Here is a 230,686-nt window from a genome sequence, read left to right as displayed (position 1 = left end):
AAATGGCTGAAGAAGCGGTTTATACGCATATGGAACGCCTGCAAGCAGAGTTTGACCACCAGCAAAAGCGCAATAAAACAGCTCCGTATACAGATCTAACGGTATCTCAAATTGAAAACAACCTCAACTCTGCCATGAAAAGATCCGTACGATGGAGGGAAATGAAGAAAAAAGGAATCGCCGAAGCTGCTATCATCAAAAGCTTTAATGAGAAGACCGACATGACTATTTTTGATTGGAAATCAAAGTTTAGAGAACGAGATACGATCATGACCCCAATGGATTCCATACGTTATTACAAACAGTTTTTACACACTGGAGTGATGTCTTTAGAGCCACAAACGGGACATGTAAAAGCATGGGTAGGTGGTATCAATCACAAGTATTTTAAGTACGATCATGTGGAATTGGGCAAACGTCAAGCGGGGTCTACCTTTAAACCTTTCCTGTATTCTGCCGTGATAGATTTATTAAAATACAGCCCCTGTAAAAAATATCCTGATGGAGAGTATACCATTCCTGCAGGCAAACACGGAAACACTAACGACTGGACACCTGTGGATTCTAATGGTGATTATGGCAATATCATGACCTTACAGGAAGCACTGGCAAAATCTAAGAATACTATTTCAGCGCGTTTGATGGACGAAGTAGGACCTCAACCAGTGGTGGATCGCGCAGCCCAACTAGGGATAGACACTGAAAATATGGATGCAGTACCTTCACTTGCCTTAGGAACAGCAGATGTAAGTCTGTATGAAATGGTGGCTGCCTATGGGGTGTTTGCAAACGGTGGGATTTATAACAAACCTGTTTTGGTAACCAGTATTGAAGATAAAAACGGTACGGTACTTTATCAATACGTGCCAGAAAGCAAAGATGTATTGAATCCAGAAACAGCCTACGTTACCGTAAACCTTATGGAAGGTGTTACTAAAATAGGTAGTGGAGCAAAACTAAGAGGCAACAGTACCTACATGGCAAATACAGACTTTTATAAAGAAGTCATTACCGATTACCCATACGATTTTAAGAATGATATAGCTGGTAAAACAGGTACCACTCAGAATAATTCTGATGGATGGTTTATGGGAATGGTTCCTAATCTAGTCACTGGTGTTTGGGTAGGTGCTGATGATAGATCGGTACATTTTGCAAGTACTAAATACGGTCAAGGAGCTACTATGGCACTTCCTATTTGGGGGAGTTATATGAAACGTATTTATGCAGACGAAACGCTAGAGATTTCTAAAGAACCTTTTAAAAAGCCAGAAAATCTCTCTATAGAAACAGACTGCGATGAGTACGAAAAAAGTCAAGGTAACGATCCTCTAAAAGGCACTAATCAACCTAATAGTACGACTAACGAACTAGATATGCTGTAATGATTTCTAAACTCTCCTTAGCAAACATCTTGTTTCTTGATATAGAAACCGTGCCGTTACAGGAGCGTTTTGAACAGTTGGAAGAAATCGACCAGCAATTGTATGCTGATAAGACAAAATACCAGCGCAAGGAAGAATTCACCCCAGCAGAATTTTATGATCGTGCCGGTATCTGGGCAGAGTTTGGTAAGATCATCTGTATTTCTGTTGGCTATTTTGTCCATCGCGATGGTCAGCAATTTAGAACCCGCAGCTTTGTGGGAGAAGAAAAAGTGTTGTTAGAAGAGTTTGCCAACTTACTCAACGAGCATTTTTCAGGAAGAAATCATTTGATGTGTGCTCATAATGGTAAAGAATTTGACTTTCCTTATATCGCTAGAAGAATGGTGATTTTAGGAATAGAGATCCCTTCAAAACTGAATCTTTTTGGTAAGAAACCTTGGGAAGTTCCACATCTTGATACGTTAGAACTATGGAAATTTGGTGACTATAAACATTATACCAGCCTTAAATTATTGACCCGTATATTGGGAATTCCCTCGCCTAAAGACGACATCGATGGCTCACAAGTTAGAGATGTGTATTACCAAGAACACGACATAAAACGCATTGCTACCTATTGTGAAAAAGACGTAGTGGCTGTCGCACAAATCATACTTAAATTACGCAAAGAATCGATACTCACAGATGAGCAAATCATCTCCAAATAACACCATAGCCTCTATAAGAGCCCTCAACGTTAGTTTTTCTAATGGGAAACAGCGCGTTCAAGTCTTGCACGACATCGGATTTAACATTTACAAAAACGAGATTCTTGCTGTGGTAGGAGAATCTGGAAGTGGTAAGTCCGTTACCAGCAAGGCGCTAATGGGACTCTTGCCTTCTGCAACCGCACAGATAACGGCTCGCGAACTCTCCTTGCAAGGAACCGATTTGTTGCAATTAGAAGATGGAGAATGGTCCCGCTTTCGCGGAAGCGAGATCAGCATGATCTTCCAAGAACCTATGAGTTCCCTCAATCCTACCATCTCTTGTGGAAATCAAGTGGCAGAAGTACTGCTACAACATCAAAAAATGAGCGCTGCTGCTGCTCAAAAAGAAGTCCTGCAGCTTTTTGAAAAAGTAAAACTTCCTACACCCCAAATTACCTTTTCAAAATTTCCTCATGAGATCAGTGGCGGACAGATGCAACGCGTCATGATTGCCATGGCAATAGCTTGTAAACCCATATTACTCATTGCAGACGAGCCTACAACCGCACTTGACGTAACGGTCCAAAAAGAAATTATACTGCTGCTTAAAGCGCTCCAAAAGGAATACGGCATGAGCATTCTTTTTATCTCTCATGATCTTTCCTTAGTCCACTCCATAGCCGACAGGATCATAGTGATGTATCAAGGCCGAATTGTAGAGCAAGGAGCGGCAAATGACATTTTTGAACACCCAAAAGAAGCCTATACAAGAGCGCTGATTGCTTCCCGACCGAGTACCACAACGCGGCTGCGCAACTTACCCACCATCAGTGATTTTGTGGCACAAACCGTTTCTGACGAGTTAGTAACTACAGAACAACGTAAAGAACTACATCAGGAAATTTACAACCGTACTCCTTTGCTGCAAGTGATGGATCTGGTTAAAGATTTTCCTTTACAAAAAAAGCTGTTCGCTAAGCAAGAATATTTCAGGGCTGTAGATGGAGTGAGTTTTGACATTTATCCAGGCGAAAGTCTCGGTCTAGTAGGAGAAAGTGGTTGTGGAAAAAGCACCTTAGGAAATCTAATTTTGCGATTGAAGGACGTGAGCAGCGGTACAATTATATATCGCGGTCAAGATATTACCCATTTGAAAGGGGAGGCCATGCAAAAATTGAGAAAGGAAATCCAAATCATCTTTCAAGACCCTTTTGCTTCTTTGAATCCGCGACTTACGGTGGGACAAGCAATTATAGAGCCTATGCAATGGCATGGTATAGGCACCGATAAGGCCGATAGAAAGGAAAAAGTGCTGCATTTATTAAAACGCGTTGGACTTACAGAAGAACACTACAACAGGTACCCGCATGAATTTAGTGGTGGGCAACGACAACGTATAGGTATCGCCAGAACTGTTGCTTTAGAACCCAAGCTCATCGTTTGTGATGAAAGCGTCAGTGCCTTAGACATTTCTGTGCAGGCACAAGTATTGAATTTGCTTAACGAATTCAAAGAAGATTTTGGATTCTCTTACTTATTTATCTCTCATGACCTGGCGGTGGTCAAATACTTCTGCGATCAGGTCATCGTCATGAACCAGGGAAAAATAGAAGAAAAAAACGAAGCCGATGCCTTGTATGCAAATCCGCAGAGTGCGTATACCAAGAAGTTGATTGCTGCTATTCCTGGGTGATTTTTTAATTGATCTAGGGACATTAAAACTGTAAACGAAAATAAGTGCTAGCTAAATAATTACTACAGCCTGTAGTGTTTGTATCAAATGAATGAAGAAAAGAGTTGGTTTTACCTCAGTTCTTTGTGGTAAAACGTACTTTAAGTTACATTATGTACTCTTCCTTTTAATTTTCTTCGATTAAAATCACTCCCTCGAGTTTGGCCTTGTTTATTTATTAAGGCTTAAGAAAAAATAGATACAAGCAATTACTTATAGCCATTGTTAGGTTTAGTTTTTTGCAAATTTAATTAATGGTGCAAGGTTTCCATCGTCAACTTTTTTTAAAGCTTTAATATACTCTTTTCTTGTTTCGTTAACTTTAACCATATTTGATTGATGCCACGAGAATACTTCTTTCCCAAATATGGATTCAATTATGATGTCCCCCATCATTCTTGAATGTCTTCCATTTCCATTAGGAAAACAATGAATAGATACTATTCGATGTTTAAATCTAATAGCAACTTCTTCTGGTAAATAGGTTTTGTTTTCAATCCAATACTTTGTGTCGTCAAGTAAATTTTTCAATTCAATTCCAATTTGTGTCCACTGGACTCCTATGTTTTTTTCAGTTCTCCTAAATTCACCTGCCCATTTCCATACATCACCGTACATTCTTTTGTGCAAGTCTTTAATAAACTTTTCTGTCAAAATATGTTCAGGTTTGAATTTTGAGTGAATAGTCCATTCAACTGCTTTTTCAATATTCAATTGCTCAAATTCATCCAACTCTCCTTGAGTAGTAATTGAGTATATTTTAAGACCTTCCTTTTCTTCTGCGTCTAATGCTGTTTGCCCATACTTATAATTGAATTCTAATCCCATAGTGACTTTCTCATCTCTCGTTTTATTTCACTAGCGAGTTCCTTTATAGTTTTGGCTATTTTTTCATCTCCAATTCCTTGGTCTTCTAGTTTCATATTTTGATTGGTCCGCAACACTATTTTTTGAGCAAGCTTTTCTGCTTTTATTTGTATTAAATCGTTAATGGTCCCGTGTTTTGGGACTAGTGCATATACCAATTTTAAATCCATTGCATTGGCTACACCCTTTAAGGAATTGAGTGTTATCGTGCCATTAGCTTCGCTTTCCTCAATTCTTTTCACTCCTTGTCTTGTGATATTTAGTTTGGCCCCAAGTTGGGCCATTGTCATATGTAGCGTTGTACGAATGGTGTTGGTCCATCCACGTTCAGGGACCAAGACTTTTCTAGTTGGAGAGAATGGTTGTAGCTTTTGCTCCAATTGCTCAATTAAAAGTTTCCGCTTGTTTCTCATTTTTTGTAAATCTTTAAGTTTCCAAAAATTTAGATATGTAAACTTATATATTTACAAATATACTAATAAGTCAATATATATGTTTACAAAAAATAAAAAAAGTTAACTTGAACATTTACTTTTAGTTGTTATTTTAAAATTACAGTTAACGTCTCGGCTATGGTTAGTAAGGAGTTAAAAGGAACAGTCCTTTGGATTAAGCATATATCCAATTTTCTTATTACTGTTTTCTGAATAAGCCAAATTAAAAATTTGCCGATTTGGCAAATAGACACAGACCTTTCATTTAAGCACTTTTTGAACTGTTTTTTACATTGTTGTAGGTAGTTTTTATACTCGAGCTAGTTGCAATAATGGTTCAAAAGCATAAAGAGCTGGCCTTCTACCTGAAGATTCTTCTAATGTCCTTAATAATTCTTTGTCTAATAATATTCTAGTAAACCTAGCAGCGGTTGGTCCCGGTATTCCACTCTTTGAAGTGAATCTGTTGTTTCTAAATATCACTCCGAACTTATTGGGGGCTAAACTAAATGTGGGCTAATTACTTTTTTACTATAATACGTAAAACGTAAAAAACTCAAAAAAAAACTATAAGTAGTCGAAATAAAAACGAATTATAAATTGTGTTTTCTTTGCAGTTTGCTGGATTCACAGACCTATCGTAAAATGTTTATGACCTTGTACGAGTTAATAATACAGAAAATAAGATCGTAGGACTAAGATCATTTAGGACTGGCAGCATCCTAGATAAGTATAGCAACATTAAAGGCATCATATAATCTTAACCTAATGCTAAAGGGAACGGTAATATTACGGTGATGGTTATAGCAAGAATAATAGTAAGGTTACAGTATTGATATTAGGGTGAGGGTAATATCAAGATTACATCAAGGGTTTGATTAATCTTTGGTATTTAAAAGAAGTCTACCAGTCGGAAAAAACTTGTTTTAAATTAGAGTTCATAACATCTAATAGTTTAAAAACCAAACCGTCGTATTTTGTATTTTGATTACTTATATAATCACCTCTTTCAAAAAAGTAGTTATCTATTATTATATTTTGATTTGAGTTTTTATTTAGTTCAATTTTTTCGTAGGTGGTTCTTATTTTTTTATCTTTAAAATCATAAGTAACTAACAAGTCCAAATCATACGTTGTATTGGTAAGTATGTCGGTATCTACTTTGAAGAAGTCAATTTTTTTAATTTCATAAGTAATTTTACTAGAATCTTTAAAAAGAATCTTTGCTTTATTTTGTGTAATAAATAAAAGAACGTTTTTATAAACAGTTTCTTTAGTGATATTTTCTAACTCATTGATTACTTGATAATTTATTTTTTGATTGAAGCCAAAACCTTGTTGTACATTATCGCTTTCAAAGTCATAAACGCCTGATATATTACCAAAAGAAGCCTTATAAATACTATCGGAAACTATTGAGGTACGACCTTCTTTTTGTGCCTTTAGCATCGCTTCCCTTTCGGCTTTATTTAATCTTAATCCCTTACGCTCTAAGTATCTATTATTTTGAGCAATACTAATTGATGACATGAAAACAAATAATATTAAATACTTCATTTAAAAACTTTTAGTTAAAACTATCAATTATAATTATCTTTTTTTACAAATGCAAAATAATGTCAAGACTATATCAAAGGTACCGGTTAGATCACAGTTAAGGGTTAAGATTATTTTGGTGACGGTAAAAGTAAGATTTATTAAAGTTTTCAGACCATTACGGGGAATATACGGGGAATACAACCTGTTTTAATTAAAAAACCCCTTATAATCAACAGATTACAAGAGGTTTCAGTACTCGAGACGGGACTTGAACCCGTACGGGCATTACTACCCATTGGATTTTAAGTCCAACGTGTCTACCAATTCCACCACTCGAGCGATTGTGTCAGCGACACATCATTGGTACTGTAAAATCCATTTAAGAACAAATTTTAGAGCGAAAGACGAGATTTGAACTCGCGACCCCCACCTTGGCAAGGTGATGCTCTACCCCTGAGCTACTTTCGCAAAATTTAAAAAGTATACAACTTTTCAAAGCGGTTGCAAATTTAACAACTTTCCTTATACTGCAAAGGAAAAAATGAAAAATTATGAGGATGCTTTCTCTTTTTTTACCAACATGCGTTTGATTTCGTTTAATTTCATCAAAGCCTCTACTGGTGTTAAGGTATTTATATCCACCTGTAAAATTTCTTGTTTGATATTTTCTAACAATGGATCGTCTAAGTTGAAAAAACTCAATTGCATTTCTTCTTCCTGAATGGCTTTTATAGCTTCTTTAGAATCCTCTTGCTTATGACTCTTTTCCAGCCTTTTAAGTATTTTATTTGCTTTTGAGATCACCTGCTGTGGCATTCCGGCCATTTTTGCCACGTGAATCCCAAAACTGTGATGACTACCCCCAGGAACTAGCTTGCGCATGAAGAGCACCTTATCTTTTAATTCTTTCACTTCTACATTAAAGTTTTTAATGCGGTCAAATTGCGAGGTCATTTCGTTGAGCTCGTGGTAATGCGTAGCAAATAAGGTTTTGGGACTGGAAGGGTGCTCGTGTAAATATTCGGTTATGGCCCATGCAATAGAAATACCATCATAAGTACTTGTTCCACGACCTATTTCGTCGAGCAGTACCAAACTTTTCTCACTGAGATTATTTAAAATACTCGCACTTTCATTCATCTCTGTCATAAAAGTAGATTCCCCCTGAGAAATGTTATCGCTTGCGCCTACCCTTGTAAATATTTTATCTACAATTCCCATCTTTACCTCTTCGGCAGGGACAAAACTTCCTATTTGTGCTAAAAGAACAATCAGTGCTGTCTGTCTTAAAATGGCGCTTTTACCACTCATGTTAGGACCCGTAATCATGATGATTTGCTGGCTGTCTCGATCGAGCTGTACATCGTTAGGAATGTAGGGCAGGTCTGCTGGAAGCATTTTTTCTATGACTGGATGGCGACCGTTTTTGATGATTAACTCGTCGTTGTCTAATAATTCTGGCCTGATGTAGTTAGACTTCACCGCATGAGAGGCAAAAGAAATCAAGCAATCCAACTGCCCTATTAACTGGGAGTTGTTCTGAATGGTTTTAATAGAGGGCATAATCTCCCGAACTATGCTATCAAAAAGTTCTTGTTGTAAAGCGTTGATGCGGTCCTCAGCACCTAATATTTTGCCTTCGTATTCTTTGAGTTCTTCTGTGATGTAACGCTCTGCATTGACTAAAGTTTGCTTTCTCGTCCATTCTGCTGGAACTTTATCTTTATGCGTATTTCGTACTTCTATATAATAACCGAATACATTGTTACTAGATATCTTCAAACTGCTGATACCCGTTTCTTCTACATGTCTAGCAAGCATCTTATCCAGGTAATCCTTTCCTGAAGTTGCCAAGCCTCTTAACTCATCTAATTCTGAATGATATCCAGGAGCAATGGTGTTCCCTTTTAAAATATTTACAGGTGCTTGCTCGTCAATAGCTTGTTTGAACAGGTCTATTAAGTGCGTACAAGGATTCAAGCTTTCTCCTATAATATTCAAAGCTTTGTTATCTGAAGCCAGTGCTTTTTCTTTTACGGGAATAATAGCTTCTAGACTGTTTTTAAGCTGTACGACTTCTCTAGGGCAAATTTTACCTACGGCTACTTTTGAAATCAATCGCTCCAAATCGCTCATGCGTTTGAGGTAGGACCTGATGTCTTCTTGTTGTTCTTGTGAGTTGGTAAAAAACTCCACCACGTCATGCCGCTTTTTAATTTGAGCTGCATCTTTTAATGGAAATGCCATCCAGCGTTTGAGCATGCGCCCACCCATAGCCGTAGTGGTTTGATCAATAACGTCAATTAAAGTGACCGCTCCTTGACTTAATGGGGTGTATAATTCTAGATTGCGGACGGTAAAACGATCCATCCACACAAAATTATCATCTTCAATACGGGAAATGTTAGAGACGTGATCCAATTTATCGTGTTGGGTCTCTTCCAGATAATGTAAAATCGAACCTGCCGAAATAAGCGCCTGATCCAACTTTTCTACTCCAAACCCTTTTAATGAATTGACTTTAAAATGCTTGAGAAGCGACTCTGTGGCAAAGTCGATTTGAAATACCCAATCGTCCAAATGGAAGAAAGGCAAATCGTATGGGAACTCCATTGCCAGTGTCTTTTTATCGCTACGAGTTACTAAAAGTTCACTGGGGTTAAAATTTTGCAATAACTTATCTACTTCTTCTTTAGAGCCTTGAGAAACTAAAAACTCACCGGTGGAAATATCTAAAAACGCCACTCCATATACATTCCTGTTGACAGAAAGTGCGGCTAGAAAATTATTTGTTTTGGAACTGAGCACCTCATCGTTGAGAGAAACTCCTGGCGTAATCAACTCGGTTACCCCGCGTTTTACAATATTTTTAGTCTGTTTAGGGTCTTCTAATTGATCACAAATGGCAACGCGTTCCCCTGCTTTTACCAGCTTAGGCAAGTAATTGTTTAAGGAATGATGTGGAAATCCAGCTAGTTCTACATGATCACCGCCATTGTTACGGCTGGTCAATACAATATTGAGAATGCGCGCTGTTTTAATAGCGTCTTCACCGAAGGTTTCATAAAAATCGCCCACTCTAAACAACAACAAGGCATCAGGATACTTGGTCTTGATCTTATTGTATTGCTGCATTAAAGGAGTTACCTTCTTTGATTTAGTGGCCAAATTTATACTTTTATATGAATATCAAAAATACGATTTAGCCACTGTGATCAACCTAAAACCATTCAACATTTTTCAACAGTGCATAGCTACTTATCTACTATTCCCATTTGTAGTTTTTTAAGGCAGATTGCTTCTTGATCGCCTTAAACATAGCCGACTCTAATTCGTTAGTCTCGGTGAGTGATTGTGTTGCGATATATTGATCTCTTTTTTGGTTGAGTTCTTTGATCTTGTTTTGTATGGAGGTGCGCTCTTGTTTTTTAGCTTTCGCGAAAGCGGTAATCTCCTTCTTACTTTTATAACGAATACTGTCTGGCAACGTCTTTATATTCTCCTCCGTAAGCACTTTTCCCTTCATGTCTTCATCATCTAAAGCATCAACAAGATCCCAGCTGGAATTGCGATAATTTGCAGAGGACTTGGCTAAGGTACGCTTCACATTTGCCTGAGCAGATACTTCTTGAACCTCTTCGTCCATATGCATTTGGACGGCTTTTTTATCATAACCCTGACGACCGAAAGCGATATAAGTATCATTCAGCTGATGGTTATAATTCAAAATCTTATTGTCATAAGGCGTAGCGACATAGGCAGATTTCTGGTTGTGATCCAGGTTCATGTATTCCCCTTTTCCTAAAGTAGCGCCTTCTTTCCACTTCAACTGTACGCCCGTATTCCAGTCTCCACAAAAAATAGTATTCACCACCACCTCTTTTTCTACCGCTTGGGCAATACTCGAAGAAAAAGGCACAGCACCTTGATTAAAGCCTTCATTTCCTGCTATAAAAATCATTTTAAGATCGTTTGCTCCGTCTCTCCATTCCAATTGTTTTAGAGAGTTATCTATCACGGTACCGCAATACTCTTCTCCACCATTAGTTCTTAAACTGAACAGCTTTTTACTGATCAAATCAAGGTCGGTTGAGAAGGAAAGCACTTGACGCACAAAGCCTTCTTCTGAATTTAACCCACTGTTCCCATATTCATAAAGTGCGATTTCCAATAAAGCCTGCTGCTCATTGCAATGTGCTCCAGACATTTTGTTTACAAGGTCCCAAAGCTGGGTTTTGGCCTGATCAATGAGTCCGTCCATACTATTGCTGGTGTCTAGAAGCATGGCAATTTGTATGGTTACCGACTCTTCCACCACTGTAGAAATCGCAGCAGCGGTTTGCGGATTTTCTATCGTGTTTTTTGCGGTTTCTACTTCATTTTCAGTAGTAGCGCCTTTGCAAGACATTAATGAAGCAATGCTTAGGGTAAATGCGAGTGTTTTTAAATTATTCATCATGTTTAAATTTTAGTTTTTGTTTCGGTTCCCCTTCCCTGAAGGGTGCGGAAAGAGAATCTCTTCAGTTTTACGTCCCTTTTTAAAACCTACCCTTCAGGGCTAGGGAAAGGTTTTGTTTGCTTCCGTTCCCTTAATTGTTAGGTATTTCCTTAATATCAATAGGCCCACTCGGACTTACTACATACACTTTAGGACTGGGTGTTTTTAAAGGTTCTGGTTTTTTCTCCACAGGCTTGAGGGTGTATTGCAAGCTCAAATCCATCCCCAATTGGATAACCGGCTTTGTAATCGATGCATTTACAACAACGTCATAACCGTTATACGGAATAGGGTCGTAATAATAAGAAGTAGGTTTTCTTACTGTGGTCACACTTTTTTGATTTTTAAGAGGCTCCATACTTATATTTTCGGCAGCGAGGTAACTTTTATAAAAATCTTTAGGAGTGTGGTAATATTTCTTATCGGCCATCATGACGTTGTAATTACTCATATCAAAACCTAATTCTTTGTAGTATAATTTCTTTTTGGCCACCTCAACGAGCAGCTTGTTTTGTAAATCCTCATAAACAGCTTCTAAGTTCTTTACGTAATAATCTACTTTAACGAGGTTGTACACCTCCGCTTTTCCGCAAGCGGTGAGGATCTTTTGGAAATCGCTGTCTTTCGTATAGCTGATCAATAAATTTTGCTGCAATTCAAAGCCTACAGGCACTTCGGTATAGGTCTTGGAGAAAAGCTTTTTAGTGACTTCCATCTCGTATTGAGGCACAAAAGAAATCATGTCCAGAGCAAACTGTCCTTGAAAACCATTTGAACTGAGTTCCTTTTTAATCAATTCAATCTTATCGTTCATGAGCTTGGTAGTTTCCTCAGCAGTTTTGCCTACTTGAATGATATTAAATACAGCGGTATAATCGGTCGCTTCTACATTGTAAAGAGATCGCAAATCGATGTGCAGTATATGATTGGGTTGCGGCGGTGTGTAGGGTTGCACATAAGGATTCCCACTTCCCATTCCGGTAACAATATTAGCTCTAGAAATTTGATGGTCAGCGACTAAATTATTAAAATTTCCCATGTGCTGGGCCGTCATGGTTACTACTAGAAGCAGCAGTATAGAGGTGAGCATAGTTTTCATTTTCCTTATATTTTAAACCAAATCTATTGGTATAAAAATCCTTTTCATAGACCCAATGAGTAAATCTACCCTATGAATGAGTGTACCGCTATTCTTGATGAGTCCGCTTTCGCGAAAGCGTGCAAAACACCATCTATACCGACCTAAAGCAAGCTTTTCACAGGAATCATATCTTTTTTTATGACTAAGTTTACAGCCCAATGAAACAGATAGTCACTTTATTAATCCTGCTTTTTACTTTTCAAATAGCAGTAGCACAAAACAAGGAACTCCAAGCGCCTAGGACTCAAGAGACCAATATGGTGCTGGAAGGACGTGTGTTGAGTGAAAGTGGAATGCCTATTGCAGGAGTGAATATAGAAGGGAAAATGGGGCGTTATGCAACTACTGATGCTCGCGGTACCTTTAGTTTACCCGCAAATATGGGAGAAGAAATCGTGATAAGAGGTCTTAATTTTGAGACCGTTTATTACCGTATAAGAAGTAATGACGATATAGAAATACGCGTACAAAGTGAAAACCAAGATCAAAAAAAGCGCCCTGCTATTCCCTATCAAGTGGCTATGGATAGTGCACAAGTATTTTTGAAAAAAGACGCACAAAAATCAGCCGATTTCCTTATCGCTGCTTTATCTAACAATCCTAAATCACTTACCAAAAATCAAGAAAGTGCCGCTTATAAAAAACTGGGCGACCTCTATAGTTTTCATAAACAATACGATCTTGCCATTGCTAATTATACGCAGGCCGAGGAGTTGAACACCAGCCTTACAATTATCATAAAAAAAGCAGACATGCTGCGTCTCAATGGTAATTATCAAGAAGCCATTGCCGCTTATTTAGGTGCGGATATTTCCAGCACTGGTAGATCAAAAAAGAACCTAAGCACGGGAGGTTCTTCTACTTTAGAAATAAAAAGACTCACGGGTCTAGCTGCTGCTTATGCTAAAACAAACGATAGCGAGAAGGCATTGCAAACTTATAAACAGGCACTGCAACTTGCTCAAACCACCAGTTTAAATATACAAGTGACTTCCATCAATTCAAAAATTGCTGCGCTGTTAAATGAAATAGGTCAGGTAGATAAGGCAGAAGCTTATTACAATAGAGCCATCCAAGAATCTAAAAAGGAGAGTCGTAAGGCTAATGTGATTACCCAATCACAAACAGCAGACTTTTACCGAAGCAACTCTCAGTTTGATAAGGAAATTGCCTTGCGTAAGAATAATATTGAAATCCTCGATGAGATTAAAAGCGACGAAGCTAAAGCACCGCAAAAAATGACCAAAAAAGAAGGCGTTTTAAACGAGGTGGTGATAGCTGAGGATGATATAGAAGAAAGAGGTGCAGAAGCTGCTTATGAGCCTTCCAGCTCAAATGGAATAAATCGCTTGTCCAAACAAAAAGAACAACTCAACATCGCCGAAGCTTTAAAAGCTCAAAATAAAATTGCAGAGGCAATCATTTTCTATGAATCCAGTCTAGACGAAGCAACCGAGAATAATGACCTAGGAGTAAAAAAGGACGCTGCAAAAAGCCTGTATGAACTCAATAAAAAAGCGGGTAATACTAAAACAGCACTGGCCTATAATGAATTGTACATCAATACTGTAGATGCGTTGTATCTAGAGAAAGAAAAAGAACTAGAAGAAAACTCTAGAAAAACCAAAGAGCTGGTTTCTAAACAGACCAGGATCCTTACCCTAGAAAAAGATCGCGAGCTTACCGAGAATAAAATTGCCCTGATCAATACCGAGCGCGAGCTTACACAACAAATGAACCAGCGACAGCGCTGGATAATATACTCATTAGTTGCCTTGAGTCTATTATTACTGACACTGGCGTATTTTATGTACCGCAACAACAAGCAGCAAAAAATCAACAACCATTTACTCGCTCTCAAATCATTGCGCAGTCAGATGAATCCGCATTTTATATTTAATGCGTTGAACTCTGTAAATAACTATATCGCACAAAATGACGAACGCGCGGCCAACAAATACCTGGCAGACTTCTCTAAATTGATGCGCAGCGTTTTAGAAAATAGTGAGTTGGATTTTATCCCATTAGAAAAGGAAATTGAACTTCTAGGTCTTTATCTAAAGCTGGAACACGAACGTTTTAAAGATAAATTTGATTTTACCCTTAAAATTGACCCTTCTTTAAAGGATGCTAAAATACAAGTGCCTCCTATGCTATTACAGCCCATTATTGAAAATGCGGTATGGCATGGATTGCGTTATAAAAAAGAAAAAGGCTTTTTAAATGTCACTTTCGCGAAAGCGGAAAAAGGAATACTAGTCACCATAACAGACAATGGAATAGGAAGAGAAAAGTCCAAAGAAATAAAAACCGAGCATCAAAAGAAACGCGATTCTAAAGGCTTGGGCAATATCAAAAATCGTGTCGCATTATTGAATGAATTGCACGATTGTAAAATCGGTATGGAAGCAAGTGATGCTGGATTGACTCCGGATGTGGGGACTACCGTTGTGGTGAGGATGGGGGGATGAGAAATGAGGAATGAGGAATGAGATCTTGAATAAATTTGCGCTAATATTTTGAGAATCAATAGCTTTTTGAAGGCAAATTTTTCAGGATGACAAGATGATTTTAAAAAACAGAAAGAAATGAAACTAACTTCCATAATAGTAGAAGACGAGCAAATTTCAAGAGACATCTTGAAGAACTATATCACTAAGTATTGTCCGCAAGTAGAAGTCCTGCATGAAGCCACTAATGTAGAAGAGGCTTTTGAATTGCTTCAAAAAACAGACATAGATTTGGTTTTTCTAGATGTAGAAATGCCTTATGGAACTGCGTTTGATTTACTGGATAAGTTACCCAACCGTACTTTTGAAACTGTTTTTGTCACGGCTTACGATCAATATGCAAAAGATGCGCTCAATCAGCAGGCGGCTTATTACCTGACCAAGCCTATAGATATAGATGAACTGATCAAAGCAACAGAAATAGTAAGGGCAATCAAAGAACGTGAAAACGAGGTGAATGTTGATCTGAGTATCAAAGAACAAAACAGCTCACAGCTCACTGATAAAATCACCATTCCTACCCAAGAAGGCTTTGAAGTACTCCCTATTAAAGACATCATCTATTGCAGTGCAGACGATAATTACACACATATCTATCTTGAAAACGACAAAAAACTGGTTTCTAAAACCTTAAAACACTTTGACGACATGCTGTCTGATAAAGGTTTTGCTCGTATTCATAAATCACACCTCATCAATGTTTCTCATGTCACCGCTTATAAAAAAGGTAAAGGCGGTAGTGTGATGCTGGGAACGGTAGAACTTCCTGTAAGCCCGAGTAAAAAACTGGGTTTGTTTGGGTATTTTAGTTAGACTTGATATGTTGATTTAAAACAACATCGCATACACCCAATTCTTATCTTCCACTTCGACTTGATCAGTGCATCGCCTCTAAGGGAAAACGGCAGGCACCCGTAATCTATGTTCTATTGACTAAAGCTAGATAGTATAGGTTTTCCCTACTTGCATCCACGAACTCGGCTTAGCCATCAGAGGCATGCACATTGCCTATAGACAAAGGGTGTTTGCCACGTCTAAATCTAGTCTAAAGGCTGGAAATTGTAATAAGTACTAGTTGTATCGCTTACCATCAAACACACCAAGACAAATGCTTGACATGTTGGTTTCTAAAAACTTTATAGGAATAGCTTTAAAAATCCAATAACGACACCTCTCTATTTGCTACTTCTCTAGTTAAATCATCTAGCGTTTCTGTTTGTAAATTAGAATATAGCAAGTGATTTCCGGCTTTATCCGTTGGATTCAATAAGCTTTCTAACTTTAAAATATTCAACGTCTGTCTTGCCACTGCGGCTCCAGAATCGATAATGCGCACTCGCATAGGAAGAAGTTCTTGAAGCATTTCTTTTACGTAAGGATAATGGCTGCAGCCCAAAACCAAATAATCGATTCCAGAGATCATGAACGGCTCAGTAATACGTACCAAAAGATCTCGCATCTCTTCACTGTCTTTTTTGCCTGCTTCTATAAGCTCAACAATTCCAGTTCCTACTATTTCAATAGTATTGACACTGTGAGCAAATTCTTTTTGGGTATCATTAAAAAGCTTGCTCGACAGGGTTCCTTTAGTAGCGAGAATTCCTATTTTTTTAGTATCACTTTTAAGTGCCGCAGTTTTTATAGCCGGCTCAATTCCTATAAAAGGCACATCGTAATGAGCGCGTAAATAAGAAATAGCATTGGTAGTGGCTGTATTACAAGGAACTGCGATCATTTTGCAGTTTTGACTTAATAAAAATTCGGTATTTTTAATACAGAGCCTAATAATCTCCTGCTTAGACTTACGACCGTAAGGCGCATGTTTTGAGTCGGCTAAGTAGATGGTGTTTTCGTGAGGTAATAATTCAATTACTGCCTTCCATACACTTGTTCCTCCTACACCAGAGTCAAAAAAACCTATTGGATTGCTATTCATAGATGTAAAAATAGGAGAAAATACTTTGACGTATGAGGTAATAAGTACAAAGGTATAAAGATGTATGCTTAAGGATGTAACCTACTGGATGAATACCATTGGTTGTAGTTTATTAGCCGGTTGATCATCTGACTTTAGGTTTAAAACTATCCCTAGCGCTTACCAAACGGAAGTAAATTCAAAGTCCTTTCATTTCGACTAGCACTCAATGCAGCGTCTTTGGTAAGGGATTTAGTATAAAATAAGTCTTAGAATACACTATAATTGCTAGTTTGAATTCCAAACAAGACTATATCATACTGCAGCCACAGCATTTTAACTCTATAATGCCCCTAGAAATTACTTTATTTCAATTGGAGTACTGAATCAAATTAGGCATGAATTTCTAAGAAATAATGGACATTCTCAAGGTATCCTTACCCATGTTAATTTTATAAACGGACTACTACATATAGAAAGTTAGAATAAAATCAGCCTATTACATTGGATTTAATCAGTCTTGCATTCATTTCGGCAATATTTAATATGGAAATACCTTCTGGACATTCCACCTCACAAGCACCTGTAAATGTGCAACTCCCAAAGCCTTCTATTTCCATTTGATAGGTCATTTGCTCGACGCGTTGATGTTCTTCAGCCTTACCTTGTGGCAAACTGTTGAGATGGTTGATTTTTGCTGATGTAAACAATGCAGCAGACGAGTTTTTACAAGTGGCTACACAAGCACCACAACCTATACAAGCCGCGGCATCCATGGCCCTGTCTGACACTTCTTTAGGGATAAGGATCGCATTTGCCTCTGGAGCTGTTCCTGTTTTGGAACTGATAAATGCCCCTTGTCCTATAATTCTGTCCAAAGCGGAGCGATCAACAATCAAGTCTTTGATGACTGGAAATGAAGCTGCTCGCCAGGGTTCTACTACAATACTGTCACCGTCTTTAAAACTCCGCATGTGCAATTGGCAAGTGGTTATATGATCATGAGGCCCGTGAGCACGTCCATTTATAAACACCCCGCATTGTCCACAAATACCTTCTCGACAATCGTATTCAAACGCAATCACCTTTTCATCTCGGAGGACTAGCAATTCATTAAGGTGATCTAAAGCTTCCAAAAAAGACATATCCTCCGTGAGGCCATCCACTTCATAGTCTCTTATGCCTCCTTTATCTTGAGGCCCTTCCTGCCTCCATATTTTAAATGTTACTTTCATAACTACTTAGTTATTTGTTATCAGTTATCTGTATCTCCAATTTAATAAACCTGAAACTATTAAATTGTTTTATGTAATTGATAAGTTCCCCTAATAAACCTCTCGCAATTCTACAAAATCTTTTATTTATTTTTATTCCGTTTTCGCCTTGAGCTTCCTCCGCGTAAACTACTATATTCAAAAAGAAAACAGAAAGCGAAATATAACAAACAGCAGCTTTTATCTTAAGCTATAAACTTATTACGATCCACAAACAACTATTAACTGTAAACTAATAACCGATATACTACTTATAGCTTCTCACAGAAGGTGTTACAAATTCAAATTCTAGTGGCTCTTTATGTAATTTAAAGTCGCCATGATCATATTCCCAAGCAGAAACGTAACTATAATCTTCATCTACACGCACTGCTTCACCTTCTTCTGTTTGATATTCTTCTCTAAAATGTGCTCCACAAGATTCTTCTCGTTGCAACGCATCGGTACACATTAATATACCCAATTCTATAAAATCAGCAAGGCGCAAGGCTTTCTCTAGCTCTGTATTCATTTCTTTATCGTGACCCGTAACTTTGACATCGCTCCAAAATTCCTTTCTAATGCTTTTAATTTGAGCAATGGCTTTTAGGAGTCCGTCTTGATTTCTACTCATAGCACATTCTCGCCACATGACTTTACCTAGTTCTCTATGAAAATGATCCACCGTTTTACTTCCTTGAATGGCTAGTATTTGATCTATATATTCTTGAGTTTGTTGTTCCGCTTTCGCGAAAGCGGGATCGTTTACAGTAGGCTGCTCATTTTTCATCTCTCCTGCCAGGTAATTATTAATGGTATTGGGCAGTATAAAATAGCCGTCCACACTTGCTTGAAGCAATGAATTTGCTCCCAAACGGTTAGCTCCATGATCAGAATAATTACATTCCCCTATGGCATACAAACCTGGAATGGTAGTCATTAATTCATAATCTACCCAAAGCCCACCCATGGAAAAGTGGGCTGCTGGCGAGATGAGCATGGGTGTTGTATACGCATCGATACCGGTAATTTTTTTATACATCTTAAAGAGATTCCCGTAGCGATCTTTGATGGTCTCCAACCCAAATTTCTCAATGGCGTGTTTAAAATCAAGGTAGACGGCATTCTTTAAACGTCCTACGCCATAACCAGCATCAAGGCGCTCTTTAGCGGCTCTCGAGGCGATATCTCGTGGAGCTAAATTTCCAAAACTTGGATAACGACGCTCTAGATAATAGTCGCGTTCTTCCTCAGGAATAGCATTTGCTTCAGTCGTATTTCCTTTAACTTTGGGAACCCAAATACGCCCATCATTTCTCAGAGACTCTGACATTAAGGTAAGTTTAGATTGCGCTTCACTGGACTGCGGTAAAGCAGTAGGATGTATCTGTGTAAAACTAGGTGCCCCAAAATAAGCGCCTTTTTTATGCGCTTTCCACAGAGCACTTCCATTACATCCTATCGCCAGCGTAGACAGTCTAAAAACACGAGAATAACCACCAGTAGCTAGTACCACAGCATCTGCCGCATAGCGTTTTAAGTCTCCAGTAACTAAATCCCGTATGATAATACCTTTTGCTTTACCATCAATAACCACCAGATCCAACATCTCACTACGGGGAAACATTTCTACTTTTTTAGCTCGTATCATTTTATACAATTGCGAGTAAGCCGCCAGGAGTAACTGTTGGCCAGTTTGCCCTCTTGCATAAAAGGTGCGTTGTACTTGTACACCTCCAAAACTTCTGTTTACTAAAGTGCCTCCATATTCTCGAGCAAAAGGAACCCCTTGTTGCACATAGTGATCAATCAATGGAGCCGAAAGCTCAGCGAGTCTATAAGTATTTGCTTCTCTAGATCTAAAATCGCCTCCTTTAAGAGTGTCATAAAACATGCGGTACACGCTATCTCCATCGTGCTGATAATTCTTTGAAGCATTGATTCCTCCTTGAGCGGCAACAGAATGTGCTCGTCTGGCCGAATCTTGATAGCAAAAGCATTTAACGTCATAACCCAATTCTGCAAGAGTAGCTGCTGCACCAGCTCCAGACAGTCCAGAACCAACGACAATGACATTCAGTTTTTTCTTGTTTGTTGGGTTGATGAGTTTAGAAGTGATTTGATAATTACTCCATTTATCTTCTAGTTTTCCTTTAGGTATTTTTGGGTCCAATTTCATTTTCTAGTTATTTAAAGTAAACAATAATTGGAATAAGACCAAAACCAACCCCCATAATGATAGCGTATACTAAAGATGTTTTTGCAATAATTGCAGTACCTTTTTTATGGTAGAAACCTAAGGTTTTAAAGCTGCTTTTAAAACCGTGGTACAAGTGAAAAGCTAGTGGTATGGCACATATCACGTAAAATAACACAAAATAGATGTTGTGAAACAAGGAATAAGTCACTTCATAAACATCCTTATTACCCGCTGCATCAAAGCCTACTGATTCACCTATGCCTAATTTGATACGTGCCCAGAAATTAGCCAAATGTATAATGATAAAAATCAAAATAAGTGTCCCTAGAATTCCCATGTTTTTAGAGGCCCAAGTGCTATTTTCTGAACTTTGATCCATCACATATTTCTGTGGTTTTGCTTTTCTATTTCTTATAGTAATTAATAAGGCATACAAAGCATGAAGAACAATAGAAAGGTATAGTAAATAAGCTACTATCTTAATTAAGGGGCTTTCTCTTAAAGTTGTGGAATAGGAGTTGTACCATCCTCGAGCGACCTCTTCAGGAAAAATTAGGATCGCATTTGCCGAGAGATGGACGATTAAAAAAATACATAAAAATAATCCAGTAGCTGCAATAATGGTTTTTCTATAGAAGAGTACATTCATTGATACTATTATTTAATACCAATTATTATTTAAGAGAGGTCTAATAATTGGTTATTACAACAGAATGATGCTCCTACTCGCGCAAGACTAGCCTTTAGGAAGCTAGAATACTGCAGGAATGCTTTCCTATCATATCAAAAATAAACAATTATAACAGTTTGTCTTTGAATTTACTCAAAAAGAAAAAGCAGGGTTTTATTGCGCACTTGCATCTCGACAAGCTCGTTCTAAATTTTAGGGTAATCGATAGGTATCCAATCTAATGCCACCCATTTTTAATGACAGCCGCAATCTCCATCGCCACAATCAGAGGATTTGAATTTTTTAGGAAACAATGATTTTCTGAATAGCCAAAGCACTGCTGCAATAGCGAGGAGAATTACGATTATGGTTTGTGCGATGTGCATTATTTCAATATTTGGTATGCGCCCAATGCAGCAAAATATGCCGCAGCAGTCATGAAGAAAAATTGAATTGCAGGCCATTTCCAGCTATTGGTTTCTCGTTTTACAATGGCTAGTGTACTCATACATTGCATAGCAAATGCATAGAATAGTAATAAAGAAATACCACTGGCAAAATTAAATAAGGGACCACCTAGAATAGGGTTGGTCTCTGCGGCCATGCGCTTCTTAATGGTTTGTTCTTCCTCACCGTCGCTTTCTACACTGTAAATGGTTGCCAGCGTTCCTACAAAAACTTCTCTTGCTGCAAAAGAACTTACGATCGCAATACCTATTTTCCAATCGTAACCCAAAGGTCTTACGGCGGGCTCAATCCCTTTACCTATGTAACCTATAAAGCTGTATTCCAACTCGTGAGAAGCAACCTTTTGATCCATTTCTTCCACTGTCAAGTTCTGGTTTGCATATTGTTCATTGACAATCGCCTCAGCATTATTGAACTCTTCTCCTACCCCATAACTGGCCAGTATCCATAAAACTACAGAAATAGCCATAATGATCTTACCGGCTCCTACTACAAAGCTTTTGGTTTTTTCAATAACCGTAATCGCCACGTTTTTAAATAAAGGCAATTTATAAGAAGGCATTTCCATGACAAAAAATGATTTGCGATTTATGGGTAGTATGATATTAAGTACCCAAGCAGAAAATATCGCAGCTACAAAACCTAACAAATACAGCAACATCAATGTAAGTCCCTGCATATTAAAAGCACCTCCTAAAATGCGCTCATCTGGAATTACTAAAGAAATAATAATCAAATAAACAGGCAATCGGGCTGAACAAGTTGTAAACGGAACTACTAATATGGTAATCAACCGTTCTTTCCAGTCTTCTATATTTCTAGTGGCCATTACGGCTGGAATCGCACAGGCTGTTCCAGAAACTAAGGGTACCACACTCTTACCACTTAAACCAAACCGTTTCATTATATGGTCCATAAGGAATACCACACGACTCATATAACCGCTTTCTTCAAGAATAGCGATGAAGAGAAATAGAAAAGCAATTTGTGGGATAAAAATAACAATACCTCCTAAGCCAGGTATGATTCCTTCGGCTAATAAGTCTGTTAAGGGTCCTGCCGGAAAAGTATTGTTTGCCCAAGAGCTCATGCTAGCAAAAGCTCCATCGATCCAGTCCATAGGGTACGTACTCCAATCATAAATCGCTTGAAAAATGACCAATAGGATCACAAAAAAGATTAAATAACCCCAAACCTTATGCAGTAAGACTCGGTCGAGTCGTGTCCTGATATCTTTTGCATTTGCGGTATCAACAGTAAGTACTTTTTTAAGCAAGCCGTTGATAAACTGATAGCGCACCACTGTTTCTTTGTGCTGCATTTTTTTCAAATCAGCTTCAGATTTTATATCAAACTTGTGCTTTTTTAAATCTTCTATATCACGATTACGATCCAGTTTACCAAAATTCACATCTTGAGTGATGACCAGCCATAATTTATAAACGGATTGATTAGGATAGGTTTTTTTGAGATTATCAAAATATTCGGTATCGATTACCGATGCGTTAACACATGGCTCAGAAGTAAGCTGTTTATAGTTGGCTATGGCATCTTTAAGCTCTTGAATCCCTTGGTTCTTGCGTGCACTTACTAAAACTACAGTAGTATTGAGCTCTTGCTGCATCAAGTCGATGTCTAGAGAGATCGCTTTGCGCTCCATACGGTCGGCCATATTAATGACCAAAATGGTAGGGATTTCTAGATCTTTAATCTGGGTAAATACCAGCAGGTTTCTCTTTAAGTTTTCTATGTCAGAAACGACAACAGCAACATCTGGAAAATCCTTGGAGTTCCTGTTGAGTAAAGTCTCTACCACAATACTTTCATCTAATGATGTCGTATTCAGGCTATAGGTTCCAGGTAGGTCTAAGATATGCGCTTTAAGACCTCGGTCAAGTTTACAAATACCTTCTTTTTTCTCTACGGTAATTCCAGGATAGTTCCCTACCTGCTGGTTGAGACCGGTAAGTCTATTGAATAGAGAGGTTTTTCCTGTATTAGGATTACCTATTAGTGATACATTGATTGATTTACCCATCGAGTTCTACCCTAATTGTGACTGCTGTTTCTCTTCTAATGGCAAGATGAGTTCCATTAATATCGAGATAAATAGGATCTTTGAATGGTGCTGACTGCATCATGGTTACTCGATTACCAGGTAAACAACCCATTTCAAGTAATTTTAATGGTACATCTATCTCATCAAATTCCTTGATGATTGCGGTTTCTCCTCTCTTTAAATCTGCTACGGTAGTTATCAAGCCTTATTTAGAATTAATTTGAATAAGCAAAAGTAATGCAAGATGATGGTTTGGTAAAATTTATGTTGTTAAAGATGTATGAAGGTCGTTTTTATCACGCTTTCTATTTTCTTTATTGAAAATAGAAGTTCATACTTAACTTGTTTAAGTACAAAAGCGGTATTAATTAGGTAATCTTAGTTGGCATTAAGAATAAAAGCCTCTACGTTAAATAGAGGCTTTTACTTAAGAAATTAGACTATTAATTGATGGGTACTTGATGTGTTTCAGTTTGATTACCATGAGTAACATGCATAACATAAGTACCTGTGGTTAGATGTGAAATATCAAATGAAGTACCTAACTCATGATGAGAAATATTTATAACTTGATTACCACTAAAGTCATACAATTGAATACTCACAAAATAAGTACAATGGGAGGTTCCTCCTATATCTGTAAGTCCATCACTACATGCTTTAGTATAAAAAGTCCATTCTGGATTTTGTACCATGTCTATAGCTATTATGGTACTCGCAGGAACGGGAGAAATAATGAAATTGTTACTTACGATATTGCTTGAACTTGTGGTAGAGCAATCGTTAGCACAGCCATCTATATCTTTTACAAATTCTACCCATTCTGACCACCCACAAGCATTTCTAGCTCTAACTTGAAATCTAAATAGTTCATTACAATTAGGGTATATGCCTAAAGTATTATCTGTTCCTGTTCTTTGATCACCATCCCAGTAAGCTATAGATATAGGTAATTTTTGCATTTCAATTTCATCTACAAGATCAAATCGCTCTATCCCATCTATTCTCAATGCTACTAAATCACAGAAATTACTAGGTGGATAAAGAGATAAAAATGTGCCCGAATCAATTTCAGTAACAAAGGCATTGTCTAAATTAGGAGTACCTACATGTATTTGACGACTGAAGCCTTGTGAAGGACCAACACTATTGTTGATGTTTACTTGTATGTAGCCTACACCATTTGACAGTGCTTCTACCTGTGCAGAATATCCATTTTGAGAAACTATTCTTAAATTATCACTATGCACTATATAGGTAGGAGCACTTGCCACTTTACACTCATCTTCAAACCCTATGGTAACAATGTCACCTACACACATAGTTTCTGGACTGGAAAAGCTAGTGGTATTGATAGGGAAAACTGGATCTAAAACATCTCCAACATCCAAGGCAAAATTACCTAGCAACCAATCTATACTTTTTTGATTAAAACTGACATGCTCTGTATTTAAACTCTCGCCAAAGTAACTGTCAAATGGAGTAAGAATATTTGACTCACAAGTAAGGTCAAAATCTAAAGGATTGCCCCAATCTTGATCAGGATTTAAATGCGCTATTGCTGAGTATGTTGGGATAAAAGAATTGATAGGATTGTTGTTTTTACTAAATCGGTATTCTCCACTTACATTTGCTCCGAACAAATGAAATTGTGAGTAAAGAAAACCTCGAACAGAAGGTATAAGGGGAATATGGTTAACTGTATCAAATGGCGGAGGTCCATCTTCAACAGAACTTTGAATCTGACCTTGAACATCAAAATAACCTCCTGGAACGTTATCCATATTCCCTCGATTATTAAAATTAGGTGCTTTAGTTATTTTTTCTGAGCTACGCAGTGAATTAAATCTAGCGATTTTCTTTTTAGAGCTTCCCATAGACGGCATAAAATGGGAATCAAAACTTCCCACTTGAACTCTAAATACTATATTACCTATAGGTAAATCTATTTTAACTCGTGCATGAGCGGTGGCACTAAATACACGTTCACCATCTGGCGCAAAATGATAAGATCGCTCATCTTCTACATAATCTGTTAAGGTACTTCCTGTCAAAGAACCATTTACTACGGCAAGATTAACGGTCTTTATTGGGAAACCATTGGAGCCTGAAACCCCATTGTTGAATTGGTTGTTATAGTGTATTTTGAAAAATTCATTACCACGATCTTGTGAAAATCCTTGTGAAACTGTTCTGGCATTTAGAAGTGATTGTTGAACTTCAGAATTACTAGGAACTTGCATGCCTAAAACATTTATCATTTTAGGTTGATGAAATTCTATTAATTGTTGCTTGGATGCTGGACTACCTAATTCGTTGTAATAAAAATCATTGGCCGCAGCAGACTCGCCACTTAATAAATAAAGCAGCGCTTGATCTCCTAGAGGTATATTTGCTCCTAGATGCGGACTATCAAAGCTCACATAATGTGATACATTATGATCCCATACTGCTGCACCAGTTAACTCTTCTTGCTTCTCCATATAGGCGAGAGCATATTTTGCAATCTGACCGCCCATACTAGGCCCTATAAGTTTTATTTGTGCTGTACTGCCGTTGCTAGCTAGCTCTTGTTTAGTAAGTTGTAATAATTTTACCAGTGCAAAGGCATTGCTCTCTATATAATAAGCCCCACCATCTATTTCTACTTCATCAATTATAACTTGTGAAGTGTTTAAATCATCTGTCTTATAAGTAGGATGGTTAACAATAATGACATCAAAGCCTTGTTCTCTTAAAGAGTTTAATACATTTTGAGTAAATCCTAAATTATCTGTATAATTTTGTAAATCAACTATACTCCTATATTCACCACCATTAAAACTACCATCATTATTTAAATTATCACTTAAACAATCTGCATCATTTTCACAATCACAATCTTCTATTTTACGTTTATCTCCTGGATCAAAACCATCTAATAGGATGATAGGATTATTCACTATTCCAGTAGAGTTATTATCTGCAAAATAAGTGCGGTATTGTATTTTGGCTTTAATAGTTGGATCTCGATTAGGATCAGACGGATCATTATTATAACCTTGAAAAGATATATCGGCTTGTAAGGTATCATTTTTAGTAGATCCTAAACCAACCGTACCAGCACAAAGCAATCCTATACTCTTTTGTAAACCTTGTGTTTTCTTAAAGTAGATGGTAGAATGTGTAGTTAGTGTAGTGTTATCTTCATAAATAACTTGATAAGTAGCAGTTTTAACACCACTAGTAGCATAAGGAACTGAAATATTTTGAGAAATAAGTTGTTGATTAGTAATTAACGTTCGGTTAACACCATCACCAAAATCTGCGGATAAAGTCTTGATCTTTTGTTGCTGATTTTGAAACAAATAATTGATGTTGAGCTTATAGGTAACATAGTTTCCTTCCACTGCTTTTTTAAGCGGTGCAATAACTGTTGTATGTAAGGTATAAAAAGGAAGTTTTCCACTTATTTGTGCGAACTCATTTTCTTCACTATCATAAAGCAAACCACCAGCCTGCTCATTATCTATATTATAATTTAATAATTGAAAGTCTGTATTTAAAATGCCTATAGGAACTAAATTTTGAGCTTCTTGTTCTAATTGAGAATCTAGCTGATCAAGATTAAGAAATAAATTTTTGTTACTTGCATTATGCATTTCTAATAACGCTTGTCTGAAATATTTATAATCAGCGATATTAAAACCTTGTTCTCTATTGAAGTTATAAAGGTTAGCAAGTTGCATCGTACGCTCATAAATAATCCCACTGCTTACCGCAGATTGATTAATATTATTTAGAGCATCGTCAAGAGAGTTTCCTTGATTTTGAGCAACACCATTGCATAATGATAGTACTAATCCTACAATAAGAATTATTTTTTTCATAGATTTAATATGTTAAGTGATAAAGTTTCGTTGGTTGTTAAGCGTTTAAGAGCAGTCATTATTATGAGCAGCCTTTTAGTTAAAAGCGGTTTGTAATATTGTTATTGAGTTAATATCAAATCGTCCTTTGTTAATTAAAACAGTGTCTTGTGGATTTAGAATATTAGTCAACTTAGCATTAAAGGTTCCAGAGATGATATTACCGTTTAATGAATCTAAAAGCAGTTCCTCAATAAAAATGTTTCCAGAATTGTCGTAAGATGTGTAAAACGCCTGCTCATCAGTAAGAGGACTTTTGGTTATACAATGAATGTAAGAATTATTGTTACCATCTAAACTTCGTAAACCATTCGATGTGTTTACTTCATAAATACCTTCACCAGATAGTAGTAAATCCTCAACATGAATTATGAAGGTTCTAGCAACATTAGTCTTGAAATCATGGATTTCAAACTCTATATTATTGGTTTCAGATCGCAAAATCCTCAAACCTCTATTTGCTGCATTAATTGAGGTGTTACCATCCCTAGGTCTAAAGAATTTCCCATCAATCAAACACCCAAAGGTATTTTCTCCTGTCATGGTAATAGGTGGTAAGAGAGATTCTTGCGATGGTGCGTCATCGCTGTCGCAGGCAATTAATAAACATAGCGATAGGATTAAAACGAAACCGCAATAAATGTGGTTTGACGAATCTTTAAAGAGATTTTTCATAAAAATGTATTTGGAATAATTGCTCAGGGAAGGGAAGTAGCAATTATTTAATTTTAAAGATATATATTTATTTGTAAGAAAACAACTCGTCACAAATAATAAATTACTTAACCTTAATTTCAAAGGAGTTCAAATCTTTGTTCTTGGTGACGTAAAATTATGTAATTATAAAATAGAAAATAAAACTAATACACTTTCATGTATAGGTCTTATGATTAAAATAATAGAGGTCAGTAGTTAATTGCTTATCTTGTAGGTCAACAAAGACACTATTTTATGGACATTTTCAAGGGTCAAAATCTTCTAGAGTTCTCTGATCGCTTCAAAACCGATGCGGATTGTAAAGAATACCTATCATTAATTAAGTCAAAGACCGCTTATAAATGTCTGAAATGTAATCATTCCAGATATCAGTCTGTAAAGAATTTTGGTCGACAATGTAATATTTGCGCTCATACTGAATCTGCTACTGCAAATACGCTTTTTCATAAGGTTAAGTTCGGTGTGAGAAAGGCTTTTTTCATTTGTTTTGAAATGGCTACTACAACCAAAAGCCTTTCAGCTAGTTATATGGGTGTGCGCTATGGTGTAACTGAAAAGACCGCCAGGCTTTTTATGATGAAGGTTCGTGAAGCTATGTCTCCAAGTGGTAATAATCCTATGGATGGCGAAGTTCACGTAGATGAATTTGTTATAGGTGGTAAAGATCCAGGCAAGACTGGTAGGAGTTATTCAGGAAAGAAAAAGAAGGCTATCACTGCCGTACAACTCACAGAAGATGGAAAAGTAAAAAGGATGTACGCCATGAAAATTGAAGACTTCTCGGCGCAGTCTCTACAGTATGTTTTTGTTAATCATATCAGTGGTGATGCAAAGGTTGTTACAGATGAGTGGCGAGGATATCGACCTATTTCAAAGGCTTACGACATCACTCAGATAAAGAGTAATGGAGGATTAAATTTTAAAGCATTGCATACAATGATTCATCAGGTAAAATCTTGGATTAGAACAACATTTTCATGGGTGAGCGAACACAATTTAAATAGATACTTTAACGAGTTTTGCTTTAGAATAAATAGATCACAGACTAAAGCAACAATATTTAATAATTTGGTTACTAGAATGGTAAATTCAGAAATTATCTATCAAAACAAATTAATAGGTAACTAGCTACTGACCTCTATAATTTTTTTCATAGGTGTATAACTTTTTGTGTTGTTTTCTTCTACTCGAATGATGTAGATGACAATGACTGTGTTTCAATATCAAAACGCCCTAAGCTTAACTGAATGGAATCTGTTCTATCTATATTATTTAAAACCACATCAAACTCTCCAGCAAATATTCTTTTATTTGTCAACATAGTATCAATTTTACTAATTAAAAAGTTTCCTGAGTTTTCATAGGAATAGAAAACTTCATAATTATTGTTCTTCCATAAAATACAATAGATATAATTATGATTCGGACCATCTAAGCCTCTTAATCCTGTTGCTTGGAATAATGGATAATATCCTTGCCCATTTAAATAAACGTCTTCTAGATGAATATATAAACTAGTTCTTTTCTCACTTTTAAAATCAAATACAGAAATTTCAAGGTTCTTTTCTTCAGTTCTCAATACTCTCATTCCTTTATTCCCAGTACTTATCGTACTTCCACCATCCCTAGGCTTAAAAAACTTACCATCAATCAAACACCCAAAGGTATTTTCTCCTGTCATGGTAATAGGTGGTAAGAGAGATTCTTGCGATGGTGCGTCATCGCTGTCGCAAGCTGTGGCTAGCAAAATTATGAGAAGTAGGTAAATGGTTTTCATGATTCAAATTTTTAGGTTTTCGCGAAAGCGTAATTTTTAAACTATTTAAATATAATGAATTAACTGCTGATAACGTGATAATTACTCGTATTGTATATTTCTAGTAACGCTTGTCTAAAATATTTGTAATAAGCAATATTAAAACCTTCTTCTCTATTGAAGTTATAAAGATTAGCTAGTTGCATGGTACGCTCATAAATGATACCGCTATCTACACTAGATTGATTAATATTTATTAAGGCATCGTCAAGATTTTGTACTTGATTCTGAGCAGTAATGATACACATAGATATTGAAATCCACACATATATAATATATTTTCTTATTTTCATTTTAAAGTATTTTTTGGTTTTAGTTAACATAGTTTAGTCCCAATCTTTCCAATCCAGTGTAAAAGATTCTAAGTCAAATCTTCCAAGTCTTATTGTAATTGTATCGTTTTGGATTGATGTATTTATCATTTTTAAATCAAAAGTTGCATGATGATAATCTGCCTGTCCTTGTATTATTCTGTTAGTTATATTTATCATTCCTGAATTTGGAAAAGTAACATACCTTTGATAACCTACTTCTTCATTTTTCCATATTCTACAATGAGCATAATTATTATTTAAACCATCAATACCACGCAACCCATTAGACTCTTGAAACTCATAATTGCTTGCTGAATCGTTTTGAAAATTTTCAATATGAATAAGTAAACTAGCTGACCTACTACTCGCAAAATCCTCTATCTTATACTCAACATTAGTGGTTTCTGTTGTAATAATTCTCAAACCTTTGCTGTCTCCACCTATAGAATTGTTGCCGTCCCTAGGTCTAAAGAACTTACCATCGATTAAACACCCAAAGGTATTTTCTCCTGTCATGGTAATGGGTGGTAATAAACTTTCTTGCGATGGTGCGTCGTCGCTGTCGCAGGCGATTAATGAACATAGCGATAGGATTAAAACGAAACCACAATAAATGCGGTTTGACGAATCTTTAAAGAGATTTTTCATAAAAATGTATTTGGAATAATTGCTCAGGGAAGGGAAGTAGCAATTATTTGATCTTAAAAATAAATATTTATTTGTAAGAAAACAACTCGTCACAAATAATAAATTACTTAACCTTAATTTCAAAGGAGTTCAAATGTTTGTTCTTGCTTACGTAAAATTGAGTAATTATAAAATAGAAAATAAAACTATTACACTTTCATGTGTAAGTCTTATGATTAAAATAATATAAACGTTCCATCGCAACCATTCCATTACCTCTTTCATTGCGAAAAGATTATTGATGGCATTTTAATACTTATTTTCTTCCAAAGTCGGCTGGAATTTCTCCCCAAGCCTTTGTTTCCCATTTAAGTATTTTATTTACATAAGTGTTCTGTTCAAGCCATCTATCAGCTCTTTCTAAAAGTTCAAATGATTCTTTATTCAATTTTGATCTTTTAAGGTTAGTTCTATGTTGTTTGTTTTTTACCCATGATATTGCGATTTTACTATCAGAATAAATAGGACGTTTATCATTTTTTTTTTTCATTAATGCCAAGGCATGAACTAACGCTAAATATTCTCCTACATTATTTGTAGAGTTCGGAAATGGTCCTTTACGAAAAACTACTTGTCCGGTAAAATAATCGACACCTTGATAATCCATAGGACCAGGAACACCTTGACAACCTGCATCAACAGTCATAGAATCCTGTATTGGTTTTCCAATTAACTTTAACTGCTCTTCTGATAAAGTTGAATAAAATTTATCTTTTCCCCAATGCTCCAAAGGTCCATCTAGAAACGCTTTTTCAGCAATTTGATACGTTGGAAAACCTTTATATTTAGCTTTTGGATACCCTTTTGTTTGGACTTGGCATTCTGCCCAAGTTTTATAAATACCAGGTTTGCTGCCAATCCAAACTACATAAAATTTCTTTTTTTTAGCCATTAACTCAATAATTCTTCAATGGTTGTTGCAAAATACTCTTGTTCCAATAGGTGAATTTTTGCTGCGAGGTCTTCAGCAGTATCGGTCTTAGCTATAGAACAAGTCGCTTGCTTAATAATAGCGCCTTCATCATAATTTTCAGTTACATAATGTATGCTAATGCCGCTTTCTGTCTCTTTATTTTCAATAATTGCGCGGTGCACATTCATGCCGTACATGCCTTTACCACCATAATTAGGTAATAAAGCTGGATGAATGTTAATAATTTTATTTGGATGATCTTGAATTAAAAATGATGGAATTTTCCATAGAAACCCAGCAAGAACAATCAAATCAGGCTGTTCCTGATTTAAAAGGCGTTGTACGTGTTCCGCTTTCGCGAAAGCAAATCTGTTAAAACTCATCACAGAAATACCGGCTTTTGTGCCTCTTTCTAACACATAAGCTTGGGGTTTATTAGACAAAATCAAAGAAACTGTAACCAGTTTAGAACTTGCAAAATGGTCAATAATCGCCTGAGCATTAGTACCATTACCACTCGCTAGAATTACTATTTTTTTCATATATTTATAGGGTTGGCTAGTTGTAAAGCCAGAGGTGAATTCATTATTATTATAAAAATAAATGAAATTGCAAGTTAACTCAATTAGCTAAAAGATGGTTTTAACCCAAAGTTTGTTATTTTTGCAATTCATTTAAAATTAAAATTAGATTATTATGTCAGACATTGCATCAAGAGTAAAAGCGATTATCGTAGACAAATTAGGTGTTGACGAAAACGAAGTTGTAACAGAAGCAAGCTTCACAAACGACTTAGGCGCAGATTCACTCGATACAGTTGAGTTGATCATGGAATTTGAGAAAGAATTTGATATCCAGATCCCAGACGACCAAGCTGAAAACATCGCTACTGTAGGTCAAGCTGTTTCATACATCGAAGAAGCAAAAGCGTAATTTATATTACATGGAATTAAAGCGAGTTGTCATTACAGGAATGGGTGCCCTTACTCCTATAGGGAATAACCTACAGGAATATTGGGAGGCATTAAAAACTGGTAAGAGCGGTTGTGCTCCTATCACTTATTTTGATACAGAACATTTCAAGACAAAATTCGCTTGTGAAATCAAGAACTTCAATGTGACTGATTTCATAGACCGCAAGGAGGCTAGACGCATGGATCGATTTGCCCAGTATGCACTGGTAGCAGGAGATGAAGCTATAGCCGACTCTGGATTAGATACCGACTCTATAGATAAATATAGAGTCGGTGTTATCTGGGGTGCTGGAATAGGTGGTCTAGAAACTTTTCAGGAAGAAGTTAAAGCGTTTGCCACTGGTAACGGTGTCCCTCGTTTTAATCCTTTCTTTATACCAAAAATGATTGCAGATATTGCCCCAGCTCATATTTCTATTAAATATGGTTTTATGGGTCCCAATTACACTACGGTATCTGCTTGTGCTTCTAGCGCAAATGCCATGCTAGACGCAGTTAATTATATTAAATTAGGACATTGTGATGTAATAGTAACCGGTGGTTCTGAAGCTGCCATTGCTCAAGCAGGGATGGGCGGTTTTAATGCCATGCATGCTCTTTCTACTCGCAACGATAGCCCACAAACAGCAAGCCGTCCATTTGATGCCACCAGAGATGGTTTTGTTCTAGGGGAAGGCGCTGGAGCTTTGGTACTAGAAGATTATGAATATGCAAAAGCTCGTGGAGCAAAAATCTATGCTGAGGTTATAGGTGGTGGTTTTTCTAGCGACGCGTATCACATTACAGCTCCAGACCCTGAGGGACGTGGAGTAATAGCAGTAATGAAAAACACATTACAAAATGCAGGAATCAATCCTGAAGATGTAGATCACATCAATACTCATGGAACTTCTACACCGCTAGGTGATGTTGCAGAGTTAAAGGCTATTAAAGCCGTTTTTGGTGAACATGCTTCTAAAATTAGTATAAATTCTACAAAGTCAATGACTGGTCACTTATTAGGTGCTGCTGGTGCCATAGAATCTATCGCTAGTGTAATGGCTATACGAGAAGGAATTATTCCTCCTACGATCAACCACACCACCATAGATGAAAATATTGATCCTTCCTTAAGACTTGTATTGAACCAACCTGAAATAAGAGAGGTAAACGTTGCCTTGAGTAACACTTTCGGATTTGGTGGACATAACTGTTGCCTTGCTTTCAGAAAGATCTAATCAGGTCTTTTCATTCGTATGAATAGAATTCGCAAAATATTTAAATCTAGAAGTAGTACACCTACTAACGAAGGTTTAACTGATGCAATAAAAAAGATGACTGGCTTAAAAGCTAAAGACATTTCTATTTTTGAGACTGCCTTTACTCATAAATCAATGGGCCTAAAAACAGTCAAAGGATTTGCGCAAAGTTATGAGCGTTTAGAGTTTCTAGGTGATGCTATTCTAGGCGCGGTTATAGCAGAATACATTTATAATAAAGTGCCGAGTGGTGATGAAGGCTATTTAACTAAAATGCGTTCTAAAATCGTAAGTCGTGAACACCTCAATGAATTAGGTCAAGATTTTGGCTTGATTAAATATGCGCAGACGCAAGTCCCAACGCGCAATTTTGGTGCAAATATTCACGGTAATTTATTTGAAGCTTTAGTAGGAGCCGTATATCTCGATCGTGGTTACGCCGCCTGTAAAAAGTTTATTTGTAAAAAAATTATTGAACCTTACGTGGATATTGAAAAACTAGAAGGCAAGGTCATCTCTTATAAAAGTCTTCTGATAGAATGGTGTCAGAAGCATAAGAAAAAATTTGAATACAACACCTATGAAGATACAGGTGCAGATGAGGTCAGACATTTTGCCGTAAAACTCACCATCGACAATCGCATTATTGCAAAAGCCAGAGCTACTTCTAAGAAAAAAGCAGAAGAGAAGGCCAGTAAAAGGGCTTTTTTTGCTCTTCAAGACAAGTTTTAGAAAGCCTTGAAATGCAAACTAAAATTTAAATCAAGACCTGAGCTTGCTCTTAGTTCCTCTTCCTTATTTTGTCACTATTCAAAATCCACTACAAGTGGATAATAGCAAATTATCAAAATAGATTGCTAGCTACTATCGTTTTCGTAATATTTTACCTTTATTTAAGGTTATTACGCGGTAAATTTGCCTCTAGTCTTCTTAAATTAGCAAGGTTAAACAAGATAACAGATGGCTGTTCACAAATTAACAGATTGGGAATTAGAAGAAGAGCCGTATATACTTATCGCTATACACTCTACATCAGAGCCTTACAGAATGGCTTACTTCATTAATAAGTACTTAGAGATAGGCTTTAGGAGAACAGCGGTAGATCAAGATATTTTGCAGCAAGCATATACTGCAAATTATCCAGTGTATAAATATTTTGACAAGGAGCAAAACGCCCCTTTTTATCTGATACCTAATAAATACTGGGGAATTTCAAATCAAGAAAAAGTGTCCTTAGGTTTATTTGATAATGAAGAGACGACGCAAGTTAAAACCGTTCTGATTAAAGAATATGGAACAGTTGATTTTTTACTTAAAATCGAGAAAGATGCCGACTTCTTTCCAGTTAAAAAACTAATAAATGCCCTTGGGGAAATACCTCAAGTAATAAGTGTCTATCCTGTAGATACTTTTAAAATTAAACAACAAGATTATTTAATATTTGAATAATGCCAAACACTAAAAAAACTAAAATTGTCGCGACTCTAGGACCAGCCACTTCTACTAAAGAAGTATTACTGGCCATGATGAAAGCAGGCGTCAACGTATTTAGAATCAACTTTTCTCATGCAGACCATGAGGATGTAAGAGAGCGCGTGCAAATGATACGCGACATCAATAAAGAACACGGTTTTGCCACTGGTATTTTAGGAGACTTACAAGGTCCTAAATTACGTGTAGGTGTCATGAAAGAAGAAGTAGTCGTGCACCCTGGTGACATCATTACCATCTCTACTGGAACTCCTTTTAAAGGAACTGCAGAGCGTGTTTATATGAATTATGAATACTTCCCAAGAGATGTAAAAGCTGGAGAGCGCATCCTTCTTGATGATGGAAAACTCATGTTTGAAGTTATTTCAACTGATGGAAAAAAAGATGTAGTCACTAAAGTTATTCAAGGGGGACCATTAAGATCTAAAAAAGGAGTCAATCTTCCTCAAACAGATATTTCACTTCCAGCCCTTACAGAGAAAGACATCGTGGACGCCATATTTGCTTGTGAATTACAAGTAGACTGGATGGCGCTGTCTTTTGTACGTCACAGTCGTGATTTGATCGAACTACAAGAACTCATCTCAAAACATTCGGAAAATAAAATTCCAATTATTGCTAAAATTGAGAAGCCAGAAGCCGTTGAAAATATCGATAAAATCGTTGCATATTGTGATGGTTTAATGGTTGCTCGTGGAGATCTAGGTGTGGAGATTCCTGCTCATGAAGTTCCATTAATACAGAAAACACTTGTTCTTAAAGCAAAAAAAGCACGTATCCCTGTGATTATTGCTACCCAAATGATGGAAACCATGATCACAAGTCTTACTCCTACAAGAGCTGAGGTAAATGATGTAGCAAACTCTGTAATGGATGGAGCAGATGCTGTAATGCTTTCTGGAGAAACATCTGTAGGACAATACCCAGTTCAGGTAATTGAAAAAATGACTAGTATTTGTTTGGCAGTAGAAAATAGTGACTTGATCAAAGTCCCACACTCTGCACCACATATAAAAACAAAGAGATACATTACAAAATCAGTATGTCACCACGCCGCAAAAATGGCAGATGAGATCAGTGCAAAAGCCATTACCACCATGACTAATTCTGGCTATACCGCTTTTCAGATCAGTGCTTGGAGACCAGCTGCCCACATTCTTACCTTTACGAGTAACCACCGTATACTGACACAACTGAGTTTACTTTGGGGTGTTAGAGCATTCCTTTACGACCGTTTTGTAAGTACAGACGAGACTATCAAAGATGTCAATAAGTTTGCTAAAGACAACGGATTTGTAGAAAAAGGTGACTTCCTCATCAACCTAGCAGCAATGCCAGTAACTGATAAAGGAATGGTAAATACGTTAAGAGTTTCTGAAGTAGAATAACCATAAGCACGACACTATATTATAAAAACCTTATCGATTTGATAAGGTTTTTTTGTGTTTAAAAAGTATTATTAAAACAGAAAACAGTGTTAAAACTCAAATCCCAGCTGCACCTCAACAAAGTCTTCCACTTCCTCTTTGGCCGTGTTCAAATTACTAAGTGTAATTCCTAAAAGGCGCACGCTTTCACGAAAACTTTCTTGCTCCATAAGTTCTATGGCAGTATTTAAAATCGTCTCCTTGTCTCTTATAAAGTAAGGCAAAGTCTTGCTGCGTGTTTGGGTTTTAAAGTCCCGAAATTTAATCTTAAGCGTTACTGTTTTACCAGCCACATCTGATTTTGCGATACGTTTCTCAATTTCTTCAGCAATCTGGATAAGACGTTCTTTCATAAAGATCTCGCTAGAGATATTTTCAGAAAACGTGCGTTCTGCACCTAAAGATTTTCTAATTCGGTCTGCTTTAACAGGACTTTTATGAATGCCCCTTACGATTTTATAATAATGAGTACCGCTCTTTCCAAAGTTTTCAGCTAGAAACTCCAGTGATTTCTGTTTTAAATCAAAACCATTAAAAATACCAAATTGATACATCTTCTCGGCGGTAACTTTCCCTATTCCATGAAATTTACGAATGTCCAGTTCTTCTAGAAAAAGAAGGATCTCTTCTGGCAAAATAGTTTTCTGACCGTTAGGCTTGTTGTAATCACTGGCTATTTTGGCGATGAATTTATTAACTGATATCCCTGCACTTGCAGTTATTCCTGTAACTTCATAAATACGCCTTCTGATCTCGTAGGCTATAATGGTTGCGCTGGGAAAGTGGTATTTATTCTCCGTTACGTCCAGATAAGCCTCATCTAACGACAAAGGTTCTACCAGGTCCGTATAGTCTTGAAAAATTTCTCTTATCTGCTCCGATACCTCTCGATACCTGTCAAATCTGCTTTTTACAAAAATAAGGTCCGGACACAATCTTTTTGCAGTCACGCTAGGCATAGCACTGCGCACACCGTATTTACGGGCCTCGTAACTAGCTGCAGCTACAACACCTCGATCGCTGCCGCCACCTACGGCAACAGGTTTCCCCTTTAAGCCTGGGTTGTCATGTTGCTCTACAGATGCATAAAACGCATCCATATCTACATGAATTATTTTTCGGTCTGCTAGTTCGTGCATCTCGTAAAATTACTACCTTTAAGAACTATAACCTTGAATATTAACATACTTCCACAAATGAAATTCACCGCAATAATTATAGGCGCAACAGGTCTAACGGGCAACATTTTACTCTCTCAACTGCTAGAAGATGCGAGGTATGATAAAGTAGTGACGCTTTCGCGAAAGCAAATCGACAACAACCACCCAAAACATTATAATCATCTAGCCGATTTATTTGACCCCTCCACCTATAAGGAGTTTTTAAAAGGAGATCATCTTTTTATATGCACAGGAACTACGCAGGCCAAAACTCCAAACAAAGAAGAATACTACAAAATCGAACATGATTTGCCCCTCGGAGTGGCACGAGTGGCTAAAGAAAATGCAGTGCGTAAAATCATCACTATTTCTGCTTTAGGTGCCAATCCTGATAGCAACATCTCTTATAATCGCGGCAAAGGAGAAATGGAACGAGACTTAGAAGATTTAGGTTTTGAGGAAAGCTATTTTGTCCAACCAGCACTTATAGGTGGCAAACGAGATGAAAAAAGGCCCTTTGAAAGTGCGTGGAAAAAATTTCAAAAATTGATTGATCCATTATTGTTCGGCGCTCTTAAAAAATACAGGACTATAGAACCAGAAACAATTGCGAGCGCTATGATTTATATAGCGATAAACGCTTATGATAAGAATAGAATAGAAAGTGATGAGTTGGTAGAAATAGGCAGTAGGCTGTAGGCTGTAGGCTGTAGGCTGTAGGCTGTAGGCTGTAGGCTGTAGGCAAAATTAGAAAATCGGCTCACAAATTTAGGTTCGCTGCTGTTTTTTCTTTCCTTAAGTTTTATTGACTTCTGGATGCAGCCTTTCCTTTCTTCATCAGACAAAAAGAGAAAACTGCTCCGTCAGATGTAGACAATGCCAAGAAGAATACTTGGCATGTCAAATCTAACAAGCTTTTTCAATACCTTGCAACCATGACTGAAATAGAACGCAAATTCCTATTTAAAAACACCGATTTCCTAAAAGGTATAGAAGGAAAACGCATCACTCAAGGTTATCTATCTACAGATCCAGAACGTACGGTACGGGTGCGTATAAAAAGCGATCAAGGTTTTCTAACCATAAAAGGAAAGTCTAACCAAAGTGGCCTATCTCGTTATGAATGGGAAAAAGAAATTACCATACAAGAGGCTGAGCAGTTACTACAATTATGTTTGCCTGGCGTGATTGATAAAACCAGGTATGAAGTAGTTATAGAAAATCATACTTGGGAAATAGACATCTTCCACGGAGAAAATAACGGACTTCTACTAGCCGAAATTGAACTACAATCAGAAGAAGAATACTTCCTGAAACCAGAATGGCTGGTTAAAGAAGTCACTGGAGATGTGAGGTATTACAATTCTTATATCAGTGCTCAACCTTTTTCTAAGTGGTAGGTTCCTTACTTTTTGTTTTTGAAAAAAGGAAATATCTGAAAAGTGATACCAGCTTGATGTCCTTTTTGCTCCCATTCTCCAGAGGCAGTAACAGCATTGCTATTTTGATACGTAAATTCACCAAAATAAATAGGAGTAAAAGAGTAAGAATAAAAAGCTCCTAATCGCATTTTTGTTTTTGTAGGTAAATCATATTGTATACCTAATGCAAGACTTGGTCTGATAATTCTATTTCGGTTAATAGTATTCAATCTAAATGTATATCCATTTAAAGAATTTGTACCGCCTATCCCACTTCCACCTATATCGTCAAATAAGGTATAGTTTATTTGAGGAGCAATCATTAAGTGAATTGATTTATTTTTATTTAAGGAATATAGAAATTGACTTTCAAAAATAAAATAAACTGTTCCCGCGCCAGATGATCTTCTTGAAAATGAACCTTCATCAAAATCTGGATCATTTAGCGTATACTCAACAATATCTTGTGACCAATCTATAGATAAGTTAAAATTATAGCTCCATTTTCTTTCAGTGATTACATCATAACTTAAGCCTAACCTGAATGTTCTGTAGTTTTTATGTTGCCAGTCAAATATTTCAGGTGTGAAATCGCGTTTAAAACTATGAGTTCTTGAATAATTTACTTTTATACCTACATTTTCTATAAATGAGGTGTTTTGACCATTTACCGAATAAAAAGCAGCGAGTAACATACTCGCTGCAATTAAAATTTTGATTTTATTCATTTTATTGTAGCATTATTCTGTCAGTCCTATTGACACTCCAACCATGTATTGACTTCGATTGAAACCGGATTGCTTTAAATTTAATAATATCTCCAGAGCTATGAATCTCTTCATCTTTTGCTTTTACTCTTCTCTTTTTCCCTGTTCTTACATCTTCAAGATCTTTATATACTGAGCATTCCTCATGTTCAGTTGAACTAACATCCCCATCAACCTCAGCGTAAATATTAAGTCTACGGCACCTCCACTTCCCTCTTTTATGCTTAAAACCTCTAGTTTTGGCTTTTGCTTTGACTACAATGTAATTGCCTTTTAACTGATGTCTCCAAGAAACCTTTCTATTATCTGTGTAAACAATTTGACCATCATTGTCAATGTCAGCAAAGCACTCTTCAGTTAAAGTAACAGGATCATTGTTATTGTCATCGGTACCGTTAGCATAATTTTGGGGCGCTCCATAATAACCACCTACCACAACAACATTTTCATTTTCCATCCAGTTCGTATTAGTGCTGCTTGGATCATTTACTACATCTAAAAATAATTCCATTTCATAGACAGGCACTTGTATATAACCAAATCTAGTGAATTGAATTAAATATTCGCCTATATTAGCCTGAGCATCAATATTAAGCATAGCTCTTTGTTCCTCATCAAAGATAAAATGATTGTAAGGACTATCGCTAACATCAAAAGAGTCATTAACCCCAAATTGATCTAACCAAATATGCTCCAGTTGTATCAAATGAACTCTTAAACTATGAAAAGAAAAACTGTTTTCAAATTCTGTTAAAGGCTTTTCATCATCAAAACCTGAAGACTCTTCCTCATCAATTAAATCGTCTTCATTTAAATTATTGTTTTGTTCTACGAATGCATCATCATGATTTTCAACTTGTTCTTCAAGATCCATTTGAGTTTGATAAAAGGTCTCCATATTAGGGAAGTATAACATATCTGCTAATCCATATCGAGAAAATGAGACTTTGGATATAGAACCTCCTGATTTAGTAGTTATTGACTCTAGCTCTTGCACTTCATCTTTAGAACAAGAGATAATTGCGGTACTGCATAAAAATGCAATGATTATTGGTTTAATTTGCATAATTTTCTAATGTTAAAAAATTAGTAATTGGTGTTACGTTTTTTGACTGTGAAAGCTTCTACCTGGTAGGAGCTTTTCTTTTTTTACAACTTTTTCTATTTTTTGTTTTTTATATGGTTTGCGATTATAAATTTAGGAGATAAAAGCAATGCTATGCAAAAACTACTGGTCTAGATTCATGAATAACGACTCGATCTTCATGAATCTAGACCAGTATAACTATCAAATTTCTCTTTGTTTTCCAGCTATCACCTAATGCGGGGTCTTCTTCTTTATTTTTCTATAAACCTTCATAAAGATTGATAAAAAATCGATGATTTTTGGGTCTAAATAACACCATGGCCCGTCGAGAATTCGAGAGCACTTCGTTTTAAGAAGAAAAAATAGCTTTGAACAGCCTGTGATTTTGCCTTGATAAATTAAAGGAGAGGGAGTTGCTTTAAGATCACTATGGGTAGGTACAACTGGTTTTTAAACGTCAATCAAAAACCACATAAATACGCACATCATTGCCCTCTTCATCCACTGCGGTAATCAGGCGCTTGCCTTTTTTACCTGAAATAGCAAGTTCATGAAAGTTTTTAGTAGTGCCTAAAAACTCATCGTCCATATACCAAAATACCTGAGCATCACTGTCCTTATGAGCGATTTCAAAAATGGCACTATTTTGCTCGCCTTCTACATTTTTAGTAAGCGTGATGGTGGTATTGTGTTTGGGCTGTATAAATCGCATCACATCTTCAGTGGCTGGAACGCAGTCCTCTCGGTAATCGGGTAAGGCTTTATAAGCAGGGTTTGACCTTGCATAGTAATAAGACATCACCGGCGGCAACGTGAACCAAGAGGTGGTTACTATTTGTGAGGCAGGCTCACAATCGGCATTTACTTGGTAGGTTTTTGTAGGGTCTAAGTTGATGGATTTATGAAAAGGACAAGAGGCAAATTTCTCTCCTACTGCAGGAATATTTTGGCTTGTAGATTCACATAATGGGGTTGCGAGATAACCTGATTGTTTACAGGTTGGTACCTGGATCAGGTCATCATAAGGCGGCGCAAACCAGCTTTGTGTAGGCAATCTATTGAACAAATCAAAAAGTACTGGCGCGGCGCTATCTATTCCTGTCATATCAGCTCGTCCTTCCCCATCAGCATTTCCTGTCCAGACGCCTATAATATATTTAGGGGTCACGCCTATCGCCCAGGCATCTCGGTTTCCAAAACTTGTTCCTGTTTTCCAAGCGATTTCTCGATCTGGATTGAAAAAATGCCAAATCTCTTCTCCTTCTGGACGGTTGACCTTTTTCATAGCTTCAAAAGTGTGGTAAATACTTCCTGCACCATAGATGGATGACTCTAAAGACCAGTTGACGTCTTTCTGAGATGTTTCTTTTTCCGCTTTCGCATCTCGACTAGGCTCGATATAAACTCCAGCGGAATTATCATCCAAATAACTCAACCTGTTCATGACCTCTGGATCGTACTGACTGCTGTTTTTTGTGTAAAGTTCTAAAGTTTTGGCCATTCCTAGATAAGCGCGACTCATGTCCCAAAGGCTGCTCTCGCCACCGCCAATGATCAAACTCAGTCCATAAGTACTCGCACCACGATTGATATGAGTGAGTTTTAAATCTTGCAATTTGTTATAAAATTTAGGAACAGTATGCTCTCGCAACAATCGCACCGCAGGCACATTTAAGGACCTCGATAAAGCTTGAGACGCGGGAATCGCACCCGTATATCTTTTGTCGTAATTCTCTGTAGAAAAGCCATCGATAACCGTAGGCGTGTCTTTTACCAGACTGTGGGGCAGCAACTCTCCATCATCCAGCATTGCGGCATATAAAAAAGGTTTTAAAACGCTGCCTGTAGATCGTGGAGCCACGATAATATCCACATCTTTACTGTGTACTCTAGTCGTGGGGGCATTCCCTACATAGGCAGCAACTGTTTGGGTTTCCACATCCAGAACCAGCATGGCGAGATTATGCACACCATTTTGCTGGAGGATATTGTGATGATTTTTTACAATGCGGTTCACCGTTTCCTGCATCTCATAATCAATACTGGTACGTAGTTTTTGAGTACCGAATTCTTTGTTAGCTCGTTGCAACAAATGCGGTGCCAGTTGTGGTACTCTAAAATCTTGAGTCGGCACATTTTCTGAAATAGCGAGTTCATAATCCATCGCTGTAATGATGTTTTCTTCTTTCAGCTTGAGCAACACTTGATCTCGTTTTTCTTGGAGCAAGCTTTCTCTTTTTCCTGGATAAACCAGTCCTGGGGCATTGGGTAAAACGGCTAGTGTGGCACTTTCGGCCCAACTGAGCTCGTGGGATTTTCTCCCAAAATAACGCCACGCCGCCATATCTAGACCGACCACATTACCACCATAAGGCGCATGAGAAGCATACAATTCAAGAATTTCTACTTTAGAAAGCCGAATTTCTAATCTAGTTGCCCAGATGAGCTCGATGAATTTCTCGTAATATTTACGGTCTTTTTTACGTGACATTCTAATGACTTGCTGAGTAATCGTACTACCACCACGCACTACTTTTCCTGCGGTAATATTATCAGCTAATGCTTTTCCTATAGCCACTGGATTGAATCCTGGGTGATCGTAAAAATAAGCATCTTCATATTGCAGCACGCATTGTTTGTAGCGGTAGGGCACACTATCCACAGCAGGAAAACGCCATTGCTCGTCTTTGGCAATATGCGCATCAAGCAACCTACCATTTTTACTTTCTATTACTGTAGAATAAGAAACATCAAACAATTGATCTGGTAAACACAAGGCGTACCAAACCAGCAACAGGGTCAGTATGCTGAGTTTGATTTTATGTTTGTAGAGGAATTTTTTCAATGTGCTTGTGAGTGCTCTTTGTGTTTAAAGAACGTGAAAATGGACGGATATTTTATCATAAGGGGCAGAATTAATTCTGCCCCTTATGATGGGTGGTGAGTTATAGAATTAAAATTGAAATAATTTCTATACATCGTAAAAGTCTCAACTCATTCGTATACGAACTCAATCATTTTAGAAACCAACATACCAAGTATTCGTCTTGGAATGTTTGGTGGTTATCGATAAAACCAGATCCTGTTATAAATTCAAGCTTCCCGAGCAGATTTAGACAAGGCCAACAACTATAGTTGGAATGTCAAGTCTTACAAACCCATTTTATTTAAAAAAAATTTAGAAACCAACATGCCAAGTATTCGTCTTGGAATGTTTGGTGGTTATCGATAAAACCAGATCCTGTTATAAATTCAAGCTTCCCGAGCGGATTTAGACAAGGCCAACAACTTAAAGAACGTGAAAATGGACGGATATTTTATCATAAGGGGCAGAATTAATTCTGCCCCTTATGATGGGTGGTGAGTTATAGAATTAAAATTGAAATAATTTCTATACATCGTAAAAGTCTCAACTCATTCGTATACGAACTCAATCATTTTAGAAACCAACATACCAAGTATTCGTCTTGGAATGTTTGGTGGTTATCGATAAAACCAGATCCTGTTATAAATTCAAGCTTCCCGAGCAGATTTAGACAAGGCCAACAACTTAAAGAACGTGAAAATGGACGGATATTTTATCATAAGGGGCAGAATTAATTCTGCCCCTTATGATGGGTGGTGAGTTATAGAATTAAAATTGAAATAATTTCTATACATCGTAAAAGTCTCAACTCATTCGTATACGAACTCAATCATTTTAGAAACCAACATGCCAAGTATTCGTCTTGGAATGTTTGGTGGTTATCGATAAAACCAGATCCTGTTATAAATTCAAGCTTCCCGAGCAGATTTAGACAAGGCCAACAACTATAGTTGGAATGTCAAGTCTATAAAATCCAAAAAGTAAAAGCTCCTTTCCTTTTTTCAAGGAAATGTGGGCAAATTGGAGTTTACGGAAAATTGGTCGAAAAGGTAACAGCGCTTGATCTCCATCAAGGTCTCTTCTAATTTCAATCATCGCAAATCCCTTATTTAATTCGTACACGAATTAAATAGTGCATTCCTCTCATTCGTCGGATACAAGCTACCAATGGGGAAGATTTTAGTTTTCGATCCATTAATGATCTATAGAACAAATTCTCATGCAGAACTCTTTACTCTTCCCTAAGGGCAGAATTAATTCTGCCCTTAGGGAAATCGAGAAACGATCTTCTTTCCTAAGTTTTCACTATCACTATCAAAGACAGGAACTTCCAACCCAAACTCTATCGCCGCTTTTTGATAATAGTCTTGACGACTTTTATGAGGCTCACTTACTGCATGAATTACTGCTGCATCAAGTTCTCCAGCAATCACTTTTCGAATAAGTGAATTCACATGATCTCTGGTCACGAGATTTACTGGAGCATCAGGATTTTTAATACCTTTTCTACCGGCGAGCATTTTTATGGGATGGCGATCGTCTCCTATAAGACCACAAGGTCTGATAATGGTAGATTGATGTGCCATTTCTTGAACTATTTGCTCAGCAGCGATGATTTTTTTACCGTTGTTACTGGTAGCATTTGGAATAGAATTCTCATCATAGGTTGGAATATCTTCTCGATCTTCAAAGACCGAAGTGGAAGAAATAAAAAGAACCTTATTGATTTCATAAACTTGAACAAATCGCATAAAAAGCTTTGTTCTAAAAGCAAAATTGCTTTCTGGATTCTTGCGCAAGCCTGGCGGAATGTCAATCAACAAAACATCCAATCCCTTTAAAAACCCTTGTACATCTCCATAGATTTTATCTTCTTGAAGGTCGATCTTAAAAGCATGAACCCCATTTTCTGAGAGTTGTTGTAGCTTTTCTAAAGATCTAGAAGTTCCTCGCACTTCACAACCTTGTTGTTTTAATTTTAAAGCGAGATCATAGCCCAACCAGCCACATCCTAAGATTCCTATGTTTTTATTCGGCATCGGGAACTAATTCATATTGTACGTTGAACCATTCTTGGTTTTTCTTTTTAGTCAATGAAACGGTTCTTTTTTTAAGCACCGCATCGTTTAAAACAAACGGCATGGACATGTGATCCAGCGGTCGCTTGCTCACCTGCAATTCTTTTTGATCTAATAGATCAAAGGAGGCTGCATAAAAGATCAGTTCTGGTTCTACACCAGCGTCAAAAGTCATTTCCATTTCTAGAGCTGCGTTATCGCTCACATAATAGCTCAACATGCGATTTCCCCATCGGTTACCAAATGGTTTGTTAGTCTTACCAGTAACCGGAATTTCCAGACCATTGACCACGGCTTTTTCAAACACGTATTTGGAATCTGCAAAGACCTCATAACGGTGTACGACGCTTTCACTGCTGACGTTGAATTTTACGGTACGCAAACCATTTATAGCGGTATCGCTCAGAACCTCGATTTTCACTTCTGGCAATTCTTTGTAATCCGTATTTGCCGCGTAGGAGAATCTGGTGCCGTATTTAGAATCTATAGAATTGGCGTTTAATTCTTCTGCTAATTGTGGTTTTTCACCTAGCTTTTCCTTTGTCCAGTCAGATAATGCACTGTCGTAGGTTGCCCATTGAGCTGTTTTGGTATCTTGGCCTTGCACGTAGATCAAGCTGGTAGGTTTGGGCTGGGTTTGTGAGAATTCCGCTTTCGCGAAAGCGAAACACAAACAAACTAAAGTAACGATCAACGAGCCAAATGCCAACAATCCTTTCTTGCGGTAATGTCCTATAATAGGAATCAATAAACCAAATAACAACGTGCTCAAAACAGCAGCGACAAATAAAATACTCATTCCTAAAGCTACTGGAAAGGCAGTTATAAATGGAGCGAAAACAAAAATCGCAGGAACGGCAAGTAATAACAATAACATATAACTAGGCCGTTTTTGATACATATTGAGCCATAACATGATCAATCCGGCATACAGAGGTACGACAAAGAATCCTGCACCTCCTAGATACACCTCTGGAATAAGCCCACCATTTCCAAGTGGAAAAGCAATCGCCAGTGAGATGATCCATAAAATAACTAATGGTGCTACAACTAAACTAGCAATGCGGTCGCGATGGTAAAATTTGTGATACAAGAAAAAGCAAATGCTGACCGTGGCAAATACAGATGTTGCTATCAACCAATACCCATTATACGGAAAACCATGATGCTGATCTATATAAAAGTCGTTGAACTTTACAGCTGCCCAACCATAGTTGCTCAACAAGTAACCGATCACTAAACTTCCCAAAAACGGCACAAAACCGCCTAAAAGATGTTTTAAAGTAATGCGCCTTTTGCGGATTCCTAAGATGATTAAAAACAACAATAACAGTCCGCTTATGATGATTATAGCCGCTAACCAGCTGAATGGAAAACTAAGCGTTTTAAACAAGGGCATAGGGAAGTACACGAGGTCATCTCCTTTTTCTACCATCACACGATCAGTCATGTCTAGATCGCCAAAATGCGATAACAACGGCATCAAATAAGACCCTTGGTGCGCCAGCGTATTGCGGTCTAACCGTTCATACGTATCCAACTCTGTATGGTAATCAAAATGATCTCCTATAAAAGCAAAATTAAGTCCGTTGATATTCCCACCTTCTTTAAAGACAGTAAGATCTGTATTGTTAGGAATCATTTGATAGATGCTATAAGCCAGAGAGTTTGCAACAGGATGCTCCGTTCCAGCGGCTACAAACTCTTGGATAATCTTGCGATTTCCACCATTAGTTTCTACCAACACGTAACTAGGACCGCCGCTACCGCGAGCTTCAAAGTTGAGTACAAAACCTAGGTTATTTGCCCAGGGATGTTCTCTTACAAAAAGACTGGCCCCATTAAGCCCTAGTTCTTCACCGTCAGTAATACAGATAATGATATCGTTTTTAGGCTGTTTGTTTTGTGCTAGAAAAGCTCTTACTCCTTCCAGAATTGTTGCCACACCACTTGCGGCATCGCTAGCACCTTTACTGGAATGTGGATCACTATCATAATGACTTAATAATACCAATGCTTTATTGTTAGCCTCGGCTCCTTTGATACGAGCTATAATATTTTCTGGCTGTGACATGTTCCCGTTACTGCTGATGTCGTAGCCTTTTTGTGTGGAAACTTCCAATCCCATTTTTTGGAGCTCCTCTCTTATATAATCTCTGACTTCATTATGAGCTTTACTGCCTACATAATGAGGTTTTAGCGATATGGCCTTCACATGTTGCAATGCTCTAGCAGTAGACCATTCGGTCGTTGGTAAATTCTCTTTTACATCAGAAGATGGTGTCTGACTTTGAAAGGCATACCAAATCATCAAAATGATTACTAAAAAGGACAAGGCTGAGGTGAGGTGAGATTTAGGTCTCATGGTTGGTTGGTTTTTGCGGAGTCGGAAAGTTAAACAAAATGTGGGAAACCTTTCCCTAACCCTAAAGGGTAGGTTTATCATGAGATTGAACTCGATCTCGATCTCGAATAAAACAACATTCATCTAAAAATATCCTCTTTTTAAAAAACATTATTCTAAATTCTATTCTATAAATCTTACCTTTGTATCTTATTAAAAAAACGACTTGAAACTCAATCCTAAAGACATAGAAACAGCTCAACTCCATGGCATTATGCTAGGAGCAGTTCAACCGCGACCTATTGCTTTTGCCAGCACTATTGATGCAAATGGCAAGGTGAACTTATCGCCGTATTCATTTTTTAATGTTTTTAGTGCAAATCCGCCAGTGATGATATTTTCCCCTGCGCGTCGGGTACGAGATAACTCGGTCAAGCATACCTTATTGAATGCCAAAGCTACTGGAGAAGTAGTCATCAACATTGTAAACTATGACATTGTTCAACAAATGTCATTATCCAGCACGGAATATGGAGAAGGTGTGAATGAGTTTGAAAAAGCGGGTCTTACAGAAGTAAAAAGTGACATCGTTGCTCCACCACGTGTGGCCGAAAGCCCCGTACAATTTGAGTGTAAAGTAAAAGAAATCATAGAGCTGGGTCAAGAAGGTGGCGCTGGTAACCTCATCATTTGTGAAGTGGTTATGGTGCATGTGAATGACAATGTGCTAGACGAGCACAACAAGATCGACCCTTTTAAAATCGATACGGTTGCCAGAATGGGCGGCGACTGGTACTGTCGTTCTAAAGATGCTATGTTTGAGGTGGCAAAACCTTTATCAAAACTGGGTGTAGGCGTGGATGCGTTACCAGAACATGCTAGAAAAAGCGATATTCTTACCGGAAACGATCTTGGTAAACTAGGAAATGTAGAACGAGTACCAGAGCAGGAAGAAGTGGTAGCTTTTGCAAAAGCGGAACAGTTAACCAACCTCTCTACAACAGATAAACACAATCGAGCCAAAGAGCTCATCGCAAAAGGGGAACTCCTGGCTGCTTGGAACTATTTATTATTATAAGCTATGGAAATACTAGGAAAAATCAAACTAATAGGAGAAACCAAAACATTCGGTGCAAATGGTTTCCAGAAACGCGAGTTAGTCGTTACTACTGAAGAGCAATATCCACAACACATCATGATCGAATTTGTGCAGGATAAAACAAATTTACTAGATGCATTTGCAGTAGGTGAGCCTGTAAAAATAGGGATCAACATTAGAGGTCGTGAATGGCAATCGCCACAAGGAGAAACAAAATATTTCAACTCTATCGCAGGATGGAGAATTGAAAAAGCAGGTGCAGCCGCACCAGCAGCTGGAGCTCCAGAAGTACCACCATTTGATGAGTACGAGCCGGTATCCAACACCAAGAATGAAGATCATGATGACCTGCCTTTTTAGAACATCATCTAATTAGTATATGTACAAAAGCAGCAGGATGATTCTTGCTGCTTTTTTGATTTATACCTAAAGGTTCATTGACACTGATAATGCTTTCTGAATACTGAAGAAATTGGTATTGTTTAAATAGTATCGAGAAGTTTGTTTCAAGTCTATCTGACATCTTCCAGATTGATCTAGAAATAGTTGTGTTGAAAAAATAGTGTTGAAAAATATCAAAAACAAGTTTTCCAAAATATCATGCTACAACTCAAGCGCACCACATCAAAAAGCCCAGACTTCCAGAAACTAGTAAAACAACTGGATGCTTATCTGGCCGTAACTGATGGTGATGAGCACGATTTTTACAATCAATTCAACAAAATAGAAGGCTTGAATTATGTGGTAGTAGCTTATCTGGATGAGAAGGCTGCAGGCTGTGGCGCCATACGAGCTTTTGATAAGGAAACTATGGAAGTAAAAAGAATGTTCACTTTGAATGAAGCTCGTGGGAAAGGAATTGCTTCAAAGATATTGCTCGAACTAGAACAATGGACGGCTCAACTTTCGTACAAAAAATGTGTTCTTGAAACTGGAACAAGGCAACTGGAAGCAATTGCACTTTATGAGAGAAATGGGTATGAATTAATTGGTTGTTATGGTCCTTATCTTAAGGTGGAGAATAGCAAGTGTTTTGGGAAGGAGTTGTAGATTTATGTATGCGTAAATGTGGACTGAAGTCCGCACCTAAAAATAACAATATAAGACGCTGAAACATAAAAAACCCCAACTTTCTCAAGATTGGGATTTTCATTTTTAATAGGTCAGTCTCCAAACAAACTCAAAAAAAAAGCAATGATGAAAATAAATTTAAATTTGAAGACTATTCAAAGATTAGTAATTTTAGGACCATTTCCAAACTTAATTCACAATTTCTAGTGTATTTATTAAACGAATCTTTAACTTTTCCCGATCCTAGCACCGCTCCAGACCATGGGCTTGCTGCTATAGGTGGTGATTTAAGCCAAGAAAGATTGCTCCTTGCTTATCGTTCTGGATTCTTTCCGTGGTACAATGATGGAGAGCCTATTTGCTGGTGGAGTCCAGATCCTCGAATGATTTTTGATTTGAAATCTGCATCACCTATGCGGGTTACCAAGTCCATGCGACAAAGCAAGCGCAACCGCGGTTATGAGATACGAGAGAACACTTGCTTTACCTCTGTTATGAAACATTGTGGCAACGTGCCTAGAAACGATCAGGACGGCACCTGGATCAATGATGAGATGCTGGAAGCTTATGCCCAACTCCATGAATCTGGTCATACAAAAAGTATTGAAGTCTTTAAAGATGAGGAACTCGTAGGCGGATTGTACGGTATGGATTTAAAAGATAAAGGGATTTTTTGCGGAGAAAGCATGTTCTCCCTAGCAACTGATGCGAGTAAAATCGCTTTGATGTATCTAGTAGAAAAATTACAGGATTTGAATTACCACCTTATAGACGCTCAAGTATATAACGATCATCTAGACAGTTTAGGTGCTGTGGAGATGGATCGAGAGGTGTTTTTGAGTTATTTGAGGTAGATCCATATCGATTTAAAAAGAAAGTTTGCTCTTTTAAGATTCCAAAAGTAAGATAGAACTGATTTTGTTTATCCAAATTCCAATTAGAATTATAGGATTTTCCATCACAAAGTATTGCGCTGAAACTAGGTTCAGACCAGTATACTAATTCATATATATTCCCCGTAGTGTAATTCGTCTTTTGACACAATTCAGCAACATAAATTATTTCGTTCTTAAATTTTCCTTCTAAGATCTTTACAGTACTTAATGAACCAAAAGCTAGATTCCCGTATAATCCAGGATCATTGCTACATGAATTTATTAGCTCAACTTTTAGGTTGTTGTTCTTAATTTCCTTCAAACGGTTGCCTTAATGTTTTTAACTGCTCCTTAATTCTCTTGACAATTTTTTTTCTTTTTTTTGCCAGTATAAATAATATTCCCAAGCTGTCGGAGACCAAATTAAATCCATTTAGTCTACCTCTATTAATTCACGTTTTACGCCTTTGTCATCTTCTATCTCTTTGATAGAATTAAGTAAAACATCTCGATTTGCACCGCTCAATAAATAATTAGTTTCTTTTAAGGAATTATATTCATCAAGTGATATTAAAACAAGATATTTTCCTCCTTTTTGTTGTATTACAATATCGCTCAGGTCGTTTATAAGCTTATCTAACCAATGTTGAGGTTAGCTCTGAAATCTGTGTAATTAACTACTTTCGTAATACGCATGTTATAAAAGTACTTTAAAAGGCAGCTGAAAAATCAAATAGAATAATAAACCCCTAAATATAAAAACAACAACCGATCGGTACCAGCAGTAAAGTCTTCAAATCTGTATTCTGTAACCAGTTGTAGTTTTAGGTTATTACTGATTTTCCTGCCTATTCCTAAAGAAAATCGCTGGTCATAAGCTGGACGGTTATCTCGCTCTGCAATAAAGAGTGTTTCTATGCTTGCTGTAAGATAAAGTTCAGATGCATCTGCTGCAAGACCATTTAAGGGTAAAGAGCTAGAAAGTCTATAACGCCATCTATGTGTGGTGCGTTCTCCTCTTAATCGTTGATCCCATCGTACTCGGTGTGCAATTTTTAAGGCATTGTATTTTCTAGTGTACACGTATTGTTCTGAAAACCGCACTTCTTCTGGTCTCGAGTCATCAAACAATTCTCTATACATAATTCCTACTCCTATTTGGGAATAAAAGCCTGCTTCATAACTAGCAAATTGAGATGCCTGAATGTGTAGTGCTTCAAAAGAATCTTGCGTAGAATTGCGCTCAGAAATAGCGCTATTAAAGCTCCATCTGGCATTATTATGCCAAGAAACATTTAAGGTAGGTTCTACAATCACATCGTCTATAATTTGAGAAAACGAAGTAAATGGAAACAACAAAAAGAGAAAAGCTCTAAAATAATAAAAAGTCATATTCTAGTCTTTTGATGTCGCGGTGACCTATGAGATTTCCATTTTTGTCAAAAAGAAATTCTTTGCGGTAGATCTTGCGTTTGTCTTTAAAAGCTACGATCAATTCGTAATTATCAAACCTGTCGCGCGCTATTCTTTCTTTTATTTGTGTGGCATTTTGATCTCCTGCCACATATTGTTCTTGTACTTTTTCAATACGGTATTTTCTAGCAATGCTGTCCAGTGTTTTATTTATTTTAAAAAGTGCCTCTTTAGGTATTTTTCTCTTGCGTGAATCTATTTCTACGTCTTCTAGAACGCCGTTTTTGTCAAATTCTATACTGTATTTTCGCTCTTTATACTTCAACTTTGCCTCATAGCTGATCTTGTCGCCATCGGTTTCTCGATAGTAATTTACTTTTTTACGCGCATAGCCTATTACAGTTACTACATCAACCGCGTTCTTAGGAAAAAGATCTAAGGTGATTTTTTCTTCTCGCTCTTTTTTCTGTTTGGATGCTGTTTGCAGCGGTGCAGCTATCGTGTCCTGTCCTTGCACGGCATAAACTTCACTGGCCCAAGGCGCGGTAAAAGCAAGAACACAACAAATCCATACTATTTTATACTTCATCATATCTAAAACAGGTTATTTCGTGATCGTTTACCATTCCAGTCGCTTGCATAAAGGCATACACAATAGTAGATCCGACAAATTGGAATCCGCGTTTTTTAAGGTCCTTAGCAATCTGGTCTGATAGCGCAGTATTTGCAGGAGCTTTTATATGATTTTGGACTTGGTTTTTAATGGGTTTACCTTCTACATAATTCCAGACATACTTAGAAAAACTACCGTATTCTTTCTGGACTTCTATAAATAGTTGTGCGTTATTAACAATGGATTTTACTTTTAATTTGTGGCGTATAATACCGGCATTTTGAAGCAACTCTTCTTGTTTTTCTTGATCATAAGCAGCTATTTTCTGAACATCAAACTGATTTAGAGCATCAGAGTAATTCTGCCGTTTACGTAAAATAGTGATCCAGCTCAATCCTGCTTGCATGCTCTCTAGAATTAGAAATTCAAACAGGGTCTGGTCGTCATAAACGGGCTTTCCCCATTCTTTATCGTGATAAGATTCATACAAAACATCTCCTCGACACCAATCACATTTTTGTTTTTTCATGGTTTAAAATTACTAATCTTTATATTTACGATCTATGAAACAGTTGTTATTATTTATTTCGGTTATTTTCTTCTCTAGTTGTGCCACTCAAAAAGCCATTGACATTTCAGAGGTAGCACAATCTATAGACGCCTGGCACAAAGCCGCTTCCCAGGCTAATTTTAAGGATTATTTTGATCTAATGACAGACGATGCTGTTTTTATAGGTACGGATGCAACAGAAAACTGGCAAGTCGCCGATTTCAAAGCTTATTCCAAACCTTATTTTGATAAAGGCAAAGCCTGGTCCTTTACCTCTTTAGAACGTCATGTATATTCACAAAATAGAGTGACCTATTTTGACGAGTTACTAGATACTCAAATGGGAATATGCCGTGGCAGCGGTGTAATGAAAATGCAAGACGGAAAGTGGAAAATTGCACATTACGTACTTTCTATAGCCGTCCCTAACGAAAATGTCTCCTCGCTTACCGAGATGAAAAAGGAATGGGATAAAAATTACATAAAACAACTGCTAAACCAATAAAAATTAGAAATACCTACTTCATTACCTACCTATAACTTGAACCTATGAAAAATCTACTGACCTTACTGATTTTTGCATGCTGTATAACAGCATTTGCTCAGAAAAAAGCACTTACTCACGCCGATTATGATTTATGGAAACGCGCCGCTACTAGACCTGAAATTTCCCCTAGTGGTAATCTAGTTGCCATAAGTGTCGTTACTTCAACCGAAGCTGGAGACGGTTATCTGGAAATTCACAACTTAGCAAAGGATACCAAACACACTTTTTTCAATGGCGAGAATCCGCAAATAAGTGCCGATGAGAATTACGTTTATTTTCTTCAAAAACCCGAATATCAAAAGCTGAGAAAAGAACAAAAAAAGGAAGTAGATAAGGACAAGCAATCCAAAGATACGTTTATGGTCTATGAAGTTGCCTCTGGAACTATTATTGACTCTATACAGAGGGTAAAAAAGTATCAAGCGAGCGATAAGCGCAATGATTTTATCATCATTGAAAAACACAAAGACCTGAAACCAGAAAAGAAAAAGGACACCACAGTTGTAAAAGAGACAAAAAAAGAAAAAAAGCGTCGCTTAAAAAAGGAAGAAAAAGAGCTGGAAAAAAAAGCTAAAGAGGAGGATAAAAAAAAGGTAGATTATACAGAAGAAGATTACCTGATTATTTACCAGCCTGTTTCTAAAACAAAAGACAGCATTGCTAGTTTTGAACACTATGAAATGCCCCGAGAAGGAACTGGTTTTATCTACTCTCGTCATCAAGGTAAAAAGAAAAAAGATCAGGGTATTTATTACTATGATTCTAACCGTAGAGTTTCTACCACGCTATTAGATAATGCCTGGCGTTATAAAGACCTTTCTATAGATAAGTATGGCAAGCAGCTCGCCTATAAAGTGGCAATGGACAGCACAGAAACGGACTCCCTGAAATTTGAATTGTATTATCAAAAAGACATGAATTCTATGACTCGACAGTTGGGCTATGGAGAAGGGAATATCACTGACGGTTGGAAACTAACAGAAAGTAGAAAAGCTGAATTTTCTGAAAACGGGAAGCGTTTGATATTCTACACACAACCTAGGATAGCGTACACCATTGACACGACCTTAATGAAAGACGAGATCGCTCAGGTAGATGTATGGAATTACCAAGACCGCATGACACAACCAGAGCAAAAAACACGTTACTCCAGTCTGGAAAACAAATCGGCAACCTTGGTTTGGGATACAGAAAAAGGATCTGTTCAATTTCTCAATGATTATGATATGAGCGGCACATACTGGGATAAGGATATGGAAGGAGCCTATGTGATTTATGAAAATAACGATAAATATGATGTTTCCAGGTCCTGGGAATATCCATGGAGAGCAGATTATCTGGTGGAAAATCTCAACACCCGCAGCAAAAAGTTTATCATCAATAATTCTGGAAGTACTCCGATAAGAAATCCGAATAACACGCATGTGGTCTACTTCAATTTTGACACGCAAGACTGGCACATGATGAATCTGGAAACACAAATAGGTAAGAATCTAACTAAGTTTGTAGAAGTAAGTTTTGCAGATGAGGATGACGATCATCCCGCACTAGCAAATGCTCATGGATTTGGAGGTTTTGATAAAGACGGTTTTGCCCTGGTTTATGATAAGTACGACCTTTGGAAACTAGACGTTACTGGAGCTTTACCAGCAGAAAACATAACTAAAACAGGTCGTGAAAATAAAATCACTTACCGGACAGAAAATTTAGATAGAGAAAAGCCTGAGCTAGTTACTTATTTTAACGGTAAATTATTGCTTTCTGCCTTTGATCACAGCACAAAAGCAAACTCGTTGATGATGTTAGGCGCAAATGGTATAGAGTCTTTTTATGAGGTTAGTGATCGTGATGTGTCTGCTTTCGCGAAAGCGGAAAACTCAAATGCTTTATTGATTACATCAGAAAATTTTCAAGATTATCCAGACATCCAATACCTCACTCCAAAGCTTAAAAAACCGCTGACTGATATGAATCCGCAGCAGAAGGATTTTAAATGGGGAACCGTAGAGTTGTTTAAGTGGAAGGCTTATGATGGGGTACCTTTAGAAGGACTTATTTATAAACCAGAAAATTTTGATCCAAATAAAAAGTATCCTTTGATCGTTTATTTCTATGAGAAATCTGCAGATGAATTACACCGTTACAACTCTCCACAACCTAGTGCAAGCATCGTTAACTTTTCTTATCTAGCCAGCAATGATTATGTCGTTTTTGTACCAGACATTGTTTACAAAGATGGTCATCCAGGTCAAAGTGCTTACAATTGTATTGTTTCAGGTACCGAAGCCGTAGAAAAATTAGGCTATGTAGACTCTAGTAAAATGGCATTACAAGGTCAAAGTTGGGGTGGTTATCAAACGGCTTATCTTGTTACAGTGACTAACAAATATGCGGCAGCTATGGCTGGAGCACCAGTTTCTAATATGACTAGTGCTTATGGAGGTATACGTTGGGGAAGCGGTTTAAGCAGGGCTTTTCAATATGAGAAAACACAAACTAGAATAGGAAAAAACCTTTGGGATGGACTGGATTTGTATATAGAAAACTCTCCTTTATTTCATATTCCTAAAATAGAAACCCCCTTGTTAATGATGCATAATGATGAAGATGGTGCTGTGCCTTATTACCAAAGTATTGAAATGTTTATGGGAATGCGTAGGTTAAATAAACCCGCTTGGTTATTAGTTTATAATGAGGAGGCACACAACCTTAGAAAGATGAAAAATAAAAGAGATCTATCGGTACGAATGATGCAATTTTTTGATCATTACCTCAAAGACGCACCCGCTCCATTATGGATGACAGAAGGCTTATCTAGAGATAGAAAAGGGAAGCAGACGGGTTATGAATTTGACAAAAAGACAACTTCAAAGGAATAAGTCAGATGCATATTATCGATTAAAAACCTAATTTGTTGATCAAAACAACTGAAAATCGCGTGTTTTAGTTCAAAATAAGGGCGTTTTTAAATAAATTTATAATTTACTCATCAACGCTCATTATATTGCATTTCCTTAATTGAATTCCACATGAAAAAATTATTTAGCTTCTTAGTATTTATTCTCAGTGCTACTGCTATAGCACAATTAGGATCAGACGCTCCATGGATGCAAGAATTGATACGTCAAAAAAACGGTGCCACCCCTACTTATGAAGAAATAAAAGCTGCTGGAGAAAGTTACTGGCAAGTACATGATAAAGATGCAAGGGGTAGCGGTTTCAAACCTTTTATGAGATGGGTCGATAGAGCTGAAGCTTATGTAAAGGCAGACGGTACGTTACAGTCTGCTTTAGAGATTCAAAACGAACTCAACCAAAATTTATTAAAAAACAGTTTAGTAGATAATTCCAACTGGGTTCCAGTAGGGCCCTTTAGCTTTACAGCAACCGGTTCTTGGTCGCCTGGTCAGGGTAGAGTGAATACTCTGATTGTAGACCCTAATAATTCCAACACCTATTATATGGGTACGCCTGGAGGTGGCGCTTGGAAGTCCACAGACGCAGGAACTACTTGGAGTCCGTTGACAGACTTTCTTTCTCAAATAGGAACAAGTGCTATTGCGGTAGATCCTAATAATTCCAATATTGTTTATATAGGAACTGGAGATGATGATGCAGGCGATACGTACAGCATAGGAATGCTTAAGTCAACTGACGCTGGTGCGACCTTTAACACTACTGGTCTGACATTTTCAAGAGGTGGAAATATTAGTGAAATCTACATAGATCCTGCTAATAGTAACAACCTTTACATTTCTTCAAGTAGTGGGTTTTATAAATCTACCGACGCTGGTACTACAGTTTCAAGAACCTTTAATGGTAATGTTAAGGATATTAAATTTAAACCTGGAGATTCTAATGTCATTTATATGTCTACGTTGTCGCAATTCTTTAAATCTACAAATCAAGGAGCGACATGGACACAAATCACTTCTGGACTGCCCACTAATCAAGGAAGGTCTGTAATAGGAGTTTCTCCTGCAAATGCAAGTTATGTTTACTTGCTTATAATTGACAGTAGTGCGGCTCTTGTAGGTGTTTATAGGTCCAACGATAGTGGTATTTCTTTTTCTAAAAGAGACACCGGCACTGATATTTTAGAAAGTGCTCAAGGATGGTACGACCTAGCTTTAGAGGTTTCCCCAACTAATGCAGAAACTATTTACACAGGATGTCTCAATGTGTGGAAATCTACTTCTGGAGGTTCTTCATTTACCAAGATCAACAGCTGGAGTAATAGTTCGCAAGCGGCATATACCCATGCAGATATTCACCAGATAAGACAATTTGGTAATGAGTTATTTGTTCTGTCTGACGGTGGAGTGTATAGAAGTACTAATGAAGCAGCAAGCTTTACTGATCTGACTAGCAGTGCACAAATAGGGCAGTTTTATAGAATTGCTGTGGGAAAACAATCCAGCGCAGACATTGCCGGTGGATTGCAAGATAACGGAGGCTTTTCGAGAAGCGCAAGCTCTTGGAAGAATTATTATGGTGCTGATGGAATGGAGTCTGGGATTGACCCAACTGATTCCAATATTAGATACGGTTTCACACAACGTGGAGGTGGTTTGTATATTTCTACCAATGGAGGAAACAGTCTCTCAAGCAGTATAAATGGCCCTGAACAAGGGAACTGGATCACTCCTATGAAAACCGATAGTAGGGGAACTATTTATGCCGGCTACAGCAGATTGTATAAAGTTGTTGGCGGTTCTTTTACTGCAGTATCTCCAGCCTTCAATTCTAATATTGATGTTTTAGAAATAGATCCTAACGACGATAATGTTATTTATGCTGCAGTTAATGAAGTTTTATATAGAAGTATCGATGCTGGAGCAAACTTTATTAGCATATTTAACTTTCCAGAAAACATCTCTGCTATAGAAGTCAATTTTAATGATAGTTCTATTGTTTATGCTGCAACAAGGTTCTCTAATGGTCAAGTATATAAAAGTAATAGTCAAGGTGCCAGCTTTACAAACATAACTAGTAACCTTCCTAATTTGGGTAAAAACACCTTAGCACACCAAGCACTAAGCTTAGACGAACCTTTATTTGTGGGTACTACTGTAGGTACTTATCGATATGATGAAAGTAATGGCCTATGGGATTCCTTTGGAAATAATTTGCCGAATGTAAATATTAGAGACCTCGAAATAAACACTAATGACAACACCTTAACCGCTGGAACCTACGGCAGAGGTATCTGGCAAACGGCTGTCCAACGCGTTGCCCCCAATACAGACGTAAGAGTAGTGGAGCTTCTAACTAATGGCGGTGAAATAGCTTGTGGAAATAATACTGTAAACATTATTTTAGAAAACGCGGGAATGACTGCTATAAATAGCGTTGACATCAATTACAGTATTGATGGAGGGACAAGTATTTCACAGCAAACCAGTGTGTCTATCGCTCCGCAAGGAACAGCCAGTATAAATACTCCAGGACTTAATCTAGCTTTAGGAGCAAATACTATCTATGTCACCGTGACCACAGCAAACGATTACTTCTCTACTAATAATGAAGGCTTTATAGAAATTTTAAGCAACTCCTCTGGCGTAGTGAACGACTTACACCAATTTGAAAATAGAGATTTTCTTGCCTCCAATGAAGGTGATGCATCTTCTACATGGCAACGAGGTACTGCAAATGGAAGCGTTTTAGGAAGCACTGTTGCGGGCGCTTCAAATGTTTATGCCACTAATCTCTCTGGTCCATACGGCAATAATTCTACCAGCTATTTATATTCAGGTTGTTATGATTTATCTAATGCTACCAACCCTGTTTTGTCATTTGATATGGCTTTTGATATAGAAAATAATTGGGATTTACTTTATATGGAATATTCAACAGATGGTGGAGATAACTGGAGTATTCTAGGCTCTGCAGCTGATCCTAACTGGTATAATTCTAATAGATTCCCTAACAATTCAAATTGTTATAATTGTTTAGGGGCCCAATGGACTGGAGCTTCTGCAACCTTAAATAATTACAGCCTTTCTTTGAGCGCTCTTAATAATCCTACAGAAGTAGTGTTTAGATATGTTTTAAGAACAGATCAATCGGTTACTTATGAAGGAGCGGTAATTGATAACTTTGTAATTAATGGAACTTTAAGCACCGAGTCAACATCTCTCGAAGATTTGTTCTCCATCTATCCTAACCCTTCCATAGGAGTTTTCAATATCGCATGGAATGCGGCTCTAGAATTTGATTATAGTGTTTACGATGTCAGTGGAAAAAGAATTGCTACAAGAAAAAAGAATTCCGGAACTACTCACCAGGTTGATTTATCTGGTGTGTCTCAAGGAATGTATTTTATAAATATCTCCACCGTGAGAGGATCAGTAACTCAAAAATTGATTGTAAAATAATCGACAACTGATCCTTTTTTTACATCCAGTATATTTTAAAATGTACCTGGTATAAAAGGCTTTTCTCTTAGGAAAGCCTTTTTTTATGGTTGTTTTCACACTTTAGCTACCGCCTTCTGTCGATAAGTATTGCCGCATTCATAACTAGCAGTATTGAAAATCACCTGCTTAACAATTCGAGTGAATAATTTTGTATCTTAGAAAACCAATTAATTGAACTAAAGAAGAACTAAAATGAAGATTAAATCAAGCCTATTAATAGCTGGAGCGGCCCTGGTTGCCCTAGTTTCCTGTGAAACCAAAAGAGATGTTGAGGCAAAAGAACAACCTGGACTAGAGCTGGGTTACATGGATAAAAACACCTCTCCTAAAGATGATTTTTACCGCTTTGTAAATGGTGTCTGGATAGATTCCACAGAAATTCCTGACGATCAAACTGTTTGGGGCGGATTCAACAAATTAAGAAAAGATACCGATGCAGATGTGCTCGCTATCTTAGACAAGGCTATGAACGATAAAGATCTTGACCCTGAATCAGATCAAGCAAAAGCCGTTTATGTTTTTCAAAGTATGATGGATAACGAGGCTCGTAACCAAGCAGGTTACCAACCTTTAGTTCCATATCTTGAAAAGATTGAAGGTATCAAATCCCTGGATGAATTGCTAGACGTGAAAGCTAACTTAGCTAAAAAAGGATTGAATGCTTTCTTTTATGTAGGAGTGGCACCAGACGCTATGGATACAAATATGAATGTAGCCCAATTAGGGAACGGATCTTTAGGGATGGCTCGTGAGTATTATGTAGGAGAAGATGAAGACAGTAAAGAAAAACTAGCTAAATACGAAATGCACGTTGCTAGAATGCTAGGAATGACAGGAATGGAGAAAGCTGAAGCTCAAATAACAGCAAGTGAAATTGTTGCTTTTGAAAAGTCTATGGCTATTCCTAGACTAGACAAAGTGACTAGAAGAAACCCAAGCAAGACTTATAACCCTATGACCGTAGAAGGCCTTCAAAAAATTGCCCCTGCGATAGAGTGGAAATCCTATTTTGATAAAGCTGGAATGAAAGAATTTGATAATCTGATTGTCAGTGAACCAGATTACTTAAAAGCCTTAAATACCATGTGGAAACCAGCAAATCTGGAAATCATGAAAAAATATATGAGATGGTCTCTAATTGACAACGCTGCCAGCTCGCTTTCGACAGCATTAGAAGATGCAAATTTTGACTTTTACAGCAAGACTATGGGTGGTGCAAAAGAACAACGCCCACAAGATGAACGAGCTCTTGCAGCCGTAAATGGAACTTTAGGAGAAGCGCTAGGCCAACTCTACGTTGATAAAAAATTCCCGCCAGAAGCAAAAGCTAAGGCAAAAGAAATGATAGAATACGTAAAGAAAGCTTACGAGAAGCGCATCAATAACTTAAAATGGATGAGTGCTGATACCAAGACAAAAGCAATAGAAAAACTCAACGGAATGACCATTAAAATAGGTTATCCAGATAAATGGAAAGACTATTCTGAGATGGAAATTAAAAGTCCTAAAGATGGTGGTACTCTGTTTGACAATATGCTTGCTGTTCAAGAGTACAACTATAATGATAATATGAGTAAGCTAGGAGAACAGGTAGACAAGTCAGAGTGGTTCATGTCTCCACAAACAGTGAATGCTTATTACAATCCTTATTATAATGAAATCGTTTTTCCAGCAGCTATTTTACAACCACCTTTTTATGATTATGAAGCAGATGCTGCCATCAACTTCGGTGGTATGGGTGCTGTTATAGGGCATGAAATCTCCCACGGTTTTGATGATCAAGGTGCAAAATTTGCTGCAAATGGTAACATGACCAATTGGTGGACCGATGCTGATAAAGAACAATTTGAAGTTTTGGGGAACGATCTAGCTTTACAATACGATGCAATTGAAGTATTGCCTGGTATTTATATCAATGGTTCTTATACATTAGGTGAAAACATTGGCGATTTAGGTGGCGTAAATGCTGCTTATGATGCCCTTAATTTATGGCTAGAGGATAAAGGGGAGGTAGCACTTATTGATGGTTACACACAACAACAACGTTTCTTTTTAAGCTGGGCAAGTGCCTGGCGTACTAAAATGAGAGATGAGGCGCTCAAGCAACGTATCAAAGGCGATACACACTCTCCAGGAATGTATCGTGGTTACGTACCTCTTCAAAATATCCAAGCATTTTACGACGCTTTTGATATCAAAGAAAAAGATGGTATGTACATCGCTCCTGAAGATCGTGTATTGATCTGGTAAAAATTTTATATTACTTATATTAAGGCTTTCTTAACAGAAGGCCTTTTTTTGTATCCAACTGCTATATTTAGCATCTCTTAAATAAAAATCATGAAAAATTTTATTCTAGCCATCATTGCTGTTGTTAGTTTCGCTTTCGCGAAAGCGCAACCTACCTCCAACTACGTCAAAGAAAACTATACCAAAACGGTAGAAAAAATCTCCATGCGAGACGGCGTAAACTTATACACCGTCATCTATGCACCAAAAGACACTTCTAAAGAATATCCTATCATGTTGCAACGCACTTGTTACAGCGTGCGACCTTATGAAGAAGGCGAGTACAAAAGCGCTTTAGGACCTAATAAATTCATGATGGAGGAAGGTTACATCTTTGTCTATCAAGATGTACGTGGTCGATGGATGAGTGAAGGCGACTTTGATAATATGAGACCACATATTGCAGGTAACGATGTCAATAATAAGAAAGACATTGACGAAAGCAGCGATACGTACGATACCATAGAATGGCTTATTAATAATGTCCCTAACAATAATAATAAAGTAGGCCAATGGGGTATTTCCTATCCTGGCTTCTATACCGCAGCGGCACTTCCAGAAGCGCATCCTTCATTAGTAGCTTCTTCTCCACAAGCACCTATCGGAGATTTTTTCTTTGATGACTTTCATCACATGGGAGCCACTTTACAGAGTTATTTAATGGCATATCCAGTTTTTGGACACCAGACAGAACCTACTACAGAAAGCTGGTACAATGACAAGTGGGATAAAATGAGAGCTGCAGGAAACTTAAAAGACAGTTATGATTTCAACATGACATTAGGGTCACTGAAAAATGTCACTGAAAATATTTTTCCAGATAATTTCTTTTGGAAAGATGTCGCCACTCACCCTAATTATGACGAATTCTGGCAAAAGCGCGCCATTATCAATCATCTAACTGATGTAGATCATGCCGTAATGACCGTAGGTGGCTGGTTTGATGCTGAGGATCTTTATGGGCCACTCAACATCTATAAAAGTGTAGAACGTAATAATCCTACTAATAAAAATAACACTATTGTAATGGGGCCATGGAGTCATGGAAACTGGTCTAGAGAAACCGGTAAGCAAATGGTAAATCACATCTACTTTGGTGATAGTATTTCTACATTTTATCAAAAAAATATCGAAACGCCATTCTTTGAGCATCACTTAAAAGGAGAGAAGAATCCGCAATTGCCAGAAGCTTATATGTTTGATACGGGTTTAAAAGAATGGAATCAATTTACTCAATGGCCACCTAAAGACGCTACAATTACTTTTGGATTTGGCAAAAATGGGGAGTTGTTGATCAATGAAGCAGGCGATAAGAATGTGAAACATACCTATATAAGCGATCCTATGAAACCGGTTCCTTTTAGAAGTGAAGTAACTCCAGTAACTTTTACACCTAGAGCTTACATGACCGACGATCAAAGACATGCTTCAAGAAGACCAGATGTGCTGACTTTCCAGACAGAGATTCTAGACAACGACATGCGTCTTGCTGGAGAAATTCAAGCCAACCTAGAAGTGATCTTAAAAGACATTACTGATGCAGACTTTATTGTAAAAGTTATAGATGTGTATCCAGATGACGAACCAAACGGCGAGTACACACCAGAAAATATAACTCTTGCAGGCTACCAACAATTGGTGCGAGCAGAAACCTTTAGAGGTCGTTTTAGAAATAATTTTTCTAAGCCAGAACCTTTTAAAGAAGGTAAGAAGACTCAAGTAAATTTCCCTTTACAAGATGTATTGCACACCTTTAAAAAAGGGCATAGAATCATGATCCAAATTCACAGTACTTGGTTTCCATACATAGATCGCAATCCGCAGAAGTATGTGGACAATATATTTGAAGCAGAAGAAAGTGATTTTACAGTAGGTCAGGTTACTATTCTAGGAAGCAGTGAAGTTACAGTAGGAGAAAATAACGGTATTGAAATGCAATTGCCTAAGATAAAGAAGTAGGTATAAAATACCTATTATAAAAAAGCTCCTTAAGTCAGTAAGTTGACTTAAGGAGCTTTTTTATATCCTGCTCTGGACGTTCGTAAGATAATAAATTAACAAAGCATGTATTTCATCGAATAATTATGTGTTTTAGCTTTTATATTAAATAAATTTCTAGATATTAGTAAATTATTAAAAATACCTTACACATGGAAGCAAATTATATTGAAGAAAAAAAGCCTAATGTGATCTCGGCTACTTATCAATTGGTAGCTGGTATTATCAAATTAATAACTAAAACGTTTTTTACATTTTAAAAAATCGTCCCTCCTAGTGATCTGCAGCATGCCACTCGGCATAGCTGGTTTCTGTTTCTCTAAGTCTCAAATGATGCAGTGCGATAGTTGCAGGCAATCGTTTTTGAATTTTATCGGCAAAATCGATGATCATCATCTCGCTGGTAGGTTGGTAATCTACTAAAATAACGTCGTGTCCTCGATCTGAAAGTTCTTTGGCAAGTTCTACGTGGGGAGTGTTTTTATTAAACACCGTTGCATGATCAAAAGGATCAACTATTTCTTCCTTAATGATCTTTTTCAAATCACCAAAATCGATCACCATTCCGTGCTTTACATGTCCCAACTCATCAATAGGAGTTCCTATAACCGTTACGGCAAGTTTATAGCTGTGCCCATGCACATTACGGCATTTCCCGTCATAACCATAAAGAGCGTGACCAGTTTCAAATGTAAATTCCTTAGTAATACGTACTTTTCTCATCCTTTGCGTTTGTATTTATTATAAACCACTACAATAATGAGCAGTATCCCCAGCACTAAAAACAGTCCTGAACCTCCTAGAAATCCCATGATATCTAAGAACGTAGTATCCTCTATGAGTAATGCATTCATTAACTACTATTTTATATTGCAAAGATACTATTTAAGAAGATGTTTGTGGTTATTAGGCTTTCTATCTTCTGTAAGACATAAAAGTTGCTGTATGAGCTGATTGCCTATTAAAAGGTAATTATTACCTAATTCATTTCCTATATCAACTAGAAATTAAGACTCCATCGCAGCGACCTTACTTTTAAACTTAAAGAATAAAACAGCGGCACGGCCTATCATCCAAGCAAAAAAGGCAAACCAAACAGCATAGAGGTCCCATCCAAAGTAATCGAGCAAAAACAAAACTGGTAAAAACACCAGCGCCGTTAACAGCCACAACAAATTGCGCAAATAAGAAGCCTCTCCCCAGCCTTTAAAAATCCCATCATAAACAAAGGCCACCGCATTAATGGGTTGCATAAGCAATACGATCCAAAAGGTGTTAGCAATAATTTCTAATACCTCAGGATCATCTGTGAATCTATTTCCTAATACTGGGTATAGAAGCGCACAAATTATGGTTAGAAACACCGCAATCACAACACCGTAAAGCGAGGTTTTATTGGCTAGATACTTGAGTGATTCTCCATCCTTTGAGCCCAACAACTTGCCACCTATGGCGTTTCCTGCATTAGCAAAACCATCTACTAAAAATGAAAACAACAACCATATATTCATAAGTACTGCATGAGCAGCGGCCTCGGCAACGCCATAGTCATTTGCAAATCTGTAGGAGAAATAAATCGCCACGTTAATAGCAACAGTACGCAAAAAGAAATTTGCTGTTAAACCTATGTGCTTTCGGAGTTTTTCATGAGGTTGCCAGATGGTCAACTTTAAACTAAACATCGTGTTTTTATAAAGAAAATAGATAGCAATCAACAGCATGACCAACTGTGCTGCTAAACTGCCATAAGCTGCACCCATAATTCCATAAGACGGAATCACACCATCAATTCCATAAACTAAAGTGAGCGTTAATAGAATATTTACCACCGCGCCTGAAAGACTCGCAATCATCGCCCATGAGGTGTTTTGCAAACCTCTGAAAATACCAAAAATAGCAAACGCACACAGCGTCATAGGAAATCCCAAAGAACGCACTTGATAGTAGCTAGAAGCAATGGAAAGAACGTCTCCTTGCGCTTTATATGCTGCAAATATAAAGCTGGCAATAGGAGCAGTAATCAGATAAATAAGAATTCCTAAAACAATGTTTAACCACACCACTTGTGGTATCAAATCATTGATTTTTTCCAGCTGATTTGCTCCTAAAGTATTGGAAACTATAGAGGAAATGGACGTTTTAGTTTGTGCTAGCGTCCAAATAATCGCACTTAAAAACGTGCCAACTAAGCCTATTGCAGCAAGTGCATTGGTCGTATCACCTTCCATTTTACCGATAATAGCAAGGTCTGTAATACTGATCAACGGCTCTGCAATACCCGCAATTATAGCTGGTATCGCGAGTTTGAGGATTTGTGATGTGTTGATTTGTACTGCCATAAAGCGTGTAAATATAATCTCTAAAATATGATAACTTCCGTGTATATTTGAAATCTAATTTTGGCGCGTTAGCTTATTTGGTTAGAGCGTCCCGACTTTTCGGTCGGGAAGGTGAACAATTTGAACTTATCACCTTAAATGAGAATGTTTTGAAAATAATTTGGGGGATTAGCTCATTTGGCTAGAGCGCTTGCCTGGCAGGCAAGAGGTGACCGGTTCGAATCCGGTATTCTCCACAAGAATTTTTTATAGAAGTCATTGCAATAAGCAATGGCTTTTTTTATTTAAAAAATAGCTCCTACAAAATAGTTATAAATATCTATTCAAATTAGCCCTAACTCCTATTCCAACAAACTATATTTGCAGCCCGACATCATGAAATGAGTTAAACAAACTTTTACTTGTTGGATTTCTTTATCACTTAATAAAGAAGAACCTTATAAAAAAGAGTCCTATATTTTGTTATTTTGGACTACTAGAAAAAGCTGAGGAGCTCCATCCTTGGCTTTTTTGTTTTCTGAGATTTGGCAAACCTTATTAATTAATTAGCACTCAGATGAAGAATTCTTTCTTTAACCTCCTTAAAACTTGACAAGCTGCGTTTCAAACAATGTTTTTGATGTATTTCGCTTTCGCGAAAGCGTGGATAACTTCTTCCTTTTTTTTTTAGGAACCCCTTCTAAACTGGACTGAGCAGTGATGAAAACTATAGTTTTAACCTCTTGTTCTACAAATGGTTATGAAAAACCGTTTAAATGATAACACCCTGTTTATCATTAAGTTAATGTCAATATTTGATATACTTTTAAGAAATTTCTGATGTTCAAAACTTGAAAACAGGAATCCTGAAAGTCAGGGCAAGAAAAAAGTCAGAACGCCGACAAGCACATTCTGACTCTTGAAATATTCATTTAAAACCATGCAGGTAATGAACGAAATTTATTTTCTTTTATTTATGCTACTGTTGATTCTTAGGGAATCTAATAAGTAGTTGTTTGGATTAATAACATTTCAAATATGCAATTGTTTCTTCAATCTAGAAAGTTCATGAAGTTGTTAATTGGGTAAATTTATTAAAAACTAATAGTTAACAACTCTTTAATCCCAATATACACCTAGCTTTTAGTTAGGTGTATACTTATTTAAGATCCTTTCATAAAATTAACCATGCACTGCACCGCTTGTCTTAAATCTTCTGGTAATCGATCGGAATTCCATGGATGCGAGGCGCCTAAGGTATGGTTAGCTTCTCTGATAAGTTTTAATTGAGAATAAGGACTTGCTTTATGAAGGTCATGTGCCTCACTTACTAAAACTGCTTCATCTTTTTCTCCATGAAGGATCAAGTGGGGTTGTTTGATTTTTTCAGCTTGTTTGAGAATGGTTAATTCTTCCTCATTTTGAAGGAAATCTTTATAAAATTGATAGAAAAGTGGCATTTCTTGCTTTGTACGGGCATTTTTAACGTAAATAACCCCTTTTTCTTTCCATTCTTCTATTCCTTTAGCATCTGGGAAACGCTCGGCATGATGAGCTACTCCAGCAAGTGTGATGAGTTTTGAAACTCTAGGCTCTTTTGCTGTAACTATGGTGGTGATTCCGCCGGCTCTGGAATGTCCTAATAGGTTAATTTGATGGCGATCTACGGGCAACTCTGAGTTTTCTATCCAACCTAAAACCCGGATCGTATCTCTTACTTCTATACTGTAATTGTTGTTTCCAAAAGCCTCGAGATCTGAAAAATCAATAGGCTGCTCTACCGTACCGCCATTGTGTGAATAGTTGAATTTTATGAATAAAAATCCCGCTTTCGCTAAAGCGGAACCCATCAAGCTCCAGGTGCCCCAATCTTTAAATCCTTTGTACCCATGACAAAAAACAACCACTGGTAAAGGCGTACTTGTTTCTTCATACTCATAATCGAGTACTATAGCGCGATCATTTTCTCCTTTTAAAATAATATTATTCCTTGTGATCATACTGGTTTTTCTGTAAGGTGGATTTCTATATTAAACAATTCTTGAATCAAACTCACAAGTACTTTTTCAAAATTTTGAAGTACCTCTGCATCGATCATTTTTTCTTTATAAGATCTTCCTTCTTTAAAAGCAAAAGGAATATAGCCCTCATCAAAGTTCTTAAAACTAATAATCCCTGCGCTGGCTTCTGTAAATGGTTCGTTAAGGCTGTATAAATAGGTGTACATCAGGACTTGGAAGGCTTTTGACTTTTTATAGTCATCACTTAGTATATTAAAGTCTTCTGGGTCAATACCTACGTTTCCTTTTTCGGTCGCTCCTGACTTATAATCGATAATGCGCAGTTTCCCATCCAGCTGATCAATACGGTCCACCATTCCATGGATTTTCACTTGACCTATTTGTGGAACTTTTATCTGAGCCTCTAGTTTGCGCTCTACGCTTTTAATAACGAGTTCTCGGCCACCTTTAACAAGATCTAGGTCGCTTTGTACCATTTTCTTGATGTAATGAAGGGATACTTCATAAATGATCTTATTCTTGCCTAAGGGTGTCGATTCTGACGTGTAACACTCTTGATAAGCCTTTTCTAATTCGGGCAGAATTTGCTTTTTGATGTGATCAAAATCTTCTTTGATCAATAGTTTACCGACATAAGGCTGGTACAATTTATCAAGGGCTTCATGAATAATAGAGCCCATCGTGTTTGCAGCAATATTCTCTTCCACATCTTCCATGTCTGAAATCCGCAAAATCTTGCTGGCATAAAAATCAATTGGATTGCGCACATAACTGGTCAGCGCAGAAGGACTGAAACCGCTGGTTGCAATTTGCTGTAATCGTTCCAAGTAAGAGGGTTCTTTTTTAATCACCATCAACTCTTCTTTTACCGCAGTATTTTTAAAAATATACTGTTGGTGCGAGATGATATGATTAGAGTTTTCATCTGTTTCTAACTGAGTTAAAAACCTGCTTTTCTCGCCACCACCTAAGGTATCTCCTTCTGTATTGTAAATAAAAGCGGCCTTTTCTACTCGATGAAGCAATCTGTAAAAGTGGTAGGCGTATACACTATCTTTCTCTGAATAAGTAGGCAACTCAAACTGATACTTCATATCATTTGAAATATAAGAAGCGGTTGATTTTCCCGCTGGTAAAATCCCTTCATTTACAGAAAGCATGATGGTGTTTTTATAATCTAGCGCCCTGGTTTCTAACAGCCCCATAACTTGAAGTCCCCGCACTGGTTCTCCAATAAAATCGAGATTTTTAAGGGGTACCAATTGCTTGTATAGGTAAGCAACGGTTTTAAGGTCTTTTATTTCTTGATTGTTGTCAATGATGGTCGCCAGATTTTGAACCACTTCTGTAATACCTAGTAATTGTTCTATTTCTAGCCTTCGGTTCTCTTCTTTTAGCAATTTGATTTTAAGCTCGTGCAACACGAACCGAATCAATTCGATAAGCGAGCCTACATTCTGTAAAGGTTGAAGTATTTTCTGGAGAACAGGGCTTTGTGAGACCTTATCAAAGCTCGATGGAGTAACATAAATCAAATTATTCTCTCTGATGTGTTGGACCAAGTTGCGAGAGTCATTTTTAATTAAAATATGAGCAAAGGAAGATTCTAAAATATTCACCATACCCTTATAGTAGAAACCGTCCTCGATAGCCTCTGTATGCATCTTAATGATATCATAGATAAAAGCAGATAACGGTAACTGGTCTAGTGCAAGTCCCATAGTCACATTAAAGTGCTCCACATTCTTAGGTATGGCATCTAGTAAGGGAAGTAACAAACGCTCATCTGCAAGGATAATCGCAGTTTCTTCCAATTCTTCCTGAGGTATTTGCTCCATTAACTGAGCAGCCACTTGTATCATGCTTAAATTACCCGCAGCTCCGTGAATATCTATTTGTTTATTGGTATTGTACTCGTTAGCATAAAGCTTTAGTTCTTTGGAATCATAATACTTCCACTCCTTCTTAAACTTGCGTATAAACTTACCAGACTCCTGATAAGGTAGACCCATCAAATAGGTATCTATATCCCAATAAATAGAAGCCTTTTCTTCTTCGAGAAGTTTCTGTATGATCTTAGATTCGGCTGTATTCAGTGCGTTGAGCCCTAAAAATATAGTTTGCCTTTTATGCCCTAAGGTCAAAGGTACTTGCTCTTCTTTCCCTTCATCAAGGTTGGTGGTTGGTGTATCGAAGTACTCCTTACAGCGGGCAAAAGCTAATCGGTACGCCATGCCTTGATAAGCAGTTTCGTTTTCGATACATAGTTTTTGAAAAGCGTCGTAATACAAGTGTAATTTTTTCCAAAATCTCAAATATTTAGAAACCATCAAAGTGGGATTTTTATTCAAAGCCCAATGATCCATTTCTTTGACACTACCCAAATAATTAAAGAATTGCTCTGGATCCACAAGGTAACGATCCATTTCATTAAAGTCTTTGAGAATGGTGGTTGCCCAACCTATAAACTCGTCAAAGCTATCCAGATTCTCTTCCTTCTCAACACTTTTGTAGGCTTTATAAAACAGCGGTAATAGGTCTAAGTCATTGACTATTTCTACCTCAGCAAGCTGTTCAATATACTCTTCTACGCTATAAATTTTAGGTAAAAATATAGGTTGATCCAGACGTTGTGCTATGTACCTGCTTAGAAAAATACCAACCCGTCTAGACGGCACGACATAAATAGCAGTAGTGGTATCTATTTGATTCTTCTCAAGATCTTCAAGGACTTTTTCTAAAAATGAATTCATCTGGTTAAGATAATTAATATGCTCATTTTAAGAGCATATTTTAGATCACTTTTAGAAATAAAAAAGTCCATTTGCAAGAGCAAATGGACTTATAAGCATTGGGTTGATTAGTAATGCGTATTATCTTTTTGTAATCGTAAATTCTGATCTACGAGACAATTCATATTCTTCTGAGGTACATTTTTTAGAGGCACAGTCTACGATTGGATTTGCTTCTCCACGACCTGCAGCTTTTAATTTAGAAGCCTCAATTCCTTGGGATTCTATGTATTTTATGATGCTTTTTGCGCGTCTTTCTGTAAGAGCAAGGTTATAATCGTCAGAACCTCTTATGTCTGCATAAGTTTCTGCAAGAATTTCAAGCGTAGGATATTTTTCCATTAATCCTACTAACCTATCCAGCTCAAGAGCAGCATCTGGTCTGATATCAGACTTGTCTAGGTCAAAGTAAATCTTATTGAGGATGATTTTATCTTCGACGATTTCTGGTTCTGGAGTCATCATTACCTCTACCATTGCAGTTTCTTCTTCAGCTACTGATAAAGTAGCTTCTCCACTTTCGTATTTATCTTTTGCTCCACGAGCGGTAAGTTCTAGGTTACAATCCGTTGTAAATACAGCTATACCATTTGCATCTGTAGTCTGTCCTGCCATACTGTTGTCATCTCCGTCTTGCAAAGAAACAATAGCACCTGGAATAGGCATCCCTGTTTCAGCATCCACTGCTTTTACACTAACTGCTACTTCACAAATTTCAATTCTTTCTATTCCATATACGTCATCACCACCTTGTCCACCTTTACGGTTAGAAGAAACATAACCTTTACCTGTAGCTTCTAAATAAGAAAAACCAAAGTCATCTAAAGAACTGTTAACGGGACTCCCCATATTAGTTACTTTACCATCTTTATACTTAAATACATCAAGACCGCCTAAGCCTAAATGACCATTGCTTGAAAAGTAAAGTGTATTATCGTCTGCGATGTAAGGGAATGAGTCATCTCCGGCAGTATTCACTGAAGGCCCTAAATTAACAGGATTAGAAATGATACCATCTTTAAGATCGGCTTTATAAATATCAGTTCCTCCTTGTCCACCCGGTGCTTCACTTGCAAAATAAATAGCTTTTCCATCTTTAGTTATGGAGGGGTGACCTACCCCATATTCTTTAGATTCTAAAGAGGTAGTGGCAACGTCTCTCCATTCTCCGCCAGCATTTAATGCTCTGTAGATGGTAAGTTTACTTTCTCCATCCACCGCTTTATCATAATCTCCTTTATAGTAATCCACACGAGTAAAAAACATATATTTCCCATCTGGTGTAATGTCTAAAGTACCTTCATGATATTTTGTATTTACTTCTCCATTTACAAGCTCCGGCTTTCCTACTACACCAGCATCATCGATAGTTGCTTCATAAATATCCAAGTAAGGCTCTTCATTCCATCCATACTTACCTCTGTTCTCGTTACGAGCACTTGAGAAGTATAGTTTGTTTCCTACTTGTAATGCAGAAAAATCACTTGCTTCTGTGTTGAATTTATGAGATTTAGTGGTAAAACCTTCTTTCATACCAAGAATATCATAGATATAATTGGGGTTTGATTTGAATTCTTTAGCACGATCATCTCCTGGCTTTAGAGACGCAAATTGATTCATGATGGTATTAGAAAGATCATATTTTTGAGAAGCCTTTAAAGATTGAGCATATCTATAAAGAGTCTCTGCTTGAGGATCATTTTTTATTGCTCTCGCATAATTTTTTTCGGCATTTTTAAAATCACTGTTATAAAAATAAGAATCTCCTAGTTGTGTATAAACGTGTGGAGTTCTTATTCCGTTTTTGATCAGCTTTTCATAAGCCTCTGCTGCATCTACATAACGTAGTTGCTCGTATAGTTTATCTGCTTTTGCAGTTTTATCGCTTTGTGCTTGAGCGCTCATCGCTACACCAACGAATAAAATTAAAAGTATATATAGTTTTTTCATGGTTGTACTCTTTGCATGTTTAGAATTAGAAGAAACGCGGCGATTGCATCACTTTACGTGGGAAGGCTAGGCCAAATGTTAAAAATACCTCGTGAGAGCTATCAGAAACTACAGAAATATCAGAAACTATTCGGTCATAAGCATAACCTACTTTAATATTATCTGTAATATTCATTCCTATCAATCCACTGAAGGAATCTTCATAGCGGTAAGAAACTCCTAATTCAAATTTGTTGTTGAACAAAACGTTGGTATTTAAGTCAAAACTCACCGGAGAGTCAAAGGCTCCTTTTACCAGCATGTGTGGCTTCAATTTAATATTATCAGCAACGTCAAAAACGTATCCACCTGTTAAGAAGTAGTGTTGTGTCTCACTACCGAATGTTAAGCCGTTCTCGTCAAGGTGTGTACTTCTCAACATATTAGGAACAGAAAAACCAGCATACCAATTATCTCCGTAAAGGAAGGCTCCGGCTCCTAGATTTAAATAAGTCTCGTTAAGTTCTTCAGAAAAAAGCGGGTCTCCTGGTTGTGTAGTTTGAACGGTATTCAGGTTCACATCAAAAAAGGTAAGTCCTGCCTTAAGACCTAAAGCCAGCGTAGTTTTCTCCCCTACTTGTAGTTTGTATGAGAAGTCTCCATATGCATTGGTTTCACTTACCGGACCTATGTTGTCTGAGATAATAGAAAGACCTAAACCTATTCTTTCCCCTACTGGTGTACTACCAGAAAGGGTAATGGTTTCTGGCGCTCCAGTGATACCCGACCACTGCTGCCTGTAAAGAGCTGTGATATTCACACCATCTTGAGTACCTGCATAGGCTGGATTGATAATGTTTTGATTGTACATGTACTGTGTGTACTGAGGATCTTGTTGTGCGTGCACTACATTAGTAGCAGCGACAGAGATAAAGAGCCCCATTGCAAGTAATTTTTTCATTCTCACAAAGTTAGTTTTAAGGTTGCGTTTTCAGTTTCAGATGGCTAAATATAGAACGATTCTAGCTATGATCTTCAATTTCTTCCTTCTAATTCCGCTTTCGCGAAAGCGAAATGGTAAAAACTAGACATTTTTAAATAGTATACTTGCATCTGGTTTGGTGAATATATAAAAAAACTACCCCTACTTTTGTTTAACAAATCCATAATAGATTAAGAGAGACGTTTTGGGGTTCAATAACGTCTTAATTTCTTCTAAAGAGAGCAAAAACCGGAAAATGATCACTATAACCGCCTTTATAATTGCGCCCTACAAATGTTCGGGCTGGTTGACCGCGGTATTTTCCCTTCCATTGTCTCAACATGATGTCGTCAAAAATATCTGCTTTATGAAAATATAAACAATCGTAAATATCATTATGTAAACTCTCACTAATCATAATCTGATCAAAAAGATTCCATTTAAATTGATGGTTTAAAGTACCTCGGTGAAACTTCTTTAAAGGAGCTGTTATATTATCAAAACCCTTAGGTAAAATCCCTTCTTTGATACTGTTATTCTCTGGGTCGTCATTAAAATCTCCCATAATAATCACATGATGTGCTTCTTGTATTTCTAAATATGGATCTGTACGGTTACTATTTGGATCCTTTTTTTCTAGGTGTTGAATTAACTGACTGGCTACCTCAACTCTTTTTGCATCGGTAGTCTCTGCACCATCGCGACGTGACGGCCAGTGATTTACGTAAATATGAACTGGAGTGCCGGCTAGAACTCCTTCCACATATAATATATCTCTAGTAGTGTCACGTACACCTTCTTCATTTTCTAGGTATACAACAAGCGGCTCTGAATGACTGGGTTTAAAAACTCGAGTGTCGTACAATAAGGCTACGTCTATTCCTCTCTCGTCTGGGCTGTTGTAATGAATAAAATCATAATTGCTCTGAGCGAGTTTAGGTTGCGTAATGAGGTCATGGAGTACTTTTTTGTTCTCTACTTCTGCAAGACCTACTATAGCCGGTAACTTACCTGTGAGTTCAAAACCTATCTTGCTTATCGCATCGCTTATTTTAGTGAGTTTCTTTTGATACCTGTTTTCTGTCCATTTCTTTTGGCCAAATTCAGTAAAATCTTCATCTAATACATGGGAGTCTTTAATAGCATCAAAAAGATTTTCTACATTATAAAAAGCAACAGTGTACTGCTCAAAAGATTGCGAAGGAATGGACAAGTCGAGAATATTTTAGTCTTCAAATGTAAGGTATAACTCCCCTTTTTTAAATGAATATTGAAGTAATCTAAATGGGAAATAAGAGTTCAATATTCTTTAAAATTAAAGGTGTTTATATGCCTATTCTAGGGCTCTAATGGGCTTAATTACAGCCTAAATCAATTCTGCTTTGGGGGTCTGCATTAGGAAAACAGTTCCCTGACTGCACAGCACCCGGAACATAGCGAGTTAATTCTGCGTCGTACAAGCTTTTATCTAAAAAGTAAACCAGATCTGAGATTTCTTCTTCGGTAAGGTCAATGGCCCCCATTTCTGAAGCCAGATTTAAAGAAGCGTTTTGATCCTGTAGCGAAGTATTATTTTTATAACGCACCACTTCTTCTATACTATTAAAGGTAGCGCCATGACCGTAGAAAGCTGCATCGCGTAAATTGTATAGCGTAGGTGTCTTAAACTTATAATTATCAGAAGAGTTTCCTGTAAAGCCTCCGCGACCTTTTTTTACCATATCAAAGCCTGCATCATCTAAAACTATCGCATCATTAGAATCGTCAAAGTGTCCAAAGCCAAAAGCGTGAAATTCCTGATCTTTCAGCGCTGGGCCAGTATGACAAGTAATACACTGCCCTTTACCTGCAAAAACAATAGCACCTCTTTTCTCTCGATCAGAAAGAGCGTCGTAATCCCCTTTTAAATAATCTTGCCATGGGGAACGATTTGCTAGAAGTGTTCTATTAAATGCGGCAAGTGCTAAGGCAGCCGTTTGTGAGGTGTACCTAGAACCAGGAGCTACATCTCCAAAAGCCTGATCAAAAAGCCATCGGTACCCATTGCTATTTATAAAATCTTCATCGATTTGAAGCCTGTGCGTTAACTGACCCACTAAAGCTTGCGTTTCTAGTCCTTGAAAACCCAAATGGTTTTCGGGAACTCCTGTTGCCGCCCATCTGGATTCAGTTCCTAAATTAGGACCAGTGGCACCCAACATACCGTTCCACAAAGCTGTTTCTTGATAGGCTACGTTTAATAAAGTAGGTGGCCGTACCGGTTGTAAATCTACCGAGTCCAGCGGCATGTTCAAATCAATTTGCCTGCCTTCTCCAGCAAAACCAAAACCAGCTCCTCCTTCCCCTATTCCTTGCCTGCGACCTGAATAAAAGCTGGAAGCTACAGGGTGACATGAAGCGCACGAATAGGTGCCTTCCATTTGGCTCATTTTAGGGGCGCCAGCAGTAGCCGTTTCATGAAGTAATAACTGGCCTAAAGCAACTTTAAAAGTATTTAACGGATTCAACGGATCTTGAGGTATCGCATTAAAATCATCGCTATCTGGTAATAAGAAAAAGCGCTTTCCTTGTCCATTAGCATTTTGCACTAGCAACTCCTCCAGACGTATATCTAATGCTGTTCTCGCCAATTCATAATCTTCGGTCTCTGTACAAGAAACCAAAAATATAAATGAAATGCTCCATAAGTATAGATAGTTCTTTCCCATTGTGAATGGCTAATTTAACAAATATTTTACAACCCTGATCCTTTTATGATCATCTGGCCGTGAACAAGCTATTACCTTTGCTTTATGAACGATTTACACTATACATTTATAAACAATAATCAACCCGTATTGTTATTGATACACGGCTTTCTAGGAAGCATGCAACAATGGAGTTATTTAGAGCAAGATTTACTAGCTACTCATTCCTTGTTGAAGATAGATCTTCCTGGTCATGGAATGACGTCAGAATTTCAGGAAAACTACACCTTAGAAGAACTCAGTTTAAGGATCGATCAAATTTTGGTCTTCGAGAAGATAGAAAAAGTTCATATAGTCGGTCATAGTATGGGTGGTTATTTAGGTTGCGCTTACGCAAATGCGAGACCCGACAAAACGCGTTCTCTTACTTTAATCAACAGCATCGCCTCCAACGATACAAAACAAAGAAAACTCATACGCGATCGATCGATACAGTTGATAGAAAAACACCAAGCTGCTTTTGTAAGTATGGCGATAGGAAACCTGTTTACTGTTGAAGAAAGAAAATTATATGAAACTCGCATAACATTAATGAAGCAACAAGCAGATCAAATTTCTATTAGAAGCATTATTCAAGCTCTTACATGCATGCGAGATAGAAGTGATTATTTACCTCTGTTAAAAGAAGTTGATTTCCCCATTACCTATATATACGGTAAACAAGATAATATTGTACCCCTAGAACTAGTTGAAAAAGAGCAGGTTTACCTAAGAGCAAATGCTCGGATAATCGACAACGGACACATGTCTTTGTTGATAAACCCTTTGAACATCCTAAAAAACATGTATTTCATCGAGTAATTATGCTTTTAAGCAAATTTTATTAACAAAGTTTCTATATTACGTTTGTTATCAATGTATAACGGATTTTTATAACCTAAAACCTAATATATGAGCAAAAATTATTCTTCTTTAAAAGCCATAGGTTGTTCCATAATTGGTCATCATTATCAAGTGTCCTACAAAGTGAATGATCATATTCAAGAAATATGTTGTTCCAAGTGCCATAAGCAAATGACAAGAACAATATATGGGAAGATCGTTCCACTTAATGCACGTCAAGCACAAATTAATCGCACCTTAAATGATGTAGATCAAAGAAGAAAGCAAGCAAGAACACAACTTTATTCTTGAAAACTATTCCATCCCATTGCTTTAATTGGGATTTGTTCCCCTCCACGAGTCACTAAATTAATCCCATAAGAAGCATCTACCACATGCCCTATTACCGATAAACTAGGATTTGCTTTTATTTTAGGGAAATCTTCTTGTTTTACAGTAAACAACAATTCATAGTCTTCTCCACCGCTTAAGGCAATTGTGGTACTGTCCAAATTAAACTCTTCACAAGCCGTAATTACTGTAGGATCTAATGGTATCTTATCTTCGTATAAGGTCATTCCTACTTTGCTGTGCTTGCATAAATGAATAATTTCAGAACTCAATCCGTCAGACAGATCGATCATACTGGTAGGGTGCACCTTGAGTTCTTCTAATAATTTACAAATATCTTTTCTAGCCTCTGGCTTTAATTGTCTTTCTAATAGATAACTATACGCCTCGATATCTGGCTGATTTTGTGGATTAGCTTTAAAAACAGCTTTCTCTCTTTCTAGAATCTGCAAGCCCATATAAGCAGCTCCTATATCACCAGACACCACTAGTAAATCTCCTTCATTTGCCCCTTTTCTACGCACAATTTTATCCGCATCTTGTTCACCAATTGCCGTTACAGAAATAACCAACCCACTACGCGATGCTGTGGTGTCTCCTCCTACGAGGTCAACTCCATAAGTTTTACAGGCCATATGAATTCCTTCATACAGTTCGTTAACCGCTTCCACAGGGAATCGATTAGAAATAGCGATAGATACCGTAACCTGTGTTGCCTTAGCGTTCATGGCATACACATCAGATAAATTCACCATTATCGCTTTGTAACCTAGATGTTTTAAAGGTACATAGCTCAAATCAAAGTGAACACCTTCCACGAGCATATCGGTCGTTACTACGGTAGACTTCGTGTGGTTCAAAACCGCTGCGTCATCACCTATTCCAGTAATGGTAGAGTCTTGTCCGATCTTAAAATTCTTAGTTATAAAATCAATCAGGCCGAACTCGCCTAGATTTTCTACGGGTGTGCGTTGTGGAGATTTATCTTCTATCATCTTGCAAAATTACGATTAAGGTAAGAATGACCGCATAAAAACGACTTAATATTTGAGAAAACTCTCCCATAGACAGTATAAATATCACTATAGTGAGAATTTCATGATCGCCTAATGCTAGGAACTCTTTGTACCTTATATTTGTAATGATTTTAAATAAGCTATTTAATATGATAAGTGTATCAGAAACTGCAAAGACTAAACTCACGCAATTAATGAGTGAAGAGGGCTTCCTTATAGGTAAGGACTTTGTACGCGTAGGTGTGAAAAGCGGGGGCTGTAGCGGTCTTTCTTACGATTTGAATTTTGACAAAGAAAGCGCAGATACTGACAAAGTATTTGAAGCAAATGATGTGAAAATAGCCGTAGATAAAAAAAGTTTTCTTTATCTCGTTGGTACTACTCTAGAATTTAGCGGTGGATTAAACGGTAAAGGATTTGTTTTCAATAATCCTAACGCCCAAAGAACTTGTGGTTGTGGTGAGTCTTTTTCGTTGTAAAAAGATAGTTATAATCCCGCTTTCGCGAAAGCGCAATTAAAAGAAAAATATGTCAAAATATACAGAAGAACAATTAGAAAAAGAACTTAAGAACAAAGAGTATGAGTACGGCTTCTACACCGATATGAAGTCAGATACTATTCCTGTAGGTCTTAGTGAAGATGTGATACGCATAATTTCTGCAAAGAAAAATGAACCACAATGGATGCTGGAATGGAGACTAGAGGCATATCGTATTTTTATAGAAATGGAAGAACCAGAATGGGCAAATGTGACTTATGAAAAGCCTGACTTGCAAGCGATATCTTATTATTCTGCTCCTGGTTCTAAACCCAAATTAGATAGCTTGGACGAAGTAGATCCAGAGTTGTTAGAGACTTTTAAAAAGTTAGGGATTTCTATTGATGAGCAAAAGAAACTTAGTGGAGTTGCGATGGATGTTGTTATCGACTCCGTATCTGTAGCAACCACATTTAAGAAAACACTTGGTGAGAAGGGAATTATCTTCTGTCCTATTTCTGAAGCTATTCAAGAACATCCAGAATTAGTAAAAAAACACTTAGGAACAGTAATTCCGCAAAATGATAATTATTATGCAGCTCTTAATAGCGCTGTGTTCTCTGATGGGTCTTTTTGTTATATTCCTAAAGGCGTCAAGTGTCCTATGGAACTATCTACCTACTTCCGTATCAATGAAGGAGGAACGGGACAGTTTGAAAGAACACTCGTTATTGCAGACGAAGGTAGTTTTGTATCTTACCTTGAAGGTTGCACAGCACCTAGCCGTGACGAAAATCAACTACACGCCGCTTGTGTTGAGTTAATCGCTATGGATGATGCAGAGATCAAATACTCCACCGTACAAAACTGGTATCCAGGAAATGCTGAAGGAAAAGGTGGTGTTTTTAATTTTGTAACCAAACGTGGAATCTGTGAGAAAAACGCAAAAATATCATGGACACAAGTAGAAACTGGTAGTGCCGTTACATGGAAATATCCTAGTTGTATCCTTAAGGGTGATAACTCAGTTGGAGAATTTTATTCCATAGCAGTAACTAATAATTACCAGCAAGCAGATACGGGAACTAAAATGATCCACTTAGGAAAAAATACCAAGTCGACCATTATTTCAAAAGGGATAAGTGCTGGGAAGTCCCAAAACTCTTATCGTGGTCTTGTGAAAATAGGTTCTAGGGCAACAAATGCCCGTAACTTCTCACAATGTGATAGCTTATTAATGGGTAATGATTGTGGCGCGCACACGTTTCCATATATAGAAAATAGCAACAGTACTTCAAAAGTAGAGCACGAAGCTACCACTAGCAAAATAGGTGAAGACCAAATTTTTTATTGCAACCAGCGTGGTATTGAAACAGAAAAAGCAATTGCCCTTATAGTAAATGGTTTCTCAAAACAAGTATTGAATAATTTGCCTATGGAGTTTGCAGTAGAGGCTCAAAAACTACTAGAAATAAGTCTAGAAGGATCCGTAGGATAAAAAAGCACCATCAACCATTTAACACCATAAATATGAAGCGATTGATCGTTTTAAGTTTTTTAGCCTTAGCTATGGTTTCTTGTAAAAACAATAAGGAATCTAAGGAGGGAGCTGATGTCATAAAGAAGATGCAAGAGGAAGTTCTTCCAGAAGGACAACAACTTTTTAGAGGTGAATTTATCTTTATCGAAGATGCTGCGGTACTTACTGCAAGAAACGACATTTATGCCGTGGAAATCGATCATAAAATGCACGAGCTAAATAAGGTCGCAGAAGCCTTAAAAAAAACGGAATTCGATATGGTGAACGTGGTAATTCGCGGTACTGTAAAGCCTAACCCTATAAAAGCAGAGATAGGTGAAGGATGGGATGAAATGATTACGATTACAAAAATTATAGAAGTTACTCCAGCAACAAATGCAGATATAATTAAGACTGGAAAAACATTAGATATTAAAGACGTTAAATAACAGCTATGTTAAAGATAAAAGACCTTACAGCAACTATTGAAGGAAAAGAAATCCTCAATGGAATCAATCTAGAGGTAAAAGCAGGAGAAGTACACGCAATAATGGGACCTAATGGTTCTGGCAAATCTACACTTGCAAATATTATTGCAGGACGTGAGGAATATGAGGTAACAGGAGGAGAAATTACTCTAGAAGGAGAAAATATTGGGGAGTTGGATCCAGAAGAAAGAGCCCACAGAGGTATTTTTCTTTCTTTTCAATATCCCGTAGAAATTCCAGGAGTATCGGTTACTAATTTTATGAAAACCGCTATCAATGAGACTCGCAAAGCTCAAGGTAAAGATGACATGACCGCAAAGGACATGTTAAAAATGATACGTGAGAAATCTGAAATGCTAGAAATAGACCGTAAATTTCTTTCTCGTTCTTTGAATGAAGGATTTTCTGGAGGAGAAAAGAAACGTAACGAAATATTCCAGATGGCGATGTTAGAGCCTAAACTGGCTATTCTTGATGAAACAGATTCTGGACTAGACATCGATGCCTTGCGCATCGTTGCAAATGGAGTGAATAAACTTAGAAGTAAAGATAACGCTACTATTGTTATTACTCACTACCAGCGTCTTTTAGAATACATCGTTCCAGACTTTGTCCACGTTTTATATAACGGTCGCATCGTAAAATCTGGTGGCAAAGAACTGGCGTCAGAGCTAGAAAAACGCGGTTACGACTGGATCAAAGAAGAGGTAGAAGCTTAAACAAATTGCTTTAGAATTTCTAGAGCTATCTGTATTGCGTTTATTTTTTCATTAATGAACTTTTAAGTTCGCTTTTGCGAAAGCGAGAAAAAAATTAACTATGAGTTTTAAAGACCATATCCTTTCTTCTTTTATTGCCCTAGAAAATGAAGTCGATACCAATAGCTACGTACATAATTTGCGTAGTGAAGCATTGACAGATTTTGAACATCTAGGAATTCCTCAACGCAGAGAAGAAGCCTATAAGTACACTTCATTAAAATCTTTATTCAATAAAGATTACAGCCTTTTTCCTAAAAAGGAAACTGATATTTCTTATGGAGATATTAAGAAGTACTTAGTACATCAAATCGATGCCTATCGCGTTATTTTTATAGACGGTATTTACAGTTCGCATCTTTCACAAACAACGCATGATAAATTTGACGTTTGTTTAATGTCCAGTACCTTAAACGACCCCAAATATGCTCCTGTAATAGAAAATTATTACAATAAACTCGCTGCTAAAAACGGACTAACTTCTTTAAACACCGCTTTTGCAAAAGAAGGTGCTTATATTCATATAGGTAAAAATATCGCGGTAGAAAAACCTATCGAGATTGTTTATTTCTCTACTGGAAATGAAGCCGAATTAATGATACAGCCGCGCAACCTAGTTGTAGTGGGAGAAAATTCTCAAGTACAAATTATTGAAAGACATCAAAGTCTTAGCGATAATGCTGTATTGACAAATAGCGTTACAGAAATTTATGCTGATAAGCGTTCCCTGGTAGACTGGTATAAAATCCAAAACGACCGTTTAAGCGCTTCTTTAATTGATCATACCTTTGTGGAGCAAAAAGACAATTCTGAGGTGCGTGTTCATACCTTCTCTTTCGGTGGAAAGCTCACTCGTAATAACTTGAACTTTTACCAACGAGGTGAACACTGTAATTCTGTTCTTAATGGCGTTACTATTATACAAGGAAAACAACATGTAGATCATTCTACGCTGGTACATCATACAGCTCCCAATTGTGAAAGTTTTCAAGAATACAAACAGATTTTTGACGATCGTTCCGTTGGCGTATTTCACGGTAAAGTACTAGTAGACAGAATAGCTCAAAAAATCAATGCCTACCAACAAAACAACAATATTTTAGTAAGCGATACGTCAACCATCAATGCAAAACCTCAATTAGAGATTTTTGCTGACGATGTAAGATGCTCCCATGGTTGTACCATAGGACAACTAGATGACGAAGCGCTATTTTATATGAGAGCTCGAGGAATCCCTAAAAAAGAAGCTCGTGCCTTATTGATGTTTGCTTTTGCAAACAGCGTACTAGAAACCGTAAGAATTCCAGAAATTAAATCTCGTATTACAAAGCTTATTGCGACTAAGCTAAGTGTGGAGATTGGGTTTGATTTATAAAAATATCTTTCACTATTAGTTACTAACGCTAGATCCAAAAGATCTAGCGTTTTTTTGTGACTGTTTTTAAGGAAATAGATGCCTTCCGGTTATTCTGCGCATTCAGGAGAAACTTTCACTTTACCACATCTTTATAATTCATAAAAGAAAAGGCTAATGATTTAGCACTACCGAAATCTCAACAACTGAAAATGAAGCTAGGAATATTTAGTTCCTATGGATGGCTAAAGAAAATGGAAATTAATTTTACATTATACTCCTAATTACGTCTAAAGGATCTATAAGCTGCATCAACATAACCTAAAGTGGATAGTTTAAACTATTTTTGAGAGAGCAAAAGTTATAAAATGGGGGTTTTCAATAAAATAAGAAGGAATGCTATTTTATCAAAATCTTTAAAGGTTTATGTAAAATATGGTTTGGGAGAGATCTTAATTGTAATTATCGGTGTGTTTTTTGCACTTCAAATTAACAATTGGAATGACAGGAGAACGGAAAATGAAGTTATGAAATCCTATTTCAGTAAAATGCATGATGAAATTAATTCTACCACTCAGGTCATTGACTACAGCTCAGCATATACAAAGGAATACATGATTCCTCAATTAAGACGTGGATTAAAAGTCATGTCAACCCATCAAAAAGATTCCTTAAATGAGTTTAAAATAGCCCTAGGAGAATTAACCGAAGGGGAATCTCTTACTTTCTACCTTCCTATAATTGACGAATTTATAAATCAAGGTTACTTGTCTAAAATAGATAATGAAGTACTCAACCGTCAATTTGAAAATTTAAATTATTTTAGAAGTCAGTGTAAAATTTCTAATGAACTATCTAGAGAATATCAAATTAAATTAATAAAACCCTATATCGGAAAACACATTAATTATTCAGAAATTGCTATTAATCAAGATTATATTCAAACAGGCGGGACAAAAACAGACTTAGATAAACTCTTACACGACCAGGAGCTGCGAAATCTTATGACCTTTCAATTAGAAAACCTTTATAAAAGTACATCCAACTTTACAGCGTTAAGCGCCACCTTAAAAAGAATTGATTCCAACCTAATAAAGATTAATAAAAGCTTTGATTAAATTCGTTTTAGGGTGCTGCCGGAATTGTTTTGGACTCCGTTTTTATGTACTTGTTACCCAACATATACATACGATCATAACTCTCTGCAAGTGAAAACGATCTCTTTTTGATAATTAAAAAAGTTTTCAAGTCGCCATAAAATAGTAAATTTAAAAAATACCTCCCTGATAAAGAGAGAAGTAAGTAAGAATACTATTATCTTTAATTCGTTTTCAAATTTCATTGAACTCAGAAAATCAACAAAACATGAAAAAAATCACCACCATAGCGCTTCTCTTTCTTTCCTTAAATGCATTTTCTCAAGTAGAAACCTTTATTACCTCTATATATGCAACCTCCACTTTTGGATCGTATAGCAACTGTACTAGGCGAGGTCTTTGTGCGGTTAAAGCAAGTATTGATAACAGCAAGTCCAACACTCAAACCATCATTAATGAAGACAACACCTTGACTTTAATTTTTGAAAGAGATCAACTTACCAAGGAAGAGGAGCTTAAAATATTAGGTAAAGAAATCAATCTCAACACAGAGTTCGAGAACTTTACTTTTATAATGGAAGAAACGCTTGAGCCCGACGAAGAAACAAGAAAAGCCTTAAATTTTCCTCAAAATCTTACTACCATAACAACAGGGACCTATCCTATCATAATCACAGAAGAGTCCTTCACAGTGACGCTTAAACTCATCTAATTATCACAGAGGTGACCTATTGTCGAGCCCATCAGTATGACGACATCTTTTAAAAGATTAGTTTTAATTTTAGAATTCCTTTATTTTATAACTTATTAACGCTAGATCTAAAGATCTAGCGTTTTAAATTTCTAAAAACAAGAGTCTTTACCTTGATCAAATACCATCCTAATTTATACGTATAAAGTAAGTCATGGAACAGAAACTCAAACTCAACCAAGGCGTCATTGAAGACAATAAAAATATGTGCAAGAACATCAAAAAAGCATTTCTCGTATTATAGAAAACTATTTAAAATAAATTACTACTAAAAAATAAGATAGATGATTTAGAAATAACTCCTTTTGTCTCAAGTATTTCTACTGCATTTTCTATTTCTAACAATGTTGATATAAAAAAGGAATATGAAGATTACTTAAATAAAAAATACAAGTGGAAAGCAGCCATTTTATAAACACTAACCTAATACCAGACTTTTTAGGTAAGAGAAAATTATTTTGTGAATCTAGAGCAAAAATTGCCTTCCTAACCGAAAAAAGCCAGTAATTATATTGGTATCGCGTATACCTTTGGCAACTGTCAACTATTTTTTATCAAAAAAAGGTTCAAAAACACTCTAATTCCAGTACTGAATCCTATAGAATGAACTCATCTTTACTTTTTGCTTTAAACCGCAAATCATGGCTTTTGTACTTTAATGAACGTATTTTTTGTTCGCATAGCAAAAGCTACGGAAACAAAAAAATCATGAAGTTAGAGTGTATAATGGATGATTAGTTGTAGGCAAAAGAAAAGGTGGTGATGAGATCAATTATCTAGCACCGATTTAACATTGTCTTCACGCCTAGAGCTTACCTTTGCAACTATGCTAGACATCAAGAAAATAAGAGCTGATTTCCCTATTTTAAACCGTAAAGTAAACGGACAGCCATTGATCTATTTTGATAATGCCGCGACTTCTCAAAAACCTTTACAGGTGATTGATAAAATCGTAGAGTATTATACCCTATACAACGCAAACATACACCGTGGTGTGCATGCCTTGAGTCAGGAAGCAACAGACCATTTTGAAAGTGCTCGCGAGAAAGCAAGAGCTTTTTTTAATATTCCTCTTACCAAACAAGTCATCTTTACTTCTGGCAACACCCATTCTATTAATGCCGTAGCAAGTGGTGCACATGTCTTTGTAAAAAAAGGAGATGAAGTGATTGTTAGCGCAGTAGAACATCACTCTAACATAGTGCCTTGGCAAATGCTTTGTGAACGAATAGGAGCAACTTTAAAAGTGATTCCAGTTTTAGATAATGGAACGCTAGATATGGATACTTATCACAACCTTCTCAATTCTAAAACAGCATTTGTAGTTGTCAATCATATTTCTAACGCTTTAGGAGTTGAAAACCCAGTTAAAGAAATCATAGATGCCGCGCATGAATATGGTGCTATGACACTGATTGATGGGGCACAATCTTGTGGGCATATGAAATTAGATATGCAAGCGCTCGATGCTGACTTCTACACCATATCTGGACATAAGATGTGTGGACCAACTGGGATAGGAATTCTTTATGGAAAAGAAGAAGCTTTGAATACTTTACCACCCTATCAAGGTGGCGGCGAAATGATTGATCAAGTTAGTTTTGAAAAAACAACTTATGCTGGATTACCTCATAAATTTGAAGCAGGAACGCCTAACATTTGCGGTGGTATTGCATTAGGAGCAGCTATCGATTACTTGAATGAAGTAGGTATGGAAAACATCGCTGCTTATGAACATGAACTGCTGGTTTATGGAACAGAGCAAATCAAAAGTATACCTGGCGCTAAAATTTATGGTGATGTCACTAACAAAGCTGCGGTCATTAGTTTTAATGTCGCTAGCCTGCATCCTTATGACATAGGAACTATTGTAGATAAATTAGGTGTGGCCGTGAGAACAGGGCACCACTGTGCACAACCTGTTATGGAACGTTTTGAAATTCCAGGAACCATTAGGGCCAGCTTTGCTTTTTACAATACTAAAGAAGAAATAGATGTTATGGTACAAGCTTTGCAACGAGCTGTAAATATGTTATCTTAACTCTGGGGTAGTTAAAATCAAGTATTATGAAACTAACAACAATACTATTGACTTTAATGTCTTTGATGATCACAAACTGCAAAGACTTGGAAGGTATAGACGGAGATTATGAAATTACTACAGTAGGAAGCAACGACTATTCAGAGTACGATATCACCATGTCTATAGAAATGGGTAAAGAAAATAAAATTTCAGGAAAATCTGCTTGTAATCAATATTTTGGAAGCTTTAAAAACCCTGAAAAAAATAAAATAGAAATGGGAGTGCTCGCAGGAACAAAAATGTACTGTAGCGACCTTGACGAAATAGAAAAAGAGTATAAGATTCACTTGTTAAAAGTAGCCTCTGTAGAAGTCACCAACACAGGCCTCAACCTTATTGATAAAGAAGGAAAAGTAATTATAGTTGCAGTAAAAAAAGAAGATAAATAATGGCGAGCATTCAAGAAATACAAGAAGAAATAGTTGATGAATTTTCCATGTTTGACGACTGGATGCAGCGTTATGAATACATGATCGATTTAGGGAAAAGCCTTCCTTTAATTGATGCAAATTTAAAAACAGAAGATCGTATTATAAAAGGTTGCCAGTCTAAAGTATGGGTAAATGCAGAGCTAGAATCTGATAAAATTGCCTTTACCGCAGACAGTGATGCCATTATTACCAAAGGTATCATCGCCATTCTCATAAGAGCTTGGTCGGGTCAAAAACCAGCAGATATTATCGCGGCTAATACCAATTTTATAGACGAGATAGGGCTCAAAGAACACCTTTCCCCTACCAGAGCAAATGGACTTGTTTCCATGATCAAACAATTAAAAATGTATGCCATAGCATACCAAACTCAAGTCAACTAAGATGGAAGAAATCAACGGACAAGAAATAGGAGAAAAAGTAGTAAAAGTTCTCAAGACCATTTACGATCCAGAAATACCTGTAGATATATACGAACTAGGATTGATCTACGATGTTATGGTAAGCAGCGATGCTGACGTAAAAATACTCATGACGTTAACTTCGCCTAATTGCCCAGTGGCCGAAACGTTGCCAGTAGAAGTAGAAGAAAAAGTAAAGACCCTCAAAGAAGTAAATGATGCTGAAGTAGAGATCACTTTTGACCCACCATGGAACAAAGATTTGATGAGTGAAGAGGCAAAACTTGAACTAGGAATGCTTTAAATATGGCCGAAGAAATCATCAATCGCCTCGCAAACTCTAAGTTAATAACATTTGATTTAGAAGATTTTTATGCACCTGGACCACGTACCGTCATTGATATTTCTCAATGGCTGTTAGAAGGAATTGTGCTGGTAGAATCCCGCTTTCGCGAAAGCTTAAAAACAACCGATTTTACTGCATATAAAGATCATTACGTAGCCATAAGATGCAGTACAGACGCAATTGTACCACAATGGGCATGGATGCTCGTGCAGAGCCAGCTTCACGGAATTGCTAAAAAAGTAGTCTATGGTTCTCTAGAACAATTAGAAACAGAAATTTACAGAGAAGCGATAGCCCTTCTTGATGTGAGTGAATTTCAAGACATATCAATGATTGTAAAAGGCTGCTCTAACAAACCTGTTCCTGTAGCAGCTTATACTATGATTACCGATAAATTACAAAACGTAGCTCGTTCTATAATGTACGGTGAGGCATGCTCTGCTGTTCCTGTTTTTAAACGTAAGAAAAAAGTCCCGTAGCCATTTTGTCACCTAAAAGTTATAAAAACGCTATGGCACATTCATTGAAAACAAAAAGCCGTAACCGAGAATGATCTCGGCCTGCCTAGTAAATTTTAAAATGATTGCTATTTAAAGATTTATTAGGTATCCTAATAACCAGACTTACAACATATGTCATTTTTCGGCTATATCGCTATATTTTTTGTTCTTAGATGGATTTACACTGCTTTTCTTAGTAATGGAAGTTCACAGCAAAGTAGAACCCAATCAGGAAGTCCTTTTCAGAGACGGAGTACTACGGTAAGTCCGCAGGATTTTGAATTGAATTTACTTTCTCTTACTTCTTTAGTTATAAAGGCAGATGGGAAAATTACCCAAAATGAACTGGATTACGTAAGGCAGTATTTTGTTAGTTCTTACGGTAAAGAAAGAGCTAACGCTATATTCAAAGTCTTTAATGATGTGGTTAAAAAGCGTGAAGTAGACGCGGCGAGAATTTGCAGTTACCTCAACGCCAGAACTAGGTATGAATCCAGATTACAGATCCTTCATTTTCTGTTTGGCATTGCTCAAGCAGATGGTCACATAAGTGAAGCTGAAATACGTGTGATCTATCAAATAGCAGGCTACCTGCGACTTACAGAGCGCGATTTTATCTCCATCAAAGCCATGTTTGTAAAAGATCAAGATAACGCCTATAAGATTCTCGAAATCGATAAGTCTGTTCCTGACCACGAGGTAAAAAAAGCCTACCGAACCATGGCAAAGAAATACCACCCAGATAAATTAATGGATATGGACGAAGCTTATAAAAAAGGTGCTGAAGAGAAATTCAAAAAGGTTCTAGACGCATATGAAACCGTACGCAAGGAACGTGGAATGAGTTAATAATCCCTTTTCATTTTTCTACAAGTTTTTAATTCTCTTTCTTTACACCTATGCAAGATCCACAAAATCCATACCTCACCGGTCAAGTATTACTTATCGATAAACCATTAGAATGGTCTTCTTTTCAAGTAGTCAACAAATTACGCTGGTTGATTAGAAAAGAATACAAGATCAAGAAAATCAAAGTAGGGCATGCGGGCACACTAGATCCGCTAGCAAGTGGTTTGTTGATTATTTGTACTGGAAAAGAGACCAAAAACATCAGTACCTATCAAGCACAAGAAAAAGAATATACTGGCACGATAACCTTAGGAGGAACAACACCTAGTTACGATCTTGAAACTGAAATAGATCAAACCTTTGCATTAGACCAGCTCACAGAGAAATCGATCAAAGAAACAACCGCGCAGTTCACCGGAGAAATACAGCAAAAGCCCCCTATTTTCTCAGCGATTAAAAAAGATGGGAAACGATTGTATGAACTAGCGCGTGCTGGAGAAACTACAGAGATCGAAGCAAGAACAGTGACTGTAAATGAATTTGAAATTACTAGAATCGAACTTCCAGAAGTAGACTTTAAAATTTCTTGTAGCAAAGGAACTTACATCCGTTCTATTGCGCACGATTTTGGTGCTGCATTAAATAATGGTGGTCATCTATCTTCTCTAAGAAGAACCGCTATAGGAAATTACCGTGTGGAAAATGCAATGAGTATTGAGAGTTTTGAGAAGTTAGTAAAGACAGATTCACAAGAATAAATATCAAGGCTTTTTGTCTTGTTGACTCTTTTAGAAAACTCATCAGATACATACTGATTTAGATATCAGTAGATTCTGCATTAAGTGCGCAAATAGAACTTAATAGAAGGGCTCCTTTTCTTAGAGAAGGAAAGGTGGGCAAAGCGAGTGAAACGAGCTTTGGTCGGAAAGGTTGAAAGTGCTAAAAACATGCTCTAAAGTTTCTTTTAATCTTAAGTATCCCCGCGCAACTGTCCTGTAGGTATTTCTCAAAAAGAAAAGTCTGATGAAATAGTTGTTGAAAATGATTCCTAGGTTACCGCTATGTAGCAAAATGAAAACAATTAAAAATTAAACCTTACCGGAACACTCCAACTATCTGCCACAGGAATCCTAAAATAAAAGGCACCTATACCCACCTTGATGCTTCCTTCATATTTTACATCCACTTTCTGACTAGCGAGTATTTGAAGTGCTGCTCCTAAAACTCCTTTTCCTTTGTCGCCATAAACTTCTCTGGGGTTCAACGCTGTTCTTATAGCGAATTCAAATTCAGAGCTGGATGGCATAACGACCGTTTCCACCTGATGTATAAGAGCTATTTTATTTCCATTAATGTAGACGTCCAAATCTACTTCTTCAAGGTTTAGTGCTGCGCTATTAGGGTTATACAGCACACAAGTCGCCAAGATGTCCAATTGATTTGGTGTTGCTTTTTCAAGTGCTGGATTTTTTATCTCGACAAAAATGTTGTCCTCATAAGGGTTCTTGCAGGAGCTTAACAATAGAAGTGTGAGCAGAAACAAAAGTTTTTTCATGGTCAGACGTTTGTCCAAATATAAAAGCCCTGTACCAGATTCAGACGCTGGCATCACAAATAGTTGCTATACGTATTCTAAAGACCTTAACTATGCTGCGATACTTTGCCGTATAACAGGCAGTTCCTAAATAGGTTTGAAGCAAACGCGTAACTAAAATGTATAAGTTAGCGTCCGATGTTCCAGAATGATCATAAGCGCATAAATACGGCCTGTTGATCGTTTTATCCTGCTGGGAAGGCTGCGGGATTCAGTAATTAATTTACGGAAAGCTATATCGCAGGTTCGTTCAGCATCCAGTATGTGTTCTCGATTCCATTTAAGGACCGCGATCCATTGTGGATTCCACACAAATTTGGAATTCGCTTTTATCTATAGATCAAAATTTATGGAAGGACAAAATTTATCTTCGTTTGCTAAGAGCGGCCTTAGGAAGCGAGGTTTAAGAGCACTTCTTTTCCAGCAGAAATAGCCCCTTTTGATCTAAAAAACACCTCTTTATCATCCTTTCGAGCTTTTATCAAATAATCTGCTCCTTGAAAAAAGGACTGTTGTACCTCCACAGAAAAACCAGTTTTAGCAACTTTCAATTGGTGTGGGTACAGAATTAAATCCTCTCTGCTGTCCAACCAATCTTTAGGAATTAAATTTACCTCATCAAACAAAGCAGCCGTATAAGTATTTAATGGGTTTCCATACACCTCTGATGTCGGTCTAAAATCCATGATCTGACCTTCCTTCATGATGATGGTTTGATGACAAAAAGAGAGCACATCGTCTTGATCATGTGTGGCTACTAGACAGCTGATATTATTACGGGTCAGGTAATCAAAAAGTTTTCTACGCAACTCATTTTTCCTGAAGTTATCGATGTGTGAGAATGGTTCGTCGAGTAATAAGAGTTGAGGCTCCTGAGCAAGTGCTTTTGCGATCGCTACACGTTGTTTTTGACCGCCAGAAAGTGTTTTCACCTTACGGTTTTTAAAGCTGCTCATATCGACTACATCGAGCAATTCATCAATACGCCTTACTCGGTTGTCTATTTGAATAGAAAGATGCTCTCCTACGTTTTCAAAGACGCTCGTAAAGGGCATAAGGTCGAATTCCTGTGGTACGTATTTCATCATGGAATGGCCCGGCACAAGATGGTGGTCTGCTCCCTCTAACTCTTCACCATTCCACTTGATAACTCCTTTTTGTGCCTGTAACAATCCGTAAACGATATCTAAAAGGGTGCTTTTACCACAGCCGCTTTCTCCTATAACAGCAACAGTAGTCCCCTGTTTAATTTTTAAGGAAATATTTTTTAAAATTTCCGCTTTCGCGTCCTGCCTGCCGGGAGGCAGGAAAGCGAAACTAATACCAATCAACTGTAACATAAAACAAAGGTAGTTACCTATGCACGAGAATTAATATAGATTTTACAAAAAAACAATAGCAATAAAAAACCCATGTCTTGCAACATGGGTTCTTGAAATAATATACCAGATAATTTTACATCTTTACTTGAGACTTTACATCTGGAAGCTGCTCATAGCCCATATTATAAAGGCCAAAAGCGTAGATATCTGTTCGCTCTTGAATCTGTTGCTCTGTAGATTTTCCAGCCCCATGACCTGCGTCAGTTTCTATTCTGATCAATGTAGGTGCCTTTCCGGTTTGCTTGGATTGCAGCTCTGCGGCAAACTTAAAAGAATGTGCAGGAACCACACGGTCATCATGATCTCCAGTAGTCACTAAAGTTGCTGGGTAGGGAACCCCTTCCTTAATATTGTGCAATGGAGAATATCCTTTTAGGTATTCAAACATTTCTGGATTGTCCTCAGCCGTTCCATAATCGTAAGCCCAACCGGCACCAGATGTAAATTTATTATAACGCAACATGTCCAATACTCCTACAGCAGGAAATGCCACGCCAGCAAGATCAGGACGTTGCGTCATGGTCGCCCCTACTAAAAGGCCTCCATTTGAACCTCCTTGAATAGCTAGATGTTTTGTATCTGTGTACTTGTTGTCTTTTAACCACTCTCCTGCAGCAATAAAATCGTCAAATACGTTTTGTTTTTGCATCTTAGTTCCCGCATCATGCCATTTTTTACCATATTCTCCTCCTCCACGCAGGTTAGCTACCGCATAAACACCGCCCAAGTCCATCCAAGCTGCCTGTGTTTCAGAAAAACCAGGGTTTAAAGAGATATTAAAACCTCCATATCCATAAAGTATGGTTGGATTTTTACCATCCAACACGATTCCTTTTTTATAGGAGATAATCATAGGAATTTTTGTGCCATCCTTAGAGGCGTAAAAAATTTGCTTGCTTTCAAAGTCTTCACTATCAAACTTGATGTCTGGCTTGCGGTAGAGTTTTGAAGTTCCTTCTTTTATGTTATACAAATAGATACTTCCTGGAGTCGTGTAATTAGTAAAGCTATAATACAACGTCTTTTCTTTTTCTTTTGCGCCAAAACCACCTACATTTCCTATCCCTGGAAGCTTTACTTCTCTTACAAAAGAACCGTCATAATTGTATTGTTTTACTTGAGAAACAGCATCTACCATGTATTCTGTAAATAGATAACCACCAGCAGTAGATGGAGAAAGTACGTGTTCTGTTTCTGGAATGACATCTTTCCAAGTTTCCTGAACAGGATTTGAAAAGTCGGTTGTTACTATTCTTTTATTAGGTGCCTTATCATCTGTTACTAACCACAGCTGAGTTCCCTGATTGTGCAACAGGTACGTGTTGGTGTCAAAATTATCCACTACGGCCACTAAAGGGGCATTTGCTGTATTCAATTCCTTCATCCACATTTTTCCACCATTTGTAGAAGTACTTCCAGAGATGACTAGATATTTTTGATCTTCTGTAACGCCACCGCCTACATAACGGTATTTTTGGTCTGGTGTGCCGCCAAAGATTACTTTGTCTTCACTTTGTGGTGTCCCCATTTTATGGTAATACAATTTATGTTGATCCGTCATGGCACTGAGCTCACTTCCTTCAGGCTTATCATAACTGGAATAGAAGAAACCATCGTTTCCTTTCCATGAGGTTCCTGAGAACTTTACATCTACTATGGTATCTCCTATTTGCTTCATAGAATTTACATCCAGTACGATTACTTTTCTCCAATCACTACCACCTTCACTAATCGAATAGGCAAATAAAGAACCGTCTTTAGTAAAGCTGGTTCCTCCTAAAGAAGTGGTTCCTTTCTCACTAAAGGTATTGGGGTCTAAAAATACCTCAGCGGTTTCTGGATCGCTGTCTTTTAGATATCTATAAATGACGTATTGATTTTGTAACCCATCATTTTTATAGAAATACGCATAGGCTCCTTCGATAAACGGAGCGCTAACTTTTTCATAGTTCCAAAGCTCTGTAAGTCGTTTTTTGATCTCTTCTCTATAAGAGATTTTAGAAAGGAAATCTTGAGTCGTTTTATTTTGATCTTTTACCCATGCTTCTGTTTCTTCACTGCGATCGTCTTCTAACCATCGGTAAGGATCTGCTACTTCTACTCCATGATACACATCTACGGTATCCACTTTTTTTGTTTGCGGATAGGTCATTGCCATACTTGTTTGTTTTTTCTCTTCTTCCTTACAGGAAATTAATACCGCTAGAGCCGCTGCTCCCATTAGCCATTTTTTCATAGTTGTATCATTTTAGTGTTTTATAAATTTAGAAGTTTTGCGACCAGAATCTGTGAATATTTGAGCGATATAAACCCCAGATCGGATGAGGTTTGTATGTATAAGCTTGTTGGTAGATGTCAGTACCATTCGACCATGTAAATCATAAATCCTTACCTTTTTAAACAGTTGATCTGTCGAAATCTCTAATTGTTCTGTCCGGTTGTTATGGAACAGTTGAACTTCAACTAATTCCGCTACGGAGGCTTCGTTTAAAACGCTACCTGTATACCTAAAAACACCCAAGTTATTAGTTGTATTACTAAAACTACCACTGTATCCTACGGTATCATTAAAAAAAGCAACATCTACATGTTGATCTGTATCTATATTAATCCATGTCGTACCGTCATCTAATGAATACGAACTCCCTGCAAAGTTTGCTTCACCACCAGTACTCACCATATGAAAGGTATTGGGCAAATAAGAAATTGCACCACCGTAAGGCGCTCCCGTACCAGAAAAAACAACACCGTTCCAAGTCTGTCCAGCATCTGTAGTTTTAAAAATATTCCCTGTGTTATCCTGAATAACTCCGCGGTTTGCTGTGGCAAAAGAAAGGTCTCCAAAAATAGTGGTTCCACCAAAATCGCTCAAGGGAGACTGGTAAACACTCCAGGTCACACCCCGATTTGCGGAATGAACAATACGTCCAGCACTAGTTGTAAACCAAATGCTATCTCCAGAATGAGCAAACTGAGCTAAATAACCAGTTTCATTATTCAATGGTGCCGGCAAACTTGCAGAGGGAAGCCTACTGTAAGTGGCACCTCCATTGTTAGAGGTGTAAATCTCCCAATATCCATTGGTAGGATCTCCTATAGCAAGACCATTATTTGCGTCAAAGTAATGTACGATGTTGGGAAAACTAGCTGCATTATTAAAAGAAGCCGCTGTTTGTTGCGTCCAAGTAACCCCAGCGTCTATAGTTTTCCAGATGCCACCTTGCTGTCCAGCTTGTCTGGGATAAGCTGCTACAAAAGCAGTATTTGAATCGACACCACTTAGGTCTGAGATTCCTAAGGTGGTATCTCCTAGGTCAAAAACTCCTGCAGTCCATGTGAACCCTGAGTCGTCTGTTTTAGAAAATTGCTGGATGTTATTTGCTGTATTGAAACCATCATAGCCAATAGCCCATGCTAGGTTTGCATCTACGACATGAAACTTGCTCAAGCCTGTAAAGTTAGCTGGAAATCCAGATGTGGTTTCTGTCCAAAATTGTGCTTGCGCTACCAGGCAAAAAGAAATAAAAAAACCAATAACTATTTTTCTCATCATAACTTTAAGTTCAACACGTAAAGTTAGAGAAAAATAAGCACTGGTCTAGATTTTGAGCATATGTTTCTACACGAGATTGCTCTTTATCAAATATTCTGCGATTTGAACAGCGTTAGTAGCGGCTCCTTTTCTAAGGTTGTCTGAAACAATCCACATGTTAATGGTGTTTTCTTGAGAATGATCTCTTCGTATACGGCCTACAAAAACGTCGTCTTTACCATGAGCCATTAACGGCATAGGATATACGTTTACATCTACGTTATCTTGAACAGTTACTCCAGGTGTTTCTGATAAGAGTCTTCTTACATCAGACTCTGTAAACTCCTTTCTAAATTCTACGTTCACACTTTCTGAATGACCTCCTACTACCGGAATACGCACTGCAGTTGCTGTAACAGCAATCGTATTATCTTCTAGAATTTTTTGAGTTTCTTTGATAAGTTTCATCTCTTCTTTTGTGTATCCGTTTTCTTCAAAAACGTCGCAGTGAGGAATGGCATTTTTATGAATTTGGTAAGGATAAGCCATAGGGCCTTTTTTACCTGCATATTCATTTTCTAATTGTTCTACTGCTTTTACTCCTGTTCCTGTAATGGACTGGTAGGTAGAAATTACCACCCTTTTTACACCGTATTTTTTATGAAGAGGTGCCAAAGTAGCTACCATTTGAATAGTAGAGCAGTTAGGATTTGCAATGATTTTATCTTCTTTTGTAAGCGAACTTGCATTGATTTCTGGAACGATGAGTTTCTTATCGGCATCCATTCTAAAGGCACTAGAATTATCAATGACTGTAGTTCCCACTGCTGCAAATTGAGGTGCAAACTCCAGACTTACCGACCCTCCAGCAGAGAACAGTGCAATATCAGGTTTCATCTCGATAGCCTGTTTTATACTCACTACCTTGTACTGTTTGCCCTTAAAGGTGACCTCTGTACCTACAGATTTTTCAGAGGCAACAGGGATAAGGGATGTAACATTTAGGTTGCGCTCCTCAAGGATGCGCAGCATGACCTGGCCTACCATACCGGTAACGCCTACAACAGCTATTTTCATGAGTAAAAATTTAAATGTAAAAGTATTACGTGTAAGTTTATTAACCTTCTAAAATTCTTATAATTTTAGAAGGTTAATAATTTGTCATCTATAGTTATGGATTCCAGAAAAACAAATCATGATCCCCGTAAAAAGCATCCCGATCAAATTTAGACAACCCCAAAACAAATAGTTGAGATCTCACACCTAAAAAAGTTTTTTAATGAATAGAAATTTTCTCAGGGACAGACTTAAGTCTACCCTTAAGAAAAAAATCAGGATCCTACTCATAAAAAAACCGTCTTATTTTTCAATAAGACGGCTGCATTCGGTCGGTTAAAACTGTTTACTAAAAGCGATATGCTTTAGGCAGGTACTATTTCTGTAATTTGATGGCATCGCGTATTTCCATAAGAAGTTGTTCTTCTTTGGTAGGTCCTGCTGGTGCAGCCGGTGCTGCTGCTGCTTTAGGCTTTCTAGCTTTGTTATATGCTTTTACAATTAAAAACAGTACAAAACCAATGATTACTAAAGAGATGATGGTGTTCACCCACTCCCCATATAAAATAGCATTTTCTGGTTTTATCACTACACCATCTGCATCTAGGATAGCATCAGCCAGTATGATTTTTAAGTCTTTAAAATCTACCCTATTAGCAAAATGGCCAATGATGGGCATCATAATTAAATTGACAAAGCCTTTTACTACAGCACTTACAGCTCCTGCAAGTATTACTGCAACGGCAAGGTCTATAACATTTCCCGTCATTATAAAATCTTTGAACTCTTTAAACATGAAGTTGTATTTTAGATCAATTGTTTCCACAAAATTACTTCAATTCCGTTTGTTAACATGAATTTAAGAATAAATTGTTTGACCACTTGAACTAAAATTAGACAAAAAGCAAATTACTTAGATGAATTGTTTACATATACCCGTCTTACGCGTTTTTGAATACCGGTAAGCAGTTCATAAGAAATGGTGCCTGCATCTTCAGCCATCTGTCTCGAAGTGTGAATTTGCGGATCAAAAATAACAACTTCATCCCCCACTTTTGCCTCCATTGCGCTAATGTCTACCATAAACATATCCATACATATAATACCTAATGTGGGTGCTGGCTTCCCGTTAATTCTAACTTCTAGCTTTCCACACCCATAGATGCGATTAACTCCATCGCCATGACCTAGTGGAACAACGGCATAGGTAGTACGGTCCTTTGCAACAAACTTGCGGTTATAACTTACCGTCTCACCTGCCTCTATAGTTCGTATCTGTGAAATGTTTGAAATAAGGCTGGCAATAGGTTGTAGATTTAGATCATATTGCGCATCGTTTCCAAAACCGTATAATCCTATTCCAGCGCGTACCATATTGAAATGAGCATTTTTATAATTGAGAATCCCGCTGGTATTGGATTCATGTTTGAGCACCTCATAACCCAATTTTTGTGGTAAAGTGGCTGTAATATCCTCAAATAAAGCGATTTGTTTTTGGGTAAAAACAGCCTCGCCTAGGTCTTCACTCGCTGCAAGGTGGGATTGTAAACCACGTACTTTTACTTCTGGACTAGAATGGATTTTTTCGAGCACTTTGTCAATTTCTTTTGGATCGATTCCCAAGCGATTCATACCGGTATTGAATTCTAAATGTATGGGGTAAGATTGTTGTTGTTTCGCTTTCGCGGAAGCGGTAAAAGCATCCAACATCTCCACACTATAAATAACGGGCTCCAAACAGCGGTCTATGCATAGATCGAGGTTGTGCTGCTGTGGGTGGAGGATGAGAATGGGTTTTATGATTCCATTATCTCTCAACTCTACGCCTTCCTCTATATAAGCAGTCGCAAAATAATCGGTTCCTAATTCTTGTAGTTTTTGAGCAATAGGTACTATTCCGTGGCCATAAGCATTTGCCTTAACGACCGACATGAACTTAGTGTCCTTACTTATTTTGCTGCGCAGATAATGGTAATTATGGGCTAGCGCTTCTAAATTTACTTCTAATCTGGTGCCTTTTAATTGCATTTAGGAGGTGTTTTTATCATTCACTTCTTCTGTCTTCACATCCATATCTTTCAGTTTATCAGAAAGCATGGCTTTGTAGTAAGCTGCGCGACTCAAGGGCTCATATTCTTGTTGCTCGCCTAACATGACTACTTTTTCATCGGCAGTTTTACGGTAGGAATACTGGGCTAGATTTCCTGTTCTGGTACAAACAGCGTGAACTTTAGTGACATACTCTGCGGTTGCCATAAGTGCAGGCATTGGGCCGAAGGGGTTTCCTTTAAAATCCATATCCAGTCCGGCGACGATCACTCGTATACCGCGATTTGCAAGAGCATTACACACGGCAACTATTTCGTCATCAAAAAACTGGGCTTCGTCTATTCCTACTACTTGACAGTCATTTGCAAGAAGAGGGATGTTTGCCGCAGCAGGAACTGGTGTACTCGGAATCTCATTAGAGTCGTGAGAAACTACCATTTCTTCATCGTAACGCACGTCAATGGAGGGCTTGAAAATCTCTACTTTTTGCTGTGCAAACTGCGCTCTTTTTAAACGTCTGATCAATTCTTCTGTTTTACCAGAGAACATAGAACCACAAATTACTTCGATCCAGCCAAATTGCTCTTCATGATTAACCGTATTTTCTAGAAACATTTTGTAATTTACAGGCGTTTAAAGTGAAGAACTTTTTCTTCACTCAATTATCAAAAATACAAATAAACCAGCGGCAATATTCCCATTATGAAAAAGAAAATAGCAGCAGACCTTACCAGCCTAGCACACCGTATCCTTCAACTTGAAAAAAAGGAAGAGGTAATTGAGCTACAGGCCATTGCCAAGGAATTGTATGAAAAACTTACCGTACTCGCTTTTACAGAAAAACACTTTGCAGACATACTGCCTACTGCTGGAAATGCAGAAATAGAACGCCGACTCTCTAGTGCATTTACCGAGGCACAGGAAGATGTGGACAGCATTACAGGAGATGTAGAAAAAGTCATGGGAGGTGCACAGGAAGAGGCCCAAGAAGCTTTTGCAAATCACGATCTAAGCGACCTTTTCATGCCTTCAGATGACGATACGAGAGAAGAAATAGAGCTTCCTGGAATAGCTACCATCAGTAAAATGGTACAAGAAATGCCTGATGAAGTACCAGAAACCAGCGCAAAAATTAATATTCCTGAGGAAAAAAAGGAGAAAATTGACATTCCTGATCCCAAACGATATACCAAAAACGACCTAGAAGAAATCACAGCAGACTTCCAGACAATGCCGGTTTTTGAACGTAAAGTAAATGATACAAAAGCTGATGAAAAGCCGGTCTCTCTAAACGACCGACTTTATAAAGGCTTGAAATTTGGAATGAATGACCGTTTAGGTTTTATCAAACACCTTTTTAATGGCAGCAATCAAGATTTTAACCGTGTAATCTCTCAATTAAACACAAGATCTACTTTTAAAGAAGCTCAAAACTTTATAAACACGATGGTAAAACCAGATTACAACAACTGGGAAGGAAAAGATACTTATGCCAATAGATTTATGGAGCTTGTGGAGAGGAATTATTAGAAGAAGTTGATGCTGAATTTCGCTTTCGCGAAATAGTAAACCACAACATAGTTGATATAAAAAAGCTTGTTTTGAGATTCAAAACAAGCTTTTTGCATTGATTTATTTCATATTTATTGAACCACTATTTGATGTGATTTTTCGGGACAGGTAAAAAAGTTGGGGAGTAAGCTTAACTTTGTAAAAAAAAGTTGACAAATCCTTTATCTATATTCCTTCCAGATTCCCTATTAAATCACTTTGACCTATTACATGTTACCGAGCTGGGAGAAGTCTCTAGTAAAAATATGATTTATCATATTGAATTGGCAGAAAAGAATGATCTACATAAAGGTTATAATAGGCTTAATTATGAGTCTAAAGGCTTCTATCCTGAAAAGACCATTCAAGATTTTCCTATACGCGGTAAAACCGTTTATTTGGTTATTAAACGACGTAGATGGCGAGAGAAACAAAGTCGCATAGAGATTAAAAGTGATTATTCATTTATAGCCGAAGGTTCAAAATTAACCATTGAATTATCGGATTTTTTAAAAGATACAGGTCGAGACCCGAGAAGATACGATAAGTAATATAGCGAGTTATTACGGTATTAAACCTGATTTATTAAGACGGCATTATAAGAAAAAAGTAAGCGGTTTTAAAGAATGGGATCAATATATTCATCCTGAGCAGTATCTGATTTACCCAGAGAATATAGGATCCTATTTATCGATAGACGAGGTAAGTTTGTCTAAAGGAGAACTCTACACCTTTGTGACCAATAAGAATGGAAATGGTAAAAAGAAAACTTTAGTAGCCTGCATTAAAGGCACTAAAAGTCAAGACATCATTGATGTTATCTCTAAAATTCCATTAGAAAAAAGAAAGTTAGTAAAAGAGATAACCCTAGATATGGCTAACAATATGCAACTTGCCTCACGGATTTGTTTTCCAGAAGCTTCTCTAGTCACAGACCGATTTCATGTAGTAAAACTAGTTATGGATGCGCTTCAACATGTACGAATAAAGTACAGATGGAATGAAATCGAAGCAGAGAACCAAGCTATTCAAATAGCCAAAGAACAAGGTCAGAAATATATTCCTATAATCTTAGAAAATGAGGATACACCAAAACAATTATTAGCTAGAAGCAGATACATTATTGCTAAAAAAGAAAACCAATGGACAGAAAATCAGAAGCATAGAGCCCTATTATTACTTAAAAGGTATCCACTTTTACATAAAGCACATAAGCATACTTTAGAGTTTAGAAATATATATGAGCAAACTACAAAACAACTAGCTAGAAGGATGATCTTAGAATGGATAGAGAAAACTAAGAAGATAGAAATTAAAGAATTTAATACCGCGGCAAACAGTCTTAACTATCACATGGAAACGATTTTAAACTTCTTTACAAATAGAAGCATTAACGCTAGTGCAGAGTCTTTTAATGCAAAAATAAAACTCTTTAGAGCAAATCTAAGAGGGGTTGCCGACACTAAATTCTCCCTCTTTAGATTAGAGAAACTTTTTAGCTAGTCCCCAAGAAATACATGTGACTCGTTTTGTTTTAGTACTCACCCTTTAGATACAAAATCATGAAAATGTTACATAAAAATTAAAAGAAGTTTAAATTTCCCACATAAAAAAGCCTTTCAGAAATTCTGAAAGGCTTTATAAGTTTTCGTAAAAATTTAGCAGTTTCCCACCTGAGTTGGAACTAGTCCTTCAATGCTTCAGCACCACCTACGATCTCAAGGATCTCGTTAGTAATCGCCGCTTGACGTGCTTTGTTATAAGTCAATTTCAATTGATCTCTTAACTCTGTTGCGTTATCTGTTGCTTTATGCATAGCTGTCATACGCGCACCGTGCTCACTAGCCCAAGAATCACGTACTCCTTTGTACAATTGCATCTTCAGTGACTTAGGGATCAATTCTTTAACGATTTCTTCCTTAGAAGGCTCAAAAATATAGTCCATCTCAGTTTCTGCTTGAAGTGCATTTTCGTCTTTTGCTAGTGGCTTAAGAGGTAGGAAATCTTCTGTCATTACGATTTGTGTAGCAGCATTTTTAAAGCTATTATAAACAATAATGATTTTATCAAACTCTCCCGTTATAAACAGTTCCATAAGCTCTTCAGCAATTAAAGCTACGTTATCATAAGAAATGTTCTCAAATAAATCGCTTTTATTAGACTGTACAGGAGATTTTTTACTTACAAAGTCATTAGCTTTCTTCCCTACAGTCATGTAAGAAACGTCCACATCTTTTAATTCGTTCTGATTCAATCGAATCAGCTCTTTTATAATGTTCGTATTAAAAGCACCTGCAAGACCACGATTTGAGGTGATTGCAACTACCAGAGCTCTTTCTACATCTCGTTGCTCTGTATATTTACTTACAGCATCACCCTCCATAGTAGCACTAAGATTTTGGAGAAGCTCCGTAAGCTTATCAGAATAAGGACGCATTGCTGTAATAGCATCTTGTGCTTTTTTCAACTTTGCCGCACTTACCATCTTCATGGCAGAGGTAATCTGCATGGTAGATGATACGGACGATATTCTATTTCTTATTTCTTTTAAGTTGGCCATGATTCAAGTTCAGAGTTCTGAGTTCAGAGTTATAAGTCAGAAACTCTGAACTCATAACTAATGTTAATAACGACTAGAAAGATCCTTAGCTACCGCTGTAAGTGTATCAATCACTTCATCAGTCAGTTTTCCAGCTTTAAGAGTACCCATTATTTCACTGTGCTTAGCGTTAAGTAATTCTAAGTAATCTCTTTCAAATTCTTTTACTTTCCCAATAGGTACATTTCTCAACAAGTTCTTAGAACCCGCATAGATAATCGCAATTTGATTTTCTACTGGGTAAGGACTGTTTTGTGATTGCTTAAGAATTTCAACGTTTCTCTTTCCTTTCTCGATAATACTTAAAGTAGCGGCATCTAAATCAGAACCAAATTTTGCAAAAGCTTCTAATTCACGGTAAGCTGCTTGATCTAGTTTTAATGTACCAGATACTTTCTTCATGGATTTGATTTGCGCGTTACCACCTACACGAGATACCGAGATACCTACGTTAATCGCTGGACGTACACCAGAGTTAAACAAATCTCCATCTAAGAAAATCTGTCCGTCTGTAATAGAGATCACGTTAGTTGGGATATATGCAGATACATCACCAGCTTGTGTTTCAATAATAGGAAGTGCAGTAAGAGATCCACCACCTTTTACGATAGGCTTCAAACTGTCTGGTAAATCGTTCATGTTTGCTGCAATTTCATCATTGTTGATGACTTTTGCCGCACGCTCTAACAATCTAGAGTGGAGAAAGAATACATCTCCTGGGTATGCCTCACGTCCTGGTGGACGACGTAGCAAAAGAGATACTTCACGATAAGCAACTGCTTGCTTAGATAAATCATCAAAAACAATAAGAGCAGGACGACCTGTATCACGGAAATACTCCCCAATCGCTGCACCAGCAAATGGTGCATATACTTGCATAGGAGCAGGATCAGATGCATTTGCTGCAACTATAGTCGTGTAGGCAAGTGCTCCAGCTTCTTCAAGCACATTAGCAATTAATGCTACGTTAGAGGCTTTTTGCCCTATCGCAACGTATATACAATATACTGGCTCGCCAGCATCATAAAATTCTTTTTGGTTGATGATGGTGTCGATACAAACGGTAGATTTACCCGTCTGGCGGTCACCGATTACCAGCTCCCGCTGTCCACGACCTACAGGAATCATCGCATCAATTGCTTTAATTCCGGTTTGCATAGGCTCCGTAACAGGCTCACGAAAAATTACTCCTGGAGCTTTACGCTCTAGAGGCATCTCATAAAGATCACCTTCAATAGCACCTTTACCATCTATAGGCTCACCAAGAGTGTTCACCACACGACCTACAATTCCTTCTCCTACTTTAAGAGAAGCAATACGCTCTGTACGCTTAACAGTATCACCTTCTTTAACCTCAAGTGATTTACCTAGAAGTACCACACCTACGTTATCTTCTTCAAGGTTAAGAACGATTCCTTCCAGCCCACTTGCAAAAGAAACAAGTTCTCCATATTGTGCATTAGAAAGACCGTAAACACGTGCGATACCATCACCTACGGTAAGTACGGTTCCCACTTCATCAAGGGATGCAGTCGCATCAAAACCTGATAGTTGTTGCTTAAGTATTGCAGATACTTCTGCTGGATTTACTTCTGCCATGTTCTTATATTTATTCTTGTTAAATGTCTATGCGTCGACAAGCGCTGCTGGACAGTTTTTATTTGTTGTTATTTAATTCATGCCCCATTAAAGGAAACGCCAAATTTTTTTAAGCTCGCTTTCGAAAAAACGGAATAAAAGTGAGCAAATTACTTATAAGTCTAATGCTAGTTACTAGCAAAGGTTCTTTTAAGCTCGCCAATTTTATTTTGTACACTTGCGTTGATCTCTCTATCCCCTACTCTTAAAACAAAACCACCTAAAATACTCGGGTCGATGACTTTCTCAAGTGTTACTTCTTTACCTGCCAATTCTTTAGCCTTAGCAAGTACTTTCTTCTCAAGATTTGCTGTGATTTCTACAGCTGTGGTCACAGTTGCAATCTCACGCTTATTCAATTCTTCAAAAAGAACTATAAAGCTTGTTGCTACGTCTAAGACGATCTCTGTACGCTTATTAGCAACCAACAGGTCAAAAGTCTTCTTGGTCACATCATTGGCATCCTTGAAAATATTGTGCAATACGGCACGTTTTTGATCGGCCTTTACGACTGGACTAGAAAGAAAATCTCTTAACTCCTTGTTTTTTGAAACAGTAACAAGGATGCTTTTCATATCTTCATTTACAGCAGCAGCTTTATTCTCATCTATTGCTAGAGAGAGAATAGCTTTTGCGTAACGTGATGCAGCTCTTGATAATTTCATAGTTTCTAGATATTTGCTTCTGCAAGCATTTTATCGATAAGGGCAAGTTGAGCATCTTTTTCAGAAAGCTCTTTGCGAGTTAATTTTTCAGCTATGCTTACAGAAAGTTCAGCAACTTGAGATTTGATGTCTGCAAGTGCAGCTTTTTTCTCAGACTCTATAGCTTCCTGGGCACTAGCAATAATTTTATCTGCTTTTTCTTGAGCTTCACCAGCAGCATCTGCAATCATTTTTTCTTTGATCTCACGAGCATCTTTAATCATCTCGTCTCGTTGAGCACGAGCTTCTTGCGCTGCCGCTTGATTTGAAGCTTCCAAATTTGCCATTTCAACCTTAGCTTGCTCTGCACTTGCAAGTGCGTTAGCGATTCCGTCTTCTCTTTGATTAAGAGCTTCAAGAATAGGTTTCCACGCAAATTTTCTCATCAATACTATTAAGATGATGAGTATAAGTGCCTGCATGAAAAACAAGCCTGGTGAAAAATCATTTATTAAATCTAACATATCTAAATGTTGTTTGTTTTAACCTTAATAATAATTAAACTATTCTTGCAACCAACCGTTACAAGAATAGTTTGTGTTGTAAACTCTTATTAGTTTTTACCTAATAAAAGAGCTCCAAATGCAAGTCCTTCAAGAAGTGCACCAATGATAATCATCGCAGTTTGGATCTTTCCAGCTGCTTCTGGTTGACGAGCGATAGCTTCCATCGCTTTTCCACCAATTTGACCAAGACCGATACCACCACCGATAACGATAAGACCTGCACCAATTAAATTATAAGCTGTTTCCATAATAATGGGTATTAAAAAAAATTAAACAAAAAAAATTAAACAAAACGTTCTCTTACCTCATCTATATCGTCTTCTTCAGCGCCAGCATGCTCGGGATGGTCATGCTCTGCAACTGCCATCCCAATAAATAGGGCAGACAACATAGTAAAGATAAATGCCTGTAAAAAGGCTACTAATAATTCTATAACGGATAGGAACAAGGTTAAAAACAGAGCTAAACCTGTAGAACCTACCATTCCAAATTGTGCTTTCAAAGTAATCATTAATGCAATAAGTCCCATAACCACTACGTGACCAGCAGTAATATTTGCAAATAAACGAACTGTAAGAGAGAACGGCTTTGTAAGTAATCCTATTATTTCAATAGGAATCAAAGCGATCTTCATTAATATAGGCACCCCTGGCATCCAGAAAATATGCTTCCAGTAATCCTTATTACCACTAAATTGTACAATAATAAATGTGAATAATGCTAAACATACAGTGACGGCAATTTGTCCTGTAATATTAAACCCAAATGGGGTCAATCCTAAGAGGTTACCAATCCAGATTAAGAAAAATACCGTCAGTAAATAACCCATGTATTTTCTATACTTTTGCTCTCCTATATTTGGCTTAGCAATCTCATCTCTTACATATAGTACCAATGGTTCTAATACACGACCAAAACCAGTTGGAATACTTTTGTTTTTGTATTGTTTAGCAAGACCTCCAAAAACCAATAGCATAAACAATCCTATCAATATCAATCCAAAAACGGATTTTGTAATTGACATATCAAAAACTCTATGTGCATTTGTTGGGTGGTGTTCTTCATCAAAATTAATAGATGTGGCACCGTTTTCTAATTCGTAAATCTTACTGTGTAACTGAGTAAAAGTAGCATCACCTGCTCTTACCAGTTCTTTACCGTCGTCGTCGTGATGAAACTTTGAAGACATAAAAGCCTTAGGACCTTCACTAGACCATACGATAACAGGAAGTGGAAAACCAACGTGATTTCTTTCTCCTGTATCATCTGTATAAGAGAATAAGTGGAAGTCGTGGGCATCTTTTAAGTGATGGTCGATATAAGAATCGATCTCTTCTTTTGTATTCACTTTACCTTCGTTAGATCCTACCTCTTTATCAAAGGCATAATCACCAATTTGATCTTGAGCTTGTGCCGTTGCAAAAGCTGAAAAGATCAAAGTAAAAAAAGCTGTTTTTAAGTACGCTCTAAACATGTAAATCACCTTGAAAAGTTAGGTCTTTTAATTCGGCTGCAAATGTATGACAAAAAAACGTGTAATAATACAGCTTTTAAAAGTTAATTTTTCGAGCTTTTTTGAAGGTGTTTTGAAGGCTCAATTAATTCTTATTAAGCCAGTTAATCACTATAGCAGCTTCCATAAATAAAAATATAAAGTATGGCGAAAGAAAGCCCAATATCTCTACTTTAGACAACTTGGGATCTTCACTTAACAATTCTGGGAATAATAAGAATACAGCACCAAACTTTACAAAGACCAAAGCGAGGAAAGCATAACCTAATTTATCTGGCACTAATCCAAAAACAAGTTTTAATACACATACCGTAATAAAAGTAGCTGCTCCTAAAAAAGTATAGGTCTTAATTAAAGAAATCGAAGGATCTTCTACAAGGAAGTAATGAACGCTGTAAACAGCGGCCGATAAAAAGAGTACAAGGAGAAAGGTTTTGAGATAAAAATTCACTGGGAGGTTATTAAACAATTAAAATAGACACATACATCTGAAAAAAACAAGATAACCTTTAAGCAGTCGTTACTTTTTTACCATTATCCACAGCTTTTATTGCCGATCCCATCGTACAACTAGCGTTAAATGTAGCTCCTGGCTCTACCGCTAGTTTTTGTGTCGTCACTTCTCCTGTGATATGTGCCGTAGACTTTAAAGTAAGTAATCCTTGAACTAAAAGCTTTCCAGAAAATGCGCCTTCAATGTCTGCGTTATCGCATTCTAAGGTACCATCTACTTTACCGTCTTTCCCAATCACCACTTTTGCTGATGTTTTAAGAGTACCGTTTATGGTTCCATCTATTCTAAAACCACCTTCGCTAACTACATCTCCGTCGATAGTTGTTCCATGACTTATTCTGTTTTGTGACTTGCCTGATTCCATATAAGAGTTACTGTTCTTTTTATTGTTAAACATACTATTTGCCTTTATAACATTTCTTTCTCGTACATATCCAGACTTTTATAAACCTGTATGATCTTGTAATTTTCTGACGCTATAGATAAGTAAGATTTTGAAACTTTATAATCGTTTTCAGGTTTTGTCATCAGATCTCCTAGACCTTTTGCTCCCAATTTTGAACGTAGCCCATGCACTACCACAAGTTTTTCGTCCTTATTATATACATCGATAGAAACTCTAAAAGCGAACTTTTCCTTTTTAAAGGCCTCCACTAATTTTTCCTTTAAGTTATCCATCTCCGTAACCTCTGTGTTTTTAAATCTGTAAAGCAGTTTAAAGTCAGCAAGTCCATTTTCTGGAAGGAACACCTCTGGTATTTTAAGCGCTTCGGCATCAGCAGCTAGTTTTTGTGCACTTTTACCTACTTCTGTATTAGGAAAATTTAAAGCTACGTAGTCTATACCTTTTTTATATTCTTGAAAACCGTAAAGCCTTCCAGCAGCAAATGACTTTAACAACTCCAGTCTTGGCACTATATCATCTCCGTTAAATAAGGTGGAATACCTTTCTGCGCTGGTGATGACTAGATCGTAATTTTCTTTTTCGTATTCCTTGAACAACCGATTATAAACTGCTAGCGGACTCGCGCTATCATCTAGTTGTGCATCAGGATTTCTCAATATTTGAGCATATCTCGTATCTGGATAATCTGTTATGATTCTATTTTTTAACTGTTCCGCTTTCGCGAAAGCATCACTACTATCATCTTCCTTGTAAATTAAATACAGGTTGTAAAGTGCTGGTAATAATAGTTTTTCAGTTGGATCGTGCGTCAATAAAGTATCAAAACGACTGATGGAAAGATCGTTGCGCTTAAATTTCTCTTTATATATAACTCCTAGTTGATAATAGGCAAAGTTTCTAGCCTTTGCAATACTGTCCAGCGTGATTTCTCCTTCGGGAAGTGTGCTGGTATAGAAACCTGTAGTGAACTCTGGTCGTACTTCTACTTCTTCAACAACCACCTCTTGTTCCACTTCTCTTTGCAGCTCTTCTTTTTTATTCTTACGCCTCCAGTTATCCTTGAGGTTTCGTTTTCCCCATTTTTTTCTAAAGTCTAACTTCCCACGAGCAACCGTTTGCTGATTAAAGAAGTAGAAAGAACTTCCCCCAGAAGCATTAGCGCCTACGTTGGATCCAGGAGTTCCAAAAGTAGGTCCGGCATTACCGCGTTTAGTAACATTATTGTTGTTGATTGTTTGAAACGCATTTTGCTCTTGAGCCGCTTTTGCTGCTTCTACTTCTGCTTCTTTTGCGATGCGCTCTTCTTCCGCTTTTAAACTGTCTATATATTCTTGATAATATTGTGCTTGCTGTTCTGGTGACATATCGAGAACCTTAAAAATACTGTCGGCGCTGCGACGTCTTCCTTCATAAAGGATCACATCTTCTAGATTGTTTCTCTTTTTAGTAACCAGTCGGTGCTCTTTGGTGCGCTCCACATAATTTGCAATAGCACTGTCAAAATATTTACCAGCGTTCACAAATTTAGATTGGTCAAAACTTATCTTTCCTAGAGCAGCATAATTATTAGCTCTCAGGTAGTAATCCTGTCCATTTTTTGCACGTAACGATTTGTTGTAATATTGTTTTGCCCCTTCTATACTGTCTTCTCTCTCTAAATAAATCGCTTTGCGAGAATAAATAGCATCTAGCCATGGCCTGTTTTCTCTGTTTTCTTCTAAGTCAATAATAGTCGCTAGCAATTCTTCCTTATTATCTTTAGAGATGTCAAAATTTTTGATCTTTTCTATAAAGGCATTGACGTAGTAACGACGTGGTATCTTGCGATGCATTTCTATGATCTCGTCGTAATGTACAAAAGCACTGTCGCGCTGACCAGATTTAGCAAATAGTTGTGCAGTAATGAACTTATAACGCGCTTGTGTTTCTTTATTTTTAGTCTGTTGCTCTGCACGATTCATATAGATAAGAGCACTATCTACTTGCTCGAGGTTTAAAAATGCTTGAGACAAAGTAGCATTTGCAATAGCAAGATCTTCCTTTTCTATAGCTCCCTCTTCTTCCTTGAGCAACTTGCTTAAATTCTTTATAGCAGTTTCATTGTTATCCAGCCGCATGTTTGTTTTCTCCCGCCATACTTTGGCCTGATTGATCTGGTCGCTTTCGGGCATGAATTGTAAGATGTAATTGAAAGCCTCTAATGCTGGGATAAAACGCTGGTCGTAATACCTCGCTTTACCGAGTAGCATATAAGACTCGTCAATTTGTGGGTTGTACTCCGTCTCATTAATAAGCATGGAGTGTTTTTGAACCGCTTTTACCGCTTTTTCTTCCGCACGCTCAAAGTTGGGGTCTGCTGGTTTATCGCCTGGCAAAAAGACTTGATCTTTTACCGTCATGCGCTCTACAGGTAATACATCCCAGTAATTCTCTTTATAAGTTTGTTCCAGTCCATCAAGACCAGCTTGTAAAGCTAGATGACCATTATACAGGACGTTGTATTCTGTTCCTACCGCATGCAGATTGCGACTTATAAAAGAATTCTTCTTCCTGCTACAACCGGTAACAACAGCTATAAACAAGAATGCAATACAAATATGGTAGAAAAACTGTTTCAAAAAATAGGTTTTAAACTAACTTCCATAACTCCAAATACCGCGTTGATATTGTAAAAGATCGTAAAAATAAGGATTTTTTACTACCGATGAAGTTTACGGCTCGAAGATGGTAAATTTATGAGGATTTTGATTGATAACAGATCGTTAAAGGTTTGATTAAAAAAACTGTTTGTCCTATTTTAGGTGTTTAATAGGCATTGTTGTTGATGCTTCTACTATTTTACCGCATCCTATGAAATACTTTTTTACAATCCTTTTCTTAATTGTTTTTTTACAACAATCTAATTCACAAACAGATAACAGCCTTTTATGGGAAATTACAGGTAACGGCTTAGAAAAACCTTCCTTTCTATACGGCACCATGCATGTGAGCAGCAAAGTAGCTTTTAGGCTGGACGACGTGTTTTTTAAATCTCTTGAAAAAGCAGACGCTATTGCCCTGGAGTCCGATCCTACTCAATGGATGGATGAGTACTACAGTGAGCAGGTTTTAACCGTTCAGAATGAATCTGTCTCCTATGACGCTACTTTTTACGATGACCTTTTTAAACTAGAACATCCACAGCCTCAAATGGTAAGAGCTAGTATCCGTATGAATGACATGGCATTAAACGGTTATCTCTACCGTAAAAATGGAGCCTCAGACAACTTTGAAGAAGAAACCTATCTGGACATGTTTATTTTCCAAGCAGGGAAAAAAGCTGGTAAACCTATTATCAGTCTGGAAGATTTTAAAGAGTCTCAATACCTTACTTCCAAAGCAGCAACTAACCCTTCTAAAAAAGAAATCGATCAATGGCTGCAGGAACGACTTGAAAAAGAAAATCGCTATACCATCCAAGAAAATGTATATCGAGATCGTAATATTTCTTTGCTGGATTCTATAGGCGCAGCTACCAACACAGAATACTTCAGAAAAAACATGTTGTACGACCGCAATGAAAACATGGTCGTGGTGATGGACTCTGTTATGAAAACCCAAACAGTTTTTGCAGGAGTAGGAGCAGCACATTTACCAGGTGAGAATGGTATGATTAAAATGTTGCAAAGAAGAGGCTATACCGTAAAAGCACTTACGTCTGCACAGACAGAACTGGCTAAAACAGAGAAGAAGTTTCTAGACGAGAATTTTGTGGCTCCCACGCTTTCGCGAAAGCGTACACCTGATCAATTTCTTTCCTTAAAGTCATTTGATGACCTGCGCGAGTTCAGCATTGGAAATCAGTCTTTTTATATGATGCCCGAAATGACTAATGGCGCTTACCTCACTATTTCTAGAATCAATACGCTGGATTATCTTTCTACCGATAAAAAGAGAATCGACCTTGATTTTATTGACAATGTGCTTTTTGAAGATATTCCCGGCGACATTATTGAAAAAAAGAAATTGACAACTCCTTATCCAGGGTATTCGATTCTCAACAAAACTAAAAAAGGGGATTATCAGAAGTATCATATTTATAAAACACCGCTAGAACTAATAGTGATCAAATTTGGCGGGAAGCTTGATTTTGTAAAGCAATACGAACAAGAGATTTTTAGTTCCATTGAGTTCTTACCTAATAGTAAGATATTAAAAACGTTCACGGCTCCTTTTAATAAATACAAACTGTTGTTCCCTGAACATGTAGCAGCAAATAATTTAGAAAATCCTGGAAAAACATTCCTACAAGGGACTGATGGCACATCCTTTTACTTTTTTCAAGAATCCCCCGTATTTGATACGGATTATATAGAGGAAGATCAATTTGAAGCAGAGTTTATAGTAGATGAGTTTCTAGAGGATCTAGGTTATAAAAAAATGACTGGTAAGTTTGAAAAGGATCCTTATGATAGTTATCAAGCTACCGCTATTATGGATACGGTTCAAAATAAAAAATTGAGCGTTAAAGCAATAGTTAAAGACGGCAGTTACTATCTAATGGGTTATACTGGGGTAAATCCTAAGAAAGGGAGTCTATTTTTTAACTCTATAAAGTTCCATGATATTGATTACGGAAAGTTTGAAACAGTTCAAGACACTGCCATGCATTTCTCCGTATACAGCCCAGTGAAAGCGCCTTTGTCGAGAAGCAGGTACTCGTATAACGATATCAAAGAATATCAATCGAGAGAAAACGCTGCTTACTACACCACTCCTGCAAATGAACAAATAGAAGTGAAAATGACAAAGTTTCACGATCTACAAATGTTTCACAACCCAAAAGATTTATGGAAAGATGTGGATAGTGAGGACTGGATCGACATGAAATTATATCGCAGCAGTACCCGTGCGAAAGAAAAAGAACAAACAGAAAAGGACGGTCTCTTTACTTATAAAAGAATCTTTAAAGACAGTCTGAGCGCAAAGCACATTCTTGCAAAAAGTGTTTATTTTAAAGGTCGCATATACCATCTTAAAACTATTGTAGACAGTACCCAACAACCATCTCAATTTGTAACCCAATTCTACAACAGCTTTACACCACAAGACACCATGTTAGGCAAAGACATCTTCACTGATAAAACAGCTTTGTTTTTTAAAGGAGTACAGCAAAAAGACACCTTAGTCTTTGAGGCAGGCAATAAAGTGAAGTTTAGAGTAAAAGACATCCCTCAAATGATCGCATTAATAGTTGCTGTAAATGTCGAGGATAATAGTCTTAAAAGCATAAAAGAATATACTCTCAACGAATTAATCGATTTAAAAGATGAAAGAGTCCTGCCTTACATCACAAATTTATATGAATCTTCTTATAATGATCCTGATGTACAACTCCTTATATTAAGGAAATTATTGCGTAAAAAAACAGCTGGAAATCATGAAAAAGTATTGCGATTACTGGAGAAAGACTTGCCCTTAAAAAAATCAGGGATATCTAGTGCGTTCAATCGTTATGGGGACTCTTTAAAGCTGTCTTCTAAATTGTTTCCAGAATTGCTTACCTATGCATCTATCAGTGAGTATAAAGAACCGGTTTATGAATTACTAGCTCGTACTAAAGACTCTGGATTTGTAAAGAAGAAAACATATAAGAAATACCGCAAGCAAATTATTACCGACGGTAAAATTGAAATCAAAAGAACTTTAAGTGCTAAAAGATCTAGTTATGATTATAAATCAAATGATTTATTGAACAGCTATGTAAAACTCATCTTTCCATTTAGAAAGGATAGAAACGCTCAAGATTTCTTTATTAAATTATTAGACAGTGGTAAAAACGAAGCCGTAGCAGAATACGTTACATTATTGATGGAAAATGATGAGATAATACCTCAAAAAATTAAAAAAGAAATAGAAAAAGACCTATCGCTTAAAGCTCAAATAATGATTACTGCTGCAGAAAGAGAAATAAAATTATCTCCGGTCACCAGTCAAGAGGATCTTGCAAGAAGTATCGTGCTTACAGCAAGTTCTTTTGATCAAGGAGAAGACGAGCTCTCTTTTGAAGAAAAGAAAATAATCACTACTGATAAAGGCAAAAAAGCAGCTCTTTATATCTTCTATTTTAAAAATAAAGGAAGCTATCATGATCAAAAATATATCAGGTATGTTGCCTTTGAACTAGATGACAAGAAAGCTGTCATAACTGAGCCATATGATAAATCCTATGGAAATGGTAAAGCCTACGACACTGATAAAGAAAAAGCAGACGCTTTAAAAGAAATAGTAAAAACAATCAAACACAAAGGCCGACGAAGAGTAAATTAAAAAGGAGTCGTCTAAGAGGAAGAACCAGGGACCGCTCTAGCTAAAAGATACCCGTATAATGACGTGAATCGAACCTTGGTAATGAATCCATTAAAACTTAAATGGCTTTTTTAAAAATATAGACTTTAAACCGTACGCTCTACCGTACTCTGTTTCTTCCATATGGGGTTTTGGAGCTACAATCATAGCAATGGCTATAGGTATAAACATAGTCATCATTCCTTGCTCCATAAACTGTAATACAATAAATCTTGAAATTAGAAATAAGGCAGTAAAAGAAACACCGTAAATAAGAAAGGATTTGATTTTAGGGCTCATAAAAATTAAATTTTTCTAAAGGTATATCATTATACCTTAAATACCTTCTTGCTGAAAATTGATTTCAAACCGTATTCCTTACCAGACTGCATTTGTACCACATGAGGTCTGGGAGCAATCAACCACGCGCAGGACAAAGGGATGACAGTAGTCCAAATAGTAGGCTCTATAACAAACTGCATCATTATATATCGCGCTAACAAAAAAGCTGCTAAGAAAATAATCACATGAATACCCAGCATTTTATATCTTGGATTCATCATTCTTCTTCTTCTTCTTCTTCTGTAGTCACTGCAACTGGCGCATGACTTTCTGAGATGCCTATAAAATAATCTTCTAACTCTTTAAAAGTAGCACTGCTCTTTTCAATATCTTTTACCACTTTCCCTTTTTCTAACAATACCACACGTTGAGCAACCTCTGTTACGTGAATCAAATCGTGACTTGAAACCAATACAGTCACCTCAGGATCGTTTGCGAGTTCTTTGATAATTTTCTTTAATCTGATTTGGGTAGATGGATCAAGGTTTGCAAAAGGTTCATCAAGAATGACTACTCGTGGGTTACCTATTAACGAGGCTATGATTCCTACTTTTTTCTGATTTCCTTTAGAAAGATCACGCAGGTACTTCTTTTGCCCTACAGCTTCACCGTTAAAGAAATCACTGTAGCTGGCAATAAGGGCATCAATATCTGCCTTGTTTTGGCCGCGCAATTCTCCTATAAAATAAAAATATTCTTCTGGTGTGAGGTATCCTATTAAAAAGCTCTCATCTATAAAAGCACTTGTAAAAGGTTTCCAGTCCTCACTTTGATCTATTCTCACATCACTTGAAATAATATGACCCGTAGACGGCTGTATCAAATCTAGTAACAGGGAAAAAAGGGTGGTTTTTCCAGCACCGTTATTTCCTACCAGACCTATCGCCTGTCCCTTTTGAATTTCAAGATGTTCTATGTCTAGTACGCTAGTACCGTTGTATTGTTTGGAAAGCTTATTTATAGTAATCATAATAATGTAGTGTTAGTTGTTGGTTTAAATTTCGCTTTCGCGAAAGCGAAATAAAAATGAAAGCGATATTCCTATAATCAATGTGCTCAGGTTAGTCCTTTTGTGCATAAGCAGCTATAGTATCGTACTTCTCGTTTTTATAAATATCTTCAATCAGATCAAAAATCTTATTCCTGAAAAGCAATCCTAATATTCCTGTAGTGGCAATCGCAATAAAACCAGCAGTCTCATTAATGGTCAGTGCAAAAGCATAATAAATAACTACAGGTAAAACCAGTTTAGGAAGAAGTAAGAGCAGCGTTTTTGCATTAAAAGCTTTGGAATCGCCGAAAGCTTTTTTAGTGGTCATTAAATCGATAGGTGTTTTTACAAAAGCACCACCCCACAAAACGACAGAGCTATTAAAACCGATGTTGTAAACAGCTCCCGCTAGTATTCCAAACCACCAATCCCATCCAAAATAGATGTAAAACGAACACAGCAGTGTGCTTATTACTGTAGCGGCGACCATGAGCCACCATTTACTCAATAAAAACTCCCGGTAAGGTATGTTTTGCGCCATCATTAATTTGTAATAACTACTGTCCCAACTAGGAACTAAACCCCCAAAACTGAATAAAAATCCTCCGGTACAAAACAAGCCTGCAAAAACCTTCATCCCGTTGATATCAGCATACAAGTCTTGCATAAAAAACAAGCCGTAAAGCACAAATGCAAACCCCATGAAAAAGGTCATTTTTGCACGTTTGTTGCGTTTGATCAACTTGATATCATTCTTTAAATAAGTGGACAATTTGCCAAAACGATCTAGAAAACTTAAATCCTCTGTAGTTGCTTCTTGAGCTACAGACTTTAATCCTTCATCTAGGTACAACTGCTTTTCAAAATAATGGTATGCGTAATAAACTGTACCTATCAACAGCAACAGCGGAATTATAAATGCCCATGCATTTTCATAAAAAAACATAAACATAGAACCCGTATATAACGTAATATCAAATATGCCATAGTACTGAGACAATCCTAGAGCAGCCATTACAGCAATAACTGGATAAAATACTTTATCGACGTTATTCATAAAAACGTTGAGAAAATTAGTCGCTAGAGTAATAAACAACATAGCAAGATGCCAGCTTATAACCCCCGTAATACTGTAACCTTTGATGATTAAGACCACGCTAAATGGAATAAAGAAAAACGCAGGTAAGAAATTGAAAAAGGATAACACCGTCTTGCCTAAGGCATAGTTGACTATTTTTCCTTTCTTAAAAGGCAGGTATAGGAGAGGCTTTATATTTGCCACTGGCATTTTTTGAAGCATATAACGGTAGGCTATATCTGCAAAAATCCAATAAATTAAAAACTGGTTAACGACATCAAACGGATTGTCTGAAATGATTTTCCCGTCTTCGATCAAGCCTTCAATTATTAAATAACTAAATCCGCCTAGCAATCCAAAAATTGCAATAAAGTACAATGCCCCAAAGCCCATTAAGATCTTAATAGCAAGGTTTTGTTTAAACGCGGCACTTCTAATAAAGCTTTTCCATTCTAGATGGATAAATTGTTTGATCATGGTCAGTGAATTTGACGTATTAGTTACAAAAATTATAAAAATGTTACAGCTCGGTTTTCCTTTATTACTTTTGCAGCTTTAAAAATACGACATGATTTTTCATAAGCTTACTATAAAACAAGTTACTAAAGTCACTTCTCAAGCGGCAGAAATACTTTTTGAGATTCCTAAGAACCTGCAAACTGACTTTGCCTATACCGCTGGTCAATACTTAACCCTCAAAGCTACGATAAACGGAGAAGAGGTACGTCGTGCTTACTCGCTTTCTAGCGCACCGCATGAAAAAGATCTAAAAGTGGTGATCAAAGCCGTAGAAAAAGGGGTGTTCTCGAACTATGCAATGACATTACGCGCGGGCGATCAGCTAGAGGTTGCTACTCCTGATGGTCTTTTTATTCATAAAAAAGGTAACAGCACTCAAAATTATTTAATGATTGCAGCAGGTAGCGGTATTACCCCTATTACCTCTATTATCAAAGATGTTCTTACTCAAGAACCCGACAGCAAAATTGCCTTGATCTATGGAAACCAGTCCGTAGCACAAACCATTTATTACGAGCAATTTAACGATCTTAAAGATCAATATGGAGATCGTTTTTTCCTTAAATATTGTTTCTCTCGTGAAGAACGCGATGAGGCATTATTCGGTCGTGTAAGTAAATCTAACCTCAACTTTTTCTTAAAGCAGGTGGTAGGCGATCTCGCTTTTGCAAAAGCGTACTTATGTGGGCCAGAAGAAATGATTGCTATGGCAACCGATAATCTGATAGAAAAAGAAGTCCTTACCAAAGAACAAATCTATTTTGAGCTTTTTACAACCAAAGAAAATGACATTGAGGTTACCGAAGACAGTCCCCTGACCGAACTTACTGTTATACTCGATGATGAAGAGTACAAGCTTACGGTAAAACGCAGTGATAACTTACTGGACGTAATGCTTAAGAACGACATCGACGCTCCTTATAGTTGTCAAGGTGGTATTTGCAGCTCCTGCATTTGCCATATAGAAGAAGGAACCGCGCAAATGGCAAAAAATGCGATCCTAACCGACAAAGAAGTAACCGATGGTTTTTCTTTAGCTTGTCAGGCCTATCCCACTAGCGCTAAATTAGTTTTGAATTTTGATGACGTGTAATCCTTATAATCAGACTTCGAGAACCTCAGTCCTCGATATTTAGAATTTAAACGGGCATTGAGGCTCTCGAAATGCGGTCTGAAAACCTCTAAAAGGCGCAGGAAACACTGACTTTATTGATTTCTCAATGTCTTTCTAGAGAATTTGGCTGGATAATATTACAAATAGAGGAAAAAGCTACTTCCAAATTTATTGGAGGCAAAAAAGGCTTTATCCTAACGGCAGAATTAATTCTACCCTTAGGATAATAAAACCAAATTAATTAATTCTTTGACAAAATCATCTTTTTCAGCTTCCACATATTCTTGAAGCATCATTTTATTTCTTGCATGGATTGCCATGAATTCTGAAACCCCATTGATCACATGGCTGTTTTGGGTAAACTCTGCCACCATTTTAAGTGACTTTTTCAAAATATTATAATCCGTTTTAAATCTTCATCTCCGGAATCTCTCCATCAATAATCAATGTCCCTTCTGTAGCATTTTGAATTTCTTCTACACTCACTCCTGGAGCGCGTTCTAATAATTTAAAACCTTTATCCGTTACTTCAAGAACAGCAAGGTTGGTCACGACTTTATTGATACAATTCACACCTGTTAATGGCAAAGAACATCTTTTTAAGAGTTTAGAAGCTCCTGCTCTATTGGTATGCATCATCGCAACGATAATATTCTCAGCACTGGCTACTAGATCCATAGCGCCACCCATTCCTTTTACCATTTTACCTGGTATTTTCCAATTGGCTATATCGCCATTTTCAGCTACTTCCATAGCTCCTAAAATAGTCAGGTCAACGTGTTGTCCTCTTATCATACCAAAACTCATGGCACTGTCAAAAAAGCTAGCGCCTGGCAATGTGGTGATGGTTTGTTTACCCGCGTTGATCACATCTGGATCTTCTTCTCCCTCAAAAGGAAATGGTCCCATTCCGAGAACTCCATTTTCAGATTGAAATTCTACTTGCATTCCATCAGATACATAATTAGCTACCAAAGTTGGTATTCCTATTCCTAAATTTACATAGTAACCGTCTTTTACTTCTTGCGCTATTCTCTTTGCTATTCCTATTTTGTCTAACATGATTAATTTGATGATTTGGTGATGAGATAATTTGATAATGATTTAATGTTCAAATTATCCATTCATATTACGTTTTGTAGTTCCTATAATTTTAGACAGCACTTTTGATATAGATTCTCTGTCTTTTAAAATCTGTTCTTCAGGGGTGGATAAATGTTTTGATGCTTCACATAATTCCAACAGTATTCAGATTCGTCGCTTTCCTTTGCGCCAATTTTAAATTTATGAATAAAGTGCTTTCTGCGTTTTGAGCTTCCCAAACGTTTGCCCCTATACTCGTTCCGGATCTGAAGAGTTGCGATGCTAAATCCCAATCTTTCTGACTTTTTAGTTGCTGGACAAAATCAATAATTTGTAGCGAAAAATTAAAAGTCAAACTACCGATAGCATTATCTTTTATATTTCTCATACGGCATTTTTAAGTACTATCAAATTAACAAATTGTCATATCAACAAATTATTTTCGACTGCGAACTGTCCTTTGCTCAATTCTCTTCTCATACTTCTCTCCTTGGAAAATGCGTTTTACAAATATTCCTGGAATATGAATCTCATTGGGATCTAATTCCCCTGCAGGAACCAGTTCTTCTACCTCAGCAACAGTAATCGCAGCTGCACCAGCCATTACCGGATTAAAGTTACGAGCTGTTCCTTTAAAAATTAAATTTCCAGCCTCGTCTCCTTTCCATGCTTTTACAAAGGCAAAATCTGCTTTGAAGGCCTGTTCTAGAATATGTGGCTTTCCGTCAAAATCTCTGACTTCCTTTCCTTCGGCTACTTCAGTACCATAGCCTGCTGGTGTAAAAAATGCAGGGATACCGGCTTGTGCTGCGCGACATCTTTCGGCTAGTGTTCCTTGAGGGATCAAATCTACCTCCAACTCACCGCTCAACATCTGGCGTTCAAACTCGTCATTTTCCCCTACGTAGGAAGAAATCATTTTCTTGATTTGTTTTCCTTGAAGTAATAAACCTAAGCCAAAGCCATCTACACCTGCATTATTTGAAATACAAGTAAGATTCATAACTCCCATTTTTACCAGTTGAGCGATACTATTTTCAGGAATTCCAGACAGTCCAAAACCACCTACCATCAAAGTCATATCGCTTTTAACGCCTTCCAGTGCTTCTTCCACACCTTTTACCGTTCTATTGATCATATCAAATTTCTTTGGTTTAAAAATACACCAATTTATTGGGGATTTAAAGCACTTGTCAGCAATATGAAGGTAGATATTTCATTAAATTGCTATAAAATTGAAGCCTTAATTATCATGACATTGAAACACCTTATCGATCCTAAATACAGTTCAGAAGACTATTTCCCTATAAATCTGTCGGTTGCAAATTCCTTTTGGGATAAGAATGATGTGAGTGACATTCCTGTTTTTGAAAATTATTTGCAAGAAAAACGCACTCTTACTGGTAAATCTGTGGCTCACGGCGGTTACTTAGAACAGCGTGCTTTGTATAGAAGATCGGCTAGGTTTCAGACTGGTAAGGTACGAGATGTTCATATGGGAATCGATCTTTGGGCTCCAGCTGGGACTAGCGTTCACGCATTTATGGATGGCGTAGTACACAGTTTTGCTCACAACGACGACGCTGGAAACTACGGTCCTACCTTGATTTTGGAACACGATCTCAACGGTAAAAAACTCTATACGCTTTATGGCCATCTCTCTATAAGTGACATGGAAAAATGGTCTGTGGGATTCCGCTTTCGCGAAAGCGAGATCATAGCAAGCCTAGGAAAACCAGAAGAGAATGGTGGTTATTCTCCACACCTGCACTTTCAAATCATGACCGATATGAAAACTTATAAAGGCGACTTCCCGGGTGTTGCAGCAACAGAAGAGCTGGGGGATTATAAGGAGATTATTCTTGATCCCAATCCATTTATTTTTGATAGCGCTGTGCTCTAAAAACTTGTTTTAGCTGTTCCCAATAAAGCTGGGCTAGCACGCATTCAATTTTCCTATCTTTGAAAACTTATAACTGATCTACGTTTTACATGAAAAAAAGAGTTCTTATTACCGGTGCTGCTGGATTTTTAGGTTCGCACCTTTGCGATCGTTTTATAAAAGAAGGCTACCGAGTTGTAGCGATGGATAACCTGATCACTGGCGATCTTAAAAATATCGAACACCTTTTCCCTCATGAAGATTTTGAGTTCTACAACCACGATGTCTCTAATTATGTTCACGTAGCTGGAGATCTAGATTATATTTTACACTTTGCTAGCCCAGCAAGTCCCATAGACTATTTAAAGATTCCTATCCAAACCTTAAAAGTAGGTTCTCTAGGAACGCATAACCTTTTAGGTCTGGCAAAAGCAAAAAATGCGAGGCTACTTATCGCTTCTACTAGTGAGATTTACGGTGATCCTTTAGTACATCCTCAAGATGAAAGTTATTATGGTAATGTAAATACAATAGGGCCGCGTGGCGTTTATGACGAGGCAAAACGATTTCAAGAATCCTTGACAATGGCTTACCACAGGTTTCATGGATTAGAAACCCGTATCGTACGTATTTTTAATACCTATGGGCCGAGAATGCGACTCAATGATGGTCGTGTGATTCCTGCTTTTATGGGTCAAGCACTGCGAGGAGAAGACATCACTGTTTTCGGTGATGGATCGCAAACAAGGTCTTTCTGTTATGTGGACGATCAAGTAGAAGGAATTTATAGATTACTGCTTAGTGATTATTCAGACCCTGTAAACATAGGGAACCCTAACGAAATCACCATAGGAGATTTTGCTGAAGAAATTATTGCACTTACAGGAACCGACCAAAAAGTAGTCTATAGAGATCTTCCACAAGACGATCCATTGAAAAGACGTCCAGATATTTCACTTGCTAAAAAAATCCTCGATTGGGAACCTAAAGTGGGTCGTGAAGAAGGAATGAAATTAACTTATGACTATTTCAAATCACTATCTCCAGAAGATTTAAACAAACGTGACCACAAAGACTTTACAAAACATATCCGCAGATAGTATCGCCTATCGCAATGGCCGTTTTTCTGGTTTTATAAGACCCCTTTCCTATGTAGTGGATTTGAGTCTTATCATTCTTGCTGCGTCTTATTTTTTCAAAGAAAGTTTTGACTTACTTACCTATAGTATTTTTATAGGTATTTGCTGGGTGATTGTCTCCATGCAGCTGGATTTTTATAGAATACGTAGGAATACAAAATTCACCACTTTACTGTCACGCCTGGCTAAGCAGTCTGTATTTTTTGCATTTGTAGTATTTGCTTTTTTTGGGTATTACTATGAGCTCAACAGAGAATCTACCTTTATATTTAATTACATAGGAGCTACTATTACTGGTGTTTCATTTGTGAAAATATCCTTGTTTTTTATACTTAAAAACTACCGCAGCGCGTTGGGTGGAAACTATAGAAATGTAGTGATTTTAGGTAAAAACAAAGATACCCAACAGCTTCTTGATTTTTTCAAAACACATACAGACCTGGGCTACCGTTCTAAAAAATTAATTGATGTCACTGCAAGTTCCTTTTCTCTGCCTGCGTTTAAGGAATGGGTGATTCAAGAGAAAATAGATGAAATTTTTTGCTCTGTCACCGAATTGAATAATGAGCAGCTCATAGCGCTTACCGATTTTGCAGATAATAACCTGAGGACACTTAAATTCATTCCTAATACAGCAACAGTGCTCTCTAAGCATTTACAATATGATTATTACGGTTTAACACCTGTGCTGTCTTTAAGAGAGATCCCGCTGGATGATATCGCTCATAAATTTGCAAAAAGAACCTTTGATATTCTGTTCTCCTTGTTAGTGATTACTTGCGTGATGTCTTGGCTCACTCCTTTAATTGCTATTATCATCAAGATGGAATCTAAAGGTCCTGTTTTCTTTAAACAATCTCGCAACGGTTTGGATTACAAGGAGTTCACTTGTTTTAAGTTTCGTTCTATGGTTCCTAATACTACCGCACACTTACATCAGGTAAAACGGGGTGACCTTAGAATTACTAAGATAGGTCGGTTTTTACGCAAGACGAGTGTTGATGAATTACCGCAATTTTTCAATGTTCTTTTAGGAGACATGAGTGTGGTAGGACCGCGACCGCATATGGTAAGTCACACCCATATGTATGCCGAGCGGATTGATAAATTTATGGTACGTCACTTTGTAAAACCTGGCATTACAGGACTTGCTCAAGTAAGTGGTTACCGAGGCGAAGTAGAAACAGAAGAAGATATCAAAGGACGTGTACGCAATGATATTTATTACATCGAGAATTGGAACATCGCTTTAGACCTAAAAATCATTTTTAAAACCATTGGCAATGTGTTTCAGGGTGAAGAAAAAGCTTATTAAATGAGTCTGGTTTCTATCATAACGCCTACGTTTAATAGCCTTACAACGATAAAAGAATCCTTGGACAGTATTCTAGCACAAACGCATCGGCCGTTAGAAATCATTGTTGTAGATGATGGTAGTGCTGATGGTAGTTACGCTTTCGCGAAAGCTTATGCTGCAAAAAACACCTCTTCAGAACTAACTTTTATCAACTTAAAAAACACTTCAAATTCTGGGGCTGGAATCACTCGCAATAAAGGAATAGAAGCCGCAACCGGCACCTATATAGCTTTCTTAGATGCAGACGATTTATGGAAACCTCATAAACTAGAAGTACAGCTTCATGCGATGAAAAAGCAGAAGGCTACTTTTTGTTATGGCGCTTATGAAATTTTTAAATCATCCCCAGATCAGCCAGAATTTATTCATCAAGTATTTGAAAAGCTGACTTTTGAGAGACTCTTAAAAGCCAATTATTTAGGCAATCTTACTGGGATTTACAACGCAAAAAAACTAGGAAAATTCTACATGCCAGCATTGCGTAAAAGACAAGATTGGGCCATGTGGCTGGATGTGATTCAAAAAGCAGAATTTGCCATAGGAATTCAAAAACCTATAGCTAGTTACCATAAAGGTGACGGTTTATCTTCTAATAAGTTAGATCTTATCAAATACAACTATGCCGTTTACAGAACACATTTAGGATATTCTACCTTAAAAAGTAGCTGGATGATGCTGCAGTTTTTTTATGAGCAGTTTTTTGTGAAAAGTAAATTACTATCTAAAGTGAAATAGTTCTATTGAAAAAGGACAGGTAAGTTGCTGTTTTCCATCTTAACGATATAGAAAGGTTGCTTGACTATGGTAAACGCACCTCCACCAAAACGGATATAATTTACGTCTACAATAATATTAGAGACATCTTGAAAAATACCAACTTCTAAACCATAAGCGCTAGAAGGTCTTACTTCGTCAAAAACAGCAATAACTGTATACGTGCTGAAATCAATAGTTGTTTCCGTAAACGAGTCAGAAACGTTGTTTTCAGAATCCATAGAAGTGATTAAATTACTCCAAGTAGTATCGTCTGTTATTACAAGGTTTTGCTTGGGAATTCCTTCTCCGCCATTAAGATTATTTTCCGAGATTAATGTATATGATACTGAAGTAGAATCATCGTCATTATTACATGCTATAAATATTATGGAGACTAGAAGAAATAATAGGGGGTTTTTCATGATTAAGATTCTTTTATTTAAGATACTTATTTAGTGAAAAAGTTGCGTTTAATAAGTGCTTTTCTAATGTGCTAAAACAATACTATTCCACTTAGCACTAAACCTCACTGATAAACTGCTTCAATTTCCCTCGTTTACTGCGATCAAGAACCTTGTGTCTCGAATAAATAACAGATAGACCAGGCTCAAGATACTCATCCATAGAGTTTTGAATCTTCTTTTTCAGAGCATCCTCCATATCACTTTTACTCACATATTGAATTTCAAAAGAAGCCGGTTCTTTTTGAATGACTATAAATTCTAGAATATCTAGGTCTTCTTTGATAATGGCTTTAGTCACGTAATAAAAAGTCAATCCTGGAACTACTTTACCACTTGGTAATAAAGCGACATCACTCGTGCGTCCTTGCAGGTCTTTTAAAACTCGTGTTCCGTTATGTAGGGTTTCTAGACTACCCAGATCCCCAATTTCATAACGTATCATAGGATGTGCTTTGTTGTAAAGATCGGTGACTAGAATGCTGCCTAGTTCTCCATCAGGAACTTGCCTGTTTTCTTCATCAACTACTTCTACATAAAGATTCTGTTGGTTGATTTCAAAATCCCCTTTTGCATTTTGCATGGCAATCAATCCTACTTCGCTTGCTCCATATTCATTTATTATTGGAATTCCTAGCCATTCTTCTAAAAGCAATCGGTCGTCCGGGAAAAGCATTTCGCTGGTAACGATTCCTATTTTAAGTGATGGACAAATACTTTTGAGAACCACACTTTTACTTTGACAGTATTTTGCCAGTAAAACAATACTGCTGGTATAACCATTGATGTATTCAAAGTCATTTTTTGCGAACTGATGGACAAAGCCTTCCAAGACGTCATCATTCATATTGAAAATAGGAAAGCGTTTGCGATAACTCACAAAATCTTTAACAAGCTCTATATACCTTCCTTTTCCGCTTAGTGGAATGCCATAAAAACGTGCTTGTAATGAAGTGTTTAAATCAACTCCATGTTGCTTATAGGCTTTATGAAAAGCTGCCCACGTCATCGCATGTGCATATTTATCTTTAGCATATGTAAAAGGCTGACCGCTGGAACCGCTAGTTTTCCCTTTGAAGATATTTTTTGTGGTAAAGCCTTTACTCAATCGCTTGTGCAAGGCTTGCTGTAAGTTTTGTTTGGTTAAAACAGGTAATTCTTCCCAAGAAACTGTTTTATCAGTTACAAGGCTATTGTAAAAATGATTGTTGGTGAAGTGGTGTTTTACTATAGCTTGTTTGCGGTTTTCTATATCGCCTGAATCTGATATATCAAAAGCAGTACGCGCTTTGTCGATCTCAAAACCTTGCAGCTTTAATATGGTGTCGAAGAGTTTTACAGGCACTTATTATAGTTTTTTGAATCTTTTATTTGAATCTCGCGCTCCCTGATGAATAAAAATTATTTCTATACAATCGGTATTTTTGACTTCATAAATGACTCTATAATTACCAGCAGCTAATTCTCTAAGAGTAAAATTGTTGTTTTCAGTTGCCATTTTGCCTAGATTAGGTTCATTTCTAAGGGTCCACATCCCTTTTTGAATTTTATCAACTTTGCCATCGGCATAACAAAAAGAATCTATTGCAATAAAAATCATATATAGACTTTAAATCTTCCTTTGCTGTATAAGTCCAAACTATTGAGACCAAGACTTTATAATTTTCTGCATTTCTTCATGAGGGTGAACCTATATATTTCTGGCTTGCTCCCGAGATTTTTCTATTTTTTCAATCAAAAACAGACCTTCTAGAAAATCGTCCATTTCAAATTCTTTGGGTGAATTTTTTAAACTTTCTAATATTTTCTCTTTCGTCAACGTCATTCTTATTTTCATACAAGTTACAAAATTAAATGATTAGAATTTTACGACTATCATATAACTATTGAATAAAGTATGGTACTTCTTTGCTATTCAATTTGACAAAAACTTATTTTTGTGTTCTATAAACACAACCTATGAATGTTCTCCTTTTAGGAAGCGGTGGCCGCGAGCACGCTTTTGCACACTCGATCATTAAAAGTCCTCTTCTTACCAACTTATTTGTCGCTCCAGGAAACGCTGGAACTCAGAAAATTGCAACAAATGTAGATCTAGGAATTACCGACTTTCCTGCTATCAAAGCCTTTGTTCTTGAGAGAGGGATTTCTATGGTTATCGTAGGTCCAGAAGCGCCTCTTGTAGAAGGTATTTACGATTATTTCCAGACAGAAGAGTTACAACATATCAATGTTATAGGCCCCTCTAAACAAGCTGCGGTTCTAGAAGGTTCTAAAGAATTTGCAAAGGAATTTATGCAGCGCAACAATATTCCTACAGCAGCTTATCAGAGTTTTACAAAAGAGACCTTAAAAGAAGGAATGGCTTTTATAGACCGTCTGAAACCACCATATGTACTTAAAGCAGATGGACTTGCTGGCGGTAAAGGAGTACTTATCATCCCGCAAGCTGAGGAAGCAAAAGAATCTCTTGAGGAAATGCTGGTAAGCGGGAAATTTGGTGCTGCGTCTCATAAAGTAGTCATAGAAGAATTTCTTGATGGCATTGAGATGAGTGTTTTTGTCATGACTGATGGTGTCTCCTATAAAGTGATGCCTACTGCAAAGGATTACAAACGCATAGGTGAAGGAGACACAGGACTAAATACTGGTGGTATGGGCGCTGTCTCTCCAGTTCCTTTTGCAGACGATACGTTGATGCAAAAAATAGAAGATCTGGTGATAAAACCTACTGTTGAAGGTTTTGCAAAAGAAGGTATCGTTTATAAAGGTTTTGTATTCATCGGTTTGATGATTGTGAATGGAGCACCTGAAGTCATCGAGTATAATGTAAGAATGGGCGATCCAGAGACCGAAGTAGTCTTGCCTCGTATTTCAAGTGATTTGCTGGCTCATTTGCACGCTTTCGCGAAAGCGGAACTACACAAAGAAAAGCTCACTATAGATTCCAGAAGTGCGACCACTGTTATGTGTGTAGCAGGCGGCTATCCAGAAGCCTATGACAAAGGAATGGAAATCTCTGGGTTGAAAAATGTAGAAGACAGCATCGTTTTTCATGCAGGTACGACTCTAAAAGAAGGGAAAATAGTAACTAACGGTGGACGTGTTATGGCGGTAACTAGCTACGGAAACGATTTCAAACAGGCACTAAAAAAATCCTACCAAAATGTAGAGAAACTACATTTTGATAAGATGTACTATCGTAAGGATATAGGTTTTGACCTATAAAAAGTAATTGATTATCCTAAGAAAGAGTGACCAGTTTGAGTTTTGTCCTCATCCTTATCGTACTTTTTAAGTTGTAACATCCAGTAAACAACAGCAGCTATTAGGATAAGAATTGCGATCCATGATACGGCGTTTGCTGCAAACCAACTTTCACTCTCTAGTTCTCTTAGAGCATCAAAAGGAATTAAAATAAGTTCAAATAAGCTTACTATTGCGTCTAATAAAGTTTCCATTTCTGTAAATTGCTTGTTGCGACTGCAAAAATAGTCAAAAATCTCTATGCTTACCAGCTTTTTTAAGACGAGTAAACCCCTTCATTTCATCATCACTTTTTTGATGGTGGGGTTCCTGCTTGGATATTTTGTAGTTCATGATCCTTATTTAGGTTGGCGTTTGATATGGATTCCTTTTGTTGCTGTAGGTTCTATAGCTCTATTCCAATTGACCACTCTTAAAAATAACCTCACTCAAAACAACTCCTATTCTTTATGGATTCATAGTTGTTTGCTTGTAATAGGGGCTTTATATTCGACTAGTGTGGAAGCTTTTACTGCTTATCTGTTTTTTCTTCTCGCATTGAGAAGGTTGCTCAGTATGCGCACTGGCCGTGGACTGGTTAAAAAAATATTTGATGCCTCTTTTTGGATAGCCCTCGCTGCGATATGTTATTCGTGGAGTTCGTTACTCTTCCTAATCATATTTATAAGTATAATTCTTTATGCTTTTAATAATATGAAATACTGGACGGTTCCTTTTATTGCCGCTAGTTGTGTAGCCTTGCTCACTTTTACTTATGACCAATTTATAGGAACTGATTACTTGCTTCAAATGTTTGAAAGGTTTGATTATAATTTTGATTACTTGACCAATAAATGGTCACTATCTACTATCGTTTCTTTAATTTTAGGAGGAGCAGGCTTTCTTTTTTCCATGGCAATCTTACTCGGTTTTCCCAACATCTCATTAAGTGCACGATCTCGATTTTCTATATTAGGATTTGCCGGGGTTTGTGGATCTGTATTTTTAGTGATAGATAGTATCGCGCTATTTTTGCTGCCCGTGATAGCTATATTTATTGCTAGATTTATACAAGAAACGGAGGATAAGGTCATTAAAGAAACACTCCTATGGGTTCCATTTATCGGTATGCTGATTCTCTTTTTTCTCAGATTCTAGAGCGCTTGTAAATCTTTATATTTGCATTATAAAATTATAATTATGTTTTCGAATAAAGCCAATAAAATTTTCCAAACTGTTATCGATAAATACCATGTTGTAAATACGGTAGATCAGAGTTTTGAAAACCCTTACGACCGCAATACACATCTTATAGAGCATTTACTGTATCGCAAATGCTGGATTGATACCGTTCAATGGCATTATGAAGACATTATTAGAGACCCGCAAATTGATCCTGTTGCCGCACTGACTCTTAAAAGAAAAATCGACGCGAGCAATCAAGATCGCACCGATATGGTAGAATATATAGATGGTTACTTTCTAGACCAATACATCGATGTGAAAATTAAAGATGCTGCTACTATCAATACAGAAAGTCCTGCATGGGCAGTAGACCGCATGTCTATTCTAGCATTGAAAATATACCATATGAATGAAGAAGCAACTCGTACAGATGCTTCCTCAGAACATATCAACACTTGTCAAAAGAAACTGGACATTCTTCTAGAGCAACGCATTGATTTATCCACTGCGCTTGATCAATTGTTAGAAGATATCTCTAAAGGAAACAAGTACATGAAAGTGTATAAGCAGATGAAAATGTACAATGACGACGAACTTAATCCAGTACTCAGAGCTTTAAAATAATTCATGCCGCTACCTCAACGCATACTCATCATTAGACTAAGCGCTATGGGCGATGTGGCGATGTGCGTTCCTGTTTTACTAGCTTTAAAAAGAGATTACCCAAGTGTAGAGATCGTTGCGCTTTCGCGAAAGCGATTCCGTTCCATCCTCGAGCATATTCCAGACATCACTTTTATAGAAGCAGATGTCGATGGAATCCATAAAGGAATTTCTGGTCTTTATAAACTTTCTAGAAAAATAAAAGCACTAGAAATCCATGCTGTAGCTGATTTTCACAATGTACTGCGCAGTAAGATCTTACGTGCTTTTCTTAAAGGAATTCCCAAAGCCAAAATCGACAAAGGGCGCGCTGATAAAAAGAAACTGATCAACGACCCTGACTTCTTCCAGCCCTTAAAACACAGTACAGAACGCTATGCAGATGTGCTCAGGGATTTGGGTTTTAATATTAAATTAAAAGGAACCGAGTTTTTACCTAAACAGAGCCTTTTACCTCAAATTCAGGAGCAAATAAGCCTTAATTCTTCCAAATGGATAGGTTTTGCCCCTTTTGCTGCACACCAGAATAAAGCCATTACACTACAAAAGGCTAAAGAGATGGTCAAGGAAATAGCACAAAACGATCAAGCTAGTATCTTACTTTTAGGTGGTGGGAAAAAAGAAACAGAACAATTAAAAGACATCGCAAATTCTTATAAAAATGTGATCAACCTCGCTGGTACCACAAATTTTAAAAACGAACTAGCCGTTATCTCTAATCTAGACGCGATGATTGCTATGGACAGTGGTAACGGCCACCTCGCAGCTCTATATGGTGTTCCTGTCATTACTTTATGGGGAAACACACATCCTTATGCAGGTTTTGCACCTTATGCACAACCACAGGAAAACCAACTCACGGCAAATCGCGAGCAATTTCCATTGATTCCAACTTCTGTTTTTGGGAATAAAATGGTAACCGGCTATGAAGATGTGACTGATACTATTAAGATAAAAGCTGTTATAGAACGGTTGAAGGAAGTTTTGGAATGAAGACTATAACAGAAAGGATATACTTAGTTATATTACTTTTCTTTCCTTCATTAAGTTTTGCAAGCGGTAATGAAATTGTACCTTTTTTAGGTGTTGAATTATTTATTCTTACTGTTTTCGTTGTACTACAGCTGCAATTAAAAATTAACCTAAAGGGAAAACTATTTCTTGTTTTAATATTTATTTTAGCAACCGCATAGGTACTTCTAATTGTGTCTAACTTTGCTTATTCAAAAAATATGATTTGGATAAATACAGTGTCAATTGGATTACCGGCTTTAGCAACGTTTTTATGCTATCTAGTGGTTAGATTAAAATTCAAAGATAAATAGTAGCAAGAACATTCTAAGCAATTCCACTCTGCACCAGAATGACATTTTAATGTGTTTTCAATTCTATAATCTACCCGCCATATAGCTTTGCCCTTAAGACAAAGGCGCTGCATTGAACTTGCCGAAGTGGAAAACAAGTTGCTCAGCTTTGCTAAGAATTAAAAGTGTTTGAGGCGATGATAGATTCTTCTAAATACTGGTATTCAGCCTCTTTAATTCTTCTATAAAATGATCTCGATCTTGAATAATAAATCGATAATCCTTATCAATAGTGGTTAAAGTAATTTCATTGTTTAGGAGGTTGAATACTCGATTTTTGATCTTAAAATCTGAAATGTATTGAATATTGATACGTGTTTCTCCTGTTTGGATGTTTACTTTATGAGATTTGAAAATGACACTTTTATCAGTTAAAGCAATTTTTCCTCCTACGCCTTCTTTACCTTTATAAAGATTAGCTCCAAATTCTTTAATTAGCGTCTCATTTTCAGGAATACTTATGCTAACTTTCTTAAAAGAATACCTAGCAAATAAAACCAATACCGTAGCAAATAATGGTCCCGCAATTAATACGAAAGCTATGAAGTTGACTGCAAATAGCTTAAGTGAAACCTCATCAGTGACTCCCATAAATAGGGTCATTATTATCCACATTGGAACTCCAAATCCAACTGCCATTATCCAAAATTCCTTACTAAACATCTTTATCATAAAGCCAATATAATTAACAATTTATATTTTTCCAAAACTATACTCCCGCTCCACTTTATAAATTTCCCAATGGTACCACTCCTATACGTTTTCTCTACCTAGCTTTTGTGCGGTTTGATGATCAAGTTGCGTTATCCGTTTGGAGATAGCTTCTTATGATTTCTGGTAAGAAAAACTAATTCCTACTTCGTTTCTGGCAGCATCGTGATCTATATAGCCTTCTTGTTGAATAGCAAGTGTTTCCATGAGTTGCGCCATTCCATTACAATCCGGGTCCTTGTTTTTTTTGTGGTAGTGCATATGACTATATAACAACATCTTCGACCAGCTCAGACTGACAACTAGATGAATTTGAATATACCTGTTGACCATTGATCATGAGATTTGTCAAGATGGAAAATTGGTTGTCAAAAAAATGTGTTATTTAAACCATAATATGTAACAACCAATTTGTTGAGCGTCCAGTTATCATCTCTAAATTTAATACAAATACCTTATCGATTAAGCTAATAGTAACTTATCGCACCACCTCTATCCATTGCCCTTTATTCCTAACTATATAATCGGCATCATACATGGCTTCACATTGTATGCCTGGTAGGTAGTAGGTGCCTAAATAACTGGCATTGATAGTTGTTTTAAAGGTGATTGTTTCCTTAGGTTTTAAATCAAAATAATAATTCACACGATCGTCTCTAATGTCAGTGTACTCTATACTGTTGTTCGTTTCTTTTGCACCGTAGTCTGTAAATCGCGTATTAACTATTTCCCAACCTGATGGCAAGATTTGTGTCAGTGCCACATCTTCTATTCTAGAACCAGTCGTATTGGTAATCGTTGTGATAGCAGTGATCTCAGTTCCTTGATTTATTTTACTCACGTTTACGGCGTTTCCATCTTTATCAACATAACTAACTGTCGCACTCAGCTTACTTTGAGCAGCTTTTTCATTTCCTACTGGTAATTTACCGGTCAGGGCATTGGTAATGAAAATCGTATTGTCGCCCTTATTTTTTACAGTAACTGTGGTTGAGTTTTCGTCAATACCTAAATCGCGATTTGCGATGCTTTTAGTACTAGAAATGCTATTTGTTTTACCTTTAAAAGTATAATCCACATTCACTCCTTTGCCACCTACGTGATTTACATATTTACTGATAGCAATAAAGCTGTAAGCCAATGCCTGGGTGTTGTAATAACGATCAGAATCTAGATTTCTAGCCATTTCTTCCATGAGCTGTCTCGCAGGCTCCTCTTTTTTCATGATCGTGTAGGTTTCTAGTGCCATGGCACGATTACGTTGTGGAGAACCATAAGTTCTGTAATCATATCTACTCGGCTGGAAATCTATATTGCTCTTCTTTAATAGCTCTTCAGCTGCCTTGCTCTGACCTACTAATGCATAGGATGCAGCTAGTCTTAACTTGCTATCATTAGAAAGGTTTGCGCTTTCGCGTAAGCGGTTCATAGAAGATAAATCTGGTGCTCCTGCAACAGCTAGTGTATACAATCTATAAGCTTGAAGCAAGTCATTATGATCGTTGTATCTCCATTGTTTTGCCACTCTTTTTTGATAAGCAATCCAGTTGGATTTAAACGAGATAGGAACTGTATATCCTGCTTTTTCTGCCTCAATCATAAAATGACCCGCATAAGTGGTACCCCAATCGTTAACGCTACCGCTGCCTGGCCAATAAGAAAAACCACCGTTAGCTTTTTGATAATAGCCCAGTTTATTGATCGCCTGTTTAACGTTATAACTGATTTCCTTTTGCTGATTTCCAGTCAGATCCACTACATTAGAAAGATGTAATTGTGGAAAGGCCGCACTAGTAGTTTGCTCCACACAACCATGCGGATAACGAATCAAGTAATTCAACCTGCGGCCAGGATCCATCGCCGGCAAACTAGAAAAAGTTAGTGTAGAGGCATTGCTTCCCTTAGTTCCAAAAGGCTGGATAGGAACCGTTGCGGTTTCTCCCGGCTTTAACATCGCTTTTTCTGAAATTGTACTGTACGGATTGGGGTTCACCACGTCAATTTCTGTCTCATAAGCGGCGGTTTCTCCGTTCCCTTTTGCAGACAGTTTCAACTTAGCAATTCCAGTGGCGTTCTTCACTTTTACATCAAAATAAGCGATTTGATCGCCAGTCTCCGTAAACTTTAATTGCTGTGTATTCCCATTTAATAATTCAAAGAATGGCGAGTTTTCTAATGTCACTTTTACATCTTTTACCTTATCGTCCATCGCAAAAACGGTTACTGGTAATTTTACTGTTTCTCCAGGGGAAAGCTTTCGAGGAAGTGATGCGAGCATCATTAATGGCTTTTTTACTGGAGTCGCAATTTCGGCACTGCCGTAGGCTTCTTTGCGGTCATTTCCAGCTACCACCATCGTGCGTACCGAACCTACATATGGAGGAATATCAATTGTATGTGTTTTCTTCTCGCCTGGCTTCAATGTAAAAGGTCCTAGGTGAATGACCATAGGTTCGAATCGGTTGGCTTTTTTAGCTTTAGAAGCTGCTGCCGTTCCATCTCCACCTATGGCAAAAGCCGCATCTATTCGACCGCCATAAGCACCGATCACATCATCAAAAATATCCCAAGTCTTCACACCCAATGCCTCACGAGCAAAGAAAGTATCCCAAGCGTCTGGTGTTTTAAAGTTGGTCAGATCTAGTAATCCTTCATCCACAACCGCAAGGGTATAGGTCATGGCTTTGTTGTTTTTCTCACTCACGGTAACCTTAGCACTACTTTTAGGAGCGAGTTCTTTAGGCATCTTTATTTCTGGCTCTAAGTGAGTTGCGGCATTCTCTACCAGCAATGGAATCACGCCGTACATTCTCAAAGGAAGATCATTTGCCGTTTGGGCATGCGGTTGTAAATAAGTAATATGAACATAGACGTTAGGAACATACGGGTCATGGAGCGGTATGTTGACTTGTGTTTGCTTATCCTTCGTTTCTGCCCATTGTGCGTCTAGGACTTCCGTTCCATTTTCTACGGTAATCAATGCACGACCACCCGCTGATGATGGAAACGTAATTTTTGCGTTCTCTCCTACTTTATACGTTTTTTTATCTGCGTTAAAAATAAGCATGGAAGCCATTTCTGGGTCTACTTTACGACTTTTTCCAGCCCAACCTGGCCAGTCCACATAAATGATTTTTCCAGTAGAGTGTCCAGAAACAGGGTCATAAACACGTACTAAGTACCTTCCCCATTCTGGGTATTTCAGTTGAAATTTAAAGCTTCCTTTACCGCTAGAATTGGTATTAATCGTGTTGCTGTACACTTCCTGTCTGTATTCACTTGCTTCATATCTAGAAAGGCTTCCAGACTGGCTTTGCCACCACCATCTCCAGTTGACTTTATATACTTTTACTTCCAGATTTTTGGTCGCTTTAGGAGCACCGCTTTGATCTAAAGTAACTACATCAAAATTATGGTCGGTATCTGTCAGTAACATCCCTCTTTGCTTGTCTCCCAAAGGCACATCCATTCCTACATAAGTATCATAAGGCGAATAGGTTTTGGTAGTCACATTAGTACTAAAATCTCCTCCGTTTTCATACACTTTAGTCAGGAAACTAGCCTTTAACATTCCAGGTGCTTGAGAATCCATGTGAGGTTCAAAATTAAAACTAGCGTCTCCGTTTTGATCTAAGGTTCCATCAAATACCTCAGATTCTTGTAAATCAAAATATCGAGACGGATCATCAAAAACATAAGTGTCGTATTTCTTGAATTGAGTCGTTGTAGCGTAATATTTTGCGGTAACATTTGCTTTAAGGCTTTTTGCAATCGCGCCATGCAGCCACATCGCTTTTAGAGAACCGTTGACATTCTTCCCAGATTTGATAATCTCTTCATCAAAATCCAGCTGTACCTTTAGGCGGTTGGGTTTGATGGTTTCTATCTTGAGCGTTTTATTAAAAGTTACACCACCTACTTCTACTTTTGCGTTCCAGTTTCCTGTCGGTGCATTATCATCTGTTGTCAGATCAAATTGATAGAAATTGTTCAATCCGTTTTTCTGAACTTCAGCATGTATGATTTTACCATTTGGGTCTCTTAATTCTAGTTGGATAGGGTGACCATTAGGTAATTTATTGTCGGTATCATTGAGCATAAAGGTGAGGTAGATATGATCTCCTGGACGCCATACCCCCCGCTCTCCATAAATATATCCTTTAATTCCTTTTTGGAGTCGCTTTCCAGAGGTATCAAACTTACTTACCGATAGTGCATTACCATCATCCAGCTTTACATAACCATGCTCGTTGTTATAAGTAACCTTTGCAAAAAAGGCTGGTTTGTCTGGACGTATGTCTAACAATCCTTCCGTATTAGTACGACCACTGCTAATTTCTTGCTGTTGGAAATTGAACAACTTTACTAAAGCGCCACCTAAAGGCCTTGTGGAAATGATATCATTTACCGCGATCAAATAGCCGTTGTTCTCTCCTCTTTTTACCGTAATTCCGAGATCGCTGGAAAGAACGTTGGTACTTACTGACTTGTTTGTATAAAAAGAATGCGAACACGGATCTTCACGATCTCTCCAATTGTAATCGTAATAGTCGTACTCATCATCATAATAATAGTTCTGAGCGCTATCCCAATTGCTAGCTTCCAAAGAATCGTCATAGTCCACTTCTTCTATCTCTGGCTGATTATCGGCTGTATACTCACATTTAAAAGCACTATAAGCGAGCTTGTATTTAAACTCCACTCTGTAAATAGCGCCAGGATCTGAAGAGATGACTTCATTAAGATCTACCGAATAGGTATTCCATTTATTCACGTCATTTCCGGTTGCTTTAATATCAATCACTTTGCGAGCGACTGGTCTTCCTACATTACGCAGGTTTTCTAAAGAGCCCAGATTGTTATTTTGTAAAAACTGCAACACATTATTATTAAAAACTTTGTACACCCAAACATCCACCGCATTTAAATTCACTGCTTTAAAATTGATCTTTGAATTTTGTGAGGAAGGAAGAATGCTACCAGAACGCACCAACTTTACTTCTGGGTTGACCTGCTCAAAAGCGATAAAACTTGAAAATCCGTTTTTTAATTTATAGCCGTCAACACTTTTTATTCCTGTAAAAACTTCTACTTTTTTAGAACCCGTAACTGACTTAGAAGTAAATACTTTCAGTTCGTTTCCTTTACGCTCAAATTTCATTTTATCCACGCCTTCTATTTGAATCATCCCATCAAGGTTCTGACTTTTATCTAGCGGGTCAGAAAAATTGATCAAAATATATGCTGTGTCTCCATTAACCAACTCTATATCAGTTACTGAAAAGCTGTTTTTTCCAGGAAGTGTAATGGTATTTGCTCCTTGATCATTTACACCTATACTGCTACCGTCCCACGAAATTTCCAATTGTTCGTCTTCAATCGGTCTTTTAATACTATCTATCTTAAACTCAAAAAACTTACCTAGTGCATTTGTATTAGGAAACTTGACCTTTAGATTCTTTCCGTTTAATTTTGCTACAACCAATTTTTTTGCGTTCTCCAATTCCATAATATCACTGGCTCGTATCCTTCCATTGATATATTGATAATCACTTTCATAACTTCCTATTGGATCGGTACTTACGATAAAGTCCTGAGCAATCGTTTTAAAGTTAAAAGTGAATTCCTTTAAGTCTTTTGCTACCTCTTTTACTTTTCCCAACTGGAATTTCACCTGATATTCTGTGTCCTGCTTCAAAGGTTTTTCTGGGAAAAAAGAAATGGTCTGTGCATCTTGAACGGTTAATTTTCCTGAAGCACTAGGATCTAATTTTATCCAACTGGCATCCAGCTCTTTTCCAACTACCCAGCCTTCCACTGGTTCTATAAGTTTGATTAGAATAGGTTCTCTAGTAGAGATCACATGATCAGAAACCTGACTGACGTGTTCTCTAAATTTGAAAAGTTCATTTTGTTGTTCTTGGAGCTTTTCTTTGTCGGTTTTGTTGGTACAAGAAACCAAAACAAATAACGAAAACAGAAATAAAATAGATTTGTTCATCAAAATCGAGTAAAATTTGGTGGTTAATTGGAAATTTCCTTAAAATTATAGAAACTTATTGAAGTTTAGGGAGGTAACGTAAAGGAATTTTGATTTATTTTAGGATGTATATGTTTTAATATCGCTTTCGCGAAAGCCTAACACGTATAAGAAGTTGAAAATAGTTTTATATCAAAACCAGATTTAAAGCTTTTAAACGTCAAAAGGGGCAGAATTAATTCTGCCCCTTTTGATGCTGATTGGTGTGTTATTTCTCACATTGCTTTTTTACGTCGGTTGCTCCTTTTTCCCCCCAGCTAGGATCAAAACCTGTGGGGATTTCTTTTTCAAATAGTTCAATAGCTTTGTCGATCTCGCCGCAATAAGGGGCGATGTCTTTACCGAAGAATTTTGCACTTCCCATCAACCACCTCGCTCTGTTGCTGATGACTCTTGGGTTTTGCGGAGCTAATTGCAACGCTTTTTCATAGATCGCATTTGTAGCACCAGATAATTTCATACCGTAAGTGCGGCTGTCGTACTGAATCCAGCAAGTGTTTAACATGCCTTGTAACACCATGATTTCTGGATTGTTATCTGATAAGAATTCGGCTTCATTGATCAATTCTTGAGCTTTGTTTAAATGAAGTAACGTCTGCTCTTTCGAATTTTGTCCCCAAGAGCCGTTGATGTTGCACAAAGCTGCATAATAAGGTGGTAACCAGTTTTCTTTTTCGGCCTTTGAAATGCGTTCAAATTGTTGTGATGCTGCTTGCAAGTCGCTTGCCATGAGTTCCAGTCCTTTTTGCATGGCTTTTTCATAACCTGTTTGTGCAGGAAGACTTAGTGATATAAAGAGAACCAAAGTGGTGATTATAGTTTTCATAATATATGATTTACTTGATTTATGATACAATGATACTAGTGATCTCGCTTTCGCAAAAGCGGAACAGACCCAACTGTGGAAACCTGTATCTGAGTTGTTATTTTATAAATTATCCAGTTGATTATCGCTACCGCCTATGGTCCAAAAGAAGCCTACGAAAAAGAAACGGTCTGCCGCCTGACCTATCGTACGGCGATCGAACTGGCCCTGAACATCTGGCGTAGTGCTGTATTGATAACCAAATACATTATCTCTACCCAGTACATTAGAAACCGAGAAATAAAGAATTTTTTGTTGATCTATCAAATAAGCCCAGTTAAAATCCAGACTTTGAAAAGAAGTCGTTCTTTCGTTCAAAAATCCAGACTCATTAGTATTTGTAAATGGACGACCGCTAGAATAATTGAAGGTCGCTCCTATTTGTGATTGCAGAGCTTCTATCCAGTATTTTGTTACCAAGCTAAAGTTGTGATCGGTTGCAAAATTAGGGGTCGCCTCCACAGGGAAATTACGGAATTTACGTTCTGTATCCAGATAAGAATAACTTACCCAATAATCCAAGTTCTTGATCGAGCGCTCATCTCTCCAAAATACATCTAGTCCAGCCGCATATCCGTCTCCACCGTTACTCAAATCGCTATCAAATTGAACGCGTGTCGTGTCGTAGGTCAACAACTGGTCGTACTTCTTATAATAAGCCTCTGCTCTAAACATACGGTCGTTCTTTTTAAATAAAAAGTTGGCTATATAATGTTGTGCATTTTCTGGTTTTAAGTCTTGATCATATTGCTGTACATTGTTTTGAGCGATTTGATAAAAATTACCATAAGCCAGTGAAAACTGTGAGCTGTTATTTAAACTAACCGCAGCACTCAACCGAGGCGATACTTTAAATTCTGAACTAGCGCTGTAATAATCGCCTCGCAAACCAGCTTTGAAAGCAAGATCTTTAGAAGCAAAAACCTCAGCTTCTGTAAAGGCACCCGTAATTCCATGGTCGATACCGCTTTTAAAAGTGTCGTTTTCTAGTTGCACATCTTCCTTGTAATTGATAAGAAATTGCTCTACGCCCATATGGAGCTTAAAGTAATTGTTATAGCGTTTTTGAAGTTTGAATTTGGCATGCAACGCGTTTTCTACAGCGTCTATTTTAGTTGTTGCTAGGTTCACATTATTATTATCGTGAGCAAGACTCAAGCCTGTTTCTATATTCCAGCTTTCTGATAAAGAGCCGTTATAATTAAGGTTACCGTAGTAATTTCTATTTCTCAACCCAAAATAAAATCCTTCTTCCACATCTATATCTTCTTGGATAATAGCAAAATCACTGTAAGAATAGGCGCTGTAAGCCTTAAAAAGCCCTTGGTCAAATTCATATCTGTAAACCGCTTCTCCATTGATACTTTGAAAAGGTTTTTCAAATTGGTTATTTTGTGGAATCAACTCATTGTATGGCGCTAGGTTGATGTATTGCGCGTTTACACTTAGACTGTTTTTACCCCATATTTTTGTCTTTCCAATAGTTCCACCTAAGGTCATGATTCCTAATTCTGTTTTTTCTTCTTTAGGGAAATCGTTTGTGTTTAAGAGCAGTACACTAGAAAGTGCATCTCCGTATTCGGCACTGAAACCACCGGTAGAAAATGTAATCCCGTCAAAGAGGAATGGTGAAAACCTTCCTCTAGTTGGGATATTACCCGTTGTGGGAGCAAATGGTCTGAAAACACGACTTCCATCGATAAAGATTTGGGTTTCTTCTGCGCTTCCACCACGCACAAAAAGACGCCCGTCATCTGCGTTTGAGGATGTTCCAGGAAGGGTTTGCAATGCACCAATAAAATCTCCAACTGCACCAGCCGTAGTTACGATATCTAGTGGTTTCAAAACACTAGCTTTAGAACTATCTCCTGCACTAAAACTTCCTGCACTCAGGACTACGGTGTTTAATGCATTCAAGCTTTCGCGAAAGCGTAACTTTAATCCCACCATATCTATTATAAGAGCTTTTAACTTGTATTCTTCATACCCTATGTAACTGGCGATGAGAATTCCGTAAGAAGTTTCTTGTGTAGTAAAAGAAAATTCACCCACTATATCTGTAGTGGTACCGTCATAAGTTCCTTCCAGATAAACATTTACGCCCGTCACTGGTTCATTTTTCTCATCGAGAATCACTCCTGAAACAGTAGTTTGTGCCATCGTGATAGAAGTAATAAAAAGACAGGTAATTGTAAAAAGCGTTTTCATAAGAATTGGTTGATGATACAAACATGAGTTAGATTTCTACTTTTTAAAATTAAGAGTAACTGAGTTGTAGTATTTTAAGTATGGGTTGTTAAATAGCACTTGAAAATAGTATCAAGCACAAAGTATTAGTTGTGAATACTTTGGTTGTCTGTCATTCCGCTGCATGGCGGAATCGCTTCTAACCTATCTCGATTCTTAACTTATCAATTTTCCAACAGAGTAAATAAATTAAAAATCTGATATCATTCATCACCAATGGTTTATCATTTTTTAATCTTTTCAAATTTCAAGTTCAAATTCGTAAATCCTTATCTTAGCAGCAACAAAAAAATCTTATGAAAAAAATTGCTATAATTCTTACCGCTGCGATTGCACTAGCTAGTTGTAACTCTTCTAAAAATGTAGTGGCTAACCAGTCATCTGATTCTGGTACTTACTGGCAACAACATGTCAACTATGATATGGATGTGGATATAGATGTAGATCGTTACCAATACACAGGTCAACAAAAACTGGTGTATACTAACAACTCGCCAGAAACGCTAGATCGAGTTTACTATCATTTATTTTTCAATGCTTTTCAACCAGGAAGTGAAATGGATGTACGTTCCCGTAGTATCGCAGATCCTGATCCGCGTGTAGGGTCTCGTATTGTAGCTTTAAAACCTAATGAAATAGGCTATTTGCATGTGAGCAGTATGAAGCAAGACGGTCAACCTTTATTAACAGACGAACAAGGAACTGTACTCGTAGTAAAGCTTGCAAAAACACTCGCACCAGGACAGTCTACTACTCTAGAACTAGATTTTAACGGTCAGGTTCCTGTACAAATAAGAAGAAGCGGCCGTAATAATGCCGAAGGAGTTGCTCTTTCTATGACACAATGGTATCCTAAAATGGCTGAGTTTGATAAATACGGTTGGAATACAAGCCCGTATATCGCACGCGAATTTCACGGTGTTTGGGGAGATTTTGATGTGGAAGTAACTATTGATAAAGATTATACTATCGGTGGAACTGGTTACCTTCAAAACCCTAAAGAAATAGGTCATGGTTATGACAAAGCAAATTCTGGCCCTGCAAGAAGCGAGGACGGAAAATTAAAATGGCATTTTAAAGCCCCTCAAGTTCATGATTTTGCATTTGGCGCAGACAAAGATTTTATCCACGATATCTACAAAGGAGCAAACGGAGTGGACCTTCACTTCTTCTACAAGGATAACGACGCTATCAAAGAAAACTGGAAACAATTACAACCAGTAACTAATGAGTTCTTAAAGTACTATAACGAGCATATAGGGAAATACCCTTACAAACAATACTCAGTGATTCAAGGTGGTGATGGTGGTATGGAATATGCGATGTGTACCTTAATAACTGGAGAACGCAGTTTTGGTAGTCTTGCGGGAGTTACTGCTCATGAATTTGCACACTCGTGGTTCAACCACATTCTCGCTACTAACGAGTCTAAAGATGAGTGGATGGATGAAGGTTTTACTACCTATATTTCTAACCTAGCTATGAATGAAGTTTTTAAAGAAGGAAAAGAAAATCCAAATGCTGGCTCTTATAGAGGTTATATAAGTCTTGCGATGTCTGGTAAAGAACAACCACAAACCACCCATGCAGACCGTTATGAATACAATGGCGCTTATGGAACCAGTGCTTATTCTAAAGGAGCCGTTTTTATGGCACAACTAGGTTATGTGGTAGGAGATGAAGTACGGGACCAAATTATCAAAGAATATTTCAATACTTGGAAATTCAAACATCCAGATCCTAATGACTTTAAAAGAGTGGCTGAGCGTGTGAGCGGTTTTGACTTGGAATGGTATTTAATAGACTGGACCATGACGACAAATACGATCGATTATTCTATTGAAAATATGAGTAGCCTAGATGGTAAGGCAGTAATTTCGCTTTCGCGAAAAGGCCTTATGCCTATGCCGCTAGACATAGAAGTAACTATGAATGATGGCAGTACAAAAATGTACTACATACCTCTTGAAGAAATGCGCGGAGAAAAGAAAGTAACTAGGAATGTAACTACGGTGGCAGACTGGGCTTGGGCATATCCCACCTATGAGTTGACTCTTGACACTGTCAATTTAAACAACGTAAAAAGTGTGACCATCGATCCAAAAGAAATGATGGCAGATGTGAATAAGGCTAATAATACGTTTCCAATAGAGGAATAGGTTATAGTAAACTGTCACAGTAGGCAGTAAGCAGATTGATTTCAAACAAGTTTGAAATTTTAGTAGGCAGTAATTCTTTAAATAGAATTACTGCCTACTTCTGTTTTGAGCATAAAACCAAAACCTTTTCCCTAGCCCTAAAGGCTAAGGTTTCTTAGTTTTTATATATACATTTTGATCAACTAAAGTACGCTGAGTTCCTGCACCTTTTAGATTTAGGGAACAGAACCTGTAATCTTCAACGAATTTAATACCTACTGGCTCTGAATACCGCGACTGTACACTGTATTTGAATCGATTTTCTTTGGAAAGATAGGTTTGCAGAACTGATTTAAATTCCATCCAAAAAATACTACCTACTTCCGTTTTGAGCACAGCTCAAAAACGAACCTGCCTACTGCTTACTTATTAAAAGGCTCGAGAGCTCAAAGACTAACAGACTCAAATACTCACAAACGGAAACCCTATCTTTGCACCACAATGAAACTCACTTTAGGAAGAAATAAAAAGCTTAAAAGCAAAAAAGCCACAGACCAGTTGTTCACTGATGGAGCATCTATGAGAAAAGGGCCTTTACGGGTCGTTTATTTTATAGCACCAACTGGCGGCGAGCATCAAATAGGCGTGAGTGTAGGAAAACGTTTTTTTAAAAGTGCCGTAAATCGCAACCGTATTAAAAGATTGCTGCGAGAGTCTTATAGATTGCATCAAGGATTACTACCCGTTTCTGAAAGCGTGCATTTAAAAGCGATGTTTATTTACCAGTCTGGTAAAATGCCTGACTACGATTATATAGAACAGCTTACTAAAAAGTTATTGAAAGAGTTAGCTAAAAAGGTCATTTCTTAAAAATTATAGAAATTAGAATATGAAGTATAGATTTCATTATAAACCATAGATCTACCTGACAAACATTGATGCCATTACAAACACTCGACTAGCCTGTTAGATTTTGGCATATGACAGCGTTTTTTATTTGTTAAGATGCTTGCAAGACAACTTCACTAGTTCCCATCCAGTTGAAAAATTAAACAAGGAATATGGAACTAACTCAAAAAATATCCAATTCTTATTTTCTTTAGAGAAAAGGGTAGTTACCTCCTCAAATTTATTTTAATGACATAGCATGTAACTAAGGTTTTTCCTACATGGGAAATGTCTGATAGGATAAAGGGTGTTTGCGGCCGAGGGAAATCATAGTATTAAATCTAAATCAACAACTCTATATTCTATATCCTATCAACACAACAGTCTATATTCCAACATCCATATTCTTTTTTATTCTCCGCATCCCTCATTCCTTCATCGACCTTGCACACAATCCTTTATTAAAAGTAACGTTACAGCTATATGGTGCTTCTGAGTATTTACCCTATATTTAATGCTGCTTATTTAAGCTAGAAATAAAAAAATGAGTCAAAGAATAAATATAAAAAGACAAATCCTACTTCCTATAGCGGCAGCTGGATTGCTATTTACTACCGCTAGTTTTCAAAATGATTTTTTTGAGATCGCAAAACAGATTGAGATTTTTACAGAAATGTACAAACAGCTCAATATGAATTATGTGGACGATACTAACCCAGCAGAGCTTATGGATAATGCCATAGAAGGAATGCTGGAAGGACTGGATCCCTACACGGTGTACTGGACAGAGCAAGAGGTAGAAAAATCTAAAATCAACCGTCGTGGTTCCTATACCGGCATAGGCGCAAACGTGCGTACTAAAGAAAATGCCATAACGATTATAGAACCCTGGAAAGATTATCCAGCAGATAAGGCTGGCCTTAAAGCTGGTGATGATATCATAGAAATAGACGGTGTCAAAATATCTGATTATAAAGATAATGCTGGAGATTTGTTACAAGGTTCTTCAGGAACAGAGCTAACCATAACCTATACCCGTCAAGGAAAAACAAAAACGACTACTCTTAAAAGAGAGGGTGTTGAGGTAAATGCGGTTCCTTTTTATGAAATGGCAACTCCAGAAATAGGCTACGTAGTTCTTTCTAAATTCAATGAAAAAGCTTCTAAAGAAACCAAGGCTGCCATTAAAGAATTAAGAGAAAAAGGAGCTACCAAAATAATTCTCGACTTACGAGCTAATCCAGGCGGCTTGTTAAGTGAAGCTGTAAATGTGTCTAACTTATTTATCCCAAAAGGAAAACTCATCACCAGTACCCAATCTGTTGTAACTAAGTACAACAGAACTTATCTGACCAAACGCAATGAAGAATTTGAAGGAATGCCAGTGGCGGTTTTGATCAATGGCCGCAGCGCAAGTGCCAGCGAGATAGTAAGTGGTAGTCTGCAGGACTATGACCGCGCTGTCATTGTAGGTGCAAGAAGTTTTGGTAAAGGACTGGTACAACGCCCTAAGCCTTTGTCTTATGGAACCCAAGTGAAGATTACTATTTCTAGATATTACACGCCTAGTGGTCGTTGCATTCAAGCCTTAGATTATTGGAACCGAGATGAAAATGGCGACGCCGTGCGTACCAAAAAAGAAAATTACAAAGCTTTTAAAACGGTCAACAGCGGTCGTACAGTTTATGATGGTGGTGGCGTGGAACCCGATATTAAGATAGAGTCTGCTGCATATTCTCCTATCACCACAGCTCTTCTTAAGGAAAATTCCATTTTTGACTACGCCACAGAATATTACTATAAACACCAGTTTACTTCTCTAGATGAGATTCAGTTTTCAGATGCTGACTTTCAAGAATTTGTTTCTTGGATAGAAAAACGTGGGTTCGAATTTGAGACGGTTACAGAGTCCGCTTTTGAGAAAGCGTATCAATCAGCTACTAACGAAGAATTAGATGATGATATCAAAACCTCTTACAACTCCATGATGGAAGTAATTCAGAAAGCTAAAAAGAAGGAAGTCGTAGATAAAAAAGCCGAAATCAAAAGCCTCCTGACTGATGAAATCGTAAAAAGATATTTCTATAAAGAAGGACTTTACAATCACCAGATCAAATACAACCCAGAAATTAGAGCAGCGATTGAAGTGCTCAATGATGAAAATAAATACCAACGTATTTTAAAATAATGACTAGTAAAAAATACATAGCGTTTCTTTTATTTCTTGTAAGCTTTGCAATGAACGGGCAGCTTACAGAAACCCATTCTGTTTACTTTGATCTCGATAAAGACCAATTTCCATTCAGCGAGGGAAAACAACTCAATGCCTTTTTTGATGACTTGATATACAAACCCCTTCTAGACGTAAAAATACTAGGTTACTGTGATGATCAAGGCTCTTATGAGTACAATCTAGACCTTTCTAACAGACGCGTAGAGACCGTTTCTAAATGGTTGCAGGAACATGCCATTACCATAGAACACATTTCTAAAACCATTGAAGGTCGTGGCGAAGTAGCCTTAGAAGATGATGATGACAAATTAACTGTAGAAGATGAACGCGCCCAAAATAGGCGAGTTGATGTTGTTTTTTCACTAAAAGAAACCATTAGCCAGCGACTAGAAATTAAAAAGCTAAATATAAAGGACCTTACAGAAGAGGAGGAGGAAGAAATCAAAACCTATGAGAAAAAAGCTGTGAAAGCAGTTCTCCAAAACACAACAAGCACCGCCCTCATTCCTGCCTCTAAAAACTTCAAAACTGTTACAGAAGAAACCATGGTTGAAGTGGTAGAAGAATATCTAGACATACCGACTAAGCTAGACACCATTGTTGATAATTCAACAGAACCTTTTAAGTCATTATTAAATAAAAACCTTAAAAAGGGCCAAATCATCAGACTAGAAAACATTCTCTTTTATAGAGGAAGATCTGTCGTGCTGGAAGAATCTCAACCCCTTTTAGATCGCGTAGCAGAAATCCTTGTAGCTCGTGAAGACATTCATTTTGAAATTCACGGTCATGTGTGTTGCATCAATCCCGTTTATGACGATGCTTACAATAGAGATACCAGAAAATCCAACCTTTCTTACGACAGGGCTAAATCCATTTTTGAAACTCTAAAAAAGCGAGGTGTGAGCTACCGCAGAATGAAATACAAAGGATTTGGTCGTACCAAACCCTTAGGAGGTATCGATAAATTAGACCGTCGCGTAGAACTGTATATTACTAAGATCGATAAAGATTAATTTAAAAACTATGGTTTCTTCTCTATAAGGAAACACCTCATATATATAACTATTACTTTGTTCCTATCTGTCTCCTGTTCTGATTCCAAACAAAAGAAGCCGAAAAGTAATTCTATAGAAAGCCCTAAATCGATCGAAGTTAAAGAGCAATTAAATTTAGAAAAAGATGCTCCTGTTCCTTTGAGGGAATGGGTCACCTACTATAAAAATAAGGACCCTTCTTTTTCTTTACAAAGCTTTGAGTTTGCAAAGCTTTGAGTTTGCAGCAAGGGATACCTTAAAAGTGATTTCTGGAAATGTATACGGTAGTTTTGACTCTGATTTTGATTCCATTTATTCTAAATTCTTAGTTTATCAAAATAATAAAGAGAAGTATATTGATTTTGATAGTTACAACTGGATAGCAAACCAAGAAGGTAATTTGATCTTTTCCCCCGACCAAGAGATCAACCTAGTGGACTTTAAAAATAAAAGCGTCCACCGATTGGCATTTCGTGGTCCTTACCAATGGGTAGAAAATGTATTTTGGCAAAAAGACTCACTTCTCGTGCTTTTAGAAAATAATTATAAGAGGCAACCCGTCATTTCAATGCTCGATCTGAAAAAGAAGACCGTGGTAACATTTACCTATCATCAGCCCTTAAATTTTGATAGTGACTATTTCAAATTAAGATTTAAGAAAATGGGGTATTTTATAGAGTAATTAAGAGGTTAAGAAACGCAAATACATCATGGTTGATTTGTTTTGTATGTAGTACAGCTTTATACTTTTACATCTCTATAAATTATAAATAAATAAAATACTATTTATCGCATAGTAAGTTGGTGCGTTTATCGTAAATTTGCGATGAAAGATATGGGAGTTACAAAAAGTGAAAAATTTACTGAGGAGCAAAATCAAATCGCTCGAATGACAAAAGCCATCGCGCATCCCGCTAGAATAGCGATCATTCAGTATTTATTTTCTATCGATTCCTGCGTATGCGGAGATATCGTTAATGAAATCGGTCTAGCACAACCCACTATTTCACAACATTTAAAGGAATTAAAGTCTGTCGGACTCATAAAAGGCAGCGTCGAGGGCACAAGTGTTTGTTATTGTATCGATTATCAGAATTGGACATTAATGAAGAACTTGCTTTCCCCTATTTTAAACCTTGACGCTGCCGCTTTAAATAAATGCTGTTAAAAAAATTTGAACGTATTCATCGTAATATTACATTTAAACAATAAGAAATGAAACTATCTGAATTTAAACACCAGTTGTCGCAACTGGATAAAATCGCTTTTGCACTTCCAGACGGTACTTTAGTGCCTTCACATTTTCACGTTACTGAAGTAGGAAAGGTAGTAAAACACTTTATAGATTGCGGCGGCAAAGAGCGGCTAGAAACAGTGGTCAACTTCCAGCTTTGGGAGGCAAACGATTACGACCACAGGCTTCATCCTCAAAAATTACAACAAATCATTGAGCTGTCTCAGTCCCAATTAGGACTTCCTGATGTAGAAATAGAAGTAGAGTATCAAGCGGGAACAATTGGAAAGTTCGGTATAGGTTTTAATGGAGATCACTTTGTGCTCACTAATAAATTGACCGATTGCCTTGCTAAAGACAGTTGTGGTGTCCCGCAAGAAAAACAGCAAGTAAAGCTTTCAGAAGTTCAAAATTCATGTGCACCAGGTTCTGGTTGTTGCTAATTAAATTTTATGTTTTTACCAATCACAAATTTACTGGATGGCTTAGATGTGACTGCCATTCCGCTTTCGCGAAAGCGAGAACTCCACCAACTCTCAGACTATATAAATTACAGTCTTCAACATCACAACAAGACACAGCTTACCTTTATTTGTACCCATAATTCTAGGCGCAGTCATCTGTGCCAGATATGGGCACAAATCGCAGCTAGATATTATCAAATAGGGGATATACATTGCTATTCTGGCGGAACAGAAACCACAGCGGTGTACCCTAGAATAATCAAAACGCTCCAAAAACAAGGGGTAGAGATCACTAAAAAGAATAAGCAAGAAAACCCAAAATACTACATAGAATACAGCGAGATCATGCCGCCTATCAAGGCATTTTCAAAACTCTTTGACGATGAGGAAAATCCGTCACAGCAATTTGGCGCGATAATGACCTGTGATCATGCATCAGAAAACTGTCCTGTAGTTCCCGGTGCCGAAAAACGTATCTCGATTACTTATTTAGACCCAAAAATAAGTGATGGAACACCAGAACAAAAAGTAATTTACCAAGAGCGCAGCTTACAAATCGCTACCGAAATGAAATATGTCTTCTCTCAAGTAACACCCAATAAACTTCAAAGTGATTGATTGAAATCCATTCCTTTTAAAATTCATTTAATACCATCCATGAAAAAGAAACTCTCCTTCCTCAATCAATACTTAACCTTATGGATTTTTACCGCCATGGCTATAGGTGTAGGATTAGGCTATTTGATACCTAGCATCGCAACTTCCATCAATAATATGAGTAGTGGAACCACTAATATTCCCATAGCCATAGGTTTGATATTAATGATGTACCCGCCACTGGCAAAAGCAGATTACAAACTGCTACCCGTTGTTTTTAAGAATACGAAGATTTTAAGTATTTCATTACTTCTTAACTGGGTGATAGGTCCTATTTTGATGTTTCTACTCGCTATCATCTTTTTACATGACTATCCAGAATATATGGTGGGACTTATTTTAATAGGACTCGCACGCTGTATTGCTATGGTACTGGTCTGGAATGACCTCGCAGACGGTTCTCCAGAATACGGAGCTGGTTTAGTCGCTTTAAATAGCATTTTTCAAGTCTTTGCCTATTCTTTCTATGCCTGGATATTTATCACGGTCTTACCGCCTTATTTTGGCTTTGATGGAGCCATTGTAGATATCTCCATAGCTACTATAGCCGAAAGTGTTGCCATCTACTTAGGAATTCCATTTCTTATGGGAATCCTAAGTCGTTATTTCTTAGTAAAAGCCAAAGGAAAGGACTGGTATGAAAACGTTTTTATTCCAGCGATTTCACCCATCACATTAGTGGCCTTATTACTAACTATTGTATTGATGTTTTCGCTCAAAGGCGAGCTCATTGTGGAAATTCCTTATGATGTATTATTGATAGCTATTCCATTGATGATTTACTTTATAGTCATGTTCTTGATTGGCTTTTTTATCAGTAAATACCGTGGGGCAACCTACAGCGAGAATGCTGCGATTTCTTTTACAGCAGCTGGCAATAATTTTGAACTGGCCATTGCGGTTGCCATTGCGGTTTTCGGACTCAATTCTGGTCAGGCATTTACTGGAGTTATCGGGCCACTGGTAGAAGTTCCTGCTTTGATTTTATTGGTGAGGGTTTCTTTTTGGTTGAAAAAGAAATATTATTAAACCTTTACATTTAACTGATTTAGAAAGAATCTTGTGAATTGTGAATTTCTAAAATATCTCAAACTCGTTGCTATCCTATCGTATCTCTGCATCATAATAGTTGGGTATATGTCAGCGCTTCCATTAGGTTTATGGCTTTTTTTTAGTCTTTTTAACCCTATTAGTAAAGAGTTTTTATTTTCAATCCCTTCTTTATTTGGCTTGCTTTTAAGTCTAATAAGTACCGCTCACGCTCCGGTTACATACAAGAAAAGTATGGAGTTCGTAGCTTTTATACTTTTACTAAACCCTCTGGTTTGTAGAATGACTCAGGTTCCATTAATGTATTTTAATTATTGGCAGTTTACTATTCCTTTAGGGGTTTTTATCATTTGCTATTTACTTTATATAATGCTTTACAAGCCATCTGATGCACCATCTATAAGCAGTTAATTATATTCAAAATATTCTCTATTAACAACGATATTTGTACCGCCAAAAAACATTTAGGAAAATCTATCATGACACTTGTTTCCAAAGACATCTTAAAAGCAGCCGAAATCCTTTCTCGTGAAGAACTGGTAGCTATTCCTACCGAAACCGTTTATGGACTCGCAGGAAATATATATAGCGACACCGCAATTAAAAAGATTTTTGAATTAAAAAAACGACCCTTTTTTAATCCGCTGATTGTGCATATTCACAGTATGGCACAAGTGATGGAACTGGCTGTTGATTTTCCAGAAAAGGCGCAACAATTAGCTAAGGCGTTTTGGCCAGGATCGCTGACTTTGATTTTAAAAAAGCAAAAGACTGTTCCAGACCTTATCACCGCAGGAAATGATACAGTAGGAATTAGAATGCCTCAACATGAGGTAACTCTAGAATTACTAAAAAGTCTTCCTTTTCCAGTGGCTGCACCTAGTGCAAATCCGTTTACGTACATCAGTCCTACGACCGCGCAACACGTAAAAAATTATTTTGATGGGGAACTGGAAATGGTGCTCGATGGCGGTGACTGTAAAAATGGGATTGAATCTACCATCGTCGGTTTTGAAAATGAACAACCTGTAGTCTATAGATTGGGATCTATTTCTTTAGAAGATATTACAGCAGTAGTGGGAAATGTAGGTGTTAAAAACGATAAAGAGATAGCCCCAAATGCCCCTGGAATGTTAGAAAAACACTACGCACCGCGTACAAAAACTTATCTCGTTGAAAACATAGACCGTTTTATAGCGCAACATCCTGATCAAAAAATAGGGCTTTTACTGCATTCTATTGACCACAATAACTTTGAAGTCTCTGAAATCAACTATCTCTCTAAAACCGGAAATTTAAAAGAAGCCGCTTCTAAATTGTACAGTGCCATGCACGAACTCGATAAATTGAACTTGGACTTGATTGTAGCACAGCGATTACCCGATTTTGGATTGGGAAAATCTATTAATGACCGATTGGAACGGGCTACTAAATAATTTGAACTCAAATGATCAGAGTCCTTTTGAGTAATAGTTGGTATAATTTCCTTTCTTATCTTTGTACGGTGAAAATAATTCTATTCCTTTTCTCGATCTATTTTTTAAGTCTACCTATCATTCCATGCAATGATGCGACTGTGGAATCACATGATGATGTGGTACAAGTTGAAGATGCTGGTGATTTTGAGGACCGCGAAAACCACGATCATGAAGATCAATGCTCTCCTTTCTGCCAGTGTAATTGCTGCTCTGTTCCTATGGTTACTTTTGTATTTCAAAGTCTGGAATGGATTGAAATTCCAGAAATCAACATAAAAATTTCTTCTTATATCAATCCGTTGTACGATGGATATAATGGCTCTATTTTGCAGCCGCCAGAGTTAAATAGCTAAAGTTTTATAGAGCAGTGCGTTCTATTTATTTAGTTTATTTAAAATCTATACATGAAAAAACTCATTTTATGCAGCCTGTTGTTGCTGTGTTACGCTTTCGCAAAAGCGCAATCAAAAACAACCTATGATATACAAATAACTGTGATATCAGAAGAAGATAACCAGCCTTTATTAGGTGCCAATGCTATTATCAAAAGCCTGAAAAAAGGCGCCATGTCAGACCTTAATGGTAAAGGAATTATCAACGGTGTGCCGGCAGGAACTTATGAACTTACTGTATCTTATTTAGGTTACGAAAGTAAAACGGTTACTGCGGTCATACCATACCAATTAAATTACCGTTTTGAACTCCATGAATCTGAAGGTAACCTAGATGAGATCGTAATCCAGTCCACACGTTCTTCTCGTAGTTTTAAACGCACACCTACTCGAGTAGAGTTTATAGGTGGAGAAGAATTAGTTGAAAAAACAGCAATGAACAGTACCAACATCGCCATGATGTTGCGAGAAAGTACTGGGATACAGATGCAACAAACCTCGCAAAGTAGTGCCAATCAGTCCATACGTATTCAAGGTCTCGACGGTCGTTATACGCAACTTTTAAAAGATGGTTTCCCTCTTTATGGAGGTTTTGCTGGTGGGTTAAGTATTATGCAAATACCGCCACTAGATATTGCTCAATTTGAAATTATAAAAGGAAGTTCTTCCACTCTTTATGGTGGTGGTGCCATCGCTGGATTGGTAGATATGGTTTCTAAAACGCCTGATGAAGAAAAGCAGCTGGACTTTATGCTGGTAGGAACTCAAGCCCAAGGCATTACAGGAAACATATTTTACAGTGCGCGCAAAGGAAAGTGGGGAACCACTCTTTACGGAAGCGCTAACTCGCAAAAAGAATACGATCCTGACGGAGATAATTTTTCTAATTTACCTCAAGTACGAACTATATCGCTAAATCCTAAAGTGTTCTATTATCCAAGTGATAAAACAACTATTTGGTTGGGATTAAATGGAACTTATGACCAGCGTAAAGGTGGAAACCTCGATGCTATTATTAATAATAATAGTAATGCGTATACCGAAGAAAATATTTCTCGCAGATTCAGTACTCAAGCAGTTTGGGACACTAAATTAAGTGACCACAGCAGCTTCCAGTTTAAAAATAGTGTGGCCTATTTTAATCGAGAATTGCTCATCCCTAGTTTAAATTTCAAAGGAAATCAGGTCAACACGTTTACCGAGGTAAATTATAAAACCAATTCAGAGAAAACAGACTGGATTTTTGGTGGTAATTTATACTCTTCTGATTTTGATGAAGAGGCGTCCTTTAATGAGCGAGATCAAAGGGATCTTACTGCTGGTGTGTTTGTTAATAATGTAACTGATTGGAGCGATAACTGGATTCTAGAAACAGGATTACGTACAGATTTTACAACAGATTGGGGCTTTTTTGCATTGCCTAGAGCATCTATTTTATATAAAAGCGATGGCCGTTTCACAAGTCGCTTAGGCGGCGGATTAGGTTACAAAATTCCAGATTTATTTACAGAAGATGCAGAGCGTTTGAATTTTCAGAATGTAATGGCAATTGATAAAAATGTTCTGGTAGCAGAAACCTCTTATGGATTGAATCTAGATTTTGACTATGGATTTGCTATCACAAGTGATATTAATTTTTCTATCAATCAGCTGTTTTATGTAACGGCTATAAACAAGGGTTTACTCCTAAATTCTAGTACCACTAGTCCTGGAATGTTTGAATATTCTAATGCTACAGATGTAACACTGAGTCGAGGTGCAGAGACCAATATAAAGTTCTCTTATAAAGACTTTAAATGGTTCTTAAACTATGCACACATTGATACACGATTAAATTTCCTAGATGGTAATCCTCAAAAACCACTTACCGCAAAGCATAATGCTGGTAGTGTCATCATGTATGAAAATGAAAAGTGGCGCATAGGTTATGAAACCTATTATACTGGTAAGCAATTGCTATTCAATGGGACAGAAACTACAGATTTCTTTACCATGGGACTGCTCGTAATGAAAAACTTTGACTGGGGAAATGTGTTCTTTAACTTTGAGAACTTTACAGACCGCAGGCAAAGCCGCTTCTCTCCTACCGTTGCTATTGATACTTCTGGTGTCCCAAATTTTAATGAGATCTACGCACCTACAGATGGGTTTATATTCAGTGCTGGGGTTATATGGAAACCTTTCGGAAATAAAGGTCATCACGGTCATGGACATCATGATGACTAACTTTTTATAAAATTAAAAAGCCTGCTAAATTGCAGTTTTATGTATATTCTAGCAGGTTTTTTTAAAAAAACGCTTTAACTTTAAAACTCCATAATCATTGCCTGATGTGGTATCCCATCTTCGAGATATTTTTCTCCAGTAAGGATAAATCCTAAATCCGTATAAAATTTATTCAAATAACACTGTGCAGAGATCTTTACAATTGGATAGTTTTCCGCTTTCGCGAAAGCGAGACTCGCCTTCATAATTTCCTGACCATAAAATTTACCTCGATGCTGAGGACTTACTACAACCCTACCTATACTGAATTGTTCAAAGTAATCACCAGGTTTAAAGATCCTGGTATAAGCAACAAGTTGGTCCTTTTCATATCCTAAAATATGAATGGCCTTTTGATCTTTTCCATCCAAATCTTGATAGACACAATCTTGTTCTACTACAAAAACTTCTGAGCGCAATTGAAGTGCCGCATATAATTCTTGTGTGGGGAGTTCTAAGAAAGATTTTACAGTTGTTTTCATAATTAAAACCTTTTGGGAACATTTTTAGGCTGTGGTGGCTTTACTCCGATTCTTATATCAGTAATGATCTTTTCCAGCATGTTACCGAATTCTTCATCACCTTTAGCCATAAGATCTTGTCTTATAATATCTAGATCGTCTAAAGTTTCTTCTTTCTCTTGGTCTTCATACAGTTCTAACTCACGCCATATTTCCATAAGTTTTTTCTCTGGATGTACCGCAGTTCTCAGTTGATGAATAATTATAGAAGCTTCTTTTTTCATGTTCACTTTCCGCCTATGCAGAAATCACTTTTGTTTAGGCAGGAATCTCATAGAGTCACACACCTTTTTTAAATTAATTATCAATTTCCGTATAAGTAGAAATCTTTATATCCTATTTTGTAAGACGAAAATACTACTAATTCTTACCTCGATAAGCCAAAGAAATTCTATTGTGCTCTAGTAACAACTGCTCATCTATCAGATAGTTTTTTAGTAAGTGGATCACATAATCCAACTGTTCTTCGGTTATATTTCTATAGGCTGGAGCCGGTACCACATCCTTCCATTTGGCAAACAACGTATTATCCAGAGCAATGCGCCAGTAACAGTGATTATCAAAATTGAGATGCATGTATTTATTAGGTAATTGATTACCTAAATCAAAATATTGTTGACGTTTATTAAGATTCATATGTGTGATACTGAAGTTAACATTAAAATTAATCGCAATGTAAAAGCGGAATTATTAAGGATAACAAGTCACCTATAGAACACTATATTAAGAACAAGCGATCTTATTCACACGGTTTGCATGACGACCAGCAGCAAAATCAGTGTCTAAAAATGTTTCTACCATAGCTACTGCTTGTGGAATAGAAGTAAAACGGGCTGGAATACATAGTATGTTTGCGTTATTATGTTCCCGTGCCAATCCAGCTATTTCTTTTATCCAACAAACTGCACCACGTACATTTTGATACTTATTAACGGTCATAGAAACACCTTGTGCACTACCACATATAACTATTCCTAATTCGGTAGTTGAACTATCGACATCGCGAGCTACTTGATGCGCAAAATCTGGATAATCAACACTAGCAAAAGTATCAGTGCCATGATTTGTAACTTGGTGACCGCGATCTTTTAGCATTTTTAAAATTGCTTCTTTGTAATCTGGTCCTGCGTGATCATTTCCAATAGAGATTTTCATGTGTAGTGTGTTTGCACAAAAGTAAATTTTAATAGATAGAACTACCTAATAAATTAAGGTCTCTTTCATAAACACTTACAGGTTAGTTTTTAAATTGTTCATAAGCCTAGCTCATCAAAAGAACATACTTATTAACAACAGATATTAACAATATAATATACTGAATTTAAGGTTTTTAAAGTTTTATATATGCAATAAATGATTGTTTTAAAAAATTGATTTTATCTAAAATACTTCGTAATTGAGGTTGTTAACAATGCCTTTTTATATTAATTCACAAGTCATAGATAACCTGTTAATAGAAAAGTAAAGATTGTGTTAGGAATATTAAAAGGAATAGTCCATACCCATTTTAATCTGGGAAAACCTAAATATAACTAGGCTTTTTTTAAGAGAGTTTTAAGCCTAAAATCGATGGAAGTAAACAAGAATTAGGGTGCTTACTTCTTTACAATTTGATGTGGATAAGGCTTGTCAACAAATGTGTATAACCATCATTTTATAATGGTATTATATTACTTAACAGTATATTAACTTTAACATAACATGTGTATAAGTACCTATAAGTTGATGATTTTTGAGATTCCTAATTTTATAAGAAAAAGTTATACCGCTATTCACACTACATCATCATCATCAATTTGATTTAAATTTTAAAAAAGAAATAATGATATTGTTTATATGTGTTGATAACAGTAAAAACAGATTGTTGTATTCCCTTTCTAAAAAGTCCAATTAAAAGTCGACTTGATATATATGGTAACGCTCCAAAATAGTTTTATAAACGGAGATAACTTTTAGAGGATAAGAAGAAATTATACGACAGCTTGTACCTGAGTAAGATAATGTAGAGCGTTATCATCAATAGTACTTGTATCAGTTTTTAATGCTCTAGATGTAAGTATATACAATACTATAATACCTGCAAGAAGGATTCCTGCAAATATAAATGTAGATAATAAAGGTTTTTTGACACGCATAGGGAAACGATGATCAGCAAATAGAATGAAATAATCTTACAAATTTAAAGTATTTTCTTAAATTAATGTTAATCTAAGTTAACTAAGATGTTATTTTATTGCTTTTCACAAGTATTTAGCACTCAGCAATACTAAAAGATTAACTTTGTACGATATATGAATAAAGATAAAAAAAGAAACTCAAAGACGAAGTTTCCGAATTTGAGTCAGTCGGTTCTAAATGCTATTAAGCAAGATCCAAATCAGAGTTACAATTACAAGCAAATTTGTGCCCAACTAGATATTACCGATTCTAGCGGTCGTAATCAGGTCATAAAAAAATTACACCAGCTTAAATCCAAGGGTAAAATTGAAGAAATAGATCGTGGCAAGTTTAAGATCATTAAAGCCATAGATTATTATATAGGTAGAATAGATGTAAGTACTCGCGGTACGGGTTATGTGATCACTGAAGAACTGGATGAAGATATCATGATTCCTAAACGTTCTTTAGGTCAAGCACTCAATGGCGATGAAGTGGAAGTATATGTATACAATAGAAAGCGAGGTTCTCAACCAGAAGGCGAGATTACCAGAGTGATCAAACGTAAAAAGACAGAATTCGTAGGTGAAATTCAGGTACATGAAAAGTTTGCTTTTGTAAAAGTTACCGATCCTAAAATTCAAACTGATTTTTTTATTCCAGGTCGCGAGATCAATGGAGCAAAAGATGGTCAAGTCGTTCTTGTAGAATTTGTAGAATGGAATGATAAACAAGATTCCCCTAATGGTCGAGTAAAAGATATCTTAGGAGAACCTGGTGAACACGATACAGAGATTCACGCTATTTTAGCACAGTACGGTCTTCCTTATGAATTTCCAGTTGAAGTAGAAGACTACACAGAAGAGTTAGATAAAACTATTTCTCAGAAAGAAATAGAACAGCGTCGCGACATGCGAGACACGCTTACTTATACTATTGATCCTGCAGATGCTAAAGATTTTGATGATGCCTTATCATTTAAAGTTCTAGAAAATGGAAATTACGAGATAGGAATTCATATCGCTGACGTTTCTCATTTTGTAAAAGAAGGAACAATACTGGATGATGAAGCTTATGAACGCGCTACCTCTGTTTATCTTGTTGATAGAGTAGTACCTATGCTTCCAGAAGTACTTTCTAACGGAGTTTGCTCGTTAAATCCGCATGAGGATAAATTGTGTTTCTCTGCTGTTTTTGAAATGGATAATAATTGTAAGATTTATAACGAGTGGTTTGGTCGTACTTTAATTCATTCAGACCAGCGCTTTGCTTATGAAGAAGCTCAACATATCATAGAAACTGGTAAAGGAGAAATACCTGCTGATATATCGCTTTCGCAAAAGCAAACTTCTATACATCCTGCCATCGTAGAAGCGACTTTAAAGTTAGATGAACTGGCTAAGAAAATGCGTGTGGAACGAATGGATTCCGGAGCTTTAAGTTTTGATAAATCAGAAGTGAAGTTCAATTTAAATGAAAAAGCAGAACCTGTAGGAGTTTATTTTAAAACTTCTAAAGATGCTAATAAACTAATTGAAGAATTTATGTTACTGGCCAATAGAAAAGTAGCCGGATTTATAGGTAAACAACAACCTAAAAAGACTTTTATCTATCGTATTCATGATGAACCTAATGATGAAAAATTAGGAGCACTTAAGAACATTGTAGTAAAATTTGGTCATTCTTTGGATTTACGTGATCGTAAAACGGTTACTCAGTCACTTAATAAATTATTAAATGATGTAAAAGGGAGTAAAGAACAAAACATGGTTGATACCTTAGCGATACGTACCATGTCCAAAGCGGTATATTCTACTAGTAATATAGGTCACTACGGCCTTGCATTTGATTATTACTCGCATTTTACCAGTCCTATACGTCGTTATCCAGATGTAATGGTACATAGATTATTGCAACACTATTTAGATGGTGGTAAAACAGCAAGTGAAGAACTTTTTGAAGAAAAATGTGAGCATTCTTCAGAAATGGAAATATTAGCTTCAAAAGCAGAACGTGATTCTATCAAGTACATGCAAGTGAAGTATATGAAAGATCATTCTGATGAGGATTTCTTAGGTGTTATTACTGGAGTTACCGACTGGGGTATTTATGTAGAGATCATGGCTAATAAGTGCGAAGGAATGATACGACTAGGCGATCTAGATGATGATAGTTATGAATATGTAGAAGAAGAATTTGCTGTTGTGGGTCGTAAGACTAAAAATACCTATACGCTAGGAGATGAGGTTTATGTAAAAGTAAAAAATGCAGATCTTGTCAAGAAACACTTAGATTTTTGGATGATCGGAAGTAAGGAACAAGTGGAAAAAAATTAGAGCTTTTTATTCTTAATAGTTGTTATAAATCAATTGTTGGGTGGAAATTTTACATAAAGGTCACTCCAAGCTGTAATTTATGAAAACTAAAATTTGTGCTACTTGTCAAAATGAAGATACGGTTATGTATCGAGTACAAATAGGTACTAATAACGAATGGATTTTTTGCTGTAAGTCTTGTACAGAAAAACATCAATCCTCAGCAGGTTATAAATACGGTGGTACTTGGAAGGGCAAAAGACATTAGATGTGGTGTAAATTATAATATAGGTAGGAGAATTGGATATCATAAAATAAAGATCATTAAGAGCATTTTTTTTTTGGTTAGTTATTAAAAGCGGTATTTAGAAATAAGTACCGCTTTTTTATTAGTGTATTAAATGAACTGTAACAAATTAAAAAATAAGGAGTCTTTAAAAAAATATTATCATGATCAAACAATTAGTACTTACCACAGCAATTCTTTTCTCTTTACTATCTGTAGCACAAAATCCTATTGAAACAGTAGTTTCTGATTTTGATACCATTAAAGCCTATGATCTCGTTACTGTAAATTTGGTCAAATCTCCAGAAAATAAAATTATTATATCTGGAAGAGATGCACAAGATGTAGAATACGTTCAAAAAAATGGTATTTTAAAAATACGTATGCGAGCTGAAAGAATATTTGATGGTACAGAAACCTTTGTTTACATATATTATAAAGAACTTGCAGTTATAGATGCAAATGAAGGCTCATTAATCCTGTCTAATGAGTTGTTAGAACAAGATCGATTAGAGATAAGGGTTCAAGAAGGTGCGACCGTTAAAGCTGGCTTAAAAGTTAAAAACCTTGATGTAAGAGCAGTAACCGGAGGTATTGTACAGTTATCAGGTCAAGTAGAAGATCAAATAATAGTTGTAAACACTGGCGGAATTGTAGAAAATGCGCGATTAACAACAGATTATACCAAAGTAAATGTACAAGCTGGTGGCGAGGTAGCGGTCTATGCAACTCAAAGAGTCGACATCAGTGTAAGAGCCGGTGGCGATGTGATGGTTTATGGAAACCCATTAAAGGTGAGGAAAAAAACCTTATTTGGTGGTAGAATAGAGATAGTGGATAAGGATTAAGGTGGAGTTCATGGAAGAGTTTATCTCGAGCAGGTGGAGCATTTAAATAGGAAAATAACAAATTGTTTTCTGTATTTGAAAACCTTTAGTGTTTTCCTACCTTTGAGCATCAACTCAATTTTGAATGCTCGACGATATTCTTACAGCCTTACCTATAGGTTTGGTAATGGCTTTTCTTATAGGACCTGTATTTTTTGCATTACTAGAAACTAGCGCTATCAAAGGTTTTAGGGCGGCAATTGCATTAGACGCAGGAGTTATTATCGCTGACATTGTTTTCTTGCTCGCAGCCTATTTCATGACCTCTAGTATTCTTGAAAAGCTTAAAGACGATCCCGGACTTTTTATATTTGGAGGAAGTATTCTATGTATTTATGGAATTGTATCTTTTGTAAAAACAAAAAAACACTTTCTCAAAGAGGTACACACCAATGTTTTTACTGTTCAAAAGAACAATTACTTCACTTTATTTATAAAAGGTTTCTTGCTTAATTTTATCAATATAGGAGTATTGGGATTTTGGTTGGGCCTTATTGTTGTATTTAGTCCGCAATTGGATAATGATAGCGAGCGTATTACGGTATTTTTCTCGTCTGTATTGGCAACCTATTTTGTTATAGATATTGGTAAGATCATACTAGCAAAAAGTTTGAATAAACACCTAACTTTATTGCGTATATATTGGTTAAAACGCTTCATCGCAGTCATCATGTTTATCTGTGGAGCAGTTTTGATTTTTAAGGGAACTTTTCCAAGTGCTACAGAAAAAATCGAAAATCAATTTCACTTGTTGCCAGAAGAAGTAGCGCCTGTGGATCCAGAACTAAAAGGTATTGAAGAATTTAAAGAAAGGGTAACGCCAGTAATTGACTCTAAGAATCAACAACAGACTCCTTTATAATTTAAAAATCCCCTATCAATGAAGATAGAGGATTTAAGAGGTACCAAGCGGATTCGAACCGCTGTACTAGGTTTTGCAGACCCATGCCTAGCCGCTCGGCCATGGTACCATAATAAGATGGCAAAAATAACAATAATTTCCTCTATTCCTATGTTGAATGGAGTAAAATGTTTTACCAAGTAACTATTCTTATGATTTCATGATTCTTGGTATACAGCAATCTTAATTTTTATATTCAAGAGCAGCATTATTTTTTATCTTGACTCATTATAACAACAACACTCTGTACATCACCACCTATAGGTGGATTGATCTTAGCTACTTTTACTTCTGCTTGTAGGACTAAGGACTCTTCTTTAAAAACACGATTTAGTATACGTTGCGCTACATGCTCTAAAAGTTTAGAGCGTACCGCCATTTCTTCTACTATAATAGCATTAAGAGATACATAATCCACCGTATCTAAGAGTTCATCTGTAACTGCGCTTTTAGAGAGATTTGCAGTTACTTGTAAATCTACTCGGTATTCACTACCTATCAATTCCTCTTCGTGAAGACAGCCATGATTGGTAAACACTCTTACGTTATTTAATTGAATTTTATGCATCGAACAAAGATAGTTAGTACAATGTTAGCAGTAAAATAAATAGTAAATTTGTAATGGTAAAAAAGCATACAAATGAGTGAAGATAAAAAGCCGAACAATTTCATAGAAGACATCATTGAAGACGATTTGAACAATGGTCTTTCTAAAGATAACTTACGTTTCCGTTTCCCGCCAGAGCCTAATGGTTTTTTGCACATCGGTCACGCTAGCGCTATATGTCTCAATTTTGGGCTAGGAGAGAAGTTCGATCAACCGGTGAATTTACGTTTTGATGATACAAACCCTGCAAAGGAAGAAGCTAAGTATGTAGATGCGATTAAGAAGGACGTGGAATGGTTAGGTTATCAATGGGACGAGTTGCGTTTTGCATCAGACTATTTTCAAGAACTATACGACTGGGCTGTACAAATGATTAAGGATGGTAAAGCTTATGTTGATTCTCAGTCGAGTGAAGAAATCGCAGATCAAAAAGGAACTCCTACACAACCGGGAGTAGTTGGGCCTTACCGCAACAGAAGTGTAGAAGAAAATTTAGCACTTTTCGAAGGAATGAAAAACGGTGAGTACGGAGAGTCAGAACATGTCTTACGTGCCAAAATTAATATGCAATCTACTAATATGTTGATGCGTGACCCAATCATGTATCGAGTAGTAAATCGCTCACATCATAGAACAGGGGATACTTGGAAAATATACCCTATGTACGATTGGACACATGGAGAAAGTGATTATTTAGAACAAATATCACATTCTTTTTGTACCCTGGAATTTCTACCACACAGAGAGTTGTATGATTGGTTTTTAGATCAGATTATTGATTCTAAAAAAGTACGTCCTAAACAACGAGAATTTGCCCGTAGAAATGTTTCTCATACAGTTACTAGTAAGCGTAAGCTTCAGAAACTCGTAGAGCAAGGAATAGTAACGGGTTGGGATGATCCACGTATGACTACAATTTCAGGATTACGACGTCGTGGCTACACGGCAAATGCGATTAAAAACTTTGCAGCATCCATAGGTATAGGGAAACGGGACAACTTGGTAGATATGAATCACCTGGAATTTCATTTACGCGACGATCTCAATAAAGCAGCAGATCGTGTCATGTGCGTCCTTGACCCTATTAAACTGATAATTACCAATTATCCAGAAGGAAAAGTGGAACTACTGCAGGCAGAGAACAGTCAGGAAGATGCGTCTAGAGGTTTTAGAGAAGTGCCTTTTTCAAGAGAGATTTACATGGAACGCGAAGATTATAAAGAGGAGGCAAATAAAAAATTTTTCCGCCTTAAAAATGGAAAAGAAGTACGCCTTAAAAACGCTTATATTATAAAAGCGGAGGGCTGTATCAAAGATGCTGAGGGTAATATTACAGAGATTCATGCTTCTTACGATCCAGATTCACTTAGTGGAAGTGGTACAGAAGCTAGTATGCGCAAAGTCAAAGGAACTTTGCATTGGGTAAGTGTTGCTCATTCATTACCAGTAGAAGTAAGACTTTATGATCGCTTATTTACGGTTCCATCCCCAGATACAGACAAGGAAAAAGATTTTATGGAATTTGTGAATCAAGATTCATTAGAGGTGATTACAGCAATGGCAGAGCCAGCTATGAAAAACCTGAGGGTAGGAGATACGGTACAGTTTCAACGTATGGGATACTTTTGTGTAGACCCAGATACTACCGAAGATAAAATGGTATTCAATCGCACAGTTACTTTACGTGATACTTGGGATAAGTTGGATGGCTAGAAGTAGCTGCTGTCTTCTCGCTCTACGGGAAAAAGCGCATGACACCTTGGGTATGATAAGAAACTGTATATATACAACTGTCGTAAAAATATGGTTATATGATTTTAAAAAAGCTCACCTAGAGTGAGCTTTTTTGATAATATATTATCAAAAATGTATAGTTTTAACTAAATTTGAGGTTAATAGTAACCAATTAGGGTTGATTTAAAACTAATTCGTTTAAGCTTAACTTGTTATTAACTAAGAAAAATTCGGTTTAGAATTATCTTTGAATCTAATAATAAAACAAATACTATGTCTAAATCAGTAAATACATTAATAGCATTAGCAGCAGGAGCAGCAATAGGAGCAGCAGCAGGTTTGTTATATGCGCCAGAGAGTGGAGAGAAAACCAGAAAGAAAATTAAAAAACAAGCTAAAAAGGCGCAGAGAGATATTGATGAACAAGCACGAAAAACCTATGCACAGGTTTCTGAAAAAGCTTCACATTTTACTTCTTCAATAAACTCTACAGCTACAGAATTAAAAGGCAGTGTAGAGGATCGTATTGAAACAGCGTTATCAAGTGCTAGTTTCAAAGCAGACGATGCTATCGTAGCATTAGAAAGTAAGCTAGAACAATTACGCGAACAAAATGCAAAATTGCAAAAGCCAACCTCAACAAAGGCAAAACTATAAATATTAGGATTTGGGAACCAACTTAACAGACAACTTTAGAGAATTTACGACAGCTATTGAGGATTATATAGATTCCTCGATAAGCTATCATAAATTAGACGTATTTAAAAAAGTCATGAAAGGAGTGGTGGCTGGAAGTTATCAAATCATTTTGGGTTTTTTCCTTTTAATAGCTCTACTTTTTTTAAGCATAGCACTTTCTATTTATTTAGGTGTGTTATTAGATAGTATTGCCTTGGGCTATCTTATCGTAGGTGGTTTTTACATTTTAATAATGATCTTATGTTCCTTTTTCTTAAAGAAAATTCTAGAAAAAGTTTTAGTAAGAAAAGCTAGCATCCTATTTTTTAATGATAGCGAGGATCAAGAAGATCAATAGAATACACTATTATGAGGGTTTACAATAATTTTGATGAAATAAATAAGGATCTAAGATATCTTAAATTGCAGCAACAAGTGCAGCAAGAGATCATAAAGCTTCAAGTAAATGAAGTGAAAGAAAGCTTATCCGTTGTTTCTTTACTAACAAATATTATAAGTTCTATAGCAAAAAAAGCAGTAGTTCTTAAAGTGGTTAATAAGCTCCTAAAATTAAAAAAGTAGTTACATAAAAAAATATAAATCATAAAAAACGCGATCTCTAAGGATCGCGTTTTTGTTTTTATAAATGAATTATTTCTAGAGTGCTTATTCTTGGCTTCTATCTTCATTATAATTAGAATCATCCCTTTTAGAATGTGCTTCCTTTTTTACTTTTGCCTCTTTTTTAGCATTTGTTTTTTTCATTTGTTCCCCTATTTGAGCACTAGCCGTAAAGCTTGCAATCATGTTATTCAACATATCGCTACCAGCTTGTGGTGAGTTAGGGAGTAAGATCAAGTTAGATTGTGTCGCTTCACCTATAGATTGTAGCGTATCATAATGTTGTGTAACAACAATTAGTGCGCTTGCTTCTTGAGAGTTGATCCCTACATTATTGAGTACATCTACACTTTCTTCGAGCCCACGAGCGATTTCACGTCTTTGATCAGCAATACCTTGTCCCTGCAGACGCTTTGATTCTGCTTCTGCTCGTGCTTTTGCAACTATTTTTATACGATCTGCTTCTGCTTCGTATTCAGCAGCTGTTTTCTCTCGTTCTGCGGCATTAATTCTATTCATTGCTGCCTTAACTTGTATATCTGGATCAATGTCTGTTACAAGAGTTTTAATGATGTCGTACCCATAATCCATCATGGCTTCGTTTAATTCGCGCTTTACAGCGATTGCAATATCATCTTTCTTTTCAAATACGTAATCCAGTTTCATTTTAGGAACTTCGGCACGTACTACATCAAATACATAAGCGGTAATCTGATCGTGTGGATTTTGAAGTCTATAAAATGCATCGTAAACTTTCTCTCTTCTTACTTGAAACTGCACGGAAATTTTAAGACGTACAAAGACATCATCTTTAGTTTTGGTCTCCACAATAACGTCTAGTTGCTGGATTTTTAAATTGATTCTTCCAGCAATTTTATCAATAAGGGGTATTTTAAGTTGAAGACCAGATTGTCGCATAGTAGTAAACTTGCCGAAACGTTCAACTACTGCAGCAGTCTGCTGTTTTACGGTGAAAAATGTACCCAATAACAGGAAAAATCCTATTACTAGTAATACAGGTATTAGAAATACTCCAAATCCTCCCATGGTGTTTGTTTAAAAAGGTTAATGACAATTATTAATTATAAATGTAAACAAGTTTGGCCTTATTAAGGCAGTAAGATCATATTTTAAAATTGATTGTACCCGCTTACTTTAGATTAGTAGTATGTTTGTGCAGTTTGTTACACCTATTATGAAAAATACAGTCCTCCTATTAGTAATTCTTGCATCAGTTTTTACGAGCAGTGCGCAAGAATTGCTAGATGCTCCCTTTACAAATGCCGCAATAACAGATGTAGGGAATGCTATTTTTGAAACTTCCATGCACCAAAATAGTTCCTCTGTTAACTATGTTGCTATGAGTCGTAAATATTCTTATAATAATCGCTTAGGCTTAGGTGGAGACGCTACTTTTTTCAATATTATTAGCGATGACGTGGATGTTGCACAGGGAACTGGTTGGTCAGCAAATTTTGAAACTAGGGGTGACTTTAGAGATGATTTTGATTTGATCTATTCTCTAGGTATTTTCAATCACAATTTCTCAGTAAATGAAAACTTTACCAATAACAAAATTGATATGAGTATGATAGGAGTAGAGATTAAGTTTTTACTCGCTTGGAAAATCGCGCAAAGTGATTATTTTTCTATTGAAGCTGGGCCCGCACTGCAGCTTAACGGAGAGCTTAAAATAGGCAATGAAGATCGTTATGAAGAATCTTTTATAGGAGGATTAAACCCAATTGCATTAAAAGAATTTCAAAACACGATGCCGGTTAATCTAAATGGTGTAATTGGTTTTTCTGCAGGCGCACGTAATTTTAGAGCAACAGTTCATTATCACTATTCACTGGTAGACTCCTTAACAGGTACTAATCTTATCGGAGACGATATAGATGGAAATTTCAGTTTTTTAAGTGTAGGTGCAAGGTTCTATTTCTAGCAATATAGAGGTCTTAAATAAGCCTGCTAAAACTCAATTTCAGCAGGCTTTTTATTGTTGTGAAAAGAAGGTTTAACCTAATTTCTCCATCGCCGTTTCCATACGACTTATAGTTTCTTCTTTACCTATCATAGAGGCAATTTCAAATACATCTGGTCCCATAAGGCTTCCTACTAGTGCAAGTCTCAATGGCATCATTACTTTCCCAAATCCCATTTCCTGAGAAGTAATCCAGCCTTTAATGGCAGTACTCAATCCAGCAGCGGTATCTTCTTCGGTGTCCTTTATCACTTGGATGATGTCAGACATGATTTTATTAGTATCTTCTTTCCAAGATTTTTTAGCATTTTTCTCATCATAGGTATCTGGTGCTGTAAAAAAGAAACCAGCCAATTCAAATAAATCTTCTGTAAATACAGCGCGTTCCTTTACCATTCCAGCTACCATGCTTACATAATCTTCAGAACCGTAGGGGATGTTTTTGTTTTGTAACGCTTTCGCGAAAGCGGCACCAACAACAGCATCATCTTGATGCACATACCATTGTTGTTGAAACCATTTTGCCTTTTCAGGATCATACTTTGCCCCAGAGCTATTTACTTTACCTAAGCTAAAAGCTTGAACCAATTCTTCCAAACTAAAAATCTCTTGATCTGATCCCGGATTCCAGCCTAAAAATGCAAGAATGTTGACCATCGTTTCTGGCAGAAAACCATCTTCTCTAAAACCAGTAGAAATCTCACCAGACTTAGGATCTTTCCATTCTAATGGAAATACAGAAAATCCCATCTTGTCTCCATCGCGCTTGCTCAGCTTTCCTTTACCAGTAGGTTTTAAAATCAGTGGTAAATGTGCAAATTTAGGTCGATCCCAACCAAAGCTTTCATATAACAATATATGTAAAGCCATACTAGGTAACCATTCTTCGCCGCGAATTACGTGAGAAATTTTCATAGTATGATCATCTACAACATTGGCGAGGTGATAAGTAGGCATACCATCACTTTTAAAAAGCACCTTATCATCTAGTAAAGCAGTATCGATTTCTATTCCTTTACGGATTTCGTCGTACATGTTTAAAGTCTTCAAAGTTGGTTTAAAACGTACGGTGTACTCATCGCCGCGATCTAATCGCTCTTTTACTTCTTCTGGACTTAACGTCAAAGAGTTAGTAAAGTTTGATCTATTGTTATGATTGTAAATAAAAGTTTCCTTATTTGCCTCACAAATAGTTCTTGCTTCTGCTAATTCTTCAGCAGTGTCAAAGGCATAATAAGCATCATCTTTCTGGATTAATTCCTCTGCATAAGCACGGTACATATTATTGCGGTCGCTCTGGCGGTAAGGACCGTAGTTGCCTTCTTTTCCTGGGCCCTCATCGTAAGGAATCTTACACCAGTTTAATGTTTCTATTATATATTCTTCTGCGCCTTCTACATACCTGTTTTGATCGGTATCTTCTATACGTAGGATAAAAGTCCCATTGTGCTTTTTGGCAAATAAATAGTTGAAAAGTGCTGTTCTCACACCACCTATATGAAGCGGTCCTGTGGGACTAGGAGCAAATCTTACACGTACATCTGTACTCATTTCTTAGAATTTTTAAGGTGCTGTAAAGATATGGATTAGTTAGTAGTATGGAGGAATAGTTAACAAGCTAGTAGGTTTTTCCGGTTCAAGGATCGATGTTATCTTATGGGATATTCTCTGTTTCCGTATCCATTAGGAAAGGGTCGCGGAGGCGATGTCCAGGAATTTCCCCCTGTTGCTAAAGGCAGTGTTTTTTAAATTATGTGATATAAAAGCTCTTTATATCCACATTTCTTGGGGACGAGACATTTAAAATAGCAATCATCCATTCCAATTATAGGTACGATTATAATTATAAAGGACTACTTAAACGTCTGCGGTGAGCAGATTTATTTTAAATAGTATTTTAAGGCTTTTCATCCAATTTCAAGGTCTTTGTTGTTCCGATCATAAACGTCACTCTAATCCGTTATATTTACGATAAGTACGCGACTATATAGATAATGACAAACTTTGAGATTATAGAGCAAAAGCTCCAACGTTTTATCAGTAAATACTACCGCAACGCTTTAATACGCGGTGTGATTTTATTTGTCGCGCTAGGCCTGTTATATTTTTTATTAACGGTTGTTATAGAATATTACTTATGGCTCAATCCTTTGGGGAGAACATTCTTGTTTGGGTTATTTATTACGACGGAATTATTTCTTTTGGTGCGTTTTGTAGGAATTCCGTTAGCGCGACTATTGAAGTTGTCTAGAGGAATTAATTTTAGAGATGCAAGCTCGATTATAGGAACACACTTCCCTGAAGTTTCAGATAAATTGATCAATGTGTTACAGCTTCATAAAAACGGAGGCGATGATGAGTTGACTTGGGCAAGTATCAATCAAAAGAGTGAGGCTCTTAAACCCATTCCTTTCAGCCTTGCTATTGATTATAGAAAGAATAAAAAGTTTTTACCTTATCTCGCAATCCCTGTTGCGATCATCGCGGGTTTGTTTTTTACAGGAAATAATGAATTATTAACAGATAGTGCTAAGCGTGTAGCTGATTTTAATAATGAGTATGTACCCCCAGCCCCTTTTAGCTTTTCAATTCTCAATAAAAATTTAAGCACTCTGCAACGTAGGGATTTTAAGCTGTATGTTGAGGTGAGCGGTCGTAAAATTCCGGAGAATGCAAGTATTAATTATAAGGATCAAACTTATTTTTTAACCCAAGAGGCCCCAGGAAAATTCAGTTTTATATTTTCAAAACCTCTAGAGGCGATCAATTTTCAATTGTCAGCAAACGATGTGACTAGTAGCAAATTTCTGCTAAATGTAGAAGATGTGCCTGTTATTAATGGTTTGGAACTTTTTTTGGACTATCCATCGCACACTGGTAAACGAGATGAGAAATTGGTGAGTACCGGTAATGCAATCGTGCCACAAGGAACCCAAATTACATGGACACTGAATACATCAAAAACAACTCAAGTAGATTTTATTACATCAGAGAATAGGAATAAGTTTAAGGAGATGGATGGCAGTTTCGCTTTCGCTAAAGCGGTATTGCAACCTCTTAAATACGCTGTAGCAACTTCTAACGATTATATCAAAGAATACGAATCCCTCAATTTTAAAATTGATGTGGTAAAAGACGAATATCCAGAATTAGATATAAAAATGAAAAAGGATTCTATAGATTCCGATCTGATGTATTTTAAAGGTCAAGTGGCAGATGATTATGGAATACGTAAAATAAAACTTGTTTATTATCCATTTGATGATGTTTCAAAGACTAAAAGTTATGATGTGGGTTCTAATCGGGGCACCTATGATCAGTTTTTACTCACGTTTCCAGGTATTGTTCCTTTAGAAGCGGGTACAAGCTATCAGTTTTACTTTGAAGTTACTGATAATGATGCAGTTAACAATTATAAGTCGACAAAATCTGAAGTTTTTTCTTACCGCAAGCTGTCTACAGACGAATTTGAGGAGAAGCAGCTTACTAAACAAAAGGAATCCTTCGCCAATTTAGAAGAAGCTGTTAAAGAGCAACAAAAGCAACAAGTTAAACTGGATGAAATTTCAAAAGATCAATTACAAAAAAAGGATCGTAGTTTTAATGACAAGCGTAAGTTAGATCAGGCTTTAAAGAACCAACAGATGCAGGAACAAAAAATGCGTCAGGAACTAGAGAAGATGAAAGATAACTTTCAAAAATCGAATACTCAAAAGGACCCAATAAAGGAATTGTTGGAAGACCGAATGGAGAAAAGTTCTGAGGAACTAAAGAAGAATGAAGAGCTTCTTAAGGAGCTTCGAAAGTATCAGGACAAACTTTCTCCTGAGGAATTGAAAGAGAAGATGGATAAGTCTAAGAATAAATCCAAGCAGCAAAAGAGAAATTTAGAACAACTTGTAGAGCTCACTAAAAGGTATTACGTAAAACAGAAGTTTGAGCAGTTGGGTAGAGAACTAGAAAAGTTAGCGCAAAAGCAGAAGGAGCAATCAGAGAAGGAGGCCGCAGATAATAAAAAAGATGATCAGGATCAACTCAATAAAGAGTATAAAGCTTGGGAAAAGGAATTGAAAGAATTGGAAGATGAGAATGAGGGTCTTAAGAAACCTATGGAGATGGAATTTGAGCCTGTCGAATCACAAGAAATTAAAGACGAGCAAGAGGAATCTAGTGATGATTTAGAGAAGTCTCAAACATCAGAAGCTAAAAAGAAGCAGAAGAGCGCCGCGCAAAAAATGCAAAAACAAGCGGCAAGTATGGCGTCTCAAATGTCTTCGATGTCTCAAGAAGGGGAAAAAGAAGATGCGGAAAGTTTGCGTCAAATATTAGATAATCTGATAGTGTTCTCGTTAGAAGAAGAGGCCCTCATGGAATCCATGAAGCAAATGAATAGACTTAGTCCTAATTTAGGTAAAAAGCTGAAAGCACAAAAAGATTTAGAGCGAGCGTTTGAACATGTAGACGACAGTTTGTTTGCATTGGCAACACGCAATCCTAAAATAGGTCAGGATATTAACAAAGAGGTAACTGAGATTTATTATTATTTAGAAAAATCATTGGAACAAATCGCTGAGTTTGAAATGCGCGAAGGACAAGGTTCTCAGCAATTTGTTTTTAAAGGAGCAAATACACTTGCAGAGATGCTCAGCAATTCTCTAGATGCTATGAATGATAGCATGCCGATGCCGGGAATGGGGGAATCCAAAGATGGAGGTCCAGGTTTTCAGTTGCCCAATATTATCAAGAAGCAAGAGAGTCTTTCCAAATCTGGTGAGGGGGACAAACCTGGTTCGGATGGTAAAGATGGGGAGAAAGGATCATCTGGTGAAAGTGGGTCGTCGGGGGACTCAGGTAATAATGGCAAGAGTGGTGAAGGTGCTGAAAGCGGGGAGTCAGGTCAGTCTGGTGAAAGTGGCCAGGGAGGAGCGCTTGGAGAAGGCGGCGACGTTGGTGAAGGTGAAGGTAGCGGAGGAAAGAATGGAAAGTCTGGTGAGAATGGTTCAGGTACCGGTAATGGCAATGCCGGTGAGGATGGCGAGAATCAAAGTTATAGAGAAAGCGAACAAGAATCCAAGCGTATCTATGAAATCTATAAGCAACAACAAGAGTTGCGTAATGAGCTAGAAGATATGATACGTCGGGAAGGTTTAGAAGAAAAAGTAGGAAATATTACAGATAAGATGAAGGCGGTCGAGCTTAAATTATTAGACCAAGGCTTTAATAGAGAAGTACAACAAAGAATGATGGATATACAGCAGGATTTATTAAAACTAAGAGATGCTGGATTAGAACAGGGTGAGGAGAATAGACGGGAGGCTCGTACGAATTTACGAGACTTTAATAACAACACAAATGCTCCAATTCCAGATGCCTCTAAGTACTTCAATAACAAGGAGATTTTAAATAGACAAGCATTACCTTTGCAGCCCCAATATCGCAATAAGGTAAAGGATTATTTTAAGGCTAATGATTGAATTAAATTATCAGAATGATTTTGAACATTTGGACGAGTTGATTCATACCAAATGGCTGGAGCAAATAGCGGTGACCGAATCAAAAACTATAGGAGAAATTTCCTATGTTTTTTGTTCTGATGAGTTTTTGTTAAGTATCAATCAGGATTATTTAAATCATGATACCTTTACGGACATCATCACTTTTGATTATTGCGAAGAGGGATTAATTAATGGTGAAATATACATCAGTACCGATAGGGTTAAGGAGAATGCCAGTAGTTTTGGTGTGAGCCTAACAAACGAATTACTCAGAGTAATGGCACATGGTCTCTTACACCTTTGTGGTTATGGAGACAAGTCGGAGGCTGAAGCGCAATTGATGCGTGATAAGGAAAATGAAAAAATCGGTATGTTTCACGTGAAACAATAAACAATGTTTGATAAGGAATACGACGTAATAGTAGTAGGTGCTGGACACGCTGGGAGTGAAGCAGCGGCAGTCGCAGCTAACATGGGATCCAGAACTTTACTGGTTACTATGAATTTAGAAACCATAGGACAAATGTCCTGTAATCCTGCTATGGGAGGAATTGCAAAAGGACAAATTGTTAGAGAAATAGATGCGTTAGGTGGATTGAGCGGTATCGTTTCTGATAAAAGTGCGATTCAATTTAAGATGCTTAATCAATCTAAGGGTCCTGCGATGTGGTCTCCAAGAACACAAAACGATCGCATGCGTTTTTCGGAAGAATGGAGAATGCAGTTGGAGGCAATTCCGCTTCTGGATTTTTATCAGGAAATGGTTCTTGGATTAATTATCGAAGGTGAAAAAGTAGTAGGGGTGCGCACTTCTTTGGGTATTGAAATTAGATCTAAAGCTGTGGTGCTAACTAATGGTACATTTCTCAATGGATTGATCCATATAGGGGACAAAAACTTTGGTGGAGGACGAGCAGGAGAAAGAGCCTCTACTGGTATCACTGCACAGTTGGTAGAATTAGGGTTTGAGTCGGGAAGGATGAAAACAGGGACACCACCAAGAGTTGATGGAAGGTCATTAGATTATTCTAAAATGGAACCTCAACCTGGTGATCAATTTACTTCAAAGTTTAGTTACAGCAATTTGACCAGTTCGTTAAAACATCAACGGGATTGTCATATGACCTATACGAGTCCGGAGGTACATAATTTACTAAGAGAAGGCTTTGATCGTTCTCCTATGTTTAATGGCAGAATCAAATCTGTAGGCCCTAGGTACTGTCCAAGTATAGAGGATAAAATAGATCGTTTTGCCACTAAAGACAGGCATCAAATCTTTGTAGAACCAGAAGGTTGGAATACTTGTGAGGTGTATGTAAATGGTTTCAGCACTTCGTTACCTGAAGATATTCAGTTTAAAGCATTGCGTAGTGTTGTAGGATTTGAGAAAGTCAAGTTTTTCAGACCTGGGTATGCCATTGAGTATGATTATTTTCCCCCTACACAATTAAAGCATACACTAGAAACGAAGTTGATCAGCAACTTGTATTTTGCTGGACAGATTAACGGTACTACAGGTTATGAAGAAGCAGCATCTCAAGGTTTAATGGCCGGCATAAATGCGGTACGTAAAATTAGAGATGAAGAATCTTTTATACTTCAAAGAGATGAAGCCTATATAGGCGTACTTGTAGATGATTTAATAACAAAAGGAACAGATGAGCCATATAGAATGTTTACGTCACGTGCTGAATATCGAACTCTATTAAGACAAGATAATGCTGATTTAAGATTGACACCTAGGGCGGTGGAGTTGGGGATCGTCACCGAGGAGGCTTTGAGCCGAGTAGAGCATAAAGCAAATGAATCAGAAAAAATGGTTCAGTTTTTACGTGATACCAGCTATGATTATAAGGAAATGAATGCTTTACTCGAGTTAAAAGGAAGTAAAGTAGTTACTCAAAATGACAAGTTGTTTAAAGTCTTTTCTCGTCCTCAGATCAATCTGGAAGATATTAAAACTATTTCTCAGGTGAAGGCGTATTTAGAAGAGAACGAATTAGATGATGATATTTTAGAACAAGTAGAGGTACATGTGAAGTACGCAGGATATATTTCAAAGGAAAAAGACAATGCAGATAAACTCCACAGATTAGAAAATGTAAAGATTCCGTCTAATTATGATTTTAAAAGTATCAAATCACTTTCTTATGAAGCTAGAGAAAAACTAACTAAAATACAACCCGTGACGGTTTCGCAAGCCAGTCGTATCTCTGGTGTTTCGCCAAGTGATATCTCTGTACTATTAGTACACATGGGCCGATAGTTTCACGTGAAACAATTAATGGATTTGAATTTCTCAAAACACTTTCTCACACTCAATGATTATTTTCTGACTCAGGAAGAGTTTGAGTTGTATAGGGATCCACATACAGAATTGATAAAAACTATTCCTCAACCAAAGGAGTTAGATAAATATTATGAAAGCAAAGATTATCTTTCTCATGATGATTCTTCAACATCCTTTTTTGCACAATGTTATAATTTTGCTAAGGGCCTTAATTTAAAATCAAAGACTTCTTTAATTAAGAAATTTACTTTAACAGGAAGAGTGTTGGATATAGGTGCCGGGGTAGGAGATCTGATTGGAGCATTACAAGATTGCGGAATTGAAAGTGTAGGTTTTGAACCTAGTGAAAAAGCAAGGCAGGTAGCCTTAGAAAAAGGAATCGATTTAAAACCGACCTTGGAACATTTTGAAATAAATAGTTTTGAGCTTATTTCTATGTATCATGTATTAGAACATGTTCCAGATGTAGAAAAGCAGAAAGAAAAAATACTTCAGTTGTTACAACCAAAAGGTGTTTTGATTTTAGCCTTACCTAATTACGAATCCTATGATGCTAAGTTTTATGGAAAGTATTGGGCCGGTTATGATGTGCCTAGACATTTATTTCACTTTAATAAAAAAGCGGTAAGAAGTCTATTTGAAAAGGATTTTGAAATCATAAAAATGAAACCCATGTGGCTGGACAGTTTTTATGTTTCGATTTTATCATCTAGATATAAAAAATCACCTTTCCCTTTTCTTTTAGGAATGTTCATTGGGTTGCTCTCTAATTTAACGGCAATTGTTACTAAAGAGCCCAGTTCCATCACTTACATACTAAAAAAGCGCTTTTAAATTGTTTTAAAAGCGCTTTTTTGATCCAACAACAATATTTGCTGTCGATTTATTTAAACAAGCTTAAACGACTTGATTTAGCCCCTAAATTTATAGTTTTTACTTATACAAATAAAATTTACTATAGATATTAAATATATTGAGACCAAAAGAGTCCTATCATGCTAATGATAAGGTAAATTCCTAATCCTGAAGAACCGGAGTAATCTTTTACGATTCTTAAACCTACTAGTAAAATAATAATAAGAAAACCTGAAAGTACAAATGCGTATTGCGCATACAGCAAACTTTGAACGGATATGATATCATATACGGCAATACCGATTAGGGTACTTAGTGTAATTTCTATGCTTAAGATGATAATGATACTTAATCTAACAACGATAGGGTTAAATACGTCCTTATACATAAGACAGTAGTCTTCAAATGTTTTCCCCCAATCAAACATTTTTTCATAAGCAGACATTAAATAGGTTACTAGCAGAAAGGCAAGAATAAGGATTATCCCAGAGTAGGTGAACATCATTTTTTTAATCTAATGTAACAAAATGAGGTAGCCTTTTAACTATTAGAGATTAAAATTTATTAAAAGGCTCAAATATTTAATTCTAAACTTATTTAGAATGTAGGATACGCGTCATTCCTATACTCAAATCAGTAAGAACAATCTTGCCATTAGCATTACGTTCGATATGATAAATGGCTTCTTGAAGTTGATTTTGTATTTTTATCATTCTATTTCCGTCTACAAAAGGGGCAAATTTACTTAGGTCAAAACCGCTTTGAGGAGATAGATATACTGCGGTTTCTGCTTTGTAGTTTTTCAACATGGCCTGTCTAAAGAATTCCATACTATACATAAGGAAACGTATCTGCGTTTCTCGGTTTACTGCGGCTATGTTTTGAGCCCATTCGATAAGATCGTTTATGGCAGTCATTTTTGTTTTTGCTACAAAAGCTGTTCGTACCCATTCTACAAACCACTGCTCAAATTGCAGTTCTTCAGCGCTATTTTGTGAAAACTGTACGGCTTTTCTGTAATCTCCATCTGCTTGTCTTGAAACTATAGAGCTTTGACTTTCAGTTAATTGAAGATTTTTTTGTAGTCCTTGAGCAATGACAGCAGCATGGAGTTTAGGAACACTGATAATTTGACACCTGGATTTGATGGTATTGATAATTCGATCCTCAGATTCGGCAACAAGCAGGATAATAGTCTTTGCAGGAGGTTCTTCTATTAGCTTGAGCAGTTTGTTTGCGGCTTCGGTATTCATTTTATCAGCACCCCAAATGATGACCACTTTAAAACCTCCTTCATAAGATTTTAAGCTTAGCTTTTTCATGATGAGTTGCGCTTCTGCTACGCGTATTTCAGCATTCTTTTTTTCTATATCGATGGCTTTATACCAGTCTGGTAAGCTTCCATAAGGGTTAGAAAGTAAAAAAGTACGCCATTCCTTTAAAAACATGTCTGAAGTTGTCTTGGTAGTGCTGCTTCCAACAGAGGATGGCATGGGAAAAGAAAAGTGTAAATCTGGATGGGCGAGGTTATTGACTTGTGCATGACAGCTTTCATTAGAAGCAGCACATAAAATATGTCTCGCATAAGCAACAGCAAGAGGTAAAACGCCACTCCCAGTAGGACCGACTAATAACTGAGCATGAGCTATACGATCGTTTTGCACCGTAGATTGCAGGTGCTTTTTGATGTGTTCTAGTCCTAAAACGTCTTGATATTGCATATTGCAAATATAAGTGGAACCCCTTAGGTCAGGAAACTTGAAATGACTTCACTTTTTAGTTTTCTTTAAATAACAATAAGCCCATGGTAAATAGAGAACCGTTATATTTGTTTTTAAACAATTTTGAATACCAAAAGATGACTATAGACCAGATTAATTTAGACAATAAGAAAGCGTTGATTAGAGTAGATTTTAACGTACCACTAGACGAGAACTTTAAGGTAACTGATGCGACTAGAATTGAGGCTGCAAAAGACACTATTATTTATGTTTTAGAACAGGGTGGTTCGGTGATTTTAATGTCGCATCTAGGTCGTCCTAAGAATAAAGAAGAAGAATTTTCACTGCGCCATGTAGTAGAGAAGGCTAGCGATATTTTAGGGGTACAGGTAAAGTTTGTAGAAGATTGCAAAGGGGAGCTTGCTCAAAAGGCAGCACATGATCTGGAGCCAGGGGAAGTACTATTATTAGAGAACCTTAGGTATTATAAAGAGGAGACTGCTGGAAATACCGCTTTCGCGAAAGCATTATCACAATTAGGAGACGTCTACATCAATGATGCATTTGGGACTGCTCACAGGGCTCATGCGAGTACGGCAATAATTGCCCAATTCTTTAAAGAAAAATGTTTTGGGATGCTCATGAATCGCGAGATCGAAAGTCTTGACAGAGTTTTGAAAACTCCCGAAAGACCGCTAGTAGCGATTTTAGGAGGGGCAAAGGTATCCTCTAAAATTACCGTAATAGAGAACATATTAACTAAAGTAGATGATCTGATCATCGCTGGCGGAATGGCTTATACGTTTATTAAAGCCCAGGATGGAAAAATAGGAGATTCTTTAGTAGAAGATAATAAACAAAAACTAGCCTTAGAAATTATTGCTAAAGCTAAGGAGACCAATACCAACATACATTTACCAGTAGACGTGATCATAGCAAACTCTTTTTCAGAATTGGCATCTATTGATAAATCTGCTATTGATGAAATTCCAGATGGCTGGATGGGTCTTGATATAGGAGAAAAATCTCGTGAAAACTTCCACAACGTACTTCAAGGCGCTAAAACCATTCTATGGAATGGTCCAGCAGGAGTTTTTGAAATGGAACCTTTTGCAAAAGGGACCGTCGCTTTAGGTAAATCTGTCGCAATGGCAACAAAAAACGGTGCCTTCTCGTTAGTAGGTGGTGGAGATTCTGTAGCTGCAGTAAAGCAATTTGGTTTTGATAACCAAGTAAGTTATGTTTCTACTGGTGGTGGTGCAATGCTAGAAATGCTAGAGGGAAAAGTACTTCCTGGTATTGCTGCAATGAAGAAGTAGGTTCATAAAATCATAAATTAAACTCGCCGCGCTTTTCTTAAGAATAGTGAACTCAGGCGAGCCCTTTTTTTGAAAAAAGGACTGTTTTTAAAGCATGTCTTTCAAACAACTAAAATCAACAAATGAACAAATACCTTCTCTTTTTTCTTTTCTCTTTCCTGTTTTTTCTGTCAAAGGCGCAAGTAAAGCATGACTCTACAAATACTCTAGAAAAAGTAACTGATCGTAAAGAGCTTAAAAAGCAGCAAACGGAAAAGGATTCGTTAGAATTAGGAACGAAGATGGTCAGAGAAATACCTGTCCAAGAAATAGCAGTGGATACCGCTGTGACTGGTGAGCCTTTAAAGAGGTATCCAGAGGCAGACGATTTTGACGAAAAATTACTTAATGAACTGTACAACAATGATTTATACGATTATATGTATAATGAATTGGTACAAATGGATTATAGTGAAACCGTAAAACAAACACTTCCCACTGACACGCTTAAAGCACGACTAGCTGCTATAAATGAAACCACACCTTTTCAGATAGATTACAATCCAGTACTGGAAAAGCTGATCAATAAAAAGCTCAGTTACCAACGGGTATATATGGAGCGGTTGATGACATTGAGTGATTATTATTTCCCATTATTTGAGCCTTATCTCGATCAGTATGATATACCCCTAGAGATGAAATACTTGGCAGTTGTAGAAAGTGCTTTAGACCCGCGTATCAAGAGTCGAGTAGGAGCTACAGGATTGTGGCAATTTATGTTTACTACAGGTCGTAGTTTTGATCTGGAAGTAAATTCATATGTAGATGAGCGCATGGATCCTATAAAATCTACCCAAGCAGCTTGTAAATTTATGCGCAGTTTGTACAATATCTATGGAGATTGGGACTTGGTGCTGGCAGCTTATAATTCTGGCCCAGGAAATGTGAATAAAGCGATACGTCGCAGTGGTGGTTATAAAAATTACTGGAACATCAGGCCTTATCTTCCACGAGAAACGGCTGGTTATGTCCCTGCTTTTCAGGCGATGATGTATCTGTTTAAATATGCGCCAGAGCATGGATTCCAGCCACAACAGACCTTATATAAAACTATTGCTACCGACACCATTAGTATTAAAAGAATGATTTCTTTAGAACACGTCGCTCAGTTTACGGATCAGGATCTGGAAGTGATTCAATTTCATAATCCCTCTTATAAGTTGGATATTATCCCGGTAGTTGATGGCAGAAGTTACAATTTGAGATTGCCTATAAGGGACGCGGCAAAATTTGTTAGTAATGAAGATGCGGTGTACGCTTTCGCGAAAGCGGAATTTGAAAAAATAGAAAAACCAATACCAGAACTTCTCAAAGCAGAAAGCCGAACGGTATATCGAGTTAAAACCGGAGATTACCTAGGTAAAATAGCCAACAGATACGGAGTGAGAGTAAGCCAGATCAAACGATGGAATAGTTTAAGGAGTAATAATTTACGTATTGGACAAAGGCTGTACATCCACTCTAGAAATCCAGCAACTAGCTCGAGTTCAGAGTCTACCGAAGCACCCTCTACTTATCAAATAAAAAGCGGTGATAGCTTATGGAAAATAGCCAATAAATATGGCATATCTATTGCTAGCATACGCAAAATGAACCCTACCATCTCAGATGACCTTAAAATAGGGGCCACTTTAAAATTAAAGTAACATGAATAAATTATACGCAATTCTCGCCATATGTCTGGCTTTTATAAGTTGCAATGATCAAGCGATTGTTGTTCAAGATAGTGCAGGAAGACTCAACGATATACTAGTAGTTATAGAAAATAACGATTGGGATGGACCATTAGGTGATACGATTAGAAAAGAGTTTGCCAGACCCCTAGACGGTATCGTAAGAGAAGAGCCCATATTTACACTCAATCATGTAAAACCTGCAGCTTTTAAAGGAATGCTTAAAAAGTCACGTAATTATTTGTTCGTAAAAAAGTCAGATAGCAGCGGGGTGAGTGTTAAGAAGGATGTGTACGCAAACCCGCAGTTGGGAATTGTGGTAAGAGGTAAAAATAAAAAAGAAATAGCTCAAGTTATTTCAGAAAATGCAGATAACATGATTGCTATTTTTAATCAAGGAGAAGTGGAGCGCAAGCAATACCTTATGGATAAAGTAGCCTTAAATACCGATAGGCTAACAGAGCGTTTTGGTTTTGAAATCGTCATTCCTCGAGCATATCATTTTGCCACATATAATGGAGAGATTGATAATGATTTTTTCTGGTTGCGTAGAAATATAAGTGAAGGCACTATGGATTTGATGATTTATGAAGTAGATCGCAATAGAATTAAGCGCAGTGACAGTACTGTGATGGATATTGTAAAGGTGCGAGATTCTATAGGAGAAATTAAAATCTTAACAGATGGTGGCCCATTCCAGACAGAGCCTGCTTTTTCACCATATCTTAACGAAAGTCAGATCGATGGAAAGTTTGCCTTTGAAACTAAGGGAACTTGGGAAGTAAAAAATATGTTTATGGCAGGACCATTTGTCAACTATGCGATTTACAATAAAGAAAAAGACAACTGGTTGATCATAGAAGGTTATGTAAGCGCACCAAGCAGCAAGCAGCGCAATTACCTCTTTGAAATAGAAGCTATTTTAAAAAGTGTTCATTTTTTGGAGGTTAAGGAGGAGTAAAAACAAACATTTTATGACAACCCTTTTTTTGAATTGCATACTAATGTTAAACTTTTAACGTTATACTTAAAATCATTAGTGTCCGACTAAAATACGATTCTTTGCTTTCGTCCTTTTCATGCCCTGTAGTAGTGGGGTAGGGTTTCGTTTCTCCAATAGCATGGTATCCTTCAGAACATTGTTAGCTGTATATCGGGTGGTTTGGTGGTCAGATAATCCCACTTTTGAGTAGGGTTTTCCATGAAGCTGAACATATTTATGTAGCTCATCAGGTGTAGCCTGATCATGGAAACCATATTTGAGTATGCCCATCTTCTTTTGGTTCTCTTCTGCACCACAAGCATGAGTAGTTGGATAATGAGTCCGCACCATATCTGTATCTCAATGGCATTCTGGTTGTCCCCAAGAAAATACTTTAGGGGGAAGTTCTGTTTGAGGCGCTTGAACATGGTCTCTATCTGCCATCTGTGCTTATAGATATCACATATTTTATCTGGGCTCAATAGGAAGTTGTTGGATATAAAACTATAGATTTTTTTTGCCGTCATCCCAGTATGCTACGCGCCTGAGCTCTATTATCTGACCATTCTTCTCCACGGTAATGATCTCATCCCTAAGTATATTGTTCGGTGTATTATGTTGTGGATCGAACTCTTCCAGGTTTTTGTAGGAAGCATTTTCTTTTTGGCGGGTAACAAAGTAGATATCCTGCTGTGTCCACTCAAAAAACTGTCTGTAATCGGTATAGGCCTTATCAAAGACTACAAACGAGCCCTTCTTCAGGTCGAGCTCCCTGAGAAAGGTGTGGTCGTGCGTTGCCGCGCTACTGAAGCGAACCAGACAAGGAACGTCCTCTAGGGCATTTATCATTGTATGCATCTTGATGCCGCCCTTCTTCCTACCGTTGATCGGGTTGCGCCCAACGCCCTTTAAAATATCACTGAATAGGCTGATGGTGCTTGAATCAACAATCCTTAGATGCTTTACGGGAAGACGCAGGGAACTGCTGTCCGATAAAAACCTGCCGTATTTATCCAAAAGGGAATAATAGATGGAGGCAAACACCTCACTGGTTATATTTGCATTGGCATCGGAAAGGGTACTTCGCCTGGGGAAGCTCTCCAGTCCAAGGTGGCTGAGCTTTCCCTCGCAGGGCAGCATCACGGTAGATAGCTCCCGAAGTGAACTAACACCACTTAGAGCAGCATAAAGCATGGAGACCAGGTGCTCGTGGGTCTTGCACGTTTTATAGTAGCGCTCACTATCAAATGAATCGGCTGTCCGACTAATAATGTGTCTGGGAATCAGATTTAACAACTGCTTGATTATGGGGTGTCCGCTAAAGTGAGTACTTTTATTCATAGCCTTTGTTTTGTGGTAAAACCAAAGTACTATAAAGCGGGAAAACCTATATGGTAATCCCGCTTTTAAAAAAGTTTAATCGGACACTAATGTTATAAAATCATGAAAAAATTAATCCAGTTTCTAGTATGTACCTTTCTACTACTTTCATTCCTCAGCTGCAATCCAGATGACGATAACCCAGCTCCAACGGATCCTGTAACGTTAGCAAATCAATTTACGGTAGGTAGTGATAATTACCCTTTAACTGCAGGTTTTAGATCAGATAGTTTTTTGGATAGTCCTGGACTGTTTATAACAAGTGTTTTTCTCGTTGACGACGGTTTAACTTTAGATACCAATAATGAAATTGCAGGAAATGGCAATGTATTAGGTCTTGAATTTTATACTGCAAGCAATAACGGCTTGCAAGCGGGAGTTTATAATCTAGATAATGTTAACGTTCAGGCATTAACTGTATATGTTTATATAGGAATTAATTATGATGCGCAGACAGACACGGCTCTGTTAGAAGATGAAATCTTTCAAGGAACAATCACGGTAGAAGAACTTTCTAACGGCAGTTTTAAAATTACAGGTCAAGGAAGAGCAGATGATGCTAACGCCAGTTTTACCCTAAATTATTCTGGAAACTTACAGTTAGTAAATTAAATAGTAGGATATATCCACAGTTAAATTGGGTTCATAAAAAATCCGCATTATTTTTAAATGATGCGGATTTTTTAGTTTCTAAGTGTTTCTAAACTATTTGTTCAGATTTTTAGAATCCTCTTTTTTATTATCATCCTCTTTTGAGGCATCTTTAAATTCTTTGATTCCGCCACCTAGGCCGCGCATCAATTCTGGTATTTTTTTACCTCCGAAAAGAAGTAAAACCACAACCACTATAAGGATGATACTCCACATACCTGGCATTGCCAAAAAGAAATTTGTTATCATGATTTGATCTTTTAATAGAGAACAAAGATACAACATGCCATATAACAACACCTACATAGGCTGTTAATCTTTAAAAAGGTCATTTTTGATACATTTATAAGATTAAAAACTTGTTTTTATAGCACTACAGATAGCTTGTACTTTTCAAGATAGAAGCGTCCAGAAAAGATTTAGACCATGCCAACACGAATAGTTGGCATGTCAAATCTTACCAACTTCTTCCTCATCACACTGAAAAGCGCCACGATCAAAATGCCCGCGATCAGTTATTTAATTCTTCAACAGTCCTGCTTTAATACCTACAGGCGGAGCCAAACCCATCATTACTCAACCCTTCTAGCCAAACTTATCAGGACCCATTCTTTACCTCTAATAAGCGATTAGCTCACGGGACATACTTCATACCTATAAAAACTAATTATATTTGTTGAACGTTAACGACAGATGGGAAAAAGAAAAAAAGATAAAAACCAAAAAAGCAAGTGGACACATCATTACCGCATGGTGGTGCTTAATGACGATACCTTTGAAGAACGGTTTAGTCTGAAATTAAACAGACTCAATGTTTTTATGCTAACTCTTATAAGTGCCGTTTTATTGATAGGAGCAACCACAGTTCTCATTGCTTTCACACCTATACGAGAATACATCCCTGGATATGCTGACATAACTACTAAGAGAAACTCTATAGAACTCACCAAGGAAACAGATTCTATACAGCAAGTACTACGTACCAATGAGGAGTTTTATGGTCGTATTAAAATGCTGCTCAATGGGGATATTACTACAGAAGAATACGAGCGTATTGACAGTATCGCAAAGGTAGAAACTGATATAGAGACTGCAGATCTTGCACCTATTAAGGAGGACAGTCTTTTGAGAGAAGAAGTTGCTCAGGAAGATCGCTACAGTGTCATTGCCGGAGCAAAGGCCAAAACGAACTTTGTCTTCTTCCCTCCGATAAAAGGGATTATTTCTGGAGATTATGATACAGAGATAAAACATTATGCTGTAGATGTAGCAGCAGCTTCAGGAACGCCTATTAAAGCAGCTGCAGATGGAACTGTAGTTTTTGCTAGTTGGAGTGCAGAGACTGGCTATACCATGTTAATTGAACACGCTTACGGGCTTATTACTGTTTATAAACACGCAGGAAGTCTTATCAAAGAGCAAAATGATCAGGTACTCGCAGGAGAAGTGATCGCTAGCGTTGGAAATACGGGAGAGCTAACCACAGGACCTCATCTTCATTTTGAAATCTGGAGCGATGGGTATCCGCTAGATCCTACTAATTTTATCAATTTTGAATAAATGTCGTTAAAGTCACTCGGCGCAAAGATGTTTGCCGCCATAACTGATAAAAAAACTAAAAAATGGGCTACAGATCCGGTAGGCTCACAGGATAAGGTTTTTAAAAATTTATTAAAGACTGCTGCTGGTACCGCTTTCGCGAAAGCGCACTCCTTTTCCAGCATCCAAACACATAAAGATTTTATACAACAGGTTCCAGTAAGAGATTACGAGCAATTAAGGCCTTTTGTAGATCGAGTAGTCGCAGGTGAAAGTGATATTTTATGGCCAGGAAAGCCCCTTTACTTTGCCAAAACTTCGGGAACTACCAGTGGCGCAAAATACATTCCCCTTACCAAGGAATCCATGCCCGAGCATATCAAAGCAGCTCGTAATGCCATATTGAGCTATATACATGAAACTGGTAAAGCAGGATTTGTAGACGGTAAAATGATTTTTCTTCAAGGAAGTCCAAAAATGGAGACCAAAAACGGGATTCAACTGGGTAGATTGAGTGGTATTGTTGCACATTATGTGCCTAATTACCTCCAGAAAAACAGATTGCCCTCTATGAAAACCAATTGTATTGATGATTGGGAAACTAAAGTAGAGGCAGTTATAGATGAAACTTTACCAGAAAAAATGAGCGTTATTTCTGGAATTCCTAGTTGGGTACAAATGTACTTTGAACGCATAGTGCAACGCACAGGTAAAAAGGTCGGAGAGGTTTTTCCAGACTTTAATTTATTCATTTACGGAGGTGTTAATTTTGAACCTTACCGAGCTAAATTTGATCAGCTTATAGGTCGTCAAGTAGATAGTATCGAACTTTTCCCTGCAAGTGAAGGCTTCTTTGCCTATCAAGACAAGCAAAACGAGAAAGGAATGCTCTTACTGCTAGATGCAGGTATTTTCTACGAGTTTATTCCCGCAAATCAGTTCCATGAGGAACATCCACCACGATTAAGCATAGGCGAAGTAGCAATAGGAATCAATTATGTGATGATTATTTCTACTACAGCAGGATTGTGGGCGTATAACATAGGTGACACCATCGCTTTTACCAGTGCCAGTCCCTATCGAGTAATGGTAACCGGTCGCATCAAACATTATATAAGCGCCAGTGGAGAGCACGTAATCGGTAAAGAAGTAGAAGAAGCCATGAAAGCCGCTTCTAACGAGTTGCACATCATCATCAATGAATTTACCGTAGCACCACAATTGAACCCAGAAAACGATGCGCTTCCTTACCACGAGTGGTTTGTGGAATTTGGTACTATTGCTGACTTAGATATGCTAAAATTAGCTCAAGCTTTAGATCTTCAGATGCGAGAGCAAAACAGCTATTACGACGATTTAATAACGGGAAAAATTCTCCAACCTTTAAAGATTACTAGCGTACCTCAAAATGGTTTTAAAGAGTACATGAAAACCATAGGTAAACTAGGCGGTCAAAATAAACTGCCCAGACTATCAAACGATCGTAACATAGCGGAGGTGCTGGAGAAGATCATTCAGCAAAACGCTTGATATTTAAACCCTACTGTTTTTAATTAATATATTTACATAAAGACTGCAAATGGCTTATTTACAATTATTAATATTACTTTTAATAGGTTGTGGTATTCTAGTCTTTATTAGGAACAAAACGATAATCGCCTTTGCAGCAACTGCTATAGTGACTCTTCAAGCGGCCTCTGTTTTTTAACCGGAAATGTAGCGGACTATAAATTCTATGAGCATTTAGAGTGGAATGTTATTTCAAATATCTTCTCTGAATTTATCTTGTATGCTTTACTTCTATTAGCTGTATTGACAGGTCTATTTATTCTACTGTATTGGCTTTCTTTTCGTTTACAAAACATAAAAAAATTAACACCACTTGTAACTATAGCAATAGGGTTAGTGTTCTTGAGTTTGGACGGAAATGTGATATCAAATTTTTACAGAACATAAAGTTTAAACAACGCTAATAATTATTCTCTTAGAACAGCTATAAATGAATTGCCCATCAAGGATTTATCTTTTATTAAGAAACAAGATGTTGTTGCGCAACCAGGTAAAAACATTATTTTTATTTCCTTAGAGTCCTTTGAGTTAGGCTTTATTAAAGAAAGAAAAGATCTTACACCTAATTTAAATAAGCTCGTAGATACAGGCTCTCTTTATGAGATGGAACCTACTACCGGTGGGGACTGGATAAGTGCATCAGTATATATGGCTATTACTGGCTTACCTGCTTCTTTTGGATTAGAGGGTAATGATGTTTTTCAAGGAGCAAAAGACTTTTATTTATCAACTCTAGGAGATGTTTTAAAAACGGCGGGTTATCAAATGACCTACCTTATAGCTAACAAACATTTTTCTGGAATCAACGACATGTTGGAGACTTTCGTTTTTGAAGTAAAATCAGAAATTGATTTTGAGACCTCTTATGAGAGAATTCCTTGGGGATTACATGACAAGGATTTATTTGAGGAAATTAAAAAGGGAATTGTCCTGAAAGACAAGCAAGACAAGCCATTTGCACTATTTGCTAGTACAGTTTCCACCCACTTCCCTAATGGTTTGTATGACAAACGTATGGAAGGAATTATTGAAAAAAAGAACTCCGATCTTGAATTTATGATTGCTTCCGTAGATCAGTATGTTGGTGATTTAATGGCGTTTCTTAAAAAAGAAAAACTGTTAGAAGATACTGCAGTTATAATTGTTCCGGACCATCTTTTTATGGCAAAACATGAAGTGGTGAGTCAATTGGATCAAAGAAGTTTATTAGTCCTAACTTCTGAAAAAAACAAGCAGTGGAATCAAGAAGCACTTCAGCAAATATCCATGCCGAGAACTATTCTAAATCTAGCGTCTATAAATACTAACGCGACTTTTCTCTGTGACTTTATTGAAGGAAACAAAAATCAATTTATCGATTCTAATGAAGAAAAACGGAGAGATTTAAACCTAGCAGCGTTGAAGACTTTTGATTTAAAACAAGTTTTTGAAATAGTGATAATTGATGATTCTATTTTGATTATAGACCTAGAGGAGCAGACAACTATAGAAATCTTTGAAATTTCAAAGGATTCCACTCATGTATTTAAAATCATCTTAGATGATAAATACAGGTTGCGCTCCTCTGAGGATGTTTTTCCTTTAGACTTAAAGAATAGTGTTAGCTCCCCTTCTACGCTTCATATAATATATGAAGATGGTAAACTTTCTTCTTTTCTATCTGACCCTGATGGAATAGTATCTTATAAAAAGGGTTCTAAAATCACTTACGATTCTATTGACGTACAAAGCAAGTTTAGTAAGTATGAAGTTGGCAAAGAAATCGATGACAAGTTGTTACAAAAAGAGGAAGCTATGTTGGTAATAAAAAGCGCTAGTTTTAACTCTAAAAAACGAAGCTGGATCAAATGTAATGAAGATCAAATCTGGCTAGATAGAGGTATCAACCTTGTAAAGTTAGATATTACAGGGACTATGGTGAATCTTAATTATGATACGTATTTGCACCCAGAGGTTATTGACGACCTCATTAAGCAAATAGAATTATCAAGGCAAAGTAAAAGTACTTTCTTTCTTATAGTTCACTATACAGCAGGGGAAAATTTTAAAGATTATAAAGATCAGTTAGCCCAACTGAACCTTGAAAAGTTGATAGATCTCAAGAGTAGGCAGGCCTATTTGGCAAAGCTAGATAAGGAGAAGACAGAAGAATTTATAAGCGACTTTATAGTGGAAAAACAATTCACTGTTCCCTACAAAAAACCAGTGGCTCAAAAAAACAAGGAGGAGGCCATTGCCCTATTTTCTAAAGATGTGGATCGGTTTATTGCACATGCTGGAGGGGCAGTTCAAGGAAACAGCTATACAAATTCATTAGAAGCATTAAACGCTAGTTATAAAAAGGGATTCCGGCTTTTTGAGTTAGATATTATAAAAACTTCTGATGGCGAGTTTGTCGCAGCTCATGATTGGAATATATGGCAAGAGCAAACCGGTTATCAAGGAATCACTCCCGTATCCCTTGAGGTTTTTAACAGTTACAAGATCTTAAAAGATTACAACTCTTTAGACATGCAAGCTATTAACACATGGTTCAGCTCTCATAAAGATGCCTTGTTAATAACTGATAAAACCAGAGATATAGAACAGTTTGCAAATAGCTTTATAGATTACAAGCGTCTGAGAATGGAAATCTTTACTTTTCCTGACGTTCTTATAGCAAATGCTCTAGGAGTAGAACCTATGTTGTCAGAAAACCGTTTAAATAATTTAAAAGATAAAACACTAGAATACATCAAAGAACACCATATTAAGTACATCGTTTTTTCTAGAGCCTCCATTAGTAAAAACAGAAAGTTAGAGCCATTAAATTAATTAGGAGTGAAGACCTATGTTTATCACGTAAATTTCCAAGCAGGAAAGAATGAGAAGTATGTAGTTGAATATGAACTGGGTTCTGTTTATGGCATGTATGCTGATGACTGGAACTTTAAAGCAAATTAACAAGTGATTAAAATCGCCTTTTTAGTAAATCCTATTTCTGGTAAAAACGGAAATAAACTAGAGTTCAAGCAAATTAATGCATTCTTTGATCGAGATAAGTATGACATTGAAATACGGTACTCTTCTTCTAAAAGCGATTTAGAAAGGTTGACAAAAGAATGTATTCATAAAGGTTGCGATATTATCGTCGCTTCTGGAGGTGACGGTACTGTAAATACAATTGCAAAATTCCTTATCGATTCAAATATTAAATTAGCCATACTTCCTAGAGGATCTGGTAACGGCCTTGCAAGTCATTTGGGTCTTCCAAGTTCTATAAAACAATTGTGTATCTCTATAAAAGAGGCTAAGACCGTTCCTATAGATTGTGGAGAAGTAAATGGAAATTATTTTTTCTCCAACTTTGCTCTAGGCTATCCAGCTGATGTGATATACCGATATGATAAAGATATTAAAAGGGGGCTCTCTACTTATGCCGCGCACAGTTTGAAATCATTTTTTAGTAAAAAGAAAGACGAGATCATCTTAGAAAATGTTGGTCGTCCAAAATATTGTGTACTTGTTTCTAACACAAAATATTTAGGCTATAATTTATCCCTTACGCCTAAAGCAGAGATCGATAACGGTTTGTTAGAAATAATTTCAGCAAATTCAAGAAGAGACCTTGCCATAAAAATGATTGGTTCTATTCTTTTCAAGAAGAATTTTGCCAGTTCCGTAAGTGAAGTTGTATTAAAAAGCAATGATACTTGTCTAGTACAGATTGACGGGGAGCCTATTCTAATGGCATCTCCATTTCATATTACTGTCAAGAAAAATTGTCTTAAAATTATTGTGTAGCACCTATCTAAATGAATAAGAATCTTTCTTAAGACGATTATACAAAGATGTATCTTTGCTACGAAAGAACATTTATGCCCATAATTAACGTAGAACCTCGCACCAGAGCTCAAGAAAGTACTAATGCCATAGAGCGCATGTATATCACCATGCGACATCTTTTTAATAGAGGCTTTTATAAACCTATGGGAGTGAGTGGTGAATCTTTAAGAGAATCTTTACTCACATTAAGACCAGAAATCTACGGCTCCATTGCCGAGGAGAAGATAGAATTAAAGGGACTGCTTTACGTCATGGACCGACTTCCAGTAGGCATAGAGGAATGCACATATATCAATCTTACTAGTGATGAAGGTTACGAAGGATCTCACTTTAAGGCGATTATTCCTAAAAAAAGAAGACGTAATTGTTACCGTATTGATGGGCAGCAAATGAATATTGAGGTGACTCGTGGAAGATCTGAAATCTATGATATTCTAACCCACCTTACTTTTTTGATGATAGAATCTCATAAGATCATGAAACAGGTGATCGTGGGTGATAATGGAAATACCACAAGAGATTGGAAAAGTCTAGAAACAGCTGTTTCAAAGAAAAAACTGACTCAAGAAGAGAAAGAAGTAGCTATTACCCATGTAGCAAATATTTTAGGCCGCACTTTTGATGAGGTTACTTCTGTTTATGCAGATTTTGCTACCGCAGGAAATCCTAATAGATTTTTAAGCATCATCTATCATCTAGGCAGACTGGCAAAACAAGAAGTCCTCGATGAAGAAAAACGTCTCGTGACCTTTTCTCCAGTATTAAGAGAGCGATTAGGGCATCACATTCACGGTGATGCTTGGGCATTGCGGATTAAAAAACACTTGATTGAAAAAGGACTTTTTGAAAGACCCTTGCACATTATAAGCGCTAACCTACACAGTGTAATGAATTCGCTTTATGGCCCTAAAGCCTTGGCTTCCCAAGTGGCAAAGAAAAGCCGTATGGAAATCTTTGCAGATTTGAGCAACGATAGTGGGAAGAAAAACCGCGACTTGATCAAGAAACATGCATTATCCAACGGAATGACAGAGCTTAAGGATAGAAGCGGTACCAATATAGACGTACAGATTTTTGATCTCGCAACTTGCGAATTTGAAAAAGTAGGCTTTTGCGATGCACGCTTTCGCGAAAGCGAGAACGACACAAAACCCGTTCTTATCGTCATGGATTATGCTTTTGGTGAGCAGGCTTATGAAACTATGGACGAGTTGCTCAAACCTTTCAAAGACGAGCAAGGAAAAACGCACCAGATGAATGTTCAATCCATCAATGTCATGGGTAAAGCAGGAATTCTGGAAGGCGATAAAGGCGACATTATGGTGCCAGATGCGCATGTTTTTGAAGGTACAGCAGATAATTATCCGTTTAAAAACAGACTTTCTAAAAAAGACCTTGAGAGCGATGATATCAAAGTCGTTACCGGTTCTATGGTAACCGTTTTGGGAACTTCGCTACAAAATAAAGACTTGTTAGATTTTTTCTATAATTCCAGTTGGCAAGTGATCGGGCTAGAAATGGAAGGTGCTCATTATCAAAAAGCCATACAGGCAGCATCTCGTGTAAGACGTAGCATACGTAAAAAAGTAAAAGTGCGGTATGCCTATTATGCAAGTGACAACCCATTAAAAACAGGACATACCTTGGCCAGCGGTGGTTTGGGATTGATAGGTGTTAAACCTGTTTATGTCATTACAGAGAAAATACTGGAACAAATCATTGAAAGTAGTATCAAAGTAGAACAGCAACAAGAGGAAGAAAAAGAGTCATAATTTTATCAAAATTTACTCGTTTAAAGAATTCATAGACTTCAATTATATTTGAAGACTTGAAAAAAACAACTTCATGGACAACCAACCTAATAATAACCAAGAACAAGAGGTAGATTTAGTACCCGTTTTTGTGTGGATCAGCAATGGATTTAAGAATCTTTTTAGCGCAATAGGAGGATTCTTTAAAGGAATTGCTCACTTCTTTATTTTGTTTTTGATCTTTATTAAAAATAATATCATATTACTAGGGGTTCTTTTTATCTTAGGAGGAGGACTAGGTATGTATGCGAGTAGAGAAAGTAAAAAGAACTTTACTGCACAGTTAAGAGTACAACCTAATTTTGAAAGTGCAGGGCAATTAATTTCTAATCTCGAATACTACAATTCCTTAGTAGATCAAGAAGATTTTAAGACTCTGGGGAAGGAGTTAAACATCGCTATAGAAGAAGCTAGTCAGCTTAAAAGCTTTAAGATAGAAGCCGATTTTAACGATACAGAGCTTCTTAAAGAGTACGATTATATGGCGCGACGCGCAGATACTATTGCATTAGAAAATTACACCTTTGAAGGCTTTAAAGAGGCAAAAAGAGCTATTGATTACCAGTTTTATAAAGTAGAAATAGTTTCTAAGAATAGAGCGGCTTTAGAAAAAGCAGCCTCTAAAGCAGTGAAAGTGGAGGACAATCCGCTGATCAAGGCGCAACGATTAGCCAGTAGGGAAACTACAGCTTATAATATTGATAATATGGAGTATCAGTTACAAGAAATTGATTCTCTAATGGTAGCATTTCAAGTCTCGCTTAAAAACAAGGACTCTAACGGCTCTCAAGGTACCAGTGTATTTGTCAATGGACAGAATAAAACAGAGATGTTCAAAGAGCTTTTTGATGAAAAATCGAGAACTTTCTTTAACCTGGAAAACGAGCGAGAAAAGAAATACAGTTTTGAAAACACCGTAAATATCGTTTCCTATTTTGTTAAAAAAGGAGTGATAGAGAAAAAGCACCTTACGGTCACTTACGCATTGGTGTTTTTTGGCTTAGGTCTTCTTATCGCATTGATACCCTTGGTTTTGAGATTTTTAAATAACTATCAAAAGGGAGCTGTCAAATGAAAATAATTGATACACCGCTTTTAGATTGTAAGATTATCGAGCCAGCTGTTTTTAAAGATGCTCGTGGTAAATTCTGTATCGCTTATGACAGTTTCGCTTTTGCAAAAGTTTTACCTCAACAAGCACCTTTTATTACTATTAACGAAAGCACCTCTTCTTACGGCGTGTTAAGAGGCTTACACATGCAAAAAGAGGATGCTGGGCAAGCTAAGCTGGTCAGATGTATACAAGGTCGTATACTGGACGTTGCAGTAGATTTTAGACCAGAATCACCTACGTACTTACAGCATTTTACATTAGAGTTATCAGGGGATAACCACAAACAATTACTTGTTCCTAGAGGTTTTCTACACGGCTTCTCTGTACTTTCAGAAACGGCCATAGTGAATTATCAAATAGACAATACCTATCAACCAGAAATGGAAGTGGGCCTGAGGTACGACGATCCAAAATTAAACATAGACTGGCAACTGCCTAAAGAAGATATTATCCTTTCTGAAAAAGATGAGAAATTAGAGATTCTCCATTAACCATTAAATTCCATTGTTTTGAAAATTCTTATTACCGGTGCAAACGGAATGTTAGGAACTGCTGTAAAAGCAGTTCTGCAGGATCAAGAATTATTTTGTTTTTCTAGTAAAGACCTTGATATTACCTGTAGTTTTCAATTGGATCAGAAAATTAAACATTTACGTCCAGATTATATCATTAATTGTGCAGCATACACAGCCGTAGATCTCGCTGAAAACGAACAAGATAAAGCCTATAAAATCAATGCGCTAGCTATCCAAAAGATGGCTCAAATTGCAAAACAATACAACGCAACATTAATACATTTTTCTACTGATTATGTTTTTAATGGTACCGCTACCACAGCTTACTTGCCATCACAAGAAACAGATCCTATCAATGTGTATGGGGCGAGTAAACTTGCTGGAGAAAAGGCCATTACTCAAATAGGCTGTAATCACTATATCTTTAGGATTTCCTGGTTGTACGCAGCACACGGCAAGAATTTCTTTAAATGGGTTGCTGGAACAGATATGAAAGAACTGAGCATCGTTGATTCCCAAACGGGTTCTCCTACCAGTGCATTAGATCTTGCTGATTTTATAAAACACCTGATTCAAAATGATCCTAAAAATTATGGGATCTATCATTTTACCAATCAAGGAGCAATGACCTGGTTTGATTTTGCTACTGCAATTAATAAAAAGTTAGAATTAGGTAAAAAAATCCATCCAGTAGCCGAGTTTAAAACCGCTGCCAAACGCCCTGCTTATAGTGTGATGGACTGTAGTAGTCTTCAAAATATTTTTGATTATACGATTCCTTCTATTGAAGAAGGATTAGACAGGGTTTTGGGGCAATACAATTCCTAAGGAAACCGTATTTTTACGTCTTTACAACTAGCCTATGTCTGTACAGCATCCCAAAGTAGCACTAATCACTGGAGTAACCGGTCAAGACGGTGCTTATTTAAGTGAGTTTTTATTAAAAAAAGGATATGAAGTACACGGTATCAAACGCCGTGCTTCCTTATTCAATACAGATCGTATTGATCACTTGTATCAAGACCCACATGAGACTGATGTAAAGTTCAAATTACATTATGGTGATCTAACTGATACGACTAACCTTACTAGAATCATCAAAGAAACGCAGCCAGACGAGATTTATAATCTTGCGGCGATGTCACATGTACAAGTTTCTTTTGAAATGCCAGAATACACTGCAAATGCCGATGGTATAGGCGCTTTGCGTATTTTAGAATCGGTTAGAATTTTAGGACTGGAGAAGAAGACCAAAATCTATCAAGCTTCTACATCAGAGTTATACGGTAAAGTTCAAGAAATTCCGCAATCAGAGACCACACCATTTTATCCGCGTAGTCCTTATGCGGTGGCAAAGATGTATGCGTATTGGGCGACGGTGAATTACCGCGAGGCTTACGGCATGTTTGCTTGTAATGGGATTCTTTTTAATCATGAATCTCCTGTACGAGGAGAGACTTTTGTCACTAGAAAAATTACTCGGGCGACTTCTAAAATTGTCAAAGGTCTTCAAGATAAAGTCTATCTAGGAAACCTAGACGCCAAACGCGATTGGGGTCACGCCAAAGATTATGTGCGCATGATGTGGATGATCTTACAACACGATGAACCAGAAGATTGGGTGATTGCTACAGGAACGACTACTAGTGTGCGTGATTTTGTGCATATGGCTTTTCAATACGTAGGTATAGTCCTAGAATTTACTGGTGAAGGAGTGGAGGAAAAAGGAACTGTGAAATCTTGTTCCAATCCAGAGTACCAACTAGAAATAGGGAAAGAGGTAGTAGCCGTAGATCCACGATATTTCCGCCCCACAGAAGTTGATTTATTGATAGGTGACCCTACAAAAGCCAAAGAAAAATTAGGATGGGTTCCAGAAATAGCGCTTCAAGAACTGGTAAACGACATGATGCAAAGCGACTTGCATTTGATGTCTAGAGAAGAATATTTGAAAAGTGGCGGTTACCGCATCAATAACTATTTTGAATAAGTCTAGCCCTTTCCAAAGGAAAGGGAATTTGAACTCGAACTTGAACTCGAAAATTGAAATAGTTTTTAATAAAGTAATTAGAAAATAAATAGCTTTAATTTAAGAAGAAAGCAATAAACAATCGAAAAGAGGTCCTCTCTGCTGGAGAGGCTTTAGTAGAGGCTTTTGAATAAAGAAAATCGATTAAGGAATATGGAATATAGAAGTTCATTCCAAAGTGAAGTACTTAGGATTGGAAAAGTTATTATAAAGAACATATAAATATAAATCATTAAGTAAAAAGTCCTCTCCCCTGGAGAGGATTTAGGTGAGGCAAATGGAAAAATCTTCAAAAATATATATTGCTGGACATCGTGGCCTTGTAGGAAGCGCTATTATAGCCGAGTTGAAAAAACTGGGATATTCTAATTTTTTACTGCGCACGCATAAAGAGCTTGATTTAACCAATCAACAAGCCACAGCCGATTTTTTTGCCACTCAAAAACCAGAATATGTGTTTCTTGCAGCGGCTAGTGTAGGGGGGATTGTTGCAAACAACACCTATAGAGCCGACTTTATTTATAAAAACTTGATGATTCAGAATAACGTGATTCATCAGAGTTATCTGAATGATGTGAAGAAATTACTGTTTTTAGGAAGCACCTGTATTTATCCTAAAATGGCGCCACAACCTATGCCAGAAGACAGCTTGCTTACTGGGCCTTTAGAATATACCAACGAACCTTATGCCATTGCAAAAATTGCTGGTATCAAGATGTGCGAGAGCTATAATTTACAATACGGCACCAACTTCATTTCAGTGATGCCCACCAATTTGTATGGTCCTAATGATAACTTTGATTTACAAAAATCTCATGTACTACCGGCATTGATCCGTAAAATGCATCTAGGCAAGTTGTTGATGCAAGGTGATGAGCAAGCTTTATGTGAGGATTTAGGTGTGGACTATAAAATCGCGCGCCGTACTGAGCTTGTCGAAGTGAAAGCGGAACTACAAAAAAACGGAATTACAGAAACGGGCATCGCCTTATGGGGTACAGGAACTCCTAAGCGGGAGTTTTTATGGTCCCATGATATGGCCAAAGCTTGCGTTTACTTAATGGAAAACAAAGACTTTGAAGATGTAAAAGGAACCGACAAAGACATAAGAAATACACATCTGAACATAGGAACTGGAGAAGATATTGCTATCAAAGACTTGGCAGAGCTGATCAAAAAAACAGTAGCTTATCAAGGCAGTCTCGATTGGGACACTTCAAAACCAGATGGTACCCCACGCAAACTCACTGATGTATCTAAGCTTCACAATTTAGGTTGGAAACACGAGGTGGAGCTGGAAAAAGGAGTGGAGATGATGTATGAGGCTTATTTGAACTCATAAACGCACTAAAATGGCTATTTTAGCGTTGGTCAAGGTAACCTAACCAAGGAATGAGTAAGCTTTCTAAAAAATTTTCTGGAGAAGAAAAAACTGTGGCTAAGAACTATGGGGCATTAGTTGTACTTCAGGGCTTAAACTACTTACTTCCCTTTTTAACTATTCCCTTTTTAGAGCGAACTCTAGGCCTTGAGAAATTTGGTTTGATTATGTTCGCTCAAGCTTTAATGATTTTCTGTCTAGTCGCTACTGATTTTGGGTTTAATTATACTGCTACTCGTGAAGTAGCAGATTTAAGAGTTCAAAAAAAGGACTTTTCAGACTTGTATTTTAGAGTTTTTTGGGCTAAAATGATACTCACTATCATTACTTTTTTAATTTTATTGCTCTTAGTTTTTTCTGTAGATAGATTTAAAGAAGATTGGGAGGTTTACATCTTGAGTTTTGGTGTTGTAATAGGTCAATCTTTTTTTCCTTTATGGTTTTTTCAAGGTATAGAAAAAATGAAATTGGTCACCATAACAAATGTGATTGCTAAATCCATTTTTGTATTGCTTATATTTTTGTTTATAAGAAGTCCTGATGACTTTTTAAAGGTTCCCATTTTTAATTCAGTTGGTTTTATTATAGCGGGAGTCATCAGTTTAATCCTGAGTTTAAAATATGTTAGTTGGAAAAAACCTACTTTTTCTTCTGGAAGAGATTTTTACAAGCAAAGTTTTCAAGCCTTTATAGCAAATGGAGCAACTACACTATATACAAGTGCAAACGTGTTTATTCTTGGTGTTTTTGGTGGTGATATACTGGTAGGAGTTTTTGTAAGTTATGAAAAAATTATTCTAGCTTGTAAAAATGTTTTTACACCAATATATCAAGCTTTGCTACCTTATTTATCTCGTTTAAAACCCGAAAAAAGAGATTTTATCATAAAAAATCTGATTTTTATTGTTGCTGGAATTGGACTGATGATCACAATTAGTTTAAATGTTTTTGGAGATCAAATTCTCGGGTTTTTATATAATGATCCGTTAATCATAGAGTATTCTTATTTATTTAAATTAATGAGTTGGGTCGCTTTATTTTCTGGTCTTGGAATGTTGTATATGGTGTTATACGCTCCAGTCTTAAAGAAGTTCAAGACGATCATGAAGGTCACTATTATTGTGGGTTTCATAAGCCTGCTAAGCTGTCTATATTTCATCCCTGACTATAAAATTAATGCATCAGCAATTATTATGTTTTCTACAGAGCTACTGCTTTGTATAATTGCCGTATTTTTATTGTTTAGGACACTAACAAAAACAAAAACAAAAGAAAACGAATCGTAATTATGGTTATACTATATATGTATGCTGAATTAATGGGATACAATATACCAGTGCTAAAGGAGCTAGTTTCTAAGAATGATACGCAAATTCATTTAATTCATTGGGATCATAAAAAGCTAACGGTCTATAAGGCGCCAGAAATTGAAAATGTAACTTATTACAATAGATCAGAGTTAAGCGCTATGGACATTTTAAAATTAGCAAAAAAGATACAACCAGAAATTGCTTATGTGCCCAACTGGTACGATAAAGGATATTTGAAAACATGCCATTATTTGAGAAGGAAAAATATTCCTGTGGTTTCGGGATTAGATAATCAATGGCAAGGAACTTTAAAACAGCGTTTTGGGATTTTGCTCATGCGATTATATCTTAAAAAATATTTTTCTCACGTTTGGGTAGCAGGACCTTATCAATTTGAATTTGCTAAAAGATTAGGTTTTAAGAAAGATAACATCATATTCAATTTATACAGCGCTGACATAGAAAAATTCAATTTTGATAGTTCAGATACCCACCAAGAATCGTTAAAATTCCTTTTTGTAGGGAGACTTGAGGAGGTTAAGGGGATTAGAGACTTGTTAAAAGCATGGGGTGAATTTCCCTATAAAGAAAATAGCTCTCTTACCATTATAGGTGATGGATCTTTACAAGGCTTAGTTCAGCAAGAGAATGATGTAAACCATTTGAATTTTCTTCAACCACAAGAACTGGCAGAGCAAGTAAAACTATACAACTGTTTTATTCTACCTAGTTTATTTGAACCTTATGGTGTGGTAATACACGAGCTTGCTTGTGCCGGCATGCCTATTATTGCAAGCAATGAATGCGGAGCAGCTCCAGTTTTTATTATTCCAGATTATAATGGGTATATTTTTAAGGCTGGCGACTATAAGGCGCTCCTTGAGAAAATGATCATGATGCATGAAAAATCTAATGATGAATTGGCAAAAATGAAAAAGAATGCTTTCAAGCGTTCTAAATTAATTTCTCCAGAGGTTTCTGCCGCTTCATTTTTATCTGTTCTCAACTAATTCCCAAAACTTGAAAATTTAATGAATCTCAAGAATTTATTAATGATTTCCTATTTGATTATTAGCTTTTTCTATCTAGCTAATTTTGATGCGTCTTTATGGGTCTGGTTATCCTTTTTCTTAAATTTTTTAATCATTACTTTTATAACATATTACCATCTTTATTTGGAAAAGGTGTTCAGTCCATTTCTTTCTACCTTCATAGTTTTTAATTATATTTTCTTTTTTGCAGCACCGATTTCTCAAATCAATGATATGCTGATTATGGAGAAGCCAGTATTTTTGAATAATTTTCCTTTAAAAGAGTCTCTTATTATTCAAACATCTCTTTTAATTTCTCTTTTTAACATCATTTTTTTTCTCAGCTATGATTATCTTAAAAAATCTAAATTAAACAGTATTTTAAAAGAATCCATACCGGTAAAGTATAATAATTTACCCATGGCAATATTGTTAATGTTGATACTTTCTGCAATTATTGTCTTTTCAAATTTAGATTTCATTATATATGAATATAATAGGCCAGAATGGATGGAGTCTACATTTACAAAATCCATAGCCTTGATGAAAAGCAAGGTGTTGTTTATTTTTCCTTTAGGAGCAATAATTGCTTGCAAAGCCTACTTTGATAGTAATAATAAAAATGTAAATAACGCCTATATCATAGGCGCGTGTTTCCTCCTACTCATAATGTTTCTTTTAGTTGTTAAAAACCCACTTATAACAAAGAGGCACGATTTAGGCCCTATTTTATTCATAGCAATATTTATGTTTTTACCTAAAGTGGTCAATTCTAATGCAAAGTTTCTAAACATATTGTTTTTTGCAATTATTGTGGGCTTACCTTTATCTCAACTAATTACGCATTCAGATTACGGGATTGAGGAAATAATTTCAAAACCTTCAAGATTATTAGATCAAGTAAATCAAGGGCTTTTAACAGATGGTTACATTTCGCTTAATTATGATGCTTTCATGAATATAGGAACTGTAATTGAAGTAGTTCAACAAGATGGGTATTCCTATGGATACCAGATGTTAAGCGCTTTGTTGTTTTTTGTGCCCAGATCTTTATGGGTGGATAAACCAGAATCATCAGGTATGGTAGTTGGGGAACACCTCACAGCTCAGTATGATTTTTATTTTCAAAATGTATCAAATCCTTTTCTTTCTGAAGCATACCATAATTTTGGAGTTTTTGGAGTGGTTATTTTCAGTATATTCTTAGCAATCTCATGTGTTTTTATGCTAAAGTGGCTGTATAGTGATAGCTGGTTTAAAAAAGCCATGTCTTTTTATTTTTCCTTACATTTGATTATGATATTGCGAGGAGATTTCACTAGTTCATTTGCATATTTAATAGCAACATTTTTAGGTATTTACGTGTTGCCTAAGATTATAATTAATTTATTTAATTATAAAATTATATTTAAAAACAAGATAAGGAATGGACCATTATAATGAAGACTATTTTACCTGGCAAAAATCCATGGGTAAAATAGGGGCTAAATTAAATAAATTTCTATTTCAATATTATATCACATCCAATGATAATGTACTCGATTTTGGTTGCGGTGGCGGATTTTTATTAAACGAGTTAGATGCTAGTAAAAAATTAGGAGTTGAGATAAATAAATCCGGTAGAGAGAATGCTCAAACTTTAAGTATAACTACCGTAGGAACTATTGCTGAGGTTGAAGATGAATGGGCTTCAGTCATAATTTCTAATCATGCGCTTGAACATGTCGATAGACCTTTAGACATTATCAAAGACTTAATTCCAAAAATCAAAAAAGGAGGTAAAATTATTTTCGTCACGCCTTTTGAGAGAACTAATTCTTATAAAGCAAATGATATTAATTACCATCTCTATACCTGGAGCCCTATGAATCTAGGAAACTTATTTCACCGCGCAGGATTAGAAGTGATAGAAGTAAAAAAGATATCGCACAAATGGCCCCCTAAATTTGATAAACTGGTTAAATTATTTGGATATAACTTAACTGGATCGTTATCTAAAGTTTATGGAATTCTTAATAGAAGTCAAACGCAAGTTAGAATCGTGGCTCGTAAAAAATAGTGTGACAATTTCATTCTAAAACTAAATAATAATGAGATTGACTAGAATCGAAAACGTTTTTTTCTACCTGGTATCTGCTGGGTTTTTAATGCCTATTTTGCCTAATTTTTTAAGAAATTTTATTATAGCTGCCTTACTTTTAATCAGTATTTACGGCCTTTTTGATAAGAATACTAAAGTGGTTCCGGATTATAAACTTATGATTTTGGGATCGCTTTTATATATAACATATTTAGTCAGCTTATTTTACACTGAAAACCTATCGATAGGCCTTAGAAAAATAGAGACCGGAGCTTCACTTATCTTAATCCCATTGATTTTTAGCTTTATTCCAGAAAATGTAAGCTGTAAATTAAAAGATAATCTAGACCTACTTTTTAGATGCTTTATTTTCAGTACTGCGTTTAGTTTTCTAGTGTTCTGGTTGTATTTCTGGGAACAGTATCAAATGACTTTATTTATTCATTTCCCGACGGTCATTGACGAACATTTAGGCCCTTATACCATTCATGCCATCTACTTAAGTATGCATGGAGCAATTTCTTTACTGTTCAGTTTATACCTTTTTTCTAGAAAGAAAACTAAGCTCTATCAATTGATTTTAATTATTATAGCAGACATTGTTATCTTATTAATTTTATTAATTCTTGTTAAAAAAGGCCCTATTTTATCTTTGATAATTTCTGGGGCATACCTAGCATTTTCGTATAGAAATAAAACTATTATGATAGCATTAGGGGCCCTATGCGTCATTTTTATCTCTGTAATTTCTTTTAATACTAAAGCAAATGAAAAATTTTCTGAGTTGTTAAGACTAGGTGAAAAAGACTCAACGGAATTGACGTCAACTAATATCAGGTTAACAATTTATTCTTGTGTTAATAAGGCAATACCAGAAGCTGGGTTGTTTGGTTACGGAATAGGAGACACAAAAAGCATCTTATTAGATTGCTATTCTAATGAGAACGAAGAATTAGTGAGAAGAGAGTACAATTCTCATAATCAGTATTTGAGTATACTCTTAAGAACAGGTTATATGGGATTGTTTTCCTTTGCTCTTTTTATCATATTTATCATAGTATCTGCCTATCGACACAAGGCTTTTATTACAATTTCTATTTTACTCTTTTATCTCTTAGTAATGTTTTCTGAAAATATTTTAGAAAGAGAAAATGGAGTGGTATATTTTTGTTTTTTTATTAGCTTTTTGTATTCTGTTTTCAAAACAACCGATCTTGTAAAACCAATCAATGAAGAGCAAGAATAAGAAGGTAGTAATTATAGGTCCGTTTCCAGAGTCATTGACAGGATTAAACATCTCAAATCTTACGGTTTACAATATTCTTAAAAAGAATAAATTTCTAGTAAATCGCATTGACATGGAAATTAATAGGAGACTGGACGACTCAATTGGTAAATGGAGGTGGTATAAATTAAAGATTTTATATATCTACATAGAAGCATATAAAATAATTACTGCTAACATAGTCTATTGTACTGTAGGTCAGTCTTTTCTTGGAATAATTAAATATGCACCATTTCTTATTATTGCTACAGTTTTTAGGAAGAGGAAAGTAGTACATCTTCACGGTAATGCATTGATTTACAACTATCAAGAATTTGGTTCAATCAAGAAATTTCTTGCAAAAATCACTCTAAAAATGTTTGATAAGGCGATTGTTTTATCAGATTCTTTAAGACCTAACTTCAAGCCTTTTCTAAAAAACAATCAAATATTCACTTGTCATAATTTTATAAGTTTAGTAGAGGTAAGCACTTTTCAAGAACCTAGTCAAAACTTAAATATTTTATTTCTTAGCAATTTAATTCCTGCAAAAGGAATAATTCCTTTCTTACATGGCGTAGAAGAACTTTATTCAGTGCATAAAGATATTGAAGTGCACATTGCAGGAACTATCTCCGACGACTACCCAGCAATCAAAATGTACTTATCTAAATTATCCTTTGTAACATTTCATGGTAGTGTTACTGGTTTGGAAAAAGCAACTTTATTAGAAAAAGCTGATGTTTTTTGTTTACCTACTTTAAATGAACATGAAGGACAACCACTTTCTATTCTAGAATCTCTCAAATCTAAATGTTATATTATCTCATCAAATGTTCCAGGAGTATCAGACATAATATCTGATAAAAATGGAGAGTTGATTTGGCCAATAACTTCTAAATCGATTAAGATCGCCATGGAAAAAATATACTTAGACAGAGAGCGATTAGAAAAAGTTAAGAGTTATAATTTGGAACACTCAAAAGACTTTTCATTACAGAATTTTGAAAAGAATATAATTCCGTTAATAGTGGAATGAAAAACTTCAATAAAAAACACATCACATTTATAGGGCTTAATTATGCTCCAGAAGACACCGCCATAGGATTGTATTCTACCCAAATGGTAGAGGCACTCGTTGATGCAGGTGCAATGGTAAATGTGGTAACGGCTTTTCCCTATTATCCACAATGGAAAATTGCTCAAGAATACCAGTCGCAACCTAAGTATTTTCAAGAAGATCACAACGGAGCAACACTCTATCGCTATAAACAGTACGTTCCAGATAACCCTACCTTTTTAAAGCGTATCCTTCATATCCTCAGTTTTACAAAAGGAAGTTTTTTTAATTTGAGAAAGATTAAAAAAGCAGACTTGGTGATTTCCATTATCCCATTTACAGCCAGCGCATGGCTTGGGGGTTATCATGCGAGAAAACACAAAGCACCAAGCTGTATTCATATTCAGGACTTTGAATTTGACGCAGCACTGCAATCAGGACTTTCTAGCGGGAGCAAGAAGGTTATTTTTAAATTTCTTTTTAGCTTAGAGCGACGAATTTTGGGCAAAGCAACTACCATAAGCACGATCAGTCATAAGATGCTCGCAAAGCTGCAAACGAAGACCAATCAGCCTACTTACTATTTGCCTAATTGGATTGATGTGCATCAAGTAGATCCATCTACAGCAAAGCCACACTCCTTTTTACAAAGCGAAAAATTTAAGTTACTGTATAGCGGTAATGTAGGTGATAAGCAGGATTGGGATTATTTTCTCGCTTTCGCGAAAGCGCTACCACAAGACCTTTACGAGATCATTATAGTAGGTGCAGGAGCAAAATACCAGCAAGTAATGCAAGCTATAGATCAGGAAAACATCTCGTTTTACGACCCAGTACCTTTTGCAGAATTATCAGATCTTTTATGTAGTGCCGATGCGCATTTCCTTTTCCAAAAAGCAGAAGTGCTCGATACCGTAATGCCCTCTAAATTACTCGGCATGATGGCAAGTGGGAAACCTTCATTAGTCTTAGGAAGTCCAGCTAGCGAAGTAAAAACCGTCCTAGAAAATGCAAATGCAGGACTCTATTTCTCACAACCAGATGTATCCACCGCTATCAACCAATTAGAGGCCTGGAGACAAGATCCTAATCGGAGAACATCCATGGGTGTAGAAGCTCGGGAATACGTTTTAAAACACTTCTCACGCAAAGAAATCTTAAGCAATTGGGTTAGCGAACTTTCTCAACTATTAAATAACTAGCTTTTGAAATATCCCCTTTGGGGAAATGTCCGCAGGACAATGGGGCCTACATATCTTTTTTTAAATTTAAGTTTAGATTTAAGCTTAAATTTATTTCCCCATTATTTTTAGTTTTATATTTATTCATGGACCAACAAGAACTCCTTTCTATCCTCGCTCTTAAAAAAGCACCGCTTATAGGAGATATCATGGCCAAAAGACTCATAAGAACTTTTGGTAATGCGACAGGTGTTTTTGAACAACAGTATCGCCATATCGCTGCCGTAGAAGGAATAGGGGAGAAGAAAGCTCAGTTCATCAAGAGCAAGGACAGCTTGTTTTCTAAAGCGATACAAGAGTTGAGGTTTATAGAAGAGAACAAGATCAACTACCGCGTTTATTACAATGAAGATTATCCAGAACGTTTAAAACATTGCATCGATGGACCGATCATCTATTTTGAAAAAGGAACCATCAATTTAGACAACCCGTACATTTTGAGTATTGTTGGAACCCGTCAAATTACCAGTGTTGGAGCAGCATTTTTAGAGAAGTTTATTGCAGAGATCGCGCCTTTAAAGCCTATTATTATCAGTGGTTATGCTTATGGAGTGGACATCTTAGCACATAAAATGGCTATAGAAAATGACTTACAAACCATAGCCGTTACCGCTCATGGCCTCAATCAAACCTATCCGCGTAATCATGCTGCATACAATGAGGACATGATGAGAAATGGCGGCTTTATGACTGATTTTTGGCATACCGATACTTTTGATAGAAATAATTTCTTGGGTCGCAACCGCATTATTGCAGGAATGAGTGAGGCAACTGTCGTGATAGAAAGTGCTTCCAAAGGTGGCTCACTGGTCACTGCCGACCTAGCCTGTGGCTACAATCGGGAAGTGTTTGCCGTTCCTGGACGTGTAAACGATAAATACGCTACAGGCTGTAACGACCTTATCAAACAAGCAAAGGCCCACATGCTCACTAAAACAGCCGATGTTCCCTATATTCTAGGCTGGAAAGAACCGGCGGTTTCCATACAGAAACAACTTTTTGTAGAACTCACAGAGGAAGAAAAGTTAATCTACAGGTACCTTAAAGAAAATGAAAAAGCACTGTTGGATATTATCGCTCTAAACATTAATCAACCGGTCCATAAAGTGGCTGGTCAATTGATGAGTATGGAGCTCAAAGGAGTGGTACAGCCCTTGCCAGGCAAGTTGTTTAGACTGACTTAGCAGGGTGCTAGTTTGCCGTTAAATCTTACAGGTTTATAAAACCTTTGGTGTTGAATAAAAGCCAAATAAAAAACGACCTTCTCCTTATGAAAAGGTCGTTCCTATTATCAAAACAGGCTGCTCCATTAGTAAACAGCCGGTTTTGTTATTTTATACCAATACATCATTTAAAAACAAACCGGTATTTAATCCATGATGAAGAGGCTTAATAGGCTAACTGTTATTCCTGCAGAGAGCAGTAAAGAGATGAAGCTTGGAACCTGTAAACCCTTCTTCTTGATTTGGATGACAGACAGGACTAATAGAGTTGGTGCGAGTAACATCATAGGAATGATGAGCAATTCATAAAACACACCAACAATGGTCCATTTGATTTCATAAATCTGTACGATATAAACCCAGACAAAGAATACAGCATTCAAAATACTTGCGATTAGTAGGCCTTGATACTTTTTCATTGTTCTTACTTTAATGATCTAATTTTTTTATAACACTTCACTCCTAACTATTTTCACTTCTAGTTTTTATCTATAAATGTAATATTTCTCGTGTTCTTTTGTACTGCAATGGCCTATTGTTTTTACATTTTGTTGTAGCCTGTATTTACTTCTTTTTTATAACAAAACGTTTTATAACTTGAGATACAGCTGCTCCTATTATTGCTGGAATTGTATAAATAGCATAGAATATGAATTCAAATGGAAACATATTATGAGAAGTCGAATCGAAGATCATTTCACAGAAAGTAGCTAATGGAAATAAAGCCATACTCATTAATCCAATTTTCCAAAAAGAGGCCTTACTTAACTATTTAATAATAAAACCCGATAAGAAAAGAAAGCTTAAACTGTAGATTGACATCCCTTCAATTCCAGTTCTAATTAAAGGGAATAAAGGGGATTCATAGGGTTTTAAATCCCCTAGAATAAATATGGGTAGTATTATAGATAACATTCCGAGAATTGAAATGGCTATAAAGGCAGATAAGTTGTTTAATTTCATAATTATAATAATTTTGGTGGTTTTTATTTAATTGGTTATCAGGATCGTCAAGGGGATTTTATAAACCAAGACAAAAAACAGTGTGTTTCATTCACTAGCGATCACTAGGTCATTGTCATTTCTTATCACTTCCAGTTTTCGTCTATAAAGGTCACATCTCTCGTGTTCTTTTGTACTGCAATGGCGGCAAATAGGCTCAATAAAAAGGACATGCCGTAAAATCCTTTTTCACTAGGCCATAAATCGGCATTCCACAAGCCTATCACGAGCAGTACGATGGACGCAATGCTTACAAACCAGCTGATACCGTAATACAGGTCAGTTACCGCTATTCCTTCTTGCTTGTCTCTTACCGCTTTTTGTACAGAAATCACAGAGAACAGTCCAAAGAGCAGGATGACAAAATAATACCCACGCTCGTTGAGAAGCATATCAGATCGCCACAAGCCTACGCAATAGGAAACCATTCCCACGAGTAGTGCTGTCCATGATGCAGCTATAAATGCTGCTGTTGGTTTTCCAGTAAAAGCCTCTGGTTTTTGGACTTCTTTTTTTTCGGTTTTGTAATTTACTTGATGTTCCATTTTTGTTTGTTTTGATACTGCAAATATGTAGCAGGATCTTACCAGTAAATAACCTATTTTTGACTTATTCTTACGATTGAAATAATAATTAAATATAACTTATCACTACAAATCAGTGTTTTAAACTAAATAGATGAACGATTTAAATACATTAATAAGTTCTTTAAGTAGTGATGAGGTGGGTGCTTTTCTCGCTTTCGCGAAAGCGAAAAACCAACGAACAGATGTAAAAAACATCCAATTATTTCAACTCATACGTAAAGGTGTACGAGTAGATCTAGATGTAAAAATCTATGGAAAGGCCAATAAAAACGCTTTGCATGCACTTCAAAACCGGTTAAAAGAAAACCTTGTAGACTTTACAGCGACCCGAGGCTTCTCTAGCGACTCACAGGAAGAAATGCAACTTTTTAAATTAGTCCTGGCAGCCCGAATTTTTTTAGAACGAGAACAATATTCCATAGGATTCAAAACATTGAAAAAAGCTACTGTCAAGGCACTATCTTTAGAATCATACGCTATTCTGCAAGAGATCTATTATACTCATGTACCATACGCACACCTAGACCCTAAAACAACTTTAGAACAAATCATAACGGCTTATCAGGAGAATGAAAAAAGATACTTGATCGAGTCCAGATTAGTGATGGTCTATGCGACCCTTCAAAAAACTTTAAAAGCCCACCCTACAAATGTATATCAAGTGATCAAACAGCAACTAGCCGTTTTTGATATTTCTATAGATCAAAACTTGTCTTTTAAGTCGCTTTATCAATTAATGCGTGTTGTAACAGATGCAGCAACTTTAACATCAGATTACGCAGGGGTTTCCATTTTTATGAATCATATCTATGATATCGTAGAAAAGAAAAAACACCTGGCAGATAAGCATTTGTATTATCATTTAGAGATCCTTTACCTTATGGCAGGAACCTGTTTTAGGAACAAGGATTTTATACGATCCCAAAGGCTAGTAGGTAAGCTGCAGGTAGAAATGCAGAAGCAAAAAGGAACCTATAAAAAGCAGTTTTTAGGACGTGCTCTTTTGCTACAGGCGTTGAACCATAATTATACTGGCGATCCTGTAAGAGCTTTGGAAGAAATACAGCAAATTCAAAAGCCAGATTTATCTGCACAACTGGTTTATATTACGTTTTTGTTTCAGCAACAAGATTTTATTAGAGCACGTAAAAAGATGAACGATTTTTATCATAGCGATCCGTTTTATGAGAAAAAAGAAGGGGCATTATGGGTGATACAAAAGAACATCCTAGAAATTCTGATTTACATAGAATTACAACAACCAGATTTGGTTGCTTCAAAAATGAGGAGCTTTATAAGACGTTTTAAAGGACGACTAGAAGACTTGAACGAACAACGTGTCCTAGTGTTTATAAAGTTATTGCAAAGACATTACGATCATCCTTATGAGATTACTGAGGAGAGTTTTCAAAATAAGGTGCAACAAGCCTTTGAATGGAAAACTGCCGCTCGAGAGGATATTTTTGTCATGAGCTTTTATGCCTATCTAAAAGCTAAAATGCAGAAAAAGCCCATTTATGAGGTTACTTTAGAGTTACTGCAACAGCCTATCGGGTCTTTTAAGGAAAAATGGACTAGAAATTAGGACTATTTTATCTCAATCAACGGTGCAGATGTGTATATTTTTGCCTTATGGAATTACAACAAATCATTAAAGCAGCAGTAGATCAAGCTATCTCTTACCAACAATATAGAGCTTTTGTAGAAGCACATACCGTAAATGGAACTAATAGCGGCGACGAGGTTACAGAAGCCCTAGCAGAATATACAGCACTCAATAATCAACGCATGAAGCGATTGGATAAAACTTTGAAGCTCTTAACAAAGCACCAAGAATTTTTAAGTGCTTTTCATAAAGAGGTTTATTTTCTCATCATTACCGAAAGTTGGTGTGGTGATGCGGCTCAAACCATGCCCATGATGAACAAAGTTGCCGAAGCCGCTGGAATCGATTTTAAAGTGGTCCTAAGAGATGAAAACCCATTGTTGATGGATCACTTTCTAACAAATGGCGCTCGCTCCATAGCAAAGCTTCTTTTAATAGACAAGAATACGGACCTACCTATTACCACTTGGGGGCCACGACCTACTAAAGCCACACAGTTAGTCGCTGAAGAAAAAGCCTCGAAAGGCGAACTTTTACCAGAATTTAAACAAGTGCTTCAGAATTGGTACAACAAGGATAAAGGAATAGATACCGAGCAGGATCTTATGGAAATGTTGAAGGCTGTTTAACCAGTTCAATCTTCAAATTGTGCCGATTTCGATAGCCTCCTCCTTTGATTCGATCGTAATAAATTTTTTAATGAACCAAAAAACCAGTAGCTCCTTTCCTTATTAAAGGAAAGGTGGGCAAATTGGAGTTTACGGAAATTTGGTCGGAAAGGTAAAACGGTGCTAGAAACGGGACGAGAAAACCTTTTTAAACCTTCTAAATTATTTATATGTGCGGATCTAAGTCCGCACATATAAATGTAAATGTTTTGAAATTAGACTTTTTCGATAACCGATATGCCAAGTATTTGTCTTGGAATTTTTGGTCTTTTAATTAAACGCTATTTAAGACCTGGTTGTTATTAAACAACTCAAGAGATGTAGACTTTTACATATAAATTAAAAGTAATCATATGTAGCTAAAATACTTCTAGGCGTTAGGAACGTATTAGATTCGGTATACTCTAAATAACTAGTGGACAGTCTATTTTGAGAATCAAAATCATAAAAGTATGTACTCGTTCCTGGTGGGCCACTTAATTCATAAGTATCGTTTATTAAATTTGAACTAAGCATAAGTATCGGTAAAATAAACTGTTCTAGCTCTATATTGTTCCTGTCTTCCACAAAGGCTACTATATCTTTAATGTTTGTCATTTCCTGATATGCTGGATTTATACTGCTGGTATAATTATAATTAAAAGAACTATTCTCAACAGATAAGCTAGTTATGTCGCCTACTCCTTTTGTGTAATATCTATGCGTTAAAAGTTGTAAATTTATAGTTGTTGTATTCTGAACAAGATCTATTGTAGTCATATTAGCTCTATCTTCATAATTAGAAATAGCATCAGAATCTTACGTATTTGTAAAATAGTGACCTCTAGTTTCGTACCAAGCACGATTAGGATCACTTAACTCTTCATCATAACGGTACAGATTTTTATAAGAATCAAAATCCATATTATAACTTAGACTTGCTCCGTAAAAAGTGTCAATGAGTCCATTACTGTGATATATAATGTTACAAGTAATTCCCGCGGTAAAATCTTCTAGAGTAATGACTCTATTTTGATTATCATAAGATACTTGTTTTACTATTGTTCCATTTGCATCATAAATACCTGTGAATTTGCCATCTACATCAAATGGAATGCTTGAACCACTGGTATAAGTAATTGATATTAAACCACCTGATCTTTTTTGGAGATTATCACTTGAACATGAAATGATCAAGAAGCAGGTCAAAATAAAACATAGTCTCACAGTCTTTAATTCTAATTCTTAGTAAAAGTATTAATAATTTTAGATAGAGTTTTACTTTAATAGTCACTTTTCTATAACCAACATGTCAAGTATTTGTATTGGCCGTTTTGGCTGCTAAAGATAGCGCTAGTTACTATTCTCAGGATTAACAAGGAGAACAGATTTAGACCATGCCAACACGAATTGTTGGTATGTCAAATCTTAAAATATTTGGAGAGAATGCCACAAAAAACATCAAAGCTACGAATGTTAATTCGCACTTTTAAACATACTATATTGATCGACAATCGTCAACCTGTCCCGTCGTCATTACTTAGAAAGCCCATTCTTCAACACCTCTTTAATTCCTTCTAAGTTCTCAGAGAAATCCATCATTTGACTCAATACTTGTGACATTTGATTTTGCCCGCCTAGGCCGTTGAGCTTGTTGTTTTTGGCAAAAATACCCTTGATATCATTCCATCGTTGTCGTTCTTCTGTAGTGATGGTTTGTACCAGTTCTTTGTATTTTAAAAGATTGGCTTCGGCAGCGCTGGTTAGTGTTTGAGATTCACTTTCATAATGAGATAATAGCAGCGTTTGCAATTCTTTATCGTCCATGATAGGAACCACTTTTGCAACCAATTTATTCATATCTCTATAAGAACCTTGTAGTTTAAAACTAGGTTCGGTACGATAAGCATCCTCCATTCCGGCACTGGCGATGTAGTTCTCATTTACTTTAAGAACGGTATCTCTTATCTTCAGTACTTTCTCCAGCACAGCCACATAATCGGTTATTTCTTGATTGCTGTGGTTTCCTTTTAGCTCCATATCTGCGACGGCTGAGGTATCTTGAAGCCCTCCATTTTGAATGCGATCTACTAAAGCATACACATCATCAAAGTGCTTATTACTCAATTGCTGTAACACAGGATTACTAGTCAGTGCGTTTTCCACCAGACTCAATTCAAATAAATGAGCGGTATCTCCTATGATATCACCAAGGTTATAAATATCGGCACGGTTGGCAAGCATGTCTGGAATCTGGAATTTATCACCACTTTCTGTGTAGGGATTACCAGCCATGATCACGCAAAATTTCTTGCTGCGTAAATCATAAGTTTTCGGCTTTCCATTATAAACTCCTTCAATCTTACGCGTTCCATCAGACAGGCTGATGAATTTTTGTAAAAACTCAGGATTACAGTGCTGGATATCATCTAGATATAGCATGACATTATCGCCCATTTCAAAAGCGAGGTTGAGCTTTTTGAGTTCTTCTCTTGTCGCGGCATTAGTTGCTGCTTCTGGATCTACAGAGGTAATGTCATGACCTATTGCCGGCCCGTTGATCTTCATAAATATCAGGCCTAATCGGTTGGCCACATATTCCATCAAGGTCGTTTTACCATAACCAGGTGGTGAGATCAACAGCAATAACCCCATGCGGTCGGTGCGTTTTGTATCGCCTACAGCTCCTAATTGTTTGGAAAGATTATCTCCTATCAACGGGAAATATACCTGATCGATCAACTTGTTACGTACAAAAGAACTCAACACTCGAGGTTTGAATTCTTCTAGTCGCAAAGACTCTTTTAAGTCTTCGGTTACCTGGTGTTTTGCTTTTCTAAAAGTAGTATAAGCAGGTACTTTTATGCTTACAAAATGTTCTAGTGCCGCTACAAAATCGTGGTAGTTAAAAACGAATTCGCCTTCATCGATGCTGCTATGAGAACCTTTTAAGGCACTCACTTTCTGACTTGGTGAAATGGCTACCGTTTTATCTGCCGTCAGTTCTCCGTAAAGGATATTTGCTACGCATTCATTGATGTAGGGTATCCAATTTTGGTCCGTCACATGGAGCTTGTCGAAGTGCGCTTTCGCGAAAGCGGAAACCCAATGCCGTACCAGTTCCACTTTAGATTTTTCGTCCTCACAAGCTTCTAAGCTTTTTTTGAATTTTAAGTCGGCATTTTGAGATTTTATTTTTTTCTCAAAAGCCTCTTTTAATTGAATGGCACTTGCGCTAACAGTAAAGTGATCGTTGTCTTTCAGCTCGTTAAATAAATAACTTGCAATATCGCGAGCAGTGAGGCTCTCGAACTGTGTTGTTTGTATAGAAGTGTCGTATTTTTCCTTGCGAGCAGTGAGGCTCTCGAACTGCGGTTGCCATTTATAAACTTCAGCAGCCAACTCTTCCACTATAAAATCATATTCCTTACTGTCTTCAAAAACAGCTAATACTTCACCAGCACTTTTTAAAATACGGTTGGTGCGCACGCGGCGCATCGAGTCAAAACTATTCCAGAAAAACTGTGCCTGCGCTCTTATACTTGGCGAATAGGTTAGTAAGCCTAGATCGTGATCTTTATGTAGTAAAACACTTAAAATTTGAGCGGCATCATGGTCGTGAACCCCTTTGACATATCCACCAGAATAGTTTCCACTAGCAAGTTCCTGAACATGGCTCAGTAAATTTGCAGGGCTCACGGTTCTCATGGTGTCCTTATCACCAGATTTGAAAATAGAATAGGCGAGGTAGGCAGATCTGTAGACTTGTCCATTCTCAGAAACCAACTCTTGATTCCAGATATCTTTTGATTGTGTCAAGACTTCGTTATGCAATTCTTGATAGAAATCAGTTCCTGTAAGGTGGTAAAACAACCCATTATCTTTGACAACAATGGTGAGATCCAGCTGCTGTTTATTGACACCAAACTTATGTTTCCCTAGCTTGATGATGTTATCACCATCTTCATACAGCTCCTTTTTATCCTTGAGTTTCCTCAAGGCATCTTCACGAGCGACTTTAAGTGCCGTTTCAATACCTTCAGCTTTACCAGCGTCGTCTAGCTCTTTTAATTGCACGACTATATCCCGCACCTTATTGATCATGAGATCACTGGCAAAATACCCATTGATCTCCGTGATACTATCTAAGGATTGCGCCCGTTTCTGCACCCCTTTTAGGATACGCTCTGCAGCATTTTGATAGGCAAGAGCTTTTTTGTTACGTGCCTCTAACAAACTACTTTTACGATTGTCAAAAGCAGCGTAAACTTCTTCACGTTTTTCAATAATCTCCGTAATGTACTCTTCAAAATCGGCAAACTTTCCTTCTAGTTCTTCTAACTGAATGGAAACTTTAGTCAGGAATTCGTCGCATTTTTCTGGTGTGCTGGCAATGTCCAAGTAATTGATAATGCTTTGATCAATCAATTTTAATTGCGCAGCAAAATCGGCTTGAGCTTCTTTTTTACCTACGGTTTTGATTTTGTTCTTAATCGCTGCTTTTACCTGGTTGATGGTCGCAAAAATCAAGGAGATATTCTCAATGATTTTGGTAGAATGGGAAGTGTCTTCTATTTCTAGATTAGAAACGATCTCAATCAACAGCTCTAAATCTTCAGCAATCTGATTGACTTCTTTTTCAAGATTCTTGATCTCTATCACTTTCTTAGTAGCATTAAGAACCTGCTGCTTTTCATGAACCGCATTATGATAAGGCGCTAGTGCTTTATCATCTAACAAAAAGGTCACTGCACGACGTGAGATCAACTCGTTTTGCTCCACGATTTGTTCCTCGATTCCTTTAATAAAAGCCTTATCTACATAGCGTATCTCGTACAAACCTATAGCCTCACCACGCAAACTACGTAGCTGGGTTAATAGTTTTACAAAATCATTAATGGATTTGAACGAGGTGCTTTTAACTTTTCCAAAAAGCTCCTCTGCTTTTTTAGAAATCCCTTTAGTATCTGCAGTCGCTTGTTTGCGCAGCTGTTTCACTTTCTCAAACTCGTCAATGGCAGCATTGGATGCTTTATTGATTTCGGCGAGAGGTAAGTTGATTTGTTGTGTCTCTTCTTCTGAAAGCCAATAATAAGCATCTAAAATATCTTTAGAGACACGAGCCATATCATCATATAAACCGCCGTAACTATCTTCTTTATTTAACAGCGTGAGCAGCTCATTAGACTCTGCCATTGCTTTTACAATATCCTTATTGCCTATCTTATACAACATGGTGTCTTGATGCTCAGACGGCATAATATCACCTTTCAAATAAGGTGTTTGCCAAATTTGCATCATGTGGTGTTTAGTTTGCTCATCTCCCGTGCGGAAATAACACAATTCACCTTGTTCCAAAATCGTAAAACCACTGCAAACAATAGGTGTTTTCACAGTCTGATCGATCACATTATAAGACATCAACACGTACAGCGCCTTTTGCGGATTATAAAATACGTACAAGTGGTCTTCTCCATTAGGTGACGCGATTTTTTGTTGGAATTTTAATTCACCAGCGCCATTTGGGAAGACGTTATACGCTCCTGTTTGCAGGTAAAATCCGCTAGGAAAAATAATTCCCTGACCATCAGGCAACAATACGGCAGCCTGTGCAATGCTGTCTATTCTTTCTACTGCTTTGATTTTGTGATTATAGACAAAATAGCGGGGCTCTTCTTGAAAGGGTTTGATTTCTAGAACAATCAAATTGTCTAAGTCGGCATAGCGGTACTGTCCATCATCTAGGGTCTGGTCACGATGCGCTACATTTTCCCTATAAATTCCTTGACCATCATCTGTATTATCCTCTACTTTTATGGTTAAATCGCCACCTATTGTTTCTACAAAAACCTTGTCTAAAATGGATATATGCGCATGAATACCATTGCGCTGGTTATCGCGTCCAGCTTCTTTCCACTGGAAACCATATTGCGCAGGATAACGATATTCGTGCTCACTACGGTTGTCTATATATTGCAATTCATTTTCTGTAATCAACCACTTAAAAGTCTTGATATCAGTAACGGAATCACTGAGTTGGAATACCATATGCAGGTAATTCCCCATAATCGCAAATTTGGAAAAGATTGTGTTGCGATAGTATTTGTAAAGATTTTCAAAGTCGGTTTGAAATGTGGGATCAGTGATGAGGTGGAGTTTGTTTCCGCTTTCGCTAAAGCGTAACGCATCACCAGCGCTGCCATCACGATGAAATTCATAGATACTAAATACGTCACTTAAGTGGACCTCCGTACGCAATCCAAAGTGAACGTTATAACCGAAAACACTGTAGTTCCCAATCGTCACAATGTCACGAGCGATACAGTTGTTTTCTGTATTCACACGATCGTTTGCAATCAACCTTGTTTCTAGCGAACCGAAGACTTTTTTCCTTTCTTCATTCAGCGCATGGAGACGTTGCTGCAAGTCGTTCTTTTGCTTGAGCAGTCTGCTCTGGATGATCTCGTAAGTTCCTGAGTCCAGTTGGGTAGTGTCTGTGGGGCTTGAGTTGCCGCTTTTTGGGTGCGACGCATCGCTGTTTGGGCGCGACGCATCGCTGTTTGGGCGCGACGCATTGCTTTTTGGGCGCGACGCATCGCTGTTTGGGCGCGACGCATCACTTTTTGGGTGCGACGCATCGCTGTTTGGGCGCGACGCATCGCTGTTTGGGTGCGACGCATCGCTGTTTGGGCGCGACGCATCGCTGTTTGGGCGCGACGCATCGCTGTTTGGGCGCGACGCATCGCGCCCTTTTATGGTGTCACTCATGTAGTCCTAGTTTTTTCTTGAGATCTTCATCCCATTTTTTAGGATTATTATTGATGTACTTGCTTATGTTGAGATAAGCGCGTTGATCTCTGATGATTATTTCGTGGTAATTGCGTACCCAGAGGGTCTTTTTTAGATCGATTTTTCTGATAAGCAGATTCAGCTCGGTAAAAGCGGATTCTGATAAGTCAGATTTATTTTCTTTCTGTGCATATATCAAAGTTTTAATTTGATTAGTTACAGCTGCTTTATAACCTCTTACCAGACTTCCCAAAGAACCTTCTTTACAAATGTCTTTTCCTTTTACAGCACCCGCACGACGTTCCAGTTCTTCTGGAGCATGTTCAGTTTGATTTATGGCAACTTCTATATTAACCACAAAATGAATATGATCTGGCATGATCATAAATGCACCTAAAGATAAGTTATTGCGCAACCTTAATGTATGGACCCATTCACGTTCTGCAATTTCTCCAAACGTATTTAAAGCCATCTCACCATTTACTACTTTTCCAAACAGTCGCCATCTATTACGCACAACGATAGTCACAAAATACCTACCTATAGATGTGTAGTCGTAACCTTTGAGACGTATGGATTTGCGGTTGTGCTTTTTCATTGTTTGTGCTTTACTTTGGCATGCGGAGAGCTACTCGTAAACAAATGTCTTGCGCTAGGGATAGCAGTGGCATCTCCCGATATTTCTTCGGGAATATACCGGATAGCCCTACACTGTTCTTTCCTAAGAAAGAACAGTGTAGGGCCCTAAAAGTTCTACTTTAAACTATCCAGTTTTTTATTAGAAAGCCCCATTCCTTTTGCAAGGTTCATTAGGTTGCTCAACATGTTTTGTTCCTCGCCGTCGTTAGACTTGTTTTGTAGATTGCTCAACAGGTTTGCGATGGTTAGGTTCTTGATGTCCTCAGAACTGATATTGTACTTATCGGCAAAGTCTTTTACTTTATCCAATAAATTTCCTTTTACATCATCGCTTCCTAGAATAGCATCTTTTACTTCAGATACTGTTTCAGAGTGACGTACAAGTCTGTCATAACCTTTTGCTTTAGTTATTTGACCTATGATTTGTTCAAAGAACATGGTCTCACCACCTACTATATCAATTTTAGCAGCTCTCAATGCATCTCCTATTACTTGTGCTTGTGCGTCTGCAATATCTTTTTGGATGTTGATTTGTGCTAAATCTACTTGAAGTTCTTTATCGAGACGTAGTTTGAATTCTTCGTGTTCTTTACCTACACCATCTAATTTCTTCATGGCGTTTGCTTTCTCTTCAATTCCAGCGGCATCAGCAAGGGCTTTTTCTTTAATAACCTTAGCTTCAGCAAGTCCGTCTTGAAGTTTTGCGGCTGCTTTTGCGGTAATTCCGTGTGCTTCAGCCTCTGCTTTTTTCTGGATGATCAATGCATCTACAATTCCCTGACGCTCACTGGCCTCAGCTTTTGCATGCATTACTTGTGCTTCAGAAAGTCCTACAGTTGCTTCTTCTTTGGCAGTTGCTTCAGCAAGAGTCTTACGTGCATCTGCTTCTTTTTCACTAGCTTCTTTGTTGGCAAGCGCCTCTATATTAATTTCTTCGGCTTTTTGAACTGCAGCTTGTTTAGAAGCCTCTGCAGCTATGGTGATGCGTATCAATTCGTCTTGTGCACGAGCTTCAGCATTTGTAATTGTCACTTGTTTGATACGGTCTGCAGTTTTGAAAGCTTCAATGTCTTTCATGTTTTCCTGTTCTTCTACCACCCCTTTTTCAAGAATCACGCGATCTCTAATCACGTCTTGAATGTTCTTTTTCTCTACTTCGACTACTTTTTCTTTCTCGATTTGAGCTAGAGTAACGACTCTTTCTCTCTCCGTTAGTTCCAGCATGCGGTCTTTTTCTACGCGCTCTGTTTCAACAGCCTCTGTACGTTGCTTGTTTTTTTCAGCAATAATAATCTGACGTTGCATGTTTTCTTCAGCAACTTGCACTTTTTCTGTGGTTGCAATGCGGGCGGTTTCTGACTTGAGCCGTTCTTCTTCGGCTACTTTTAAAATCTGAGCTCCCTCACGAGATTTGATATTTGCAATCTCACGTGTTTGTTGCTCTTCTTTTTCGGCCAGTTGTTTGTCCAGTTCTAGAATGGCTTCACGAGCCTCAACATCTTGCTTACGGATGGTTTTTTCTTCATCTCGAGTAATTAAATTCGACTTGATGTTTTGTGCAGCAGTTAATTCTGTAATCTTCTTGATACCTTCAGCATCCAAGATATTATCTCGTTTTAAATGTGTTAAGGACGTTTGTTCTAGGTAATCGATTGCACAATCTTCTAGTGTATACCCGTTCAAATCGGTACCGATAATATCTACAATCTCGCCACGAAACTCGCGACGTGCTTCATAAAGATCGATGAATTCAAATTTCTTACCTACGGTTTTTAACGCCTCAGAGAACTTTGCTTCAAAAAGATCTTCCAGTGTTTCTTTTCTAGAGGCACGAGCTACACCTATGGTTTGAGCCACTTTTTTGATGTATTCTACGTCATTATTCACACGTACAAAAAACGCCACTTTAATATCGGCCCGCATGTTGTCTTTACAAATAAGACCTTCTACGCCCATACGTTCAATTTGGATTTTCTTTACAGAAATATCCATAGTTTCCACACGGTGGAATACGGGTACCACATAAAGTCCTTTATCTGTGGCGACTTTAGTACCTCCAAAACCGGTACGTACTAGCGCCTGTCCTTGATGTACTTTTTTGTAAAACATCGCAATGATAGCGAAGTAAACGATAATAAGGAAAAGGAAGATACCTACTCCTGTGACTAATAATCCTGGTATTTGGTCCATAGTTATTTTTGGGTTTATTGTTTTGGCGGATGTGTTCCGCGGTTACTGGGTTTATTTGGCGGTATGTTTTCCGCCCTTACTCTTTACTCACTAAAAAATAGTTTTTATCGTCTGATTGCTTGATGATAAGCACGCTTTCGCGAAAGCTTAACTTTGATCCATCTAATGATTTCACATAAATACTCATCACATTACCGTCTGCCATAACTTCTGCGTTTCCTAACTTATCTCCAGAAATCGAAGACAATAATAGGGCTTTACGGCCTAAAAAGTCGACGGCTTTATCCCCGTCTTTATTTAAATTTTTGAAAAAGGACTTGAAAGGAGTGGTCACTATTTTAGTTAAAATAAGCGCTGGTATAAATGCCACTAATACAATGGCATAGCCAAAACTGTTATCATAACTACCCGTTATGGATGTAGTAAGCAAAGAAATCATCCACCATAAAAAAATCCAAAAGGTAAAGGTGAACATGAACGGCAATCCCACGAAGTTGAAATAGATCAAAAATATTTGCCACCATTTGAGTTTTCTGGTGCGTTTGTTAACGACATGGTCGCGGTCTACTTCGGCATTTGCAACGTCTTGGAAATCCATATTACCACCTTCGATACCTGGGTCAAGATCCACATCCACATCTACGTCTATGTCCACGTCAATATCCAGGTCAAAATCGATACCGGTAATCATAGTGGCTAGCCAATAAATAATAAGAATGATCAACAGCAGGGTAAGTGCGATGTTCACTTCAGAGAATAATATGTTGAAATAGTTTTCCAAGGTTGGTTGGTGTTTAATGGTTTTTAGTTCGTAAAGAAATCAAATAGATTACTTAAAGCTCCTGTACTTGCTTTATAAAACTCGGTGTATTTACAACGGGCACAGGCTACATAAGAGAACTTTTTATTTTGTACGTCAAATATTTTAGAGAGGGTTCCACCAGTGGCGCGCATTTCTCCGGTTTCATAATCGTTATGACCACATTTGACACATTTAAAATTGATGTTATTCATAGTTGGTTTTTAGATGAAAAGATAAGGCTGCTTTCTCAGCATTACCTGCTCGACTGCGATCTGCCCTTAGGCTTCATCTTTTGTAATTCCCAACTGCTCTTTAAGCTTTGCAAGATCATCATCTAGTTTTGCCTCAGTGGTATCTGCAGCAGCATCTATCTCCTCATCTATAGACTTCTTAGTGGTGGCGAGATCCCCATAAGCCTCAGCAAGAGCTTCATCTTGAGCTACTTTTTCTTTCATACGCTCCAGCATGCTCACCGTTCCAGCACTGTCTAATTCTGCCATTTGTTTATTGACATTTTTTGTCGCATCGCTCACTTTTACTCTTGCTTTAAGAGTCCTTAACTCGTTTTCCCAGTTGGTGATGTTTCCTTTTATGGTTTCAATGGTATCTTTTAATTGAGATACATTTTTGTCAAACTTTTCTGTGTCGGCACTGGTTTTGTTTGCGTGTTGTTGTGCTTCTTCTTTTTTGGCAAGCGCTTCTTTAGCAAGCCTATCGGCATCAGCAACTTCCATGTTACCAGCCTGTACTTTTTTAAGAATAAGCATGGCTTTAGATTCATAATCTTTTGCTTTTGCTTCATGCTCATCACGCTCATTTTTAGAACGTATAGCAAGAGCTTTTACTTGCGCCATCGCTTCTATACTTTTATTAAGGTCTGCTTTCATATCACGTATACCTTGCTCGGTCATGATGATTGGGCTTTCTAGGTTGTCCACGGCTTTGTTTGCTTGTGCTTCTCCTATTTTGAATATTCTTTTAAATATGTTCATAGTATATGTTTTTAGTATTTTGAAAATTTAATTATATGATCGGAGTATTCACTCATTAATAAACTCAGAGAGTTGAGTGTACCTTCCAGTTCGTTAAGGTCAAGGTTTTCGATTTGAAGGGTGTCTCTAAAAATGACTTTAGTACCACTTTCATCCAGTACAAAGGCACCATGAATAATATCACGGTTTTTTTGTAGCAGGCTTTTAAACACTTCTTCGTTCTTATTATTGATTTTAAAAATGTATTGCTCCATGATTAAAATGGGCGGAGCAATTCCTAAGATCATATTTTTAACACCGGCACTTTCTTTTTCTATCACCATAATTCCATCCTTGGGATTTTCTCTAATGATATCAAAGTCTAGTTGTAACAAGTATTCCTTTATAGTATTGAAGTAATTATTCATAGGTTTTTATTGTAGGTTTAATATTACGAAAAAGCTTAGTTCTATCCCACTAAAATCTGAAAAGCGATTTCAATAATGCAAACAATTATAGGAGTCATAGGTTTTTAGTTTTAAGGTCATAAATGTGGGCCCTTTTTTTGTTGGTTGTTTTTCTCACTTTGAAGTGCTCGGTGAAAGTACTATGAACTATAAAATGGCCTATTTTACAGTTGCTTTTTTTGAGGGGGACTTTCTTAAGACGCTTTATCTCGAGAAAGAATGCTCAACATATTAGTTTAAACAAAAACATTTAGCTAATATTGTTAGTGTAAATATACATAAAAATTCCTAATTGCAAATAAAATTAGCAACATAATGTCATTTTTTGGAAAAAACATTAAAAAGATACGAGGGGTAAGGGGCTTGAGTCAACAGGCTTTTGCAGATCTATTTGACTTAAAGAGAGGTACTTTAGGGGCTTATGAAGAAGGAAGAAGTGAGCCTAAAATAGATACTATTATTTTAATTGCTAATTATTTTAGCATTGCTATAGATGATATACTTACGGCAGAATTAACCGTAAATCAGTTGTTAAAATTTAATGACAGCCTTGCTTTAACACCAGAAGAATTAGCCAGAGAACAGTTTGCACAAATTCCTTGTATCACAGAAAAAACAGTTGAAGATTATATAGAATATTACGATAATGAAGCTTTTCTAGCAGATTTACCAAAGCTTAGTCTGCCGCTGAATACCGAAAAAGAATTTATAGGGTATACCGTTACCAGTCTAGAAATGACTAGCCATGATAAAGGCTTGTATCCTAAAGATGTGGTGATAGGAGAGAAGGTTCCTAAGAATGTTATTGCCAAATTAAACAACGGTACCATCGTGCTAGCGGTAACCGATAAGGAACTTATCCTGCGCCGACTTTACGTTACAAGTAAAGGGCTTGTCCTACGTGCAGATCATAAAAACATCGAAGATATTTGCATAGAGAAAAAGTCTGTAAAGCAATTGTGGCGTGTGCGTTATGTGTTTTTTAGACGTATTCCAGAGTTCTCTGATAGTTTTGAAGATAAGCTCGCCATGTTAGAACATCAGATGAAGGAGTTGAGAGGTAAATAAACTTACGTTCTATATATTTTAACGCTTTTTGAATATTTTCTACATTTAGTGGAATTCTAAAAATTAAGGTTACATAGGCTTGGTTTTTAAACTCAATAGGATCATCAATACATTCATTGATCGTTTGCAAAACGAATTGATTCAATTTTTTATAAACGACAACAGCAGTTTTATTTTCTCCACGATAAGAGTTTTCTAAGGAAATTAGATGGTAGATAATAGGAGAAACTTCAGTATTTTCTGTGTGTTCCTTATATTCTTTTTCACAATCTTTAAAATGAATGGAAACCTCTATGACGTAGTTTTTATTTTTTATATGCTGATTTACTTTTTCAAGATTTCTCAAAACAAAATCATAAGGATCAAGCTGTATATTCTGAATACTACATTCGTTAATTTGACTTAAAGCAGAGCTGGAAACAGTGATAATAAATAGTAAGATTAAATTTTTCATGTGATTATAAATTAGATACATGTTTGGGAGAATAGCATTTACAATGTCAATGCCATGGGTCTCTTGTCTTGTGGTAAATAATAAAATACAATTCTGTTGAGATTGATATCGTGATTCTACTTGTTCGTACTTTGCTATGCTTAGCATAAACTTCTCGTCCAGAAGGCAAAAGTTTTATGATTAAGTATGGAATTTAGAGAATAAAAAAAGCTCCAACGTAGTGTTGAAGCTTTTGTGGGCCCACCTGGGCTTACCGAAATAAATTCGGCATAAACTTCTCGTCCAGAAGGCAAAATATTTATGATTAAGTATGGAATTTAGAGAATAAAAAAAGCTCCAACGTAGTGTTGAAGCTTCTGTGGGCCCACCTGGGCTTACCGAAATAAATTCGGCATAAACTTCTCGTCCAGTTGGCAAAATTTTTATGATTAAGTATGGAATTTAGAGAATAAAAAAAGCTCCAACGTAGTGTTGAAGCTTTTGTGGGCCCACCTGGGCTCGAACCAGGGACTTTCTGATTATGAGTCAGATACTCTAACCAGCTGAGTTATAGGCCCAATAAGATAAATGCTGGTATTACCTTATCTAAAAAGTCTGCAAATTTAAACTATTCATTCATACTCGCAAACTATTCTTTAATTTCTTGACACAATTCTACAAGAACACCATTTGTTCCTTTAGGATGTACAAAGGCTACCCACTTATTATCGGCGCCTCGTTTGGGTTCTTTATTAAGGATTTGAAAACCTTCTTTTTCTAATCTCAGCAGTTCTGTTTTGATGTCTTCTACAGCAAACGCTATATGATGGATTCCTTCTCCTCTTTTGGATATGTATTTGGCAATCGCGCTGTCATCACTAGTGGCGCTAAGCAACTCTATTTTGTTATCGCCACTTTGAAAAAAACTGGTGTCCACAGACTCGCTTGCTACTGTTTCTGTCTTATAAGGTTTACGACCTAGAAGTTTGGTATATACGTCATTTGCCTCCTCCAGATTTTTAACTGCTATTCCTAAGTGTTCTATTTTGCCAAACATATTTTGTTGTTTTACCATACAAAGTTAGTACAGTTAGACGACAAGAATGTATTTCTATTGTCATATTAACCAATGGTCTATCAACTTTTCACGTGGAACCACTTACCTTTGCAGTATGGAAGAAAGTAATAGACAGAAAAAAATTGCCGGAGTCTTACAGGAAGATTTATCAACGGTTATTCAAGACGTAATGAGAAAGAACGCTGTGACTAACTTAATAGTCTCAGTTACTAAGGTTACGGTTACTCCAGATTTAGGTTATGCAAAAGTGTACCTATCTGTTTTTCCAGCAGATAAGGCCAGTACGGTTGTGAAGGAAATTGTTGACATGGGTGATGAGATACGTTATGAAGTGGCTTCAAGAGTGCGCCACCAGTTCCGTCGCATGCCTGAGCTTCAGTTCTTTAATGACGACTCTTTAGAATACATGGATCAAATAGACCGTGAGCTTAAAGGCGAAAACAATCCTATAGAAAATCCAGATATCCTTCCACGACGTAAGAGGTCTTAGTGAATTTTTCCTTTTACATAGCAAGGCGTTACCTCGTTTCAAAAAATGGCAAAAACGCCATTAACATTATCAATATCCTTAGTTTTATTATTACTGTAGTAGGAACTGCAGCACTATTTATTGTGCTTTCTGGTTTCTCTGGACTTAAGGATTTTAGCACTGAATTTTCAAATTATTTTGATCCAGACCTCAAGATTTTACCTGTAAATGGTAAGACTGTTGGTATTTCGCTTTCGCGAAAGCGAGAACTAGAAAAAATACCTGGAGTAGCATTAGTATGTGCTGTGATAGAAGAAAAGGCCTTCTTAAATTATGAGGAAAAGAATGATATCGCTTTTATTAAAGGCGTTCCAGATGATTATGTAAAAATGATCAGTACAGATTCTATTCTTTATTACGGCAGCTGGCTTTCTCAAAGTGATGCACAAGTAGTTCCTGGTTATTCACTTGCTTCTAGACTTTCTCTAACGGTTAATAATTACGGTAGTTACATGCAAATTATGGTGCCTAAACCGGGGGCTAATGCTATCAATAAGTTAAACATGAACAGCTCGTTTTCTAGACTCGATGCTATTCCGGTAGGGACTTTTAGTGTTAATGAAACATTGGATAGTAAATATATCTTTACCAGACTGAGCGCTGCGCGTAAATTGTTGGATATGAATGACTCTACGGCAAGTGCAGTAGAAATTAAATTAAGTCCTACGGCAAATGAAAATGAAGTAAGAGCAGCCATCCAAGATATCTTTGAACAACCCGTAAAAATCAAGGATAAATTCCAGATGAATGATGCGCTTTATAAAATGCTCAATTCAGAAAACTTGGTGGTTTATCTGATCTTTACATTGGTATTGATCATCGCTTTGTTCAACGTAGTCGGTAGTATTATCATGATGATTCTCGATAAGAAAAAGAATATGAAGACGCTACTTGATCTTGGAGCGCCAGTGAGTTCTTTGCGTAAAATATTTTTTATTCAAGGAAGTCTTATGACCCTGTCTGGCGGTATTATAGGTCTTGTGATCGGGATCACTTTTGTAGTATTGCAAGTAAGGTACGACCTTATCTATATCGCACCAGGAATTCCTTATCCTTTTGCCATGGATGTATGGAACGTCATTGTTTCTCTTGCTACAATTACCGTATTGGGAATTATAGCTAGTTATATAGGCTCCCGCAGAATTAATGATAGGTTGCTGTCTCAGGCAAAGCTGTAGTCGGCAAATTTTTCTAAAATCTCTTCAAAAGCTTCAAATACTCCTTGCGAGTCATCACTAGTGACCATTTTCATGCGGTATTCTTTAAAGTCAGGAATGCCCTTAAAATAGTTGGTATAATGTCGGCGGGTTTCAAAAACACCTAGCTTTTCTCCTTTCCAGTCTATTGCCATTTGTAGGTGTCTACGTGCAACTTCTACTCGTTCTTCCATAGTTGGCTTTGCCATGTGTGTACCGTGTTCAAAGAAATGTTTTACTTCTCTAAAAAACCATGGATACCCTATACTTGCCCGACCTACCATACAACCGTCTAGCCCGTATTCATCGCGCATTTTCATGGCGAGCTCTGGCGTAGTTACATCTCCATTTCCAAAAACAGGAATGTGCATACGAGGATTGTTCTTTACCGCTGCGATAGGTTCCCAATTGGCATTTCCTTTATACATCTGCGCTCTTGTGCGGCCGTGAATAGAAATGGCTTTAATACCTACGTCTTGTAAACGTTCGGCTACTTCTACAATTTTTATAGAATCGTCATCCCAGCCTAATCTGGTTTTAACCGTAATAGGTAAAGAGGTATGTTTTACCATAGCTTCTGTAAGCGAGACCATAAGGTCTATATCTTTAAGAATCCCAGCACCGGCACCTTTAGACACTACTTTTTTTACTGGACAACCGAAGTTGATATCGATAATATCAGGTTTGGTACGTTCTACAATTTCTACAGATTGTAGCATAGATTCTAGATTTGCCCCAAATATCTGTATTCCTACAGGGCGTTCTGTCTCGTAAATGTCCAGCTTCATGGTGCTTTTTGCTGCATCACGTATCAATCCTTCACTAGAAATGAATTCTGTAAAAACGATATCAGCGCCATTTTCCT

At 37.0% G+C, this 230,686-nt stretch carries 202 protein-coding genes and 5 tRNA genes (2 of these 207 cut by a window edge); 104 read left to right on the top strand and 103 right to left on the bottom strand.

Annotated elements, in window-relative coordinates:
- The 3 genes in view from F0365_RS05695 to F0365_RS05685 are tightly spaced (each overlapping or abutting the next) and all read left to right on the top strand, a layout consistent with a single transcriptional unit that may run on beyond the window.
- On the top strand, positions 1 to 1,385 hold the 3' portion of the coding sequence (locus tag F0365_RS05695; protein WP_169932813.1) for a transglycosylase domain-containing protein. Its footprint begins 976 nt before the window's first position; only the last 1,385 of its 2,361 coding nucleotides appear in the window; its start codon lies beyond the left edge, outside the window; it ends in the stop codon at positions 1,383 to 1,385.
- Positions 1,385 to 2,095, top strand: coding sequence for a 3'-5' exonuclease (locus F0365_RS05690; RefSeq protein WP_169932812.1), 711 nt, complete (start codon positions 1,385 to 1,387; stop codon positions 2,093 to 2,095). Before F0365_RS05695 ends, F0365_RS05690 begins: the two co-directional genes overlap by 1 nt.
- Entirely contained in the window at positions 2,073 to 3,770 is a 1,698-nt protein-coding gene (locus F0365_RS05685) for an ABC transporter ATP-binding protein (protein ID WP_169932811.1), read from the top strand. Before F0365_RS05690 ends, F0365_RS05685 begins: the two co-directional genes overlap by 23 nt.
- Positions 3,771 to 4,040: 270 nt before the next feature.
- Here the strand turns inward: F0365_RS05685 and F0365_RS05680 are convergent, their stop codons facing one another.
- The 8 genes from F0365_RS05680 to F0365_RS05645 all read right to left on the bottom strand — a co-directional run bounded on the left by F0365_RS05680 (position 4,041) and on the right by F0365_RS05645 (position 12,246).
- A complete protein-coding gene (locus F0365_RS05680; protein WP_169932810.1) occupies positions 4,041 to 4,637 on the bottom strand; it encodes a mobile mystery protein B in 597 nt (198 codons plus the stop codon).
- Positions 4,628 to 5,089, bottom strand: a complete 462-nt coding sequence (locus tag F0365_RS05675; RefSeq protein ID WP_169932809.1) for a mobile mystery protein A — start codon at positions 5,087 to 5,089, stop codon at positions 4,628 to 4,630. The genes F0365_RS05680 and F0365_RS05675 overlap by 10 nt, the downstream gene beginning before the upstream one ends.
- Positions 5,090 to 6,013: 924 nt before the next feature.
- Positions 6,014 to 6,667: a hypothetical protein gene (locus F0365_RS05670; protein WP_169932808.1), complete on the bottom strand. Its 654-nt coding sequence runs from the start codon at positions 6,665 to 6,667 to the stop codon at positions 6,014 to 6,016.
- Positions 6,668 to 6,902: 235 nt separating this feature from the next.
- Positions 6,903 to 6,988, bottom strand: a tRNA-Leu gene (locus tag F0365_RS05665).
- 57 nt (positions 6,989 to 7,045) lie between these two features.
- A tRNA-Gly gene (locus tag F0365_RS05660) sits at positions 7,046 to 7,117 on the bottom strand.
- A gap of 81 nt (positions 7,118 to 7,198) precedes the next feature.
- Positions 7,199 to 9,817 (bottom strand): DNA mismatch repair protein MutS, encoded by a 2,619-nt coding sequence (gene mutS, locus F0365_RS05655; RefSeq protein ID WP_169932807.1) that lies wholly within the window; start codon positions 9,815 to 9,817, stop codon positions 7,199 to 7,201.
- A 97-nt stretch (positions 9,818 to 9,914) separates the two neighbouring features.
- Positions 9,915 to 11,108, bottom strand: a complete 1,194-nt coding sequence (locus F0365_RS05650) for a hypothetical protein (protein ID WP_240961918.1) — start codon at positions 11,106 to 11,108, stop codon at positions 9,915 to 9,917.
- A 130-nt stretch (positions 11,109 to 11,238) separates the two neighbouring features.
- Positions 11,239 to 12,246 (bottom strand): hypothetical protein, encoded by a 1,008-nt coding sequence (locus F0365_RS05645; RefSeq protein ID WP_169932806.1) that lies wholly within the window; start codon positions 12,244 to 12,246, stop codon positions 11,239 to 11,241.
- A 200-nt stretch (positions 12,247 to 12,446) separates the two neighbouring features.
- Here F0365_RS05645 and F0365_RS05640 point away from each other — a divergent pair, with 200 nt between their 5' ends.
- Positions 12,447 to 14,759, top strand: coding sequence for a histidine kinase (locus F0365_RS05640; protein WP_169932805.1), 2,313 nt, complete (start codon positions 12,447 to 12,449; stop codon positions 14,757 to 14,759).
- 117 nt (positions 14,760 to 14,876) lie between these two features.
- Positions 14,877 to 15,611 (top strand): LytR/AlgR family response regulator transcription factor, encoded by a 735-nt coding sequence (locus F0365_RS05635; protein WP_169932804.1) that lies wholly within the window; start codon positions 14,877 to 14,879, stop codon positions 15,609 to 15,611.
- Positions 15,612 to 15,948: 337 nt separating this feature from the next.
- Here the strand turns inward: F0365_RS05635 and murI are convergent, their stop codons facing one another.
- From murI to F0365_RS05590, 8 genes are all read right to left on the bottom strand, one after another.
- The gene (gene murI, locus F0365_RS05630; protein ID WP_169932803.1) at positions 15,949 to 16,734 is read right to left on the bottom strand and encodes a glutamate racemase; all 786 of its coding nucleotides are present in this window, start codon (positions 16,732 to 16,734) and stop codon (positions 15,949 to 15,951) included.
- Between the two features lie 470 nt (positions 16,735 to 17,204).
- A complete protein-coding gene (locus F0365_RS05625; protein WP_169932802.1) occupies positions 17,205 to 17,948 on the bottom strand; it encodes a succinate dehydrogenase/fumarate reductase iron-sulfur subunit in 744 nt (247 codons plus the stop codon).
- A gap of 286 nt (positions 17,949 to 18,234) precedes the next feature.
- Entirely contained in the window at positions 18,235 to 20,145 is a 1,911-nt protein-coding gene (locus tag F0365_RS05620; RefSeq protein WP_169932801.1) for a fumarate reductase/succinate dehydrogenase flavoprotein subunit, read from the bottom strand.
- Positions 20,146 to 20,152: 7 nt separating this feature from the next.
- Entirely contained in the window at positions 20,153 to 20,815 is a 663-nt protein-coding gene (locus F0365_RS05615; RefSeq protein WP_169932800.1) for a succinate dehydrogenase cytochrome b subunit, read from the bottom strand.
- Between the two features lie 406 nt (positions 20,816 to 21,221).
- Positions 21,222 to 23,342: a ferrous iron transport protein B gene (gene feoB, locus F0365_RS05605; RefSeq protein ID WP_169932798.1), complete on the bottom strand. Its 2,121-nt coding sequence runs from the start codon at positions 23,340 to 23,342 to the stop codon at positions 21,222 to 21,224.
- The gene (locus F0365_RS05600) at positions 23,335 to 23,565 is read right to left on the bottom strand and encodes a ferrous iron transport protein A (protein ID WP_169932797.1); all 231 of its coding nucleotides are present in this window, start codon (positions 23,563 to 23,565) and stop codon (positions 23,335 to 23,337) included. The genes feoB and F0365_RS05600 overlap by 8 nt, the downstream gene beginning before the upstream one ends.
- A gap of 241 nt (positions 23,566 to 23,806) precedes the next feature.
- Positions 23,807 to 27,232 (bottom strand): T9SS type A sorting domain-containing protein, encoded by a 3,426-nt coding sequence (locus tag F0365_RS05595; RefSeq protein ID WP_169932796.1) that lies wholly within the window; start codon positions 27,230 to 27,232, stop codon positions 23,807 to 23,809.
- Positions 27,233 to 27,307: 75 nt separating this feature from the next.
- Entirely contained in the window at positions 27,308 to 27,946 is a 639-nt protein-coding gene (locus F0365_RS05590; RefSeq protein WP_169932795.1) for a DUF5025 domain-containing protein, read from the bottom strand.
- Between the two features lie 276 nt (positions 27,947 to 28,222).
- Here F0365_RS05590 and F0365_RS05585 point away from each other — a divergent pair, with 276 nt between their 5' ends.
- Complete coding sequence (locus F0365_RS05585; protein ID WP_169932794.1) at positions 28,223 to 29,116, top strand: IS1595 family transposase; 894 nt, start codon at positions 28,223 to 28,225, stop codon at positions 29,114 to 29,116.
- 55 nt (positions 29,117 to 29,171) lie between these two features.
- Here the strand turns inward: F0365_RS05585 and F0365_RS05580 are convergent, their stop codons facing one another.
- From F0365_RS05580 to F0365_RS05560, 5 genes are all read right to left on the bottom strand, one after another.
- Positions 29,172 to 29,765: a hypothetical protein gene (locus F0365_RS05580; RefSeq protein ID WP_169932793.1), complete on the bottom strand. Its 594-nt coding sequence runs from the start codon at positions 29,763 to 29,765 to the stop codon at positions 29,172 to 29,174.
- Positions 29,766 to 29,824: 59 nt separating this feature from the next.
- Complete coding sequence (locus F0365_RS05575) at positions 29,825 to 30,052, bottom strand: hypothetical protein (RefSeq protein ID WP_169932792.1); 228 nt, start codon at positions 30,050 to 30,052, stop codon at positions 29,825 to 29,827.
- Between the two features lie 78 nt (positions 30,053 to 30,130).
- The gene (locus F0365_RS05570; RefSeq protein WP_169932791.1) at positions 30,131 to 30,766 is read right to left on the bottom strand and encodes a hypothetical protein; all 636 of its coding nucleotides are present in this window, start codon (positions 30,764 to 30,766) and stop codon (positions 30,131 to 30,133) included.
- Positions 30,767 to 31,061: 295 nt separating this feature from the next.
- Positions 31,062 to 31,697: a viroplasmin family protein gene (locus F0365_RS05565; RefSeq protein ID WP_169932790.1), complete on the bottom strand. Its 636-nt coding sequence runs from the start codon at positions 31,695 to 31,697 to the stop codon at positions 31,062 to 31,064.
- Complete coding sequence (locus F0365_RS05560) at positions 31,697 to 32,260, bottom strand: phosphoribosylglycinamide formyltransferase (protein WP_169932789.1); 564 nt, start codon at positions 32,258 to 32,260, stop codon at positions 31,697 to 31,699. The genes F0365_RS05565 and F0365_RS05560 overlap by 1 nt, the downstream gene beginning before the upstream one ends.
- 154 nt (positions 32,261 to 32,414) lie before the next feature.
- Between F0365_RS05560 and F0365_RS05555 the strand changes: the two genes are divergently transcribed.
- From F0365_RS05555 to pyk, 5 genes are all read left to right on the top strand, one after another.
- Positions 32,415 to 32,651: an acyl carrier protein gene (locus F0365_RS05555; protein WP_015361896.1), complete on the top strand. Its 237-nt coding sequence runs from the start codon at positions 32,415 to 32,417 to the stop codon at positions 32,649 to 32,651.
- Positions 32,652 to 32,661: 10 nt separating this feature from the next.
- On the top strand, positions 32,662 to 33,909 hold the full coding sequence (fabF, locus tag F0365_RS05550; protein WP_169932788.1) for a beta-ketoacyl-ACP synthase II: 1,248 nt from the start codon (positions 32,662 to 32,664) through the stop codon (positions 33,907 to 33,909).
- 18 nt (positions 33,910 to 33,927) lie between these two features.
- The gene (gene rnc, locus F0365_RS05545) at positions 33,928 to 34,662 is read left to right on the top strand and encodes a ribonuclease III (protein WP_169932787.1); all 735 of its coding nucleotides are present in this window, start codon (positions 33,928 to 33,930) and stop codon (positions 34,660 to 34,662) included.
- 228 nt (positions 34,663 to 34,890) lie between these two features.
- On the top strand, positions 34,891 to 35,379 hold the full coding sequence (locus F0365_RS05540; RefSeq protein WP_169932786.1) for an IPExxxVDY family protein: 489 nt from the start codon (positions 34,891 to 34,893) through the stop codon (positions 35,377 to 35,379).
- Positions 35,379 to 36,809, top strand: coding sequence for a pyruvate kinase (gene pyk, locus F0365_RS05535; RefSeq protein WP_169932785.1), 1,431 nt, complete (start codon positions 35,379 to 35,381; stop codon positions 36,807 to 36,809). The genes F0365_RS05540 and pyk overlap by 1 nt, the downstream gene beginning before the upstream one ends.
- An 89-nt stretch (positions 36,810 to 36,898) precedes the next feature.
- Here the strand turns inward: pyk and dinB are convergent, their stop codons facing one another.
- The gene (gene dinB / locus F0365_RS05530; RefSeq protein ID WP_169932784.1) at positions 36,899 to 37,987 is read right to left on the bottom strand and encodes a DNA polymerase IV; all 1,089 of its coding nucleotides are present in this window, start codon (positions 37,985 to 37,987) and stop codon (positions 36,899 to 36,901) included.
- A 57-nt stretch (positions 37,988 to 38,044) separates the two neighbouring features.
- Between dinB and F0365_RS05525 the strand changes: the two genes are divergently transcribed.
- Both F0365_RS05525 and F0365_RS05520 read left to right on the top strand, forming a co-directional pair.
- Complete coding sequence (locus F0365_RS05525; protein WP_169934768.1) at positions 38,045 to 38,707, top strand: NAD-dependent epimerase/dehydratase family protein; 663 nt, start codon at positions 38,045 to 38,047, stop codon at positions 38,705 to 38,707.
- Between the two features lie 236 nt (positions 38,708 to 38,943).
- Positions 38,944 to 39,408 (top strand): CYTH domain-containing protein, encoded by a 465-nt coding sequence (locus F0365_RS05520; protein ID WP_169932783.1) that lies wholly within the window; start codon positions 38,944 to 38,946, stop codon positions 39,406 to 39,408.
- A gap of 5 nt (positions 39,409 to 39,413) precedes the next feature.
- Here the strand turns inward: F0365_RS05520 and F0365_RS05515 are convergent, their stop codons facing one another.
- The 5 genes from F0365_RS05515 to F0365_RS05495 all read right to left on the bottom strand — a co-directional run bounded on the left by F0365_RS05515 (position 39,414) and on the right by F0365_RS05495 (position 48,592).
- Positions 39,414 to 40,157 (bottom strand): hypothetical protein, encoded by a 744-nt coding sequence (locus tag F0365_RS05515; protein WP_169932782.1) that lies wholly within the window; start codon positions 40,155 to 40,157, stop codon positions 39,414 to 39,416.
- 1 nt (position 40,158) lies between these two features.
- Positions 40,159 to 41,262, bottom strand: coding sequence for a hypothetical protein (locus F0365_RS05510; RefSeq protein WP_169932781.1), 1,104 nt, complete (start codon positions 41,260 to 41,262; stop codon positions 40,159 to 40,161).
- A 478-nt stretch (positions 41,263 to 41,740) separates the two neighbouring features.
- On the bottom strand, positions 41,741 to 44,128 hold the full coding sequence (gene pbpC, locus F0365_RS05505) for a penicillin-binding protein 1C (protein WP_169932780.1): 2,388 nt from the start codon (positions 44,126 to 44,128) through the stop codon (positions 41,741 to 41,743).
- Between the two features lie 1,286 nt (positions 44,129 to 45,414).
- Complete coding sequence (locus tag F0365_RS05500; RefSeq protein WP_169932779.1) at positions 45,415 to 46,188, bottom strand: NAD(P)H-binding protein; 774 nt, start codon at positions 46,186 to 46,188, stop codon at positions 45,415 to 45,417.
- On the bottom strand, positions 46,178 to 48,592 hold the full coding sequence (locus tag F0365_RS05495) for a M28 family peptidase (protein WP_169932778.1): 2,415 nt from the start codon (positions 48,590 to 48,592) through the stop codon (positions 46,178 to 46,180). The genes F0365_RS05500 and F0365_RS05495 overlap by 11 nt, the downstream gene beginning before the upstream one ends.
- 205 nt (positions 48,593 to 48,797) lie before the next feature.
- On the opposite strand from F0365_RS05495, the gene F0365_RS05490 reads away from it, so the two are divergent.
- From F0365_RS05490 to aat, 4 genes are all read left to right on the top strand, one after another.
- Positions 48,798 to 49,649: a flavin reductase family protein gene (locus tag F0365_RS05490; protein ID WP_169932777.1), complete on the top strand. Its 852-nt coding sequence runs from the start codon at positions 48,798 to 48,800 to the stop codon at positions 49,647 to 49,649.
- Between the two features lie 3 nt (positions 49,650 to 49,652).
- Positions 49,653 to 50,030 (top strand): DUF3127 domain-containing protein, encoded by a 378-nt coding sequence (locus F0365_RS05485; RefSeq protein WP_169932776.1) that lies wholly within the window; start codon positions 49,653 to 49,655, stop codon positions 50,028 to 50,030.
- A 240-nt stretch (positions 50,031 to 50,270) separates the two neighbouring features.
- Positions 50,271 to 50,720 carry a GNAT family N-acetyltransferase gene (locus F0365_RS05480; RefSeq protein WP_169932775.1) on the top strand — a complete coding sequence of 150 codons (450 nt, stop codon included), beginning with the start codon at positions 50,271 to 50,273 and terminating at the stop codon, positions 50,718 to 50,720.
- A gap of 227 nt (positions 50,721 to 50,947) precedes the next feature.
- Positions 50,948 to 51,595 carry a leucyl/phenylalanyl-tRNA--protein transferase gene (gene aat, locus F0365_RS05475; protein WP_169932774.1) on the top strand — a complete coding sequence of 216 codons (648 nt, stop codon included), beginning with the start codon at positions 50,948 to 50,950 and terminating at the stop codon, positions 51,593 to 51,595.
- 454 nt (positions 51,596 to 52,049) lie between these two features.
- Here aat and F0365_RS05470 read toward each other — a convergent pair whose 3' ends face one another.
- The 4 genes from F0365_RS05470 to F0365_RS05455 form a co-directional block, all read right to left on the bottom strand.
- On the bottom strand, positions 52,050 to 52,220 hold the full coding sequence (locus tag F0365_RS05470; RefSeq protein ID WP_240961963.1) for a hypothetical protein: 171 nt from the start codon (positions 52,218 to 52,220) through the stop codon (positions 52,050 to 52,052).
- Positions 52,221 to 52,345: 125 nt separating this feature from the next.
- Positions 52,346 to 53,008, bottom strand: a complete 663-nt coding sequence (locus F0365_RS05465) for a DUF2490 domain-containing protein (protein ID WP_169932773.1) — start codon at positions 53,006 to 53,008, stop codon at positions 52,346 to 52,348.
- Positions 52,989 to 53,621, bottom strand: coding sequence for a hypothetical protein (locus F0365_RS05460; RefSeq protein ID WP_169932772.1), 633 nt, complete (start codon positions 53,619 to 53,621; stop codon positions 52,989 to 52,991). The genes F0365_RS05465 and F0365_RS05460 overlap by 20 nt, the downstream gene beginning before the upstream one ends.
- Positions 53,608 to 54,171 carry a DNA-3-methyladenine glycosylase I gene (locus F0365_RS05455; protein ID WP_169932771.1) on the bottom strand — a complete coding sequence of 188 codons (564 nt, stop codon included), beginning with the start codon at positions 54,169 to 54,171 and terminating at the stop codon, positions 53,608 to 53,610. Before F0365_RS05455 ends, F0365_RS05460 begins: the two co-directional genes overlap by 14 nt.
- A gap of 34 nt (positions 54,172 to 54,205) precedes the next feature.
- Here F0365_RS05455 and F0365_RS05450 point away from each other — a divergent pair, with 34 nt between their 5' ends.
- From F0365_RS05450 to F0365_RS05430, 5 genes are all read left to right on the top strand, one after another.
- Positions 54,206 to 54,697, top strand: a complete 492-nt coding sequence (locus tag F0365_RS05450; protein WP_169932770.1) for a nuclear transport factor 2 family protein — start codon at positions 54,206 to 54,208, stop codon at positions 54,695 to 54,697.
- A 44-nt stretch (positions 54,698 to 54,741) separates the two neighbouring features.
- Complete coding sequence (locus F0365_RS05445) at positions 54,742 to 57,618, top strand: alpha/beta hydrolase family protein (RefSeq protein WP_169932769.1); 2,877 nt, start codon at positions 54,742 to 54,744, stop codon at positions 57,616 to 57,618.
- Between the two features lie 150 nt (positions 57,619 to 57,768).
- Positions 57,769 to 61,116 carry a T9SS type A sorting domain-containing protein gene (locus F0365_RS05440; RefSeq protein ID WP_169932768.1) on the top strand — a complete coding sequence of 1,116 codons (3,348 nt, stop codon included), beginning with the start codon at positions 57,769 to 57,771 and terminating at the stop codon, positions 61,114 to 61,116.
- Between the two features lie 234 nt (positions 61,117 to 61,350).
- Complete coding sequence (locus F0365_RS05435; protein WP_169932767.1) at positions 61,351 to 63,408, top strand: M13 family metallopeptidase; 2,058 nt, start codon at positions 61,351 to 61,353, stop codon at positions 63,406 to 63,408.
- A gap of 90 nt (positions 63,409 to 63,498) precedes the next feature.
- Positions 63,499 to 65,406: a CocE/NonD family hydrolase gene (locus tag F0365_RS05430; RefSeq protein ID WP_169932766.1), complete on the top strand. Its 1,908-nt coding sequence runs from the start codon at positions 63,499 to 63,501 to the stop codon at positions 65,404 to 65,406.
- A 312-nt stretch (positions 65,407 to 65,718) separates the two neighbouring features.
- Here the strand turns inward: F0365_RS05430 and F0365_RS05425 are convergent, their stop codons facing one another.
- From F0365_RS05425 to F0365_RS05420, 3 genes are all read right to left on the bottom strand, one after another.
- Positions 65,719 to 66,168 carry a 6-pyruvoyl trahydropterin synthase family protein gene (locus tag F0365_RS05425; RefSeq protein ID WP_169932765.1) on the bottom strand — a complete coding sequence of 150 codons (450 nt, stop codon included), beginning with the start codon at positions 66,166 to 66,168 and terminating at the stop codon, positions 65,719 to 65,721.
- Positions 66,165 to 66,299 carry a hypothetical protein gene (locus tag F0365_RS16650; RefSeq protein WP_262889025.1) on the bottom strand — a complete coding sequence of 45 codons (135 nt, stop codon included), beginning with the start codon at positions 66,297 to 66,299 and terminating at the stop codon, positions 66,165 to 66,167. The genes F0365_RS05425 and F0365_RS16650 overlap by 4 nt, the downstream gene beginning before the upstream one ends.
- Before the next feature lie 153 nt (positions 66,300 to 66,452).
- Positions 66,453 to 67,784 (bottom strand): MATE family efflux transporter, encoded by a 1,332-nt coding sequence (locus F0365_RS05420; protein ID WP_169932764.1) that lies wholly within the window; start codon positions 67,782 to 67,784, stop codon positions 66,453 to 66,455.
- Positions 67,785 to 67,946: 162 nt separating this feature from the next.
- On the opposite strand from F0365_RS05420, the gene F0365_RS05415 reads away from it, so the two are divergent.
- A tRNA-Ala gene (locus F0365_RS05415) sits at positions 67,947 to 68,020 on the top strand.
- A gap of 906 nt (positions 68,021 to 68,926) precedes the next feature.
- On the opposite strand, the gene F0365_RS05410 is transcribed toward F0365_RS05415, so the two are convergent.
- The 6 genes from F0365_RS05410 to F0365_RS05385 all read right to left on the bottom strand — a co-directional run bounded on the left by F0365_RS05410 (position 68,927) and on the right by F0365_RS05385 (position 78,195).
- Positions 68,927 to 69,763: an alpha/beta hydrolase family protein gene (locus tag F0365_RS05410; protein WP_169932763.1), complete on the bottom strand. Its 837-nt coding sequence runs from the start codon at positions 69,761 to 69,763 to the stop codon at positions 68,927 to 68,929.
- On the bottom strand, positions 69,760 to 72,537 hold the full coding sequence (locus F0365_RS05405) for a PD-(D/E)XK nuclease family protein (RefSeq protein WP_169932762.1): 2,778 nt from the start codon (positions 72,535 to 72,537) through the stop codon (positions 69,760 to 69,762). The genes F0365_RS05410 and F0365_RS05405 overlap by 4 nt, the downstream gene beginning before the upstream one ends.
- A 120-nt stretch (positions 72,538 to 72,657) precedes the next feature.
- Complete coding sequence (locus F0365_RS05400) at positions 72,658 to 74,526, bottom strand: OmpA family protein (protein WP_240961917.1); 1,869 nt, start codon at positions 74,524 to 74,526, stop codon at positions 72,658 to 72,660.
- 25 nt (positions 74,527 to 74,551) lie between these two features.
- On the bottom strand, positions 74,552 to 75,466 hold the full coding sequence (locus F0365_RS05395) for a type IX secretion system membrane protein PorP/SprF (RefSeq protein ID WP_169932761.1): 915 nt from the start codon (positions 75,464 to 75,466) through the stop codon (positions 74,552 to 74,554).
- A 244-nt stretch (positions 75,467 to 75,710) separates the two neighbouring features.
- Complete coding sequence (locus tag F0365_RS05390; protein ID WP_169932760.1) at positions 75,711 to 76,700, bottom strand: endonuclease/exonuclease/phosphatase; 990 nt, start codon at positions 76,698 to 76,700, stop codon at positions 75,711 to 75,713.
- 142 nt (positions 76,701 to 76,842) lie between these two features.
- The gene (locus tag F0365_RS05385; protein ID WP_169932759.1) at positions 76,843 to 78,195 is read right to left on the bottom strand and encodes a cytochrome-c peroxidase; all 1,353 of its coding nucleotides are present in this window, start codon (positions 78,193 to 78,195) and stop codon (positions 76,843 to 76,845) included.
- 84 nt (positions 78,196 to 78,279) lie between these two features.
- Between F0365_RS05385 and F0365_RS05380 the strand changes: the two genes are divergently transcribed.
- Both F0365_RS05380 and F0365_RS05375 read left to right on the top strand, forming a co-directional pair.
- The gene (locus F0365_RS05380; protein WP_169932758.1) at positions 78,280 to 79,035 is read left to right on the top strand and encodes an alpha/beta fold hydrolase; all 756 of its coding nucleotides are present in this window, start codon (positions 78,280 to 78,282) and stop codon (positions 79,033 to 79,035) included.
- A 90-nt stretch (positions 79,036 to 79,125) separates the two neighbouring features.
- On the top strand, positions 79,126 to 79,368 hold the full coding sequence (locus F0365_RS05375) for a hypothetical protein (protein ID WP_169932757.1): 243 nt from the start codon (positions 79,126 to 79,128) through the stop codon (positions 79,366 to 79,368).
- Here the strand turns inward: F0365_RS05375 and thiL are convergent.
- The gene (gene thiL / locus F0365_RS05370) at positions 79,359 to 80,402 is read right to left on the bottom strand and encodes a thiamine-phosphate kinase (RefSeq protein WP_169932756.1); all 1,044 of its coding nucleotides are present in this window, start codon (positions 80,400 to 80,402) and stop codon (positions 79,359 to 79,361) included. The two genes, F0365_RS05375 and thiL, sit on opposite strands and share 10 nt — an antisense overlap.
- A 170-nt stretch (positions 80,403 to 80,572) precedes the next feature.
- Between thiL and F0365_RS05365 the strand changes: the two genes are divergently transcribed.
- The 14 genes from F0365_RS05365 (at position 80,573) to truB (ending at position 92,237) form a co-directional block, all read left to right on the top strand.
- Positions 80,573 to 80,902: a HesB/IscA family protein gene (locus F0365_RS05365; RefSeq protein WP_169932755.1), complete on the top strand. Its 330-nt coding sequence runs from the start codon at positions 80,573 to 80,575 to the stop codon at positions 80,900 to 80,902.
- 49 nt (positions 80,903 to 80,951) lie between these two features.
- Positions 80,952 to 82,400: a Fe-S cluster assembly protein SufB gene (gene sufB, locus F0365_RS05360; RefSeq protein ID WP_169932754.1), complete on the top strand. Its 1,449-nt coding sequence runs from the start codon at positions 80,952 to 80,954 to the stop codon at positions 82,398 to 82,400.
- Positions 82,401 to 82,432: 32 nt separating this feature from the next.
- Positions 82,433 to 82,870 carry a component of SufBCD complex gene (locus F0365_RS05355; protein ID WP_169932753.1) on the top strand — a complete coding sequence of 146 codons (438 nt, stop codon included), beginning with the start codon at positions 82,433 to 82,435 and terminating at the stop codon, positions 82,868 to 82,870.
- Between the two features lie 5 nt (positions 82,871 to 82,875).
- The gene (sufC, locus tag F0365_RS05350; RefSeq protein WP_169932752.1) at positions 82,876 to 83,628 is read left to right on the top strand and encodes a Fe-S cluster assembly ATPase SufC; all 753 of its coding nucleotides are present in this window, start codon (positions 82,876 to 82,878) and stop codon (positions 83,626 to 83,628) included.
- Between the two features lie 100 nt (positions 83,629 to 83,728).
- Positions 83,729 to 85,042, top strand: a complete 1,314-nt coding sequence (gene sufD, locus F0365_RS05345) for a Fe-S cluster assembly protein SufD (RefSeq protein WP_169932751.1) — start codon at positions 83,729 to 83,731, stop codon at positions 85,040 to 85,042.
- A gap of 347 nt (positions 85,043 to 85,389) precedes the next feature.
- Positions 85,390 to 86,139 carry a hypothetical protein gene (locus tag F0365_RS05340; RefSeq protein ID WP_169932750.1) on the top strand — a complete coding sequence of 250 codons (750 nt, stop codon included), beginning with the start codon at positions 85,390 to 85,392 and terminating at the stop codon, positions 86,137 to 86,139.
- A gap of 247 nt (positions 86,140 to 86,386) precedes the next feature.
- Positions 86,387 to 86,830: a hypothetical protein gene (locus tag F0365_RS05335; RefSeq protein WP_169932749.1), complete on the top strand. Its 444-nt coding sequence runs from the start codon at positions 86,387 to 86,389 to the stop codon at positions 86,828 to 86,830.
- 865 nt (positions 86,831 to 87,695) lie between these two features.
- The gene (locus tag F0365_RS05330) at positions 87,696 to 88,910 is read left to right on the top strand and encodes an aminotransferase class V-fold PLP-dependent enzyme (protein ID WP_169934766.1); all 1,215 of its coding nucleotides are present in this window, start codon (positions 87,696 to 87,698) and stop codon (positions 88,908 to 88,910) included.
- A gap of 26 nt (positions 88,911 to 88,936) precedes the next feature.
- Positions 88,937 to 89,341, top strand: a complete 405-nt coding sequence (locus tag F0365_RS05325) for an META domain-containing protein (protein ID WP_169932748.1) — start codon at positions 88,937 to 88,939, stop codon at positions 89,339 to 89,341.
- Positions 89,341 to 89,766 (top strand): SufE family protein, encoded by a 426-nt coding sequence (locus tag F0365_RS05320; protein WP_169932747.1) that lies wholly within the window; start codon positions 89,341 to 89,343, stop codon positions 89,764 to 89,766. Before F0365_RS05325 ends, F0365_RS05320 begins: the two co-directional genes overlap by 1 nt.
- Position 89,767: 1 nt before the next feature.
- A complete protein-coding gene (locus tag F0365_RS05315) occupies positions 89,768 to 90,088 on the top strand; it encodes an iron-sulfur cluster assembly protein (RefSeq protein ID WP_006796533.1) in 321 nt (106 codons plus the stop codon).
- Positions 90,089 to 90,090: 2 nt separating this feature from the next.
- On the top strand, positions 90,091 to 90,609 hold the full coding sequence (locus F0365_RS05310) for a DUF2480 family protein (protein ID WP_169932746.1): 519 nt from the start codon (positions 90,091 to 90,093) through the stop codon (positions 90,607 to 90,609).
- A 153-nt stretch (positions 90,610 to 90,762) separates the two neighbouring features.
- Complete coding sequence (locus F0365_RS05305) at positions 90,763 to 91,479, top strand: molecular chaperone DjiA (protein ID WP_169932745.1); 717 nt, start codon at positions 90,763 to 90,765, stop codon at positions 91,477 to 91,479.
- A 50-nt stretch (positions 91,480 to 91,529) separates the two neighbouring features.
- Entirely contained in the window at positions 91,530 to 92,237 is a 708-nt protein-coding gene (truB, locus tag F0365_RS05300) for a tRNA pseudouridine(55) synthase TruB (RefSeq protein ID WP_169932744.1), read from the top strand.
- A gap of 323 nt (positions 92,238 to 92,560) precedes the next feature.
- On the opposite strand, the gene F0365_RS05295 is transcribed toward truB, so the two are convergent.
- The 8 genes from F0365_RS05295 to F0365_RS05260 form a co-directional block, all read right to left on the bottom strand.
- Positions 92,561 to 93,034: an LEA type 2 family protein gene (locus tag F0365_RS05295; protein ID WP_169932743.1), complete on the bottom strand. Its 474-nt coding sequence runs from the start codon at positions 93,032 to 93,034 to the stop codon at positions 92,561 to 92,563.
- Between the two features lie 428 nt (positions 93,035 to 93,462).
- Positions 93,463 to 94,413, bottom strand: a complete 951-nt coding sequence (locus F0365_RS05290; protein WP_169932742.1) for an ABC transporter ATP-binding protein — start codon at positions 94,411 to 94,413, stop codon at positions 93,463 to 93,465.
- Positions 94,414 to 94,528: 115 nt separating this feature from the next.
- On the bottom strand, positions 94,529 to 96,691 hold the full coding sequence (locus tag F0365_RS05285; protein ID WP_169932741.1) for a prolyl oligopeptidase family serine peptidase: 2,163 nt from the start codon (positions 96,689 to 96,691) through the stop codon (positions 94,529 to 94,531).
- 12 nt (positions 96,692 to 96,703) lie between these two features.
- Positions 96,704 to 98,008, bottom strand: a complete 1,305-nt coding sequence (locus F0365_RS05280) for a T9SS type A sorting domain-containing protein (RefSeq protein WP_169932740.1) — start codon at positions 98,006 to 98,008, stop codon at positions 96,704 to 96,706.
- Positions 98,009 to 98,074: 66 nt separating this feature from the next.
- Complete coding sequence (locus F0365_RS05275) at positions 98,075 to 99,064, bottom strand: aspartate-semialdehyde dehydrogenase (RefSeq protein WP_169932739.1); 990 nt, start codon at positions 99,062 to 99,064, stop codon at positions 98,075 to 98,077.
- Positions 99,065 to 99,419: 355 nt separating this feature from the next.
- Positions 99,420 to 99,839, bottom strand: coding sequence for a large conductance mechanosensitive channel protein MscL (gene mscL / locus F0365_RS05270; RefSeq protein WP_169932738.1), 420 nt, complete (start codon positions 99,837 to 99,839; stop codon positions 99,420 to 99,422).
- A 113-nt stretch (positions 99,840 to 99,952) separates the two neighbouring features.
- On the bottom strand, positions 99,953 to 101,071 hold the full coding sequence (gene alr, locus F0365_RS05265; protein ID WP_169932737.1) for an alanine racemase: 1,119 nt from the start codon (positions 101,069 to 101,071) through the stop codon (positions 99,953 to 99,955).
- Entirely contained in the window at positions 101,072 to 101,707 is a 636-nt protein-coding gene (locus tag F0365_RS05260) for a thymidine kinase (protein ID WP_169932736.1), read from the bottom strand. It abuts the gene before it with no gap.
- 87 nt (positions 101,708 to 101,794) lie between these two features.
- Here F0365_RS05260 and F0365_RS05255 point away from each other — a divergent pair, with 87 nt between their 5' ends.
- The 3 genes from F0365_RS05255 (at position 101,795) to F0365_RS05245 (ending at position 104,146) form a co-directional block, all read left to right on the top strand.
- A complete protein-coding gene (locus F0365_RS05255; protein ID WP_169932735.1) occupies positions 101,795 to 102,622 on the top strand; it encodes a hypothetical protein in 828 nt (275 codons plus the stop codon).
- Positions 102,623 to 102,813: 191 nt separating this feature from the next.
- Positions 102,814 to 103,194, top strand: coding sequence for a transposase family protein (locus tag F0365_RS05250; protein ID WP_169932734.1), 381 nt, complete (start codon positions 102,814 to 102,816; stop codon positions 103,192 to 103,194).
- Positions 103,160 to 104,146, top strand: a complete 987-nt coding sequence (locus F0365_RS05245) for an ISL3 family transposase (protein WP_410505480.1) — start codon at positions 103,160 to 103,162, stop codon at positions 104,144 to 104,146. Before F0365_RS05250 ends, F0365_RS05245 begins: the two co-directional genes overlap by 35 nt.
- 181 nt (positions 104,147 to 104,327) lie before the next feature.
- On the opposite strand, the gene atpG is transcribed toward F0365_RS05245, so the two are convergent.
- The 9 genes from atpG to F0365_RS05200 all read right to left on the bottom strand — a co-directional run bounded on the left by atpG (position 104,328) and on the right by F0365_RS05200 (position 113,141).
- Positions 104,328 to 105,203 (bottom strand): ATP synthase F1 subunit gamma, encoded by an 876-nt coding sequence (atpG, locus tag F0365_RS05240; protein ID WP_169932733.1) that lies wholly within the window; start codon positions 105,201 to 105,203, stop codon positions 104,328 to 104,330.
- 63 nt (positions 105,204 to 105,266) lie between these two features.
- The gene (gene atpA, locus F0365_RS05235; RefSeq protein ID WP_169932732.1) at positions 105,267 to 106,841 is read right to left on the bottom strand and encodes a F0F1 ATP synthase subunit alpha; all 1,575 of its coding nucleotides are present in this window, start codon (positions 106,839 to 106,841) and stop codon (positions 105,267 to 105,269) included.
- A gap of 167 nt (positions 106,842 to 107,008) precedes the next feature.
- On the bottom strand, positions 107,009 to 107,545 hold the full coding sequence (gene atpH / locus F0365_RS05230) for an ATP synthase F1 subunit delta (RefSeq protein WP_169932731.1): 537 nt from the start codon (positions 107,543 to 107,545) through the stop codon (positions 107,009 to 107,011).
- 5 nt (positions 107,546 to 107,550) lie between these two features.
- Entirely contained in the window at positions 107,551 to 108,048 is a 498-nt protein-coding gene (locus F0365_RS05225) for a F0F1 ATP synthase subunit B (RefSeq protein ID WP_169932730.1), read from the bottom strand.
- A gap of 89 nt (positions 108,049 to 108,137) precedes the next feature.
- Positions 108,138 to 108,338, bottom strand: a complete 201-nt coding sequence (gene atpE, locus F0365_RS05220; RefSeq protein WP_036583467.1) for an ATP synthase F0 subunit C — start codon at positions 108,336 to 108,338, stop codon at positions 108,138 to 108,140.
- Between the two features lie 35 nt (positions 108,339 to 108,373).
- Positions 108,374 to 109,564, bottom strand: a complete 1,191-nt coding sequence (atpB, locus tag F0365_RS05215) for a F0F1 ATP synthase subunit A (RefSeq protein WP_169932729.1) — start codon at positions 109,562 to 109,564, stop codon at positions 108,374 to 108,376.
- A 124-nt stretch (positions 109,565 to 109,688) separates the two neighbouring features.
- Positions 109,689 to 110,054 carry a hypothetical protein gene (locus F0365_RS05210; RefSeq protein WP_169932728.1) on the bottom strand — a complete coding sequence of 122 codons (366 nt, stop codon included), beginning with the start codon at positions 110,052 to 110,054 and terminating at the stop codon, positions 109,689 to 109,691.
- Positions 110,055 to 110,112: 58 nt separating this feature from the next.
- On the bottom strand, positions 110,113 to 110,514 hold the full coding sequence (locus F0365_RS05205; protein ID WP_169932727.1) for a polymer-forming cytoskeletal protein: 402 nt from the start codon (positions 110,512 to 110,514) through the stop codon (positions 110,113 to 110,115).
- 11 nt (positions 110,515 to 110,525) lie between these two features.
- Positions 110,526 to 113,141 (bottom strand): tetratricopeptide repeat protein, encoded by a 2,616-nt coding sequence (locus F0365_RS05200; RefSeq protein ID WP_169932726.1) that lies wholly within the window; start codon positions 113,139 to 113,141, stop codon positions 110,526 to 110,528.
- Positions 113,142 to 113,373: 232 nt separating this feature from the next.
- On the opposite strand from F0365_RS05200, the gene F0365_RS05195 reads away from it, so the two are divergent.
- Positions 113,374 to 116,832 (top strand): TraB/GumN family protein, encoded by a 3,459-nt coding sequence (locus tag F0365_RS05195; RefSeq protein ID WP_169932725.1) that lies wholly within the window; start codon positions 113,374 to 113,376, stop codon positions 116,830 to 116,832.
- A gap of 90 nt (positions 116,833 to 116,922) precedes the next feature.
- Here F0365_RS05195 and F0365_RS05190 read toward each other — a convergent pair whose 3' ends face one another.
- The 4 genes from F0365_RS05190 to F0365_RS05175 form a co-directional block, all read right to left on the bottom strand.
- Positions 116,923 to 117,150 (bottom strand): hypothetical protein, encoded by a 228-nt coding sequence (locus F0365_RS05190; protein ID WP_169932724.1) that lies wholly within the window; start codon positions 117,148 to 117,150, stop codon positions 116,923 to 116,925.
- Between the two features lie 29 nt (positions 117,151 to 117,179).
- Positions 117,180 to 117,413 (bottom strand): hypothetical protein, encoded by a 234-nt coding sequence (locus tag F0365_RS05185; RefSeq protein WP_169932723.1) that lies wholly within the window; start codon positions 117,411 to 117,413, stop codon positions 117,180 to 117,182.
- On the bottom strand, positions 117,410 to 118,162 hold the full coding sequence (locus tag F0365_RS05180) for an ABC transporter ATP-binding protein (protein ID WP_169932722.1): 753 nt from the start codon (positions 118,160 to 118,162) through the stop codon (positions 117,410 to 117,412). Before F0365_RS05180 ends, F0365_RS05185 begins: the two co-directional genes overlap by 4 nt.
- A 91-nt stretch (positions 118,163 to 118,253) precedes the next feature.
- Positions 118,254 to 119,738 (bottom strand): DUF5687 family protein, encoded by a 1,485-nt coding sequence (locus tag F0365_RS05175; protein ID WP_169932721.1) that lies wholly within the window; start codon positions 119,736 to 119,738, stop codon positions 118,254 to 118,256.
- Positions 119,739 to 119,829: 91 nt separating this feature from the next.
- Between F0365_RS05175 and F0365_RS05170 the strand changes: the two genes are divergently transcribed.
- A complete protein-coding gene (locus F0365_RS05170; RefSeq protein WP_169932720.1) occupies positions 119,830 to 120,873 on the top strand; it encodes a ferredoxin--NADP reductase in 1,044 nt (347 codons plus the stop codon).
- A 239-nt stretch (positions 120,874 to 121,112) separates the two neighbouring features.
- On the opposite strand, the gene F0365_RS05165 is transcribed toward F0365_RS05170, so the two are convergent.
- The 4 genes from F0365_RS05165 to F0365_RS05150 form a co-directional block, all read right to left on the bottom strand.
- Positions 121,113 to 121,286 carry a hypothetical protein gene (locus F0365_RS05165; RefSeq protein WP_169932719.1) on the bottom strand — a complete coding sequence of 58 codons (174 nt, stop codon included), beginning with the start codon at positions 121,284 to 121,286 and terminating at the stop codon, positions 121,113 to 121,115.
- Between the two features lie 16 nt (positions 121,287 to 121,302).
- Positions 121,303 to 121,956: a CoA transferase subunit B gene (locus tag F0365_RS05160; protein WP_169932718.1), complete on the bottom strand. Its 654-nt coding sequence runs from the start codon at positions 121,954 to 121,956 to the stop codon at positions 121,303 to 121,305.
- A 166-nt stretch (positions 121,957 to 122,122) separates the two neighbouring features.
- Entirely contained in the window at positions 122,123 to 122,365 is a 243-nt protein-coding gene (locus F0365_RS05155) for a four helix bundle protein (RefSeq protein ID WP_317169843.1), read from the bottom strand.
- 48 nt (positions 122,366 to 122,413) lie between these two features.
- Positions 122,414 to 123,115, bottom strand: a complete 702-nt coding sequence (locus tag F0365_RS05150) for a CoA transferase subunit A (RefSeq protein ID WP_169932717.1) — start codon at positions 123,113 to 123,115, stop codon at positions 122,414 to 122,416.
- Between the two features lie 63 nt (positions 123,116 to 123,178).
- On the opposite strand from F0365_RS05150, the gene F0365_RS05145 reads away from it, so the two are divergent.
- The 4 genes from F0365_RS05145 (at position 123,179) to F0365_RS05130 (ending at position 127,090) form a co-directional block, all read left to right on the top strand.
- Positions 123,179 to 123,880: a peptidoglycan DD-metalloendopeptidase family protein gene (locus tag F0365_RS05145; protein ID WP_206071305.1), complete on the top strand. Its 702-nt coding sequence runs from the start codon at positions 123,179 to 123,181 to the stop codon at positions 123,878 to 123,880.
- Positions 123,881 to 123,969: 89 nt separating this feature from the next.
- On the top strand, positions 123,970 to 124,959 hold the full coding sequence (locus tag F0365_RS05140; protein ID WP_169932716.1) for a UDP-glucuronic acid decarboxylase family protein: 990 nt from the start codon (positions 123,970 to 123,972) through the stop codon (positions 124,957 to 124,959).
- The gene (locus F0365_RS05135; protein ID WP_169932715.1) at positions 124,922 to 126,313 is read left to right on the top strand and encodes an exopolysaccharide biosynthesis polyprenyl glycosylphosphotransferase; all 1,392 of its coding nucleotides are present in this window, start codon (positions 124,922 to 124,924) and stop codon (positions 126,311 to 126,313) included. The genes F0365_RS05140 and F0365_RS05135 overlap by 38 nt, the downstream gene beginning before the upstream one ends.
- Positions 126,314 to 127,090, top strand: a complete 777-nt coding sequence (locus tag F0365_RS05130; RefSeq protein ID WP_169932714.1) for a glycosyltransferase family 2 protein — start codon at positions 126,314 to 126,316, stop codon at positions 127,088 to 127,090. It begins immediately after the preceding gene.
- A gap of 2 nt (positions 127,091 to 127,092) precedes the next feature.
- Here the strand turns inward: F0365_RS05130 and F0365_RS05125 are convergent, their stop codons facing one another.
- From F0365_RS05125 to F0365_RS05115, 3 genes are all read right to left on the bottom strand, one after another.
- Complete coding sequence (locus F0365_RS05125; protein WP_169932713.1) at positions 127,093 to 127,533, bottom strand: hypothetical protein; 441 nt, start codon at positions 127,531 to 127,533, stop codon at positions 127,093 to 127,095.
- 97 nt (positions 127,534 to 127,630) lie between these two features.
- Positions 127,631 to 128,917, bottom strand: a complete 1,287-nt coding sequence (locus F0365_RS05120) for a phenylacetate--CoA ligase family protein (protein ID WP_169932712.1) — start codon at positions 128,915 to 128,917, stop codon at positions 127,631 to 127,633.
- 3 nt (positions 128,918 to 128,920) lie between these two features.
- Entirely contained in the window at positions 128,921 to 129,172 is a 252-nt protein-coding gene (locus F0365_RS05115; protein ID WP_169932711.1) for a type II toxin-antitoxin system RelE/ParE family toxin, read from the bottom strand.
- Between the two features lie 359 nt (positions 129,173 to 129,531).
- Here F0365_RS05115 and purD point away from each other — a divergent pair, with 359 nt between their 5' ends.
- Positions 129,532 to 130,800: a phosphoribosylamine--glycine ligase gene (purD, locus tag F0365_RS05110; protein WP_169932710.1), complete on the top strand. Its 1,269-nt coding sequence runs from the start codon at positions 129,532 to 129,534 to the stop codon at positions 130,798 to 130,800.
- Positions 130,801 to 130,811: 11 nt separating this feature from the next.
- Here purD and F0365_RS05105 read toward each other — a convergent pair whose 3' ends face one another.
- A complete protein-coding gene (locus F0365_RS05105; RefSeq protein WP_169932709.1) occupies positions 130,812 to 131,033 on the bottom strand; it encodes a DUF6341 family protein in 222 nt (73 codons plus the stop codon).
- A 46-nt stretch (positions 131,034 to 131,079) separates the two neighbouring features.
- Between F0365_RS05105 and F0365_RS05100 the strand changes: the two genes are divergently transcribed.
- Genes F0365_RS05100 through F0365_RS05090 form a run of 3 tightly spaced genes read left to right on the top strand, consistent with a single transcriptional unit; the run spans position 131,080 to position 133,659 of the window.
- On the top strand, positions 131,080 to 131,976 hold the full coding sequence (locus F0365_RS05100) for a hypothetical protein (RefSeq protein ID WP_169932708.1): 897 nt from the start codon (positions 131,080 to 131,082) through the stop codon (positions 131,974 to 131,976).
- A gap of 42 nt (positions 131,977 to 132,018) precedes the next feature.
- Positions 132,019 to 132,627, top strand: coding sequence for a DUF4254 domain-containing protein (locus F0365_RS05095; RefSeq protein ID WP_169932707.1), 609 nt, complete (start codon positions 132,019 to 132,021; stop codon positions 132,625 to 132,627).
- A gap of 3 nt (positions 132,628 to 132,630) precedes the next feature.
- Entirely contained in the window at positions 132,631 to 133,659 is a 1,029-nt protein-coding gene (locus F0365_RS05090; protein WP_169932706.1) for a glycosyltransferase family 9 protein, read from the top strand.
- 521 nt (positions 133,660 to 134,180) lie between these two features.
- Here F0365_RS05090 and F0365_RS05085 read toward each other — a convergent pair.
- From F0365_RS05085 to F0365_RS05065, 5 genes are all read right to left on the bottom strand, one after another.
- Positions 134,181 to 134,702 (bottom strand): GRAM domain-containing protein, encoded by a 522-nt coding sequence (locus F0365_RS05085; RefSeq protein WP_169932705.1) that lies wholly within the window; start codon positions 134,700 to 134,702, stop codon positions 134,181 to 134,183.
- A 153-nt stretch (positions 134,703 to 134,855) separates the two neighbouring features.
- Entirely contained in the window at positions 134,856 to 135,002 is a 147-nt protein-coding gene (locus tag F0365_RS05080) for a hypothetical protein (RefSeq protein ID WP_169932704.1), read from the bottom strand.
- 217 nt (positions 135,003 to 135,219) lie between these two features.
- Entirely contained in the window at positions 135,220 to 140,742 is a 5,523-nt protein-coding gene (locus tag F0365_RS05075) for an alpha-2-macroglobulin family protein (protein WP_169932703.1), read from the bottom strand.
- Positions 140,743 to 140,989: 247 nt separating this feature from the next.
- Positions 140,990 to 141,607, bottom strand: a complete 618-nt coding sequence (locus F0365_RS05070) for a hypothetical protein (protein ID WP_169932702.1) — start codon at positions 141,605 to 141,607, stop codon at positions 140,990 to 140,992.
- Between the two features lie 102 nt (positions 141,608 to 141,709).
- Entirely contained in the window at positions 141,710 to 143,854 is a 2,145-nt protein-coding gene (locus tag F0365_RS05065; protein WP_169932701.1) for a TonB-dependent receptor domain-containing protein, read from the bottom strand.
- A gap of 335 nt (positions 143,855 to 144,189) precedes the next feature.
- Between F0365_RS05065 and F0365_RS05060 the strand changes: the two genes are divergently transcribed.
- From F0365_RS05060 to F0365_RS05005, 12 genes are all read left to right on the top strand, one after another.
- Positions 144,190 to 146,052, top strand: a complete 1,863-nt coding sequence (locus F0365_RS05060; RefSeq protein WP_169932700.1) for a M1 family metallopeptidase — start codon at positions 144,190 to 144,192, stop codon at positions 146,050 to 146,052.
- A 480-nt stretch (positions 146,053 to 146,532) separates the two neighbouring features.
- On the top strand, positions 146,533 to 146,901 hold the full coding sequence (gene rnpA, locus F0365_RS05055) for a ribonuclease P protein component (RefSeq protein WP_169932699.1): 369 nt from the start codon (positions 146,533 to 146,535) through the stop codon (positions 146,899 to 146,901).
- Positions 146,902 to 147,463: 562 nt separating this feature from the next.
- A complete protein-coding gene (locus F0365_RS05050) occupies positions 147,464 to 149,107 on the top strand; it encodes a S41 family peptidase (RefSeq protein ID WP_169932698.1) in 1,644 nt (547 codons plus the stop codon).
- Positions 149,107 to 150,168 (top strand): OmpA family protein, encoded by a 1,062-nt coding sequence (locus F0365_RS05045; RefSeq protein ID WP_169932697.1) that lies wholly within the window; start codon positions 149,107 to 149,109, stop codon positions 150,166 to 150,168. Before F0365_RS05050 ends, F0365_RS05045 begins: the two co-directional genes overlap by 1 nt.
- A 238-nt stretch (positions 150,169 to 150,406) precedes the next feature.
- Entirely contained in the window at positions 150,407 to 150,871 is a 465-nt protein-coding gene (locus tag F0365_RS05040; RefSeq protein WP_169932696.1) for a hypothetical protein, read from the top strand.
- 153 nt (positions 150,872 to 151,024) lie between these two features.
- Complete coding sequence (locus F0365_RS05035; protein WP_169932695.1) at positions 151,025 to 151,357, top strand: ArsR/SmtB family transcription factor; 333 nt, start codon at positions 151,025 to 151,027, stop codon at positions 151,355 to 151,357.
- 47 nt (positions 151,358 to 151,404) lie between these two features.
- Positions 151,405 to 151,866, top strand: a complete 462-nt coding sequence (locus F0365_RS05030) for a DUF6428 family protein (RefSeq protein WP_169932694.1) — start codon at positions 151,405 to 151,407, stop codon at positions 151,864 to 151,866.
- A 9-nt stretch (positions 151,867 to 151,875) separates the two neighbouring features.
- Positions 151,876 to 152,505: a protein-tyrosine-phosphatase gene (locus tag F0365_RS05025; RefSeq protein ID WP_169932693.1), complete on the top strand. Its 630-nt coding sequence runs from the start codon at positions 151,876 to 151,878 to the stop codon at positions 152,503 to 152,505.
- Between the two features lie 39 nt (positions 152,506 to 152,544).
- Complete coding sequence (arsB, locus tag F0365_RS05020; RefSeq protein ID WP_169932692.1) at positions 152,545 to 153,573, top strand: ACR3 family arsenite efflux transporter; 1,029 nt, start codon at positions 152,545 to 152,547, stop codon at positions 153,571 to 153,573.
- Positions 153,574 to 154,073: 500 nt separating this feature from the next.
- Positions 154,074 to 155,030: an L-threonylcarbamoyladenylate synthase gene (locus tag F0365_RS05015; RefSeq protein ID WP_169932691.1), complete on the top strand. Its 957-nt coding sequence runs from the start codon at positions 154,074 to 154,076 to the stop codon at positions 155,028 to 155,030.
- 11 nt (positions 155,031 to 155,041) lie between these two features.
- Positions 155,042 to 155,425: a DUF6660 family protein gene (locus F0365_RS05010; protein ID WP_169932690.1), complete on the top strand. Its 384-nt coding sequence runs from the start codon at positions 155,042 to 155,044 to the stop codon at positions 155,423 to 155,425.
- A 51-nt stretch (positions 155,426 to 155,476) separates the two neighbouring features.
- Entirely contained in the window at positions 155,477 to 157,690 is a 2,214-nt protein-coding gene (locus tag F0365_RS05005) for a TonB-dependent receptor (RefSeq protein WP_169932689.1), read from the top strand.
- A gap of 80 nt (positions 157,691 to 157,770) precedes the next feature.
- Here F0365_RS05005 and F0365_RS05000 read toward each other — a convergent pair whose 3' ends face one another.
- From F0365_RS05000 to F0365_RS04985, 4 genes are all read right to left on the bottom strand, one after another.
- The gene (locus F0365_RS05000) at positions 157,771 to 158,211 is read right to left on the bottom strand and encodes a GNAT family N-acetyltransferase (RefSeq protein ID WP_169932688.1); all 441 of its coding nucleotides are present in this window, start codon (positions 158,209 to 158,211) and stop codon (positions 157,771 to 157,773) included.
- A 2-nt stretch (positions 158,212 to 158,213) separates the two neighbouring features.
- Entirely contained in the window at positions 158,214 to 158,474 is a 261-nt protein-coding gene (locus F0365_RS04995; protein WP_169932687.1) for a hypothetical protein, read from the bottom strand.
- Between the two features lie 136 nt (positions 158,475 to 158,610).
- Positions 158,611 to 158,886, bottom strand: a complete 276-nt coding sequence (locus F0365_RS04990) for an acetyltransferase (protein WP_169932686.1) — start codon at positions 158,884 to 158,886, stop codon at positions 158,611 to 158,613.
- A gap of 87 nt (positions 158,887 to 158,973) precedes the next feature.
- Entirely contained in the window at positions 158,974 to 159,405 is a 432-nt protein-coding gene (locus F0365_RS04985; RefSeq protein ID WP_169932685.1) for an RpiB/LacA/LacB family sugar-phosphate isomerase, read from the bottom strand.
- Between the two features lie 1,136 nt (positions 159,406 to 160,541).
- Here F0365_RS04985 and rnr point away from each other — a divergent pair.
- From rnr to F0365_RS04965, 4 genes are all read left to right on the top strand, one after another.
- The gene (gene rnr, locus F0365_RS04980; protein WP_169932684.1) at positions 160,542 to 162,743 is read left to right on the top strand and encodes a ribonuclease R; all 2,202 of its coding nucleotides are present in this window, start codon (positions 160,542 to 160,544) and stop codon (positions 162,741 to 162,743) included.
- A 79-nt stretch (positions 162,744 to 162,822) separates the two neighbouring features.
- Complete coding sequence (locus F0365_RS04975) at positions 162,823 to 162,990, top strand: hypothetical protein (protein ID WP_169932683.1); 168 nt, start codon at positions 162,823 to 162,825, stop codon at positions 162,988 to 162,990.
- Between the two features lie 182 nt (positions 162,991 to 163,172).
- Positions 163,173 to 163,856: a head GIN domain-containing protein gene (locus tag F0365_RS04970; RefSeq protein WP_169932682.1), complete on the top strand. Its 684-nt coding sequence runs from the start codon at positions 163,173 to 163,175 to the stop codon at positions 163,854 to 163,856.
- Between the two features lie 124 nt (positions 163,857 to 163,980).
- Positions 163,981 to 164,757, top strand: a complete 777-nt coding sequence (locus F0365_RS04965; RefSeq protein ID WP_169932681.1) for a LysE family translocator — start codon at positions 163,981 to 163,983, stop codon at positions 164,755 to 164,757.
- 38 nt (positions 164,758 to 164,795) lie between these two features.
- On the opposite strand, the gene F0365_RS04960 is transcribed toward F0365_RS04965, so the two are convergent.
- Both F0365_RS04960 and folB read right to left on the bottom strand, forming a co-directional pair.
- Positions 164,796 to 164,866 (bottom strand) — tRNA-Cys (locus F0365_RS04960).
- Positions 164,867 to 165,004: 138 nt separating this feature from the next.
- On the bottom strand, positions 165,005 to 165,364 hold the full coding sequence (folB, locus tag F0365_RS04955; protein WP_169932680.1) for a dihydroneopterin aldolase: 360 nt from the start codon (positions 165,362 to 165,364) through the stop codon (positions 165,005 to 165,007).
- A gap of 72 nt (positions 165,365 to 165,436) precedes the next feature.
- Between folB and F0365_RS04950 the strand changes: the two genes are divergently transcribed.
- The 3 genes from F0365_RS04950 to F0365_RS04940 all read left to right on the top strand — a co-directional run bounded on the left by F0365_RS04950 (position 165,437) and on the right by F0365_RS04940 (position 168,173).
- Complete coding sequence (locus F0365_RS04950) at positions 165,437 to 167,116, top strand: glutamine--tRNA ligase/YqeY domain fusion protein (protein ID WP_169932679.1); 1,680 nt, start codon at positions 165,437 to 165,439, stop codon at positions 167,114 to 167,116.
- Positions 167,117 to 167,410: 294 nt separating this feature from the next.
- Entirely contained in the window at positions 167,411 to 167,794 is a 384-nt protein-coding gene (locus F0365_RS04945; RefSeq protein ID WP_169932678.1) for a YtxH domain-containing protein, read from the top strand.
- A gap of 10 nt (positions 167,795 to 167,804) precedes the next feature.
- Positions 167,805 to 168,173, top strand: a complete 369-nt coding sequence (locus F0365_RS04940; protein ID WP_169932677.1) for a phage holin family protein — start codon at positions 167,805 to 167,807, stop codon at positions 168,171 to 168,173.
- 308 nt (positions 168,174 to 168,481) lie between these two features.
- On the opposite strand, the gene F0365_RS04935 is transcribed toward F0365_RS04940, so the two are convergent.
- Positions 168,482 to 169,483 (bottom strand): SPFH domain-containing protein, encoded by a 1,002-nt coding sequence (locus F0365_RS04935; protein WP_169932676.1) that lies wholly within the window; start codon positions 169,481 to 169,483, stop codon positions 168,482 to 168,484.
- Between the two features lie 148 nt (positions 169,484 to 169,631).
- Between F0365_RS04935 and F0365_RS04930 the strand changes: the two genes are divergently transcribed.
- Positions 169,632 to 170,381, top strand: coding sequence for a hypothetical protein (locus tag F0365_RS04930; RefSeq protein WP_169932675.1), 750 nt, complete (start codon positions 169,632 to 169,634; stop codon positions 170,379 to 170,381).
- A gap of 72 nt (positions 170,382 to 170,453) precedes the next feature.
- Here F0365_RS04930 and gltX read toward each other — a convergent pair whose 3' ends face one another.
- Entirely contained in the window at positions 170,454 to 171,971 is a 1,518-nt protein-coding gene (gene gltX / locus F0365_RS04925; RefSeq protein WP_169932674.1) for a glutamate--tRNA ligase, read from the bottom strand.
- Positions 171,972 to 172,414: 443 nt separating this feature from the next.
- On the opposite strand from gltX, the gene F0365_RS04920 reads away from it, so the two are divergent.
- Genes F0365_RS04920 through F0365_RS04905 form a run of 4 tightly spaced genes read left to right on the top strand, consistent with a single transcriptional unit; the run spans position 172,415 to position 179,039 of the window.
- Positions 172,415 to 175,894, top strand: a complete 3,480-nt coding sequence (locus F0365_RS04920) for a hypothetical protein (RefSeq protein WP_169932673.1) — start codon at positions 172,415 to 172,417, stop codon at positions 175,892 to 175,894.
- Positions 175,887 to 176,306 (top strand): rRNA maturation RNase YbeY, encoded by a 420-nt coding sequence (gene ybeY, locus F0365_RS04915; protein ID WP_169932672.1) that lies wholly within the window; start codon positions 175,887 to 175,889, stop codon positions 176,304 to 176,306. The genes F0365_RS04920 and ybeY overlap by 8 nt, the downstream gene beginning before the upstream one ends.
- Positions 176,307 to 176,309: 3 nt before the next feature.
- Positions 176,310 to 178,181 carry a tRNA uridine-5-carboxymethylaminomethyl(34) synthesis enzyme MnmG gene (mnmG, locus tag F0365_RS04910; RefSeq protein WP_169932671.1) on the top strand — a complete coding sequence of 624 codons (1,872 nt, stop codon included), beginning with the start codon at positions 176,310 to 176,312 and terminating at the stop codon, positions 178,179 to 178,181.
- A 6-nt stretch (positions 178,182 to 178,187) separates the two neighbouring features.
- Positions 178,188 to 179,039, top strand: coding sequence for a class I SAM-dependent methyltransferase (locus tag F0365_RS04905; RefSeq protein ID WP_240961915.1), 852 nt, complete (start codon positions 178,188 to 178,190; stop codon positions 179,037 to 179,039).
- Between the two features lie 130 nt (positions 179,040 to 179,169).
- On the opposite strand, the gene F0365_RS04900 is transcribed toward F0365_RS04905, so the two are convergent.
- Together F0365_RS04900 and F0365_RS04895 are read right to left on the bottom strand one after the other, a co-directional pair.
- Entirely contained in the window at positions 179,170 to 179,565 is a 396-nt protein-coding gene (locus F0365_RS04900) for a hypothetical protein (protein ID WP_169932670.1), read from the bottom strand.
- A gap of 88 nt (positions 179,566 to 179,653) precedes the next feature.
- A complete protein-coding gene (locus F0365_RS04895; RefSeq protein WP_169932669.1) occupies positions 179,654 to 180,781 on the bottom strand; it encodes an ATP-binding protein in 1,128 nt (375 codons plus the stop codon).
- Between the two features lie 137 nt (positions 180,782 to 180,918).
- On the opposite strand from F0365_RS04895, the gene F0365_RS04890 reads away from it, so the two are divergent.
- The 3 genes from F0365_RS04890 (at position 180,919) to F0365_RS04880 (ending at position 184,773) form a co-directional block, all read left to right on the top strand.
- Positions 180,919 to 182,100: a phosphoglycerate kinase gene (locus tag F0365_RS04890; protein WP_169934762.1), complete on the top strand. Its 1,182-nt coding sequence runs from the start codon at positions 180,919 to 180,921 to the stop codon at positions 182,098 to 182,100.
- 122 nt (positions 182,101 to 182,222) lie between these two features.
- A complete protein-coding gene (locus F0365_RS04885) occupies positions 182,223 to 183,785 on the top strand; it encodes a lytic transglycosylase domain-containing protein (protein ID WP_169932668.1) in 1,563 nt (520 codons plus the stop codon).
- Between the two features lies 1 nt (position 183,786).
- Positions 183,787 to 184,773: a DUF4837 family protein gene (locus F0365_RS04880; protein WP_169932667.1), complete on the top strand. Its 987-nt coding sequence runs from the start codon at positions 183,787 to 183,789 to the stop codon at positions 184,771 to 184,773.
- Between the two features lie 170 nt (positions 184,774 to 184,943).
- On the opposite strand, the gene F0365_RS16735 is transcribed toward F0365_RS04880, so the two are convergent.
- Both F0365_RS16735 and F0365_RS04875 read right to left on the bottom strand, forming a co-directional pair.
- Complete coding sequence (locus tag F0365_RS16735) at positions 184,944 to 185,321, bottom strand: transposase (RefSeq protein WP_317169842.1); 378 nt, start codon at positions 185,319 to 185,321, stop codon at positions 184,944 to 184,946.
- Positions 185,299 to 186,135: an IS4 family transposase gene (locus tag F0365_RS04875; RefSeq protein ID WP_206071303.1), complete on the bottom strand. Its 837-nt coding sequence runs from the start codon at positions 186,133 to 186,135 to the stop codon at positions 185,299 to 185,301. The genes F0365_RS16735 and F0365_RS04875 overlap by 23 nt, the downstream gene beginning before the upstream one ends.
- A 102-nt stretch (positions 186,136 to 186,237) precedes the next feature.
- Between F0365_RS04875 and F0365_RS04870 the strand changes: the two genes are divergently transcribed.
- Positions 186,238 to 186,786 carry a hypothetical protein gene (locus F0365_RS04870; RefSeq protein WP_169932666.1) on the top strand — a complete coding sequence of 183 codons (549 nt, stop codon included), beginning with the start codon at positions 186,238 to 186,240 and terminating at the stop codon, positions 186,784 to 186,786.
- 93 nt (positions 186,787 to 186,879) lie between these two features.
- On the opposite strand, the gene tatA is transcribed toward F0365_RS04870, so the two are convergent.
- The gene (tatA, locus tag F0365_RS04865) at positions 186,880 to 187,074 is read right to left on the bottom strand and encodes a twin-arginine translocase TatA/TatE family subunit (protein ID WP_169932665.1); all 195 of its coding nucleotides are present in this window, start codon (positions 187,072 to 187,074) and stop codon (positions 186,880 to 186,882) included.
- A gap of 444 nt (positions 187,075 to 187,518) precedes the next feature.
- Between tatA and F0365_RS04860 the strand changes: the two genes are divergently transcribed.
- The 19 genes from F0365_RS04860 (at position 187,519) to F0365_RS04775 (ending at position 209,778) form a co-directional block, all read left to right on the top strand.
- A complete protein-coding gene (locus F0365_RS04860; RefSeq protein ID WP_169932664.1) occupies positions 187,519 to 188,385 on the top strand; it encodes a M23 family metallopeptidase in 867 nt (288 codons plus the stop codon).
- The gene (locus tag F0365_RS04855) at positions 188,386 to 189,894 is read left to right on the top strand and encodes a GH3 auxin-responsive promoter family protein (protein WP_169932663.1); all 1,509 of its coding nucleotides are present in this window, start codon (positions 188,386 to 188,388) and stop codon (positions 189,892 to 189,894) included. It abuts the gene before it with no gap.
- Between the two features lie 474 nt (positions 189,895 to 190,368).
- Positions 190,369 to 192,747, top strand: a complete 2,379-nt coding sequence (locus tag F0365_RS04850) for a sulfatase-like hydrolase/transferase (RefSeq protein WP_169932662.1) — start codon at positions 190,369 to 190,371, stop codon at positions 192,745 to 192,747.
- A gap of 6 nt (positions 192,748 to 192,753) precedes the next feature.
- Positions 192,754 to 192,876 (top strand): hypothetical protein, encoded by a 123-nt coding sequence (locus F0365_RS16645; RefSeq protein ID WP_262889024.1) that lies wholly within the window; start codon positions 192,754 to 192,756, stop codon positions 192,874 to 192,876.
- A 3-nt stretch (positions 192,877 to 192,879) separates the two neighbouring features.
- Positions 192,880 to 193,716, top strand: coding sequence for a diacylglycerol/lipid kinase family protein (locus tag F0365_RS04845; RefSeq protein ID WP_169932661.1), 837 nt, complete (start codon positions 192,880 to 192,882; stop codon positions 193,714 to 193,716).
- Between the two features lie 74 nt (positions 193,717 to 193,790).
- Positions 193,791 to 195,530, top strand: coding sequence for a DUF6909 family protein (locus F0365_RS04840; RefSeq protein ID WP_169932660.1), 1,740 nt, complete (start codon positions 193,791 to 193,793; stop codon positions 195,528 to 195,530).
- A gap of 73 nt (positions 195,531 to 195,603) precedes the next feature.
- Positions 195,604 to 196,644: a hypothetical protein gene (locus F0365_RS04835; RefSeq protein ID WP_169932659.1), complete on the top strand. Its 1,041-nt coding sequence runs from the start codon at positions 195,604 to 195,606 to the stop codon at positions 196,642 to 196,644.
- Positions 196,641 to 197,174 (top strand): dTDP-4-dehydrorhamnose 3,5-epimerase, encoded by a 534-nt coding sequence (gene rfbC, locus F0365_RS04830; protein ID WP_169932658.1) that lies wholly within the window; start codon positions 196,641 to 196,643, stop codon positions 197,172 to 197,174. The genes F0365_RS04835 and rfbC overlap by 4 nt, the downstream gene beginning before the upstream one ends.
- Positions 197,175 to 197,192: 18 nt before the next feature.
- Complete coding sequence (gene rfbD / locus F0365_RS04825) at positions 197,193 to 198,026, top strand: dTDP-4-dehydrorhamnose reductase (RefSeq protein WP_240961913.1); 834 nt, start codon at positions 197,193 to 197,195, stop codon at positions 198,024 to 198,026.
- A 34-nt stretch (positions 198,027 to 198,060) separates the two neighbouring features.
- Complete coding sequence (gene gmd / locus F0365_RS04820) at positions 198,061 to 199,188, top strand: GDP-mannose 4,6-dehydratase (RefSeq protein ID WP_169932657.1); 1,128 nt, start codon at positions 198,061 to 198,063, stop codon at positions 199,186 to 199,188.
- Between the two features lie 316 nt (positions 199,189 to 199,504).
- Entirely contained in the window at positions 199,505 to 200,569 is a 1,065-nt protein-coding gene (locus F0365_RS04815) for a GDP-L-fucose synthase family protein (protein ID WP_169932656.1), read from the top strand.
- Positions 200,570 to 200,619: 50 nt separating this feature from the next.
- Positions 200,620 to 201,894 carry an oligosaccharide flippase family protein gene (locus F0365_RS04810; RefSeq protein WP_169932655.1) on the top strand — a complete coding sequence of 425 codons (1,275 nt, stop codon included), beginning with the start codon at positions 200,620 to 200,622 and terminating at the stop codon, positions 201,892 to 201,894.
- A 32-nt stretch (positions 201,895 to 201,926) separates the two neighbouring features.
- Positions 201,927 to 202,928, top strand: coding sequence for a glycosyltransferase (locus tag F0365_RS04805; protein WP_169932654.1), 1,002 nt, complete (start codon positions 201,927 to 201,929; stop codon positions 202,926 to 202,928).
- Positions 202,929 to 203,369: 441 nt separating this feature from the next.
- Positions 203,370 to 204,389, top strand: coding sequence for an O-antigen polysaccharide polymerase Wzy (gene wzy / locus F0365_RS04800; protein WP_206071302.1), 1,020 nt, complete (start codon positions 203,370 to 203,372; stop codon positions 204,387 to 204,389).
- Positions 204,376 to 205,008 carry a class I SAM-dependent methyltransferase gene (locus F0365_RS04795; protein WP_169932652.1) on the top strand — a complete coding sequence of 211 codons (633 nt, stop codon included), beginning with the start codon at positions 204,376 to 204,378 and terminating at the stop codon, positions 205,006 to 205,008. The genes wzy and F0365_RS04795 overlap by 14 nt, the downstream gene beginning before the upstream one ends.
- Before the next feature lie 31 nt (positions 205,009 to 205,039).
- Positions 205,040 to 206,275, top strand: a complete 1,236-nt coding sequence (locus F0365_RS04790) for an O-antigen ligase family protein (RefSeq protein ID WP_169932651.1) — start codon at positions 205,040 to 205,042, stop codon at positions 206,273 to 206,275.
- A gap of 112 nt (positions 206,276 to 206,387) precedes the next feature.
- Positions 206,388 to 207,332 (top strand): glycosyltransferase family 4 protein, encoded by a 945-nt coding sequence (locus tag F0365_RS04785; RefSeq protein ID WP_206071301.1) that lies wholly within the window; start codon positions 206,388 to 206,390, stop codon positions 207,330 to 207,332.
- Positions 207,329 to 208,555 carry a WcaI family glycosyltransferase gene (locus F0365_RS04780; RefSeq protein WP_169932649.1) on the top strand — a complete coding sequence of 409 codons (1,227 nt, stop codon included), beginning with the start codon at positions 207,329 to 207,331 and terminating at the stop codon, positions 208,553 to 208,555. The genes F0365_RS04785 and F0365_RS04780 overlap by 4 nt, the downstream gene beginning before the upstream one ends.
- A gap of 125 nt (positions 208,556 to 208,680) precedes the next feature.
- Entirely contained in the window at positions 208,681 to 209,778 is a 1,098-nt protein-coding gene (locus F0365_RS04775) for a DNA-processing protein DprA (RefSeq protein WP_169932648.1), read from the top strand.
- A 185-nt stretch (positions 209,779 to 209,963) separates the two neighbouring features.
- On the opposite strand, the gene F0365_RS04770 is transcribed toward F0365_RS04775, so the two are convergent.
- The gene (locus F0365_RS04770; protein ID WP_169932647.1) at positions 209,964 to 210,236 is read right to left on the bottom strand and encodes a hypothetical protein; all 273 of its coding nucleotides are present in this window, start codon (positions 210,234 to 210,236) and stop codon (positions 209,964 to 209,966) included.
- Between the two features lie 669 nt (positions 210,237 to 210,905).
- Positions 210,906 to 211,364, bottom strand: a complete 459-nt coding sequence (yiaA, locus tag F0365_RS04765) for an inner membrane protein YiaA (RefSeq protein ID WP_169932646.1) — start codon at positions 211,362 to 211,364, stop codon at positions 210,906 to 210,908.
- A gap of 133 nt (positions 211,365 to 211,497) precedes the next feature.
- Here yiaA and F0365_RS04760 point away from each other — a divergent pair, with 133 nt between their 5' ends.
- Complete coding sequence (locus F0365_RS04760) at positions 211,498 to 212,991, top strand: hypothetical protein (protein ID WP_169932645.1); 1,494 nt, start codon at positions 211,498 to 211,500, stop codon at positions 212,989 to 212,991.
- Positions 212,992 to 213,038: 47 nt separating this feature from the next.
- Positions 213,039 to 213,641: a thioredoxin family protein gene (locus F0365_RS04755; protein WP_169932644.1), complete on the top strand. Its 603-nt coding sequence runs from the start codon at positions 213,039 to 213,041 to the stop codon at positions 213,639 to 213,641.
- Positions 213,642 to 214,019: 378 nt separating this feature from the next.
- Here the strand turns inward: F0365_RS04755 and F0365_RS04750 are convergent, their stop codons facing one another.
- From F0365_RS04750 to F0365_RS04710, 9 genes are all read right to left on the bottom strand, one after another.
- Positions 214,020 to 214,277 (bottom strand): hypothetical protein, encoded by a 258-nt coding sequence (locus tag F0365_RS04750; RefSeq protein WP_169932643.1) that lies wholly within the window; start codon positions 214,275 to 214,277, stop codon positions 214,020 to 214,022.
- A 201-nt stretch (positions 214,278 to 214,478) separates the two neighbouring features.
- Positions 214,479 to 214,856 (bottom strand): hypothetical protein, encoded by a 378-nt coding sequence (locus F0365_RS04745; protein ID WP_169932642.1) that lies wholly within the window; start codon positions 214,854 to 214,856, stop codon positions 214,479 to 214,481.
- A gap of 339 nt (positions 214,857 to 215,195) precedes the next feature.
- Entirely contained in the window at positions 215,196 to 220,427 is a 5,232-nt protein-coding gene (locus F0365_RS04740; RefSeq protein ID WP_240961902.1) for a DNA repair ATPase, read from the bottom strand.
- Positions 220,420 to 221,046: a transposase gene (locus F0365_RS04735; RefSeq protein WP_169932641.1), complete on the bottom strand. Its 627-nt coding sequence runs from the start codon at positions 221,044 to 221,046 to the stop codon at positions 220,420 to 220,422. The genes F0365_RS04740 and F0365_RS04735 overlap by 8 nt, the downstream gene beginning before the upstream one ends.
- A 155-nt stretch (positions 221,047 to 221,201) precedes the next feature.
- Positions 221,202 to 223,277, bottom strand: a complete 2,076-nt coding sequence (locus F0365_RS04730) for an SPFH domain-containing protein (protein ID WP_169932640.1) — start codon at positions 223,275 to 223,277, stop codon at positions 221,202 to 221,204.
- Between the two features lie 76 nt (positions 223,278 to 223,353).
- Positions 223,354 to 224,058, bottom strand: coding sequence for an OB-fold-containig protein (locus tag F0365_RS04725; protein WP_169932639.1), 705 nt, complete (start codon positions 224,056 to 224,058; stop codon positions 223,354 to 223,356).
- A 23-nt stretch (positions 224,059 to 224,081) separates the two neighbouring features.
- Complete coding sequence (locus F0365_RS04720) at positions 224,082 to 224,291, bottom strand: zinc ribbon domain-containing protein (RefSeq protein WP_169932638.1); 210 nt, start codon at positions 224,289 to 224,291, stop codon at positions 224,082 to 224,084.
- 66 nt (positions 224,292 to 224,357) lie between these two features.
- On the bottom strand, positions 224,358 to 225,071 hold the full coding sequence (locus tag F0365_RS04715; RefSeq protein ID WP_169932637.1) for a PspA/IM30 family protein: 714 nt from the start codon (positions 225,069 to 225,071) through the stop codon (positions 224,358 to 224,360).
- An 11-nt stretch (positions 225,072 to 225,082) separates the two neighbouring features.
- Positions 225,083 to 225,478, bottom strand: a complete 396-nt coding sequence (locus tag F0365_RS04710; RefSeq protein WP_169932636.1) for a molecular chaperone Tir — start codon at positions 225,476 to 225,478, stop codon at positions 225,083 to 225,085.
- A 354-nt stretch (positions 225,479 to 225,832) separates the two neighbouring features.
- On the opposite strand from F0365_RS04710, the gene F0365_RS04705 reads away from it, so the two are divergent.
- Positions 225,833 to 226,585 carry a helix-turn-helix domain-containing protein gene (locus F0365_RS04705; protein WP_169932635.1) on the top strand — a complete coding sequence of 251 codons (753 nt, stop codon included), beginning with the start codon at positions 225,833 to 225,835 and terminating at the stop codon, positions 226,583 to 226,585.
- Here the strand turns inward: F0365_RS04705 and F0365_RS04700 are convergent.
- From F0365_RS04700 to mce, 3 genes are all read right to left on the bottom strand, one after another.
- A complete protein-coding gene (locus tag F0365_RS04700) occupies positions 226,500 to 227,039 on the bottom strand; it encodes a hypothetical protein (protein ID WP_169932634.1) in 540 nt (179 codons plus the stop codon). The two genes, F0365_RS04705 and F0365_RS04700, sit on opposite strands and share 86 nt — an antisense overlap.
- Before the next feature lie 483 nt (positions 227,040 to 227,522).
- Positions 227,523 to 227,596, bottom strand: a tRNA-Ile gene (locus F0365_RS04695).
- A gap of 71 nt (positions 227,597 to 227,667) precedes the next feature.
- Positions 227,668 to 228,075: a methylmalonyl-CoA epimerase gene (gene mce, locus F0365_RS04690; protein ID WP_169932633.1), complete on the bottom strand. Its 408-nt coding sequence runs from the start codon at positions 228,073 to 228,075 to the stop codon at positions 227,668 to 227,670.
- Positions 228,076 to 228,190: 115 nt separating this feature from the next.
- Here mce and rbfA point away from each other — a divergent pair, with 115 nt between their 5' ends.
- Positions 228,191 to 228,586, top strand: a complete 396-nt coding sequence (rbfA, locus tag F0365_RS04685; protein ID WP_169932632.1) for a 30S ribosome-binding factor RbfA — start codon at positions 228,191 to 228,193, stop codon at positions 228,584 to 228,586.
- On the top strand, positions 228,586 to 229,803 hold the full coding sequence (locus tag F0365_RS04680; protein ID WP_169932631.1) for an ABC transporter permease: 1,218 nt from the start codon (positions 228,586 to 228,588) through the stop codon (positions 229,801 to 229,803). The genes rbfA and F0365_RS04680 overlap by 1 nt, the downstream gene beginning before the upstream one ends.
- Here F0365_RS04680 and dusB read toward each other — a convergent pair.
- Positions 229,788 to 230,686, bottom strand: the 3' portion of a protein-coding gene (gene dusB, locus F0365_RS04675; protein ID WP_169932630.1) for a tRNA dihydrouridine synthase DusB. The gene runs 94 nt beyond the window's last position; the window shows 899 of its 993 coding nt (coding positions 95-993); its start codon lies off the right edge, out of view; its stop codon occupies positions 229,788 to 229,790. The two genes, F0365_RS04680 and dusB, sit on opposite strands and share 16 nt — an antisense overlap.

The sequence above is a fragment of the Nonlabens sp. Ci31 genome, from assembly GCF_012974865.1.
In the GTDB taxonomy this organism is placed as follows: Bacteria; Bacteroidota; Bacteroidia; order Flavobacteriales; family Flavobacteriaceae; genus Nonlabens.
This window is presented reverse-complemented; position numbering and strand designations above follow the sequence as displayed.

Coding starts and splice junctions, on each gene's coding strand:
- F0365_RS04700 (WP_169932634.1), bottom strand. CDS start 227,039: ATGAAAAATTTAATCTTACTATTTATTATCACTGTTTCCAGCTCTGCT.
- F0365_RS05185 (WP_169932723.1), bottom strand. CDS start 117,413: ATGATGAATCCAAGATATAAAATGCTGGGTATTCATGTGATTATTTTC.
- F0365_RS04720 (WP_169932638.1), bottom strand. CDS start 224,291: ATGAATAACATCAATTTTAAATGTGTCAAATGTGGTCATAACGATTAT.
- F0365_RS05180 (WP_169932722.1), bottom strand. CDS start 118,162: ATGATTACTATAAATAAGCTTTCCAAACAATACAACGGTACTAGCGTA.
- F0365_RS05410 (WP_169932763.1), bottom strand. CDS start 69,763: ATGATCACAAGGAATAATATTATTTTAAAAGGAGAAAATGATCGCGCT.
- F0365_RS04975 (WP_169932683.1), top strand. CDS start 162,823: ATGAAAACTAAAATTTGTGCTACTTGTCAAAATGAAGATACGGTTATG.
- F0365_RS05280 (WP_169932740.1), bottom strand. CDS start 98,008: ATGATGAGAAAAATAGTTATTGGTTTTTTTATTTCTTTTTGCCTGGTA.
- F0365_RS05500 (WP_169932779.1), bottom strand. CDS start 46,188: ATGCCGAATAAAAACATAGGAATCTTAGGATGTGGCTGGTTGGGCTAT.
- F0365_RS05595 (WP_169932796.1), bottom strand. CDS start 27,232: ATGAAAAAAATAATTCTTATTGTAGGATTAGTACTATCATTATGCAAT.
- mce (WP_169932633.1), bottom strand. CDS start 228,075: ATGTTTGGCAAAATAGAACACTTAGGAATAGCAGTTAAAAATCTGGAG.
- F0365_RS04780 (WP_169932649.1), top strand. CDS start 207,329: ATGAAAAACTTCAATAAAAAACACATCACATTTATAGGGCTTAATTAT.
- F0365_RS04790 (WP_169932651.1), top strand. CDS start 205,040: ATGAGATTGACTAGAATCGAAAACGTTTTTTTCTACCTGGTATCTGCT.
- F0365_RS05005 (WP_169932689.1), top strand. CDS start 155,477: ATGAAAAAACTCATTTTATGCAGCCTGTTGTTGCTGTGTTACGCTTTC.
- F0365_RS05330 (WP_169934766.1), top strand. CDS start 87,696: ATGCTAGACATCAAGAAAATAAGAGCTGATTTCCCTATTTTAAACCGT.
- F0365_RS05510 (WP_169932781.1), bottom strand. CDS start 41,262: ATGCAAATTAAACCAATAATCATTGCATTTTTATGCAGTACCGCAATT.
- sufD (WP_169932751.1), top strand. CDS start 83,729: ATGAGTTTTAAAGACCATATCCTTTCTTCTTTTATTGCCCTAGAAAAT.
- F0365_RS05520 (WP_169932783.1), top strand. CDS start 38,944: ATGACTGAAATAGAACGCAAATTCCTATTTAAAAACACCGATTTCCTA.
- F0365_RS05010 (WP_169932690.1), top strand. CDS start 155,042: ATGATCAGAGTCCTTTTGAGTAATAGTTGGTATAATTTCCTTTCTTAT.
- F0365_RS05540 (WP_169932786.1), top strand. CDS start 34,891: ATGGCTGTTCACAAATTAACAGATTGGGAATTAGAAGAAGAGCCGTAT.
- mscL (WP_169932738.1), bottom strand. CDS start 99,839: ATGTTTAAAGAGTTCAAAGATTTTATAATGACGGGAAATGTTATAGAC.
- arsB (WP_169932692.1), top strand. CDS start 152,545: ATGAAAAAGAAACTCTCCTTCCTCAATCAATACTTAACCTTATGGATT.
- F0365_RS05455 (WP_169932771.1), bottom strand. CDS start 54,171: ATGAAAAAACAAAAATGTGATTGGTGTCGAGGAGATGTTTTGTATGAA.
- F0365_RS05320 (WP_169932747.1), top strand. CDS start 89,341: ATGGCGAGCATTCAAGAAATACAAGAAGAAATAGTTGATGAATTTTCC.
- F0365_RS05385 (WP_169932759.1), bottom strand. CDS start 78,195: ATGGGAAAGAACTATCTATACTTATGGAGCATTTCATTTATATTTTTG.
- F0365_RS05635 (WP_169932804.1), top strand. CDS start 14,877: ATGAAACTAACTTCCATAATAGTAGAAGACGAGCAAATTTCAAGAGAC.
- F0365_RS05150 (WP_169932717.1), bottom strand. CDS start 123,115: ATGATCAATAGAACGGTAAAAGGTGTGGAAGAAGCACTGGAAGGCGTT.
- F0365_RS04995 (WP_169932687.1), bottom strand. CDS start 158,474: ATGAAAAAAGAAGCTTCTATAATTATTCATCAACTGAGAACTGCGGTA.
- F0365_RS04875 (WP_206071303.1), bottom strand. CDS start 186,135: ATGAATAAAAGTACTCACTTTAGCGGACACCCCATAATCAAGCAGTTG.
- F0365_RS04785 (WP_206071301.1), top strand. CDS start 206,388: ATGGAAATTAATAGGAGACTGGACGACTCAATTGGTAAATGGAGGTGG.
- F0365_RS05225 (WP_169932730.1), bottom strand. CDS start 108,048: ATGTTAGATTTAATAAATGATTTTTCACCAGGCTTGTTTTTCATGCAG.
- folB (WP_169932680.1), bottom strand. CDS start 165,364: ATGCATAAAATTCAATTAAATAACGTAAGAGTGTTTACCAATCATGGC.
- sufB (WP_169932754.1), top strand. CDS start 80,952: ATGTCAAAATATACAGAAGAACAATTAGAAAAAGAACTTAAGAACAAA.
- F0365_RS05260 (WP_169932736.1), bottom strand. CDS start 101,707: ATGTTTCTAGAAAATACGGTTAATCATGAAGAGCAATTTGGCTGGATC.
- F0365_RS04870 (WP_169932666.1), top strand. CDS start 186,238: ATGAAAAAATTAATCCAGTTTCTAGTATGTACCTTTCTACTACTTTCA.
- F0365_RS04885 (WP_169932668.1), top strand. CDS start 182,223: ATGAACAAATACCTTCTCTTTTTTCTTTTCTCTTTCCTGTTTTTTCTG.
- F0365_RS04930 (WP_169932675.1), top strand. CDS start 169,632: ATGAAAAATACAGTCCTCCTATTAGTAATTCTTGCATCAGTTTTTACG.
- F0365_RS05625 (WP_169932802.1), bottom strand. CDS start 17,948: ATGAAAGTAACATTTAAAATATGGAGGCAGGAAGGGCCTCAAGATAAA.
- F0365_RS04795 (WP_169932652.1), top strand. CDS start 204,376: ATGGACCATTATAATGAAGACTATTTTACCTGGCAAAAATCCATGGGT.
- F0365_RS05570 (WP_169932791.1), bottom strand. CDS start 30,766: ATGAAAAATCTCTTTAAAGATTCGTCAAACCGCATTTATTGTGGTTTC.
- purD (WP_169932710.1), top strand. CDS start 129,532: ATGAATGTTCTCCTTTTAGGAAGCGGTGGCCGCGAGCACGCTTTTGCA.
- F0365_RS16735 (WP_317169842.1), bottom strand. CDS start 185,321: ATGACGGCAAAAAAAATCTATAGTTTTATATCCAACAACTTCCTATTG.
- gltX (WP_169932674.1), bottom strand. CDS start 171,971: ATGAGTACAGATGTACGTGTAAGATTTGCTCCTAGTCCCACAGGACCG.
- F0365_RS04770 (WP_169932647.1), bottom strand. CDS start 210,236: ATGAAAAAGTATCAAGGCCTACTAATCGCAAGTATTTTGAATGCTGTA.
- F0365_RS05275 (WP_169932739.1), bottom strand. CDS start 99,064: ATGAAAATAGCTGTTGTAGGCGTTACCGGTATGGTAGGCCAGGTCATG.
- F0365_RS05195 (WP_169932725.1), top strand. CDS start 113,374: ATGAAATACTTTTTTACAATCCTTTTCTTAATTGTTTTTTTACAACAA.
- F0365_RS05590 (WP_169932795.1), bottom strand. CDS start 27,946: ATGAAAAATCTCTTTAAAGATTCGTCAAACCACATTTATTGCGGTTTC.
- F0365_RS04810 (WP_169932655.1), top strand. CDS start 200,620: ATGAGTAAGCTTTCTAAAAAATTTTCTGGAGAAGAAAAAACTGTGGCT.
- F0365_RS04805 (WP_169932654.1), top strand. CDS start 201,927: ATGGGATACAATATACCAGTGCTAAAGGAGCTAGTTTCTAAGAATGAT.
- F0365_RS04710 (WP_169932636.1), bottom strand. CDS start 225,478: ATGAATAATTACTTCAATACTATAAAGGAATACTTGTTACAACTAGAC.
- F0365_RS04895 (WP_169932669.1), bottom strand. CDS start 180,781: ATGCAATATCAAGACGTTTTAGGACTAGAACACATCAAAAAGCACCTG.
- truB (WP_169932744.1), top strand. CDS start 91,530: ATGCAAGATCCACAAAATCCATACCTCACCGGTCAAGTATTACTTATC.
- F0365_RS05340 (WP_169932750.1), top strand. CDS start 85,390: ATGGGGGTTTTCAATAAAATAAGAAGGAATGCTATTTTATCAAAATCT.
- F0365_RS05310 (WP_169932746.1), top strand. CDS start 90,091: ATGGCCGAAGAAATCATCAATCGCCTCGCAAACTCTAAGTTAATAACA.
- F0365_RS05100 (WP_169932708.1), top strand. CDS start 131,080: ATGCTTACCAGCTTTTTTAAGACGAGTAAACCCCTTCATTTCATCATC.
- F0365_RS05575 (WP_169932792.1), bottom strand. CDS start 30,052: ATGTGTATCATTACTGCTCAGAATCAAGTACAAAATCTTGACGATGCC.
- F0365_RS05025 (WP_169932693.1), top strand. CDS start 151,876: ATGTTTTTACCAATCACAAATTTACTGGATGGCTTAGATGTGACTGCC.
- rnc (WP_169932787.1), top strand. CDS start 33,928: ATGAATAGAATTCGCAAAATATTTAAATCTAGAAGTAGTACACCTACT.
- F0365_RS04735 (WP_169932641.1), bottom strand. CDS start 221,046: ATGAAAAAGCACAACCGCAAATCCATACGTCTCAAAGGTTACGACTAC.
- F0365_RS05075 (WP_169932703.1), bottom strand. CDS start 140,742: ATGAACAAATCTATTTTATTTCTGTTTTCGTTATTTGTTTTGGTTTCT.
- F0365_RS05420 (WP_169932764.1), bottom strand. CDS start 67,784: ATGGCAGTACAAATCAACACATCACAAATCCTCAAACTCGCGATACCA.
- F0365_RS05290 (WP_169932742.1), bottom strand. CDS start 94,413: ATGTTACAGTTGATTGGTATTAGTTTCGCTTTCCTGCCTCCCGGCAGG.
- F0365_RS05085 (WP_169932705.1), bottom strand. CDS start 134,702: ATGATAAAGATGTTTAGTAAGGAATTTTGGATAATGGCAGTTGGATTT.
- F0365_RS05465 (WP_169932773.1), bottom strand. CDS start 53,008: ATGACTTTTTATTATTTTAGAGCTTTTCTCTTTTTGTTGTTTCCATTT.
- F0365_RS05450 (WP_169932770.1), top strand. CDS start 54,206: ATGAAACAGTTGTTATTATTTATTTCGGTTATTTTCTTCTCTAGTTGT.
- atpH (WP_169932731.1), bottom strand. CDS start 107,545: ATGAAATTATCAAGAGCTGCATCACGTTACGCAAAAGCTATTCTCTCT.
- F0365_RS04935 (WP_169932676.1), bottom strand. CDS start 169,483: ATGGGAGGATTTGGAGTATTTCTAATACCTGTATTACTAGTAATAGGA.
- F0365_RS05380 (WP_169932758.1), top strand. CDS start 78,280: ATGAACGATTTACACTATACATTTATAAACAATAATCAACCCGTATTG.
- F0365_RS05140 (WP_169932716.1), top strand. CDS start 123,970: ATGAAAAAAAGAGTTCTTATTACCGGTGCTGCTGGATTTTTAGGTTCG.
- F0365_RS05035 (WP_169932695.1), top strand. CDS start 151,025: ATGGGAGTTACAAAAAGTGAAAAATTTACTGAGGAGCAAAATCAAATC.
- F0365_RS05645 (WP_169932806.1), bottom strand. CDS start 12,246: ATGAAAACTATGCTCACCTCTATACTGCTGCTTCTAGTAGTAACCATG.
- F0365_RS05175 (WP_169932721.1), bottom strand. CDS start 119,738: ATGATCAAACAATTTATCCATCTAGAATGGAAAAGCTTTATTAGAAGT.
- F0365_RS05145 (WP_206071305.1), top strand. CDS start 123,179: ATGAAGGTAGATATTTCATTAAATTGCTATAAAATTGAAGCCTTAATT.
- F0365_RS05365 (WP_169932755.1), top strand. CDS start 80,573: ATGATAAGTGTATCAGAAACTGCAAAGACTAAACTCACGCAATTAATG.
- F0365_RS04970 (WP_169932682.1), top strand. CDS start 163,173: ATGATCAAACAATTAGTACTTACCACAGCAATTCTTTTCTCTTTACTA.
- F0365_RS04900 (WP_169932670.1), bottom strand. CDS start 179,565: ATGATGTTCACCTACTCTGGGATAATCCTTATTCTTGCCTTTCTGCTA.
- F0365_RS04965 (WP_169932681.1), top strand. CDS start 163,981: ATGCTCGACGATATTCTTACAGCCTTACCTATAGGTTTGGTAATGGCT.
- F0365_RS05125 (WP_169932713.1), bottom strand. CDS start 127,533: ATGAAAAACCCCCTATTATTTCTTCTAGTCTCCATAATATTTATAGCA.
- F0365_RS04760 (WP_169932645.1), top strand. CDS start 211,498: ATGAACGATTTAAATACATTAATAAGTTCTTTAAGTAGTGATGAGGTG.
- F0365_RS05555 (WP_015361896.1), top strand. CDS start 32,415: ATGTCAGACATTGCATCAAGAGTAAAAGCGATTATCGTAGACAAATTA.
- F0365_RS05560 (WP_169932789.1), bottom strand. CDS start 32,260: ATGAAAAAAATAGTAATTCTAGCGAGTGGTAATGGTACTAATGCTCAG.
- F0365_RS05065 (WP_169932701.1), bottom strand. CDS start 143,854: ATGAAAACGCTTTTTACAATTACCTGTCTTTTTATTACTTCTATCACG.
- F0365_RS05690 (WP_169932812.1), top strand. CDS start 1,385: ATGATTTCTAAACTCTCCTTAGCAAACATCTTGTTTCTTGATATAGAA.
- F0365_RS05670 (WP_169932808.1), bottom strand. CDS start 6,667: ATGAAGTATTTAATATTATTTGTTTTCATGTCATCAATTAGTATTGCT.
- F0365_RS04715 (WP_169932637.1), bottom strand. CDS start 225,071: ATGAACATATTTAAAAGAATATTCAAAATAGGAGAAGCACAAGCAAAC.
- F0365_RS04860 (WP_169932664.1), top strand. CDS start 187,519: ATGGGAAAAAGAAAAAAAGATAAAAACCAAAAAAGCAAGTGGACACAT.
- F0365_RS05160 (WP_169932718.1), bottom strand. CDS start 121,956: ATGTTAGACAAAATAGGAATAGCAAAGAGAATAGCGCAAGAAGTAAAA.
- rbfA (WP_169932632.1), top strand. CDS start 228,191: ATGGAAGAAAGTAATAGACAGAAAAAAATTGCCGGAGTCTTACAGGAA.
- yiaA (WP_169932646.1), bottom strand. CDS start 211,364: ATGGAACATCAAGTAAATTACAAAACCGAAAAAAAAGAAGTCCAAAAA.
- F0365_RS05190 (WP_169932724.1), bottom strand. CDS start 117,150: ATGAGCCCTAAAATCAAATCCTTTCTTATTTACGGTGTTTCTTTTACT.
- F0365_RS05170 (WP_169932720.1), top strand. CDS start 119,830: ATGATTTTTCATAAGCTTACTATAAAACAAGTTACTAAAGTCACTTCT.
- sufC (WP_169932752.1), top strand. CDS start 82,876: ATGTTAAAGATAAAAGACCTTACAGCAACTATTGAAGGAAAAGAAATC.
- F0365_RS05680 (WP_169932810.1), bottom strand. CDS start 4,637: ATGGGATTAGAATTCAATTATAAGTATGGGCAAACAGCATTAGACGCA.
- F0365_RS05615 (WP_169932800.1), bottom strand. CDS start 20,815: ATGAATGTACTCTTCTATAGAAAAACCATTATTGCAGCTACTGGATTA.
- F0365_RS05440 (WP_169932768.1), top strand. CDS start 57,769: ATGAAAAAATTATTTAGCTTCTTAGTATTTATTCTCAGTGCTACTGCT.
- F0365_RS05205 (WP_169932727.1), bottom strand. CDS start 110,514: ATGTTTAACAATAAAAAGAACAGTAACTCTTATATGGAATCAGGCAAG.
- F0365_RS05525 (WP_169934768.1), top strand. CDS start 38,045: ATGAAATTCACCGCAATAATTATAGGCGCAACAGGTCTAACGGGCAAC.
- F0365_RS05255 (WP_169932735.1), top strand. CDS start 101,795: ATGAAAAAGAAAATAGCAGCAGACCTTACCAGCCTAGCACACCGTATC.
- F0365_RS04705 (WP_169932635.1), top strand. CDS start 225,833: ATGTCATTTTTTGGAAAAAACATTAAAAAGATACGAGGGGTAAGGGGC.
- F0365_RS05045 (WP_169932697.1), top strand. CDS start 149,107: ATGACTAGTAAAAAATACATAGCGTTTCTTTTATTTCTTGTAAGCTTT.
- F0365_RS05585 (WP_169932794.1), top strand. CDS start 28,223: ATGGACATTTTCAAGGGTCAAAATCTTCTAGAGTTCTCTGATCGCTTC.
- F0365_RS05030 (WP_169932694.1), top strand. CDS start 151,405: ATGAAACTATCTGAATTTAAACACCAGTTGTCGCAACTGGATAAAATC.
- F0365_RS04750 (WP_169932643.1), bottom strand. CDS start 214,277: ATGACAAACATTAAAGATATAGTAGCCTTTGTGGAAGACAGGAACAAT.
- atpB (WP_169932729.1), bottom strand. CDS start 109,564: ATGTTTAGAGCGTACTTAAAAACAGCTTTTTTTACTTTGATCTTTTCA.
- F0365_RS04755 (WP_169932644.1), top strand. CDS start 213,039: ATGGAATTACAACAAATCATTAAAGCAGCAGTAGATCAAGCTATCTCT.
- thiL (WP_169932756.1), bottom strand. CDS start 80,402: ATGATAGAAGATAAATCTCCACAACGCACACCCGTAGAAAATCTAGGC.
- F0365_RS05495 (WP_169932778.1), bottom strand. CDS start 48,592: ATGAGACCTAAATCTCACCTCACCTCAGCCTTGTCCTTTTTAGTAATC.
- F0365_RS05685 (WP_169932811.1), top strand. CDS start 2,073: ATGAGCAAATCATCTCCAAATAACACCATAGCCTCTATAAGAGCCCTC.
- F0365_RS04740 (WP_240961902.1), bottom strand. CDS start 220,427: ATGAGTGACACCATAAAAGGGCGCGATGCGTCGCGCCCAAACAGCGAT.
- F0365_RS05445 (WP_169932769.1), top strand. CDS start 54,742: ATGAAAAATCTACTGACCTTACTGATTTTTGCATGCTGTATAACAGCA.
- F0365_RS05650 (WP_240961918.1), bottom strand. CDS start 11,108: ATGATGAATAATTTAAAAACACTCGCATTTACCCTAAGCATTGCTTCA.
- F0365_RS04730 (WP_169932640.1), bottom strand. CDS start 223,277: ATGGACCAAATACCAGGATTATTAGTCACAGGAGTAGGTATCTTCCTT.
- fabF (WP_169932788.1), top strand. CDS start 32,662: ATGGAATTAAAGCGAGTTGTCATTACAGGAATGGGTGCCCTTACTCCT.
- F0365_RS05430 (WP_169932766.1), top strand. CDS start 63,499: ATGAAAAATTTTATTCTAGCCATCATTGCTGTTGTTAGTTTCGCTTTC.
- F0365_RS05080 (WP_169932704.1), bottom strand. CDS start 135,002: ATGCACTACCACAAAAAAAACAAGGACCCGGATTGTAATGGAATGGCG.
- F0365_RS05115 (WP_169932711.1), bottom strand. CDS start 129,172: ATGATTTTTATTGCAATAGATTCTTTTTGTTATGCCGATGGCAAAGTT.
- F0365_RS04985 (WP_169932685.1), bottom strand. CDS start 159,405: ATGAAAATCTCTATTGGAAATGATCACGCAGGACCAGATTACAAAGAA.
- F0365_RS05580 (WP_169932793.1), bottom strand. CDS start 29,765: ATGAAAACCATTTACCTACTTCTCATAATTTTGCTAGCCACAGCTTGC.
- alr (WP_169932737.1), bottom strand. CDS start 101,071: ATGCAATTAAAAGGCACCAGATTAGAAGTAAATTTAGAAGCGCTAGCC.
- F0365_RS05295 (WP_169932743.1), bottom strand. CDS start 93,034: ATGAAAAAACTTTTGTTTCTGCTCACACTTCTATTGTTAAGCTCCTGC.
- F0365_RS05675 (WP_169932809.1), bottom strand. CDS start 5,089: ATGAGAAACAAGCGGAAACTTTTAATTGAGCAATTGGAGCAAAAGCTA.
- F0365_RS05355 (WP_169932753.1), top strand. CDS start 82,433: ATGAAGCGATTGATCGTTTTAAGTTTTTTAGCCTTAGCTATGGTTTCT.
- F0365_RS04880 (WP_169932667.1), top strand. CDS start 183,787: ATGAATAAATTATACGCAATTCTCGCCATATGTCTGGCTTTTATAAGT.
- F0365_RS04950 (WP_169932679.1), top strand. CDS start 165,437: ATGAGTGAAGATAAAAAGCCGAACAATTTCATAGAAGACATCATTGAA.
- F0365_RS04840 (WP_169932660.1), top strand. CDS start 193,791: ATGCCCATAATTAACGTAGAACCTCGCACCAGAGCTCAAGAAAGTACT.
- F0365_RS05565 (WP_169932790.1), bottom strand. CDS start 31,697: ATGGCTAAAAAAAAGAAATTTTATGTAGTTTGGATTGGCAGCAAACCT.
- F0365_RS05395 (WP_169932761.1), bottom strand. CDS start 75,466: ATGAAAAAATTACTTGCAATGGGGCTCTTTATCTCTGTCGCTGCTACT.
- rnpA (WP_169932699.1), top strand. CDS start 146,533: ATGAAACTCACTTTAGGAAGAAATAAAAAGCTTAAAAGCAAAAAAGCC.
- feoB (WP_169932798.1), bottom strand. CDS start 23,342: ATGGGTAAATCAATCAATGTATCACTAATAGGTAATCCTAATACAGGA.
- F0365_RS04945 (WP_169932678.1), top strand. CDS start 167,411: ATGTCTAAATCAGTAAATACATTAATAGCATTAGCAGCAGGAGCAGCA.
- F0365_RS05155 (WP_317169843.1), bottom strand. CDS start 122,365: ATGAGAAATATAAAAGATAATGCTATCGGTAGTTTGACTTTTAATTTT.
- F0365_RS04990 (WP_169932686.1), bottom strand. CDS start 158,886: ATGAATCTTAATAAACGTCAACAATATTTTGATTTAGGTAATCAATTA.
- gmd (WP_169932657.1), top strand. CDS start 198,061: ATGTCTGTACAGCATCCCAAAGTAGCACTAATCACTGGAGTAACCGGT.
- F0365_RS05375 (WP_169932757.1), top strand. CDS start 79,126: ATGAGCAAAAATTATTCTTCTTTAAAAGCCATAGGTTGTTCCATAATT.
- atpG (WP_169932733.1), bottom strand. CDS start 105,203: ATGGCCAACTTAAAAGAAATAAGAAATAGAATATCGTCCGTATCATCT.
- F0365_RS05095 (WP_169932707.1), top strand. CDS start 132,019: ATGTTTTCGAATAAAGCCAATAAAATTTTCCAAACTGTTATCGATAAA.
- F0365_RS05515 (WP_169932782.1), bottom strand. CDS start 40,157: ATGAATAAAATCAAAATTTTAATTGCAGCGAGTATGTTACTCGCTGCT.
- atpA (WP_169932732.1), bottom strand. CDS start 106,841: ATGGCAGAAGTAAATCCAGCAGAAGTATCTGCAATACTTAAGCAACAA.
- F0365_RS04835 (WP_169932659.1), top strand. CDS start 195,604: ATGGACAACCAACCTAATAATAACCAAGAACAAGAGGTAGATTTAGTA.
- F0365_RS05460 (WP_169932772.1), bottom strand. CDS start 53,621: ATGATGAAGTATAAAATAGTATGGATTTGTTGTGTTCTTGCTTTTACC.
- dinB (WP_169932784.1), bottom strand. CDS start 37,987: ATGCACGAACTAGCAGACCGAAAAATAATTCATGTAGATATGGATGCG.
- F0365_RS05405 (WP_169932762.1), bottom strand. CDS start 72,537: ATGAATTCATTTTTAGAAAAAGTCCTTGAAGATCTTGAGAAGAATCAA.
- F0365_RS05400 (WP_240961917.1), bottom strand. CDS start 74,526: ATGAAAAAACTATATATACTTTTAATTTTATTCGTTGGTGTAGCGATG.
- rnr (WP_169932684.1), top strand. CDS start 160,542: ATGAATAAAGATAAAAAAAGAAACTCAAAGACGAAGTTTCCGAATTTG.
- F0365_RS05480 (WP_169932775.1), top strand. CDS start 50,271: ATGCTACAACTCAAGCGCACCACATCAAAAAGCCCAGACTTCCAGAAA.
- tatA (WP_169932665.1), bottom strand. CDS start 187,074: ATGATAACAAATTTCTTTTTGGCAATGCCAGGTATGTGGAGTATCATC.
- F0365_RS05620 (WP_169932801.1), bottom strand. CDS start 20,145: ATGAAATTGGACCCAAAAATACCTAAAGGAAAACTAGAAGATAAATGG.
- F0365_RS04775 (WP_169932648.1), top strand. CDS start 208,681: ATGGACCAACAAGAACTCCTTTCTATCCTCGCTCTTAAAAAAGCACCG.
- F0365_RS05050 (WP_169932698.1), top strand. CDS start 147,464: ATGAGTCAAAGAATAAATATAAAAAGACAAATCCTACTTCCTATAGCG.
- F0365_RS05325 (WP_169932748.1), top strand. CDS start 88,937: ATGAAACTAACAACAATACTATTGACTTTAATGTCTTTGATGATCACA.
- F0365_RS04855 (WP_169932663.1), top strand. CDS start 188,386: ATGTCGTTAAAGTCACTCGGCGCAAAGATGTTTGCCGCCATAACTGAT.
- F0365_RS05315 (WP_006796533.1), top strand. CDS start 89,768: ATGGAAGAAATCAACGGACAAGAAATAGGAGAAAAAGTAGTAAAAGTT.
- F0365_RS05090 (WP_169932706.1), top strand. CDS start 132,631: ATGCCGCTACCTCAACGCATACTCATCATTAGACTAAGCGCTATGGGC.
- mnmG (WP_169932671.1), top strand. CDS start 176,310: ATGTTTGATAAGGAATACGACGTAATAGTAGTAGGTGCTGGACACGCT.
- pyk (WP_169932785.1), top strand. CDS start 35,379: ATGCCAAACACTAAAAAAACTAAAATTGTCGCGACTCTAGGACCAGCC.
- ybeY (WP_169932672.1), top strand. CDS start 175,887: ATGATTGAATTAAATTATCAGAATGATTTTGAACATTTGGACGAGTTG.
- F0365_RS05335 (WP_169932749.1), top strand. CDS start 86,387: ATGAAAAAAATCACCACCATAGCGCTTCTCTTTCTTTCCTTAAATGCA.
- F0365_RS04890 (WP_169934762.1), top strand. CDS start 180,919: ATGACTATAGACCAGATTAATTTAGACAATAAGAAAGCGTTGATTAGA.
- F0365_RS04815 (WP_169932656.1), top strand. CDS start 199,505: ATGGAAAAATCTTCAAAAATATATATTGCTGGACATCGTGGCCTTGTA.
- F0365_RS05485 (WP_169932776.1), top strand. CDS start 49,653: ATGGAAATACTAGGAAAAATCAAACTAATAGGAGAAACCAAAACATTC.
- F0365_RS05640 (WP_169932805.1), top strand. CDS start 12,447: ATGAAACAGATAGTCACTTTATTAATCCTGCTTTTTACTTTTCAAATA.
- F0365_RS05105 (WP_169932709.1), bottom strand. CDS start 131,033: ATGGAAACTTTATTAGACGCAATAGTAAGCTTATTTGAACTTATTTTA.
- F0365_RS05130 (WP_169932714.1), top strand. CDS start 126,314: ATGAGTCTGGTTTCTATCATAACGCCTACGTTTAATAGCCTTACAACG.
- F0365_RS05285 (WP_169932741.1), bottom strand. CDS start 96,691: ATGAAAAAATGGCTAATGGGAGCAGCGGCTCTAGCGGTATTAATTTCC.
- atpE (WP_036583467.1), bottom strand. CDS start 108,338: ATGGAAACAGCTTATAATTTAATTGGTGCAGGTCTTATCGTTATCGGT.
- murI (WP_169932803.1), bottom strand. CDS start 16,734: ATGAATAGCAATCCAATAGGTTTTTTTGACTCTGGTGTAGGAGGAACA.
- F0365_RS05425 (WP_169932765.1), bottom strand. CDS start 66,168: ATGAGAAAAGTACGTATTACTAAGGAATTTACATTTGAAACTGGTCAC.
- F0365_RS05305 (WP_169932745.1), top strand. CDS start 90,763: ATGTCATTTTTCGGCTATATCGCTATATTTTTTGTTCTTAGATGGATT.
- F0365_RS05000 (WP_169932688.1), bottom strand. CDS start 158,211: ATGAAAACAACTGTAAAATCTTTCTTAGAACTCCCCACACAAGAATTA.
- F0365_RS05070 (WP_169932702.1), bottom strand. CDS start 141,607: ATGAAAACTATAATCACCACTTTGGTTCTCTTTATATCACTAAGTCTT.
- F0365_RS05015 (WP_169932691.1), top strand. CDS start 154,074: ATGACACTTGTTTCCAAAGACATCTTAAAAGCAGCCGAAATCCTTTCT.
- rfbC (WP_169932658.1), top strand. CDS start 196,641: ATGAAAATAATTGATACACCGCTTTTAGATTGTAAGATTATCGAGCCA.
- F0365_RS05435 (WP_169932767.1), top strand. CDS start 61,351: ATGAAGATTAAATCAAGCCTATTAATAGCTGGAGCGGCCCTGGTTGCC.
- F0365_RS04920 (WP_169932673.1), top strand. CDS start 172,415: ATGACAAACTTTGAGATTATAGAGCAAAAGCTCCAACGTTTTATCAGT.
- wzy (WP_206071302.1), top strand. CDS start 203,370: ATGGCAATATTGTTAATGTTGATACTTTCTGCAATTATTGTCTTTTCA.
- F0365_RS05060 (WP_169932700.1), top strand. CDS start 144,190: ATGAAAAAAATTGCTATAATTCTTACCGCTGCGATTGCACTAGCTAGT.
- F0365_RS16650 (WP_262889025.1), bottom strand. CDS start 66,299: ATGAATGCATTACTCATAGAGGATACTACGTTCTTAGATATCATGGGA.